The sequence below is a fragment of the Parazoarcus sp. PS-13 R2A genome (genome assembly GCF_057621855.1).
This window is the reverse complement of the sequence record NZ_JBYEXN010000011.1, coordinates 1-161,802: the sequence shown is the minus strand read 5'-3', so window position 1 is coordinate 161,802 and position 161,802 is coordinate 1. Positions and strand designations below refer to the sequence as shown.

Genomic DNA, 161,802 nt, shown 5'->3' with positions numbered 1-161,802 from the left:
GCCGATCACCAGCCAGCCTCGGATGTCGCCCAAAGCCGAACCCCCCGAACGGCGATCCATGCGCAGATCCGGAGTCAGGTACCTGTAAATCCAGGCAAACGAAAACGCCCCGACAAGATGCCGGGGCGTTTTCAACTTTATTGCCACGTTTTCGACTTTATTGGCAAGGAACAAGCTCGCGCCGATCGCAACCAGATCACTCCACCGTGACGCTCTTCGCCAGGTTCCGTGGCTTATCTACGTCCGTACCCTTCACCAGCGCAGCGTGATAGGACAGCAACTGCAGTGCGATCACGTGCAGCACCGGCGACAGCATGCCGTAGTGCTCCGGCATGTGCAGGATGTGCACGCCTTCGGACTCGGGGATCTCGCTGCCGGCGTCGGCGAACACATAGAGTTCTCCGCCACGGGCGCGGACTTCCTGCAGGTTGGACTTGAGCTTTTCGAGCAGTTCGTCGGCCGGGGCAACTGCGATCACCGGCATGTCCTTGTCCACCAGCGCGAGCGGGCCGTGCTTGAGTTCGCCGGCGGCATAGGCTTCGGCGTGGATGTAGGAAATTTCCTTGAGCTTGAGCGCACCTTCCATCGCAATCGGCCAATGGCGGCCACGACCGAGGAAGAGTGCGTGCTCCTTGCTGGCGAAGCGCTGCGCCCAGGCTTCGATCTGCGGTTCAAGCTCAAGCACTTTCTGGATGGCAACCGGCAGGTGACGCAAGGCGGTGAGGTAGTCGGCCTCGTCGGTCTCGGAGAGACGACCATTGATCTTGGCCAGCGACAGGGTGAGCAGGGCCAGCGCGGCAAGCTGGGTGGTGAAGGCCTTGGTCGATGCGACACCGATTTCGGGGCCCGCGCGGGTGATGAAGCGCAGGGCGGCTTCGCGCACGATGGCCGATTCGGGCACGTTGCACACCGCGAGGGTGCGGGTCATGCCCAGCGCACTGGCATGCTTGAGCGCAGCCAGGGTATCGGCGGTTTCGCCCGACTGGGAAATTACCACCACCAGGGTATCGGTTTCGGGCACTGACTTGCGGTAGCGGTATTCGCTGGCGATCTCGACCGTGCACGGGATGCCTGCGACCGACTCCAGCCAGTAGCGCGCGACCAGACCGGCGTGGTAGCTGGTGCCGCAGGCGAGTACGAGTACGCGACGCACACCGTCGAAAACCTCAGGGGCGCGCGCGCCGAAATGCAGCGGCGAGATCGAGCCGCCACCGGCAATCATCTCCAGCGTATTGCCCAGCGCCTGCGGCTGCTCGAAGATTTCCTTCTGCATGTAATGGCGGAACTGACCCAGCTCGACCGCATCGGCCGACAGGCTGGAAATATGTACCTCGCGCTCGACCGGTGAGCCGTCGGGCAGCATGACGCGGTAGCTGTCGCGACGCAGTTCAGCCAGATCGCCGTCTTCGAGATACACCACCTTGCGCGTGACCTGCAGCAGCGCTGCGGTATCGGATGCGGCATACATGCCATCCTCGCCAATACCGAGCAGCAGTGGCGAACCACGGCGCGCGACGATGGCGCGGAAGGGGTCGGCCTCGGACAGCACGCCGATGGCGTAGGCGCCGATCAGTTCGTTGGTTGCCAGACGCACCGCATCGAAGAGATCGGGCGTAGTCGCGAGCTTGCTGTGGATGAGGTGGGCGATGGCTTCGGTGTCGGTCTCGGACTCGAACACATAGCCACGCGCCTGCAGGCTGAGCTTGATCGACTCGAAGTTCTCGATGATGCCGTTATGCACCACTGCAAGCCCCGCCGAGATGTGCGGGTGGGCGTTGCGCTCCGAGGGCACGCCGTGGGTTGCCCAGCGCGTGTGGGCAATGCCGATGTTGGCCGACAGCCCAGCCTGATCCGCGAGCGCCGCAAGCTCTGCAACGCGGCCGGCCGAGCGCAGGCGGGTCAGCTCGCCGGACAACACCGCCAGCCCGGCGGAATCATAGCCACGATATTCGAGCTTGCGCAGGCCCTCGAGGAGCACGGGCACGACGTTGTTGGTGGCGATTGCTGTGACGATACCGCACATGACGCTGATCCTTTGATCCGGACGCTGCAGACCGGCTGCAGACGAGGGTTACTTGGTTTTGACCGGTTTCTTCCAGCTGCTGATGCTGAGCTGTTTGGCACGCGAAACGGTGAGCTGCTCGGGCGGCGCATCCTTGGTGAGGGTGGTGCCCGCACCTAGCGTGGCACCGCGCCCGACTCTGACCGGCGCCACAAGCTGGGTGTCCGAGCCGATGAAAACGTCATCCTCGATGACGGTGCGGTGCTTGAATGCGCCATCGTAATTGCAGGTAATGGTGCCGGCGCCGATATTCACGCGCTGACCGACATCCGCATCACCCACGTAGGCCAGATGATTGGCCTTGGAGTGATCGGCGACCACGCTGTTCTTGATCTCGACGAAGTTGCCGACGTGCACATCCTGACCAAGCACCGTGCCCGGACGGGTGCGCGCATAGGGGCCAATGACGCAGGCTTCGCCCATGGTGGTGCTGTCGAGATGCGAAAACGGTGCGACGCGGGTGCCTGCACCGATACGGCTGTCGCGCACCACGCAGTTGGCGCCGATGACCACGCCATCGCCGAGTTCGACGCGCCCCTCGAACACGCAGTTGATATCGATCTCGACGTCGCGCCCGCAGATCAGTTCGCCACGTACATCGATGCGGGCGGGATCGATCAGGGTCACGCCCTCATCGAGCAGACGCCCTGCAATCGCAGCCTGATGCAGGCGTTCGAGCTGCGCGAGCTGGGACTTGCTGTTGACGCCAAGGGTTTCGGACACGGCGTCAGGTTGCACCGTGACCACTTCGACATCCTCGGCCACGGCCATGCCGATGATGTCGGTCAGGTAATACTCGCCCTGGGCATTGTCGTTGCCGATACGCCCCAGCCAGTCGCGCAGGCGGGCAACCGGTGCGACGAGGATGCCGGTGTTGACTTCGCGCACCTGACGTTCGGCATCAGAGGCGTCCTTTTCTTCGACGATGCGCTGCACTCGACCCGCGCCATCGCGCAGGATGCGGCCGTATCCGGTGGGCTGTTCGAGTTCGACGGTAAGCAGCGCGAGCCGGCTCTTGCCCGCCGCCTGCGCCAGGCGACGCAGCGTCGGCACGCCGATCAGCGGCACATCGCCATACAGCACGAGCGCAAGCGAGCCGTCCGTCAGATGCGGCAAGGCCTGTTGCACTGCATGCCCGGTGCCCAGTTGCGGGGACTGCAGTGCCCAGGACAGATCAGGGGCGTCGAGGCGCTCGCGCACGACTTCGCCACCATGGCCATACACCACGCAAATCCGTTTCGCATCAAGTTCACGGGCTGCGCCCAGCACATGGGCCAGCATCGGCTTGCCTGCAATCGGCTGCAGCACCTTGGGCAGAACCGAACGCATGCGCTTGCCCTGACCCGCAGCGAGAATCACGACTTCCATGGAGCATCCCGTGAGATTTATCGACGCGGATTTTAGCATGTGGCATGCCCCCGCCCTGTGACGCGTGCCCTGTTGTCGAAGTGATACGAAGTTCGTGCTGCAGTGCACTAAAAACAATCGGATTCCAACCGCCGTAATAATACTGAAAGTAGAATGGGCTTGTTGCAATGCACGCAAAAAGGGTCAGATATGGAACACGCAGCTCAATCGCTCATCCAGAACCGCATCTTCGACGAGATACAGGTCGGTGACTTTGCACAGCTGGTACGGACGCTCCGCCCGGAGGACATCCATCTGTTCGCCGCCATGTCGGGTGACGTCAATCCGACGCATGTCGACACCGAGTTCGCGCGCTCAAGCCAGTTCCGCGAGGTCGTGGGCCACAGCATGTGGGGTAGCACCCTGATCTCCACCGTGCTCGGCACCGAATTCCCCGGCCCCGGCACCGTGTATGTGTCGCAGGGGCTCAACTTCTGGCGCCCCATCACCATTGGGGACACGCTCACCATTTCGGTGACCTGCCGCGAGAAGTTCGAACACAATCACCACATCATCTTCGATTGCCTCGCGGTCAACCAGGACGGACTCAAGGTCATCGACGGTACGGCCGAAGTCGCCGCGCCAACCGAGAAGATCTCGCGTGCGCGGGTCGTGCTGCCGCAAGTCACGATTTCCGATCGCGAACTGCGTTACCGTCACCTGCTGTCGGTCACGGCGGGGATGTCGCCGATTCCGATCGCGGTTGCGCACCCGTGCGACGCAGAATCGCTGCGCGGCCCCATTCAGGCGGCACAGGCCGGCCTGGTCGACCCCATTCTAATTGGCCCCGAGGCGAAGATCCGCGCTGTTGCCGAGGAAGAAGGGCTGGACCTGAAGGGTTTCCGGATCGTTGACGTACCGCACAGCCATGCATCGGCCGAAACCGCTGTCGCCCTGTGCCGCGACGGCGGCATCGAGGCCCTGATGAAGGGCTCGCTGCACACCGACGAGCTGATGGCTGCAGTCGTATCGAGGGCCACCGGCCTGCGCACCGCACGCCGCATCAGCCATGTGTTCCTCGCGGACGTGCCGACCTACCCGCATCCGCTGATGATCACCGACGCGGCGATCAACATCGAGCCAACGCTCGAGGACAAGGTTCACATCATCCAGAACGCGATCGAGCTCGGCCACATGCTCGGCCTGCCCGAACCCAAGGTCGCGATTCTGGCCGCAGTTGAAACCGTCAATCCGAAGATGCGCTCCACCATCGAAGCCGCGGCGTTGTGCAAAATGGCGGATCGCCGGCAGATCACCGGCGGCCTGCTCGACGGCCCGCTCGCGTTCGACAACGCGGTGTCGCTGGTCGCAGCCAAGACCAAGGGCATCCGCTCGGCAGTGGCCGGCAACGCGGACATCCTCGTGGTGCCCGACCTCGAATCCGGCAACATGGTGGCGAAGCAGCTTGAGTACCTGGCCGATGCGCTGATGGCCGGCGTTGTGCTCGGCGCACGCGTGCCCATCGTGCTCACCAGTCGTGCCGACACGGCAGAAACACGGGCTGCATCGTGCGCAATTGCGCAGCTGATGGCCCACCGCAAGCGCGAGGCCATGCTATGAAAGCCGTACTTGTTCTCAATGCAGGCTCGAGCAGCCTGAAGTTTGCACTGTTTGCCATCGAACCCGAGCTGGCCGAACACCCCGCCCTGTCGGGCCAGATCGACGGCATCGGCGCCACGCCGCAATTCAATGCGAAAAGCGCTGCAGGCGAGCGCTTCGAGGAGGCGGTCCCGACCACCTCTTCGAGCCAGCGCGAGCAGCACCGCGACGCGCTTACCCATTTGCTCGACTGGCTGGCAGCGCACAACCCCGCGCTCGAGATTGCCGCCGCAGGCCACCGCATCGTGCATGGCGGCGACCTGTTCAGCGAGCCTGTGCGCCTGTACGGCCACATCATGCTCAAGCTCAAGAAGTTCGTGCCGCTGGCGCCGCTGCACCAGCCCCACAACCTGAATGCAGTGCAGGCGATTTCAGCCATGGCACCCGACATTCCGCAGGTGGGGTGTTTCGACACGGCTTTTCATCGCACGCAGCCGGCGGTCGCACAGGCCTATGCGCTGCCGCGCAAGATCAGCGCCGAGGGCGTCAAGCGCTACGGTTTTCACGGTCTTTCCTACGACTACGTTGCGCGCCAGCTGCCATCGGTGATCGGCGACAAGGCCTCGGGCGCCGTCGTGATTGCCCACCTGGGCAACGGCTCGTCGATGTGCGCACTGCGCGACGGGCGCAGCGTCGCGTCGACAATGGGATTCACCGCGGTCGAGGGGCTGATGATGGGCACGCGCACCGGCAGCCTGGACCCCGGCGTACTGCTCTACCTGATGGATCAGAAAGGGATGAGCTCCAAGGACCTGACCAATCTGCTGTACAAGGAATCGGGGCTGCTCGGGGTGTCCGGCATCAGTCAGGACATGCGTACCCTGCTCGCGTCCGCTGCGCCGGAAGCCATGGAGGCTGTCGATCTGTACTGCTACCGGATCGCACGTGAGCTCGGTTCGCTCGCGGCCGCAGCGGGTGGTCTGGATGCGCTGGTCTTCACCGGCGGCATTGGTGAGCACGCAGCCCAGGTGCGTGAGAAGGTGGCGAAGATGTCGGGCTGGATCGGCGTCGACATCGACCCCGAGGCCAATGCTGCTCACGCGAGCCGGATCGACAGCCCGACCAGCAAGGTGGCCGTCGCCGTGGTGCCGACCAACGAAGAAGGCATGATTGCCCGCTACACGGTCGACGTACTGGGCCTGTGACTCGGCGCCGGGGCGGGCTGCTCAGCCGAGCAGTCCGTCCCACAACAGCTTCACCCCCGACAGCCCCAGGGCCGCAACCGCAAAGAAGTAGAACGGGCGCTCGGGGATCTTTGCCAGCAGACGCACGCCAAGCCATACGCCCAGGGGCACGAGCGGCAGCAGCGTGGCCGACATCACCAAGGTATCGCGCGAAAACAGGTCCAGTCCGATATAGAAGGGTAGCTTGGCGAGATTGATGGCCGCGAAGAAGAACACCGAGGTCGCCACATAGGTCTGCTTCGGCAACCGGCGGCTCAACAGGTAGGCCATCAACGGCGGCCCACCGGCATGCGCGAGCGTGCTGGTAAATCCCGCCCCAGTGCCACAGAGCCAGCCGAACCAGCGTCCTGCATGCGATGTCGCCGACACCGCATGCCCTGCCCTGCGCAGCAGCCGATCAAGCGCAAACGCGATCGAGATCACGCCCAGCACCACTTTCACCACCGCATCCGACATCGCCCCGAACGCCAGCGTACCGAGCGCAATACCGACCAGCGCAGAAGGGATCAGCAGTTTGAGGTCGCCAATGTCAGCCTTGCCACGCCAGGCACGAATCCCGACCAGATCCATCGCAATCAGGATCGGCAGCACGACCGCCACCGCGTCACGCGGCGAGATCCACATCGACATGAAAGGCACGGCGAGTCCGCCCAGCGCACCGCCCAGCCCCGACTTTGAAATGCCGGTCAGGAGAATCGCCACTGCCGTGACAATCCAGCCGCTTGCATCCATCTCCATTCCTGCCGCTCCCTCAGCCCCTGCATTGTCCGGGAAAAAACGAAGGCGACCCCGCAGGGTCGCCTTCGTGATCAGTTGCTACGCCGGACAGCGCTCGTCCGAGCCTGTCCAACGTGTTGCCGATTAGCGGGGCAGAACGCTCGTACCCATCAGGAACTCGTCAACCGCGCGCGCGCACTGACGGCCTTCACGGATCGCCCACACCACCAGCGACTGGCCGCGACGGACATCGCCCGCCGCAAACACCTTGGCGACGTTGGTTGCGTAGCAGCCTTCACCGTCGGTCGATGCCTTGGCGTTGCCCCGGCCATCCTTCTCCACACCGAACGCTTCGAGCACACCGCCCACCGGATTGGTGAAGCCCATGGCAAGGAATACACGCTCGGCCGGATAGACCTTCTCGGTGCCAGCGACTTCCGCCATGCGGCCGTCCTTCCACTCGAGATGAACAGTGCGCACACCGGTCAGCTTGCCGTTCTCGCCGACGAACTCCTTGGTGCCGATCGCGTATTCACGCTTGGTATCACCTTCGACGTGCGAGGAAGAAGTGCGCAGCTTGATCGGCCAGTACGGCCAGGTCAGCGCCTTGTTCTCCTGCTCGGGCGGCTGCGGCATCACTTCGAACTGGGTCACCGATTTGGCACCATGACGATAGCTGGTGCCGACGCAGTCGGAACCGGTATCGCCGCCACCAATCACCACCACATTGCAGCCTTCGGCGGAGATCGGATTCGGCCTGTCGCCTGCAACCTGCTTGTTCTGCGGGATCAGAAACTCAAGCGCGAAATGCACGCCGTCGAGCTCACGCCCCGGAACCGGCAAGTCGCGCGGCACTTCCGAACCACCCGCGAGCACCACGGCGTCGAACTCGGCCATCAGCGACTCGGCGGTGACGACTTCCTTCGCATCACAGATGATGCGGGACGGCATGTCCTTGGTACCGACCACCACGCCGGTGCGGAAGGTGACCCCTTCGGCCTCCATCTGTTCGATACGACGATCGATCAGGCCCTTCTCCATCTTGAAGTCGGGAATGCCGTAGCGCAGCAGACCGCCCGCGCGGTCGTTCTTTTCGAACACCGTCACGTCGTGACCTGCGCGCGCCAGTTGCTGGGCGTTGGCCAGGCCGGCGGGGCCGGAGCCAACCACAGCAACCTTCTTGCCGGTCTTGACCGCAGCCGGTTGCGGCAGCACCCAGCCCTCATCCCAGGCCTTGTCGATGATCGCGTGCTCGATCGACTTGATACCTACCGCTTCGTTGTTGATGTTCAGCGTACAGGCCGCCTCACATGGTGCCGGGCAGATACGGCCGGTGAACTCGGGGAAGTTGTTGGTGGAATGCAGCACGTCGATCGCCTGCTTCCAGTCGCCGCGATAAACCAGATCATTCCAGTCCGGAATGATGTTGTTTACCGGGCAACCGTTGTTGCAGAACGGGATGCCGCAGTCCATGCAGCGCGCACCCTGAATCGCCGCATCCTCGTCGGAAAGACGAAGCACGAACTCCTTGTACCCTTTCAGTCGCTCCGGAACGGGCTCGTAGCCCTCCGACAGACGCTGATACTCCAGAAATCCGGTTGGCTTGCCCATTTTTACGCCGCCTCCAGTTGCTTCTGACGCTGCTCGGCCATTTCGGCGAGCGCACGACGATATTCATTCGGCATTACCTTGACGAACTTGGTCCGCCACGCCGTCCAGTTGTCGAGAATCTCTCGCGCACGCGGGCTGCTGGTAAAGCGCGCATGACGCTCGATCAGCCCCTTGAGAATGAGCTCGTCGCCCATGCTCAGGTGGTCGATCGCGACGCGTCCATGCGACTCGAGGTCGTCACCCGCTTCCGTACCCTTGCGCGCCTCGACTTCCTCGGGCAGCGGCTCAAGTGCCACCTGCGCCATGTTGCAGCGCTGTTCGAAGCTGCCGTCTTGGTCAAGCACGTAAGCCACGCCACCCGACATGCCGGCAGCGAAGTTGCGGCCGGTCTCGCCGAGCACGACGACGGTGCCGCCTGTCATGTACTCGCAACCATGGTCGCCCACACCTTCCACCACCGCAGTTGCGCCGGAGTTACGGACCGCGAAGCGCTCGCCACCGACACCCGCCAGATAGACCTCACCTTCGGTCGCACCGTAGAGCACGGTATTGCCGATGATGATGTTGTCCGCCGTGGTGCCACGGAACTCGGCTTGCGGACGCACGATGATGCGACCACCCGACAGGCCCTTGCCCACGTAGTCGTTACCCTCGCCGATCAGCTCAAGCGTGACGCCACGCGCAAGGAAGGCACCGAAGGCCTGGCCTGCAGTCCCCGTCAGACGGACGTGAATGGTGTCGTCCGGCAAACCGGCATGACCGTACTTCTGCGCAACACGACCGGAGAGCATGGTGCCCACCGTACGGTTGACGTTGCGCACCGGCAGGTCGATGGACACGCGCTCACCCTTGTCGAGCGCAGGTGCGGCGAGAGCGATGAGCTCGTTGTCGAGCGCCTTCTCCAGACCGTGATCCTGGATCTCGGTATGCAGACGCGGCACGCTGGCCGGCACGTTCGGGCGATAGAAGATGCGCGAGTAATCGAGACCGCGCGCCTTCCAGTGCTGGATGCCCTTCTTCATGTCGAGCAGGTCGGCACGGCCGATGAGGTCGTCGAACTTGCGGATGCCTAGCTGGGCCATCAGTTCGCGCACTTCCTCGGCGATGAAGAAGAAGAAGTTGACCACATGCTCGGGCTGACCGGAGAAGCGCTTGCGCAGCTCCGGGTCCTGCGTCGCCACACCCACCGGACAGGTGTTGAGGTGGCACTTGCGCATCATGATGCAGCCTTCGACGACCAGCGGCGCAGTGGCAAAGCCAAACTCGTCTGCACCCAGCAGGGCGCCGACGACGACGTCGCGACCGGTCTTGATCTGACCGTCAACCTGCAGGCGGATACGGCTGCGCAGACGGTTCAGCACGAGGGTCTGCTGGGTTTCGGCAAGACCGAGCTCCCACGGCGAACCCGCGTACTTGATCGACGACCACGGCGACGCACCGGTGCCACCGTCATGACCGGCGATCACGATGTGATCGGCCTTGGCCTTGGCCACGCCTGCGGCAACGGTACCCACACCGATCTCGGACACCAGCTTCACCGAGATATCGGCGCGCGAGTTGGCGTTCTTGAGGTCATGGATCAGCTGCGCCAGATCTTCGATCGAGTAAATGTCATGGTGCGGCGGGGGCGAAATCAGGCCGACGCCCGGCACCGAGTGACGCAGGAAGCCGATGTACTCGGACACCTTGTGACCGGGCAGCTGGCCGCCTTCGCCGGGCTTGGCGCCCTGGGCCATCTTGATCTGGATCTGGTCGGCGTTGACCAGGTACTCGGTGGTGACACCGAAGCGTCCCGAGGCGACCTGCTTGATGGACGAACGCAGCGAGTCGCCGGCGCCCAGTTCGAGGTCGCGCTCGATCCGGCCTTCGCCGATGATCTGCGACAGCTTCGTCGTCTGCGTGATCGGCTTGAAGCGCATCGGGTCTTCACCACCCTCGCCGGTGTTCGACTTGCCGCCAATGCGGTTCATCGCCACAGCCAGCGTGGTGTGCGCTTCGGTCGAGATCGAACCGAGCGACATCGCACCCGTTGCAAAGCGCTTGACGATCTCCTTGGCCGACTCGACTTCGTCGAGCGCAACCGGGGCACCTGCAGGCTTGATCTCGAACAGACCGCGCAACGTCATGTGACGACGGCTCTGGTCGTTGATGATCTTGGCGTATTCCTTGTAGGTGTCGTACTTGTTCGAGCGCGTTGAGTGCTGCAGCTTGGCAATCGCGTCCGGCGTCCACATGTGTTCTTCGCCGCGGATGCGGTAAGCGTACTCGCCACCGGCGTCGAGCATGTTCGCCAGCACAGGGTCGGGACTGAACGCCTTCTGGTGCAGGCGGATCGCCTCTTCCATGACTTCGAACACGCTGATCCCTTCGATCTGCGTGGTGGTGCCGGTGAAATACTTGTCCACCATCGCGCTCTGCAGGCCGACGGCTTCGAAGATCTGAGCACCGGTGTAGGACATGTAGGTCGAGATGCCCATCTTGGACATGACCTTCATCAGGCCCTTGCCCACACCCTTGACGAAGTGCTTGATGTACTTCGCGCCGGTTTCCTCGTCACCCGCCAGTTGCTGGAGCGTTTCGAGGGCGATGTAGGGGTGCACCGCTTCCGCACCGTAACCTGCCAGTACTGCGAAGTGATGCGTCTCGCGCGCCGAACCGGTTTCGACCACCAGACCCGCACGGGTACGCAGCCCCTTGGTGACCAGGTGCTGATGGATGGCCGACAGCGCCAGCAGTGCAGGGATCGCGACCTGATCGACCGTGACCTTGCGGTCGGAGACGATCAGGATGTTGCTGCCCTGCAGCACCGCGTTCTCTGCCTCGGCGCACAGCGAAGCCAGACGTGCCTCCACGCCTTCCTTGCCCCAGCTGACCGGATAGCAGATATCCAGCTCTGCGGAACGGAACTTGTTGTTGGTGAAGCGCGCGATGTTGCGGATCTTGGCCATGTCGCCGAAATCCAGCACCGGCTGCGTCACTTCGAGGCGGAACGGCGGGTTGATCTCGTTGATCTCGAGCAGGTTCGGCTTGGGTCCGATGAAGGACACCAGCGACATCACCAGCTGCTCGCGGATCGGGTCGATCGGCGGGTTGGTGACCTGTGCGAAGAGCTGACGGAAGTAGCTGTAGAGCACTTTCTCACGGGACGACAGCACCGCCAGCGGCGAGTCGTTACCCATCGAGCCCGTGCCTTCCTCGCCCGTCTTGCCCATCGGCTCGAGAATGAACTTGATGTCTTCCTGGCTGTAGCCAAATGCCTGCTGACGATCGAGCAGACTGGCAACGCAGTCGGGAGCTGCGGCACCGGCAGGTACGTCGAGGCCGTCGAGCTTGATGTTGATACGCGACAGCCAGTCGGTGTAGGGACGAACCGAGGCCAGGCTGTCCTTGAGTTCCTTGTCGTCGATGATGCGCCCCTGCTCCATGTCGATCAGGAACATCTTGCCCGGCTGCAGACGCCACTTCTTGACGATCTTGCTGTCGGGGATCGGCAGCACGCCGGACTCGGACGCCATCACCACGAGGTCGTCATCGGTGACGAGATAACGCGCGGGACGCAAGCCGTTACGGTCGAGGGTCGCGCCGATCTGGCGGCCGTCGGTAAACGCGACCGCAGCGGGGCCGTCCCACGGCTCCATCATTGCAGCGTGGTATTCGTAGAAGGCACGACGCTTCTCGTCCATCTGGGTGTGCGACTCCCAGGCTTCCGGAATCATCATCATCACCGCGTGCGCCATCGAGTAGCCGCTCATCACGAGCAGCTCGAGTGCGTTGTCGAAGGCAGCAGAGTCGGACTGGCCGGGGTAGATCAGCGGCCAGATCTTTTCCAGGTCGGCACCCAGCAGCGGCGACGACACGCCCTTCTCGCGGGCGCGCATCCAGTTGTAGTTGCCGCGAACGGTGTTGATTTCGCCGTTGTGCGCGATGTAGCGGAACGGGTGCGCCAGGTTCCACTTGGGGAAGGTGTTGGTGGAGAAGCGCTGATGCACCAGCGACAGCGCCGAGGTGGCACGCGGGTCGACGAGATCGAGGAAGTATTCGCCAACCTGGGTCGCAAGCAGCAGACCCTTGTAGTTCACGGTGCGGGCCGACATGGAAACCATGTAGAACTCCTGACCGTGCTTGAGGTTGAGCGCGTTGATCGCGTTGGCGGCACGACGACGGGTGACGTAGAGCTTGCGCTCAAGTGCTTCGGTCACCATGACATCGGGGCCACGGCCGACGAAGACCTGGCGAATCACCGGCTCCTTAGCCTTGACCGTTGGCGACATCGGCATGTCGGCGTTGGTCGGCACATCACGCCAGCCGAGCAGAACCTGACCTTCGGCGCGCACGGCGCGCTCGATTTCTTCCTCACAGGCAAGACGCGAAGCCGCTTCCTTGGGCATGAACACCATGGCAACGCCGTACTCACCGGGCGCCGGCAGGGTGACACCCTTGGCCGCCATGTCTTCGCGGTAAAGCTGATCGGGAATCTGGATCAGGATGCCGGCACCATCGCCCTGCAGGGGGTCTGCACCAACGGCGCCCCGGTGATCCAGATTCTTCAGGATCTCAAGGCCCTGCAGAATGATGTCGTGAGACTTCTTACCCTTGATGTGGGCAATGAAACCCACGCCGCAGGCATCATGTTCGTTCGCGGGATCGTACAGACCCTGCTTCTGGGGGAGATCCATCTCGTTTGTCCTCGAAACAACACGCTCGCCGGGTAATTGCCGACGAAGTTCGGGCGGCTCTCGCCGCTGCTCAAACCCGCACACGTAAACCATGCGGACACAAAAAAGCCGGGCGCGCGGGCACCCCGGCTTGCACGATCGACTATCCGATAGTCAATCGCTACGAACACATCAAACGGATGCTCGAATATACCCTCGCAAAACGCTCGACTCAAGCGTTTTTTGCAGTGCGGTAAAGCTATGACAAATCAGTGTATTTCACCAACAGCGAAGAGCCGGCGGTGCTCTTTCATCGCGTAGCGATCCGTCATCCCGGCGATGTAGTCGGCAATCGCCCTTGGCTTGTCGGTCTGCGCCTTGGTTTGATACTGAGGTGGGAGCAGGCGCGGATCGGCCATGAAGGCCGAGAACAGGTCGCCAATGATGCGACGCGCCTTGTCGGTCATGCGCAGCACCTGGTAATGCCAGTACAGGTTTTCGCGCAAGAACACCTTCAGCGCCTGCAGTCGTGGCCACTGCTCGTCAGAGTACGCCACCAGGCGCGGTGCAAGCCTTACTTCGTCGAGCGTGATCACCCCGGCATCCAGAATGTTGCGGCGTGTTTGTGCAATCAGGTCGAGCGCCATGCTGTCCACCATGCGCCGGATCGTCTCATGAATGAGCTTGCGTCCGCTCAGGCCGGGCCAGCGCGCTTCGACAGCCCGCCGGTGATCGGCAAACACAGGCACTCCATCGAGTTGCTCCAAGGTAATCAGGCCCGATCGCAAGCCGTCATCAACATCGTGGTTGTTGTAGGCAATTTCGTCGGCCAGGTTTGACAACTGCGCCTCAAGTGAAGGCTGGGTGCCATCGAGAAAGCGCTTTCCGATTTCGCCCAATTGCTCGGCATTCGGACGCGAGCAGTGCTTCAGCACGCCTTCGCGTGTTTCGTACATCAGGTTCAGCCCGTCAAAGGCCGCGTAGTGCTCTTCGAGCAGGTCAACCGTCCGTAGCGACTGCAGGTTGTGCTCGAAGCCGCCATAAGCCTTCATGCAGGCGTTCAGGGCATCCTGGCCGGCGTGACCGAAGGGCGTGTGCCCCAGGTCGTGCGCAAGCGCAATCGCTTCGGCCAGGTCTTCGTTCAAGCCAAGTGCGCGCGAGATGCTGCGCGTGAGTTGGGCAACCTCGATGCTGTGGGTGAGCCGCGTCCGGAACAGGTCGCCCTCATGATTGACGAAAACCTGGGTCTTGTACTCAAGACGCCGAAAAGCCGTGGAGTGAATCACGCGGTCACGGTCACGCTGAAAGTCCGAGCGCCCGCTGGGCGGCGGCTCATCGTGCTGGCGTCCGCGACTGTTGGCAACCGACACGGCGTAGCTCGCCAGCCCGTTCTCGTGACTCACGCGCAGCGGACCTCGATGGCAGCAGCGAGGTCCGCCGCTGGTGAATCCGCATGCATGACCGCCTTGCCAAGGCCTCGCAGCAGAACCAGGCGCAAGCGCCCGGCCTCGACCTTCTTGTCATGCGACATCAAGTCGAGATAGCGCTCCACGCCAAGCTTCGGCCCGGTCACCGGCAATCCCGCGCGGCGAAACAGACTTTCGATGCGTGCGAGCTCAGTGGCACTCAGCCAGCCGAGGCGCAGCGAGAGCTCCGCTGCCATCATGGTACCGATCGCCACGGCCTCGCCATGCAGGCACACCCCATAACCGAGGCCAGCTTCGATCGCATGGCCGAATGTATGCCCCAGATTGAGCAGAGCGCGCTCACCCTGCTCGGTCTCGTCCGCCGCGACCACCTCGGCCTTGTTGCTGCAGGAGCGCTCGATCGCAAAGGCGAGGGCCTCAGGTTCACGCTCAAGCAAGCGGTCGAGGTTGATCTCCAGCCACTCCAGAAACTCGGGATCCCGAATCAATCCGTACTTGATCACTTCGGCGAGGCCAGCGGCCAGTTCGCGCGGAGGGAGCGTATTGAGCACGGAGGTGTCAGCAAGCACCAGTCGTGGCTGATAGAAGGCACCAATCATGTTCTTGCCGAGCGGATGATTGATCGCAGTCTTGCCACCTACCGACGAATCCACCTGTGCAAGCAGGGTAGTGGGAACCTGGATGAATGGCATGCCACGCTGATAACAGGCAGCGGCAAACCCACCCATGTCGCCCACGACGCCCCCGCCAAGCGCGATCAGCGTCGTGGAACGCTCGCAGCGATCACCAAGAAGCGCATCGAATATGAGGTTGAGCGTCTGCCAGTCCTTGTGGCACTCACCATCGGGCAGGACGACCGCACTCACCCCAACGTCAAGCGCTTCGAGCCCGGACTGCAGTCGCTCGAGGTAGAGCGGCCCAACCACGTCGTTGGTGACGATCACCACGCGGCGGGTCTTGAGGTGAGGAAGAATCAATTCGGGACGATCGAGAAGACTGCCGCCGATGTGGATTGGATACGCCCGAGCACCGAGCGCCACGTTCAGTGTTCGCATGAAGTTTTGTCCAAAGTGGCCAGCGCTTTCTCGATCTGGCGCACCATGGCGCCAGGGTTTCCGCGACCACCGTCGACCACCAGGTCTGCAACTTCCCGGTAGAGCGGATCGCGCACGCGGTGAAGCTCCTCGATCCGCTGACGCGGATTCTCAACCCGCAGCAACGGCCGGTTCCGATCATGGCGCGTACGCTCCCAGAGAATCTGCGGGGGGACGTTCAGATAGATCACAATGCCCCGCTGCGTGAGCAGCGCGCGGTTTCCCGCGTCGAGCACGACGCCGCCGCCTGTCGCCAGAACGAGATCGGACTCAAGCGTGAGCTCATCCAGCGCCTGCGCCTCGCGCCGGCGGAAGCCGTCCTCGCCCTCAATTTCGAAAATGGTGGGTATGGTGACCCCGGTACGCGCAACGATCTCATGGTCGCAATCGGCAAAGCGCATCCGTCTGCGCTTTGCGAGTTCGCGCCCAACAGTCGTTTTTCCGGCACCCATCATGCCGATCAGTATCAGACAAGTCACACGAATATCGCCGGCTTCAAATGTACGAAAGGGCGGCAACCCCGATGGAGTCACCGCCCCCGAATTGTAGCAGCAGCCGAACCGGCTTATCTGAGCGTCAGCGAATCCGACACGATTCGCGGCGTCACGAAGATCAGCAGCTCGCTTCGCTCAGACACCGTGCTGGTGCTTCTGAACAATCCGCCCACGACAGGGAGCTCGCCGAGGAAGGGCACGCGATCGACACCCTTGGTTTCCTCTTCCAGATAGATTCCGCCGATCACGACCGTTCCGCCATTCTCGACCAGAACCTCACTCTTGATGTTCTTGGTCTCGATCGGCGGCACATTGAGGAGCGCATCCTCGTAAGCCGGACGGTCCTTGTTGACCTGAATTGCCAGCTGCAGGCGCCCGTCGGGCGTGATCTGCGGCTTAACCTTGAGTGAAAGCACAGCCTTCTTGAACGACACACTCGTTGAACCAGAGCTGCTCGCCTCAAGGTAGGGAATCTCGGTACCCTGCTCGATCGACGCCTCAACCTGATTTGCAGTCAGGATCCGGGGACTGGAGATCACACGCCCGCGACCGTCGGACTCCAGCGCCTGCAGTTCGAGGTTCAGGAATCGGGTAAGCGAACTATTGAAAAGACTGAGATTGACTGAGCCGTAACCTGACGGCAGATACCCAGTTCCACTCTGGGCCAACCCTGGCGTAAAGGTGTTCGTTGTCGTACCCACAGACGAGGACCCGAACCCAAGCTTTGCTCCGCCCCCCAGATTCACCGCCGTGTTGCTGCCAAGACCCAGCCGCACGCCAATATCTCTCGAGAACGTTTTGGACGCCTCTACAATCCGCGCCTCGATCAAGACCTGCTTGGGCGCTACATCGATCTCTCCCACCAGCTTGCGCAATGTGGCGAGCTTCGAGCCTACATCCGTCACGAAGACCTTGTTGCTGCGCTCATCAACGACGACGCTGCCACGCTTGGAGAGCATCGTCTGATCCTTGCTCTTCAGGAAATCGAAGATTTCCTTTGCCTTGTGGTAGTTGATCTGGAAGCTCTCCGTCTGCAACGGCTCAAGATCACTGATCTGTGCCTTGGCTTCGAGCTGGAGCTTTTCTCGCGCGGCGAGCTCGTCACCCGGTGCAATCCAGATCACGTTGCCACTCTTACGCATGTCCAGGCCCTTGGCCTGAAGAATGATGTCCAGCGCCTGATCCCACGGAACATCCTTGAGCCGCAGGGTCAGGTTGCCCTGAACCGAGTCCGAGGTGATGATGTTGAAGTTCGTGAAATCGGCAATGACCTGCAGCACCGAGCGCACATCGATGTTCTGGAAGTTGAGCGACAGCTTCTCGCCCTGATACTGCCCCCGCGTCCCCTGCACCAGCTTGTTCGGATCTTCGATAACGCGCTTCACCTCAAGCACGAACTGATCGTCACTTTGATACGCGTTGTGCTCCCACAACCCGTTCGGAGTCACCACGAGGCGGACGTTGTCGCCCTGCTGTTGCGCAACCATCCCCGTAATCGGTGTTGCAAAATCGGTCACATCCGATTTGCGGCGCAGATGCTCAGGCAGCGTCGTCTTGAGAAACTCGACGACGAGGTTGCCGCCCTGCTGGCGGATGTCGATCCCAGTGTCTGCACTGGAGAGCTGAACAAGAACACGCCCCTCCCCATCCTTGCCGCGCCGGAAGTTGATGTCGCGGACGCTCTTTCCGCCACTGATTGCCGGATTTGCCGTCGCGAAGTTCGCATACGCCTGCTCGCCAACAGTTTGGGTGGATTGAACATTGACCGGCGTAAGCGCGATGATGACGTCGCGTCCTTCGATCCGGGTCTCATAGGGCGACATCTTCACCAGATTGAGCACCAGGCGGGTGCGCTCACCGGCCTGGACAATATTCGCGCTGCGAAGATCCCCGCGCTCGATCGCCTGAACGTTGCGCCCGAGCGCATTCGCCGTTGCCGGAAAATCAAAGGCAATCCGCGCCGGATTTGCGACACTGAAACTTGCAGGTGGCGCAGCAAGCGGCTCCTTCATCACGAGCCTGACATAGATCGCCCCGCCCTGCTCGGCAACCTCCAGCGCTTCGATGCGGTTGGACGCCACTTGGGACGCGCCCGATTCCTGTGCAAAGGCCGCACCCATGGGCATCAGTACTGCGACCATCGCTGCGAGCAGCACCGTTCCGATTCTAATCTTCATTTTCCGGCCTCCTGCCGCTCCTGCAACTGCAGCGAACTGGCGCGCTCAACCCAGTCACCATTCACATCCTCTACCAGCTCACGCAATTCGACCGACGAATCGGTCACTGCAGTAATCACGCCATAATCCTGCCCGAGATAATTTCCTGCCTTGACACGATAGAGCGACTTGTCAGCCTGTATCAGGGCCTGCGACACGTTGTCCTGAGTCAGAATACCCACCATGCGCAGACTTTCCAGCGGATACGCTTCGAGCGGCTCACGCCGGCGATCGGGATCCGGACGCAACCCACCACCGCCATTCTTGCGCTCAGGCTCAATCCGCGACGCCTTGAAAGGCTCAATGAGCGCAGCGCCTGCGTAATCGACAACTGAAAACACCTTGATTTCAGGCAGCGGCTTGACCACCCCCCGCATACCTGCAGACTGCTCTGTCATCCACGACTGAATGTCTTCCTGGTCGTCCGCACAGCCAGTAAGTGCAATGCAGCTGATGAGAAGCAAAAATTTCCTCATCATTTCTTCCCCTGCGCAGCCTTGGCCGCCTGTCGCTTCTGAGCCACCTCTTCTTCGTCCAGATATCGATAGGTGGTGGCCCTGGCATCCAGCTTCAGGCGCCCCTCCGCAGCAGCATCGAGCGAGATGTTGTTCAGCGTGACGATCCGCGGCATGCGGGCAACATCACTCGCAAACTCGCCGAGATCGTGATACCCGCCAGTCACCCTGATTTCAATCGGCATCTCGGCGTAGAACTCCTTCACCTGATCGCTGCCCGGCTTGAAAAGCTCGAACAGCAGACCACGTCCCAGCCCAGCCTGGTTGATGTCGGACAAAAGCGAATCCATTTCCGCGCGATTGGGCAACTGCTTCAGCAGCGCGCCGAACTGCCGATCGATCTCGGCAAGTTGACGCTTGTGCTCGTCGAGGTTGACGGCAAGCCGCTTCTTGCCCAGCCAATCCTGGCGCAATTGCTGCTCTTCGGCCTCGCGCTGCTCCAGCAGAATGCCTTGATCACTCCAGTCGAACCACCAGGCAGCGGCAATGGTTGCCACGAACAGGAAGACAAAGACCGCGACACGTGGCGCAAGCGGCCATACCCCCGGATCGTTCGGATCCAGATTCTGAAAATCTTGCTGCAGGCGCTGAAGATCAATGCTGCGCAGTCCGGAAAGCACATCTTTGGACGTCATTGAGCGCCTCCCTGCGCGGCCTGCGCATTTTCTGCCGACGGGGGCGCAATCCCGATGTTCAAGATGAACTCGCTGACCCTGCGATTATTCACGGTGGCCGATTTGACTTCAACCAACCCCGGGTTCTGCAGGAAAGGAGATTCGTCAAGGCTGCGCATCAGCGTTGAAACCCGCGCGTTCGACTGCGCGTAACCAACAAGCGTAACTTGCTGCGCGGCCTGCTTCACCGACTTGAGATACACCCCGTTTGGCATCTTGCGCGCCAGTTCGTTGAACAGATGCACGGTTTCGGCCCGACTGCTCTGCAGAGACTCAATAACCTGCTTGCGCGCCAAGAGCGAGTCAATCTGCTCGCGAAGACGTCGAATCTCAACGATCTCTTCGTCGAGCTTCACGATTTCCGCCTTGATGAACGCGTTCTTGGTCTCCTGGCGCTCGATGTATCCGGCGTACACTGTATGCACCAGCAGAGCAATCGCTGCACCGAGCAACACCATGGCACCCGAGAGCGTGTAAAACTGCTGACGCCGCTCCTTTCGCTTTTCTTCGCGATGGGGCAGCAGATTGATCCGGATCATGCGTCGAATCTCCGCAAAGCCAGCCCACATGCGACCATCAACGACGGCGCATCAGCCAGCAGATTCTTGGGACGGACCTTCGAGGACAGCGCCATCCCCGCAAAGGGGTTGGCCACAATGGTCTCGACCTGAGTCCGGCCACCCACGACTTCGGCGAGACCCGGCATGACCGCGCAACCGCCAGCAAGGACTAGATGGTCGACCTGGTTGTACTGAGTCGAAGTGAAGAAGAACTGCAATGCGCGCGAAACCTCAAGCGCAAGACTGTCCATGAACGGGCGTAGAAGATCTCGCGCATAATCATCCGGGAGACTGCCAGAGCGCTTGGCGGCCTCGGCCTCTTCAATGCTCATCCCATACTGGCGCGCAATATCCTGGGTCAGCTGGACGCCGCCAAACGCCTGCTCTCTTGAGTAGACCTGATGACCATCACGAAGTACAGACACGTTCATGGCTGTTGCGCCAATATCAATCAGGGCGACAACCTTCCCTGCGCCACCGCCTGGCAATTGACGACTAACCAGCTCAAAAGAGGACTCAGTCGCGAGCGACTCGACGTCGAGCACTACCGCCTTCAGGCCACAAGCCTGCGCGACAGCAACACGGTCTTCGACCTTTTCCTTGCGCGACGCGGCAATCAGCACCTCTACTTCGCCGGGGCTACCTCCGGCCGGTCCAACCACCTGAAAGTCGAGATTGACCTCGTCGAGCGCAAACGGAATGTACTGATTGGCCTCGGATTCGACCTGGAGCTCCATCTCCTGCTCGCGCAGACCGTCCGGGAGAATGATTTTCTTGGTGATGACTGACGAAGCCGGCAAGGCCATGGCCACGTTCTTCACGCCCGGGCCAAAACGCCTAACGAGGCGCTTGACACCTTCAGTGACAGCATCGAGATTGGCGATATTGCCATCAACCACAGCTTCGCGGGGCAAGGGCTCGATCGCGTAGCGTTCAACGCGAAAACCGCCTTTCTCACTCTCGACGAGCTCCACCATCTTCACGGATGAAGAAGAGATATCCAGCCCTGCGAGCTGTCGCGCCTTCGAACCGAATATTGAGAAGTCAATCACAAAGAAAACCCTTAAATTTCTTTATGTTAGGCGCCAATGCTGAATAAGGCTCTCAAATCCTAGCAACAAGCGCACGAGGTGTAAAGCAATTTGCATCAATTTGCATCAACGGCCCCGCAAGGAGGCGTCCGCAGTTTTCGCCTTATATAATGCGCGCCTATTCCACTTTCCCGGACAAATAAATGCGCTGGGTTCTCTACCCCGTCGCCGCACTCACGGCCCTGGTGACACTCGGGCTCGCGACGCTGGCAGCAATTTCCATCCTGGCCTGGCCCAACCTGCCTTCACTGGAAGTGCTGACCGACTACCGCCCCCGGGTCCCGCTCCGCATCTACACTGCCGACGGCCATCTTATCAGCGAATTCGGCGAGGAACGCCGCTCGGTAGTGAAGATCGAAGACGTTCCCGCCATTCTGAAGCACGCAATTCTTGCCGCTGAGGATGAACGCTTCTATGAGCATCCCGGCATCGACCCGATTGGCATCGCCCGTGCGGCGCTGGCAAACCTTACCTCAGGCGGACGTGGCCAAGGTGCGTCAACCATCACGATGCAGGTCGCGCGTAACTTTTTCCTGTCTCGCGAAAAAACCTACAACCGCAAGCTCTACGAGATCCTGCTGGCGCTGAAGATTGAACGCAATCTGAGCAAGGACCAGATTCTGGAGCTGTACATCAACCAGATCTACCTCGGGCAGCGTGCCTACGGCTTTTCCGCTGCCGCCCGCGCCTATTTCGGCAAGCCGCTGAGCGAGATCAGCCTTGCCGAGGCCGCAATGCTTGCCGGTCTTCCCAAAGCCCCTTCCGCATACAATCCGATCGCCAACCCTTCTCGTGCAACCCTGCGTCAGCACTATGTACTGCGCCGGATGGTCGAAGCCGGATTCAGCGACAACGCGAGCTATCAGAAGGCGCTCAAGGAGCCACTGCGCACTCAGACCGGCAGCGTGGCGCGCAACGGCGGCAACAGCACCCCGATGCATGGCGACTACGTTGCCGAGATGGCACGCCAGATTGCGGTCGAACAGTTTGGCGAGGAGGCCTACCAGCTCGGCATCAAGATCGTCACGACCATCACCCGCGACGATCAGGAAGCGGCTTACGCCGCGCTGCGCAAGGGGGTGATGGATTACGATCGCCGCCACGGCTATCGTGGCCCCGAGCGCTTCGTTGATCTTCCTCAGGGCGCTGATGGTGAAGCGCTGGACGACATCCTTGCCGACTCCAGCGATCACGACGACCTGCTTGCCGCAGTCGTTCTCGAAGCGTCGCCTTCGGGCGTCAAAGTGTTCCGCCGGGGCGAAACCTATGACATTACGGGCGACGGGCTGCGCTTTGCGGCGCCGATGCTCAGTGAGAAGTCCCCACAAAGCCGGCGCGTCCGTCGCGGCGCAGTGATCCGCATCCGCAGCACGGAAAAGCAGGGCTGGGAAATCGTGCAACTGCCTGAGGTAGAGGCCGCACTGGTCTCTGTAGACCCGCACACCGGGGCTGTACGTGCGCTTGTTGGCGGCTTCGACTTCAACAGCAACAAGTACAACCACGTCACCCAGGCGCAGCGCCAGCCGGGCTCAAGCTTCAAGCCCTTCATCTATTCGGCGGGCCTGGAACGCGGATACTCCCCGGGCACGCTGATCGAGGACGAACCACTCTATTTCCCCGCCGGCGTCACCGGCAGCCAGGCGTGGGAACCAAAGAACTATGACGGCAAGTTCGCCGGACTGATGACGCTGCGCGAAGCGCTCGCACGTTCAAAGAACATGGCGTCGATCCGGCTGCTGCAGAACATCACACCGGACTACGCGCAGGACTACATTGGCCGGTTCGGCTTCGATCCCGCGCGCAACCCGCCCTATCTGACGATGGCGCTGGGCGCCGGATCGGCGACCCCGTGGGAGATGGCAACCGCGTACTCCGTGTTTGCCAACGGCGGCTACAGGATCGATCCTTACATCGTGAAGGAGATCCACGATGGCAATGGCAAACTGATCGCAAAGATCGACCCACCGGTGGCCGGTGAGAGTGCGCCGCGTGTCATCGACCCCCGCAATGCGTGGCTGATGGATTCGATGCTGCAGGACGTCGTTCGGCGCGGAACGGGCGCACGCGCACGCAGCCTCAATCGTGGCGACATTGCCGGCAAGACGGGCACGACCAACGACTACCTCGACGCCTGGTTCTGCGGCTACAGCCCGGATCTTGTTGCCATCTCCTGGATGGGTTTCTCGCAGCCAAAGAACATGGGACGTGGAGAAACCGGCGGCGCAGCCGCACTGCCGATCTGGATCAACTACATGCGCGCAGCACTCAAGGGCGCACCGGAAAAGTCGCTCCCGCGCCCCGAGGGCCTGCTGAGCGCGCCCGTGGCCGACGGCAGCGTGGAGGACTTCTACTATGCCGAGAACGAGCCCCCGGCGCTGAAGCCCGAACCCGACTGGCTGGAGCAACTCTTCTCAAGCCACACCCCAGTTCTCGAAGCCCCCGAAGAAGCAATTCCGCCTGTGGCGCCAGCACCCAAGCCCGCCCCCCGGCCGGTGCCACAAATGCAGCCGCCGGCCCCGGTCGTCGATCGCATGCCGACGCCGATACGACGCTGATCAGGCGCTGGCGCTCAGCACCACCTGCTCTCCCGACTGTTCGCTGACAACGCGGGAGAGCAGCGCATACAGCTCCGCCCCGTCGCGCCCGGCGATCCAGCCTCCGCTCTCCGGACGAAAGTGAAAGCCGCCGGATTTCGCTGCCACCCAAATCTCCCGTGCAGCGGTGTGCCGGTTGATGATGACTTTGCTGCCGTTGTCGAACTCCAGCTCAAGAATGCCTCCCGGCTTGAGCTCGATATCCATGTCCACCCCGCACGCTTCAAGTGCAGACTCGATTTTTGCCAGCTCGGCTTCTGCCAGAGCATTGAATGCGGATTCTTCCATGCCGACTCCTTCTGTTAGCATTCCGTTTTTTATCGAAGAACGGCCATGCGAGCGATGATTCCCGCGGTAGCGCTGATCAGCGCACTGCTCCTGTCCGCCTGCGGCATCAAAGGGCCGCTCTTTTTGCCCGAAAAGCCTCAGGCAGAACAGTCCGGCAACACCGAAAAGGCGGCTGGCAATAATAGCAAACCCGATTTCAATCCCGCCTCGATTCCGACCACAAGCAGATGAGCAAGACCTTCCCCATCCCGACCCTGCACCGCGAGCAAGGCGAGCTGATCCTCGAGGACGTGGCCCTGACGACCGTCGCCGAGCGCTTCGGCACGCCGGTCTACGTCTATTCACGCGCTGCACTGGTTAGCGCCTTCGAAGCCTATCGCAATGCCCTGCAGGGGCGTCCCGCGCTGGTGTGCTACGCCGTCAAGGCCAACTCCAACCTCGGCGTGCTGTCGGTGTTTGCCGCACTGGGCGCCGGTTTCGACATCGTCTCCGGTGGAGAGCTTGCCCGCGTCATCGCCGCCGGTGGCGATCCGGCCAAGGTGGTGTTCTCCGGCGTCGGCAAGACACGTGCAGAGATGCGCCAGGCACTCGAAGCCGGCATCCGTTGCTTCAACGTCGAGTCGGCAACCGAACTTGACCGGCTCAACGGCGTTGCAGCGCAGCTCGGCATGTTCGCACCGATCGCCCTGCGGGTGAATCCCGATGTCGACCCCAAGACTCACCCCTACATCTCCACCGGGCTGAAGAGCAACAAGTTTGGTGTCGCCTTCGACGAAGCACTCGACCTCTATCGTCGTGCGGCCTCCCTGCCAAATCTTGAGGTCAGCGGCATTGCCTGCCATATCGGCTCGCAACTGCTTGACCCCGCACCGATGGCGGAAGCGGCGGCAAAGGTGCTCGGACTTGTCGATCAGCTCGCTGCTGAAGGCATCCGCCTCGATCATATCGATCTTGGCGGCGGCCTCGGCATCCGCTATGACGACGAGACACCGCCAGCGGTCGCAGACTACCTCGCCCCGCTGCTGAAGGTTTTCGAAGGCCGCGCAGAGGAACTGTGCTTCGAACCGGGCCGCTCCCTGGTGGGTAACGCAGGACTGCTGCTCACCCGGGTCGAGTACCTGAAGCCCGGAGAGGAAAAGAACTTCGCCATCGTCGATGCCGCAATGAACGACCTCGCGCGCCCGGCGCTATACGACGCCTATCACGAGACGGTTGCAGTGATCGAACGCGACCAGTCAGCCCAAAGTTACGACGTTGTCGGCCCGATCTGCGAAAGCGGCGACTTCCTTGCCCGCCAGCGCGAGCTTGCGATCGAAGAGGGTGACCTGATCGCGCTGTTGTCAGCTGGTGCCTATGGCATGACCATGAGCTCGAACTACAACACGCGCGGCAGGGCAGCGGAAGTCATCGTCGATGGCGACAAGCTGCACCTTGTGCGCCAGCGCGAAACGATCGAATCGCTCTTCGCCCTGGAACAGGTCCTGAGCTGAAGCATGCTGGCTGGGCGTTCGCCACGCGAACGCTCATTTCGAAGAGCCGGCTCCCAGGCGTGCCGACTCTTCGTACAAGGCACGCCCGAACGCCTTCCAGGCCGGGCCGCCTTGGGTGTGCACACCGACCTGAGCGCTCTGACGCATCGTGTCGAGCATCATTTCCGAGAGCGCAAACAGCTCCCCCCTGCCCCGCGCTTTCGCATCATGGTTACGCAGCAAGCCCAGACGGCAGTCTGTGGTGCACGTCAGAGCCTCATGCGCCAGCGCGCGCATTGTCGCCGGGTCCTGCCAGTCAAGGCCAATCAACAACCCGCGCTTGAATATCTCGCGCTCAAGCTCCAGTGCTGTCCGGGCGAAATGCCCAAATCCGCTCATTGATCCACACCCAGTCCGAAGCGGGCTACTAGAATGATGTCCTGTAGCCACAAATTAATCGAACGATCATTCTAACTCCGAATTACCCTGCACCGCAGCACGCCTCTACCCAATGTCAGCAAGCACCGCTTCGAGACCACGCCCTTTTGTCATCCTGAGCCTTGTTCTTGCCTGCCTGCTGAGCGCAGTCGATGCGCGAGCGGCAGGTGAAGAGACGCTCCCGTCCAGTGTCCGGCAGGCGCTCGATCAGGCACGAGTACCGGCGGACGCGGTCGGCATCTGGGTACAGGCCGTGGATTCAGGCACGCCAGCACTTGCGATCAATGCCGATCAGCCGATGAACCCGGCCTCGGTCATGAAGCTGGTGACGGCTTTCACCAGTCTTGAGTACTTCGGCCCCTCCCACACCTGGCAAACCCGGATCTCAAGCACTGGCGCGGTGCGCAATGGCGTGTTGCAGGGCGACCTCTACATCGTTGGCGGCGGCGATCCGGTGCTGAGCTATGAACGGGCCTGGAAGCTGCTGAGGCGGCTGCGCGCGCTCGGCGTCGACACGATCACCGGCGACATCGTGCTCGACGGCTCCGTGCTCAGGCTCCCGGCGCACGATCCGGATGCATTCGACGGGCGCGGGCTTCGCCCGTACAACAGCGGCCCCTACGGCCTGTTGCTGCACTTCAACACCCTTCAGCTCGCGCTGTTCCCGGGCAATGGCCCCAACGATGCAGTCACGGTGGCCAGCGAGCCGCCACTCAACGGCGTCGTCATCGAAAACCGCCTGCAGACATCGGGGGCCAGCTGCGGCGTGTGGTACCGCGACCTCGAGGCTCGTATCGAGCCCGGCCCGCGTCTGATCCTGAGCGGCAGCCTTCCGGCCAGCTGCGGACCACGCAACTGGAGCGCCGCCCCGCTCCCGCCCGAGGACTTCAGCACTGCAACGATTGCCGGCCTGTGGAAGGAAGTCGGCGGGCAGCTGCAGGGACAGGTGCGCACCGGCTCGACACCGCGCGAGGCCCGCACACAGCTCGTCGACGACTCGGCCGCGCTCGCCGAAATCGTGCGTGACATGAACAAGTGGTCGAGCAACGTCATCGCCCGCCAGCTCCTTGCAAACCTCGGCAGCACCAACGCGGACGGCGCTCCGGACATGGTTGCAGCGGGTGCGCAGGTCGCCACTGCGCAACTGGCGGCTGCGGGCGTGCAGACTGCCGGCCTGGTGATCGAGAACGGAGCCGGCCTGTCGCGAATCGAACGCGTTCGCGCGGATACGCTGGGTCAGTTGCTGATCGCCGCCTGGCAGCGCCCCTGGATGGCCGAGTTCATCGCCGCACTGCCGATTGCCGGCGAGGACGGTACGGCACGCAAGAGACTTGTCGGCAGCCCTGCCCGCGGCCAGGCGCACATCAAGACCGGCACCATCAACGGTGTGCGTGCCATTGCGGGCTATGTGCTCGACCACGACGGACGGCGCCATGTCGTCGTGATGCTGGTCAATCATGCGGAAGCGGCCAGCACGCGTGCAGCACAGGACGCCCTGCTCGAATGGGTCTGGGCCGGTGGTCGTTGAATTGATGGAGCAGACCGTTGCGCCGCAACCCGGCGCAAGGCTTCAGTCCATCGGCAGGGATTCCCGCTGTGAAAGCGCCCACCAGCCCCGCACCACGCGGTACAGCACCCACAGACTGGTGACCCCAAGGGCCAGCAGGCCGAAGGGCAGGCCAATGATGGTCATGATCATCACGACCGCCACCATCACCCACAGCACGGCAAACCAGAAAGTGCGGATCTGCCAGCGGAAATGGCTTTCGAGCCAGGTATCGCGCACGGCGCTCTGCTTCACGTAGTTGATGATCACGGCCGCGATCGACGGCACGCTGGCAATGAAGCTGCCAAGAATCGTGGCCGACCCGACCACCCCGGTGAAGACCGCAAAGGCGTGCAGGGCGTAGATCAGGTGCGTGAGCGTGACCAGGTTTTCAGTCGGCTGCCCGGGCTGAAGCGGTGCTGCGGTGTAATCGGATTGCGCCATCAGGTCATCCTTGCGTCATGCGTCAGTTTTCAGGGCATCACAGGCCAAGTTCGGGCCACATCGCGTCGACGCGTTGCTTGACCGCGTCGTCCATGACAATCGGACGCCCCCATTCGCGATTCGTTTCACCTTCCCACTTGTTCGTTGCATCCAGCCCCATCTTGCTGCCCAGTCCGGCAACCGGTGAAGCGAAGTCGAGGTAGTCGATCGGGGTGTTGTCCACCAGCGTGGTGTCACGGGTGGCATCCATCCGGGTGGTCAGCGCCCAGATGACTTCCTTCCACTCGCGGATATTGACGTCATCGTCCACCACGATGATGAACTTGGTGTACATGAACTGGCGCAGAAAGCTCCAGATCCCGAACATCACGCGCTTGGCGTGCCCCGGATACTGTTTGCGGATCGACACCACTGCGAGGCGATAGGAACAGCCCTCGGGCGGCAGGTAGAAATCGGTGATCTCCGGATACTGCTTCTGCAGCAGGGGGACGAAGACCTCGTTCAGCGCAAGCCCGAGCATGGCCGGCTCGTCGGGCGGCTTGCCGGTGTAGGTCGAGTGATAAATCGGCTTGCGCCGCATGGTGATGCGTTCGACAGTAAACACCGGGAAGTCGGAGACCTCGTTGTAGTAGCCGGTGTGGTCGCCGTACGGCCCCTCCGGCGCCATGTCGTCCGGGTGGATCACGCCCTCGAGCACGATCTCGGCCGAGGCCGGCACCTGCAGGTCGGAGCCGACGCAGCGCACCAGTTCGGTTTTCGAGCCGCGCAGCAGACCGGCAAACTGGTACTCGGAAATCGCATCCGGCACCGGCGTCACCGCGCCGAGGATGGTGGCCGGATCGCAGCCAAGCACCACTGCAACGGGAAAGGGCTCCCCCGGGTGCGCCAGTTTGTGCTCGCGAAAATCGAGCGCCCCGCCACGATGCGCCAGCCAGCGCATGATGACGCGGTTCGGCCCCAGCACCTGCTGCCGGTAAATGCCGAGATTCTGACGCTTCTTGTGTGGACCGCGGGTCACCACCAGTCCCCAGGTGATCAGCGGTGCGGCGTCGCCCGGCCAGCAGTGCTGAATCGGCAGCCGACCGAGGTCGACGTCCTTGCCCTCCCACACCACCTCCTGGCACGGCGCGGAACGCACTTCCTTGGGCGACATGTTCATGACCTGCTTGAGCACCGGCCACTTCTCCCACGCGTCCTTCAGGCCCTTCGGTGGCTCCGGTTCCTTGAGGAAGGCCAGCAGCTTGCCAACTTCACGCAAGGGCGTCTGCCAGTCCCCGGCGTCGAGGTCTTCACCCATGCCGTAAGCCACCCGCTCGGGCGTGCCGAACAGGTTGGCGAGTACCGGCATGTCCTGGGGTACGCCGCGGGTCACCGGTTTCTCGAACAGCAGCGCCGGCCCGCCGGCACGCAGCACACGGTCGGCGATCTCGGTCATTTCGAGATGGGTGTCGACCGGGACGCTGATGCGCTTGAGCTCTCCGCGCGCCTCGAGCTGGGTGATGAAGTCGCGCAAGTCGTGGTATTTCATGCCATGTCCGTATCAGCGCTGCGCGTTGATGGCGTCGCGTGTCTCGAGCGCCACCCTGCGTGCTTCGGCAGCGAAGTCCTCGCCCTTGCCCGCATACAGGATCGCGCGCGAGGAGTTGATCATCAGTCCGCAACCATCTGCAGTGCGCCCGGCCTGCATGGTGGCAGCAATGTCGCCACCCTGGGCACCGATGCCCGGCACCAGCAGTGGCATGTCGCCCGTCAGTTCGCGCACACGTGCGATCTCGGCCGGGAAGGTCGCACCGACCACCAGACCGCAGTTGCCGCTCGCGTTCCAGTCTTCTGCCACCAGACGCGCCACGCGTTCGTATAGCTTTTCACCGCCGACATCGAGAAACTGCAGGTCGGAGCCACCCGGATTCGAGGTGCGGCACAGCAGGATCACGCCCTTGTCCGGGTAGGCAAGGTAGGGATCGACCGAATCGCGCCCCATGTAGGGATTGACCGTGATCGCATCCGCACGGAAGCGCTCGAAGGCCTCGACTGCATATTGCTCGGCGGTGCTGCCGATGTCGCCGCGCTTGGCGTCGAGCACCACGGGCGTGTCCGGGTGGCGCGCGTGAATGTGGTCGATCAGCGCTTCGAGCTGATCCTCGGCACGGCGCGCAGCGAAGTAGGCGATCTGCGGCTTGAAGCAGCACGCGAGGTCGGCGGTGGCATCGACGATCTGCTTGCAGAACTCGAAGATCGCGTCCGGCTTGTCCTGCAGGTGCGCGGGAAACCGGGCGGGATCGGGGTCAAGGCCGACGCACAGCAGGCTGTTGCGCTGCTGCCAGGCGCCCTTGAGGGCGGTCATGAAGTGCATGGTGAATTCCGGGTCAGGGCTGCCGGGTCAGAGCCGGCGCAGCAGGTCGTCGACAAGGACTCCGCAAAAGATCGCGGCGCCCAGCCAGTTGTTGTGGCGAAAGGCCTTGAAGCAGTCGGCACGTTCGCGATGGCGGATGAGGGTGAAGTGGTAGAGCGCAATGCCAGCCGCAGCCAGCAGCCCAAGGTAGAACGCCGGCCCGCGCGCCATCGCCACGCCCACCCAGGCCAGCAGGCACAGGGCGATGGCGTAGCACAGCATCACCGCGACCACATCGAAGCGACCAAAGGTGATGGCGGAGGTCTTGATACCGATCTTGAGGTCGTCCGGGCGGTCGACCATTGCATATTCGGTGTCGTAGGCCACGGCCCAGAAAATGTTGGCCAGCAGCATCACCCAGGCCACCACCGGCACTTCGCCAAGCACCGCAGCGAACCCCATCGGGATACCGAAGCCGAAGGCAATCCCGAGGTAAGCCTGCGGAATGGCGAGAAAGCGCTTGGTATAGGGGTAACTGCCGGCAAGAAACAGTGCCGGGACGGACAACCAGATCACCAGTGGCTGCAGGGGCAGGACCAGCATGAAGGCGAGGAGCGCCAGCCCGCCGGCAAGCAGCAGCGCTTCGCGGGTGCTGACCGCACCGGTGGCGAGCGGTCGCATGCGGGTGCGCTCGACATGGCCATCGAAATCGCGGTCGGCGTAATCGTTGATCACGCAACCGGCCGAGCGCATCAGCAAGGTGCCGAGCGCGAATATCAGCAGGATGTGCAGCGGCGGCACGCCGTCGGCTGCGAGCCACAGGGCCCACAGCGTGGGCCACAGCAGCAGCAGGGTGCCGATGGGCTTGTCGAGCCGCATCAGGCGAACGTAGTGGGGGAGTCGGTCGGCTAGCGTCATCGGTTGAAAGCGGGTTCGCGCAGCGCGCATTTTACCCGGATCAGGCCCGCAGCAGGCCTTCGCGTCCGCCCACCCAGCGCGTGAGCAGACGCTCGGCGAGCTTCGGTTCGCGTGCCAGCATGCTTTCGGCCAGCGCACGTGCCGGCTCGATCAGGTCGTCGTCCTCTTCGAGACTGGCGAAGCGCAACAGGGGCACGCCGCTCTGGCGCGCGCCGACGAACTCGCCCGGGCCGCGAATGTGCAGGTCCTCACTGGCGATCGCGAAGCCGTCCGTCTGCTCGTAGATCACCTTCAGCCGCGCCCGCGCGGTTTCAGACAGCGGCTGGGCGTAGATCAGGACGCACACCGACTCCGCCGTCCCGCGCCCAACGCGGCCGCGCAACTGGTGCAACTGCGCAAGGCCGAAACGCTCCGCATGCTCGATCACCATCAGGCTCGCATTGGGCACATCGACACCGACCTCGATCACCGTGGTCGCCACCAGCACCTGCAGATCGCCGGCGGCAAAGGCGGCCATCGTGGCCGCTTTCTCGTCGGCCTTCAGACGCCCGTGAATGAGACCGACCTTCAGTTCGGGCAGGTCGGCGGACAGCATCTCGAAGGTGTCCACCGCGGTCTGCAACTGCAGCGCCTCGGACTCCTCGATCAGCGGGCACACCCAGTAGGCCTGACGCCCCTCGAGACAGGCATCGCGGACACGGCCCACCACTTCGTCACGCCTGCCGTCGGACACCAGACGCGTGCGAATCGGCGTGCGCCCCGGCGGCAGTTCATCGAGCACAGACACGTCGAGGTCGGCATAGTGGGTCATCGCCAGGGTGCGCGGGATCGGCGTGGCGGACATCATCAGCATGTGCGGACGCTGCCCGGCCAGCCCCTTCTCGCGCAAGGCCAGACGCTGGCGCACACCAAAGCGGTGCTGTTCGTCCACCACGGCCAGCGCCAGTTTGGGCATTGCCACCGGGTCTTCGATCAGCGCATGCGTGCCGACTGCAAGCAGCAACTCGCCGCTGTGCAGACGCGCAAGCTCCGCCTCGCGCTCGCGCTTCTTGCGACTGCCCGACAACCAGGCCACTTCGATGCCCAGCGGCGCCAGCCAGTCGTGCAGTTTGCGGTAGTGTTGCTCGGCAAGGATCTCGGTGGGCGCCATCAGCGCGGCCTGCCAGCCATTTTCGGCTGCCTGCAGCATCGCCAGGGCGGCAACGACCGTCTTCCCGCTGCCGACGTCGCCCTGCAGCAGCCGCTGCATCGGATGCGCTGCGGCAAGATCGGCGGAGATCTCGGCAACTGCACGCTGCTGCGCACCTGTCAGGCTGAATGCGAGCTGGCCGAGCAAGGCCTGCGTCAGCTGCCGGCGTGGCGGCAGACTTGCGGCGCCCAGCGCCCGGCGAGCGTTATAGGCCCGGCGCAGCGACAACTGCTGAACCAGCAACTCCTCGAACTTGATCCGCCGCCAGGCCGGGTGCTCGCGGTTTTCCAGTGCAGAGGGGTCGGCATCGGGCGCGGGGTGATGCAGGGCACGCACCGCCTCTGCAAAACCCGGCAACCCGAGGCGGCTGCACACCGCCGGCGGAATCGGATCGTCCAGCGCAACGGTGCGGAGCGCCAGATCGATCAGCTTGCGCAGTGTCGCCTGCCCGACGCCGGCCGTGGTGGGATAGACCGGCGTCAGTGCCTCAGGCAAGGACTCCCCCCGCTCCACCGGACGCAGGCGCGGATGCACCATCTCGTCGCCGAAGAAGCCGCCGCGCACTTCTCCGAACAGGCGCACGCTGCGCCCGACAGACAGCTGCTTTTGCTGCGATGGGTAGAAATTGAGCCAGCGCGCCACCAGCGTGCCGGACGCATCGCGCACGCGGGCAACCAGTTGCCGGCGCGGACGGAGCGTGACTTCGCAGGAGATGACCTCGCCCTCGATCTGGGCCGGGAAGCCGTGACGCGCGTCGGCAATGGGTGTCAGCCGGGTCTCGTCTTCATAACGCAAGGGCAGATGCAGGATGAGATCTTCCTGCCGATAGAGGTCGAGCTTCGCGAGACGCCCCGCCAACTGCCCGCCAACGCCCGGCCAACCCTGCGCGGGCGAGCGCCCGCCCGGTTCTCGCGAACCCACGTGCGCTGCTGTCGCTCAGCCCAGCACGAGGATGGCGTCGGCCTCGACCACCGCACCGCGCGGCAATTCCTTGACGCCGACGGCTGCGCGCGCCGGATAGGGCTCGGCAAAGTAGCGCGACATCACTTCGTTTACGGTGGCGAAGTTGGACAGATCGGTCAGATAGATCGTGAGCTTGACCGCGTCGGCGAGCGAACCGCCCGCAGCCTCGGCAACCGCCTTGAGGTTCTCGAACACACGCACGGTTTGAGCCTCGAAGCCCTCGACCATCTGCATCGTCGTCGGGTCCAGCCCGATCTGACCGGAGCAGTAAACGGTGCTGCCGGTCTTGACCGCTTGCGAGTAGGTACCGATGGCAGCGGGTGCGCTGGGCGTGGAAACGATGGAACGGCTCATGACTGAATCCCTGAAAAGATGAGTGTAGGCGGATTCTAACCTGTGCAGCGCAGGTGAAGCCCCGGTTCGGCGTGGGCGCTGGCGGCAGCGGGCATCGCAACGCAAAGCCCGCGCTCACGCGACGGCCAGTGCCTGGGCCTTAACGGTGACAACGCTCCCGAGGGTGGGCGCTGCCTGCCGTTCGACACTTACGCCTGTGCGCGCAGCAGAATATCGCAACCCAGCTTGTTGATGACCTTCTGCATGCCGCGGCGCGCGCCGACGTTGATCACCAGCGGCGCCATGAAGTTTGCGCGCAAGCCGGCCGTCGCGGGGTTGTCCCCGTCCTTGCGCACGATGATGGCAACAAGGGCGTCCTCCGGCCGGTCGAGCTTCAGGATGGCCAGTTCTTCGTCAGACAGGGGGAATTCGTAATTGATACCGAACTGCTCCGGCCCGGTCAGGGAAAACGCCACTTCGGGGTCGTCCGCACTTTGCAGCATGAACACGGTTGCCTCGGCGCCCTCCTCATGCACGAGCACGAAACGGTGACACCCCTCGAAACCGGGCAAGCCCTGCGGAAACTCGATCAGTTTGTCGTCGGATACTTCGAACACGCCCAACACCGGGCTCTCGATCTTCATGTGTCTCTCCTCCCTTGTTTCGATATATTTGCCGGCCGCAATCAGCGCTGTTGCCGGCTTCACTTGCTCTTGCGCGGGGGCACCACGATGCCGCTTGCCAGCCCCTCACGTTTCAGCCGCGCGCGCGCCGCTTCCGCAGCCGCCTTGTCGGGAAACGGTCCGACCACAACCCGGCCCTCGACGTGCGCTGGCAGCCCTCTTGCCGCCACATCGGCGCGGAGTCCGTCAGCATTGTCCATGGAGCCGAAGACGCCCAGCTGCACCAGGTAGCCATTTGCCAGCGGAACGGATGCCTTCTTCTCGGCAGGTGGCGGCGCTGACGCTGCCTCGACCTGCGTCGGCGGCAATGGCTCGCTTTCCGGCTTGACGTCCGCGACTACGGGATCTGCCGCTCCGGCGTCCGGCACGACGGATGTATTTTCGACCGGCGCGACAGGCTCGATGGCCTGCGCGACCGGCGGAGGCTGCACCGCCATCGTGGGCGCGGCGGACTCAGGCGTGCGACCATCCTCGAACATCAGCACGACAAGCAGCAGCGCTACAGCGACCCCGCTCGCCAGCCCGGCGCGCTTCAATGCACGGTTACGCTGCACGCGGATCTGATCTGCAGTCATTGTGCTCATGTGCCCCCCTCAGTCTCACCGCGCGCAGCCAGCGACACGACCAGTTCCGCCTCCGCCCGGGTGATGCCGCAGCGCGCAGCCACCTCCTCGACCGACAAGCCCCGGCGCGCCAGCACCAGCGCCTCGCTGTACTCCGGCGAGGCATTCTGGCCGGAACTGTCTTCGAAGGAGCTTGAATCCGCCGGCGGCGCATCGACGAGGCGCTGCACAGTTTCGTGCAGCGCGCCGATCTCGCCCTGCTGCACGTCAAGCGCCGCGCGCAAGGCGCCAACTTCGCGCCGCAGGCGCTGCAACTCGAGTTCCAGCGCAAAGGTATCGGGCCGCTCTGCGGCGGGCGCCTCGGGGGCCGGCGGCGCTGCAGGTGCAGCAGGCGCCACGACGTCTGACGGCAAGGGCGCGTAGTTGAAGTCCGCATCGTCGTCTGCATCGTCCGCAACCGTCGAATCGGTCTTCAAGGCAGCGGCCGCCGGCGGCGACGCAGCTTCAGGGCGGCCGCGTCCGGCGAGCAGGGCGCGCAGCAGTTGCCAGGCGCCGTAGAGCAGCAGTGCGGCGATCAGCGCCCAGACGAGTTGGCGAAATCCCATGATGATTCAGGGAAACAGGAGAACGGAGACAGGAAGGACGGAGACCGCCAGCCGGCACTGCATGGGCATGAGCTTGAAACCGCGGGAATGGAATTGCCCTGATAATACTGGGCACGACACCAGAGGACAAACCCGAATGGATTTCGACACCGCGATTGCCCTGTTCTGGCTCAAGAAGCTGATCTCGGTACTGATTCTGCCCCCGCTGATGCCCTTTGCACTGATCCTGATCGGGCTGCTGATGGGCCGCCGGCGACCGCGCAGCGGACGAACACTGGTATGGACAGGACTGGTCAGCGGTCTGTTGCTGATCACGCCGGCGCCGGTCGGCCTGCTGCTTGAACCACTCGAGCCGCGGCAGCCCCTGTCGCTGTCAGCAGCCACCGACGCGCAGGCGATCGTCATTCTGGGTGGCGGGCGCATGAGCAATGCGCCGGAATACGGTGGCGACACCGTCAATCGCATTACCCTCGAACGTCTGCGTTACGGCGCCAGGCTTTCACGTCAGACCGGTTTGCCGATTCTGGTGAGCGGGGGCGCACCGAGCGGTGAGACTCCCGAAGCAATCCTGATGGAAAGCAGCCTCGAGGAGGACTTCGGCATTCGGGTCCGGTGGACCGAACCCTCCTCGCTCGACACCCGGCAGAATGCCCGTTACTCGGCCGGGCAGCTCAAGGCTTCGGGCGTGACCCGCATCGTGCTGGTCACGCACGCCGCGCACATGCGCCGTGCGCGCGCCGAATTCGAAGCGGCCGGGATGCAGGTCAGCATGGCTCCGACGGCATGGCTGGGACCACGCCCCATCGGCAAGCCTGTCGACGAAGAAGTCCTGCCGAACCTGCCCAGTGCCGGCTCGGCTTACGCCGCCTGGTTTGCGGTGCACGAGTGGGTGGGACTGCTGGCCTATCGCCTGTCACGCTGAAACACCGCCGGCGGGGGCGGCGGGTCCGCTGGCTGCAGCCGTCCCTGCCAGAGGCGCTCAGGCGCCCTTGAACACCGGCTTGCGCTTTTCGAGGAAGGCCGTCACACCCTCGGCAAAGTCATCGCTGCCACCACACCGGCCGAACGCCAGCGCCTCACTATGCAGCTGGGACTCGAGCTGGCTGTCGTGGGACATCGCCAGCAGGCGCTTGATCTCGCCATAGGTCTGCAGCGGACCTGACCTGAGACGCGCACACAGCTTGGCGGTTTCGGCATCGAGACTGTCGGCCGGCACGCTGCGCGTCACCAGGCCAAGGCGGAGCGCCTCGGCGGCGTCGAAGCGATCCCCCAGCAACAGCAGTTCGGCCGCCTTGCGCCTGCCGACGATGCGCGGCAGGAAGTACGACGCGCCACCGTCGCCGGACAAGCCAATCGCGGCATAGGCGGTCGTAAACACGGCGCTGTCTGCACTCACGACGAGGTCGCACCCCATCATCAGGGTGAGGCCAAAGCCGGCGCAGGCACCACGCACCTTGGCTATCACCGGCTGGTCGAGTCCTTGCAGCACCTCTACCGTGGGGTTGATGTACTGCTCGATCATGGCCCGGAACGTGGCGCGCCGCGCTTCCGGAGACAGGTGCAGGTGGCTGGCGAAGTCCTTCAGGTCGCCGCCTGCCATGAAGTGGTCGCCCGCACCCGTAATCACGACGACAGCAACATCCTTGCGTCCTGCCAGATCATGGGCTGCGGCCGCCAGATCCTGCATCATTTCCACCGACAGCGCATTCAGGGCTGCAGGACGGTTAAGGGTCAGGGTAGCGACGCCATCAGCGACGTCGAGCAATACGGTTCCGGCCATGCTGTCTTCCTCTTGTATTTCGGGCAACCATTCTGCACCGTATGTTGGAACCGACAGGTTAGCGCGGAATGCCGAAATAGAAAAACCCCCGCGTCCGGACCTGGCCGGAGACGGGGGCTCTGCAGATGCGCCGGGCCACTGCGGGCCCGGATACGCGCAGCGATCAGCCGCCGAAATCGTCAAGCATGATGTTCTCGCGCTCGACACCGAGATCGAGCAGGGTCTTGATCACCGCTGCGTTCATCATCGGAGGTCCGCACATGTAGAACTCGCAATCCTCGGGCGCCGGATGATCCTTGAGGTAGTTCTCGAACAACACGTTGTGAATGAAGCCGGTGTATCCGGTCCAGTTGTCTTCCGGCAAGGGATCGGACAGCGCCAGATGCCACGTGAAGTTGGGATTGTCTTCCGCGAGCTTGTCGAATTCCTCAACGTAGAACGCCTCGCGCATCGAACGCGCGCCGTACCAGAAACTGATCTTGCGCTGGCTCGACAACCGCTTGAGCTGGTCGAAGATGTGCGAGCGCATCGGCGCCATGCCTGCGCCACCACCCACGAACACCATCTCGTTGTCCGTTTCACGCGCAAAGAACTCGCCAAACGGGCCGTAAACGGTGACCTTGTCGCCCTCTTTGAGGTTGAACACCCAGGACGACATCTTGCCCGGCGGAATATCGTCGCGACCCGGCGGAGGCGACGCAACACGGATGTTGAACTTCACCACGCCCTTCTCTTCCGGGTAGTTCGCCATCGAGTAGGCACGGATCACGGTCTCGTCGACCTTGGACACGAAGCGCCACATGTTGAACTTGTCCCAGTCACCACGGTACTCGGGCTGGATGTCGAAGTCGGCGTACTTCACCACGTGGGGCGGGCACTCGAGCTGCACATAGCCGCCGGCACGGAACTCGACGTTCTCGCCTTCGGGCAGACGCAGGGTGAGCTCCTTGATGAAGGTGGCAACGTTGGGGTTGGACTCCACCGTGCATTCCCACTTCTTCACCCCGAACACTTCCTCGGGCACCTCGACCTTCATGTCCTGCTTGACCGGGGTCTGGCACGACAGGCGCCAGCCTTCCTTTGCCTGACGCTTGTTGAAGTGCGACTCTTCGGTAGGCAGCATTTCGCCGCCGCCCGACTCGACCACGCACTTGCATTGTGCACAGGTACCGCCGCCACCGCAGGCCGACGACAGGAAGATGTCGTTCGCGGCAAGCGTCTGCAGCAACTTTCCGCCCGCCGGCACCGTGATGGTGCGTTCGTTGTTGATATTGATGGTAACGTCGCCGCTCGATACGAGACGCGCACGCGCCATGAGGATGATCATGACCAGTGCGAGCACGATGGCCGTAAACATGCCAATGGCGATGAAGATTTCCTGGCTGTTCATATATCCTCCCCCGCCCTTACAGCTGTACGCCGGAGAACGACATGAAACCCAGCGACATCAGCCCGATGGTGATGAAGGTGATGCCCAGGCCCTGCAGGCCGTCAGGCACATCGCTGTACTTCAGCTTCTCGCGAATGCCGGCAAGCAGTGCAATGGCAAGCGCCCAAGAGAACCCGGAGCCGACACCATAGACGACGCTTTCGCCGAAGTTGTAGTCGCGCTCGACCATGAACAGGGTACCGCCCATGATTGCGCAGTTCACCGTGATCAGCGGCAAGAAGACTCCGAGCGCGTTGTAAAGACTGGGAACGTACTTGTCGAGCAGCATCTCGAGGATCTGCACAATGGCAGCGATCACCCCGATATACGACAGCAGTCCGAGGAAGGACAGATCGACGTCCGGCATGCCCGCCCACGACAGGGCACCGTCACGCAGCAGCCAAGTGTAGATCAGATTGTTGGCCGGCACGGTGATGGTCTGCACCACGACCACCGCAATGCCGAGACCGATGGCGGTTTCGACCTTCTTCGAGATGGCAATGAAGGTACACATGCCGAGGAAGAAAGACAGCGCCATGTTCTCAATGAACACTGCACGCACGAAGAGGCTGATGTAATGTTCCATATCAGTAGGCCTCCTTGTTGATCACCTGGGGCGCCATTTTGAACGACGCTTCCTCGACCTGCTCCGTCTTCCAAGTACGCAGCCCCCAGATGATCAGGCCGATCAGGAAGAACGCCGAAGGCGGCAGCAGCAGCATGCCGTTGGGCACATACCAGCCACCATCCTTGGCCAGGCTCAGGATCTCGAAACCGAACAGTTTGCCTGCACCGAACAGTTCGCGGATCACGCCCAGCGTCAGCAGCATCGCGCTGTAGCCGAGACCATTACCGATACCGTCCATGAACGAGAGCAGCGGCGGGTTCTGCATCGCGAACGCTTCGGCACGCCCCATCACGATGCAGTTGGTGATGATCAGGCCGACGAACACAGAGAGCTGCTTGGCAAGGGTGAAGGCATAGGCGCGCAGGATCTGGTCGACCACGATCACCAGCGAGGCGATGATGACCATCTGTACGATCATGCGGATCGAGCCCGGGATCTGCGCACGGATCATGGAGATGAACATGCTCGAGAACGCGGTCACCAGCGTCAATGCGATCGACATCACCACCGCCGTCTTGAGGTTGGAGGTGACGGCGAGAGCCGAACAGATACCAAGGATCTGCAATCCGATCGGGTTGTTATGAAAGATCGGGTTGAGCAGGACTTCTTTTATCGTGGGTTGCGACATGATCAGACCCCCTGGGAACGCAGTTTGGCGAGATAGGGACCGAAACCCTGTTCGCCGAGCCAGAACTGGAGAAGACGGTCGACGCCCTTGCTGGTGAGGGTCGCCCCTGCCAGCGCGTCAACCTGATGGGCGGCGGCCGGACTGGCGGGATCCACGCCACCCTTGACGATCTCGATCACCGGCTTGCCGGCGTCGTCGAACAGGGTCTTGCCCGGCCACATCGCCTTCCACTTAGGATTGTCGACCTCACCACCCAGACCCGGCGTTTCGGCATGCTGATAGAAACCGAAACCGACAACGGTGTTCAGATCGGCCTTTACCGCCATGAAACCGTGCAGCGTCGACCACAGGCCGTATCCACGCACTGGCAGAATCAGCGACTCGAGCTTGCCGTCCTGTTCCACCATATACACCGTGGTGTAACGCTCGCGGCGCTTGATCAGTGCAAGATCCTCTTCACCCGACAGCGCATCCGATATCTTCGGGTCGCGCGCGGCCTTCAGCGGATCGAAATTGTCCGGATTGAACTCGGTGGAATACTCGCCGGTTTCCAGATCCACCACCTTCGCACTGATGCGGCTGGAGAACAGCTCTTTGACCTCACGCCCGGACAGACCTGTATCACCCAGTCCCGCGATTGACAGAATGCTGCGCTGCTTGTCGAGCTGACGGTTCTCGATCTGCACCGGCTTCAGCGACACCGCCGCGCCGGCGACGAACACCGAACTCACCAGACTGACCGCCAGCGCCACGAACAGCGTGCGGCTTGTCGATTCTTTCTTACTGGACATTGCGCGCCAACCTCCGCTTGATATTGGCCGAGACCACAAAGTGGTCGATCAGCGGGGCACACAGGTTGGCGAACAGGATCGCCAGCATGATGCCCTCGGGGAAGGCCGGGTTAACCACCCGGATGAGCACGGTCATGATTCCGATGAAGGCACCGAAGATCCACTTCCCGGTGTTGGTCATCGACGCCGACACCGGGTCGGTCGCCATGAAGATCATGCCGAAGGCGAAGCCGCCAACCACCAGATGCCAGTACCACGGCAGGCCGAACATCGGGTTGCTTGTGGACCCGATGCCGTTGAACAGCAGGCTCATGCCGATCATGCCGATCATCACTCCGGCGACGATGCGCCACGAGGCGATCTTCATGATCAGCAGCACCGCACCGCCAATAAGGATGGCCAGCGTGCTGGTTTCGCCCACCGAACCGTGGATCAGCCCGAGGAAGGCGTCCATCCAGGTAATGCCGCCGGCCACGATCTGGTCCAGCCCGCCTGCAGCGCCGAGCGACAGCGGAGTCGCGCCGGTGTAGCCATCGACGGCCGTCCATACCGCATCGCCGGACAGTTGTGCCGGGTAGGCAAAGTACAGGAAGGCACGGCCGGTCAGCGCGGGGTTGAGGAAGTTCTTACCCGTACCGCCGAACACTTCCTTGCCGATCACGACGCCGAAGCTGATGCCGAGCGCAACCTGCCACAGCGGCACGGTCGGCGGGCAGATCAGCGCGAACAGCACCGAGGTGACGAAGAAGCCTTCGTTCACCTCATGGCGGCGGATCGAAGCGAACAGCACTTCCCAGAAACCGCCGACAACGAAGGTCACCAGGTAGATGGGCAGGAAATACGCTGCGCCATGCACCATGTTGTCCCAAACGCTGCCCGGGTCAAAACTGGCAAAAGCGGCGATCAGCGCCATCCGCCAGCCGTCCTGAGCTGCGAGCAGATCGGGGTTGGCGGCGTAGATGGTATTGGCCTGGAAGCCGATATTCCACATGCCGAAGAACAGCGCCGGGAAGGTGCACATCCACACCGTGATCATCATGCGCTTGAGGTCGAGACCGTCGCGCACGTGAGCGGTGGTGCGGGTGACGCTGGACGGGCGGTAGAGCGCGGTATCCACTGCCTCGTAAAGGGCATACCACTTCTCGTGCTTGCCACCCTTTTCGAAGTGGTGCTCGATACTGTCGAGATATGAACGCAGACCCATGCTCAGCCTTCCTTTTCGATGCGTGTCAGATTATCCCGCAGGATTGGGCCGTACTCGTACTTGCCGGCACACACGTAGGTACACAGCGCGAGGTCTTCCTCGTCGAGCTCGAGCGCGCCGAGCTTCTGCGCCATGTCAGTGTCGCCGACAATCAGGTAACGCAGCAGCTGCGTCGGCAGAATGTCGAGCGGCATCACGGCTTCGTAGTTGCCAACCGGCACCATGGCGCGCGGGCTGCCATTGGTGGTGGTGGTGAAGTCGAGCTTGCGATCGCCGAACAGCTTCGAGGCGAAGATGTTGAGCACCGAGTGCTTGTTGGTGCCGGCACGCAGGTAGTGCATGAACTCGCGTTCGGTCCCTTCCTTGAGGCAGGACACCTGCAGGTGATAGCGGCCGAGGTAGGCACAGGCGCCGCGCGCCGTGCGCCCGCCGAACACCGAGCCCGAAATCACGCGATTGCGCCCGACGGCCATCTCGCCCGCGGTCAGCTCGTCAAGGTTGGCGCCCAGACGGGTGCGCACCAGACGCGGCTTTTCCACCACCGGACCCGCCAGCGCCACGACGCGCTCTTCCCACAGACGACCGGTGGCAAACAGCTTGCCCATCGCGATCACGTCCTGGTAGTTCAGATACCACACGGACTTGTGCGCATCGACCGGGTCGAGGAAGTGAATGTGCGTACCGGGCAGACCGGCCGGATGCGGACCGGAGAATGACTCTGCGGTCACGTTGTTCAAATCGGAACCGGGCAGCTTCGCATTCTCGGCATGGCACAGAAATACCCGCGCCAGCCGGCCAAGCAGCTTGAGCCCGCGACTGAAGTCTTCGGCGTACTCGCCGATGACCACGGCGGGGTCGGCTGCCAGCGGGTGCGTGTCGATCGCGGTGACGAAGATCGAGCTCGGCGTGGCGTCGATCGCAGGTACCTTGCTCAGGGGCCGGGTACGCAGCGCAGTCCAGAGCCCGGACTGCTGCAGGTTCTCGCGCACGGCTTCGGGTGCGAGAGCGTCGATCTCGGTGTCGCTGTAGCGCGCAAAGTCGATGGCCTCATCACCTTCGACATCGATGGCCACGGATTGCAGCACACGCTGCTCGCCGCGATGGATGGCGCTGACCACCCCTGCGGCGGGCGCAGTGAAATGCACCCCTTCCGTCTTCTTGTCGGAGAACAACACTTGCCCCAGCTTCACCCGGTCGCCCACCTGCACCGCCATCGTCGGCTTCATGCCGTGATAGTCGAAGCCGATGACGGCCACACTGCGCACCGGCCGTCCGGCTTCAATGCGCTGCGCCGGCGCGCCGGTGACAGGAAGGTCAAGTCCGCGTTTGATTTGTATCATGCGTCTATCGCCCAATCACTCATGAGAATGGTGGAGTCCTGCACGCCGTAGAGCCGCGTTTTCCGGCTCACGGGCAATGACCCCGCGTAAACAAACCCGAGAATTATAAGAGATTGTTACCCACCAATCACTTAGGATGATCCGATATAAGACACATTTCTTCAATATAAGCTTTCGTTGAAATGCAAATCGGGCAGCCCGAAGCGGGAACTGCCCGATCCATCAAGGGTTTGCCGCAGCGGATGCGATACGTGCCCTCGCGGCTACATCCGCTCGAAAACGCCCGCCGCCCCCATGCCGGTTCCGATACACATGCTGATCAGGCCGAAGCGCAACTTCGGGTCGCGCTGCATCGCTGCCATCAGGGTGGCCGTACGGATCGCACCGGTGGCGCCAAGCGGATGACCAAGCGCAATCGCGCCGCCAAGCGGATTGACCTTTTCCGGATCGAGTCCGAGCTGGCGCGTCACCGCCAGCGCCTGCGCCGCAAAAGCCTCGTTGAGCTCGATCCAGCCCACGCTGTCATGTGCCACATCGGCCATCTTCAGCGCGCGCGGGATGGCTTCGACCGGGCCGATACCCATCACCTGCGGCGGCACCCCGGCCACCGCGTAGCTGCGAAACCGTGCAATCGGGGTCGCGTTGAAGCGTTTCAGTGCCGCTTCGCTCATCAGCAGGACCGCGCCAGCCCCGTCCGACATCTGCGAACTGTTGCCCGCGGTGACCGAGCCGCGCGCGGCAAACACGGGCTTCAGCTTGGCAAGGCGTTCCATCGCAGCATCGGGTCGCGGGCCTTCGTCGTTCTCGAGCACGCGTTCGGCGATACGCACGCTGCCACCTTCGCCTGGCAGATAGGACTGCACCGCATAGGGGGAGATCTCGTCGGCGAACTGCCCGGCCGCAATCGCAGCGCAGGCACGGCGGTGCGATTCGACGGCAAAGGCGTCCTGATCCTCACGGCTGACTTTCCACTGCTCGGCCACTTTCTCCGCGGTCAGCCCCATGCCGTAGGCGATCCCGATATTCTCGGCCTTGCTGAAGATTTCCGGGTTGAGACTGACCTTGTTGCCCATGATCTGCGGCATCGCGCTCATGCTCTCGGTGCCAGCCGCGATCATCACATCGGCTTCACCGAGGCGGATGCGGTTGGCGGCATCGGCCACCGCCTGCAGCCCTGAAGCACAGAATCGGTTGATGGTGATGCCCGGCACCGTGTCCGGAAGCCCTGCGAGCAGCAGTCCGATGCGCGACACGTTCATGCCCTGCTCGGCTTCCGGCATGGCACATCCGGTGATCACGTCACCGATCTCGGCCGGATCAAGCCCGGGCACCCTGGCGACGACCTCGCGCAGCACCTTAGCCAGCATGTCGTCCGGGCGTACATGGCGGAAAGCACCGTTGCGTCGCGCCACCGGGGTACGCACGGCGGCAACGATGTAGGCGTCCCGAATCTGTTTGTTCATCTGTTCTGTCTCCAAAAGAACTGCTTGTCAGCGTTTCTTCAAAACATTTCGTGGTTGTCGGACTCGTGGTCGGTTGTCGTGGCGGGTCTGCGCGTTTGTGTTCGTGGCAGATCTCCGCGCCGGAAGTGAGTGTTTGTTCTGCGGGCTGCGGAACTCGCCCTTCGGGCTCAAACAGTCCTCGCCCGCGCCACAAACACTCACCCCCGTCACGGCACATCACGGTTGCTCTAGGGCAGGTAAAAGCAAAGACGAAGGCAAAGACTGAGCCGAAAAATAAGAACTACGCTCTGCGCGCGCGAACCTCAAACTTGCAGCCCAGGGCCCTGACGCCTGCAAGAACTGGCCTCAAAGCATCGAAACCCGACTCACCCCCCCGCCTTTCCCTTAAATAACAACCCCAATCAACCGCAGTGGGGTGTCGGTCATTTGAGCAAGGGGCGAGGACTGTCCGAGCCCGCAGGGCGAGTTCCGCAGCCCCTTGAGCAAATGACCGATGCCCCGCGCAGCGCCCCCGAACCGCAGTGCCCCGCAATCAAACAACAACCTCAATTCCGCAACGGCTTCCCCGTCTCCAGCATGTACTGAATCCGCTTCTGCGTTTTCTCCGTCTTCAGCAACTCAACAAACTGAGCGCGCTCGACATCCAGAATCCACTGCTCGCTCACCCGTGCATTGGTATCCACCTCCCCACCGCACAGTGCCGTCGCAGCCGCCTTCGCCACCTTGTAGTCATGCTCCGAGATGAAGCCCCCCTCAGCCATGTTCACCAGCATCAGCTCGCAGGTCGCAATACCGTTGCGGCCTGCCACCTTCACCGCAGAACCGGGCAAGGACGACCGCCAGCCCGCCTCTGCCATCGCCCGCGCACGCCGGATCGCCACGTAAAGCAGTTCGTGGGCGTTGAACACGATGTCGTCACCTGCGCGACCGAAGCCCAGCTGCACCGCCTCGATGCCGCTCTTGGCGACCGTCGCCATGGCAATGGTCTGGAACGCATTCTGGATGTAGGGAAACACGTCGCCGCCCGCCGCCCGCTGCGCCATCACATGCGCCTGCAGCGCAAACTCCTTGCTGCCGCCGCCGGCCGGAATCAGCCCCACGCCCGCCTCGACCAGGCCGACATAGCTCTCCAGCGCCAGCACCCGATGGGCAGCATGCATCACGAACTCGCAACCGCCGCCCAGCGCCATGCCCTGCACCGCAGCCACGACCGGCACCTGAGCGTGCTTGATCGCCATCGAAGTGCGCTGAAACTTCGCCACCACCTGCTCCAGCATGTCGAACTGTCCCGCGCGGCAGGCCTCGCCGACCTGCTGCAGGTTTGCCCCCACCGCGAACGGCGCATCGTTCCACAGCACCAGACCGTCGAGATCGGCCTCGGCACGCCCGATCGCCTCCAGCATGCCGTCCAGCACCTCGTCGCCGATCGCATGCTTCTTCGATGTCAGCGACACGATGCCGATGCGCCCGTCCTGATCCGGACGCCGCCACAGCCGCAAGCCCGCGTTCTCCCACAGGGTCTCTCCCCTGTCATGGGGCGCCTCACCCAGCACACGGTCGGGGTAGAGCTGACGCTGGTACACTCCGAGCGTCGAACGCGGCTTGAGCGCCGACGCTTCGGCGCTGAACGAGCCCTCCGCCGCATGCACACCCTCGCGCTCGAACACCCAGGCAGGCAGGGGCGCATCCGACATCGCACGGCCGTGCTCGATGTCCTCCTTCACCATCGTGGCAATATCGGCCCATCCAGCGGCCTGCCAGGTTTCGAACGGCCCCTGGGCCCAGCCGAATCCCCAGCGCATGGCCAGATCGACATCGCGTGCGTTGTCGGCGATGGCGCCCAGATGCACCGCGCAGTAATGGAAGACATCACGGAAGATCGACCACAGGAACTGCGCCTGCGGGTGGGGGTGTGCGGCCAGACGGGCAAACTTCTCGGCCGGATTCCTGAGGCTGAGGATGTCGTCCACATCGGGGAACATCTCTGCACCGCTCTCGCGATAGTCCTGATGGGCCAAATCGAGCACCATGATCTTCCGCCCTTCCTTGCGGTAGATCCCGGCGCGCGTCTTCTGCCCCAACGCCCCCTTGGCAATGAGCGCCTGCAGCCATTCAGGTACTTTGAAGTGCGCATGCCAGGGATCGTCCGCCAGCGTCGCCTGCATGGTGCCGACGACATGGGCCAGCGTATCCAGCCCGACCACGTCAGCAGTGCGGAAGGTCGCACTCCTGGGGCGGCCGATGCGCGGACCGGTGAGCAGATCGACCTCGTCAAATGTCAGCCCGAGCCGCGCGGTGTGATGCATCACCGCCAGAATCGAGAACACGCCGACGCGGTTGGCGACGAAGTTCGGGGTGTCCTTGGCGCGGACAATGCTCTTGCCCAGCCGGGACGTCAGCCACGTTTCGAGATTGTCCAGCGTCGCCGGGTCGGTATCCGCGGTGGCGATCAGCTCCACCAGCGGCATGTAGCGTGGTGGATTGAAAAAATGGATGCCGCAGAAACGGCTGCGCTGCGCATCCGGCATGCCCGCGGCCAGCGCGTTGATGGGCAGGCCGGACGTGTTCGATGCAAACACCGCACCGGCCTTAAGGTGCGGTGCAACCTTGGCATACAGGTCGAGCTTCCACTCCATCTTCTCGGCAATCGCCTCGATCACCAGATCGCACTCGCCGAGACGGGCGAGATCGCTGCCGTAGTTGGCGGCTTCAATATGCTGCGCCCGGTCCTTTGCCGCCAGCGGGGCCGGATCAAGCTTCTTCAGGCCTGCCAGCGCCTTGTTGATGACCGCATTGGCATCGCCTTCCTTTGCCGCCAGATCAAACAGAATCACCGGCACATCGGCATTGGCGCAGTGGGCCGCAATCTGCGCCCCCATCACGCCTGCACCCAGCACGGCGACCTTGCGGATGATGAATTTGCTCACGTGGATCTCCCTTCAACACGTGCGCGACCGGCAGCTCGCCGGCCGGCATCACTCAGGACTCAGAAATGATGATTCAACTGCACGGAGAAAATATCGACGGCAGTATCGAACGAACCACGAACGAACTGCGTTGTATCGATCGTGCCAATCGTCGTTCTCCGGTCGATGTCTGAGTCATCGAAGAACAGATGTGAGTAGCCGACGTCGACGGATGTACTCGGGCTGAACTTGTAGTTGAAGCCAAGCGCAAGCCACGTGCGATCGGCATCCGGCAATCGCACCGTGCGGTCACTGGCACTGCGCACAGGTGACTGGTCGTACGCAACGCCCGCACGCAAGCGCAGACTGTCCGAATACTGGTACTGCGCACCAATACCGATCCGGTAGCTGTCCTTGAATCCCAGCAACTCATCGGTCAGCAATGCGCCAGTATTGCGGTTGGTCACACGCAAGGATTGAATCTTGCTCCACCCCGTCCACGTGTAATCGGCCAGCAGCTCAAGCTTCGGCCCGATGCGGTGGGAGAGCGCGATCGATGCACTGTCGGGCAGTTCGATCTTGACCTTCGCTGGCGTACTGCCGAGCGGCGTTTCCGATTTGCCGGTGACAGTCAGCTCGATAGACGACCTGTAGGTCAGCCCAAGCCGCGTTGCTGGCGACAGCTGGAACATCGCGCCCAGGTTGTAGCCATACCCGGTATCTTCGCCGGTCAGCTTGCTTTCGCGATCACCCAGCGCGGTCGGCACCTTGCCTCGCAGATCGGCCTCGAAATGAACGATGTTCAGGCCAAAACCCAGTGAAACCGCATCACTCACCCGGTATGCCGCGCTGGGGTTGAAGTTGATGGCCTTGATCTCGGAATACGATCCCTGGTAGCGACCGATGAAATCGTCGTCCCATTCGGTTGCGTTGCCAAACGTGGGTGAAATGCCAAGCCCCACGCGCAACCTGTCGTTGATCGACATCGCCCAGTAAGCAGCGGGCACGACGGACAGACCGCCTGCCTGCCCGCCATCCCCACCCAGAGGCCACACAACAGGGCCCGGCAGCGTGACAAGGCTGTTACTGCCCTCGTTCTTGAACTCAAGCGAGCGCGACAGCAAGGTGACAGCGCCCGAAAGGTGATGCCCCTCCGACAGGTAGGTCAGACCGGCCGGGTTGAAAAAGATGGTCGATGCGTCCTCAGCCACGGCAGCAGCACCTGCATAGGCGTAGCCCGTTCCCGCACCGTTCTGGTTCTGCAGCTGGAACCCCGCAGCCGATACCACACCAGATGCCAGCGCAAACGTCCCGACGGACAACAGCAACGCAATTCGGTTTTTTCTCATGAGAGTCTCCTCCAGTCATGTATGACTATTTATATATGCCTTTGCACTTCCACCCTGGCGTCGGCTGCGCGAGGGGCACTTCAGACTCATTCGGTCGGCATCGGCCGCTTCCTGCCCTTGTCATCGAGCGCAACGTACGTCAGCCGCGCTTCGGTCACTTTTACGACCACCGGATTCTCGGGGTCGCGCTCGGCGAACACTTCTACATCGACGGTGACCGAGGTCCGGCCGGTAGACACCACCTCGGCGTAAAAGCTGACCAGATCGCCCACTGAAACCGGCTGCTTGAAGATGAAGGAGTTCACCGCCACGGTCGCGACGCGCGATTTGGCACGGCGGCGAGCGGGAATGGCGCCGGCAATGTCGACCATGGCCATGATCCAGCCCCCGAAGACATCGCCAGCCGGGTTGAGGTCGGCGGGCATGGGCATCACCCGCAGGGCGGGCTGGCGACCATCGGGCAAGGCAGTGTAGATATCGTTTGAACTCATGTAGCGTCCTGTTGAATAGCCGGTGCATTACGATCGACGACGGTGGAATCGGCGCCGATCGGGAGATTCCCGCGGGTGTGCTGGTGATTCATCGGGCCGCCGCTCCAAGGTGCGAAGCCGGTGCCGAAGATCACACCTGCGTCTGCCAGGTCGGCATCATCGACCACCCCCTCTTCCACGCAGCGCCGGGTAGCGGCAAGCAGCGGCGCAAGAATGCGATCGGCGAGGCCTGCTGGCGCAGCACTGGTCTTGCTGCGCTTTGGCTTGCCGTCGCTCCAGCGGTAGTAGCCTTCCCCGGTCTTCTTGCCGAGCTTGCCGGCGGACACCAGCGCGAGGAGCTTCTGCGGCGGCGCTGCACCGTCACCGGCCAGTGCCTTGCCTGCCGCTACAGCAATGTCGAGACCGACCGTATCCACCAGTTCGACCGGCCCCATCGGCATGCCGAACTCGACCAGCGCGGCGTCGACGGCCTCGGGCGCAATGCCCTCTTCGACACAACGCAAGGCCTCGAGCATGTAGGGCCCGAGCACCGCATTGACGAGGAAGCCGGGCGCGCTTTTCACCGGCAGCGGCAGCTTGTCGATCCTGCGCACAAAGGCCGCCGCGCGCTGCAAGGCAAGCGCATCCGAGTGCTCACCCGCCACCACCTCGACCAGCGGCATCATCGCCACCGGGTTGAAGAAGTGAATGCCAATGAGACGACCGGGATCGGTCAGGCAGCCGGCGATGTCTTCCAGCCTCAGACTGGAGGTATTGCTGGCCAGAATCGCATCCGGCCGCGCCTTGCGCTCAAGATCTGAGAACAGCGCACGCTTCGCCTCAAGGTTCTCGAAGATGGCCTCGATGATGACATCGGCCCGCACCGCGCCGTGGCCCTGAGGGTCGGGGATCATGCGGTCGAGCGCAAAGCGCACCTGGCGGCGGTCGCCCTTGAAGCGGCGCTCGAACAGCTTTGCCGCCCGCGCAATCGCAGGCGCGATGCGCTCAACGGTCTGATCCTGCAGGGTCACCGTCAGGCCGCGCTGTGCGCACACGGCGGCGATGTCGCCGCCCATCACGCCAGCACCGATCACATGCACATGCCGCGGCGCAAAATCGACACCCTTGCCAAAACCCTTGAGGCGCTCCTGCAGGTGATACACCCGCAGCAGGTTGCGCGTGGTCGGCGAGGCGAAAATCGTCTCCAGCGAAGAAGGGTCGCCTGCCGGCACCGCCAGCGCATTGCCCTCGAAGCGCGACCACATGCCGATGATTGCGTAGGGCGCGGGATAGTGTTCGCGGCGCGCGCGACCCGCCACCTGGCTGCGCGCCTTGTCGGCCACCTTTGACCTCAGCGGCCCGTTCATCAGACGCGCCATCCACGGCAGAGGCGGATTGGCACTGCCGGAACGCACCCGCATGCGCGCTGCGTTCTCCATCACCCGCGGCGGTACGCAGTCATCGGCGAGGCCGATACGCTTCGCCTTCTTCGCATCGACAGACTTGCCGGTGAGCATCAGATCGAGCGCCAGTGCCGGGCCGATACGGTCCGGCAGACGCTTCATCCCGCCCCAACCCGGCACGATGCCGAGCATCACTTCGGGGAGCGCAAGCTTTGTACCCGGCTCGTCGACCACAATCCGGTAACGACAGGCCAGTGCAAGCTCAAGCCCGCCACCCAGACAGTGGCCGCGAATCAACGCCAGCGTCGGGTAGTCGACGTCCGCGAGGCGCTCGAACAGGGTCCATCCGCGTGCGACCAGTACGCGCGCATCTGCAGCCGAGGCGAGTTGCGAGAATTCTTCAATGTCGGCGCCGGCGATGAAACCCGCCGGTTTGGCCGACGCGATCACCAGTGCGGCAGGCGGCTCGGCGTCGAGCACATCCAGCACGCTGCCAAGCTCTTCCATCACCGCGGCCGAGAGCGCGTTGGTCGTGCTGTCGGCCTTGTCGAGTTCGAGCCAGGCAAGGCCGTCCGCCTCGCGGCGCAGTGTCCAGTGCAGCCAGTTGTTCCCGGACTGATTCATTGCATCGCCTCCACCAGCATCGCGCCACCCTGTCCGCCACCGATGCAGATGCTTGCCATGCCCCGGCGCCCCCCGGTGCGACGCAGCACCTGCAGCAGATGCAGCACAATGCGCGCGCCGCTCGCCCCCACCGGATGGCCCTGCGCAACCGCCCCGCCATCGATGTTGAGCCGCGCCAGATCGGGCGCGCCCGGCGCTGCCTCGATGCCGAAGTGCTCGTTGAAATAGGCGTCGTCACCGAACGCACGCAGACAGGCAATGACCTGCGCAGCGAAAGCCTCGTTGAGCTCCCACGCGTCGAGATGGGCCGGACGCAAACCATGACGGTCGAGGATGGGCTGAGCTGCATGCACCGGCCCCAGGCCCATCTGCTCAGGGGCCAGCGCGGCCCATTCGCTGTCGATGATGCGCCCCATCGGCTGCAGCCCGAAGCGCTCGACCGCCTCGGCCGAGGCCAGCACCAGCCAGGCCGCGCCATCGGTGATCTGCGAGCTGTTGCCGGCAGTCACCTGACCGTAGCGCTTGTCAAAGAACGGCTTGAGCTTTGCCAGCGCGGCCATCGACGCATCCCGGCGCAGGCCGTCATCGGCCTTGTACACCGTGCCGTCACGATCGATCAGCGGCACGATTTCGGCATCGAAATGGCCGGCATCCTGCGCCAGCGCGACGCGCTGGTGGCTCTCCACCGCAAACGCGTCCATCTCTTCACGCGTGATGCCGAACTTCCACGCCAGATTCTCGGCAGTCTGCCCCATCAGCTGGCCTACCACCGGATCGGTCAGGCCTTTCATGATGCCGATCACCGGGGCGAGATTGCCAAGGCGGAACTTCCGTGCGACCGCAAAGCGCTCGCTGACCGACTTTGCCGCATACCAGGACGACAGCCAGCGCACCATCGCATCCGACAGCAGCAGCGGCGCACGCGACAGCGCATCCACGCCACCGGCGAGCACCAGATGCGAACGCCCGGCCTGGATATTGACCATCGCAGAATCGATCGCCTGCATGCCGCTGGCGCAGTTGCGCATCACCGTCCATCCCGGCACCTTCAGCCCGCAACCCATGCGCAGCGCCACGACCCGGCCGATGTTGACCTCGTCCGGCGCCGGACTGGCACAACCCAGGATGACCTCGTTCAGCTGGTCAGGAGCAAAGCGCTGGCGCGCCAGCAAGGCGCTGCCGGCGGCCGTTGCCAGGTCGGACGCGGCGAACGGCCCCGGCGTGTTGCGCGACTTGAGAAAGGGCGTGCGCGCCCCGTCAATGATGAATACCTCTCGACTCACGCGGCCTCCTTGAGCACTGGCGTGTCACACAAGGCGGCACGCAGTCCGAAATCAAAGGGAAAGTCATCGACCCGGATCACCTTGTCGCGCAGCTCGCCACGGCGCTGCAGCAGGGCATATTCCTCCGCACTGATCACGCCAGCTTCATGCGCGCGCCACCACAAGGCATCCACGCCGCCACCCACCAGCAGTCCGGGCTTGAAGCTGCCCGAGCGCAGCGCCTGCTTCACCTTGGCGTCGACCGGCTCGGCCTGAACCGTCGCCAGCAGAGCGGCTTCGAGCGCGCCCACCGGCTCCTCGAGATCGGTCGGCAGATAGACGTCAGCGGTCAGGCGGTCGCGGGTGGCAGACGGCTCGATCATCGCCTGCGCCACTTCATGGCCCAGGCGGTCGGACGGCACCACGTAGGGACGGCCGAGCGGGAACACCACCAGCCTGCGCAGCAGCGTCGCAGCAATACGGTTGGGGAAGTTCGCGATCACGCCTTCGAAGGCATTCTGCGCGCGGAACATGCAGTCCCAGATCGCCCAGTGCATCAGCGGTGCATCGGCCTGCTGCCGGCCTTCGGCCTCGAAGCGCTTGAGCGTGGCCGACGCCAGGTACATCAGCGACAGGATGTCGCCCAGCCGCGCGGACAGTTTTTCCTTGCGCTTGAGCGCGCCGCCCATGGTACCCATGGACAGATCGGAGATGAAGGCGAAAGCGGCCGAGAAGCGCGTGAGCTGCTGATAGTAGCGACGCGTCTCGGGTGCGACGTCTGCATCGATCCTGACGAAATGCGACCCGGTGAGCCCCATCACCAGCGCCCGTGCGCCATTGGTGACCGTGTAGGCAACGTGCGACCACAAGGCCTTGTCGAAGGCATCGAGATCGCCCTTCTGCGCCGCCTTCATCTCGTCCATCACATGCGGATGGCAGCGCACCGCGCCCTGGCCGAACAGGATCAGGCTGCGGGTCAGGATGTTCGCCCCTTCCACCGTGATGCCGACCGGAATCTGCTGATAGGCGCGCCCGAGGAAGTTCTGCGGCCCGAGACAGATGCCCTTGCCGCCGATCACATCCATGCCGTCATTGACCGTCTGCCGTGCACGCTCGGTCACGTGATACTTGACGATGGCCGACACCACCGAGGGCTTCTCGCCGAGATCGATCGCCCCTGCGGTCATGATGCGGGTCGCGTCACTCAGATAGGTGTTGGCGCCAATCCGGGTGAGCGCTTCCTCCACCCCCTCGAAGCGGCCGATCGCGGTCTTGAACTGATAACGCACCCGGGCATAGGCGCCGACGGCACGCGCGGTGAGCTTCTGCATCCCGGTGTTCGAGCCCGGCAGCGAGATGCTGCGGCCGGCGGCCAGGCACTCCATCAGCATGCGCCAGCCCTGCCCTGCCATCGCCGGGCCGCCGATGATGAATTCCAGCGGCATGAACACATCCTTGCCGCGAATCGGCCCGTTCATCCACACCGCGTTGAGCGGGAAGTGACGGCGGCCGATCTCCACCCCCGGATGATCATGCGGCACCAGCGCGCAGGTGATGCCGAGATCGGCCTCCTCGCCCAGCAGGTGTTCGGGGTCGTACAGGCGGAAGGCCAGGCCGAACACGGTGCATACCGGGGCCAGCGTGATGTAGCGCTTGTCGAAGGACACCCGCATGCCGAGCACTTCCTCGCCTTCCCACATCCCCTTGCACACCACGCCGGCATCGGGGATGGACGCTGCGTCCGAACCCGCCCACGGGCTGGTCAGTGCAAACGCGGGGATCTCCTTGCCCTGCGCCAGACGCGGCAGATAATGGGCCTTCTGTTCTTCGGTGCCGTAGTGCAGCAGCAGTTCGGCGGGGCCGAGCGAGTTGGGCACCATCACCGTCACCGCCGGCGTCGACGAGCGCGTCGACAGTTTGGTGACCACCTGAGAGTGCGCAAAGGCGGAGAAGCCCTTGCCGCCGAATTCCTTGGGAATGATCATGCCGAGGAAGCCCGCGGACCGGATGTACGCCCAGGCCTCGGCGGGCATGTCCTGCTGCTGCGTCACATCCCAGTCCTTGATCAGCCGGCACAGCTCCTCGGTTTCGTTGTCGAGGAAGGCCTGCTCCTCGTCGCTGAGCCTGGGCCACGGATAGGCTGCAAGTTTCTTCCAGTCCGGGTCGCCGGCAAACAGATCGCCCTCCCACCATACCGTGCCGGCCTCAAGCGCATCGCGCTCGGTCTGCGACATCGACGGCAGTGCGCGGCGAAAGGCCTTGAAGATCGGCGCTGTCACGAAGTCGCGCCGCAACGCGCGACTGAGGAAAACACCCATGACTGCCGCGAACGCCAGCATCACGATCAGGGCCGTCCAGAACGACCAGCCCGCCACCGCGGCAAAGCCTGCGATCCACGCCAGACCAACCCCCAGCCAGGCAAAAAGTGGCGCTCGCCCGTAGGCGAGCGCACCAGCCAAGGGAGGGAGGGAAAACAGAATCAGCCAGATCATCAAGGTCTCCTTTCACCGGCGATAGCAGTCTTGCTGCTGCGTTTCGCCTTGGGGTTCAGTCATTCGTCAGGCAACGTCCGGCCCGGGTCGTTCATCGGGCTGAGCAAACTCCGGCAGCGGTGCACGCAGGCCGCCCAGCAGGAAAGACATCAGCCGCGGCATCAGCCGCTGCGGGTCGGCATCGTCGAAGGTGCCAGCAAAAAGTTGCAGCGCATCGGTGCCGGCAATCGCGTACGACATCGCCCCCATCATGAAATGGAATCGCCACAGGATTTCCTCCCGTGGCACGCCGGGCAGCGAGCGATACAGCGCAGCGAGGAAGCGCTCAAGCACTTCCGCGTACTCTTCGGCGAGGAACTGGCGCACAAACGCATTCGGCTCTGCATAGGTTCGCCCGAGCAGGCGCATGAAGGTGTTTCCGCCATGCACGGTATCGGCCGCAAGCTCGAGCGAGGTGCCGAAGAAGGCCTCGACGATCTGACTTGGCTTGGGCTGCCCCTGTGCAGCCGCCTCGACCCGATCGAGTGCAGCGAGGCGCTGGCGATTGAGCTCCGTGAGGCGGCGACGGAACACCTCCTGGATCAGCGCATCCTTGGTACCGAAGTGATAATTGACCGCAGCAAGGTTGGCCCCCGCCTGGCTGGTGATCATGCGCATCGATGTCGCCTCGAGGCCATGCTCGACAAACAGGGCCTCGGCCGCATCGAGAATGCGGTCGCGGGTTTCCGGAGCGGGTGAGCGGCTGTTCGCTGTAGTCACTTGAAACATCCGATTAAAACAGTTGTTTTAATCATACGTTTCACTGATGGCGTGTCAAGCGATATTTATGGGGTGGCTCGATTCCGGGAGTGCGCTTCGACTGAAGCTGCGGGACCGCACGCAAACGCGGCGCGCCATCGGTGCGGTCTTGTCGGGTATCAAGGCAGCTTTTCCGCCGCCGATTAACATGAGTCACCCGACCGCCCTGCAATTTGGACACGAGATGGCCAAGCGATTCCCATTGCACCCTAAGCACCCCGAGCGCATCTGCTGGGGCTGCGACAAGTATTGCGCTGCGAATGAGCTGCGCTGCGGAAACGGCGCGGGAAGAACGCTTCACCCGTCCGAAATGCTCGGTGACGACTGGTTCGAGTACGGCGACTGGGGCATCGAGGATGCGGAGGATCCGACCGCTGGCGACAGCGACAACGGAAAAGGCGTCCCGTAAAAAGAAAAAGCCCGGGCGCTTTCGGGCCCGGGCTGAAATCCACATCTTGGAGGAGAGTGGAGGAGACAGCTGCAGAATAGCCAAAAATATGCTGCGCCGCAACAAACGTTGAGATGAATGTGTTTATCCACCAATAACGCCTCCTGATCTCACCCTCCCCGCCTGCCAATTACGGTCGTTTCAGTCAGGGCGCTCAACATCGTTGCAGCAGTATCCGGCGCCCGTGCCGATCACTGCGCGGGCGTGGCGTTGAAGTGATACCGCGCTGCGAGTTCATTGCCCGCAACACGGGTGAGCGGCATGCCGCGCCAGAACACCCCTCCTTTTCCGGCCATCACGCCCAGCAAGGCTTCGTCGTCTGCCACGCCGCCATTCGCCAGACGACAGTCCGCAAGAAAAGCGGGGAGATCGCGATCACTCAGCAAGCCAAGACCGACTGCAGTTGCCAGCAGGACATTGCCCTCATCGTCGAGATGGACCGCCTCGACTTCACCGGCAAGGCGGCCGGTATGCGTGTGCAGCGAGCCATCCGTATCCAGCCGCATGACCCAGGGCGCGTAGTCGAGCGTGACGAAGACCTTCTGCGGACCGTTGTTGACCAGCCAGTTGCCGTGCTCGTCCGCTTCGTAGTTTGCACTGATGAAGCCGCTCAGCCCGGGATGGACGACCGGCTCACCGCGCAGTCGCCACACCCCGCGACGATCGAGTGACAGCCAGTCGTAGCAGGCGGGAACAACAGGCCATTCGGGCGGAAGGTCGGTCTGTGCTGGCATCAGTGCTCCGTTCGCGTTTGCATGTGGGAGCGATCTCGTCATTGATCGCGCTGAGATGTCCGGCAGTCGCCGAGCGTCCTGCCGGGCACATTATCCCACGTTGAACGGCGTGGCTGCGCCCACTCAGCGCGGCAGAAAGCGCAGATCCCCGAAGCGCGTCACCACCGCCTCGCCGGTGTTGTCGGTATCGGCGCTGACGGCGATACCGACAACGCGCGGCGCCTCGTCCCCGAAGACCGCTCGGAAGTCGGCGGCCAGATCGCGCTCGACCTCTCGCCACTGCCCGACCTGCCCGCCACCGCTGTCGACCACGATCATCTGTACCCGGTCGGTGTAGGGGTTCGGACCTGTTTCACCGGGTTTCTGGGCCGTACCCCAGACATAGGCGATCGCAGCGGTCGGCAGCTCGGCGCCATACAGGGTGCGCCCGAGCGACATCTTGACGCGGTCGCCCAGCGACAGCTTCTCCACCGGGTAGTCGAACAGCACATAGACGCGCGCAGCATAGTCATCACCCGATTTGCGTGAGAAATCAGACCCGGTAAGCGCCCGCGACACCTTCCAGCGCCACTGCAGCCGTGGCGACTGCGCGGGATCGATCGCCAGCGCATGCGTCAGCGTGGATGCTGCGGCATCCGAGCGCACCTCAAGCACGGTGCGTCCGGCATCGGCCACGAGTTCGAAGGTGTTCTGGCGTTCCACACCAGGCAGGGACTGCCGCAGCCAGGGCGTGGGCACCGGCGCGGCCGGCGTTGCGCCCGAAAAAGGCGAAACCTGCTGCGGCGGACGAGGCTCTGCCCCCGACGCGCCAGCAGCGAGACCAAGGCCGAGCACAAGCAGCACGGCACGAAAGCGGGATTGCGGCATCAGACACGCGTACATCGGGAACGTCCTCCAGGTGCCCGGAATGCGCTGCAGCGGCGCGGCGTTCGCGGGCGGTTCTTCGAGCCCTTTGGTCGGCACACAGCCCCGTTTGCTTACAGCGTCAGCGCCGAAAGGCCGCGAAAGCGCTGCGCTGAGGCCTTCGCCAACGCTGCCGGGCGCTCGCCGGCGACTCACGCCGCAGTGCCAGGCTCCGGCTCGGCGGCAATGCCGCCGATGCTGAACAGCATGTCGGCCACGTCGTCCCGCCCAAGGTCGCGCACGATGAACACCAGCCGGCTCTTGCGGTCGTTGCAGGGCGGCGTATCCGGCCAGGCCGCCAGGCTGGTGGGTGGATAAACCGAATGTTGCACGCACTGCAGGATGCGGGGTTGCGGATCGCCGACGACGTTGAGCATGCCCTTGATACGCAGAATGCGCTCGCCATACACCTGCAGCAGCAAGCCGAGCGCATCGGAAAAACTGAACCAGCTGAGTGGCTCGGCAAAGCACAGCACGAAACTGCTTACACCCGCATCGTGGCGCGGTACCGCAGGCGCCGTGGCGACGCGCCCCGGTTTGCGCCATGCAGCGGGCCCCGAAGCAGCGGGCGCAAGGGCGCGCTGGCGCTGCACCCGCTCTTCGCCCAGCCATGCGGCGACATCCGGCGCCTTGCCACTGGCGTCATACAGACCACAGCCGAACACCGCGTCGGGCGCGATAACCCCGCCCGACACGGAAACCTGCTGCGCCCCCGGGTTGAGCACCGACAATCGGGCCGCCACCTCTGCCCGCACAGCCTCGTCTGCCAGATCCGTCTTGGTCAGCAGCAGACGGTCTGCCATCGCCACCTGACGCACGGCCTCGCGGTGCGCACCCAGCTGCGCCAGCGCATGCGTGACGTCGACCGCGGTGATCACGCCGTCACAGCGATAACGCTCGGCGATGAAGGGCTCTTCCATGAGGGTGTGCACAACCGGCACCGGATCGGCCAAGCCGGTGGTTTCGATCAGCACCCGCCGCACTGGCGGGATCTCCTTGCGCAGGGCACGCATGAAGATGCCCTTGAGCGCCTTCACCAGATCGCCCTGCACGCTGCAGCAGATGCAGCCCGAGTCGAGCAGCACGATGGATTCGTCGACCTTCTCCACCAGATGATGATCGACGCCGATCTCGCCAAACTCGTTGATCAGCACCGCGGCACCGTCCATCTCGGGCTGGCGCAGCAGGTGGTTGAGCAAGGTAGTCTTGCCTGCACCGAGAAAGCCGGTGAGCACGGTCACCGGTATCCGGCGGTCGCCAGTGTCACCAGGACCAGCAGCCGGTACGCTCGCACTTTGGGAGTTCATCATCAGAGTCGCCTGAATGGGGCCGTTATTTAAGCATCGATTCGGTCACAGCACAGCACGCAAAGCCAGATCCGGCAGCTTCAGATCGGCCGTGAGGATTTGATTGAGGCGCACAAAAGCCGATAATCAGGGGCTGACTGTCAGCGAGACGAACATGAACGCGCCCCACACCTTTCGCAAGCCGCTTCCGCAAGCCTTCATCGACACCCTGACCGAGCGCTTCGGCACCCGCTTCAGCACCTCCGAAGGCGTGCGCGCCCATCACGGCCACGACGAATCGCATTTCCCCGACGCCCTGCCCGACGCAGTGGTGTTTGCGCACAGCACCGAAGACGTCGTTGCCATCGTCGAGGCCTGCCGCGAACATGCGGTGCCGATCATTCCCTTTGGCGTCGGCAGTTCGCTCGAAGGCCATATCCTCGCCATCCACGGCGGCATCTGCATCGACTTCTCGGAAATGAACCGGGTCCTCGCCATCAACACCGACGACATGGATGTTGTCGTCCAGCCCGGCGTCACCCGCAAGCAGCTCAATGCCGAGCTTCACGGCACGGGCCTGTTCTTCCCCATCGATCCGGGCGCCGACGCCAGCATCGGCGGCATGGCCGCCACCCGCGCCTCGGGCACCAATGCCGTGCGCTACGGCACCATGCGCGAAAACGTGCTCGGCATGACCGCGATCATGGCCGACGGTCGCGTGATCCGCACCGGCAGCCGCGCACGCAAGTCGTCCGCCGGCTACGACCTTACCCATCTGCTGGTTGGCTCCGAGGGCACGCTGGCAATCACCACCGAACTCACCGTGCGCCTGCATCCGCTGCCGGAAGCGGTGTCGGCGGCCACCTGCGCCTTCCCCGACATCGTCAGCGCGGTCAACACCGTGATCCAGACCATTCAGCTCGGGGTGCCGGTGGCGCGTATCGAACTGGTGGATGCCCTCACCGTGCAGGCGATCAACCGCTACAGCAAGACCACGCTGCACGAATCGCCGATGCTGTTCTTCGAATTCCACGGCTCACCGGCAAGCGTGGAGGAGCAGGCACAGACGGTGCAGGAAATCGCCAATGACAACGGCGGCCTTGCCTTCGACTGGGCCAGCCGTCCGGAAGACCGTACCCGCCTGTGGGCCGCCCGCCACGACGTGTATTTCGCCAGCCTGAACCTGCGCCCCGGCAGTCGCGGCGTGACCACCGACGTGTGCGTGCCGATCTCGAAGCTGGCCGAATGCATCGCCGGCACCCGCGACGACATCGAAGCCTCGGGCTTCATCGCCCCCATCGTCGGTCACGTCGGCGACGGCAATTTCCACACCATCATCCTTGTCGACCCGGCTGACGAGGTCGAGATCGCGCGTGCAGAGGCGCTCAACAACAAGATCGTGCAGCGCGCCCTTGCGCTCGGTGGCACCTGCACCGGCGAGCACGGCATCGGCATCGGCAAGCAGGCCTTTCTGCTCGAAGAGCACGGAAGCGCCGCCATCGACGCCATGCGCCTGGTCAAGCAGGCGCTCGACCCCGACAACCTGCTCAACCCGGGCAAGATCCTGCCGCCGGCCTGAACTGCCCGGCCGGTTAGGGTATCCAAGGATTGAGTCGCCCATTGCGGGCGACTAACCTGAAGTCTCCTCCCCCCCATCCGCCCACAAGTCGGACGGGCGAAGTGAGGTGCAGTACTCCAGGAATACGATTTTTGGCGGGAGTCCCTCATGGCCGAAGCAGATCCGCTGGGCAGTACGCACAAACCCAGCCTGGAAGACAAATACACCCTCGTTTCCGGTCGCGTCTATCTGACCGGCTACCAGGCGCTGGTGCGCCTGCTGATGATCCAGAAGGAACGCGACCGCGCCGCCGGACTCAACACCGCCGGCTTCGTGTCCGGCTACCGCGGATCGCCGCTGGGCGGCCTCGACCAGACCCTGTGGAAAGCGAAGAAGCACCTCGCCAGCCACGACATCGTGTTCCAGCCCGGCGTGAACGAAGACCTTGCAGCCACCGCAGTGTGGGGCTCGCAGCAGGTCAACCTGTCGCCGCAGGCGAAGTACGAAGGCGTGTTCGCGATGTGGTACGGCAAGGGGCCAGGCGTGGATCGCAGCGGCGACGTGTTCCGCCATGGCAATGCGGCAGGTTCGTCCAGGCACGGTGGCGTGCTGGCCATTGCCGGCGACGACCATGCGGCCAAGTCGTCTACGCTGCCGCATCAGACCGACCACTTCTTCAAGTCGATGATGATGCCGGTGCTCGCGCCGGCCGGCGTGCAGGAATACATCGACTTCGGCGTGCATGGCTATGCGCTGTCGCGCTACTCGGGTTGCTGGGTGGCGTTCAAGGCCCTCGCCGACACGGTTGAAACCTCGGCCTCGGTCGACGTTGATCCGGGCCGGGTGCAGGTGGTGATCCCGGAGGATTTCGCCCTTCCGGCCGACGGGCTCAACATCCGCTGGCCCGACCCGCCGCTGGTGCAGGAAAAACGCCTGCTCAACCAGAAGCTCTACGCTGCACTGGCCTACGCCAGAGCCAACCACCTGAACCGGGTCATCATCGACAGCCCCGACGCACGGCTCGGCATCATCACCAGTGGCAAGAGCTATCTTGATGTGCGCCAGGCCTTCGACGACCTCGGCATCGACGAAGCGCTGGCGGCGGAAATTGGCATTCGCCTGTACAAGGTGGGCATGGTGTGGCCGCTCGAAGCCGATGGAGTGCGTCAGTTCGCGGCCGGCCTGGAAGAGATTCTGGTGATCGAGGAGAAGCGCCAGCTGCTCGAGTACCAGCTCAAGGAAGAGCTCTACAACTGGCGCGAAGACGTCCGCCCGCGCGTGATCGGCAAGTTCGACGAAAAGGGCGAATGGGCGCATATCGGCCGCAGCGACGGCACGGTCGATCACGGCGACTGGCTGCTGCCCGCCGCTGGCGAGCTGACGCCGGCGATGATCGCGCGCGTCATTGCAGGCCGCATCGAGCGCTTCTTCACCTCTGACCGGATTCAGGCCCGGCTCGCCTTTCTCCAGGCCAAGGAAAAGTCCCTGTCCGAGCGGCTGTTCTCGATCGACCGCGTGCCGACCTTCTGTTCCGGCTGCCCCCACAACACCTCGACCCATGTGCCGGAAGGCAGCCGCGCGCTGGCCGGCATCGGCTGTCACTACATGGTGACCTGGATGCCCGAGCGTCGCACCGGGACCTTCACCCAGATGGGTGGCGAAGGCGTGCCCTGGGTGGGCCAGGCGCCCTTCACCAGCGAGCAGCACATCTTTGCCAATCTGGGCGACGGCACCTATTTCCACTCCGGCCTGCTCGCCATCCGCCAGGCGGTCGCGGCGAAGGTGAACATCACCTACAAGATCCTTTACAACGACGCGGTCGCCATGACCGGCGGCCAGCCGCACGACGGCGAACTGTCGGTGCCGAGAATCGTCAGCCAGCTGCAGGCCGAAGGGGTGCACAACATCGTCGTCGTTACCGACGGCACGGCGCGCGCATACGGTCCGTCCGACATCCCGCATGTGCCGATTCGCCACCGCGACGAGCTCGACGCCATCCAGCGCGAGCTGCGCGCATCCGGCGGGGTCACCGCGCTGATCTACGACCAGACCTGCGCCGCCGAGAAGCGCCGGCGCAGAAAGCGCGGCACCTTCCCCGACCCCGCGCGCAGGGTGTTCATCAACGAGGCGGTGTGCGAGGGCTGCGGCGACTGCGGCGAGCAATCGAACTGCATGTCCATCGTCCCGGTCGAGACCGAGTTCGGGCGCAAGCGCGCGATCGATCAGTCCTCGTGCAACAAGGACTACTCCTGTCTCAACGGCTTCTGTCCGAGCTTCATCACCATCGAAGGCGGCAAGGTGCGCAAGGGCAGCGCCCTGCAGGCCGATGAATCGCACTTCGCCACGCTGCCCGAGCCGGCCCTGCCGGACGCTGCCCGCCCCTTCGGCATCATGGTGACCGGCGTGGGCGGCACCGGCGTGGTCACCATCGGCGCCCTGATCGGCATGGCCGCCCATCTCGACGGCAAGGGTGTGACCGTGCTCGACATGACCGGGCTGGCGCAGAAAGGCGGCTCGGTCTTCAGTCACATCCGCCTTGCCGATCATCCTGACGACCTGCATGCGGTGCGGATTGCAGCGGGTGAGGCGAATGCCGTGATTGGCGGCGACATGGTGGTCAGCGCCAGCGTCGAGGCGCTGGCCAAGATGTCGGACCAGCGCACCCGTGCGGTGGTCAACGTGTCCGAGACCCCGACATCGGATTTCACCCACAACCCGGACTGGCAGTTCCCGCTCGGGAAAATGCAGACGGCGATACGCGAAGCCGTCGGCGACGCAAACGTCGACTTCCTCGACGCACAAGGCCTGGCCACTGCCCTGATGGGCGACGCCATCGCCACCAACCTCTTCCTGCTCGGCTTTGCCTGGCAGAAAGGCATGGTGCCGGTGTCGCATGCGGCCCTGATGAGCGCGATCGAACTCAACGGCGTGGCGCTCGACATGAACCGCAAGGCCTTCCTGTGGGGCCGCCGCGCCGCCCACGACCTTGCCGCAGTCCAGCGCTTCGCCCATCCCGAGCCCGCGATCCCGATCCGTCCCCTCGGCCTGGATGCGCTGATCGAACGCCGCACCGAATTCCTGACCGCCTATCAGGACGCAGCCTACGCAGCGCGCTATCGCCTGCTGGTCGAGCGCGTGCGCGAAACCGAGGAGCGACGCGCAGGCCGTGGCAGCACCCGGCTGGCCGAAACCGTCGCCCACAACTACTTCAAGCTGCTGGCCTACAAGGACGAATACGAGGTTGCCCGTCTGTTCACCGAGCCGGCATTCTGGGACAAGGTCAACGCCAGCTTCGAAGGTGATTTCGAGGTCCGCTTCCACCTCGCGCCGCCGCTCGTGTCCCGCCTCGACCCGCTCACCGGACGCATCCCGAAGAAGGCTTTCGGCGCAGGCATGATGCGCGTGTTCGGCATGCTGACAAAGCTCAAGGGGCTGCGCGGCACGCGCTGGGACGTATTCGGCCACACCGCAGAACGTCGCGCCGAGCGCGCGCTCATCACCCAGTACGAGCAGGACATCGGAGAGCTGCTCGACACCCTGAGCTACAGCCGGCTTGCGCTGGCGCAGGAGATCGCCGCCTTGCCGCAGGGCATCCGCGGCTATGGCCACGTCAAGATGCGCAACATGGAAGCTGCGGCACTGAAGCGCGAGCAGTTGCTCGCACGCTGGCGCAGCACGACCGGCGAGGCCCGCGTGGCCTGAACACAGGCTGTGCCGGCGTGGCTCATCCCGAGGGACGAGCCACGCCGGCAAGTGGGGCACACCGGACGCCGGCAGGCCGGATTTCGCGCATCCCTGGTCTCTTCGCTATGATGCCAGCCACCCTTCATTGCGCAGCGCCCAATGCCTCCTGCCCTCAAAGCCCTTGTCGCCCAGATCGCGGGCGGGTTGATCGCCTACCTGCTGGGTCGCGCAGGTGTCCTGCCACCGGGCCTGTGGCCACTGCTCATCGCGCAGGCACTTGGCGCCACGCTGGGCGCTGCCTTGCTGCGCAGTGCGCGCTGGTGGCTGCCCATCCATCTCGCGTTCACTCCGCTGGCCGTCATCGCGCTGCGCATCGACCTCGCACCTGCCTGGTACCTGGCCGCATTCACCTTGCTGGTGCTGATCTACTGGAGCAGCTTCCGCACCCAGGTGCCGCTATACCTGAGCAACAGAAAGACCGCGACTGCATTTGCAGCCTTGCTGCCTGCGGAGCACCCGCTGCAGGTGCTGGACATTGGCAGCGGTACCGGCTCCCTGTTGCGGGTACTCGCGCGACTGCGCCCGGACTGCCATTTCACCGGGATCGAGAGCGCGCCCGCGCCCTGGGCGCTCGGCTGGGTGCTGGGCCGGGGCATTGCCAATCTCGACTGGTGCCGCGGCGACTTCTTCGCCCGCTCGTGGCAGGGGCAGGACGTGGTGTATGCTTTCCTCTCCCCGGTGCCGATGTCCGCGGTGTGGCAGAAGGCGAGCCGGGAGATGCCTGCGGGCAGCATGCTGGTCAGCAACAGCTTTGCGATTCCAGGCCAGGAACCCGAACGCATCATCGAAGTAGACGATCGCCGCGGAACCCGTCTGCTCGTCTATCGCATCAACCCGGCGAAAGCGCGGAATTAGCCTGACGAATCGCCGCTTTTTCACGCCTGCCTTTGCTTGCAAAAGCGAAATAATGCAAGCGTACGGCAACCCCTTGCCTTGAGCTGAGGAATGGATTCATGGCTGAGATCATCTGCGTGATCGGCAACAAGGGCGGCACCGGCAAGACGACGCTCTCACACATGCTGTGTCAGGGACTCGGACTGCTGGGGCATCGCTCCGCCTGCGTGCTGACCGACACATCCCGCGAACCGCTCTCCCCCGAAGGGAGGCGCTACATCACGGCCGACGCCCGCACCCGCGACGCACTGACCAAGGTGGTCGACAAACTGCGCATGCTCGACGACTGGATCGGCATCATCGACGGTGGCGGCAACCGCACCGAGATGGACCGCAAGCTCTATGCGCTTTCCGACATCGTGCTGCTGCCCTTTCGCGAATCGCACGAGGACATCCGTACCGTGATCCGGGACCTGGAAATGTTTCCGCGCGCCTACGCAGTGCCCTCACAGTGGCCGAGCAACGCCTGGCAACGCGACGCCGCCGACCGCAATGTGGCACACCTGATGAATACCTATCGCCACCGCATCCTGAATCCGGTGGGCGCGCTGTCCGCATCCAAGCTGCTGCTGCAGAAGCAGGTGCCCGACCAGCTTCCGACGCCGCTGGCAAACGCCTGTCGCGCGGTTGCACGTCAGGTACTTGAAGTCCTTGAGATCGACGTTGGCGACGCCTGCGAAATGCGGGGTGAAACCGGGACGGCGGACCGACTGCCCCTCGCCGAGATGCCGATGCGGCTCAATGTGACATCACGTCGCCCGCACTGAAGCACGGAATTCGCGTCTGAGCTGCTGAAACCCGCGATGCTCCGCTCCCTTCCCGCGCGGGAGAGCGTCGGGGGGGAAAGTCGCATCTGCGTTACAGCAGAATCAGAACGGGAAGACTCAGAGCCGGGTGCCGTGGCGCGAGATGACGACCAGCGCCTGTGCGCGATTGGAGACACCCAACGCACGGAAAATCGCCGACATATGCACCTTGACCGTGCCTTCCGAAAGACCGAGGAGATCGGCGATCTCGCGGTTGGTCTTGCCCTGGGCAAGCAGTTCGAGCACGCGGGTCTGCGCGGCGGTCAGTCCAAAACGCTCGCTGACCGGCGCACCTGAACGGCGCCCCGGGGCGCGATCGGTCGTGTCCGGCGTATGCACGCCACCGGCGAGCACCACCCTGACAGCCTGCAGCATCTCTTCGCCGGAACTGGACTTGGACACGAAGCCGGAAGCGCCGCCCTTGATGGCACGCCGCACCGAGGCCTCGTCATCCATCGCCGAAACCACGATGGCCGGCACGTCGGGGAAGCGCTTGGCGAGAACGGCCAGCAGGGAAAAGCCGTTCATGTCGGGCAGCATCAGATCGATGACCGCCAGATCCCAGTCGGTCGAAGCTTCCAGCTTCGCCAGCGCATCGTCCGCACCCTTGGCTTCAACGCACTCGACACCCTCCTGAAGACGCGACAGCGTCTGCGCTACGGCCTCACGCACAAGCGCGTGATCCTCAACGATGAGTATCTTGATCACAAAGGGCTCCATAAATCACTTTCATCGAGGCGTAGGATGCGCGGAGCATATCACAGCAGCGTTGCCATTGGTTTTTCCGCTGTCTCTGCAGCAAAAACCGGCGAGACGCTATGCCGGATACGCTGTGCACTATTCCGATCGTCATAAGGCCCGGGCAATGAAAGTGCAAAACGTTGTGAAAGTGGCGCGGGCGCACTCACCGATCCCGTCAATAATGCCTGCTCACGCGACTGAAGGCGAGATCTCCGGCTCGAACTTCCTCGACGCGCTTCCGATCGGACGGTCCGCCGCCCGCCTGCCCTGCCCGACGCGGAACGCACCGTGCGCGGCGGTCTTCATCGATCGCGACACGGTCCACGCCTCGCGCAGGCGCGCCATCCGTGAACAGGTCCGTCGCGTGCCCGGCCTTCGGTGCGGCACCATCAACGAAGTCAGGCAGTCACTCGCGATCATCGCCACAGCGGCAAACAACTGTGGCAGACGTGCAGCTGCCGGGCTATTCCCGGCTTCTGCCCATGCTGATAACATCTATGACACGGATATCGCACGTGATGGCAAGGCGCTCGAGCATCCTGCAGACCTGACGTACGACAGACATCCCCTGTGGGACGGCTTTCCGTGAAGAAAAGGCTCTCATCGTCGCCGTTCTTTGCCCGCAAAAAGGCACTGGCGTGCCGCTCGACCCGACTTTCTGGATACATCCAATGGCGCCTCACCCCGGAACTTCTCGCGAGCATCGGTGCAATTGCAGAGTGCAGCAGCGCGGATGATGCGCAGGAACGACCCAGCGTTGGCTCCACCAAGCCTCTCGGTGACGGCCGGACCTTGTGCGCTGCCACAGGCAAGCCCTGCCACAATCTGCTACCGTTCGAGCGCCATGTCGACATGCGCCGCGACGAAGCGGTGACGAACACCTTGCCGCGCTACACTTTTGAGCCTGGGCCGGATGCCGAGGCCGAACGCATGCGGGCTCGCGAACCCGGCCATCCTGTAGCGTTCAACGCCATGATACCCGCCGGCCTCCGATCCGCCAGCCGCTTCCAGCCGGATCCAGCGTGCAATGCGCTTGCGTTCGCCTGCCCGGTGGCCGGGCCTCACGACACAGGCGATCTGCGACACCAGAAACCCGGGCCCGTCTCACTCGCAAGCCTGTTCATGGCGCACTGAGTCCCGATGCGACCGTCTGGCGTACTGCTCTGGCTGCTTGCCGCGGCGCTGTTACTGGCAGGTGGCCATGCACGTGCAGGAGGGCAGATCGTCGTCATCATGCGCACGACCGATGACACGCATCGCGAGACCCTTGCAGCGATCAGGAGCGGCTTGCAGACCTCCCTGCCCGGCCTGCAGATCAATGCGATCGATATTTCAGCCACCTCAACGACCCGCTTCGCCGAGGCCAGCGTGGTCGTCAGTCTTGGCTCGAGCGCAGCGCATGTCGTGGCCGACAGCCAGCTAACCCAGCCGGTCGTTCACAGCCTGTTGTCGGAGAGTGCGTGGCAAGGGCTCCCGACTCACCCGGACCGCGCTGGACGTCCGCCCGCGGTCGTGCTGGATCAGCCCGCAGCACGTCAGGTGGCACTGCTAGAATTGGCCCTGCCGGACTGGCGGCGTGTCGCGCTGCTTGCCGGGCCAGAGACAGAGCCGGCTCAACGGCAGCTGACGACGGCGGCAAAAGCTGCGCACTTCGAGGTGAGAGAAGCCACCGTCAGTACCGAACGCGAGCTCTTCCCTGCGCTGCAAAGGGTGCTGCGAGAACCGGCAGTGCTGATCGTCACCCCAGACTCACGAATTTTCAACGGCTATACCGTGCAGAACGTGCTCCTGACCGCCTACCGCCATCGTTCTCCCGTCCTTGGCTTTTCCGCAGCCTACGTGCGCGCCGGCGCATTGCTGGGCCTGTATTCGACGCCGGCCCAGATTGGGCAGCAGACCGCCGACATGATCCTGCGTCTGCTGGACGGGCAATCGCTGCCTCCGAAGCAGGCGCCGAAGGCGTTCGAGGTCGCGGTCAACACCAACGTCGCCCGCTCCCTCGGCATCTCGCTCGACAGTGCCCAGTCGCTGACCGCTGCGCTCGCCCGGCAGGAGGCCGGAGGCAGATGAACAGGCGCTGGGGCATCCGCGCACGGGTAATGCTGGCAGCCGTGCTGCCGGTACTCGTACTGGCGGTGGTACTGACCGTGTATTCCACGCGCTCCCGTCTGTCCGACCTCGACGACGCCCTGAGCGCGCGGGGCCGGGCCGTCGCCCGTCAGTTGGCGGCTGCGAGCGAGTACGCGGTTTTCTCAGGCAACCGCGATGCGCTGCAGCAGATTACCGGTGCCGTGCTGTCCGAAGACGACATCGCCGGCATCAGTATCGTTAATAACGCGGGCGAGACTCTCGCCCGCAGCGGCATACTCGATGGTCAGCTTCCGCCCCTGCCGGCGAGCCCGGTGAGCACCCCCATGCGCCTGGTCAAGGGGCCGACCCTGCGTCTGATCGAGCCCATCCGTCCCAGCCGCCTTGAGCTCGACGACGGCTTTGCGGCCATTACCCCTGGCGTGGCCGCACAGTTGGGCGAAGAGCCCATGGGCAGCGTCGTGGTGGAGATCTCGCTGCGCCGCCTGCAGCGTCAGCGCGACGATCTGCTCTGGACCACAGGAGGCTCGGCGCTGCTGGTGATGATCGGCAGCATCCTGCTGGCGACACGACTCAGCCGGGGCGTCAGCGTGCCCATCCGCGAGGTGGCCGAGACCGTGGCGCGAATCGGGCAGGGGCAACTGCATGAACGCGTCCCCGTCCTCGGCGGCGGCAGCCTCGCCACGCTGGCCGAAGGCGTCAACGAGATGGCTGAACGCCTGGCCGGTGCGCACGACGAACTGGTGCGCAAGGTCGAAGAGGCCACATCCGAGATGCGCGCACGCAAGGACGAAGCGGAACGCGCCAATCTGGCCAAGTCACGCTTTCTGGCCGCAGCCAGTCACGACCTGCGTCAGCCGATGCACGCACTGGGCCTGTTCGTGTCGGAGCTTGCGCAGCACACGCATGCGCCCGAGAGCCGCCGTCTCGTGCAGCGCATTGCCGCGTCCGCGGAAGCCATGGACAACCTGCTCGACAGCCTGCTCGACATATCCAAGCTCGACGCCGGCGTGCTCCATCCCAATCCGCGACCGTTTGCGCTTCAGCCCGTCATCGAACGCATTGCCGCCGAGCAACGGCCGGCAGCCGAAGAGCGCGAACTGCGCCTGAAGGCACGCCCGACGAGTTACTGGACCTACACCGACCCGGTGCTGTTCGAGCGCATCATCACCAACCTCGTGAGCAATGCCATCCGTTACACGGCCAGCGGCAGCATTCTGATCGCCTGCCGCAAACGCGGCGACAAGGTGCGCGTCGAGGTACGCGACAGCGGGGTTGGTATCCCGAAAGAGTCTCAGGACATCATCTTTCAGGAGTTCATTCAACTCGACAATGCGGAGCGTGCGCGGGTCAAGGGACTCGGGCTGGGACTGGCAATCGTACGCCGCCTCGCAGCACTGCTGGGTCACGACCTCAAACTGAAGTCGGACCCTGGTCGCGGATCGGTGTTTGCAATCGAAATGCAGTCCGCAGCCCCGGAGCATGAACCTGAACTTTCCGCTCACGCCCGCGCGCCGGGGGATCTGAAGGGACTGCACGTCGCGCTCGTCGACGACGACCCCCTCGCACGCGCCGGCATGGAAAGCCTGCTGCGCTCCTGGGGGTGCCGGATGATGTCCGCCGAATCACCCGACGTCCTGCTCAAGATGATGACGCTCAGCACCTCTCCCCTCGACCTGATGATCAGCGATTTCCGCCTGCACGGCGAGCACCACGGCATCGACGTCATCCATGCTGCACGCGGCAAACTCGGACCAGGACTGCCCGCCATTCTCATCAGCGGCGACACTGGCACCGAAACCCTGCGGCTCGCGCAGCAGGCCGGCATCCCCCTGCTGCACAAGCCCGTGCGACCGGCTCGCCTGCGCGCGCTCATTCACCGGCTCATCGGCAACAACTAAGCTGCGTTAATACCGATGCTGCTGTGCGCCATGCGCTAACGCATACGCATCGGTTACCATGAAAAAGTGGCTCAACCGGGAGAACAGGAAATGTCAAACGATCAGGCAGCACAAGACCCGCTCGAATTCGTGCGCGGCATGTGGAGCAACATGGGTTTCAACCTGCCCGGCATGGTGACGCCGACGCTGGACGTTGATGAGCTCGACAAACGCATCGCCGACATGCGGGCGGTCGAGGGTTGGCTGAAGATGAACCTGAACATGCTGCAGATCTCGATCCAGGGTCTGGACATGCAGCGCGCAACACTCGCCGCAGTGAAGGCCATGAGCCAGCAGGCGCGCGAAAGCAGCGATCAGGCATCCAGCGGCGAGAACCCCTTTGCCTCCGCCGCCGCAATGTGGCCGTGGAGCATGATGTCCCAGGCCGCTGCGCCGGAAAGCACCGAAGCGGAGGACGACAAGCCGACCGAAAGCAAGCCTCGCCCACGGCGCAAGGCGGCTGAAAAGTAAGCTGCTTGCTGCAGGCCGTTTCAGGCTTCAGATGACGCCTGCGTCTCGCAGGCGGCGGATTTCCTCGATATCCAGCCCCAGACCCGACAGCAGCGCGTCGGTATCTGCGCCGGCGCCCGGTGCGGGCGACGGTGTGGGCGGCACATGGCCGGACAGCTTCACCGGCGGGCCGAACTGGCGCACGCCACCAACCTCCACCACCATTCCGCGCGCCTGCACCTGCGGGTCAGACATGCTCTCCTCAAGCCTCAGCACCGGGGTCACGCAGCAATCGATCCTGTCGAACAGCGCGGCCCAGTCGCGCTGGCTGCGACTGCGAAAGATCGCCGACAGCGCCTTGCGTGCAGCAGCGCCGGCCGCCCCGGTATCGAGATGGGCGGGCTTGAGATCTGGCCTGTCGAGTGCATCGCACAGCAAGTGCCAGAACTTTTCCTCCAGCGCACCGACCGCCATATGGCGGCCATCTGCGGTTTCATACACGCCGTAGCACGGCACACCCCCGGTGAGCAGATCCTCTCCACGCGGTCGGACTGCGCCCCGCGCCAACACCTCGACCAGCGGAAAGATCGCGTGCGCGAGCGCGGCATCGGTCATTGCCACATCGACGTGACGGCCACGCCCGCTGTTGCGCGCTTCGAGCAGCGCGACCAGCATGCCGACCACGGCCGCCATCGTCCCGCCCAGCAGATCGCCGATCTGCAGATTTGAGATCGCCGGCGCGCCCCCGGCCGTACCCGTCTGGTCGAGCACGCCGGCGTAGCCAATGTAGTTGATGTCGTGCCCCGCCCGCAGCGCATAGGGTCCGGTCTGCCCGTAACCGGTGATGCTGCAGAACACCAGACGCGGATTGATTGCGGCCAGTTGCGCATAGCCGAGTCCGAGCTTGTCCATGACCCCGGGCCGAAAGCCTTCGACCACGGCATCGGCCGTCTCCACCAGGCGCCGGAACAGGGCCCGGCCAGCCTCCTGTTTGAGGTCGAGACGCAAGCTCTGCTTGTTGCGATTGACCACCTGATAGAAATAGCTGCTGTCGCCGGCCATCGCCCCCATCGTGCGGGCGTAGTCGCCCGCACCGGTATCCTCGATCTTGATCACCTCGGCGCCGTAGTCAGCCAGATGCTGGGTTGCCAGCGGACCGGGCAGAAGCCGGGTGAGGTCGAGGATGCGCAGGCCTGAGAGCGGTTGAGTTTGCATGGCGGAACTCGGCTAAAGCGAAAACGTGAAGGGCCGGACCAAGCGCCCGGGCGTCAAAAAAATCGGCCCGGCATCGCCGGGCCGAAGCTGCCCACACACAACACTGGGTGCAGTACTAGTCGTACTTGCGGATATCGTCGATGAGCTTGCCATCGTTGGCCAGACTGCCGGGCGCGCAGAAGCTCACCTCGCCGCGCAGCTTGGTCAGTTCGCGAATGCTCGCAGCAATGCTCGCTGCAAGCGTATCACCGCTGACCGAGCTCTCACAGTGGAGGGTCATACGGTCGTTGAGCCCCGGGTTGTCGACCACCAGCCGCCCCCGGCCGATCTCGGGATGGCGCCGGACGACGTCAGCAATCTGCCCCGGATGGACGAACATGCCCTTCACCTTGGTGGTCTGATCCGCCCGCCCCATCCAGCCCCTGATGCGGACGTTGGTGCGGCCACAGGCGGACATGCCGGGCATGATGGCCGAAAGGTCGCCGGTGCCGAAACGGATCAGCGGATAGTCCGGATTCAGGGTCGTCACCACCACCTCGCCGACTTCGCCGTCAGGCACCGGATCGCCGGTGCCGGGTCGAACGATCTCGAGCACGATGTCCTCACCGACCACCATGCCCTCACCACCCGGCGTCTCGTACGCGATCAGGCCGATGTCGGCGGTGGCATAGGCCTGGCTGGCGCGAACGCCGCGCGCGGCAAAGGCCTCGCGAATGCTCGGCGGAAAGGCTTCACCCGAGACGAAGGCCTTGGTGAATGTGGGCTTGACCCCGACCTCATCGGCCTTGTCGAGCAGAATGCGCAGGAAAGACGGTGTCCCGACGTAGGCATTGGGCTGCAGGTCGGCCATTGCAGCAAGCTGCAGTTCCGTCTGCCCGACGCCGGCGGGAAACACGGTGCAGCCAAGCGCATGGGCCGCCGTCTCCATCATCGATCCCGCCGGGGTGAAGTGGTAGGCGAAGGTGTTGTGCACCAGGTCGCCTTCGCGAAAGCCTGCCGCATACAGTGCGCGTGCCAGCCGGTAATAGTCGGGGCGTGCGCCCTCCGGTTCGTACAGCGGCCCGGGAGACGAAAACACGCGCTTGCAGGCCGAACCCCAGCGCACCGCGGAAAAACCGCCGAAGGGCCTGGCGCGCTTCTGCTGCTCGAGCAGTTCGGACTTGCGGATCACCGGCAGCCGGGCGAGCGCCTCGCGGCTCGTCACCGTTGCCGGGTCGATCCCCTTGAGGCTCGCCGCGAAAGCGGGAGCACCGGATTGTGCGTGAGCGATCTGCGCAGGCAGCCGCGCGAACAGGTCGCGCTCGCGCTCTGCCGGATCGCGAATCTCTCTGTCATCGTAATGGCTCATGCGTGGATCCTGAATATGAGTAAACCCGGCGGCCTGACAAGGCGCGGCCGCAAGCGGGCGAAGGCGTATGGTCGGGTCTGGATGGGTTCAGCTGAGCCAGCGCTTGCGGCGGCGGTAGTGTTTGACGTCACGGAAACTCTTGCGCCCCTCGCCTGCGAGGCCGAGATAGAACTCTTTCACGTCCTCGTTGGTGGCGAGCTCGCTGGCAGCGCCTTCCATCACGATGCGGCCGTTCTCCATGATGTAGCCGAAGTCGGCATACCGCAGTGCGACCATGGTGTTCTGCTCGGCGAGCAGAAAGCTGACCTGCTCCTTGCTGTTGAGGTCCTTCACGATCTCGAAGATCTCTTCGACGATCTGCGGCGCCAGGCCCATCGACGGCTCGTCGAGCAGGATCATTTCCGGCTTGGCCATCAGTGCGCGACCGATGGCACACATCTGCTGCTCTCCGCCCGAGGTGTAGCCGGCCTGCGACGAACGCCGGGTCTTGAGCCGGGGGAAGTAGTGATAGACCTTCTCCAGGCTGTCCTTGAGTTCGGCGCGCGAGATGCTGCGGGTGTAGGCACCGGTCAGCAGGTTCTCCTCGATGGTCAGGTGGCCGAAACAGTGACGGCCTTCCATCACCTGGATCACGCCACGCTTGACCAGATCGTTCGGCGTCATCTGGTCGACGCGCTGGCCCTTGAACTCGATGCTGCCCTTGGTGACATCGCCGCGCTCTGCACCGAGCAGGTTCGAGATCGACTTCAGCGTGGTCGACTTGCCCGCGCCGTTGGCACCGAGCAGGGCCACGATGCTGCCCTTCTCGACCTGCAGGGACACGCCCTTGAGCACGAGAATGACGTGATCGTAGATCACCTCGACGTTGTTGATGCTGAGGTAGGGCGCCGCGCTGGCGGCGTTTGCGGTGGCTGCATTAGTCATGGTTTTTGCCTTGTGTCTCCGTCCCACCTCCCCGGACTTGCCGGCAGAGGGTCTGCAGGATGCTCGTACGGACCATACAAGCGCCCTGCAGACCCCCGCTTGCGCGGGGAGCCTGCACCGCCAGGCGGCTGCCGGGCGGCTTCGTCTGCGTTCCAGGCCGTCTGGCGGCCTGGAAGCGTGCGCGACTTACATCTCCTTGGAGCAGTCGCGCGGGGTGATGCCCTTTTCCTTGGCATAGGCCGCAGCCGACTCTTCGATCATGCCGCGCACCAGAGGCTTGTCGGCTTCGACCCAGTCGGTCACGACGTTCCACTTGGCGCCGTCCCACTGCTGGAACTTGACCTTGCCTGCACCCTCGTGATCCTTGCAGCTGATCTTGAGGTCCGGCATGAAGCCGGCTGCACCCAGTGCGGTAAGGCGCTTGGTATCGAGGTTGAGGTTCTCGAAGCCCCAGCGCATCTGCTCGCCGGTCATCGGCTTGCCCTTGCCGAATTTCTCCTGGGCAGTGCGGATGGCCTCGACGGTGATGATGCCGTGCACCACACCACGGTTGTAGAGCACACTGCCGACGCGCTCCTTGTCTTCCATGTTGCCGGCGTTCTTGGCGTAGACGTTGGTCTGAATGTCCTTGATCACCGGATAGTTGGCGCCTGCCACGTTGAAACCGGCAGCCACGAAGCCCTTGGCAGCATCGCCCGCCGGGATCGCGTCTTCTTCCGAGCCCGCCCACCACACGCCAATGACCTTGTCGCGCGAATAGCCGGTCTTGGCAGCGGTGCGCAGTGCGGTCGCGTTCATCACGCCCCAGCCCCACAGGATCACGTAGTCGGGCTTCTGCTGGCGAATCTGCAGCCACTGGGCCTGCTGCTCGTTACCCGGGTGGGCAACGGCCACCTTCTGCACTTCGAAGCCATGCTTCTCCGCGAGCTTGTCCATGATGGCGTGCGACTCCTTGCCGTAGGCCGAGTCGTGATACAGCAGGCCGATCTTCTTGCCCTTGAGCTTGTCCATGCCACCGGCCTTGGTGCCGATGTAGTTCACGATGGCCGAAGCCTGCGACCAGTAGGTCGTGACCATCGGGAACACCCACGGGAACACGCTGCCGTCGGCAGCGTCCGTGCGGCCGTAGCCGATGGTGACCATCGGAATCTTGTCCTGCTCGACTTTCTCCAGCACCGAATAGGTGATGCCGGTCGACAGCGGCTGGAACACCGAGTTACCGGTCGGCCCCTTGTTCTTCAGGCGCTCGTAGCACTCGACGCCACGGGCATTGTTGTATTCGGTTTCGCATTCTTCCCAGGTCAGCTTGACGCCGTTTACGCCGCCGTCACGGGCGTTGACCATGGCCATGTAATCGATCCAGCCGCCATACAGCGAGGCGCCGTTGGAACCATAGGGGCCGACGCGATAGCTCGGCAGACCGATGAACTGTTCCTGCGCGGCGGCATAGCCGCTCACGAGCAGACCTGCGATGGCGGCGCCGATGAGTGCGGATTGCTTCAGTTTCATGAGTGTCTCCTCTCTTATGTGTGTGGTGCTGCTTGGTACTGCCTTGAAACCGGCCGACGCGGCAGCGTCGGCCTGATGCTCGAAAATGCTCAGTGCGGGAATGGCCACAGGCGCAACTTGTCCTTGGCCAGGGTCCACAAACGCGCCAGGCCGTGCGGCTCGACGATCAGGAAGAAGATGATCAGTCCGCCGAAGACGATCAGCTCGAGGTTCGAGCCGAGGCCGGCAGGCAGGTTTCCCGCAAAGATCGTGTGCATGAAGACGTTCAGGAAAATCGGCAGCAGCACGATGAACGCGGCGCCCAGGAAAGAACCCAGAATCGAGCCCACGCCTCCGATGATGATCATGAACAGGATCTTGAACGACAGGTCGAGGTTAAAGCCTTCGGGCTCCACCGTCCCCAGATAGGTGTAGGCGTAGAGAGCGCCGGCCACACCGCAGTAGAACGACGACACGGCAAAGGCACTGAGCTTGGCGCGCATCGGACGGATGCCGATCACTTCGGCAGCCACGTCCATGTCGCGCACCGCCATCCAGCGCCGGCCCGTCGCAGACCTCACCAGATTCTTGGCCAGCAGCGCCAGCACGACGACGATGGAAAGCGTCAGCAGATACTTCAGGATCGGTGTATTGAAGGCGACGCCGAGGATATTCACTTCCTGTGCGGAGATCACGCCCGAGGACGAGTAGTTGGAGAACCACGAGAACTTCACCAGTGCCCAGACGATGAAGAACTGCGCAGCAAGCGTCGCCACTGCCAGGTAGAAGCCCTTGATGCGCAGACTGGGCAGGCCGAACGCAACGCCGACCAGTGCCGCACACAGACCACCGAGGATCAGCGCCACGATGAAGGGCATGCCATCGATGCGCAGCATGAAGTTGTACGCACCGAACGCCCCTACCGCCATGAACGCAGCCGAGCCCAGCGACAGCTGCCCGGCATAGCCGGTGAGGATGTTGAGACCGATCGCGGCGAGCGAGAAGATCAGCACCGGGATCAGGATGGCCTGCAACCAGTACTCGCTGGCGAACATCGGCACTGCAAGAAAGAAGATGGCGAGGATCACCGCCATGCCGATCCTGTCCTGACGGATCGGCAGGATCTGCTGATCCTCCTTGTAACTGGCCTTGAACTGGCCGGCTTCACGATAAAGCATGTGTTGTCTCCGAAAACCTTGTCGTTATGACAGCCTGCCTGGGCGCTCGCGGGCGCCGGCAGGCTTTCGCGGTCAGACCCTGTCGATGTGCTTCTCGCCGAACAGACCTTCCGGGCGCACCAGCAGGAAGAACAGCGCGAGCATGTAAGGGAACCAGCCCTCGATACCGCCGCCGACGAAGGGGCCGATATAGACTTCGGCCAGTTTCTCCGACGCGCCGATGATCAGACCGCCGACGATCGCCCCCGGCACCGACGTGAAGCCGCCCAGGATCAGCACCGGCAAGGCCTTGAGCGCGGTGAAGGTCAGTGCGAACTGAACCCCGCTGCGAGCGCCCCAGATCAGGCCGGCGACCAGGGCGACGAAGCCCGCCACACCCCAGACGATCGCCCAGATGTGCTGCAGCGGAATGCCGATCGACAATGCCGCCTGGTGATCATCGGCCACGGCACGCAGGGCGCGTCCGACCTTGGTGTATTGGAAGAACAGCGCCAGCGCCGCCACCAGGATGCCCGCCAGTGCCGCCGCGAACACGTCGAACTTGGACACGATCATGTCCGCGCTGTCGAGAATCCATTCAATCGGCTCATCGGTGATGCCGAGGTCCAGGGCACGGACGTTGGCGCCCCAGATCGCCTGGGCGATGCCCTCGACGAGAAAGGTGAGGCCGATGGTGGCCATGAACAGGGTGATGTGCGGCTGGTTGACCAGCGGCCGCAGCACCACTTTCTCGGTCAGGATGCCGAGCACGATCATCGAGGCCAGCGCAAGAATGAAGGCGAGCCAGAACACCACCGCGCTGCCCTCTTCCAGTCCGGTCCAGCCCGGCAGCAACTCCTGAAAGCCGACAAAGGTGAGTGCGGCAAAGAACACCATCGCCCCCTGGGCGAAGTTGAACACGCCCGAGGCCTTGTAGATCAGCACGAAGCCGAGGGCGACGAGGGCGTAGAGCACCCCCGAGAGCAGTCCGCCGATCAGCACTTCGAAAAAGAAACCCATTGTTGTCTCCTTGTCCTTCTTGTTCTGGCGGGCTCAGTGCGAGGTGCCGAGGTAGGCCGCGATCACATCCGCGTTGTTCTTGACTTCGTCCGGAGGCCCATCGCCGATCTTCTTGCCGTAATCGAGCACCACGACGCGGTCGGAGATATCCATCACCACGCCCATGTCGTGCTCGATCAGCACGATGGTGGTACCGAACTGGTCATTCACATCGAGAATGAAGCGGCACATGTCCTGCTTTTCCTCGACGTTCATGCCGGCCATCGGCTCATCGAGCAGCAGCAGCGTGGGCTCGGCTGCCAGTGCGCGGCCCAGCTCGACCCGCTTCTGCAGGCCATAGGGGAGGCGCCCAACCGGCGTCTTGCGGATGCTCTGGATTTCGAGGAAGTCGATGACTTCCTCGACCTTCCTGCGGTGCTCGATCTCTTCGCGCTGGGCCCGGCCCCAGAACAGCGCATGTTCGAGCAGGTTGCACTTCATCTTCAGATTGCGCCCGGTCATGATGTTGTCGAGCACACTCATGCCCTTGAACAGCGCGATGTTCTGGAAGGTGCGGGCAATGCCCTGTGCCGCAGCGGTGTGCGGGTCCATCTTCTGCCGCGGCTCGCCGCGGAACAGGATGTTGCCCTTCTGCGGATGGTAGACGCCGTTCATCACGTTCAGCATCGAGCTCTTGCCAGCCCCGTTGGGGCCGATGATCGAGCGGATTTCGTGCTCGCGCACATCGAAACTGATATCGGTCAGCGCGTTCACCCCGCCGAAGCTCAGCGAGATGTGCTGCAGATCGAGAATCACCTCTCCGATCCGGCGACCGTCCCCGGTCGCAGCGTCCTGCGCCATGTCATTCATCATCATCCCTGTCTCCTCAAGCGGCCTGCTTCGCGGCCTGCGGCGTGAAAGTCTTCACGTCCTCGATGCGCAGGTCGGCACTGACCTTGCCGGTGCGGCCGTCTTCGTACTTCACCTGGGTCTCGATGTACTGCGACTTCTTGCCGGCATAGAGGCCATCGATCAGCACCTGATAGCGCTCGGCCACGAAATTGCGACGTACCTTGCGCGTGCGCGTCAGCTCGCCATCGTCGGCATCGAGTTCCTTGTGCAGGATGAGGAAGCGCTTGATCTGCGAGCCGCTCATCTTGGGGTCGGCCGCGAGGTCGGCATTCACCGCCTCAATGCCCTCCCTGATCAGCTCGTACACCGCGTCCTGTGCGGCCAGGTCGGTATAGCCCGAATAGCCCATGCCTTTTCTTTCGGCCCAGTTGCCCACCGCTTCGAGGTCGATGTTGATGAAGGCAGTGACGAAATCGCGACCGTTGCCGAAGGTGACGGCTTCCTTGATGTGCTGGAAGAACTTGAGCTTGTTCTCGACATAGTTCGGCGCAAACATCGAACCATCGTTGAGCTTGCCCACATCCTTGGCGCGATCGATGATCTTCAGGTGGCCGTCTTCATCGAAGAAGCCCGCATCGCCGGTCATGAAGTAGCCGTCGGCGTTGATCGACTCGGCCGTGGCATCCGGACGCTTGTAGTAGGTCTTGAGCAGCATCGGCCCCTTGACCAGAATCTCGCCGTTGTCGGCGAGCTTGACCTCGACGAAGGGTGCCGGCTTGCCGACGGAGTCGAGCTTGATCTCGCCATCGGGCTGCAGGCAGACATAGGCGCAGGTCTCGGTCTGGCCGTAGAGCTGCTTCAGGTTCACACCGATCGAGCGATAGAAGCGGAAAAGGTCGGGCCCGATGGCTGCGCCTGCGGTATAGGCCACGCGGATGCGGCTGAAGCCGAGTACGTTCTTCAACGGACCGTACACCAGCAGATTGCCGAGCCAGTACTGAAAGCGGTCGCCTGCGGAGACCTGCTTGCCGTCGAGGATGTCGGCACCGCAGCGACGGGAAACGTCCATGAAGTGATGGAAGATCTTGCGCTTGAAAGCGCCCGCATCCTCCATCCGGATCATGACCTGGGTGAGCAGGTTCTCGAACACGCGCGGCGGCGCAAAGTAGTAAGTCGGCCCGATCTCGCGCAAGTCGGTCATCACCGTTTCGCCCGACTCCGGGCAGTTGATGGTGAAGCCGGCCAGCATGGCCTGGGCAAACGAGAACAGATGGTCGCCCACCCACGCCATCGGCAGGTAGGACAGGATGTCTTCCTGATCCGTCAGCTTGTCGAACTGCACACCGCCACGGGCGGCCGCGATGAAGGCGCCGTGCGTCTGGCACACGCCCTTGGGCTTGCCGGTGGTCCCTGAAGTGTAGAGCATGATGGAGATGTCGTCCGACGCCCCCTTGGCCACTTCACCGTCGAGGAAGTCGCTCTGGTTGCGGTCATGGATGCGACCCATTTCCTGCAACTCGTCCAGGCCCATCAGCAGGGTCTGGGTGTAGTGGCGCATGCCGCGCGCATCGTCGTAGATCACGCGCTCGAGCAGCGGCACCTCGGGCTGGATCTCGAGCATCTTGTCGACCTGCTCCTGATCCTCGACCACCGCAAAGCGGATCTCGGCATCCTGAAGCACATAGGCCATTTCCTGTGCCACCGCATCCTGGTAAAGCATCACGGGAATGCCGCCGAGGCACTGGCAGGCTGCGACCGACCAGTACAGGCGGGGGCGGTTGTCGCCGATGATGGCAAGACGGTCGCCACGCTTGAAGCCGAGTTCGGCGAGACCGCAGGCAATGGCCCTCACACTCTCGGCCACCTGCGCCCAGGTATAGGTTTGCCAGATGCCGTACGCCTTTTCCCGCATCGCCGGCCGGTTCGGCCTCAGCTTTGCGTGCTGCATCAGCAGCCGTGGAAACGTGTCGAGCCCCGTCTGCCCGTGAGTATCGGACATGCCCATCCTCCTTCGGTTGATCCTGCCTGTCTCCGCACCCGGAATTCGCAGCGTTTTCCGCTTGTCCGGATGTGGCGCACTGTTGGCGCCTTGGTCTTTTGTCAGGTCATAGTGTCGCAGGGCATGTTTGCGCAACTGTTTGCGCAATGTACTGAATTGTTGCAACTGGCCGAAATCTGCATTCGCAGCCGGTCATGGCAAAGAAAAACGGCGCCGAAGCGCCGTTTCACTGTTACCCCTTCGTGCGAAGGCGCATCGCGGCTTACATGCTGCGACGGTACTGGCCGCCCACCTTGTACAGGGCTTCGGTGATCTGCCCCAGCGAGCAGTAGCGCACGGCATCAACCAGCACCGCGAACACGTTGCCGTTCTCGATCACGGTCTGCTGCAGCTTGGCCTGCCACTTCGGCGCCTCGGCCTTGTTGCGGGCATGGAAGTCCTGCAGGCGCTTGAGTTGCCCCTGCTTCTCGTCCTCGGTCGAGCGCGCAAGTTCGATTTCCTGCTGCGCCTGGCCCTTGGGGTTGAGGAAGGTATTCACGCCGATGATCGGGTAGGAGCCGTCGTGCTTCTTGTGCTCGTAGTACAGCGACTCTTCCTGGATCTTGCCGCGCTGATAGCCGGTTTCCATCGCGCCCAGCACACCGCCACGCGACGCGATGGCCTCGAACTCCTTGAGCACCGCCTCTTCGACGAGATCGGTGAGTTCGTCGATGATGAAGGCGCCCTGGTTGGGGTTTTCGTTCTTGGCCAGGCCCCACTCGCGGTTGATGATGAGCTGGATCGCCATCGCACGACGTACCGAATCGTCGGTCGGCGTGGTGATCGCCTCATCGTAGGCGTTGGTGTGCAGGCTGTTGCAGTTGTCGTAGATCGCGATCAGTGCCTGCAGCGTGGTGCGGATGTCGTTGAAGTCCATCTCCTGCGCATGCAGCGAACGGCCCGAGGTCTGCACGTGGTACTTCAGCTTCTGGCTGCGCTCGTTGGCACCGTACTTGTTCTTCATCGCCACCGCCCAGATGCGGCGGGCAACGCGGCCAATCACCGAGTATTCCGGATCCATGCCGTTGCTGAAGAAGAAGGACAGGTTGGGCGCGAAGTCGTCGATCTGCATGCCACGCGCCAGATAGCTCTCGACGTAGGTAAAGCCGTTCGACAGCGTGAAGGCGAGCTGGCTGATCGGGTTCGCACCGGCCTCGGCAATGTGATAGCCGGAGATCGACACCGAATAGAAGTTCTGCACCTGGTGATGAACGAAGTACTCCTGGATGTCGCCCATCATCTTGAGTGCGAACTCGGTGGAGAAGATGCAGGTGTTCTGGCCCTGGTCTTCCTTCAGGATGTCGGCCTGCACCGTGCCGCGCACCGACGACAGCGTCCATGCACGGATCTTGGCGTACTCGTCTTCGGTCGGTTCGCGGCCGTTATCAACCTTGAACTTGGCAATCTGCTGATCGAGCGCGGTATTGAAGAAGAAGGCCAGAATGATCGGCGCCGGACCGTTGATCGTCATCGACACCGAGGTGGTCGGCGCGCACAGGTCGAAGCCGTCGTACAACACCTTCATGTCGTCGAGCGTGGCAATGGACACGCCGGAGTTGCCGATCTTGCCGTAGATGTCGGGGCGCAGGTCGGGGTCGCAGCCGTACAGGGTGACCGAGTCGAAGGCGGTCGACAGACGGTGCGCCGGCATGCCTTCGGACACGCGCTTGAAGCGGCGGTTGGTACGGAAGGCATCGCCTTCGCCGGCAAACATCCGCGTCGGATCCTCGCCCTCGCGCTTGAACGCAAACACGCCAGCGGTGAAGGGGAAGGAGCCGGGAACGTTTTCCTTCATCAGGAATTTCAGCGTCTCGCCTTCGTCGTCGAAGTTCGGCAGGGCGACCTTGCGGATCTTGCTGCCCGACAGCGATTGCGACGTGAGCTGGGTGCGGATCTCCTTGTCGCGGATCTTCACCACGTATTCGTCGGCCGCATACAGCGCCTTGGTGGTCGGCCACTGTTCGAGCAGCTTCTTCGCCACTGGCGTGAGCTCGCCGTCCTTCCAGTTGATCAGCTCGTCAAAGTGCTCGCCCGGCTTGCCGCATTCCGCAAACAGAGACTTGGCGATCTTCAGCGACTGGCGCTCGCGGGCCACGCGGGCCTGCTGCTCGACATGCTTGTGGTAGCCGCGCACGGTATCGGCGATCTCGGCCAGATAACGGATGCGCTCGGCCGGCACGATTGCACGCCCCTGGCTGGAGGCGCGGATGGTGACCACCGGCAGCTTGCCTGGCTTGGCCTTGAGGCCGGCCTTGATCAGCTCGGGCAGCATCGCCTGATACAGCGCGGTCACGCCGTCATCGTTGAAGCGCGCCGCCATGGTGCCGAATACCGGCATCTCTTCGGTCGGGCTGGTGAACAGTTCGCGGTTGCGCTGATACTGCTTGCGCACATCACGCAGCGCGTCTTCCGAACCCTTGCGGTCGAACTTGTTGATGGCGACGAAATCGGCGAAGTCGAGCATGTCGATCTTCTCGAGCTGACTGGCGGCGCCGAACTCGGGCGTCATCACGTACAGCGACTTGTCGACAAAGGGCACGATCGCAGCATTGCCCTGGCCGATACCCGAGGTTTCGACGACAACGAGATCGAAGCCGGCGAGCTTGCACGCGGCGATCACTTCGGGCAGCGCCGCGGACACTTCAGAGCCGGTGTCGCGGGTAGCGAGCGAGCGCATGAAGATGTTCTCGTGCTCGATCGCGTTCATGCGGATGCGGTCGCCCAGCAGCGCGCCGCCGGTGCGTTTGCGCGAGGGGTCGATGGAGACGATGGCGAGCTTGAGCCTGTCGTCCTGGTCGAGACGGAAGCGACGCACGAGTTCGTCGGTGAGCGAGGACTTGCCCGCACCGCCGGTGCCGGTAATGCCAAGCGTGGGCACTTTGGTCTTGGCCGCCGCGTCGACGATCGCCTTGCGAACGTCGTCGCCGTAGCCGCCGTTCTCGAGCGCGGTGATGATCTGGGCCAGCGCACGGCGGTCGCCCTTGGCCAGCGCCTTGAGCACCTCGTCCGCCTTCTTCGGCGCAGCGTTCGTCAGATCGACATCCGAGCGCTCGACCACGCTGTTGATCATGCCCTGCAGACCGAACTTGGCGCCGTCCTCGGGCGAGAACACATGGGTCACGCCGTAGTCGTGCAGCTCCTTGATCTCGGACGGAACGATCACCCCGCCACCGCCGCCGAAGACCTTGATGTTCTCGCCACCGTTGGCCTTGAGCAGGTCGATCATGTACTTGAAGAATTCGACGTGACCGCCCTGGTAGCTGGTGATGGCGATGCCCTGCACATCCTCCTGCAGCGCCGCATTGACGATCTCGCCGACCGAGCGGTTATGACCCATGTGGATCACTTCGGCACCCGTGGATTGCAGAATGCGCCGCATGATGTTGATCGAGGCGTCATGGCCGTCGAACAAGGCCGCCGCGGTCACGAAACGCACCTTGTTTTTCGGCTTGTAGGGCTGCAGCTTCTGGGCCACGCTCAGATCGGTCATGTTTGTCTCCCCCGCTTATAGAGTCTGATGATGGCATCTTAGAAGCCAGCCGGCCGGAATGCCATTGCCGCAACCGACGTCCATCGTGCAAAATCCGCCAATCATCCGAATGCACTCCGAACCCACGGCGAGGCCATGAACGAAGCCCCCCCACACCCTGCCCACGCGTCCCCGCGCCGCAGTCGGGCCAGAGCATCCGTCGCAATGGGCTTTGTGACCGGCATGCTTTCCGGGCTGCGTCAGCGCGGCCGCGACGAGACCCCGTTGTTGAGTGCGGCAGGAATCGATCTTGCAGATGCCGCCAGTCGCATCCCGGTCGAGCGCTACGCGCGGCTGTACAACCTGATCGTGACCGAACTCGACGACGAAGGCTTCGGCCTGTTCTCGCGCGCAATGGCGCCAGGCAGTTTCGAGTTCCTGTGCCGCGGCATGATGGGGGCGGCCGACCTCGCCGAAGCGCTGGCGCGCGCGCGACGCTTTCTCCATATCGTCCTGCCCGACCTGGACATCCGCATCGAGCGCGACGGACAGCGCGCCGAACTGCGCATCATCGAAGTCACGCCGGTCTCGAACGAACGCGATGCCCCGGCGCGGGTGTTCGCGCTTGAATGGCTGCTGCGCCTGCTGCACGGCGTGGCGTGCTGGTTCGTCGGCCGCGGCATCGCGCTCGACGAAGTGAGTTTCCCCTACGCTCGTCCGGCACACGCAGACGACTACGCCCTGGTCTATACCGAGCACTCCAGCTTCGATGCGACGGCGCTCTGCGCCCGATTTCAGGCCAACCTGCTCGATCTGCCGATCCGCCGTGACGAGGCCGCGCTGGAAAGCTTCCTCGAAGGTGCGCCGGGCAAGATCAGCATGCTCTACCGCCGTGACCGCGAGATGGTGTTCCGGGTTCGCGACCTGGTGCGCGATGCCTTGCCGGACAACCTCTCGCTCGAAGCGGTCTCCGCGCGCCTGCACGTGTCGCCCCGCACCCTCGCCCGCCGACTCGAGGAGGAAGGCTCGAGCTTTCGCGCGATCAAGGATGCGACCCGGCGCGACATCGCCTTCGCCCGCCTGACCAAGACGCGACAGCCGATTGCCCGGCTAGCCGCTGACCTTGGCTATGCCGACCCGTCGGCCTTTTACCGCGCTTTCGTCGCCTGGTCCGGCATCTCACCCGAACAGTTTCGCAACCGCCTCGCTGCGGGCGCAGCGGGCAAAGCGGCCCGCGACCACACGGTGCGCGGCAGCGCAAACTGAGCACAAATTCTCGTTTTCGGACCGGATTGGTTAACGTCGACGTCAACTTCGGGCACACTATTGTGCTCAAAAGGAGGCAGTTCCTGATTCCGGTCACGTGCCGGGAGTGCTCGCCCTCCGCACAATAAGTACGCACTCGAACGAGGAGACAGGCCGCACATGGTGCAAGCCGGCAACACCTCACTGACGCCGGAACAGCGCCGGCGCTACGACCTGCTGCTGGCCGGGCTGGATCTGCTCGACCAGGCAATCGCCGTGTTCGACGCCACCCCCAAGCTGGTGACCTGGAACAAGGCCATGCTGCGCCTGCTCGATTTCCCCGAGTCCATGGTGCGGGTCGGCACACCCTTCGAGGACTTCGTCCGCTTCAACGCAGAGCGCGGCGAGTACGGCCCCGGCGACATCGAGACCCTGGTGCTCGAGCGCGTTGCCTCCGCCCGCGCCTTCCAGCCCCACTACATCGAGCGCGCGCGCCCCAACGGCAAGGTGCTGGCGGTACGCGGCGTGCCCATCCCCAACCTCGGCTTTGTCACGCTGTGGACCGACATTACCGAGCAGCGCCGATACGAGTCGGTCATCCAGCAGCAGAACACCCAGCTCGAAGCGCGGGTGCAGGCGCGCACCGCCGAGCTTGAACGCGCAAACCACGAGGTGGATCAGATCGCGGGCGCACTGCGCCAGAGCGAAGAGCGCCTGCGCCTCATCCTCGACGCCATCCCCGCGCTCATCGCCCATGTCGATGCAGGGCAGCGCTACCGCTTCGCCAACCGCAGCTACGCCGAATGGTTCGGTCTGAGCAAGGAGAGCATCGTCGGGCGCAGCGTCGAGGAGGTGTTCGGCCCCGACGCCTACGCAGCGGTCAGCCCCTACCTCGACGAAGCCGCTTGCGGCGAGCGCGTCAGCTACGAATATTCGCGCACCACCGCGGACGGACGCACGGTGCATGCACGCAGTGTCGTGGTGCCCGATGTCTCGGTGGAAGGCGGCTTCCAGGGCTACTTCGTGCTGTCCATCGACATCACCGAACAGAAGGCCAACCAGGCGGCGCTGATCCAGGCCCAGAAGATGGAAGCAGTCGGCCAGCTCACCGGTGGCCTGGCCCACGACTTCAACAACCTGCTCACCATCATCATCGGCAACCTGTCGGCGCTGCAGACCCAGCTCGGCCCGGCGCAATCGGCCGATCATGTCGACCCGGCGATGCAGGCAGCGCGCCGCGGCGCCGAACTGATCCGGCGCCTGCTCACCTATTCCCGCCGGCAACCGCTCGAACCCACCAGTGTCGAGGTTGGCGCGCTGGTGCATAACATGACGCACCTGCTGGTGCGCTCGCTCACGGAAGCCATCAAGGTCCGCCTGCGTCTGCCCGGCGAGCCCCTGTTCGCACTCGTCGATCCGCATCAGCTCGAAAACGCGCTGCTCAACCTCGCCCTCAACGCGCGCGACGCGATGCCCGAAGGCGGCGAACTGACCATCACCGTGTCCGAACGCGACCTCGATAGCTACGTCTCGCGCCTGGTGGAGGTGCCGCCCGGCAAGTACGTGCAGATCGACGTCACCGACACCGGCAGCGGCATCGAGCCGGAACTGCTGCAGCGCGTGTTCGAGCCTTTCTTCACCACCAAGCCCTTCGGCAGCGGCAGCGGTCTCGGCCTGTCGATGGTCTACGGTTTTGTCCGCCAGTCCGGCGGCAACATCCGGGTGGTGAGCACTCAGGGCAAGGGCACCAATGTGCGCTTCGTGCTGCCGCGCTCGGCACCGCCCGACACCAGCGTGGTACAGGTGGAGCGCACCGTGGTGTCACCGCGGCTGAGTCAGGGGCCGGTGCTGCTGGTCGAAGACGAGCCCGACGTGCGCAAGATCATCCGTCTTCAGCTGACCGCGCTCGGGCATGTCGTGATCGAAGCCGAGAACGGCATGGAAGCCCTGCCGCTGCTGGAGAACGTCGAGGACATCGCGCTGCTGATCAGCGACACGGTGATGCCCGGCGGCCTGGGCGGGCGCGAACTCGCGGCGCGGGCGCTGGCCTTGCGCCCCAACCTGCCCATTCTGCTGATCACCGGCTACGCCAGCGCTGAAGACGAAGACGAATCGCTCGGTGCCGGCATTCCGGTGCTGCGCAAACCTTTCGACCAGACGGCGCTTGCCGCCGCACTGAACGAACTTGATCCGCCCGAGGAGACCCGCTGAGATGAGCAGCCCCCACCCCGAGTCTGGAACGCCCCGCATCTTCGTCCTTGAAGACGAGGCCGAGATTGCCCGCCTGATCTGTGCCAGCCTCGCCGAATATGGCTTCCGCTGCGAACACCTGTCCACTGGTCGCCAGCTTCTGGCGCGGGCGCGCCAGGCGACGCCCGATCTGTGCATCGTTGATCTCGGCCTGCCCGACATGGACGGCATGCAGGTGGTGCGCGAACTTCAGGAAGGCAGCCCGTGTGCGGTGCTGATCCTGACCGGACGCAACGATGTAACCGACCGCGTGCTTGGCCTCGAACTGGGCGCCGACGACTATATCGTCAAGCCCTTCGAACCCCGCGAACTGGTGGCCCGCGTGCGCTCCATCCTGCGCCGTTACCAGCGTGCCGCGCCGGTCGAACCGGTAGAGCGCAGCCTGGCGCGTTTCGGCACCTGGGTGTTCGACAGCGGGCAGCACACCCTGACCGCTGCCGATGGCCGTGAAGTCGGTCTCTCTGCTGCCGAAGCCGGCCTGCTGACCACCCTGCTGCAGCGTCCGAACAAGATCCTCTCGCGCGAACAGTTGCTCGGCGAGCGCGACGTCGATCCCTTCGATCGCAGCATCGATGTGCGCATCTCGCGCCTGCGCCGCAAACTCGACGACGACCCGCACAACCCGAAGCTGATCAAGACCGTGTATGGCGCGGGCTATCTGTTCTCGACCCAGGTCAGCTGGGAGTAGGAATGCGTGCCCGCACGCCGGGTACGGCCATGCCGCGCCATGAGCGATTCCGCTCTATAATTATGAATTCTTAATCCATACCCTGACAGGAGGCTCAGCCATGTCCCAGCGCCCGTTCAAGACCCTCGGCATCCAGCAGATCGCCATTGGCGGCCCGAGCAAGGAAAAGCTCAAGACGCTGTGGGTCGACATGCTCGGCCTCGAGGTCACCGGCAACTTCGTGTCCGAGCGTGAGAACGTCGACGAGGACATCTGCGCGATGGGCGCCGGCGCGTTCAAGGTCGAAGTCGATCTGATGCAGCCGCTCGACCCGGAAAAGAAGCCTGCGGTACACACCACGCCGCTGAATCATGTCGGCGTGTGGATCGACGATCTGCCCAAGGCCGTGGAGTGGCTCAGCGCACAGGGCGTGCGCTTTGCACCCGGCGGCATCCGTCGCGGTGCAGCGGGTTTCGACATCACCTTCCTGCATCCGAAGGGCAATGAGGAATTCCCCATCGGCGGCGAAGGCGTGCTGATCGAACTGGTGCAGGCACCGCCCGAAGTCGTTGACGCCTTCGCCCGCCTGGCAGCGGCCTGATCCTGTTTCCCGCCCCCTGATGTCTCAGCGCGTGGCGACACTGAAGGTGTCGCACGCGCGCAAGGTGCCTGCGTTCAGCCCGGTGCGAAACCACTGCGCACGTTGCGCGGCAGTGCCATGGGTGAAGCTGTCGGGCACGGCGTAGCCGCGCGCCTGTTTCTGCAGGTGATCGTCACCGGTTGCGGCCGCCGCGGCCAGCGCCTCTTCCACATCCCCGGCCTCGAGCACCTGGCGGCTGCGGTCGGCGTGATGCGCCCACACCCCGGCCAGGCAGTCGGCCTGCAGTTCGAGCTTCACTGACAGCCGGTTGGCTTCGCGCTCCGAGAGACGCTGCCGCGCCTCCTGCACCTTTGCCGACACCCCGAGCTGGTTCTGCACATGATGGCCGACCTCGTGCGCGATGACGTAAGCCTGGGCAAAGTCTCCGGGCGCGCGGAAGCGATCACGCAATTCGTTGAAGAAATTCAGATCGAGGTAGATCTTGCTGTCAGCCGGGCAATAAAAGGGCCCCATTGCGGCCTGCCCGAGCCCGCACGCGCTCTGGGTGGCACCACTGAACAGCACCAGCCGGGGCTCCTGATAGCGTCGCCCACCGGCGCTGAACACTGCGCGCCAGGTGTCCTCGGTATCGGCCAGCACCATCGACACGAAACGCGCCGCATCGTCCGCCCCAGGTCCGCTCGAGACGCGCGGGCGACTCGTTTCCTGCGCCGGCGGATTCATCACGCCAGCCCCGTTGAGCACCACACTGGGATCGATGCCAAAGTACATCGCGACCAGCGCGAGCACGATGGTACCGAGCCCGATCCGGCCGCGACCGCCGAGACCGCGCCGCGGCGCCTGCTGCCCGCGCCGGTCTTCGATATTGCTGCTTTCCCTGCCATTGTCGAAACGCATCGTGGCTCTCCGCCTGCCTGTGTGCGTATCATCCCGCGATCGGGCGCGGCGTCAACAGAAAACGGGCCCGACAATGCGGACCCGTTCTATTGATGCCTCCCTGTGCTGATGCGATCAGGCTTCGGCACCCACCTTGTCGTCGCGGATGGCGTTGTATTCGTCTTCCCAGAACCACTTCTCCTCGCCAAATGCGGGCTTGAGGTGATGCAGCCAGGTCGCCTGATCGTCGTACTTTGCGAAGAAGGGACGCTGCACCCAGTCCGGATTCCGCCCCTGGATGAAGCGCAGCACGAACACCTTCTCGCCGTTGATTTCGGACACACCCTGCACTTCGACCTTGCCCGGGCTGGCGCTCATGCTCGGACCACGCGCGGTACGGGCCAGGCCGGAGACCTGCTGGATGGCTTCGCGATAGATCTCCCACGCCCGCGCCAGCGGCACCTCGAAGTAGTTGCGCGCACCGGTATCGCGCTCGACGAAGAAATAGTAGGGAATGATGCCGAGGCTGACCTGCGTCTTCCACATCCGCGCCCACACTGCGGGATCGTCGTTGATGTGCTTGATCAAGGGGCCTTGCGCACGGATGACCGCACCGGTCGAGCGGATACGCCGGATTGCCGCACGTGCGGCCGGCGTTTCCATTTCGCGCCAGTGGTTGTAATGCGCCATCAGGGCCACATGCTTGCCGGCCTTGACCATGCGTTCGAGCAGATCGATGAGTTCGTCTGCATCCGAAGCACCAAGGAAACGGTGAGGCCAGAAGCTGAGCGCCTTGGTGCCGATACGGACGGTCTGGATGTGGTCGAACTCCGGCGCAAGCAGGGGCTCCAGATAGCCTTGCAGATGCTTGGTCTTCATCACCATCGGATCGCCACCGGTAAACAGCAGGTCGGTCACCTCGTGATGCTCGCGCAGGTAGCCGTGCAGCATCCGCGCTTCTGACGCCGCGATGCGCAGCGTCTTGTCACCGACAAACTGCGCCCAGCGGAAACAGAAGGTGCAGTAACTGTGGCAGGTCTGGCCCTGGCTGGGGAAGAACAGCACGGTCTCGCGATACTTGTGCTGGATGCCTTCGATGCGGTTGCCCTCGGCATCGCGCGGCATGTTCATCTCCATCTGGTCCGCAGGATGGGGATTGAGCTCCAGCCGCACCTCATGCGCAGCAGCCTCGATCACGGCCTTGTCGGCACCGTCGCGATAGAGCTGGGCGATACGCTCGAAGTGCGCGTCGGTCAGCATGCCGCGCTGCGGGAAGGTCAGCTGGTAGATCGGATCGTTGGGCACACGGTCCCAGTCGATCAGTTCGTCGACAACGTACTGGTTCACCCGGAAGGGCAGCACGGTGGACACCACCTTCATCTCGAAGCGGGCTTCTTCCGGCATGCGGGTGAGCGGCTCGATGCGATCGAGGTCGCGCTGCGTGAACACACGGAAGGGTCGATCTTCAACCTCATCAACACGAGCGATGGGCCAGGAACGAGCCAAGGTCGGCGTTTGTTGTCTCATTATCGATCTCCTCTTTGCGTCGGACACCACCCCCTGAGGCGACAGGGTCGTCAGGTTTTCTGTAACCGGAAACGGGTGGGGACCGGGGGCTGCGTGGCCAGTGGGCGAATGCCTCAATGCCGGTCCGGGTGAAGCCGACGAGTGAAGATGCCGTCGGCGCTGAGTCGAACCATTATATGCAGCCGGTTAGTTTTGCGCAAATATATCCAGTGAGAACACACTGATAAGATGCGTCAGCCGAAGTCGAGTTCCCCGGCCTCGAGCGGGTGCCCGAAGAGATAGCCCTGACATGCAGAGCACCCGAGCCGGGTCAGGAAAGCCAGTTGCTCGGCAGTCTCAACGCCCTCGGCGATCACGCTGAGCTGCAGCTGTCGCGCCATCGCCACCACCGTCGACACGATCATTCGATCGTTCTCGTCGTCGACGATATCGGCCACGAAACTGCGGTCGATCTTGAGCGCATCGACCGGAAAACGCTTGAGATAGGCCAGCGACGAATAGCCTGTGCCGAAGTCGTCGATGGAGAACTTCACCCCGATCGCCTTCAGCTCTTCCAGTACCCGGACGGCCTGGTCGGGCTTGTGCATGACCGCGCTCTCGGTCAGCTCCAGGGTCAGCATGCTCGCCGGAAAGCCACTTCGATCCAGCACGCGACGCACGGTATCGACCAGCGCGCCGTCCGCAAACTGGCGCGACGAGATATTGACCGCGATCGGCATGACCCGCCCCCCGTCGAGCCAGGCCCGCCCCTGCCTGCACGCCTCCTCCAGCACCCAGATGCCGAGCGGCACGATCAGCCCGGTCTCTTCGGCCACCGGGATGAAGCGCAGGGGCGAAACCAGTCCGTCAGCCGGATGGCGCCAGCGCACCAGCGCCTCGACCCCTGTCGTGTAGCCGGACGCCACTGCAACCACAGGCTGGTAGTGCAGCACGAGCTCATTGCGCTCCAGCGCCCTGCGCAAGGCGGTTTCCAGCGCCAGGCGCTCCTGCGCGGCAATCGTGAGCGCCTCGGTGTAGAAGCGATAGACGTTCCGTCCGGCCGCCTTGGCCTCGTACAGGGCCGCATCCGCATTGCGGATCAGCTGCTGACAGTCATCGTTGTCGTCCGGGTAGATGCTGATGCCGATACTCGCACCAACGAACACCTCTTCCCCGCTGCGCAGCTGGAACGGCTGGTTCATCAGCTCGATCATCTCGAGCGCAAAGCTGGCGACGTCGTCGACCCGGTCGATGCGGTCGAGCAGGATCACGAACTCGTCTCCACCGAGCCGGGCGAGCGTATCTTCCGCCCGCATCCGCCCGTGCAGCCGGCGTGCGATCTCGACCAGCAACTCGTCACCCACAGGATGGCCAAGACTGTCGTTGACGTTCTTGAAGCGGTCGATGTCCATGAACAGCGCGGCCATGATCTTGCCGCTGCGCCGGACCCGTTCCGCGCCGTGCTCGAGGCGGAGGTTGAGCAGCACCCGGTTCGGAAGGTCGGTCAGCGCATCGTAGTGCGCCAGATGCTGGAGCTGAGCCTCGGCGTGCTTCATGTGGCTGATATCGGAGAACACGCCGACGAAATGGGTGATGAAACCTTCCTCGTCACGCACCACCGACAGGGTCAGCAGTTCGGGGAAGATCTCGCCATTCTTCCGCCGGTTCCAGATCTCGCCCTGCCAGTGGCCGGTGACGCTCACTTCGCGCCACATCTCGCGGTAGAAGCGCGCACTCTGCCGCCCCGAGCTCAACATGGTCGGCCGCTGGCCGATGGCCTCCTCTTCGGTAAAGCCGGTGATCACGGTAAACGCCCGGTTGACCGCCACGATGCGCTGGTCGACATCGGTGATGAGCACCGCTTCCGCGGTGTTCTCGAACACGGCCGCAGCCTGCTTCAGTTTTCCTTCGGCATGCTTCTGTTCGGTGATGTCCTGAGCGGTGCCAAGGCCCGCGACCAGGCGCCCCTCATCATCGTATTGCAGCTGGGCACGCTCATGCACCCATCTCACGCAGCCATCGACAATGACCCGGTGCTGCACGTCGAGCCCGGCCCCCGCCCGTGCCGCCCGCCACGCGGCGTCGACCCGGAGGCGGTCCTCGGGATGCACCGCGTTGAGGAAACTCTCGTAGCTCACCGGCGTGCCCGCCGGCAGCCCGAAAATGCGATAGGTCTCGGCCGACCAGATCAGCTGTCGTTCGACGAGACTGATCTGCCAGCTTCCTGTTCGCGCCACAGCCTGGGCCTGTTCCAGCGATGCCTGGCTTGCACGCAGGGCCGCTTCGGCCTGCTTGAGCGAAGTGATGTCACGGCTGACCCCCATCAGGCCGGAGAAGCCCTGGGCACCAAAGAACGGCGTTTTCAGGGTGTCGAGGAAGACCTCGCGACCATCGGGATAGACGATCCGTTCTTCCTGGCGAAGGGCCACGCCCGACTCTCTTACGCGCCGGTCCAGCTCCTGGTAGGAAGCTGCAAGCTCTGCGGCGAAGAGGTCGCCATCGGAGCGTCCGATGATCTCCGCTTCCGCCTTGTTGACGTAGGCTTCGAACGCACGATTGCAGCCGAGATAGCGCCCCTCTTCATCCTTGAAAAAAACCAGATCGGGAAGCGCATCGATGAACACGCGCAGCAAGCCCTCGTCCCGGTCGAGGAGCGAGCACGCTGCCGAAATTTCGTTCAGGGATGCGGGCTTCATCGAACATCCACGCCTTCTGGCTATATCACCGTCATTTTGACCCATCGCCGACGTTTTGCGAAATTCATTTTCCGAGCCCGCATTGAATCGACCCGGTTAACGAAAAAGGGCCCGCTTGCGCGGGCCCACCCTCCGACGGGCACCCCGCCGGACAAGCCGGCGAAGTCTCCCTCCCCATCGAACGAAACAAGGATCGGCCTGACAGCCGCCGATCAGACGAACTCGATGATCACCTCATCCACCGACAGGCTTGCACCCGGTGCGACCACGATCTTCTTGACCGTCACGTCGCTGTCGGCCTTGAGCACGTTCTCCATCTTCATGGCTTCGATGACCGCAAGCTTCTCGCCAGCCTTCACTTCCTGACCTTCGACCACCGAAACCTCACGCAGCAGGCCGGGCATCGGCGACAGCAGGAACTTCGACAGATCGGGCGGCAGCTTCTCGGGCATCAGCGACAGCAGATGGGCCGCGTGCACCGTCATCACCATCGGCTCGACCTGCAGACCGAAGTGCGAGATGTAGTAGCGCAGGCCGCGGCGCTCGATCTGCAGGCAGATCGGCTTGCCATTGGCCGTGCCCTTGAACAGCAGGTCGCCAAAGCTCCAGTCGGAGACGATGTCGTAGGTCGTGTCGCCATGGGTCAGCGACAGGCCGCCCTCGATCTCACGGATGGACATCGGGTACTGCTTGCCACCCATCACCACCACCCAGTTGGTGGCAACCTTGCGGCCGTGACCGGCAAGCTGACCGTCGATCTGCACCGCACGGTCGATGTAGCGCTTGCGCGCAAACGTGGCCACTGCAGCGAGCAGCGCGGGATCGTCGTGCGGCACCATCGACGCATCGAAGCCCTGCGGGTACTCCTCGGCGATGAAGCCGGTGTTGAAGTTGCCCGAGCAGAAACGCGGATGCTGCAGCAGCGCGGCCTGGAACGGGATGTTCGAGCTGATGCCACGGATCACGAAGGCGTTGAGTGCGTCACGCATGCGCTCGATGGCTTCATTGCGGTCCTTGCCGTGCACGATGAGCTTGGCGATCATCGAGTCGTAGAACATCGAGATCTCGCCGCCTTCGTACACGCCGGTATCGACGCGCACCTCACCATCGACCTCGGCCGGGGGCTGGAACTTCACCAGACGACCGGTCGAAGGCAGGAAGCCACGGAAGGGGTCCTCGGCGTTGATCCGGCACTCCATGGACCAGCCGTTGATGCCGACATCGGCCTGGCTCAGCGGCAGCTTCTCGCCGTAGGCCACGCGGATCATCTGCTCGACGAGGTCGAGCCCGGTGATGAGTTCGGTGACCGGGTGCTCGACCTGCAGACGGGTGTTCATCTCGAGGAAGTAGAACTCCTTGGTCGCGCCGCTCACCACGAACTCGACCGTACCGGCCGACTCATAGTTCACCGCACGCGCCAGCGCCACCGCCTGCTCGCCCATGGCCTTGCGCATCTCGGGGTCGACGAAGGGGCTGGGTGCCTCCTCGATAACCTTCTGATGGCGGCGCTGAATCGAGCAATCGCGTTCGTTGAGATAGACGTAGTTGCCGTGCCCATCGCCCAGCACCTGGATCTCGATGTGACGCGGCTCGAGCACGTATTTCTCGATGAAGACGCGGTCGTCGCCGAACGCGTTACGCGCTTCGTTGACGCAGGAGGCGAAACCTTCATGCGCCTCCTTGTCGTTGAAGGCCACGCGCAGGCCCTTGCCGCCACCGCCGGCCGAGGCCTTGATCATGACCGGATAGCCGATGTTCTTCGCGATCTCGACCGCCTCGTCGGGCCCGGCAATCGCATCGTTGTAGCCCGGGATGGTGTTCACACCCGCTTCGATCGCGAGCTTCTTGGACTCGATCTTGTCGCCCATCTTGGCAACCGAGTAGTGCTTCGGACCGATGAACTTGATGCCCTCTTCTTCCAGCCGGCGCGAGAACTCGGCGTTCTCGGACAGGAAGCCGTAGCCCGGATGCACCGCTTCGGCACCGGTCTGCTTGCAGGCGGCGATGATCTTGTCCATCGCCAGATAGGACTCTTTCGACGCGGCGGGGCCGATACACACGCCTTCATCCGCCAGCTCGACGAACAGGGCGTCCTTGTCGGCCTCGGAATACACCGCAACGGTGGCGATGCCCATCTTGCGGGCCGTCTTGATCACGCGGCAGGCAATTTCACCGCGGTTGGCAATCAGGATCTTCTTAAACACGTTGTACCTCCGCGGTGAAACCGCCTGCGCACACTGCGTGTGCCAGGCAATGTGACTTCGTCGCTGCGCCACTTCGCGGCTGGTCACCGCGGTTGGCAATCAGAATCTTCTTAAACATGTCTTTTGTCCTCGTGCGGCAATCAGAGCGGAATGTTGCCGTGCTTGCGCCACGGGTTCTCGAGTTCCTTGTCCTTGAGCATGGCCAGCGAACGGCACACGCGCTTGCGCGTTTCGTGCGGCATGATCACGTCGTCGATGAAGCCACGCGCGCCGGCCACGAACGGGTTGGCGAAACGGGACTTGTACTCGGCCTCGCGCTCGGCGATCTTGGCGGGATCGTTCTTCTCTTCACGGAAGATGATCTCCACCGCGCCCTTCGGGCCCATCACCGCGATTTCGGCAGACGGCCAGGCGAAGTTGACGTCGCCACGCAGGTGCTTGGAGCTCATCACGTCATACGCACCGCCGTAGGCCTTGCGCGTGATCAGCGTGACCTTGGGCACGGTGCACTCGGCGTAGGCGTAGAGCAGCTTGGCGCCGTGCTTGATGATGCCGCCGTATTCCTGGCTGGTGCCGGGCATGAAGCCGGGCACGTCGACCAGGGTCACGACCGGGATGTTGAACGCATCGCAGAAGCGCACGAAACGCGCCGCCTTGATCGAGCTCTTGATGTCGAGGCAGCCGGCCAGCACCAGCGGCTGGTTGGCGACGATACCGACGGGCGAGCCTTCCATGCGGGCGAAGCCGATGATGATGTTCTTGGCGTAGTCGGGCTGCAGTTCGAAGAAGTCGCCGTCGTCGACCATCTTGACGATCAGTTCCTTCATGTCATACGGCTGGTTCGGGTTCGCCGGCACCAGCGTGTCGAGCGAGAAATCGAGGCGGTCGGCCGCATCCACCGCCGGAATCGCAGGCGGCTTCTCGCGGTTGCTCGAGGGCAGGAAGCCGACCAGACGGCGGGTCATCATCAGCGCTTCGACATCGTTCTCGAAGGCGAGGTCGGCCACACCGGACTTGGTGTTGTGGGTGATCGCGCCGCCCAGTTCTTCGGCGGTGACTTCCTCGTGGGTCACGGTCTTGACCACTTCGGGACCGGTGACGAACATGTAGGAGGAGTCCTTCACCATGAAGATGAAGTCGGTCATGGCCGGGCTGTACACCGCACCGCCGGCACACGGCCCCATGATCAGCGAAATCTGCGGCACCACGCCGGAGGCCATCACGTTGCGCTGGAACACGTCGGCGTAGCCGCCGAGCGAATCCACGCCTTCCTGAATACGCGCACCACCCGAGTCATTGAGGCCGATTACCGGCGCACCGACCTTCATTGCATGGTCCATCACCTTGCAGATCTTCTCGGCGTGGGTTTCCGACAGCGAACCGCCGAACACGGTGAAGTCCTGCGAGAACACGAACACCAGACGACCATTCACGGTGCCATAACCGGTGACGACACCGTCGCCCGGGATATGGTCGGCATTCATGCCGAAATCGTTGCAGCGGTGCTCCTTGAACATGTCCCATTCTTCGAAGCTGCCGTCGTCGAGAAACAGTTCGATACGCTCGCGTGCAGTGAGCTTGCCCTTGGCGTGCTGGGCGTCGATGCGCCTCTGGCCACCGCCCAGACGGGCCTTGGCGCGCTTCTCGTCCAGCTGACGAATGATGTCTTGCATTGATAACCTCCTTCGCGGGTTTCCTGTGTGCGCGTTCGCTACTTCAGTGCGGACGCGCAATCCTTTGCTGCGTGTTTCAGTTGATTCGGGTGATTCGGGTAAATCAATTCAGGTAGCTCAGAAGCGTCAGCGCCGCAGCCGACGGCGTCGTCGTCCCCTGCTCGACCGCGCTCGCCAGATCCGGCAGATCCCGCCTCACCTGCGGGTGGCTGCGGAAGCGGCTGCGCAGGCCGTTGTCGATCATGTCCCACATCCAGGCCAGGGCCTGGTGACGACGCTTGGCATCGAACTCACCGGTTCTGGCCAGGGTGTCGCGGTAACGCGTCACCTGCTCCCAGAACTCGGCAACCCCTTCATTCCTGAGCGCTGACAGGGTGATGACCGGCACGATCCAGTTCTGACTCATCGGGCGCAACATGTGCAGCGCGGTCTTGATCTGCGACTTCGCCCGCATCGCGGCGGAAGGGTCGATGTCGGCCTTGTTGATGACGATCAGATCGGCGATTTCCATGATGCCTTTCTTGATCGCCTGCAGGTCGTCACCGGCATTGGGCAGCTGCAGCAGGCAGAAGATGTCGGTCATGCCGGCGACCGCGGTTTCCGACTGCCCCACGCCAACCGTCTCGACAATGATCACATCGAAGCCTGACGCCTCGCAGACCAGCATGGTCTCCCGCGTTTTCTCCGCCACGCCACCGAGGCTGCAGGCCGAGGGACTGGGGCGGATATAGGCGCCAGGATTCTGACTCAGGTGCTCCATGCGGGTCTTGTCACCGAGAATCGAGCCGCCGCTGACCGACGAGGACGGATCGACCGCCAGCACCGCCACCCGAAAACCCTGCTCGATCAGGTACAGCCCAAGGCCTTCGATGAAGGTCGACTTCCCCACGCCCGGCACACCTGAGATACCCACCCGGATTGACTTGCCGGTATGCGGCAGCAGGGCCTCGAGTACGGCGCGCGCGCGGGCCTTGTGATCCTCGCGCTGCGATTCGATCAGGGTAATGGTCTTGGCAAGCGGGCGCAGTTTGCGCGCAAGCACGCCGTCGACCAGTGCCTGGTCGGCGGCGTCGATTGCCGGCAGCGGAGGGGACACGGAATCGGAAGCGTTCATCGGTCTCGGGGCAAAGACGAAGGTAACGAACTCAGGCGCGGCGAAACGGCGATACTGCCGCCCGCCGCACCTGCCGCAATCAGGCCTTGGCCCGTGCGGCGCGAATCTGCTTGAGCACTTCGCGCGCAGACTTCTGGATCGGCGTGCCCGGCCCGAAGATGCCCTTGGCACCGGCTGCGTACAGCGTGTCATAGTCCTGCGCCGGAATCACGCCGCCGACGAAGACCACGATGTCGTCCGCACCCTGCGCCTTGAGGCCGTTGATGACAGCAGGCACCAGCGTCTTGTGTCCTGCCGCGAGGCTGGAGCAGCCGACCGCATGTACGTCGTTCTCCACCGCGTGACGCGCGACCTCTTCCGGGGTCTGGAACAGCGGACCGACGTCGATATCGAAGCCGAGGTCGGCAAAGGCGGATGCCACCACCTTGGCGCCGCGGTCGTGACCGTCCTGACCGAGCTTGGCGATCATGATGCGCGGACGGCGACCCTCTTCGGCCACGAAGGCTTCGATGTCGGCCTTGAGTTCTTTCCAGTCGCTGTCGTTTTCCACCACGGCTCCATACACGCCGGACACGGCTTGCGGGTTGGCACGGTAACGGCCGAAAACCTTCTCCAGCGCGTCAGAGATCTCGCCCACGGTTGCGCGCAGACGCACGGCCTTGACCGCGAGATCGAGCAGATTGCCTTCGCTCGTCTCGGCACAGCGGGTCAGCGCATCGAGTGCGGCCTGCACCGCAGCGCTGTCGCGACTTGCGCGGATCTTCGCCAGACGCGCCACCTGCGACTCACGCACCGCGTGGTTGTCGATGTCGAGAATGTCGATCGGGTCTTCCTTGTCGAGCTTGTACTTGTTGACGCCGACAATCACGTCCTTGCCCGAGTCGATGCGGGCCTGCTTGTCGGCTGCGCACTCCTCGACCTTCATCTTCGCCCAGCCTGACTCGACCGCCTTGGTCATGCCGCCCATGGACTCGATCTCTTCGATCAGTTCCCAGGCCTTGTCGGCCATGTCCTGGGTGAGCTTTTCCATCATGTAGGAACCCGCCCAGGGGTCGACCACGTTACAGATGTGGGTCTCTTCCTGGATGATGATCTGGGTGTTGCGTGCGACGCGGGCCGAGAACTCGGTGGGCAGCGCGATCGCTTCGTCGAGCGCGTTGGTGTGCAGCGACTGGGTGCCGCCGAACACGGCCGCCATGGCCTCAATGGTGGTGCGCACCACGTTGTTGTACGGATCCTGCTCGGTCAGCGACCAGCCGGAGGTCTGGCTGTGCGTACGCAGCATCATCGACTTCGGGCTCTTGGGATCGAACTGCTTCATGATCCGCCACCACAGCAGACGCGCCGCACGCATCTTGGCGATCTCGAGGTAGAAGTTCATGCCCACCGCCCAGAAGAAGGAGAGGCGGCCGGCGAACTTGTCCACATCCATGCCGCTTGCGATACCGGTACGCACATACTCCAGGCCGTCGGCCAGGGTGAAGGCGAGCTCGATGGCCTGGTTCGCGCCGGCTTCCTGAATGTGGTAACCCGAAATCGAGATCGAGTTGAACTTCGGCATGTGCTGCGCAGTGTAGCCAAAGATGTCGGCGATGATCTTCATCGACGGCGTCGGCGGGTAGATATAGGTGTTGCGGACCATGAACTCCTTGAGGATGTCGTTCTGGATGGTCCCCGACAGCTTTTCCTGCGACACGCCCTGCTCTTCGGCAGCGACGATGTAGCCGGCAAGAATCGGCAGCACCGCACCGTTCATGGTCATCGACACCGAGACCTTGTCCAGCGGAATGCTGTCGAACAGGATCTTCATGTCTTCGACCGAGTCGATTGCCACGCCGGCCTTGCCGACGTCACCGAGCACACGCGGATTGTCGGAATCGTAGCCGCGGTGGGTAGCGAGGTCGAAGGCCACCGACACGCCCTGACCACCGGCAGCAAGCGCCTTGCGGTAGAAGGCGTTGGACGCTTCGGCCGTGGAGAAGCCTGCGTACTGGCGGATCGTCCACGGCTTGACTGCATACATGGTGGGCTGCGGCCCGCGCAGGTAGGGCTCGAAACCCGGCAGGGTGTTGGCATGCGGCAGATCGGCAACGTCAGCGGCAGTGTAGAGCGGCTTTACCGTGAGCCCTTCCGGCGTCGTCCAGTTCAGCTTGGTCACATCGCCTTCAGGGGCATGCTTGGAAGCGGCCTTGTTCCAGGCATCCAGACCAGGCTGGGAATAAGTGGGCTCTTTTGCATTCGACATGAAAAACCTCTCTGACACATTGGCCGCAATGGCGGCGTTGCGTTGCTTGGCGGATTTGCCGCGACTTCCACACGACGACGAGACCGCCCGCAATCATTCGCGGGCGGTCGCCGACGCTTCGCTACGCGGCGTAGTCCCTCTCATGTTCTTCGGGTTTTCACCCGAAGCCTCCCATGCTACGCCGCGCCAAGGAAGTTGACTTGTTCAACAGCACGAATAATACTTTATCCATAATTATGAATGCAATGGGTCGAGGACATCTCCTTGAATAAGCTATGATCTGCGACCCTTCGGAGATCCACTCTCGCCATGACCGAAACCCGCATCGCCCCGCTTGCGCTGTACCAGGAAGTCGCAGAACGCCTGCGCCAGCGCATCTTTGCGCACGAACTCAAGCCGGGTACCTGGGTGGACGAGCAGGCGCTGGCCGAGGATTACGGCATTTCCCGCACGCCGCTGCGCGAAGCGCTCAAGGTGCTGGCATCCGAGGGGCTGGTAACGCTCAAGCCGCGCCGAGGCTGTTATGTGACCGAGATCTCCGAGCGCGACCTGGATGAAGTGTTCAAGGTCATGGCCATGCTCGAAGGTGAGTGCGCACGAAGCTCGGCGGGTCGCGCCACCGAGGCCGAACTCGGCACCCTGAAAGCCATTCACGCCGATCTCGAGAAAGCCGCCAGCGCGCAGGACATCGACGCCTTTTTCGAGGCCAACCAGGCCTTCCACCACGAACTGCAGCGTATTGCGGACAACCGCTGGCTGCTGCACGTGATCGAAGACCTGCGCAAGGTCATCAAGCTGTCGCGCCACCACTCGCTGTTCTCCGAAGGCCGCCTCGAGCAGTCACTGGCCGAGCACCGCGCCCTGCTCGACGCCCTGCTGGCGCGCGACTCCGATGCCGCAGACCAACTCATGCGTGAACACATCCGCGGCGGCCGCGAGGCCCTCGCCCGCATCGCCGAGGCGCGCAACCGCGTCGCCTGACCCCGTCACCGGCGCCGCAACGCCGTCCTTCAGCCAGCGTCCTTGGTCACCAGCACCTGATCGATGCGGTAATTGTCGATGTCGACCACTTCGAACTTGTACCCGGCGTAGATCACATGATCGGTGCGCTTGGGCACCTTGCGCAGCCGGTACATCAGAAAGCCCGCGATCGTCTCGTAGTTCTCGAAGCCCTCGAACACAGGAATCTGCAGCGCCTGCATCACGTCCTCAATCGGCGTCACGCCGTCGATGAGCCAGGACTGATCGTCACGACGCACGATGAGCTCTTCCTGAAACGGACTGCCGAGATCGCCCATCACCGTGTTCATAACGTCCTGCAAGGAAAGCAGGCCGACGACCAGCGCGTATTCATTGACGATCAGCGCGAAATCCTCCTTGGCCGCGCGAAACTGCTCCAGCGCCTCGAACAGGGTCAGCGTATCGGGCAGCACCAGCACCTTGCGCACGATAGGCTGCGTGCGCAGTGACAGTTCCAGCCCCTGCAGAATGCGGGGCAGGATGTCCTTGGAGTCGACATAGCCGATCACGCTGTCGATCGAGTTCTCGCACACAGGAAACTTGCCGTGCGGATGCTCGGCGATCTTGCGCCGGATACTGTCTTCGGTCTCGCCCAGGCTCAGAAAGACAATGCTCTCGCGCGCGGTCATCGCCGACGGCACAAAGCGGGAATCCAGTTCGAACACGTTCCTGATCAGGTGCTGCTCCTGACGCAGCACGCCGCCAGCCTGCGCACCGGCATCGGCCATGGCCACGATATCGGCGGCGGTAATGCTCTCGATCCGTTCGCCGGACACGCCGAAGAATCGAAACAGGCGGTTGGCAAGTCCGTTGAATATCCACACCAGCGGGGCGAACACCCTCATGCACAGCAGCATCGGCCGCACGATGATCAACGCGATGCGTTCGGGCTCGACCATGGCCAGACGCTTGGGCATCAGATCGGCAAACAGCACGAAACACGAAGTCACGAAGGCAAAGGACAGGGCAAAACTGATGGAGCCGAGCATCGGCCCGTCGTATGCGGGACGCAGCATCGCCTCCAGATGCGGCGACAAGGCCTTCTCGCCGACGATGCCGCCAAGAATGGCGACCGCATTGAGGCCGATCTGAACCACGGTAAAGAAGTTGCCGGGACTGCTTTGCAGCAGCAGCACGCGCTGCGCATTGGGGTCGCCGCCGTCAGCCATCAGGCGCAGCTTGATCTTGCGCGCGGCAGCCAGTGAAATTTCGGAAATGGAGAAAAATGCGCTGATCGCAATCAGCAGGAAAATGACGAATATATTGTTCAGCAGGCTCACGATGACTCCAGGCCCGACAGCTGGCGCCATCTGCACCAGCCGGAGCACCTGCGGTCGAGTCTATCACCGCGGCGTGACCTCGTCCTCCGCGGAAGCATGCGTCATGTCCGCCGGCACCACCCAGCGATCGTAATCCTCTGCGCTCACTTTCCCGCTCGCAATCGCCGCCTCACGCAGGCTCAGGCCCTCGCGATGGGCGTGCTTGGCGATCACCGCGGCGTTGTCGTAACCAATATGGCGATTGAGTGCAGTCACCAGCATCAGGTTGGCGTCGAGATGCTTTCTGATGTGCTCGAGATCGGGTTCGATACCACGTGCGCAGTGGCGCTCGAAGGCATCGCAGGCATCGGCCAGCAAGGCAATGCTCTCGAGTACATTGTGTGCCATCACCGGCTTGTAGACGTTGAGCTGGAAGTTGCCCTGGGTGCCTGCAAAAGCCACGGTGGCATCGTTGCCGAAGACCTGCGCGCACACCATGGTGAGCGCTTCGCACTGCGTCGGGTTCACCTTGCCCGGCATGATCGAGGAGCCCGGCTCATTCTCCGGGATGCGCAGTTCGCCAATGCCGCAGCGCGGGCCGCTGGCGAGCCAGCGCACATCGTTTGCCATCTTCATCAGCCCGCCCGCCAGCGTGCGCAGGGCTGCCGAGGTCTGAACCAGCGCGTCGTGCGCCGCCAGCGCAAAGAACAGGTCAGCCCCACTCACGAACGGATGAGCCGTCAGCTCGGCGAGCCGGGCGGCCGTGCTCGCACCGAAGCGCGGATGCGCATTGAGCCCGGTTCCCACCGCCGTGCCGCCGATGGCGAGCGAATACAGACCGGGAAGTGCCGCACGAACACCCGCGATCCCGAAGTCGATCTGGCTGACCCAGGCCCCGATCTCCTGCCCCAGGGTCACCGGAGTGGCGTCCTGCAAATGCGTGCGGCCGGTCTTGACCACATCGCGGAAAGCCGCGGCCCGCGCCGCCAGCGTATCGCGCAGACGGGTGACCGCCGGGAACAGCCGCTGATCCAGCTCGGCGACGACGGCGAGATGCATCGCTGTGGGAAAGGTGTCGTTCGATGACTGCCCGCGATTCACATGATCGTTCGGGTGCACCGGATGCTTGCTGCCCAGCGTACCGCCAGCCATCTCGATGGCCCGGTTGGCGATCACCTCGTTGGCGTTCATGTTGGATTGCGTACCGGAACCGGTCTGAAACACCACCAGCGGGAAGTGGGCGTCGAGCTTGCCCTCGATCACCTCGTCGGCCGCGCGCACGATCAGCGCACCGATGTCAGGCGGCAGCTCGCCGAGCGCCACATTCGCCTCTGCGGCAGCCCGCTTGAGCAGGCCCAGCGCCCGGATCATCGGTCTTTGCCAGCGAAAGCGCTCGACGCCGATGGCAAAGTGGTGCAGAGAGCGCTCAGTCTGAGCCCCCCAGTAGCGGTCGCGCTGAACGTCGATCTCGCCCATTGAATCGGTCTCGATACGCACGGTGTCCATGATGTTCTCCGGATTGGCTTCGTGAATCTTTGATCGTCGCTGAGCGGATTTGATCCGGAAGAAGCAAAAAACCCCGCAGGGCGACCAGCACCATGCGGGGTTGAGTCCGGTTTCGGGGCATGCCCCGAAAGATCACCAGTGAATCAGTGCGCAGCTGCAGTCGCCGCACCCACGCCGGTTTGCGCGCGCACGTACTGGTCGCCGAAGGCTTCACGTTCGTTCTGCGCTTCGCCACTGTTGTCGAGCAGCGAAACGATGATCGTGGCAAGGAAGGCCAGCGGCATCGAGAACAGTGCGGGCTGGGTGTAGGGGAAGATCGGCGAGGCATAGCCCAGCACATCCACCCACACCGACTTCGACAGCACGACAAAGGCCACCGCGCTGAACAGGCCGAGGTAGCCGCCCGCGAGGGCGCCGCGCGTGGTCAGGCCCTTCCAGTACATGGACATGATCAGCACCGGGAAGTTGGCCGACGCCGCCACTCCGAAGGCAAGCGCGACCATGAAGGCCACGTTCATCTTCTCGAACACCATGCCGAGCAGCACGGCAACCACGCCCAGACCGATGGTGGCGAACTTCGACACGCGCAGTTCGGTGGACTCGGACGCCTTGCCCTTCATGATCACGCGCGAGTAGATGTCGTGCGAGATCGCCGAGGCACCGGCCAGCGCAAGCCCTGAAACCACGGCCAGAATGGTGGCGAAGGCCACTGCCGACAGGAAGCCGAGCAGCAGGTTGCCACCCACGGCCTGCGCAAGGTGCATCGCGACCATGTTGTTGCCACCGATGATCTTGCCGCCAATCTCGCCGCCCTCGAAGTACTCCGGGCTCTGACCGACGATCAGGATGGCTGCCAGGCCCATCAGTGCGATGACGTTGAAGAAGTAGGCCACGATCCCGGATGCGTACAGCACCGACTTGCGCGCTTCCTTGGCATCGGTCACGGTAAAGAAGCGCATCAGGATGTGCGGCAGGCCGGCAGTGCCGAACATCAGGCCGATGCCGAGCGAGATCGCAGTGACCGGATCGGCCAGCAGGCTGCCCGGGGCCAGCAGCTTGGCGCCCAGACGATGCACTTCCATCGCACGCGTGGTGAGCTCGTCAAAGCTGAAGCCGAACTGGCTGAAAGCGAGCAGCATCACCGTGGTGCCGCCGATCAGCAGCAGGCAGGCCTTGATGATCTGCACCCAGGTGGTGGCAACCATGCCGCCGAAGGTGACGTACACCATCATCAGCGCACCGACCACGAACAGCGCAACGTTGTACTCCAGCCCGAACAGCAGCTTGATCAGCTGACCGGCACCCACCATCTGCGCCACCAGATAGAAGCACACCACGGTGAGCGAACTGACCGCCGCCATGGTCCGCACCTTGCCCTGGTTGAGGCGATAGGAGGTGATGTCGGCGAAGGTGAACTTGCCCAGGTTGCGCAGGCGTTCCGCCATCAGGAACAGGATGATCGGCCAGCCCACGAAGAAGGCGATCATGTAGATGTAGGCGTCGACGCCCTGCATGTACATCATCGCGGTCAGGCCGAGCAGCGTGGCCGCGGACATGTAGTCGCCCGCGATCGCCAGACCGTTCTGGAAGCCGGTGATGCCGCCGCCAGCGGTGTAGAAGTCGGCGGTCGTCTTGGTGCGGCTTGCAGCCCAGTAGGTGATGGCGAGCGTCATCAGCACGAACACAAAGAACATGCCGATCGCGTGCAGATTGAGCGGTTGCTGGACTGTGGCTTCAACAGCAGGCCCTGCCAGCGCTGCAGCCGAGCAGGCGAGTGCGCCGGAAGCAACACCCAGACGGGAAACGATGGAGGCGCACATTATTTTTCTTCCTTCCACGCCGCACGGACGATTTCGTTGTTGATGTCGTCGAATTCGCCGTTGGCACGACGCACATACACCAGCGTCAGCACCCAGAACAGCACGAACTGGAACAGGCCGAGCGCGATACCGAGCGTGAGGTTGCTGCCCTCGAAGAGGCGCATTGCGATCACGTCGGGTGCGAAGGCCACCGTCAGCACGAAACCATAGAAAATCACCAGCACCACTGCGGCAAGCCTTGTAGCAAACCGCGTACGCTTGGCCACCAGTTCCGCGAATCGCGGATTGCGCCTGATGTGCGCATACATTGATATCGACACGTCTACTCCCCTCCAAGAAAACAACGAAAAAATCGTCGCTTCCTCCACCCTCCTCCATGTGGCTGTGCCGTCTTCCGCGGCGCATGCCAAACGGGAGGATGATATATCATTCACAAGAGTCCATACTATTCCGTATGGAAAAATAAATAATTTTTTTACTCGTGGGACAATCGTGGTTTTCCACATTCAGGCACGACCCGCTTTACGGTGCATTTTCAGCCCCTTTCGCGCCCACCTTCGACCGGAGTCAATACAAGATGGATAGTCAGATCATTGTCGATCGCGCCGACGGCATCGCCACCGTTTCACTCTCCAATCAGGACCGGCTGAACGCGGTCAACGCTGCGATGTGGCGGGATCTGCGCGCGGCAATGGAACACTGCGGACGCGATGCAGAGGTACGCTGCGTCATCCTGCGCGGGGCAGGCGACAAGGCTTTCGCCGCGGGTGGCGACATCGAGGAATTCCTGACCGTCCGCGCCACCGTGGATGACGCCCTGCACTACCACGAGGAACTCGTGGCCGCGGCGCTGGACGCGATCCGCAACTGCCCGGTACCCACGGTCGCCGCGATTCAGGGCGCCTGTGTCGGGGGCGGACTGGAGATCGCAGGCTGCTGCGACATCCGGATTGCGGGTGCGTCCGCCCGCTTCGGCGCGCCGATCAACAAGCTCGGCTTCTCGATGTATCCGGGCGAAATGGCCGGCCTGCTGGCGCTGGTCGGCCCCGCCGTCGTGCTTGAGATCCTGCTCGAAGGCCGCATTCTGGATGCGCAGGAAGCCCTCGCAAAAGGACTGCTGACGCGGGTTGTCGACGACGAGCGCGTCATCGACGAAGCGCTCGGCGCCGCCGGACGCATTGCCGCCGGCGCACCATTGGTTGCGCGCTGGCACAAGCAATGGGTGCGCCGCCTGATGACGGGCGCGCCGCTGAACGAGGACGAACGACGCAGTGCATTCGACTTCCTCGCCACCGACGACTACCGCGAGGGCATCGACGCCTTCCTCAGCAAACGCAAGCCGGTGTTCAAGGGGCACTGAGCGCCTGCGGGGGCCTCAGCTGGCAGCAGCACGCATCAGGGCATCGATATCGATGGCCGACTCGATCGAGTCGGCGAGCCGGTCGAGATCCGCTTCGCGGCGCGCGGCGAGGTCGACGCGCTCCAGCGCCCCTTCCGCGCCCGCCCAGCGCAGCAGCGCATCAAGGGCGGCGGGCGAATCGAACAGCCCGTGCACGTAGCTTCCCATCACCTGTCCGTCGGCCGACAGGGCGCCGTCGGGACGGTCGCCGGCCAGCATCAGCGCCGGACGCTGCAGGGCGGGGCCGCTGGATACCCCCATGTGAATCTCGTAGCCGCTGACGACAGGATCGCCCCCGAGACAGAGCGTCCCGCGGACGTTCTCAAGCTGCTTCTCGCGCTCGAGCACGGTCTCCATGTCGAGCACACCGAGGCCGGACACGGTGTCTGCCCGCCCCTCCACGCCATGGGGATCGCCGAGCGAGCGTCCGAGCATCTGGAAGCCGCCGCAGATTCCCACCACCTTGCCGCCGTAGCGCAGGTGCTTCAGGATCGCCTGCTCCCAGCCCTGTTCGCGCAGCCATGCGAGGTCCGACTGCACGCTCTTGGAACCGGGCATCACGATCAGGTCGGCGGGCGGCATCTCCTGCCCCGGCCCGACCCAGCGAAAATCGACCTGCGGATGGAGACGCAGCGCATCGAGATCGGTGTGATTCGAGATGCGCGGATACACCGGTGCCACCACGCGCAGCACCGGCACCTCGCCGCCGCCATCCGCGGTCGCATCCGCAAGCGCATCCTCGGCGTCCAGAAACAGTCCGTGCAGATAGGGCAGCACGCCGAACACCGGACGGCCGGTGCGGGCTTCGAGCCAGTCGAGCCCCGACTGCAGCAGGCAGATATCGCCGCGGAAGCGGTTGATCACGAAACCCTTCACCCGCGCCTGCTCCGAGGGCGACAGCAGGTCGAGCGTTCCCACCAGATGTGCGAACACCCCGCCACGATCGATGTCGGCTACCAGGATGACCGGCACATCGGCCGCTTCCGCAAAACCCATGTTGGCGATGTCACGGTCGCGCAGATTGATTTCCGCCGGGCTGCCGGCACCTTCGACGAGAACGCATTCGTAGGCATCGGTCAGACGCTTCCACGACTGCATCACCGCAGCCATCGCAGTGGGCTTGTAGTTGTGATAGTCCCGCGCCGAAAGGTTCGCCGCCGGCCGCCCATGGATGATCACCTGCGCACCGATGTCGGAAGAGGGCTTGAGCAGGACCGGATTGAAGTCGGTATGCGGCGCCACCCGCGCCGCCACCGCCTGCAGCGCCTGCGCCCGGCCGATCTCGCCGCCGTCGGCCGTGACCGCCGAATTGAGCGCCATGTTCTGTGGCTTGAACGGTGCCACCCGCAATCCGCGGCGTACCAGCGCACGCGCCAGACCGGCAACCAGCGTGCTCTTGCCCGCATCGGAGGTGGTGCCCTGCACCATCAGCGTGAAGACCTTGGTCAGGCTCATGCGTGCCACCCATCCGGAGCCCGCGCCATCACCGCGCCAGAGTCAGTCAACGGGACAACGCGTGCCCCCAGTTCCAGCAATCCTATTTCCACGCAAAGACGCCCCACAAAGTTTGATGAATGACCGTTACCAGACGCTACGGCTCGCCATTGCTTCGAGCAGATGAGGCCACTCCCGAGCCCAGCAGCACCGATGATCCGCAGCATCCACGATCCGCACCTGGATATCTGCCTCCTCACGAAAGCGGGACCGATACGCACGATAGACCGTGATCGGTACGGTCTGATCCAGTGCCCCAACGAAATGAGTCTGCGGGATGCCCTCCAGCCCTGGCCAAAAATCAGGCGGATTCAGCGACCCCTCAAGCGGTGAAAGACCGTGCAAACGGCTCCAGACAGCGTGATCGAGATTTCCCGCCACCGTGATCAGATGCACGACATCCGATCGCTGCGCAGCAAGCAGCGCTGCAACGGCCCCGCCCCCCGAATAGCCCACGAGCACCAGTGCGTTCGCGCCCGACTGAAGCTTTACCTGATTCAGGGCCACATTCAAGGCATCAATCACCGCTGGAGCGAAACGCTCCGAGGTCCAGTAGCGGGCATCACACCCCGGGGAAACGACTCGGCTGTACTGGCACGGGCGTGCGATGTAGGCCACATTGCCGCCGTCGGCGACAGCCAGACGCAGCGCGACCGGATCAACCGGCGTAGGGTCTCTTGAAGGACGGTGCCGGGTAACCCAGGCAAAACCGTCTCCCTCGATGTAGACACTCAGGACATCTCCCTTCCCCGGTTTCACGAAGCCTGTCAGCAGAAACGTGCCGGTCTCGAAGGTCCCGCGGGTCAAATGGCTGCCTGCGGCAATCTCCTCCGCCCGCCGAAGTCGTTCTTCCGGATCAAGCGCACCCGCCGCACACGCCGCCAGCATTAACGCGCTGACGACGATCCAGCAGGCTCGAAGGCCACCCATCCCCACTCAGGCATTCCCCGGTGCGAGATGCGCAAAAAGGCCTTTGCGGACACTCGGGTCACGAACCCGCCAGATGCAGCTGTCCACAAAGTAATGGTGAATGCTGACTGCACTCGCCACCGCAAGCGCAAACGTATATGCGCCCGACAGGTCGGAAAAATACTCCGGCAGATGGAAGACGAACAGCCCGATCAGGACGAGCACTATGTAATAACGCCCACTCCAGAACAGGAGACGCGTGCGGTTTGACGCCCCTGCGAACAAGCCCGCCCGGTTCAACTCCATCCTCAACGGAAACACCAGGTACTGGAGGGAGTGTGAGAATTGCACTATCAGATACGCCGCCGGTTCGAAGAACAGCAGCAGGTACCACATGTAGATTGCCAGCCAGGAAGCCAGAATCCTGCGGTCAGGTGCCCGCCCAGTGCGTGCGCCAATCCTGAACCAGATCACCACACCGACCAGGAAGGCGCAGCAACAGACAAGATTCATGAACCGAAGTGCGGCTGGAATCATTGAATGCAGCGCGCCCAGCCAATGAGCAGGAAGATCCTGAGCCCCCCACACAACATGCCACACCAGCAAGGTACGCAAGCCCACCCGAAGTAGCCGACGCTCTCCTGGGGACAGCTCCAGGCCGGTCAGCTTCGAGAAACACGCCACCATGCCCCACGCCTGGCCGGTGTAATGCCACGCCAGGTAGAAGGCCGCACCGAGCCAGAGTACATAGACCAAGTCTTGATGCACGGCGATTCCGCCGTTCGGACCGGGCGTTCCCAGGAAGACCGCTGCTGCAACGATCAGGATCAGCGCAAGCGGTACATATATCGTTGCGAGCGGGTACTTCTTGAGGTTCGTGCGCGGCCGGTACAGCAGACTGTACGCACCAATGAAATGAGGCCAGTTGATCAAGACCTGAAAAATGATTGCGCTGCCCATCAGTCCGCCAACGCTCGCCGCGGGCAAGGACGACGATATGCTCCCTGCCCACCACAGGTAAACCAGCATGACGCTGACGACCACAATGGAAACACCGCCAGTCACCCAGAAATCAAAAGCCGGCGAAATGATGTAACCATTCCGGAACGAGGCTGCAGTGCGTTTTTCGGCCTTGCGCCTGGGGATTTTCTTCATACGTTCTTCCAACGCCCGGACACCCCAGGCTCAAGATTCGATTTTCCAGTTCCGAGGGATCCGGCAACCCCATTCTGCCCCGTCGTTCAGGTGGCCGGAGCCATGGCGCCCATCGCACGCAGCGCCAGCGCCTGGATCGTCAATCCGGGAGACTCTCCGCCTCCCGTGCTCGGAAACACGCTGGCGTCGACGATGTAGAGATTGTTCCAGCGATGGCTGCGGCACCATGCATCGACAACCGAGTTGCGCGGATCAGTTCCCATGCGGCAAGTACCGAATACATGCGTCGAACTGAAAATATCGTAGGAGCTGAACTCCTCGAATATCGGCCCGGCTCCGGACGCCTTGAGAATCTCCCTGCAGGTCTTGGCCATGAAGGCGATACGCTTGATCGCCATGTCGTCGACATGACTGTGAATGCGTGCCACGGCCACGCCGGTTGAATCCTTCACCGACGGGTCGAGTGCGACATATGACTCTGGGTGAGGGAGACTCTCGCAGATACCGGACAAGGAAAGCACTCTCCCAAATGACGCCCTCATGGCCTGCTTGTGCGCACGCCCCCAACCCTTCACGACTCTTTTCGCATAGTTTATCGGCCCCAGGAGGTCCGACTCGGCAACCGAGGGCGAGAAGCGACATCCGCCAACGACACCCGGAATCGAATCCGGAGCATTGTAAGTCCAGCAGATGCTATCCACTGGCAAACCGCGATGGCTGCCAAGGTTCTCCGGACACAGCGCATTGCTGGTCCAGAGCAGTGTCTCCATGAAATTTCGTCCGACCTGTCCGGACTCGTTGGCGAGCCCCTTGGGCGAGCGCATGTCTTTTGAGGCAAGCAACAGCCGCGGGGTTTCGATGGCACCGGCGGCGAGCACGAGTTTCGGCGTTTCAATGAACCCGGCGCCATTGCGATCAAGGTAATGAACTCCCACGACCTTCCCTTCCGCACCGGTCTCGATCCGCACGACCGTGGTATCCGTGCGGATATCGCACAAGCCGCTGGCCTCGGCCGCCCTCAGGTACGTCACGTCGATCGTACCTTTGTCCGTTCTCGGGCAACCCTTGAGGCAGCAACCACAATAATTGCAGGCAGGGCGATTTTCGCGTGCCTCCGGGAGCACGGCGAGCGAGTTCGCCACCAACTGCATACCCCTGGCCGCAAAACCTTTCTGCATGAAGCGGGTACTGTAGGCAAATGGGTGTGCTTCGTAGGGGAGCGGGGCCGAGCGAGGCCGATGGGGATCTGCCGCTGGGCCAGCAACCCCGACAAACCGCTCGGCCTCCAGGTAGTGCGGTTCAAGGTCCTGATAGGACAGAGGCCAGTCGGCGCCGACCCCGAAGCGACTGTGCAAGCGCATGGACTGCTGATTCAGGCGGTGCGCCTCACCGGTAAAGTGCAGTGAGCTCCCCCCCACGGCCCTCACGTGGTGATAGCCGAAGGAAGCGCGCCTGTCACCCGGATTGAGCAGACCGGATACATGGTTCCATGACCGGAGCTGAGACCACTGCCCGGACAAGGCCTGCATTTCACCGTAGGTATACCGGCCCTGGCTGCCCGCCTTGACCGGGAAGCCCTCCTCCCAGTCCCGTGTGCTCGCCTTGTAATCCTTGAAAGGGTCATAACGCGGCCCAGCCTCAAGGATCAGCACCCTCAAGCCCTTGCGGGTCAGTGCCCATGCCGCTGCACCGCCGCCCGCACCCGAGCCGACGATCACAGCGTCATACGCCCGCTTGGCCATTCGTCCTCCTTGCCGGCGCGAGCGTGTAATCGGGATATCCCCTGGGCTGAGGCGGCGATTCAAACCCCATTCCAACCCAACTTGCCGGCTCTGCGTAATAGAAGCTCATCAGATCTGCCAGCACTCGGTCGAAAAACATCTTCGGAATGCCGTTCCTGGGGCTTGCCTCAGCCTGCGCCACGATACGATCGCGCTGCTCCGGCCGCAAGGCTTCAAACGCCAGTCCGTATTGCGCGGACGCCTGGGCATCGAGCCACTGTGCGCCGAGCTCCAGCAACTGTGGATAGTTCACAATCCTGGCCGCATGCGCGACAAGGCGCCGATCGAGCTTCAACTGTGAGGCTGAAGGCGTCAAGTCCGGTGGAATCAGGGTATCAACAAAGGCAGCAAGCAGTTTTCCCCGCCTTTGAGCCGCCCCCCCGGCAGCACGCAAAGGCACCATGCGCGTCAGCGCCCCGAAAAATACCGCAGCCCGCGCCCCATGCCTGAGGAACCGGCGCCTGCTGTTGTGCTCATTCATCACATTCAACTCGTACCAAGGACCGTGATGGGCTCCCGGATTCAGGGCCAACGCCCACCCGCCCGACGCCCCGTCGGACTATAACGTAAGCCTTAGCAGCCGACAGCGCGATCCGAGATCGCAAAAAAAGGGGGCGCCCTGAGGCGCCCCCTTTTACGCAAACCAAGCTCAGAAGCGCCAGCGACCAAACACCTGACCATTAAGACTTTGATATTTCTCGCCTGCTTCCGCACCGAGCTCAAGCGCCAACTCGAAACGATCACTCATTTCCCAGTTCACGCGACCGGACAATGCATAGACGTCGCGGATGGCCTTCTGGCCCGTCGTCTCGAACTGGCCACCACCGCCAACAAATGCGCTGTTGGCCGTCGCGCCGTCGTTCTCGAACTCGTGGCGCCACAGCAGCTTGACTGCCGGACTCAGCACACTGCTGTCCGCGAGCTTCATGCTGGAGCTCAGCTCGACCCCCAGCAGCGAACGCAAACGACTCACATCATCGCTTTTCACTGCCAGCGAAAGGACGCCTGCGCCAGATTCGGTATAGCCACCCTGCTCTACGCGAAAGGTTTCGAAACCGAGCAGCGGCGTGAGTCGAAGCTTGTCGCTCAGTGCAAAGGGCATGCCCGCGATCACACGCATACCGTACAGCTGGCCGTCGAAATCGCCCTTGGCAACGCCGGTCAGGTGCGTATTCCGCTTGGTCGAGTAATCCTGATAGGCATACGCGACCATACCATCGATATACCAGCGTTCAAACGAACGTCCAAAATAACCCGTCAGCTGATAGGACGAAATGTCCGCGGCATCACCACTGCGGAAATCGTTCATGTCGACATCGGTCTTGGCGTACGAGAACGCGCCACCCAGCAGCCAGCCGTTGCTCACCTGCGTATCGAACCCGGCCATCATGCCGTAAACATCGCTCTCCGAACCGGCAAAGCCACTCTTGGCACCCACCTTGGACTTGCTGCCGAACGCCTTCAGCCAGAAGCTGCGATTGAGTGCTTCGTCACCGGAGGACATGCCTTCCTGATGATCGCCCGCATGGGCATTGTGCGCCGTCCTGAAACCGGACTGAACGCCGACACCGGTGCGTAGCGCATCAAGCCGCACCTGAACCGTGTCGAGCGCGGACGACGAAGTGCTCAATGCTGCCCCGCCCAGCACCACACTGCTTTCTGGAGAGATCAGCTTCATCGCCAGACGCTGGCTATCGGGCGTCATCGACGAGATCGCCGCAATGACGGCCCCCATCTGCCCTGTCGATGTTCCATTGAGGGCATCAAGCACCCGTGCGACATCCTTCTCGCCCTGCTCGGCCACCGGCACGAAACCGCCGCTCCCGCCCAGTTGCGATGCACTCACTACCTGCGTCTGGTTGATGGGACCTGCGCCCGTGCCGTTGTAGGTGTCCCCTGCCGTGCCACCTGCCGTATAGATGCGATAACCTTCGAACGTAAACTGACCGGCGGTGGCGATAACTGTCCACGTCGCCTGTCCGGTCGGCGAAATGCCCGCAGCAGCCAGGCTGGTACTGTTGATCTCGAAATAGGAACCGTCCTGCGATCCCCCGGCGGCAACCATGCCGTCGTACGTGAAGGTCTGAGTCCATGACCCGATGGTAAGCTGGATTGCATCACCGGCAGACCACGCGGTCGCGGTCGCGCCTCCACTGAAATTGACACTGACGTCGCCATTACACGAGCCACCGCAGTTACTCTCATACGTGAGCTGCGTAATCTGGATACCCTGCCCGCTGTTCAGCGCGACGGGGGTGTTTGAACTTGCCTGTGTAAACAGGTGACCTGCACTCGCGGTCAAGGGCAGCAGCATGGCCGCAACGAAGAGCAGCGCTCCGCCCCACCACGCTCTAAGAATCTGAAAATATCGGATCACATTGAACCTCGGTTATTGTTTGTTACAAAACCCCTGAGTTTTCATTGTCTTTAGACATAAAGCACGCGTCAAGACAATTCAGGCACTTATCCGATATCTGCCGCGCTTAATCTCCAAAACGCTACAAACCGTCAAATATATAGAAGCACTTATATTTCAGAATTCTTATTTACGAGCGCAGTTTGTGCCGAATCGATCCAGGAATCACAGATCAACCCAGATCTATCAAATGCCGCTTCACGGTTTATTTCGCGCCGTATGCGAGTACTGCAAAGTCGGTCGATATCAGGCATTCTTTCGCACCTGACTGAATCAGCCCGAATATTCAGCGCCCCCAGGCGATTGCCAGGACCTGAAACGCCAGCGAGTTATCGCGCCAGCCTGATCCACTCAAACCTGAATCAGCAGCATTTCCACCATTGAATTCGAGTGTCACCATGAAAAAGTTCAGCCATTTCCTGCTTTGCCTTCTGCTTGCGAGCGGAATGAGCACCTCGGCGGTCGCCGACTTCAAGGCTGGGTCGGACGCCGCAAGCAAGGGCGACTTCGCAACAGCACAGAAGGAGTGGCAAACCGCAGCGACCGCCGGAAATGCCGACGCTCAGTTCAATCTGGGCGCATTGCTTCTTTCAGGACGGGCAGGCAAGGCCGATATCAGGAATGGCGTGAAATGGCTAGAAAAAGCGAGCGCCAATGGGCACACGGAGGCCTCATACGCGTTGGGCATGATTTATTTCAACGGCTCGGGCAATGAGTTGAAGATGGATCACCAGCGCGCGTTCAAGGCTTTTGAGCTTGCAGCGGCAAAGGGGCACCCCCCCTCACAGTTCAGCGCCGGCATGCTGCTTCTCAATGGCCAGGGAATGAAACACGATCCGTCGGCTGCGGTCGCATGGCTGACCAAGGCAGCGGATCAGGGTTACGTCATGGCCCAATACAATCTGGGCTTGTTTCATGCAGGCCAGCAGGACGCCAAGGGCAAAGCCTTCAAGTGGTTCCTCAAGGCCGCCGAACAGGGGCTCCCGCAGGCTCAGCACACTGTTGCACGCATGTACATGGAAGGTCAGGGTACCCCGCGCGATCTCGCTCAGGCCAAGTCGTGGTTTCTTCGCGCAGCAGACAAGGGAAGCGTCGAGTCTCAGTACGGCGCAGGATTTCTGCTGTATGCCGGGATGGGCGAACAGAGGAACCCTGCCGAGGCGCTCAAGTGGTTTGAACGCGCTGCGAAGAACTGGGACAGAAACGCGCAGTTCCGGCTGGGGCAGATGTACCTGGAAGGCGATGGCGTTGCGAAGAACCTGACTGAAGCCTACAAATGGCTGGACCTGGCCGCCTCTGGCGGACATGAAGACGCCCACTACCTCCGGGCCGCAGCCGGCCTCCAGATGCCGGACGCTGACACTGAACGCGCTCACCGACTGGCTCAGGAATGGTTCGATGCCAATCACAAGACCCCGCACAAGCATCAGGACCTGAAGCCCCACGGCCACTGACGCCCCCAGCACTCCATGAAGGGACTCCTGGGGGAACTCTTCCGCCCGTTAGCACTCAGACGCATCGAGTGCTAACATGCAGCTTGAGGAGGACCTGAATCAATGTCACAAGCTTTGTCGTTTCCCGTACCGTCAGCCACAGGCAGCATCGACCAGTACATCCAGTCGGTGAATCGCCTTCCGATGCTCACCGAGCAGGAAGAGGTGAGCCTGGCGACCCGGTTGCGCGACGAGGGTGATGTCGAAGCAGCCCGTGAGCTCGTCATGTCACACCTGCGCGTGGTTGTTTCCATCGCTCGCGGCTATCTGGGCTATGGCCTGCCGCATGCCGACCTCATCCAGGAAGGCAACATCGGTCTGATGAAGGCCGTCAAGCGCTTCGACCCTGCACGCGGCGTGCGTCTGGTGTCGTTCGCGATTCACTGGATCAAGGCCGAGATTCACGAGTACATCGTGAAGAACTGGCGTCTGGTCAAGATCGCCACCACCAAGGCGCAGCGCAAGCTGTTCTTCAACCTGCGCAGCCTGAAGAAGGACACCAGCACGCTGAACCCGGGCGAGGTGCAGACGATCGCCACCCACCTTGGCGTCAAGCCCGAAGAAGTGGTGGAAATGGAAACCCGTCTTGGCGGACGTGAAGTACCGCTCGATGGCAGCAACGACGACGATGACGAGCGTTTCGCGCCGATTGCCTATCTGCCCGACCCGCACGCCGAGCCGTCCGAAGCCCTTGAACAGGCCGAAAGTGCCCGTCTCCAGGACGAAGGCCTGCGCGATGCACTGGATTCGCTCGATGATCGCAGCCGCGCCATCGTCCAGCGTCGCTGGCTGACCGAAGGCGACAGCGCGACCCTGCACGAACTCGCGGCAGAATACGGCGTGTCTGCCGAACGAATCCGCCAGATCGAAGCCAAGGCCATGCAGAAGATGCGCGGACTGCTCGCCGAAACGGTCTGAGCAAGGTCTCTCGGCAACACCCCCGACAAACGGCAGCGGCAACGCTGCCGTTTGCGTTTCAGCGTCCGGCGAGCAGCTTGCGGATGTCTTCGCTGATGTTGTCTGCAGTCTCGCCGTGCTTCACATACAGCCGCAACTTGCCTGACGGGTCGAAGACATAGGTCCCGGCCGAATGGTCGACCGTGTAGTTGCCGCCCTCGGTATCGCCACTCTTGCGATAGAACACGCGAAAATCCTTCGCCACCGCCGCCGTGGCATCGAGATCACCCACCAGCCCCAGGAAGCGCGTGTCGAACACCGGCACATACTGCGCCAGCAGCTCTGCCGTGTCGCGTTCGGGGTCGACGGTGACAAACAGCACCTGCACCTTGTCCGCCTCCGGGCCAAGCTTGCGCATCACCTCGCTCATGGTCGACAGATTGGTCGGGCACACGTCCGGACACTGCGTGTAGCCAAAGAAGATCGTCACCACCTTGCCGCTGAAATCGGCCAGCGTTCGAGGCGTGCCGTTGTGGTCGTCGAGCGCAAGTGTCTTGCCGTAATCGGCACCGGTAATGTCGGTAGCGTGAAACGAAGGCGGGGGCTCGGCGCATGCGCCGACCAGCAGCACGGTGGCTGCCACAATCAGGGAACGAAGCATCAGGAAGGGGTCAGAAGCGAAGATAGTGGTCCGCAAGCAACGCGGCGAAGAGCAATGATAGATACAGGATGGAGAAGCGGAAAGTCCTGCGTGCCAATGCGTCACTGTAATCGCGATACAGGTGCCATGCGTAATGGATGAAACGGGCGCCGAGCGCAACGGCCGAGGCCAGATAGATCAGCCCGCTCATCTGCGTGGCAAAAGGCAGCAAGGTGACGCCGAACAGGATCAGCGTGTACAGCAGCACCGACAGCCGGGTGTACTCCGACCCGTGGGTGACCGGCAGCATCGGCAGGCCGGCACGCGCATAGTCGGCCGTGCGATAGAGCGCCAGCGCCCAGAAATGCGGCGGCGTCCACGCGAAGATGATCAGAAAGAGCAGGAGCGCGTCGCCACTCACGTCGCCGGTGACAGCGGCCCAGCCAAGTACCGGCGGCATCGCACCCGAGGCCCCGCCGATCACGATGTTCTGCGGGGTTCTGGGCTTCAGAAACACGGTGTAGACCACGGCGTAGCCGACAAACGTGGCGAGAGTGAGCCACATGGTGAGCGGATTCACCGCCTGATGCAGCACGAACAGCCCGCTGCCTCCGAGCACCGCCGCAAAGCCGGCGACCTCGCGCGGTGCCAGCTCGCCACGCGGCAGTGGGCGCGCCCGCGTGCGTGCCATTCGCGCATCGATCCCCTGCTCGATCAGACAGTTCATCGCGGCCGCGGCGCCCGCAACACATGCAATCCCGATGGTTGCGGCGAACACCGTTGCGGCGGATGGCAAACCGTCCGGAACGGCGAGAAACATGCCGATCACGGCACAGAAGACGATCAGCGCATTGACGCGTGGCTTGGTCAGCACGTAGAAGGCACGAAGCCGGCCACTGCCGAGTGCATGCCCCAGGATGAGGGTTTTCATGAACGCACTCCTTTATTTGGTTTCACCGTCTCAGGCCCTGCGCTGCGAACGCGGCGAAAACGGCAGCAGACGCCCGAGCGCAGCCGGCGCCGGCCGCGCGATCCCGCGGACCTGCAGACGGAAGTTGATCCACACCATCAAACCCACCAGCACTGCCGCGCCGGCGTTATGCATCGCCGCCAGCGGCAGGGGCAGTGAAAGCGCGACGTTGGCGACACCGAGACAGATCTGCATCAGCACGGCAGCAATCAGCGCCACGCCTGCACCCGCAGTAGGCACCCGCCGCGCCAGCGCCCAGCCCAGCATCAGCAACACCCCGCCGGCAACCAGCGCCCCCAGGCGGTGCGACCAGTGAATGGCGGTCAGTGCGGACAGTGAGAGCAGCTCGCCATCGGCCGTCATCCCCAGTTCACGTACTACGTGAAAGGCGTTCGCATAGTCGGCCACGGGCCACAGGCTGCCGTGGCAGGTCGGAAAATCGGTGCATGCCAGCGCGGCATAATTGGTGCTGGTCCAGCCGCCCAGCGCAACCTGCACAGCCAGCACCAGCAAACCGGCCCGGGCAGCCCACAGAAGCCGGGGCGGCACGACCTCGCGCCGCGCGCCGGCAACCCGTGCGGCAAGCCACGTAAGCAGAGCCAGCGTCGTCAGCCCACCCAGCAGATGGCCGGTGACGATGGCGGGCTTGAGCAGCAGGGTCACCGTCCACTTCCCGAGCAGGCCCTGAAAGATCACCACCCCCACCAGCAGCGTCGCCACCCACGGTGCGGCCCCCTTGTGACTGCGGTGTCGCCACGCCAGCACCGCAATGCCGATGATCATCAGGCCGAGACTGGCCGCCAGATAGCGATGCACCATCTCCTTCCATGCCTTGGGCAGACTCACCGGCCCGTGGGGATCGGCGGCGTGTGCCCCCAGGATGTCTTCCGCCGCATGGTGAGGCGTGATCTTGCCGTAGCAGCCGGGCCAGTCCGGACACCCGAGGCCGGCATCGGCAAGACGCACGTAGGCGCCGAACACCACGACCACCGCAGTCAGCATCAGCGCCGCGAGGATGAGGCGGCGATATGCGTTCATTCGCGCCCTCCCCTGCCCAGCGCGGAGTACTTCAGCAGACGCTGCAGGTCCTTGTTCATTGCACGCGCGGCAGTTGTCGTATCCGCCTCATCGGCAAAATGCATCATCACGTTGCCCAGCGGATCGACCATCCATACCGAGCCCGGCGCAGCCGCAGGCAGCGCTGCCAGCCAGGCACTGTCGGCCCGCGCCAGTCGCAGGTCCTCGTGTGTCGCGAGCAGGGCCGAATCGGGCTCAGCTGCATCGGCGAGCAGCCAGACCCGCCCTACCCGGTCCATTTCCTTCGCCTGCGCCACCCGCGCCTGACGCGACACGTAGAGCGCGCGCCCACAGGCCTCGTCGCATGCTGCGGGGGCAACAAGGAGCAAGGTCCATCTGCCCTCGAGTTCGCTGCGCTGCAGGGGCGCCTGTCCGCCCGCGCCTTGCAGCACCGTTGCCGGCAGCGCGGCGGGTGTCAGCAGGTCGCCGTGATTGACCCGTCCCTGAGGCGGCCACACATAGAACATGAGGTAGGACGCGATCACCGGCAGGACGCACACGAAGGCCAGCAGCAGCAGGGTGCGACGTCCCTTGCGCCGGTCGGCGGCTGTCACCGGCGGGCGGGTTTCAGCCACGGGCGAGTCGAGTTGAGCGGTCGTCATCGGATCTCCGTGTAATCAGGCGCCAGGCGGACCAGGCGCTCAGGCAGCCGGCGAGGCCGGCCAGGGCGTACCACTGAAATGCATAGGCATGGTGCCGATCGATGCCAGCAGCCGGCTGCGGCCAGTCGCGCACCAGTCCGTCGGCGGCCGGCGAGCGCTGCTGCAGCACCCACGCGGCCAGCAGAGCAGGTGCGACCAGCGCTGCATGGCGGCCCGGGTCGACCTGCTGCCATACCGGCGCCGCCGCCCCGCCACTGTCGGCCGCAAGCATGAACGGCGCGCGCTCGGGCAACCTGAGCACGCCTTCGAGCTGCTGTTCGCCTGCCGGCGTCGGCACCTGGGGCAACTGCCGGCGGTCGCCCACGGCCACCCAGCCGCGGTTCACCAGGACCGCCCCCGAGCCGTCGTTCAGCAGCAAGGGCGTCAGCACGTGATAGCCGGCCTGGCCCTGGTGCGTGCGGTTGTCGATCAGCCGCGTGGCGTCCTTGAGCCACACGCCCGAAAGCTTCACCGGCTGCCATTCCTCCAGCGTCGCAGTGTCTGCGCGCAGCGGCCGCGCCGGTGCCTGCAGGAGGACATCGATGCGCGCCTGCAGCACTTCCTTCTCTGCGGCACGGCGCTGCTGCCAGTTGCCCAGTTGCACGGTGAGCACCATCAGCGCCACGCCGGCAAGCAGGGGCAGGATTCGCAGCAGCCGGCGCTTCATTGCACGCCCCCTGCACAGAAAACAGGGGACAGCCGCGACGTTTCGGGCAAAAATGCGCCATCAGCCTTCTGCATCCGGAGTGCCGACATGCGTATCGTCGTAATCGTCTTCCTCGTCCTGATCCTCGTCAGCCTTGGCAGCGCGCTGGCTTCCATGCTGCGTGAAAAGGGCAGCAGCGCCCGCACCGCGCGCGCACTGGCCACCCGGGTCGGGCTGTCGATTACCCTTTTCCTGATGCTGATGGCCGGATTCGCCACCGGCCTCATAGACGGCAAGCTCTGATCACGCATCCTCTGCCATCCTTGCCCCTGCCTCCGTCACAGCCAATACACGACGACGAAGAGGAAGAGCCACACCACGTCAACGAAGTGCCAGTACCAGGCCGCGGCCTCGAACGCGAAATGATGCTCGGCACTGAAATGCCCCGCGATCGCGCGAAACAGCATCACCGTCAGCATGATCGCGCCCACCGTCACATGCAGGCCGTGGAAGCCGGTGAGCAGGTAGAAGGTCGAACCGTAGATGCCGCTGTCGAGACGCAGATTGAGCTCGGAGTAGGCGTGGGTATATTCGTAGATCTGCAGCGACAGGAAGATCGCCCCCAGCACCACGGTCGCCAGCAGGCCGAGCTTGAGCTGCCCGCGCGCGCCCTTGAGCAGGCCATAGTGCGCCCACGTCAGCGTTGCCCCTGAAGTCAGCAGGATCAGGGTGTTGATTGCGGGGATGCCCCACGCGCCCATCGGCGTGAAGGCATCTCCTGCACGCGGCCCGCTGCTCGGCCAGGCGCCGGTAAAGCCCTCCCACAGCAGCGCCTCGTTGTCTCCGGTGGACAGAGACGGCAGGGCAAGCACCCGCACGTAGAACAGTGCGCCGAAGAAGGCGGCGAAGAACATCACCTCGGAAAAGATGAACCAGCCCATCGACCAGCGGAAGGACTTGTCCACGTTCTTGCCGTAGAGCCCGCCCTCGGATTCGCGCACCACCTGGCCGAACCAGCCGAAGAGCATGTAGATCAGGATGGCGATGCCACCAAAGAAGATCCAGGGGCCGGCGCCGACCTTGTTCAGCCACATCGCGGCACCGCTGCCGAACAGGAGCAGCGCGATCGCGCCAATGATCGGAAACTTCGACGGCTCGGGTACGAAATAGCGTTCCAGTGCTTCGGTCATTGCCGCTTCTCCATGACTAGCTCACCACCCAATTCACCACCGCCACGATGGTGAGCACGAAAATCAGGCCGCCCAGCACGCCGGCGACGATCACCGCCTTCGGGTCCAGCGACGACGCGTCGTCGTGGTAGTCCTTGCGCTTGCGAATGCCCACGAAGGACCACAGGACCGCCTTCACGGTGCCGATGAAGCCGGCACGCGGCTGCTGACCGCTCATGACTTGTCCGCAACCGAAGCTTTTGCTGCGTTGCGCCCCTGAATCTCGAAGAAGGTGTAGGACAGCGTGATCGTGGTCACGTCCGCAGGCAGCTTTGGATCGAGCACGAACACCAGCGGCATCGTGCGTTGCTCTCCCGGCGCCAGGGTCTGCTGCGTGAAGCAGAAGCAGTCGAGCTTGCGGAAATACTGCCCCGCCACCTGCGGCCCGTAGCTCGGCACCGCCTGCCCGGTAATCGGGCGGTCGCGCTTGTTGCCGACCTCGTATGCGACATGCACCATCTCGCCCGGATGCACCGTCACCGAGCGCTGCTGGGGCTGGAAGCGCCACGGCAGGTCGTGCAGATTGGCATCAAACTGGACGAGCACCGTGCGGGAACGGTCGACCTGGGTGTTCTCCACACTCACCTTGTCCGGCTGCAGCAGATTGTTGATCCCGGTTGCCTCACAGATCTGCTCGTAGAAGGGCACGAGCAGAAAGCCGAAGCCGAACATCACCACCGCAGAGACCCCGAGACGCACGAGCAGGCGACGGTTCTCACCTGCAATCCGGTTGGCACGACGCTCGCTGCTCATTGCCCGAACACCTTGTACTTGATGATGACGATGGCGAAAAAGACGAACGCCACCCCGGCCAGGATGAGCCCGGTCCGCAGGTTCGCATTACGTCGATCGTCTCGTGTCATCAGCTCATCCATACACATTGCGCAGCCACATGAATGAGAGTTTGGGGCGGAGCCTGCCCTCTCCCGACTCTCCGCTCCGCCCCCCTCTCACGACAACGCTGTTCATGCCTTGGCCAGCACCGGTGCGTCCTCGAAGGTGTGATGCGGCGCGGGCGACGGCACCGTCCATTCCAGCCCTTCCGCACCTTCCCACGACTGCGCCTCCGCCTTCTTGCCGCCACGGACGCACTTCACGACGGCGACCAGGAAGATCAGCTGCGACAGGCCGAAACCAAAGGCGCCAATCGAAGCCATCGCATTGAAATCGGCAAACTGCAAGGCGTAATCCGGGATCCGCCGCGGCATGCCTGCCAGGCCGAGGAAGTGCATCGGGAAGAAGGTGATGTTGAAGAACACGATCGAGCACCAGAAATGCAGCTTGCCGAGAAACTCGCTGGGCATGTGCCCCGTCCATTTCGGCAGCCAGTAATAGGCACCGGCGAAAAGGGCGAACAGCGAGCCTGCGACCAGCACGTAGTGGAAGTGCGCAACGACGTAGTAGGTGTCCTGCAGCTGGATGTCGATCGGGGCAATGGCGCAGATCAGGCCGGTGAAGCCGCCCATGGTGAACACGAAGATGAAGCCTGTGGCCCACAGCATCGGCGTCTCGAAACTGAGCGAACCGCGCCACATGGTCGCCACCCAGTTGAACACCTTCACCCCGGTGGGCACCGCGATCAGCATCGTCGCGTACATGAAGAACAGCTGTCCGATGGCCGGCATGCCGGTGGTGAACATGTGGTGTGCCCACACGGTGAAGGACAGGATCGCAATCGACGAGGTCGCGTACACCATCGAGGCATAGCCAAACAGCGGCTTGCGCGAGAAGGTCGGAATGATCTGGCTGACGATCCCGAAGGCCGGCAGGATCATGATGTAGACCTCGGGGTGACCGAAGAACCAGAAGATGTGCTGGTACATCACCGGGTCACCGCCACCGGCGGCATTGAAGAAGCTGGTGCCGAAGTGGCGATCGGTCAGGATCATCGTGACCGCACCGGCCAGCACCGGCATCACCGCGATCAGCAGATAGGCGGTGATCAGCCAGGTCCAGCAGAACAGCGGCATGCGCATCATGTTCATGCCGGGGGCGCGCATGTTGAGCACGGTGACGACGATGTTGATCGCGCCCATGATCGAGCTCACGCCCATGATGTGGATGGCGAAGATCGCCAGATCCATGCCCATGCCCATCTGCACCGAAAGCGGTGCGTACAGCGTCCACCCCGCAGCAGTTGCGCCGCCGGGCACGAAGAACGAACCCAGCAGCAGGATGGCCGCCGGCGGCAGGAGCCAGAAGCTCCAGTTGTTCATGCGCGCAAAGGCCATGTCGCTGGCCCCGATCATCAGCGGGATCATCCAGTTGGCGAAGCCGACGAAGGCCGGCATGATCGCGCCGAACACCATCACCAGGCCGTGCATGGTCGTGAGCTGGTTGAAGAATTCGGGCTCCACCACCTGCAGACCGGGCTGGAACAGTTCGGCCCGGATCGTCAGCGCCATCACCCCCCCGGAGAGGAACATGATGAAGCTGAAGATCATGTACATCGTGCCGATGTCTTTGTGATTGGTGGTGGTCACCCAGCGCATCAGGCCGGTGGGACCATGCGCATGACCGTGCGGGGGGTGAACGCCGGGCCGATCGTGAGTCAGTGTATTCATGCACACGCCTCCATTGTCGCGCCCACGCGCGACAGAACCTTGCCATCGGGACCGGGACGGCCCCTACAATCACACCGCAGCGAAACCCGCTTCAGCCTCAGCCTCGGCCTCAGCCTCAGCGCGCGGCGACAACGTCTGCCGGCTGCACCGCCTCGCCCGACTGGTTACCCCAGGCGTTACGGGTATAGGTGATCACCGCAGCGAGCTCGGCGTCCGACAACTGCCCGCCGAATGCGGCCATCGCGGTCCCCGCCTTGCCCTTCAACACCAGTTCGATCTGGCCGCTTGCATCGCCCGTCACCACGGGCGAGCCATCCAGCGCAGGAAATACCGGCGGCAGCCCCTTGCCATCGGCCTGGTGGCAGGCCGCACAGTTGGCCGCAAAAACCTTCTCGCCGCGCTCGACCAGCTCGGCCAGTGCCCACTCCCGGGCGTCGTCCGCAGAGGCAGTCGTGGCCTGGGCCTGCTGCGATGCGACCCATTCGGTGTATTTCTCTGCCGACACCACATGCACCTCGATCGGCATGAAGCCGTGATCCTTGCCGCAGAGTTCGGCGCAGTTGCCGCGATAGATGCCTTCCTTGTCGGCGGTGAACCACGTGTCGCGGATGAAGCCGGGAATCGCATCCTGCTTCACGCCGAAAGCCGGCATCCACCACGAATGGATCACGTCGGCGGCGGTCACGAGCACGCGGACCTTCTTGCCCACCGGCACCACGACCGGATTGTCCACCTCAAGCAGATAGGTCTCGCCTTTCTGTTCGCCACCGCTGATCTGGGCGCGCGGTGTGGATGAACCGGACAGGAAGCGGATACCCTCCCCTTCGCCCTGCAGATAGTCGTAACCCCACTTCCACTGATAGCCCGTGGCCTTGATGGTGATGTCGGGGTTGGAGGTGTCCTTCATCGCAATCACGGTCTTGGTGGCGGGCCACGCCATGCCAAGCAGGATCAGCACCGGGATCACGGTCCACGCGATCTCGACCGCCGTGTTTTCATGGAAATTGGCCGCAACCGCACCGCGGGACTTGCGATGGTGAATGACAGACCAGAACATGACGCCGAACACCGCGATGAAGATCACCAGACAGATGATCAGCATCAGGGTATGCATGCTGTAGATCTCTGAGGCGATCCGCGTCACCGGCTGCTGGAGGTTGTAACGGCTCGGCGCATCCTGTGCGAGTACGCCGGAGACGTACCCGAGAAGAAGCGAAGATCCTGCGATACGACCGGCAAAACCCATGTCGACCCCCAGCAAAGAACACGATGAGCAGGTGGATCGATGTTGCCACAGTGAAAATCAGGGTCGCAACATACTTATTTGATAAAAATCAATATGCTGCGGCGCAATATCTGATAACCATCAAGCCGCATAAAGCCCTGTGACAAGTACTCGGGGTTTTCCCGCAGGCATGTTTGCTGCATGACAACAAACTGCGTTTCAGCCCTCTGTTGCCGACAGCTTGCGCCTCAGCAGGCGCATCAGCGCACCAATCAGGGGCAAACGGGCATACAGCTCCTCAGCCGCATCCCAGTAATCGCGATGGATTTCGACGCGCCCTGCTTCGTCGAAGGACAGGTGACTGACGCCGCGAATGACGATCGCCCGGTTACGCAGATTGAGGTGAAAGTCCCAGGCAAGCATCGCCTGCTGCCCCTCGGCAATGATGCTCGTGATCACGAAGCGGGGAGACTCCACGGTCTCGAACATGTGCTCGAAGATGCGGGTGATCGCCTTCAGGCCCGCAACATCGTTGAACGGGTCCTTGAAACGGGCATTCTCGGCATAGAAGGCGTCGATCTTCCCAAGCAGCAGGGGTGTGAGGTTCTCGTAGAACCGCGCCACGTTCTCGGCAGCCGCGCGACAGTCGAAGGTGGTCATTACAAGCCCGTTGCCCGCCGGATGAGCGGAAAGTAGAGGCGCCGCGGCAGGCACTGCAGCAGCTTGAGAAAGCGGGTGAAACGCTTCGGGAAGTGGGTCTCGAACTCACCGCGGGCAAAGCCCGCCATGATCTCGTCGGCCGCCTGCTCGGCGGTGATCAGGGCGGGCATGTGGAAATCGTTCTGCGCCGTCAGGGGCGTCGCCACGAAACCGGGACAGATCAGGTGCACGCCCAGTCCGCGCGGCGCCAGATCCATGTAGAGCGTCTCGGAAAAGTTGATCAGCGCCGCCTTCGATGGCCCGTAGGTGGCGGCATTGGGCAGGCCGCCATAGCCTGCGACCGAGGCCACGATGGCAATCGCCCCCTGCCCGCGTTCGAGCATCCCGGGCACCACCGCGGCCACGCCATCCATGACCCCGAGCAGGTTGATGTTCAGCGTCGTCCGAATGCGCTCCGGTGTCAGCTCCCACGCCCGCAGCGGCTGATAGGTACCCGCATTCAGTATCACGAGATCGAGCCCGCCCCACTGGGCAAGCAGACGGTCGCGCACGCGCTCGAGTTCGCCTGGTCGGGTCACGTCCATGGCCGCGGCGACCGCGCCCTCGCACTGTGCGGCCAGCGCATCCAGGCGATCGAGCCCGCGTGCGGACAGCGCGACCCGCGCGCCACCTGCTGCCAGCTTGCGCGCCAGCGCCGCGCCGATGCCGGTCGAGGCGCCGACCAGCCAGACCCGCTGCCCGCGCCAGTCGGTGATCGGCGGATTGAGGGGTGCGAACAAGGCCATCATCGCGCCCGTTTGTAAAAGGACAGCGTGACCTCTCCGAGGTGCACGCCCCACTTGCTCATCGCCGAGCGGTTCAGCATCACCTTGTCGTCCATCAGGAACATCCAGTCGTCAAAGTCCACGTTGTAGACCTTCCCATCCACGGGTAGTGCCATCACATAGCGCCAGCGCAGTGCGTTTCCGCGCGCCTCGCCGTGCGCCTGGCCGACAACGTCATCTGCCGTGCCGATGTACGACTCGGGGCCGCTGCGGGTGATGGTCCATACGCGGCGCTGGGTGCTTCCATCCGAGTAGGTGAAGCGCTCGTCCAGAGTCCCCACGTCGCCCTCCCAGCTGGCCTCAATCACCACCTGGAAGCGCTTGACCACTTCGCCGGAGCGATCCTGGAAGACGCCGTGGGCGTCGATCGTACCGTTGAAGTAGTCGCGCAGATCCAGCACGGGCGTGGTGCCCCGGTACTTTTCGATATCCACGGACGAGCACCCCGCCAGACTCATCAGGCCGGCGAGCAACAGAACCAGTTTTCGCATCATGCTGTTTCTCCATGTTTGGGGGCAGGCTCAATGGCACTGCGCCAGTGCCACAGCAGCCCGATGGCGACAAACTTGAGCGCCACCGGCAGCAGGGCATACACCGTCGCCAGACTCGACAGCGCGTCGGCGCTGCGCACGCCCGGCGCATAGCCGAGCCAGCCGAGCAGCGGCAGCGAAAGGCCGGCCGCCAGCGCCAGATTGGCCTTGGTCACGAAGTTCCACCAACCGAACCACGACCCGGCACGTGCATCGCCGGAATCGCCCTCGCCGGCAAGCAGATCGGCGAGCATGGACGGCGGCATCGCCAGATCGGCGCCAAGTGCCATGCCGGAAAGAATGCAGATTGCCGCGTAGGCCGTGGTCTCGCCGGCGCCGAGCAGGCTCGCCCACGCAAACACCAGCACTGCCAGCACCATGCCGGCGAGCCAGGTCTGCAGTTTGCCGATACGCCGCGACAGGCTCGCCCACGCCGGCAGGCTGAGCGCGGCGCTGAGGAAATAGAGCACCAGGAAGAGCCCGGCCAGCTGAGGGGCCTGCAGCACGTCGGCAACGAAGAACAGGACCGTTGCCGACGGGATGGCCGCCGCGATTCCGTTGGCAGCGAACACCAGCAGCAGCTTCCTGAAGGGCCGGCATGACAGCGCTGCCAGCAGGCCGGCCAGTACAGGCTGGCGCATGTGCCGCCGCGGTGGCGCAAGCGGGGCAGCGAGCAGGGTCCATCCACCACAGAGCATGAGCAGCGGAATGAACAGCCACGCCATGCGTGACAGGCCCTGCGCCTCCCCTCCTTCGGCCGCAAGCAGCCCGGGCAGTGCCGCCGCCATCACCACGCCAAACAGGGCGAAAGCCTCGCGGCTGGCCACGACCCGGGTGCGCAGCGCACGCGTGGGCGCGACTTCCGCCCCCCACGCGTTGTAGGCGATGGTGGCCACCGAGTAGGCGAGCGACACCAGCGTGACCAGCACCGCCAGCCACAGCGCCCCTGCGCCTTGTGGCGGCACCAGCAGGCCGACCATGCTCGCTGCGAGCAAGGGCAGCGCCGACAGCACCAGCAGGCGACGACCCGCGAGCCGGTCGCTGAGCCAGCCGATCAGCGGGTCGGAGACCGCATCGAAGACTCTCACCCCGAGCAGCACGAAGCCGACAGTCGCCAGCGACAGGCCGAGGCTGTCCGCATAGAGTCGCGGCACATACACGTAGATGGGCAGGGCGGCGAAGGCCAGCGGCAAGCCCAGCGCACCATAGGCGAGAATGGCGGAACGACCGAATCCCGCGTCGGCGGCGCTCATTTTGCAGCGCCCGTGCTTCCCAGCAGACGCTCACGCAAGCCGGGCTCGCGCGTGCGGTGATCCAGCCAGATGGCGAAGAAGGCGCGCGCGAGGTCGGGGTCGGCAAACGCGGCGGTGGCCTGCCCTTCATGCCAGAAGCGCGCACCCGCGCCCGGCAGCCGCAGGCCGACCAGTGTTTCGCCTGCCGCCACCGAGGGCAGTGCGCGCGCAAGCATCTCGCGCCAGGTCGCCAGCCGCGCCTCGTCTGCAAATCCCATCCTGCGCATCTCGTCGATACTGGTGTCGACCAGGCGCTCGCCCTCGATGTCGCGCGCATAGCGGATGGCGAGCGCGAACATGCCGTCTTCCGACCAGCCTGCACCCGTCGGCACCCACAGCGCAGCGTCGTACACCTTGAAGCCGAACCAGCGCATCTCACCGCCCCCGAGCGGACGCATGCCCCCCGCCAGCGGCTGCACATGGGACACCACCGCTTCCGGCAGTGCGACCTGCCCTGGCAGCGCGGCATGCACGGGGGCGACTTGCAGGCACAGCGCAAGCAGGAGGACGGCGACAGGAGACATGACTGCACGCATGGCTCAGCGCGCCGCCGCGTGGGTGAAGGTGTAGTGGCGCACATCGATGTCGCCGGTGTTGAAGCCGGCCTCGCAGTACGCCAGATAGAAGCGCCACATGCGGATGAAGCCATCGGAAAAACCCAATGCCCTGACCTCGGCGACACGCGCCTCGAAGGTCTCGCGCCAGCGCGCCAGCGTGCGCCCGTAGTCCGGCCCGAAGGCAAAGTCGTCCACCACTTCGAGCCCAACGCGCCCGGCCTGCTGCTGCACCACCGCGGGGCTGGGCAGCATGCCGCCCGGGAAGATGTGGCGCTGGATGAAATCGGTGCCGCGACGGTAGCGCGCAAACAGTTCGTCGGCGATGGTGATCGACTGCACAACACAGCGTCCGCCAGGCTTGAGCAGCGCCGAGAGCTGCCTGAAATAGGTGGGCCAGAAGCGCTCGCCGACGGCCTCGATCATCTCGATCGACACGATATGGTCGTACTGTCCCTTCACGTCGCGGTAATCGCACAGCTCGAGCTGCACCCGGTCGGAGAAACCGCCGCGCTGTGCGCGCTCGCGCGCATGTGCCAGCTGCGACGGCGACAGCGTCAGCCCCAGCACCCGACAGCCGAACTCGGTTGCCGCCACCTCGGCGAAACCACCCCAGCCACAACCGATCTCGAGGATGATCTGCCCCGGGCGGACATCGAGTTGCTGCAGGATGCGGCGGTACTTGCGCCGCTGCGCCGCCTCGAGCGCCTCATCCGGATGCTCGAACACCGCGGCCGAATAGGTCATGCCCGGGTCGAGCCACAGTTTGTAGAAGTCGTTGCCAAGATCGTAATGGGCCTCGATGTTGCGCTTCGAGCCCGTACGCGTGTTTGCCCGCAGCAGATGGGTGAGGCGGTGCCCGATCAGACGCAGAACCCGCCCGTAGATCGCCTTCTTGAGCTGTTCGCGGTTCGACGACAGCAGCGTGAGCAGCCCCGTCAGATCCTCGGTGTCCCAGTCCCCATCCATGTAGCTCTCGGCAAAACCGATGTCACCGCGCGCCAGCGCCTCGCTGAACACCGCGTGGTCGCGAACCCGCAGATGGGCAACGAGCTGGCCGTGCCCTGCCCGCAGATGCTGGTTGTCCGGCAGCTCAAGCGCCAGCGCGCCGCCTTCAAGGCGGTCGAACATTTCAAGCGCCAGCCGCGTCGCGCGCGGCAAGTGGCCGAGGGATTCGAGCGCCAGGGGGCGCACGGCATTGTCGACGGCGTTCATCAGGTGGTCTCCTCGGTCGGCGGCAGCGGCTTGCGGTGAAAGCTCACCCGATTCAGCGCAAGTCGCAAGGCCTGCCAGTGGATACGGGCAACAATGCCCAGGGTCATGAAGGGGTAGCGCAGCAGCCATTTGCGCATCGCGCCACCGGTCAGCGCCTGCGCACGACCGCCAACGCGGGTGGTGAGCTGTTGCTCGCCACCGTCCCAGTAATCGATCGCGACCGCATGCACCGCGCCGCGGCTCTCGAAGCGGAAGCGGTATTCGCCCCGCACCGGAAAGAAGGGGGAAACATGGAAAACCTTGCTGGCGCGCAACTCATCGCCATGCTCGATCGGGCGACAATCCGGGTGGTGGACAAGGTAGTTGTGGTGCTCGCCAAAGGTATTGCTGACCTCGGCCAGCACCACGCGCAGCTTTCCGGCTGCGTCATGGCAACACCAGAAGCTGACCGGATTGAACACGTAGCCGAGGACGCGCGGCATGGTCTGCAGCACCACCTCGCCGTCGCACACCTCGGCCAGGCCGTGATGCCGAAGGATCTCGCGTATCCAGGGCAGGAGAGGCGAGCCATCGCGGCGACCATGGTCTCGCGACAGGAAGGCGAACGCGCTGAAGCGGTCGATACCGAGCAGCGGCACGCTGAGCCGGTCGACACTGCCGAGCGGCAAACGCAAGAAGGCCGTCGGATAGACAAAGCGGTTGCGGGCGCCGACGTGACGCTCGTGCATCACCGCACCGAAGCACACGGTGGCGTCGAGCGGACCGGCCACGCCCGGTGCGGCGGCCGCGTTCATGCCCCCGCTCCGCTGTGGGCCAGCGCAGTGTCCGCATGCCAAGGAATCTCGGCGCCCAGCCCTTCGGCAACGGCGACCGCCGACTTCAGCCCGTCTTCGTGAAAGCCGTAGCCCGTCCACGCGCCGGCGAACCAGCTGCGGTTCCGCCCCTGAATGCTGGGCAGCGCTGCCTGTGCGTCGATCGCAGCCTGGTCGAATACCGGGTGCGCGTAGTGGATGGTGCGCAGAATCCTGTCCGCGCGCGGCGGCCGGAACGGGTTGAGTGACACCACCACCGGCGTATCGAAAGGCAGCGGCTGCAAGCGGTTGATCAGATAGCTCACCGACACTGGCCGCGCGTCGACCGCGCCTGCACCGGCAAGATAGTTCCACGCCGACCACACCTTGCGCCGGCGCGGCAGCAGGGCCTCGTCGGTATGAACCACGGCGGTGTTGGCCTGATAGCTGACGCCACCGAGAATGCGGCGCTCTTCGACGCTGGCGCGGTCGCCGAGCAGGGCGAGCGTCTGGTCGCTGTGGCAGGCAAATACCACCTCATCGAAACGTTCGGCGCCGGCACGGGAATGCACCCACACACCATCCTCGTCGCGATCGACACGCAACACCGGCGAGGCGGCACGCACGTCCTTGAGCGAGGCGACGATCTTCTCGACGTAGCTGCGTCCGCCGCCGCGCACCGTCATCCACTGCGGACGATCGAGCACCTGCAGCAGCCCGTGGTTGTGGCAGAAGCGCACAAAGGTGGCGAGCGGGTAGGCAAGCATGGTGCGGGTCGGGCATGACCAGATCGCGGCCGCCATCGGCAACAGATACCAGTCGCGGAAAGCGGTGCCGTAACGTTCGCGCTGCAGGAACTCACCCAGGCTGAGTGCCGGCATCGAACCCTCTGCAGCCATCCGGGTCGTGTCGCGGTTGAATCGCATGATGTCGCGCAACATGCCGAGAAAGGAGGGACGCAGCAGGTTGCGGCGCTGGGCGAACACGGTACCGAGGTCGGAGCCGGCCCACTCGATGGCAGGCGATTCAAGGCTGACCCCGAAGCTCATCTCGCTCTCGACCGACTCGACCCCCAGATGCTCGAACAAGGCGCAGAGGTTCGGATACGTGCGACGGTTGAACACCAGAAAGCCGGTATCCACGGGATGCGTCACCCCCTCCACCGTCACATCAATGGTGTTGGTATGGCCGCCGACATAGCTCGCGGCCTCGAACAGGGTGACCTGATTGCGTGGCGACAGCAGCCAAGCGGCACCCAGTCCGGCCACACCACCGCCCACCACCGCGATGCGACGGCTGCCGCCGGTGATCACCCGTTCGATTTCACCCATGCGCATGGGCTGGGCCCTCCGGATTCTCGCCTTCGATCAAGGCATAGGCAGAGTGGTTGTGAATGGACTCGAAATTCTCGGACTCGACCGTCCACGCCGCGATGCGCTTGTCTGCGCGCAGTCGCAGGGCGATGTCGCGAACCAGGTCCTCGACGAACTTCGGGTTGTCGTAGGCGCGCTCGGTCACCCACTTTTCGTCCGGACGCTTGAGCAGGCCGAACACTTCGCAGGACGCCTCCTCTTCAGCCATGCGTACCAGCTCGATCACATCCACATCGGCACGCAGGCGCGCCGAAATGCTGATGTGCGAACGCTGGTTGTGGGCACCGTATTCGGAGATCTTCTTCGAGCACGGGCACAGGCTCGTGACCGGCACCACCACGGTGAGCATGGTCTGCAACTCTCCACCGGGCGACTGCGCCACAACAACCCGGACATCGAGGTCGAGCAGACTGCCGACACCCGAAACCGGCGCGGTCTTGTGCATGAACCAGGGGAAGGCCGCCTCGATCCGCCCCGAATCTGCTTCAAGACGCACCAGCATCTCGGCGAACAGATCGCGCAGACCTGCCAGATCGAGCGCCTCGCGCTCGGCCTCCAGCAGTTCGACGAAACGCGACATGTGCGTTCCCTTGACCTCGGGAGGCAGGCCGACCGTCATCTCGATCGTGGCTACGGTGTGCTGCACACGGCCGTCGTCGCCCGCAAGGACGAGCGGATAGCGCAGGCCGCGAACACCGACATGCTGGATGGCAAGCGCACGCTCATCGCGGCTGGCCTGGACGTCAGGCAGAAAGAACTTGTCGGGTGCGTTCATGCTCGCTCCTGAAGATATGAAGACAATGAAGAATCAGGGCCGCGCGCCGAGCAAACGCTCGATCGCGCCGACCAGAATCGGGCTCTCGGGGCTGACCTGGGTGGGAAAGCTCGTCACCCTCGCTCCGCTGCGGTCGACGAGATACTTGTGAAAATTCCACCGCGGAAGCTCGCCGGAAAGATCGGCCAGCTTCAGATAGAAAGGGTTGGCCTGCGGTCCGGACACCGTGCTGCGGGCAAACATCGGAAACTGAACGCCGTAAGTCGTGCGGCAGAAATCTGCAATCTCGGCGTTCTCGCCCGGCTCCTGATTGAAGTCGTTGGACGGGAAGCCGATCACAACCAGCCCGCGCACCCCGTACTTGCGGTACAGACGTTCGAGCCCGTCGTACTGGTTGGTATAGCCGCAATAGCTCGCGGTATTGACGACCAGCAATACCTTGCCTGCGTACTGGCACAGCGACTGGCTGGCCTCGTCCTGCAGGCGCGGGAAGGCATGGTCGAGCAGTGCCGGGCAGGCCGGCGGTGCAGCCACCGCCGGCATCATGGCCGTCAGCAGAACACCCGCGACGATCAGCTTCAGGCCGCCAGTCACTGTCCGACGCTCCGGATCGGGGCCTGCATGCCTGCATCGCCACGATGAATGAAAATCATCAGATCGAGGTCATGACCAGCCTGTTTGTCCATGACAGCGTGACTGGACAAGACTTCCGGTTCCACCGCGGGCGAGTGCCCCGAATTGCCCGCAAATGCCGCAAATGAAACGCAGACCGCAGCCGTAATCAGCGCAGGAGCCACGCGTTTTCCTGTCGTGAGGTGCGTTTTGTTGTTCATGGTCATTGTCCTAGACAAATGAGTTCGATGACCCTAAGATAGATTCAACAAAACCACTTGTCAACGGTTTGTCCACGACAAAATGAAAACCACACCGAACACCGAAACCGAGCTGAGCATCGCAGCGGTCGAACGCGATACAGGACTTTCCAAGGACACCCTGAGGGTGTGGGAGCGCAGATACGGCTTCCCCACGCCAAAGCGGGACAGCAATGGCGAGCGCCTTTACCCCCAGCATCAGGTAGACAAGCTGCGGCTGATCAGGCGCCTGCTCGACACCGGGCACAGACCGTCCCGAATCATCTCCGCCACGCCGGAGGAACTCGGCGCGCTGCTCGATGCGCAGCGTAACAAGGCGAGTTCGCCCGAACAGCAGGTGCGCGAGCAGGCACTGCTGCAGTACGTGCGCCTGCACCGCAGCAGCGAACTGGTATCGGGCCTGCATCAGGCGCTGATGAAACAGGGCCTGCAGCGTTTCGTCCTCGAAACCATCGCGCCGCTCAACGAAGCCGTGGGAGAAGGCTGGATGCGGGGCGAGATCGACGTGCCGGAGGAGCATCTGTATACCGAGCAGGTGCAGAATGTGCTTCGCAGCGCCATTGGCGCCAATGCCGTGTCCGGGGGGCACCCGCACGTGCTGCTGACCACCTTCCCGGACGAGCATCACATCCTCGGCCTGCTGATGGCGGAGGCCACGCTGGTTCCGGAAGGCGCATCCTGCGTCTCGCTCGGCACCCGCACGCCGCTGGCGGACATTCGGGGCGCTGCGGTCGGCGGCAATTTCGATATCGTCGGCCTGTCCTTCAGCATTGCCTACCCGGCCCGTCAGGCCATCGAAGGCCTGATCGAACTGCGCGCCGCGCTCCCCGAGCACATCACGATCTGGGCAGGTGGCGCAGCGGTCAAGGGCAAGCAGCGCCGCCTGCCAGGCATCCGGGTGATCAACGGCCTGACCGACACCGTGGCCGCCCTGCACGAATGGCGCGCCGCCCACCCGGGCTGAAGCCACGTCCGTTGCCCGCCCCGGGCGCGGCTTTCGCCCTCACCGCGAGCGCATTTGCGCTCACCGGGCACGACACGGCCCCTCCCGCCGCAAGTGCGCCCCGTGCGACGCAACGCAGAACGCTTCGGACTGAAACGCGGCCCGTTATAGACTGTGCATCGGAGAAGCATTCGTTGCACATAACAAGGGGAGACGACCCACATGCTTTACCCAGAACTCTTCCGCACCCTCGAGTCGGCACGCTGGAACATGGCGGAGGACATCCCCTGGTCCGACTTCGACCCCGCGCTGCTGACGGACGAACAGGCGGTGACGATCAAGATGAATGCGATCACCGAATGGTCGGCGCTTCCCGCCACCGAGATGTTCCTGCGCGACAACAGCACCGACTCCGACTTCGCCGCCTTCATGTCGATCTGGTTCTATGAAGAGCAGAAGCATTCGCTGGTGCTGATGGAATACCTGCGCCGCTTCCGCCCCGAGCTGCAGCCGACCGAAGCCGAGCTCGACGCCGTGCGCTTCGAGTTCGATCCTGCCCCGCCGCTCGAAACCCTGATGCTGCACTTCTGCGGCGAGGTCCGCCTCACCCAGTGGTACCGGCGGGCGGCCGAATGGCATACGGAGCCCGTGATCAAGAACATCTACGATCACATCTCGCGCGATGAGGCACGCCACGGCGGGGCCTATCTGAAGTACATGAAACGCGCCATCGAGCGCAGCGGCGACGAGGCCCGACGCGCCTTTGCCAAGCTCGGTGTGCTGATGGCCAACTCCTCGCGCAGCGCCCGCCCGCTGCACCCCACCAATCTGCACGTGGCGCAGCAGTTCTTCCCGCGCGACACCGTGCAGTCGCGCGTACCCGACCCCGACTGGCTGGAGCACTGGCTCGACACCCAGATCGACTTCGACCGTGACTGCGAGGCGCGGGTGGTCGGCGGCATCCTGCGCAACCTGTCGAGTCTGTTCGGGCAGAAGTTCGACACCGTCAGCGAGCTCAACCGCTACCGCAAGTCGCTCGCCTGAGCGCCTGTCGCTCGACCCCCCGGGCGCCTCCGGGGGAAGCCCGACTTGCCCGGGCACCCCGTGCTCGCACACAATCATGCACTCCTGCGCATTCTGCTGAAGGAGTCCCGTCCTGCCCACAGTCACTCCCACGTCATTCGAAGTCATCGGCGGCCTGATCGGCGGCCTCGGGCTGTTCCTGCTCGGCATGCACCTGCTCACTGACGGCCTCAAGCTCGCGGCCGGGCGTGCGCTTGAGGACATGCTCGAGCGCTGGACCTCGACGCCGCTGCGCGGCCTCGGCGCCGGCATGCTGATCACCACGCTGGTCCAGTCCTCAAGCGCGGTGACCGTGGCCGGCATCGGCTTCGTCAACGCCGGTCTCCTGTCGCTCAGGAATGCCTTGTGGGTGATTTTCGGCTCCAATGTGGGCACCACCATGAATGCATGGCTGGTCGCCGCGCTCGGATTCAGCTTCAAGATCGACGCCTTTGCCCTGCCCTTTGTCGGCATTGGCGCGGTCCTGATGCTGGCCACGAGCCGCATGCGCCCGCGGGCGCTGGGTCAGGCCCTGTCCGGATTCGGCGTCCTCTTCCTCGGCATCGACGTGCTCAAGGACACCTTTTCGGCATTCGGCAGCGGAATCGATCTGCAGCAGTTCATCATGCCCGGGCTCACCGGATGGGTCATGCTGGTCGCCATCGGCACCCTCATCACCATCCTGATGCAGGCCTCCGGCGCTGCCATCGCCATCATCATCACTGCCGCCCAGACTGGGCTGATGAGCACCGAGGCCGCCTGCGCCATGGTCATCGGCACCAATATCGGCACCACCTCGACCGCCATCCTGTCGGCCATCGGCGCCACCGCCAACGCCCGCCGCCTGGCTGCGGCCCATGTGTTCTTCAACCTCGTCACCGGCGCGGTCGCACTCATGCTGCTGCCGCTGCTGATCGGCCTCCTCGGGCTGCTCAGCGAGTGGCTGGAGAAACCGGCCACCCCGGCGGTGATGATTGCGATGTTCCACACCACCTTCAACCTTCTCGGCGTCGCCCTGATGGTGCCGGCGGCGAAGTTCCTGCTCAGCTTCCTGTCGGCGCGCTTCCGGCGCAGCGACGAGGAAAGCGCGCGTCCCCAGCACCTGGACGCCAACTCGGTAAGCGTGCCAGACCTCGCGCTGCGGGCGCTGCGCATGGAACTCGGACGAACCCATGTTCTGGCCGGAAACTGCCTGCGTGCCGTCATTCACAGCCCACCCGACACACCACTCGTGTCGCGTAACGGTGACGCCTTCGTCGCACTCACCACCGCCATCGGCAGCTACACACGCGGCGTCACGACCACGAGCCTTCCGCTCGCCCTCGCCGAAGCACTCGCCCGCAATCTGCGTGCGCTCCAGTACCAGGAGAGCGCGGTAGACGCCGCGCGCTCGGCGGCGGAGCTCGGCGAAGCACTCGGCCTTCCACCCGCACATGGCATCGATGAGGCCTTTGCACACTTTCGCGACGCTGCCGGCGAACTCGCCGACGCCAGCATGCCGGGAAAGCCCGGTTTCCGCAGCGAAGACATCGAAAGACTGCTCGCCAGAGCCGAGACCCGTTACGCCGCCCTCAAGGAAGCACTGCTCGTCGCCGGCGCACACGCCCACCTCGATATCCGCAGCATGCAGGACTGGCTGCGCCTCGCGAGTCTGCTCAGACGTGCGACCGAACAGATCGCAAAGTCCGCACGGACCCTGGCGGCCCTGGAAGAAGGCCTGCCCCAGCCCGTCCTCGAACACCGTGGCGACGACGATAGCGGTAACGACCAATGAGCGGCGTCATCCCGGCCTATGTCGGGCGCTTCGCGCCCTCGCCCAGCGGTCCGCTGCACTTCGGCTCGCTGGTCGCCGGGCTCGGCAGCTGTCTCGATGCCCGCCACCACGACGGCAAGTGGCTGCTGCGCATCGAGGACGTCGACACCCCGCGCACCGTCCCCGGTGCAGCCGACGCGATTCTGGCCACACTGGAACGGTTCGGCTTCGCATGGGATGGCGAGGTGGTCTGGCAAAGCCGGCGCACCGATGCCTATCACGCCGCGCTCGAGCAGCTCAAACGCAGCGGCGCCGTCTTCCCCTGCGCCTGCACCCGTCGAGAGATGGCCGATTCCGCACTCGCCCGCGACGGCTCCCGGCGCTACCCCGGGACCTGTCGCGACGGACTGCCGCCCGGTCGCAGCGCCCGTGCCTGGCGCGTGCGTGCCGAAGGCGTGATCCGCTTTGATGATGCGGTTCAAGGCCCGCAGCAGGAGGACCTCGCGCGCGACGTCGGCGATTATGTCGTGCTGCGCGCGGACGGCCTGTTTGCCTACCAGCTTGCCGTCGTCGTCGATGACGCCGCCGCCGGCATCACCCATGTCGTGCGCGGTGCCGACCTGCTCGACTCGAGCGCACGCCAGATTCACCTGCAACACCTGCTCGGCGTGGCGCAACCCGCCTACGCCCATCTGCCTGTTGCAACCAATGACGCGGGCGAGAAGCTGTCGAAGCAGACGCTTGCCCGCGCCATCGAGGACCAGCCCCCCTCCATTGCACTGGTCGCAGCCCTCGCCTTTCTCGGTCAGAATCCGCCACCTGAACTCGGGCAGGCTGCGCTCGACGAGGTCTGGTCGTGGTCACGCGCGCACTGGCGGCTGGACAAGGTGCCGCGCCTGAGACAAGCCATCGCCCCACTCTTCTGACAAGGATAGACCCATGCTCGGCTCCGACACCGAACTGAAACAGCTGCTCGAATCGACGCGGACCATCGCCGTGGTCGGCATCTCTCCGAAACCCGAGCGCGCCAGCCACGAGGTGGCCCTCTATCTGCAGAATCACGGCTACACGATCGTCCCGGTCAACCCCGTCTGCGACGAGGTGCTGGGCCTGAAGTGCTACCCCAGCCTGCGCGAGGTGCCGGTGAAGATCGACCTGGTCGATGTGTTCCGGCGTTCGGAGGAAGTCATGACGGTGGTGGAAGATGCCATCGCAGTCGGCGCGCGTGCAGTCTGGCTGCAACTGGACGTCATCGCCCCCGAAGCCATCGCCCGCGCCGAAGCGGCCGGCCTGGGCACGGTCATGGATCGCTGCACCAAGATCGAACACCGCCGCCTGCTGACAGGCGGATGAGCTGAAGCAGCCTCGCGCCCAAACAGCCCGAGCCACCACCCGCACGAGTAGCGCCTGTACGGTGTGTTCGCAAAGGGGCGAGGACTGTCCGAGCCCGCAGGGCGAGTTCCGCAGCCCCGGCGCGAACACCCCGCACAGGCGCTACGGCAGCGGAGGCACATCAACTTCGGACTTCAGCACCAATAAATAGCCTCAGTGCTTCCCCCCAAACCCCGCAATACCAATCGCCAGCCGCACCCCCTGATACGCCAGCCAGCTGAGCAGCCGGCGAAAGCGCGGCAGGCTTCGCCAGTCGGCACGTCGCAACTCGCGTGCACCATCCGTCATCGCCGCGTCCAGGCTGGCACGCAGGGTCGCGGCAAAGCCGCTGTCCTCCACCACGACATTGGCCTCGCGCGCCAGCAGCAGACTGAAGGCATCGATGTTGCTGGAGCCCACCGTCACCCAGCGACCATCCACCACCGCCACCTTTGCATGGAGCACGCTGCGGTGATACTCGAACAGGCGGATGCCGCGCTCCAGGAAGAACGGGTACAAGGCCCGCGTCGCATACTGCTGCACCGGATGATCGGCCAGGCCTTGCAGCAGCAGGATGACCTTCACGCCGCGCGCCGCCGCCTCCACCAGCGCCTGGCGAAAACGCCGCCCCGGGAAGAAATAGGCATTGGCAATCACCACTTCGTCGCGCGCACGCCCGATTGCGTCGAGGTAGGCGTTCTCGATGTCGTGACGGTGGCGAAGATTGTCGCGGATCAGAAATGCCGCGCGAAGATCGCCCGCCACCTCCACCCGCGCCGGTGCCAGCACCGGCACGCGCACCCGCCGCCGGAAGCTCGCCCACGCCAGCATGCGCCACAGACGATGCACCGAATCGACGATCGGCCCCAGCAGCGGCCCTTCCACCCGCACCGCATAGTCATAGCGCGGCGGGCGATCCGTGTCGCCGCTGACGTCGTCGACCACGTTGATTCCACCGACAAAGGCCACCCTGCCATCGACCACCACCACCTTGCGGTGCATGCGCCTCAGCCGGTGGCGACGCAGTGAAAGCAGGCGCAGCTCCATGCGGTAGATGAGCACCTGCACGCCGCAGGACACCAGATCGGACATCAGCTCGCGGACGAAAGCCCGGCCGCCGAATCCATCGACCAGCAGATGCACCGCGACCCCGCGCGACGCCGCGCGCACCAGCGCAGCCGCGATGCGACGCCCGGTATCGTCCGGATCGAAGATGTAGGTCTGGAAGAAGATCTCCCGCCGTGCGCCATCGATTTCATCCTCGAGCGCGGGAAAGTACTGCAGGCCGTTTTCCAGCAGGGCAATTGCATTGCCACCCGCCAGCACGCTCAACGCGCAAACTCCAGATCTGCGGTGAGCGCGGCGTGATCGGAAATCCTCGACCACGGCTCGCCGAAATGAACCTGCGCCCGGCTCACGCTGAATCCGCGCACGTAGATGCGGTCGAGGCGGAAAAAGGGCAGCGCACTCGGAAAGCTGCGCGGTGGCCGCCCGCCGCCCTCGCGGCTAAAGGCTTCAACCAGGCCCAGCCGTCGTCCCAGCAGATCGTCGGCACGATTGCGCCAGTCATTGAAGTCGCCTGCGATGATCAGCGGCGCACCATCGGGCGCGAGCCGCTCCATGCGTTCGGCCAGCGCCTCCATCTGCCGACGCCGGCTCCCCGCCATCAGCCCCAGGTGCACACAGACACAATGCAGCGGCACGTCCAGCCCGGGCAGGGAAACCTCGCAATGCAGCAGTCCGCGGCGCTCGAAGCGGTGATCGGAGACGTCCTGATTGTCGCTGCTGAGGATGGCGTGACGGCTCAGGATCGCGTTGCCGTGGTGACCGTGGTCGTACACCGCATTGCCGCCGTAAGCGGTCTGGCACCACACATCCTCGGCAAGGAACTCATGCTGTGGCCTTTGCGGCCAGTCGGCATGGCGCACCGCGTGATTGATGTGCAGCCCCTGCACCTCCTGCAGGAAGACCAGATCGACGTCGAGGCTGCGCAGGCGTTCCCGCAGGTCGTGCACCACCATGCGGCGGTTGAACTGCGAGAAGCCCTTGTGGATGTTGTAGGTGCAGATGCGCAGCGTCATGGTCGCAACGCTCCGGCGCGGTCCGGCGTGGTCAGGACACTGCCAGCATGCGGTCGAGCGCGATCCGTGCCAGCTCGGCCTCGTGCGCGGGCACCTGGATGCGATTCACCACATTGCCGTCGGCAAGGTTCTCCAGTGTCCATGCCAGGTGCTGCGGGTCGATGCGCTGCATCGTCGAGCACATGCACACGGTGGGCGCCATGAACTGCACGCTCTTGCCCTGCGGCTTCATTTCCTCGGCCAGCCGGTTGACCAGATTGAGCTCGGTCCCCACCAGCCAGCGCGTATTGGCGGGCGCAGCCGTGATCGTGTTGATGATGTATTCGGTCGATCCGACGTAATCGGACTGCTGGCACACCTCGAGACTGCTTTCCGGGTGCGAAATCACCAGTCCGTCCGGATTGGCTGCACGCCAGCGCTCGATATGGGCCGGCTGGAACATCTGGTGCACCGAGCAATGCCCCTTCCACAGCAGCACCTTGGCCTTGCGGATCTGCTCGTGGGTCAGGCCGCCGTATTCGAGATCGGGGTCCCACACCACCATCTGGTCGAGCGGGATGCCCTTCTTGAATCCGGTCCAGCGCCCCAGATGCTGGTCGGGGAAGAACAGCACCTTCTCGCGACGTGAAAACGCCCAGTCGAGGATGGTCGGCGCATTGGTCGACGTGCATACGATGCCGCCGTGTTCGCCGCAGAAGGCCTTCAGGTCGGCAGCCGAGTTGATGTAGGTCACCGGCGTGATGTGTTCGTCGGGCTTGTCCAGCACCTCGGTCAGTTCGCGCCAGCAGCGCTCGACCTTGGCCAGACTGGCCATGTCGGCCATCGAACAGCCGGCGGCGAGGTCGGGCAGGATGGCCATCTGGCTGGGCTTGGAGAGAATGTCGGCGACTTCGGCCATGAAGTGCACACCGCAGAACACGATGTAGTCAGCCTCGGTCTGCGAGGCGAGTCGCGCCAGCTTGAGCGAATCGCCGGTGAGGTCAGCGTACTGATAGACGTCTGCGCGCTGATAGTGGTGACACAGCAACACCGCCTTGTCGCCGAGACGGGCGCGTGCTGCACGAATGCGCTCCTGCGCCTCGGCGTCCGCGAGCGCGTTGAAGCGGTCAAAACTGATGGTGGCTACTTGCATGAGACAGAACTCGCTTTAGAAATGCCGGGGTTCACCGGTCACACAAAAACGGATACCCGGCACGCGCACACGCCCGGGGATGAATACGTCAGCCCTGTTGCCAGGGCAGGCCGGCATGGCGCCAGCCCCCGATACGGTTGCGATGTCCGGCGGCATCCCTGTCACCCTCGAACCCTTCGAGCACGTTATAGCAATTGCTGAAGCCGGCCGAAATCGCGGCCTTGGCCGCAGCGTCCGATCTGGCGCCGGAACGGCACATGAACAGCACCATGGCCTCGGGGTCGACCTGATGGCGCAACTGCGCGAGGAAATCCGGATTGGGCTTCATCGCGGGGTAGGCAAGCCATTCGATCTCGACGGCACCCGGCACCCGGCCGACCCAGTCCCATTCGGCACGCGTGCGCACATCGACCAGTTTCGCGCCCGGGGCCAGTTGCCAGACCTGATGTGCCTCCGCGGGCGTCAACGCCCCCTGATAGGGCAAATTCATGTCAGCAGCCCGCTGATGAGCAAGCTCGAGCAAGGCAGAGAGGGTTCCCATGGCAGCATCCGGCTAGAATTCGTCAGACACGCAGTATACATCCCCTCCGGCCATCCACATGCCCACCTCAGAACACACCGTTTCCGCACCGCCGACGGCTGGTGACAGTGCCACCCTTCGCAGCCGCGGCATACAGCGCACCGCCCTGGTCGCCATCGTCACCAATGCCGTGCTTGCGGTCAGCCAGATCATCATCGGCCTGTTTGCAAACGCGTTCAGCCTGGTCGCCGACGCCGCCCACACCTTTTCCGATCTCGTGACCGACATGCTGGTTCTGCTTGCAGGCAGGCACGGCGCAGACCCGGCCGATCACGACCACCCCTACGGCCACGGCCGCATCGAAACCATCACGTCGCTGCTGCTCGGCGCCGTGCTGACCGCGGTGGGCATCGGTTTTCTCCTCAGCTCCGGCGTACGGCTGCAGAACATGGATGATCTCCCCGCCCTGCATCCGGCCGCACTGGTCGTGGCGGTCATCACCCTCTTCGCCAAGGAAGGCCTGTTCCGCTACACCCTGGCTGCAAGCCGCCGGCTCAAGGCCCCGATACTGGAAGCGAATGCGTGGCACGCGCGCTCGGACGCCGCATCCTCGCTGGTGGTTGCCGTGGGGATCGGGGGCAGCCTGTCGGGCTACGCCTTCCTCGAGCCGCTGGCCGCCGCCGTCGTCGGCTTCCTGATCATGCACATGGGACTCAAGCTGGCCTGGAAGGCCGTGCGTGAGCTCATCGACACCGGCTTGCCGGAGGAGGACGTCGCGCGACTGCGCCAGACCATCGTAGCGACGCCCGGCGTGATCGGCCTGCACGAGCTGCGCACACGGCGCATGGCCGACCGCGTGCTGTGCGATGCCCACGTTCAGGTCGATCCCCGCATCACCGTATCGGAAGGGCACCACATCTCGGACAGCGTCTACATGGCGGTGCGCACCGCACATCCGGAAGTCAAGGATGTGCTGGTGCACATCGACCCCGAAGACGACGATGCCGTGCCGTCCGTGCCGCTCGGCCCCCTGCCCGAGCGCAGGATCATCGCATCCGACCTGCAGGCCCTGATCGGGACCGACGGGCCGGCACCGCGTCGCACTCAGGTGCATTACCTGGGGCAACGCATCGAAGTTGACGCATTTTTTGCCGAGGATGATGCACCGGCCGCCATGGATGCACTCAAACGGCGCACGGAGACCTGGATGCGCGCGCATCCACACTATCGACGGATCTCTTTCTTTGTCGAGATTGCACCACACTGATGCACCCACCCCCATTTGCGCACCTTTATGGTGCAATCAGGATGCCTGTATCGGCAAGAGGCCCTTGTGGCACAATGATTGAAGGACAGAATTTGGGTGGCACGGATACTGCTAGCATCCGCGACAACGGAAGTCTGGCCGTTATCTGACTGATCTTTTCGAATAACTTGCCTCATCTCACCAGGAGTGAATATGAACGCTCAAGACGTCATGAAAATGATTCAGGAAAATGAAGTCCGCTTCATTGACCTGCGCTTTACCGATACCCGCGGCAAGGAACAGCACGTTGGCCTGCCGGTTTCGGCCTTCGAAGAAGATCACTTCGAGCATGGTCACCCGTTCGACGGTTCCTCGATCGCCGGCTGGAAGGGCATCCAGGCCTCCGACATGATCCTGCTGCCGGAAGCAAGCTCCGCCTACATCGACCCGTTCTTCGACGAGACCACCCTGGTCCTGACCTGCGACGTCATCGAGCCGTCCGACGGCAAGGGCTACGACCGCGACCCGCGCTCGATCGCCAAGCGCGCCGAGGCATACCTCAAGAGCACCGGCATCGGCGACACCGCCTTCTTTGGCCCGGAACCCGAATTCTTCATCTTCGACGCAGTCGAGTGGTCGGTCGACATGTCCGGCGTCTTCAGCAAGATCATCTCTGAAGAAGCTGCCTGGTCCACCGCCGACAAGTTCGAAGGCGGCAACACCGGTCACCGTCCGCGCGTCAAGGGCGGCTACTTCCCGGTTCCCCCGGTCGACAGCCTCAACGACATCCGCGCTGCAATGTGCCTGGCACTCGAAGCTGCTGGCGTGCCGGTCGAAGTTCACCACCACGAAGTGGCCAACGCCGGCCAGTGCGAAATCGGCACCAAGTTCAGCACCCTGACCAAGCGTGCCGACTGGACCCAGGTTCTGAAGTACATCGTGCACAACGTGTCGCACCAGTACGGCAAGACCGCCACCTTCATGCCCAAGCCCATCGTTGGCGACAACGGCTCCGGCATGCACGTTCACCAGTCGATCTGGAAGGACGGCCAGAACCTGTTCGCAGGCAACGGCTACGCCGGCCTGTCGGAAACCGCGCTGTACTACATCGGCGGCATCATCAAGCACGCTCGCGCGCTGAACGCCATCACCAACCCGGGCACCAACTCGTACAAGCGTCTGGTCCCCCACTACGAAGCGCCGACCAAGCTGGCTTACTCCGCCCGCAACCGTTCCGCCTCGATCCGTATCCCCTACGTCGCCAACCCGAAGGGTCGTCGTATCGAAGCACGCTTCCCGGATCCCCTGGCCAACCCCTACCTGTGCTTCTCCGCACTGATGATGGCGGGTCTGGACGGCATCCAGAACAAGATCCACCCGGGCGATCCAGCTGACAAGAACCTGTACGATCTGCCGCCGGAAGAAGACGCGCTGATCCCGACCGTGTGCACCAGCCTCGAACAGGCGCTGGAGTACCTGGACAAGGACCGCGAGTTCCTGACCCGTGGCGGTGTGTTCTCCAACGACTTCATCGATGCCTACATCGCACTGAAGATGGAAGAAGTCGACCGCATGCGCGTGACCACCCACCCGGTGGAATTCGACATGTACTACAGCCTGTAATCTTCCGATTACGACGGCATCGAAAGGGACGGGCATTGCCCGTCCCTTTTTTATCGGGTCTAATCTCCCACAAGGTTGCTTTTCGACCCGGCATGCCTCGCAAACGCTTGTGCAGCCATGATCTCGACAACTTCAAGAGACCCATGCGAACACTGCCGCTGATCCTTGCTCTTTGTATCGCCCCGCTGGCACACGCCCAAGTTTACAAGTGCGTCGACGCGGAGGGCAGAACCACTTACACCAACGATCGCAGCCTTGCCCGCGGCTGCAGTCAGCTGGAGGGCGACCAGTCGGTCTCCTCGATCCCCGCACCACGGCCATCCACAGCGCAGCCTACGCCATCGAGCTTCCCCAAGGTCAGCCCCGATGCACAGCGCGAGCGCGATGATTCCCGTCGCAAGGTACTTGAATCCGAGCTCGCAACCGAAGAGGCTGCCCTTACCGAGGCGCGCAAGGCGCTGTCCGAGCAGGAAGCCATCCGCCTCGGCAACGAACGCAACTACCAGAAAGTGCTGGACCGTCTGCAACCGTTCAAGGACAAGGTGGAACTGCACCAGCGCAATGTGGACGCGCTGCGCCGGGAGCTCTCCGGCCTCCGTTAGCAAGAGCCTGGCGTGGTTCTTGCGTAGTAAATCGCAAACAACCGAAACCACCCATGGCACACCATCCGCATCCTCCGGTAACAGGCCCCTTCGCCGGGCTCGAACTCCTCTCCTCAGCCGTCGTTCTGATCGATGAGAAGCTGATCGTCCGTTACATCAATCCCGGCGCCGAGAACCTTTTTGCCATCAGCCGCCGCAAGCTGATCGGCCTGCCCTTGTCGCGCCTGCTTGGCGAGCCTCCAGGACTCGGCACCGCGCTGCAGAACGCATTGCGTACCAGCTGGAGCTACACCGGTCAGGACCTGAAGATTCAGCGCTCCGAAACCGAGACCATCCATCTCGACTGCACGGTCAGCCCGATCGATGCGACGGGGGTGCGCCTGCTGCTGGAGTTTCGCCCTATTGACGCGCAGCTGCGGGTGGCGCGCGAGGAGCAGTTGCTGCAGCAGCAGCAGGCCAACCGCGAGCTGATCCGCAACCTTGCGCATGAGATCAAGAACCCCCTGGGGGGCATTCGCGGCTCCGCGCAATTGCTGGAACGCGAACTCGCCGATCCACTGCTGCGCGAATATACCGAAGTCATCATCGCCGAGGCGGATCGCCTGCAGGATCTGATGAACCGCCTGCTGACCTCGCACAGCATGATGCGCCCTGCGCAGCTCAACATTCATGACGTGCTCGAACGCGTGCGCCGACTCATCCTGGCCGAGTTCCCGGAACTGATCATCCGCCGCGACTACGACACCAGCCTGCCCGAACTGACCGCAGACCGGGAGCAGCTGATCCAGGCCATTCTCAACATCACGCGCAACGCCGCGCAAGCCCTTGAAGGCTGCGGCGAGATCATCCTGCGCACGCGAGTCGCCCGTCAGGTGACGCTTGCCAAGCGTCGCTTCAAACTGGCACTGGAATTGCAAGTGGTCGACAACGGCCCCGGCATCCCGGAAGAGATCAGCGACAAGATTTTCTATCCGCTGGTATCGGGGCGAGACGGCGGGAGCGGCCTTGGCCTGTCACTGGCACAGAGTTTTGTGGAGCAGCATCAGGGCATGATCGATGTGGACAGCCACCCGGGACGCACCTGCTTCACCATTCTGATTCCGATTACCGAGCGGACCTGAGCATGTGCACAGCCGTCCGCACCAAAAAAGTGCATAGATCATGAATACTGTCTGGATCATCGATGACGATCGCTCCATCCGCTGGGTCCTGGAAAAGGCGCTCAGCCGCGAGGAGATCAACCACCGCAGCTTCGCCTCCGCGAATGAAGCGCTGGAGGAGCTCGAATCATCCAGCCAGCCGCCCAATGTCATGCTGTCGGACATCCGCATGCCCGGCGAATCGGGCCTGACCCTGCTGCAGCGGGTGAAGACCCGCTTCCCGCAGGTGCCCGTCATCATCATGACGGCGTACTCCGACCTCGAAAGCGCGGTGTCGGCGTTTCAGGGCGGAGCTTTCGAGTACCTGCCCAAACCCTTCGACGTCGATCAGGCCGTCGCGCTCGTCCGGCGTGCGCTGGAGCAAAGTCCGCACCAGGAAGGTGCAATAGAGGAAACCACTGTTGCACCGGAAATCCTCGGCCAGGCGCCTTCGATGCAGGAAGTCTTCCGGGCCATCGGCCGCCTGTCCCAGTCCCATGCGACCGTGATGATCAATGGCGAGTCCGGCACCGGCAAGGAGCTCGTTGCCCGCGCGCTGCACCGTCACAGCCCGCGGCGCGATGCACCCTTCATCGCCATCAACACCGCAGCCATTCCGCGCGACCTGCTCGAGTCCGAACTGTTCGGCCATGAGCGCGGCGCCTTCACCGGGGCCGCCACGCAGCGTCGCGGCCGCTTCGAACAGGCTGCCGACGGCACGCTCTTCCTCGACGAGATCGGCGACATGCCGTCCGAGCTCCAGACCCGCCTGCTGCGGGTGCTGTCGGACGGAAACTTCTACCGCGTCGGCGGTCATCAGCCTATCCGCGCCAATGTGCGCGTGATTGCGGCCACCCACCAGGATCTGGAAGAGCGCGTGCGCCAGGGGCTGTTCCGGGAAGACCTGTTCCATCGCCTCAACGTGATCCGCCTGCGCCTGCCGCCCTTGCGAGAGCGGCGCGAGGACGTTCCCATCCTGGTACGTCACTTCCTGCTGCGCAGCGCGCAGGAGCTCAGCGTCGAGAGCAAGCGCATTTCGGATGCAGCGCAGAAATACCTTCAGGCCATGCCTTTCCCCGGCAACGTGCGCCAGCTCGAGAATCTGTGCCACTGGCTCACGGTGATGGCCCCCGGCCAGGTCATCGAAGTGGCAGACCTGCCGCCGGAGATGCGCGACCAGCCGATGCGGGAGTCGCCGGTCAACTGGGTCGACGGCCTCGGCCTGGAAGCCGACCGCCTGATCTCGACCGCACCCGGCGAAGTGTTCGATCGTCTGACCAAGGAGTTCGAGCGCACCCTCATCCGGCGCGCCCTGACCGCCACCGGCGGACGCCGCATCGAGGCCGCACAGTTGCTCGGCATCGGTCGCAACACCATCACCCGCAAGATTCAGGAACTGGGCATGGATGACGATCGCTCACCGCCCGGCGACAGCGATCAGGAGAGCTGATCCGCCCCGGATGAGGCGAAGGCCTCGTAGATGACCGCCAGATGAAGGATAATCCCGGGCCAAATGCCACCCGGGACGGTCCGCTTGAGCTCTCTCCCTGACAATACCGCGCCAGACCTGTCAGCCCTTGCTGCTGCGCTGGGTTCGCTTGCGCACGATTTCAGCGTGCGCTGGCTGGAGACCTGCGTCTCGACCAACACCGAGCTGATGACGCACACTCCGGCGGACGACGGCCGGATTCACGTACTGGTCACCAGCGCGCAGACCGGCGGTCGCGGCAGGCGTGGCCGGCAGTGGCTCTCGTGGCCCGGACACAGCCTGACCTTTTCCGCCCTGTGGCGCTTCATGCCCGGCGCCCCGGTGCCGGCCGGGCTGTCGCTCGTGGTCGGGCTGGCGCTCGCACTCACCTTTGAGAAGCTCGGGGTCGAAGGCGTGCAGCTGAAGTGGCCCAATGATGTTCTTGTTCACGGACACAAGCTGGCAGGCGTGCTCGTCGAGCTGATTCCCGGTCGTGGCCGCACGATGGCGGCCGTGGTCGGCATTGGCATCAATATCGGACTGCCAGCCGGCGTACACATCCCGGAGCAGGCGGGCGTCAGCGATCTCACCCGCGAGCTGGGGCGCGCGCCCAGCCGTGAGGCCCTGCTCGGTCTGGTCCTGACCGAACTCCACGGCCTGTTCCAGACCTACGCCGTCGCAGGCTTCGATGCCTTGCGCGGCGCCTGGGAACAACACAATGCCTTTGCCAGCCTGCCAGTCAGGATCACCGGTGAAGGCAAGGACGTCGTCGGCACCTGTGTCGGCGTCGACGAAGACGGCGCACTGCTGATCCAGTGCGACAGCGGCCTGGTCCGCATCCTGTCGGGCGAAGTCTCACTGAGGCCAAACACATGATCCTGCTGATCGATGCCGGCAACACCCGGATCAAATGGCGCCTGCACGGCACGCCGACGCCCGTCGAGGGCGCCTGCGAGCACGATCAGCTCGAGGCGCTCGATGCCGTCCTGGCGGAGACCCCCGGCATCCGCCGCATGATCGGTGCCAACGTGGCCGGCCCCGGCGTAGGCGGCCAGATCGGCACGCTCGCAGCACAGCGCGGAATGACCCCGGAATGGATCACCCCGGACGCCGAACGCTGCGGCGTGCGCAATCTCTACCGCCAGCCCGCGCAGCTCGGTGCCGACCGCTGGGCTGCATTGATCGGTGCGCGGTCGCAGCACCCCCATGCCTGCCTCGTGGTGATGGCGGGCACAGCGACCACCATCGATCTGCTTGATGCCGCGGGCGACTTCCTTGGCGGCCTGATCCTGCCCGGCGTCGCGCTGATGCAGCGCGCACTGGCCTCGAACACGGCGCAGCTGCCGCTGGCGAGCGGCCAGTTCAGCCCCACGCCGCGTAGCACGGCCGACGCCATTCTCTCCGGCTGCCTGCAGGCACAGGCCGGCGCGGTGGAGCGGATGTTCCGCCAGATCGAATCGTCTGCAGGCGCGTGCTGCCTGCTTGGCGGTGGCGCGGCGGACGCATTTGCCAGCCTGCTGTCCCTACCCGTGCAGCGGGTCGACAATCTCGTACTCGACGGCCTCGCCCGCATCGCTCAGGATGCGTGAAACGCCGAGGAGACGGGGCCGTTACCCTGTGCCGTTCGCAGCCTTTTCCGACTTATTCACATCGTCCCTGATCGGGTAAGCTTCAGGCATGACAACCTTGCGCTTTCTGTTCATCCTGCTGGTCATCCTCAATGCGCTGGCTTTCGGTGCACTGAAGGGCTGGTTCGGCTTTGCGGCGCCGGCAGGCGAACCCGAACGCATCAGCAATCAGCTCCATCCCGACCGCATCAAACTGCTGCCGCCGACATCGACGCGCGAGAACAGCGCCGCAATCGAGCCGCCCCCTGCGCCCGAACCGGCCGCCCCGCCCGATGAGGTCGCGCCGCAGCAGGAGCCCGCCCCCGTCGCCGCAGCAGCGGTGCTCATCTGCCAGGCATGGTCTGGCCTCAACGCCTCCGATGCCGACCGGCTGAGCGCACGCCTGGCAGCATCGGGGATGACGCCCAGACAGCGCAGCACGGAAGTTCCGACATCATGGTGGGTGCGAATTCCGCCCCAGCCCAATCGTGATGCGGCGGAGCGGCAGGTCAGGGCATTGCGCGCCAAAGGCATCGACGACCTCTTCATCGTCCAGGAAGCCGGCCCCAATCAGTACGCGATTTCGCTCGGTCTGTTCAAGACCGAGGCCTCGTCCAACGTGCATCTGTCCCAACTACGGGCAAAAGGCGTTCGCGGCGCGGGCATTGCCACGCGCTCGACGGTCGAGTACCGGATCGAGGTCGATGGCGACGAAGCACAACTGGCATCGATTGCCGAGGATGAGGCGCTGGCGCGGCACCGCACGGACTGTCTGCCGTGAGCACGGGACGCCCGGTCGTCATCGGCCTGACAGGCGGCATCGGCAGCGGCAAGAGCGCTGCGGCCTCGCGTTTTGCCGCGCACTGCATTGTCGTGGTGGACACCGACCAGATCGCGCACACCCTGACCGGCCCCGATGGCGCGGCCATTACCCGCATTGCCGAGGTCTTCGGAGCGGAAATGATCACGCCCGACCGTCGCCTCGATCGCGCCCGCATGCGCAACCTGGTATTCGCCGAGCCGCCCGCCCGCAAGCGGCTCGAGCACATCCTGCATCCGATGATCCGCGCCGAAAGCGAGCGCCAGTGCGAACAGGCGTCCAGCCCCTACGTGATACTCGCCGTACCCCTGCTGATCGAGTCCGGCACTTACCGCGAACGATGTAGCCGGGTGTGCGTCGTGGATTGCCCGGAAAGTGTGCAGATCGAGCGCGTCCGCGCGCGCAGCGGACTGGACGAAAACGAAGTGCGCGCCATCATGGCTACCCAGGCCACCCGCGCCGCAAGGCTTGCCGCAGCCGACGACGTGATAGACAACAGTGGTACGCTGAAAGCGCTGGAAACGCAGGTCGACGCCCTGCATGCGTCCTATCTGGCGCTTGCCGGCTGAAGCCGCAAGTCACGGTTGCCAGCCTTTGGCCGAAGCGTCCGTAACCCCTGTGCTATCATCGTCCGCTAACCCGGTACTTCCACCAGCCTTCGGAACGTGTGCGTGATCAGCTACGAATATCCTCTCAATGAGCGTATCCGCACTCTGCTGCGCCTCGAGGACCTGTTTCGCAAGCATGCCCATTTTTGCAGCAGCGATGCGCCGCTCGACAACCACGCCGGCCTGCTGAGCCTGTTCGAGATTCTCGAAGTGGCCGGCCGGGCCGATCTCAAGGTCGACCTCGTCCAGGAACTCGAACGCCAGCGCCAGATTCTGATCTCCTTCCGCAACAACCCGGAGATCTCGGAAGAAGCCCTGTCGGGTGCGCTCTACGAAATCGAGCAGGCCTCATCCGGGCTGCTCGCAATGGCGGGCAAGATCGGCCAGTACCTGCGCGAAAACGAATGGCTGATGGGAATCCGCAGCCGTGCGGCGATTCCCGGTGGCGTATGCCAGTTCGACCTGCCCTCCTATCACTTCTGGCTCAGCCGCGAGGCCGACGCGCGTCGGCGCGACCTCGACACCTGGGCGCGGCCGATGGCACCGATACGCAGCGGCCTGGAAATCGTCCTGCGCCTGCTGCGGAGCAGCGGTCGTCCGGAAGAGCTGCAGGCCAAGGCAGGCACGTTTCAGATGACGATGGCGGGGCGTACGGCCCAGATGCTGCGCATTCGCATTCCGCGCTCGGAGCCGGTCATCCCCGAGATCAGCGCCAACAAGTACGCGCTCAACATCCGCTTCATGCTGCCCGAAACCGTCGTCCGGCCGCGGGTTGCCGAGCGCGACATCCCCTTTGAACTGACCTTCTGCAGCCTGTGAACAAACCCGACTCAGCACCCCGCATGGTCCGCTGTCCGCAGTGCGGAAAGATGACCGAATGGCGCACCGAAAACCGGTTCCGCCCCTTCTGCTCGGAACGCTGCAAACAGCTCGACCTCGGCGCATGGGCGTCGGAAAGCTATCGCGTCCCGACCACCCCGCCGGACGCCGGCGAAGACACGCCGTCCTAGTCGCGGCGCGGCGTGCGCCAGCAGGACCGGATCGCCGCCACACCATGTGCCCCGGCAAGACGGGCATCCGTCATGTCGGCGGCGTCCAGCCCGCCCAGGGCGAACACCGGCGTCGGCAGGTCTGCGCGCAGCGCGGCAAATGCATCCCACCCCAAGCCGGGCTGCCCGGGATGGCTGAGCGTTTCCTTCACCGGCCCCAGCAGCACGTAGTCGAGCCCCAGCGCCGCGGCCCGCTCGAGCTCCTCGCGGCTGTGACATGATGCCCCGACCCACTCGAACGGCGGTCGCTGCGTCAGTTCCGCGAGCCGGCGGGCGGGCAGATGCAGCCCGTCCGCTCCCGCCTCATCAGCCAGGGCCTCGTCATCATTGATCACCACCAGTGCGCCGACCGCATGGGCGCGACGCACGACCTCTGTCGCAAACGCCCGCCGCTCGCGCGCTTCCAGCCCCGCTTCGCGCACCTGCACCATCCCGAGCCCCTGCACGAGCGCCTGATCCAGCGCATCGAGCTGGGCGCCAACGCCCGTCGCTGCAGCACAGGTGATTCCCATCCTGCGCGGCAGGCGCAGCGCCTTCAGGATCGGACCGTTCGCGGGCAGCATCGGCGAACGGTCGACATGCCCCGGTCGCACCCAGGCCAGGGCGCTGTGCACATGATCGTTTACTTCGCCCTGCCACTGCGGCACTTCAAAGAAGTGCAGCCGCACATGCGCGTGCTCATAGGCGTGCTCCCTGACCAGCCACGGATATAGGCGCTCGACACGGATACCGAGTTCCTCATCGAGCTCACGCTTCAGCGCATCCGCCGGCGATTCGCCCGCCTCGACCTTGCCACCGGGAAACTCCCAGTAACCCGGATAGAAGGTTCCGGGCGCACGCTGTCCGATAAGGAAACTGCCATCTTCACGCGTGATGACGCCGGCCGCCACATTGACCACCTTCCTCGACATCACTCAGTCCTCCAGCTGGCCCGCATAATCCCGGGCAAACTGCCAGGCCACCCGACCCGATCGCGAACCGCGCATCAAGGCCCACTGCAGCGCCTCCTGGCGGGCAGCGGCCAGCTTGCGCTTGGGAACACCAAAGACGCGGAGCCAGTGCGCAACGATGTCGAGATACTCGTCCTGAGCGAAGGGATAAAAGGAGATCCAGAGGCCGAAGCGCTCCGACAGCGACACTTTCTCCTCCACCGCCTCGCCGGGGTGAACCTCGCCGTCCACATGCCGCGCCTGAAGGTTCTCGTCGTGATACTCGGGCATCAGGTGGCGACGGTTGGATGTCGCGTACAGCAGCACATTGTCTGCCACGGCAGAGACGGAGCCGTCGAGCACGCTCTTGAGCGCCTTGTACGCCCCTTCCCCCTCTTCAAAAGAGAGATCATCACAAAACACGATGAAACGCTCGGGGCGTCCGGCCAGCATCTCCATGATCTCGGGCAGGTCCGTCAGATCGGCCTTGTCCACTTCGACCACGCGCAGCCCCTGGTCACCGTACTCGTTGAGCAGCGCCTTGATCAGCGAGGACTTGCCGGTGCCACGTGCGCCGGTCAGAAGCACGTTGTTCGCGCGCTTGCCGGCGAGGAACTGCCGCGTATTGCGATCGATGCGCGCTTTCTGGTCATCAATGTCCTGCAGATCCTTCAGACGAATCCCGTGCGGCACGCCCACGGCCTGCAAACTCCCGCGCCCATGACGCCGACGCCACAGGAAGGCGTGCGCCGCGCTCCAGTCGGGTGGCGCTGCCGGTCCCGGCAGAATGCCCTCCAGCCGCTCAAGCACCCGCTCCGCCCTGCAGATGAGGGCACTCAGTTCATTCATTTCCATCGTCTTCGTCCATTCTGTTCTTGCGGCGCGGCCAGGTCGCCCACACGATGATCAGTAACAACAACAGGGCAAGCCCCGCTTCAAGGAAAATGACCCACATCCCATGCCTCTGTGCGTTACAGCCCGGTTACCGGATTCGGAAGCTGACCCCGGTATACTGCGGGGCCGGATGCCCCGAGTTTAACCGATCCCCATCATGAGCCAGGCCCATCACCGCCTTCCGCGACACCTCGCAACCGCCACGCTTGCAGCCCTTCTTGCCGCCTGCGCGACGCCGCCACAACCGGCATCGACACCGGTAACGGAAGCGAAACCGCAGGCCTGTGTGCGGACACAAGCCTGTCCGGCCTGCCCTGCATGTCCGCCCCCCGGCGCAACTGCCCCGACGCCCGCCCCAAGTCCGGCGCCCGCGCCCGTGCCCACTCAGGCGCCGCCCGCAGGCCAGGCCGGCACGATGAGCATGTCGACCTGGACGCAGCTCCCCGGCTGGGCCGAAGACGATCTCGCCGCCGCATGGCCGGCCTTCCGCGAGTCCTGCGGGACACTCTCCCGCCGCAACGACTGGAAGGCCGTCTGTGCCCTTGGCGCACGACTGCCCGCCAGCCCTTCAACGAATCAGGTCAAGGCCTTCTTCGAACAGCACTTCACCCCATGGCGTTCGCTCAACGCCGACGGCTCCGATACCGGACTGGTGACCGGCTACTATGAACCCCTGATCAAGGGTAGCCGGGTCCGCTCCGCCCAGAGCAGATGGCCGATCCATGCCCCGCCCGAGGACATGCTGACCATCGACCTCGCCAGCGTCTACCCTGAGCTCAAATCGCTGCGCCTGCGCGGGCGGCTCGTCGGCAACAAGGTCGTGCCGTACTGGACGCGCGCCGAACTGGATCAGCGCCAGGAGCTCCTTGCCCCGAAGATTCTGCTGTGGGCAGACGATCCGATCGACCTGTTCTTTCTTCAGGTGCAGGGCTCTGGCCGCGTCGAGCTTCCCGACGGCAGCCGGCTCCGCATCGGTTACGCGGACCAGAACGGACACCCGTATCAATCCATCGGTCGCTGGCTCGTCAGTCAGGGCGAACTGTCGCTCGACAAGGCCTCGATGGAAGGCATCCGGCAGTGGGCGCGGGACAATCCCGCCCGCCTCGGCGAGCTGCTCAACAGCAACCCGAGCTATGTCTTCTTCCGCGAACTTCCCGCCAGCACCAGCGGCCCAATTGGCGCCCTCGGGGTCCCGATCACGGAAGAGCGGAGCATCGCCATCGACCCCGCCTACATTCCCCTGGGGGCACCTGTCTTCCTGGCTACCACATGGCCGTACAGCAACCGCACGCTGAACCGGCTCGTGCTGGCACAGGACACTGGCAGTGCGATCAAGGGGCCGGTACGGGCCGACTACTTCTGGGGTTTTGGTGCGCAGGCCGGAGCACAGGCAGGGAAGATGCGGCAGAACGGCCGGATCTGGGTATTGCTCCCGAACGGGGTGAAACCAGCGAATGCGCTGGGTAAAGGCTGATTACGGCAGGGGGCGGCCTTGCACCGCCCCCTGCTCCGATCACTTGGCTGCGATCGCGCCAATCGCCTTTTCCAGTTCTGCTGCCGGCACATAACCGCCGATGCGGCTGCCGTTGGACAGGAAGATCGTCGGCGTGCCGTTGATCTTCAGCTTCTGCCCCAGTGCGACGTTGCGATCGATCACACCCGTGTCGCAATCCGCCGTCGCCGGCACCTTCGCGTCGACGATCCAGTCGCTCCAGGCTTTTGCCTTGTCCTTAGCACACCAGATATCACGCGACTTGGTCGTCGAATCGGGACTCAGGATCGGATAGAGGAAGGTATAGACGGTCACGTCCTTCATCTGCGCGAGTTCCTTTCCGAGCCGTTTGCAGTAGCCGCAGTTCGGATCCTCGAAGGTGGCGATCACCCGCTTGCCGTTGCCTTTGACGTGCTTGATCGCCTGATCGAGCGGAAGCGTCGAAAAGTCGATGGCCGAAAGCTGGTTGAGCCGAAGCTGGGTCATGTCGCGACGGGTTTGAGCATCGATCACACGACCATCGACAATGAAGCTGACCTTTTCATCGGTGTACACGAGCTCGCCGCTCTTGAGCACAACTTCGTAAAGCCCGGCGTATGGAGTACGCGCAACAGACTCGACTGCAGGCGCACCGACGAAGGCCTCCATACCTTTGCGCACGGAAGCTTCATCGGCATGCGCACCAGCGCCAAACAGGGACAGGCTCAGTGCAAGCGGAAGCGCACGGGCAAGGCCGGGAAAAGAAAACATCAGGATCTCCAGGAGTTAGAACTTTCCACTTACCGCGTATCGGGTAAGTGCGTTGGTTATGACCGGCAAACGATCGGTGAGGTTCATCCCGACATTGCGCAGCAAGGCCGACGCGGGATTACGACTCGCAAAGAGGCGGTTCAGGCCGTGGGTCGCATACTGCAGGAGGAAGGGTTCTTCTGCGCGCGATCTGGCATAGCGCCGCAATACGCCATGGTCTCCGGCGCCCTGCCACGGCTTCAGTTCACCGAGCAGGCTGGCAAGCATCCGGGCATCCTGAAAACCAAGATTGATGCCATGTCCGGAAAGGGGGTGGATGGCATGTGCGGCATCGCCGATCAGCGCGACGCGACGGCCGATCATGCTTTCGACCCGCATCAGACGAAGCGGGAACGCGGCACGCGGCGACTCAATTTCAAACCGCCCAAGCCGTCGCCCACCGGCATCCGCGACTCGCTCGCAGAAGGACTCGTCGCTCATCGACATCAGATCGGCGGCGACGGCATCCGGGGCAGACCAGACGATTGAAATGCGATTGCCGGGCAAGGGCAACCATGCAAGCACGCCGTCCTCCCTGAACCATTGAAACGCAGTGCGCCGATGTTCCTGCTCGCAGCTCAGGTTGGCGACGACACCCATCTCGTCATACGGCTTCACGCTTGCCTTGATCCCCGACTGCTGGCGCACCCAGGAATCGCGTCCATCGGCCCCGACTAGCAGCGCAGCGCTCAAGCTTCGTCCGTCATCAAGCACCAGCCTGGCTTCGGTCTCGCTCACATCGAGCGCGCCCGGATGCGCGGGCGCAAAGACCGTGACGTTGTGCTGGCGCTTGAGACTCTCCCACAGTTCGCAGTGAATCAGGCTTGACTCACCAATCCAGGCAAGTTCGGATAGCCCGCTCTGATAAGCAGAAAACTTTACGCTGCCATTGCCGTCGCCCTTGATGTCCATGCACTCGACCGGACACAGGCGGATCTGATCGAGCCGGTCCCATACGCCAAGCTCGCGCAGAAAATCCGCATTCGCCGGACTGTAGGCGTAGATCCGGGTATCCCATCCCGTTGGTCTGGCGGGCAGGCTGCTTTCCACCAGGGCGATCTTCAGCCGGCTGGCGCGAAGAGCCACCGCAAGCGCCGCTCCCGCGAGCCCGCCACCAACAATGATCAGATCGAATTTCATGGCCCTTGCCGTCGCAATACAAGTCCGTGATTCTGCCCGATGACGCCGGTCAGGTCACGGAGATGGTGCTGTTGTGAGCCGTAGACGGCAAGAACCCCGCTGAGATTTAT

General features: G+C 63.6%; 143 protein-coding genes. 44 read left to right on the top strand and 99 right to left on the bottom strand.

From position 1 onward, the window contains the following. Window positions 1-210, top strand: a 210-nt coding sequence (locus AC22G6_RS12275) for a hypothetical protein (protein WP_487367010.1), incomplete at its 5' end; no start/stop codon positions are given. On the opposite strand, the gene glmS is transcribed toward AC22G6_RS12275, so the two are convergent. Next, on the bottom strand, window positions 197-2,023 hold the full coding sequence (gene glmS / locus AC22G6_RS12270) for a glutamine--fructose-6-phosphate transaminase (isomerizing) (RefSeq protein ID WP_487367009.1): 1,827 nt from the start codon (window positions 2,021-2,023) through the stop codon (window positions 197-199). The genes AC22G6_RS12275 and glmS overlap by 14 nt on opposite strands. A 48-nt stretch (window positions 2,024-2,071) precedes the next feature. Next, window positions 2,072-3,430, bottom strand: coding sequence for a bifunctional UDP-N-acetylglucosamine diphosphorylase/glucosamine-1-phosphate N-acetyltransferase GlmU (gene glmU, locus AC22G6_RS12265; RefSeq protein ID WP_487367008.1), 1,359 nt, complete (start codon window positions 3,428-3,430; stop codon window positions 2,072-2,074). A 189-nt stretch (window positions 3,431-3,619) separates the two neighbouring features. Here glmU and AC22G6_RS12260 point away from each other — a divergent pair, with 189 nt between their 5' ends. Further along, entirely contained in the window at window positions 3,620-5,029 is a 1,410-nt protein-coding gene (locus tag AC22G6_RS12260; protein ID WP_487367007.1) for a bifunctional enoyl-CoA hydratase/phosphate acetyltransferase, read from the top strand. After that, window positions 5,026-6,213 carry an acetate/propionate family kinase gene (locus AC22G6_RS12255; protein ID WP_487367006.1) on the top strand — a complete coding sequence of 396 codons (1,188 nt, stop codon included), beginning with the start codon at window positions 5,026-5,028 and terminating at the stop codon, window positions 6,211-6,213. The genes AC22G6_RS12260 and AC22G6_RS12255 overlap by 4 nt, the downstream gene beginning before the upstream one ends. 21 nt (window positions 6,214-6,234) lie before the next feature. Here the strand turns inward: AC22G6_RS12255 and AC22G6_RS12250 are convergent, their stop codons facing one another. The 11 genes from AC22G6_RS12250 to AC22G6_RS12200 all read right to left on the bottom strand — a co-directional run bounded on the left by AC22G6_RS12250 (window position 6,235) and on the right by AC22G6_RS12200 (window position 21,267). Further along, window positions 6,235-6,990 carry a sulfite exporter TauE/SafE family protein gene (locus AC22G6_RS12250; RefSeq protein WP_487367005.1) on the bottom strand — a complete coding sequence of 252 codons (756 nt, stop codon included), beginning with the start codon at window positions 6,988-6,990 and terminating at the stop codon, window positions 6,235-6,237. A gap of 123 nt (window positions 6,991-7,113) precedes the next feature. Next, entirely contained in the window at window positions 7,114-8,580 is a 1,467-nt protein-coding gene (locus tag AC22G6_RS12245) for a glutamate synthase subunit beta (RefSeq protein WP_487367004.1), read from the bottom strand. A gap of 2 nt (window positions 8,581-8,582) precedes the next feature. After that, window positions 8,583-13,256: a glutamate synthase-related protein gene (locus tag AC22G6_RS12240; protein ID WP_487367003.1), complete on the bottom strand. Its 4,674-nt coding sequence runs from the start codon at window positions 13,254-13,256 to the stop codon at window positions 8,583-8,585. Window positions 13,257-13,504: 248 nt separating this feature from the next. Further along, window positions 13,505-14,638, bottom strand: coding sequence for a deoxyguanosinetriphosphate triphosphohydrolase (locus tag AC22G6_RS12235; RefSeq protein ID WP_487367002.1), 1,134 nt, complete (start codon window positions 14,636-14,638; stop codon window positions 13,505-13,507). Next, entirely contained in the window at window positions 14,635-15,717 is a 1,083-nt protein-coding gene (aroB, locus tag AC22G6_RS12230) for a 3-dehydroquinate synthase (protein WP_487367001.1), read from the bottom strand. The genes AC22G6_RS12235 and aroB overlap by 4 nt, the downstream gene beginning before the upstream one ends. Continuing rightward, on the bottom strand, window positions 15,705-16,235 hold the full coding sequence (locus AC22G6_RS12225; RefSeq protein WP_487367000.1) for a shikimate kinase: 531 nt from the start codon (window positions 16,233-16,235) through the stop codon (window positions 15,705-15,707). Before AC22G6_RS12225 ends, aroB begins: the two co-directional genes overlap by 13 nt. A gap of 86 nt (window positions 16,236-16,321) precedes the next feature. Continuing rightward, a complete protein-coding gene (locus AC22G6_RS12220) occupies window positions 16,322-18,427 on the bottom strand; it encodes a type IV pilus secretin PilQ (RefSeq protein WP_487366999.1) in 2,106 nt (701 codons plus the stop codon). Beyond that, window positions 18,424-18,942: a pilus assembly protein PilP gene (locus AC22G6_RS12215; protein ID WP_487367015.1), complete on the bottom strand. Its 519-nt coding sequence runs from the start codon at window positions 18,940-18,942 to the stop codon at window positions 18,424-18,426. The genes AC22G6_RS12220 and AC22G6_RS12215 overlap by 4 nt, the downstream gene beginning before the upstream one ends. After that, a complete protein-coding gene (locus AC22G6_RS12210; RefSeq protein ID WP_487366998.1) occupies window positions 18,942-19,616 on the bottom strand; it encodes a type IV pilus inner membrane component PilO in 675 nt (224 codons plus the stop codon). Before AC22G6_RS12210 ends, AC22G6_RS12215 begins: the two co-directional genes overlap by 1 nt. After that, window positions 19,613-20,194: a PilN domain-containing protein gene (locus tag AC22G6_RS12205; RefSeq protein WP_487366997.1), complete on the bottom strand. Its 582-nt coding sequence runs from the start codon at window positions 20,192-20,194 to the stop codon at window positions 19,613-19,615. The genes AC22G6_RS12210 and AC22G6_RS12205 overlap by 4 nt, the downstream gene beginning before the upstream one ends. Beyond that, the gene (locus tag AC22G6_RS12200) at window positions 20,191-21,267 is read right to left on the bottom strand and encodes a pilus assembly protein PilM (RefSeq protein ID WP_487366996.1); all 1,077 of its coding nucleotides are present in this window, start codon (window positions 21,265-21,267) and stop codon (window positions 20,191-20,193) included. The genes AC22G6_RS12205 and AC22G6_RS12200 overlap by 4 nt, the downstream gene beginning before the upstream one ends. Before the next feature lie 182 nt (window positions 21,268-21,449). Here AC22G6_RS12200 and AC22G6_RS12195 point away from each other — a divergent pair, with 182 nt between their 5' ends. Further along, entirely contained in the window at window positions 21,450-23,861 is a 2,412-nt protein-coding gene (locus AC22G6_RS12195; protein WP_487366995.1) for a penicillin-binding protein 1A, read from the top strand. Here AC22G6_RS12195 and cyaY read toward each other — a convergent pair whose 3' ends face one another. Continuing rightward, complete coding sequence (cyaY, locus tag AC22G6_RS12190) at window positions 23,862-24,188, bottom strand: iron donor protein CyaY (protein WP_487366994.1); 327 nt, start codon at window positions 24,186-24,188, stop codon at window positions 23,862-23,864. It abuts the gene before it with no gap. 45 nt (window positions 24,189-24,233) lie between these two features. Between cyaY and lptM the strand changes: the two genes are divergently transcribed. Together lptM and lysA are read left to right on the top strand one after the other, a co-directional pair. Beyond that, on the top strand, window positions 24,234-24,419 hold the full coding sequence (gene lptM, locus AC22G6_RS12185; protein ID WP_108949641.1) for an LPS translocon maturation chaperone LptM: 186 nt from the start codon (window positions 24,234-24,236) through the stop codon (window positions 24,417-24,419). Beyond that, window positions 24,416-25,678, top strand: coding sequence for a diaminopimelate decarboxylase (lysA, locus tag AC22G6_RS12180; protein WP_487366993.1), 1,263 nt, complete (start codon window positions 24,416-24,418; stop codon window positions 25,676-25,678). The genes lptM and lysA overlap by 4 nt, the downstream gene beginning before the upstream one ends. A 33-nt stretch (window positions 25,679-25,711) precedes the next feature. On the opposite strand, the gene AC22G6_RS12175 is transcribed toward lysA, so the two are convergent. After that, a complete protein-coding gene (locus AC22G6_RS12175; protein WP_487366992.1) occupies window positions 25,712-26,056 on the bottom strand; it encodes a hypothetical protein in 345 nt (114 codons plus the stop codon). Window positions 26,057-26,168: 112 nt separating this feature from the next. On the opposite strand from AC22G6_RS12175, the gene dacB reads away from it, so the two are divergent. Further along, window positions 26,169-27,623 carry a D-alanyl-D-alanine carboxypeptidase/D-alanyl-D-alanine endopeptidase gene (dacB, locus tag AC22G6_RS12170; protein WP_487366991.1) on the top strand — a complete coding sequence of 485 codons (1,455 nt, stop codon included), beginning with the start codon at window positions 26,169-26,171 and terminating at the stop codon, window positions 27,621-27,623. A 42-nt stretch (window positions 27,624-27,665) separates the two neighbouring features. Here the strand turns inward: dacB and AC22G6_RS12165 are convergent, their stop codons facing one another. The 9 genes from AC22G6_RS12165 to AC22G6_RS12125 form a co-directional block, all read right to left on the bottom strand. Beyond that, entirely contained in the window at window positions 27,666-28,085 is a 420-nt protein-coding gene (locus AC22G6_RS12165; RefSeq protein ID WP_108949645.1) for a DUF4870 family protein, read from the bottom strand. A 37-nt stretch (window positions 28,086-28,122) separates the two neighbouring features. Then, window positions 28,123-29,613 (bottom strand): 4-hydroxy-3-polyprenylbenzoate decarboxylase, encoded by a 1,491-nt coding sequence (gene ubiD, locus AC22G6_RS12160; protein ID WP_487366990.1) that lies wholly within the window; start codon window positions 29,611-29,613, stop codon window positions 28,123-28,125. A 12-nt stretch (window positions 29,614-29,625) separates the two neighbouring features. Beyond that, entirely contained in the window at window positions 29,626-30,438 is an 813-nt protein-coding gene (gene pyrF / locus AC22G6_RS12155) for an orotidine-5'-phosphate decarboxylase (protein ID WP_108949647.1), read from the bottom strand. A gap of 27 nt (window positions 30,439-30,465) precedes the next feature. After that, the gene (gene ubiA / locus AC22G6_RS12150) at window positions 30,466-31,335 is read right to left on the bottom strand and encodes a 4-hydroxybenzoate octaprenyltransferase (RefSeq protein WP_487366989.1); all 870 of its coding nucleotides are present in this window, start codon (window positions 31,333-31,335) and stop codon (window positions 30,466-30,468) included. Between the two features lie 40 nt (window positions 31,336-31,375). Continuing rightward, window positions 31,376-33,445, bottom strand: a complete 2,070-nt coding sequence (gene recG / locus AC22G6_RS12145; protein ID WP_487366988.1) for an ATP-dependent DNA helicase RecG — start codon at window positions 33,443-33,445, stop codon at window positions 31,376-31,378. Window positions 33,446-33,460: 15 nt separating this feature from the next. After that, window positions 33,461-33,841: a RidA family protein gene (locus tag AC22G6_RS12140; protein WP_108949650.1), complete on the bottom strand. Its 381-nt coding sequence runs from the start codon at window positions 33,839-33,841 to the stop codon at window positions 33,461-33,463. A gap of 188 nt (window positions 33,842-34,029) precedes the next feature. Then, a complete protein-coding gene (gene fliW / locus AC22G6_RS12135) occupies window positions 34,030-34,464 on the bottom strand; it encodes a flagellar assembly protein FliW (protein WP_487366987.1) in 435 nt (144 codons plus the stop codon). A 59-nt stretch (window positions 34,465-34,523) separates the two neighbouring features. Further along, entirely contained in the window at window positions 34,524-35,087 is a 564-nt protein-coding gene (locus AC22G6_RS12130; RefSeq protein ID WP_487366986.1) for an SPOR domain-containing protein, read from the bottom strand. Beyond that, window positions 35,084-35,671: a DUF2802 domain-containing protein gene (locus AC22G6_RS12125; RefSeq protein ID WP_487366985.1), complete on the bottom strand. Its 588-nt coding sequence runs from the start codon at window positions 35,669-35,671 to the stop codon at window positions 35,084-35,086. The genes AC22G6_RS12130 and AC22G6_RS12125 overlap by 4 nt, the downstream gene beginning before the upstream one ends. A gap of 136 nt (window positions 35,672-35,807) precedes the next feature. On the opposite strand from AC22G6_RS12125, the gene AC22G6_RS12120 reads away from it, so the two are divergent. Further along, window positions 35,808-36,593: a YdcF family protein gene (locus tag AC22G6_RS12120; RefSeq protein ID WP_487366984.1), complete on the top strand. Its 786-nt coding sequence runs from the start codon at window positions 35,808-35,810 to the stop codon at window positions 36,591-36,593. Window positions 36,594-36,650: 57 nt separating this feature from the next. On the opposite strand, the gene AC22G6_RS12115 is transcribed toward AC22G6_RS12120, so the two are convergent. From AC22G6_RS12115 to AC22G6_RS12045, 15 genes are all read right to left on the bottom strand, one after another. Beyond that, entirely contained in the window at window positions 36,651-37,451 is an 801-nt protein-coding gene (locus AC22G6_RS12115; RefSeq protein ID WP_487366983.1) for an enoyl-CoA hydratase, read from the bottom strand. A 163-nt stretch (window positions 37,452-37,614) separates the two neighbouring features. Next, on the bottom strand, window positions 37,615-38,841 hold the full coding sequence (gene nqrF, locus AC22G6_RS12110; RefSeq protein ID WP_487366982.1) for an NADH:ubiquinone reductase (Na(+)-transporting) subunit F: 1,227 nt from the start codon (window positions 38,839-38,841) through the stop codon (window positions 37,615-37,617). A 16-nt stretch (window positions 38,842-38,857) separates the two neighbouring features. Continuing rightward, window positions 38,858-39,466, bottom strand: coding sequence for an NADH:ubiquinone reductase (Na(+)-transporting) subunit E (gene nqrE, locus AC22G6_RS12105; protein ID WP_487366981.1), 609 nt, complete (start codon window positions 39,464-39,466; stop codon window positions 38,858-38,860). A gap of 1 nt (window position 39,467) precedes the next feature. Next, window positions 39,468-40,136, bottom strand: coding sequence for an NADH:ubiquinone reductase (Na(+)-transporting) subunit D (locus AC22G6_RS12100; protein WP_108971505.1), 669 nt, complete (start codon window positions 40,134-40,136; stop codon window positions 39,468-39,470). 2 nt (window positions 40,137-40,138) lie between these two features. Then, window positions 40,139-40,927 carry a Na(+)-translocating NADH-quinone reductase subunit C gene (locus AC22G6_RS12095; protein WP_487366980.1) on the bottom strand — a complete coding sequence of 263 codons (789 nt, stop codon included), beginning with the start codon at window positions 40,925-40,927 and terminating at the stop codon, window positions 40,139-40,141. Continuing rightward, on the bottom strand, window positions 40,917-42,131 hold the full coding sequence (locus AC22G6_RS12090; protein WP_108949659.1) for an NADH:ubiquinone reductase (Na(+)-transporting) subunit B: 1,215 nt from the start codon (window positions 42,129-42,131) through the stop codon (window positions 40,917-40,919). Before AC22G6_RS12090 ends, AC22G6_RS12095 begins: the two co-directional genes overlap by 11 nt. Before the next feature lie 2 nt (window positions 42,132-42,133). After that, window positions 42,134-43,471: a Na(+)-translocating NADH-quinone reductase subunit A gene (locus AC22G6_RS12085; RefSeq protein ID WP_487366979.1), complete on the bottom strand. Its 1,338-nt coding sequence runs from the start codon at window positions 43,469-43,471 to the stop codon at window positions 42,134-42,136. A gap of 263 nt (window positions 43,472-43,734) precedes the next feature. After that, window positions 43,735-44,934: an acetyl-CoA C-acyltransferase gene (locus AC22G6_RS12080; RefSeq protein ID WP_487366978.1), complete on the bottom strand. Its 1,200-nt coding sequence runs from the start codon at window positions 44,932-44,934 to the stop codon at window positions 43,735-43,737. A gap of 545 nt (window positions 44,935-45,479) precedes the next feature. Then, window positions 45,480-47,861 carry a 3-hydroxyacyl-CoA dehydrogenase/enoyl-CoA hydratase family protein gene (locus tag AC22G6_RS12075; protein ID WP_487366977.1) on the bottom strand — a complete coding sequence of 794 codons (2,382 nt, stop codon included), beginning with the start codon at window positions 47,859-47,861 and terminating at the stop codon, window positions 45,480-45,482. Window positions 47,862-47,920: 59 nt separating this feature from the next. Continuing rightward, entirely contained in the window at window positions 47,921-49,189 is a 1,269-nt protein-coding gene (locus AC22G6_RS12070; RefSeq protein ID WP_487366976.1) for an OmpP1/FadL family transporter, read from the bottom strand. An 86-nt stretch (window positions 49,190-49,275) separates the two neighbouring features. Then, complete coding sequence (locus AC22G6_RS12065) at window positions 49,276-49,680, bottom strand: acyl-CoA thioesterase (RefSeq protein WP_108949664.1); 405 nt, start codon at window positions 49,678-49,680, stop codon at window positions 49,276-49,278. Then, window positions 49,677-51,686 carry a 3-hydroxyacyl-CoA dehydrogenase NAD-binding domain-containing protein gene (locus AC22G6_RS12060; RefSeq protein WP_487366975.1) on the bottom strand — a complete coding sequence of 670 codons (2,010 nt, stop codon included), beginning with the start codon at window positions 51,684-51,686 and terminating at the stop codon, window positions 49,677-49,679. The genes AC22G6_RS12065 and AC22G6_RS12060 overlap by 4 nt, the downstream gene beginning before the upstream one ends. Further along, complete coding sequence (locus AC22G6_RS12055) at window positions 51,683-52,969, bottom strand: acetyl-CoA C-acetyltransferase (protein WP_487366974.1); 1,287 nt, start codon at window positions 52,967-52,969, stop codon at window positions 51,683-51,685. Before AC22G6_RS12055 ends, AC22G6_RS12060 begins: the two co-directional genes overlap by 4 nt. After that, complete coding sequence (locus tag AC22G6_RS12050) at window positions 52,966-55,440, bottom strand: acyl-CoA dehydrogenase (protein WP_487366973.1); 2,475 nt, start codon at window positions 55,438-55,440, stop codon at window positions 52,966-52,968. The genes AC22G6_RS12055 and AC22G6_RS12050 overlap by 4 nt, the downstream gene beginning before the upstream one ends. A gap of 66 nt (window positions 55,441-55,506) precedes the next feature. Next, window positions 55,507-56,199, bottom strand: coding sequence for a TetR/AcrR family transcriptional regulator (locus AC22G6_RS12045; protein WP_487366972.1), 693 nt, complete (start codon window positions 56,197-56,199; stop codon window positions 55,507-55,509). A gap of 223 nt (window positions 56,200-56,422) precedes the next feature. Here AC22G6_RS12045 and AC22G6_RS12040 point away from each other — a divergent pair, with 223 nt between their 5' ends. Next, the gene (locus tag AC22G6_RS12040) at window positions 56,423-56,647 is read left to right on the top strand and encodes a DUF3079 domain-containing protein (RefSeq protein ID WP_487367014.1); all 225 of its coding nucleotides are present in this window, start codon (window positions 56,423-56,425) and stop codon (window positions 56,645-56,647) included. 230 nt (window positions 56,648-56,877) lie between these two features. Here AC22G6_RS12040 and AC22G6_RS12035 read toward each other — a convergent pair whose 3' ends face one another. From AC22G6_RS12035 to AC22G6_RS12025, 3 genes are all read right to left on the bottom strand, one after another. Continuing rightward, window positions 56,878-57,420 (bottom strand): DUF2946 family protein, encoded by a 543-nt coding sequence (locus AC22G6_RS12035; RefSeq protein ID WP_487366971.1) that lies wholly within the window; start codon window positions 57,418-57,420, stop codon window positions 56,878-56,880. 123 nt (window positions 57,421-57,543) lie between these two features. Then, on the bottom strand, window positions 57,544-58,302 hold the full coding sequence (locus AC22G6_RS12030; RefSeq protein ID WP_487366970.1) for a DUF3047 domain-containing protein: 759 nt from the start codon (window positions 58,300-58,302) through the stop codon (window positions 57,544-57,546). A gap of 173 nt (window positions 58,303-58,475) precedes the next feature. Next, entirely contained in the window at window positions 58,476-59,633 is a 1,158-nt protein-coding gene (locus AC22G6_RS12025; RefSeq protein WP_487366969.1) for a CobW family GTP-binding protein, read from the bottom strand. 151 nt (window positions 59,634-59,784) lie between these two features. Here AC22G6_RS12025 and AC22G6_RS12020 point away from each other — a divergent pair, with 151 nt between their 5' ends. The 4 genes from AC22G6_RS12020 (at window position 59,785) to AC22G6_RS12005 (ending at window position 66,572) form a co-directional block, all read left to right on the top strand. Further along, on the top strand, window positions 59,785-61,188 hold the full coding sequence (locus AC22G6_RS12020; RefSeq protein WP_487366968.1) for an FAD-binding oxidoreductase: 1,404 nt from the start codon (window positions 59,785-59,787) through the stop codon (window positions 61,186-61,188). A gap of 147 nt (window positions 61,189-61,335) precedes the next feature. Beyond that, window positions 61,336-64,869: an indolepyruvate ferredoxin oxidoreductase family protein gene (locus AC22G6_RS12015; protein WP_487366967.1), complete on the top strand. Its 3,534-nt coding sequence runs from the start codon at window positions 61,336-61,338 to the stop codon at window positions 64,867-64,869. Window positions 64,870-65,010: 141 nt separating this feature from the next. Next, window positions 65,011-65,766 (top strand): class I SAM-dependent methyltransferase, encoded by a 756-nt coding sequence (locus AC22G6_RS12010; RefSeq protein WP_487366966.1) that lies wholly within the window; start codon window positions 65,011-65,013, stop codon window positions 65,764-65,766. Window positions 65,767-65,864: 98 nt separating this feature from the next. Then, window positions 65,865-66,572, top strand: coding sequence for a nucleotide-binding protein (locus AC22G6_RS12005; RefSeq protein ID WP_487366965.1), 708 nt, complete (start codon window positions 65,865-65,867; stop codon window positions 66,570-66,572). A 117-nt stretch (window positions 66,573-66,689) separates the two neighbouring features. Here the strand turns inward: AC22G6_RS12005 and AC22G6_RS12000 are convergent, their stop codons facing one another. Beyond that, window positions 66,690-67,319, bottom strand: coding sequence for a response regulator transcription factor (locus tag AC22G6_RS12000; RefSeq protein WP_487366964.1), 630 nt, complete (start codon window positions 67,317-67,319; stop codon window positions 66,690-66,692). Here AC22G6_RS12000 and AC22G6_RS11995 point away from each other — a divergent pair. From AC22G6_RS11995 to AC22G6_RS11975, 5 genes are all read left to right on the top strand, one after another. Continuing rightward, window positions 67,303-67,941 (top strand): hypothetical protein, encoded by a 639-nt coding sequence (locus tag AC22G6_RS11995; RefSeq protein ID WP_487366963.1) that lies wholly within the window; start codon window positions 67,303-67,305, stop codon window positions 67,939-67,941. The two genes, AC22G6_RS12000 and AC22G6_RS11995, sit on opposite strands and share 17 nt — an antisense overlap. Beyond that, entirely contained in the window at window positions 67,938-68,486 is a 549-nt protein-coding gene (locus AC22G6_RS11990; RefSeq protein WP_487366962.1) for a hypothetical protein, read from the top strand. Before AC22G6_RS11995 ends, AC22G6_RS11990 begins: the two co-directional genes overlap by 4 nt. Before the next feature lie 6 nt (window positions 68,487-68,492). Next, window positions 68,493-69,422: an ABC transporter substrate-binding protein gene (locus tag AC22G6_RS11985; protein WP_487366961.1), complete on the top strand. Its 930-nt coding sequence runs from the start codon at window positions 68,493-68,495 to the stop codon at window positions 69,420-69,422. Next, on the top strand, window positions 69,419-71,341 hold the full coding sequence (locus AC22G6_RS11980) for a hybrid sensor histidine kinase/response regulator (RefSeq protein ID WP_487366960.1): 1,923 nt from the start codon (window positions 69,419-69,421) through the stop codon (window positions 71,339-71,341). The genes AC22G6_RS11985 and AC22G6_RS11980 overlap by 4 nt, the downstream gene beginning before the upstream one ends. A 90-nt stretch (window positions 71,342-71,431) precedes the next feature. After that, window positions 71,432-71,851 carry a PhaM family polyhydroxyalkanoate granule multifunctional regulatory protein gene (locus AC22G6_RS11975; protein ID WP_487366959.1) on the top strand — a complete coding sequence of 140 codons (420 nt, stop codon included), beginning with the start codon at window positions 71,432-71,434 and terminating at the stop codon, window positions 71,849-71,851. Window positions 71,852-71,878: 27 nt separating this feature from the next. Here the strand turns inward: AC22G6_RS11975 and AC22G6_RS11970 are convergent, their stop codons facing one another. The 9 genes from AC22G6_RS11970 to icmF all read right to left on the bottom strand — a co-directional run bounded on the left by AC22G6_RS11970 (window position 71,879) and on the right by icmF (window position 85,341). Next, window positions 71,879-73,045, bottom strand: coding sequence for a CaiB/BaiF CoA transferase family protein (locus AC22G6_RS11970; protein ID WP_487366958.1), 1,167 nt, complete (start codon window positions 73,043-73,045; stop codon window positions 71,879-71,881). Window positions 73,046-73,160: 115 nt separating this feature from the next. Continuing rightward, a complete protein-coding gene (locus tag AC22G6_RS11965; RefSeq protein WP_487366957.1) occupies window positions 73,161-74,393 on the bottom strand; it encodes a phenylacetate--CoA ligase family protein in 1,233 nt (410 codons plus the stop codon). A gap of 87 nt (window positions 74,394-74,480) precedes the next feature. After that, window positions 74,481-75,317, bottom strand: a complete 837-nt coding sequence (locus tag AC22G6_RS11960; protein ID WP_108951388.1) for an ABC transporter ATP-binding protein — start codon at window positions 75,315-75,317, stop codon at window positions 74,481-74,483. A gap of 186 nt (window positions 75,318-75,503) precedes the next feature. Beyond that, window positions 75,504-76,826, bottom strand: a complete 1,323-nt coding sequence (locus AC22G6_RS11955; RefSeq protein WP_487366956.1) for an ABC transporter substrate-binding protein — start codon at window positions 76,824-76,826, stop codon at window positions 75,504-75,506. Between the two features lie 89 nt (window positions 76,827-76,915). Then, the gene (locus AC22G6_RS11950) at window positions 76,916-77,983 is read right to left on the bottom strand and encodes a branched-chain amino acid ABC transporter permease (protein ID WP_108949681.1); all 1,068 of its coding nucleotides are present in this window, start codon (window positions 77,981-77,983) and stop codon (window positions 76,916-76,918) included. Window positions 77,984-78,055: 72 nt separating this feature from the next. After that, complete coding sequence (locus AC22G6_RS11945) at window positions 78,056-78,982, bottom strand: branched-chain amino acid ABC transporter permease (protein ID WP_108949682.1); 927 nt, start codon at window positions 78,980-78,982, stop codon at window positions 78,056-78,058. Between the two features lie 33 nt (window positions 78,983-79,015). Next, a complete protein-coding gene (locus tag AC22G6_RS11940) occupies window positions 79,016-79,837 on the bottom strand; it encodes an ABC transporter ATP-binding protein (RefSeq protein ID WP_487366955.1) in 822 nt (273 codons plus the stop codon). A gap of 10 nt (window positions 79,838-79,847) precedes the next feature. Next, window positions 79,848-81,812 carry an AMP-dependent synthetase/ligase gene (locus tag AC22G6_RS11935; RefSeq protein ID WP_487366954.1) on the bottom strand — a complete coding sequence of 655 codons (1,965 nt, stop codon included), beginning with the start codon at window positions 81,810-81,812 and terminating at the stop codon, window positions 79,848-79,850. A gap of 262 nt (window positions 81,813-82,074) precedes the next feature. Then, window positions 82,075-85,341, bottom strand: coding sequence for a fused isobutyryl-CoA mutase/GTPase IcmF (icmF, locus tag AC22G6_RS11930; protein WP_487366953.1), 3,267 nt, complete (start codon window positions 85,339-85,341; stop codon window positions 82,075-82,077). Between the two features lie 135 nt (window positions 85,342-85,476). On the opposite strand from icmF, the gene AC22G6_RS11925 reads away from it, so the two are divergent. From AC22G6_RS11925 to AC22G6_RS11910, 4 genes are all read left to right on the top strand, one after another. Next, the gene (locus AC22G6_RS11925) at window positions 85,477-86,586 is read left to right on the top strand and encodes an AraC family transcriptional regulator (RefSeq protein ID WP_487366952.1); all 1,110 of its coding nucleotides are present in this window, start codon (window positions 85,477-85,479) and stop codon (window positions 86,584-86,586) included. Between the two features lie 159 nt (window positions 86,587-86,745). Beyond that, a complete protein-coding gene (locus AC22G6_RS11920) occupies window positions 86,746-88,776 on the top strand; it encodes a PAS-domain containing protein (RefSeq protein WP_487366951.1) in 2,031 nt (676 codons plus the stop codon). Between the two features lies 1 nt (window position 88,777). Continuing rightward, window positions 88,778-89,503 carry a response regulator transcription factor gene (locus AC22G6_RS11915; RefSeq protein WP_487366950.1) on the top strand — a complete coding sequence of 242 codons (726 nt, stop codon included), beginning with the start codon at window positions 88,778-88,780 and terminating at the stop codon, window positions 89,501-89,503. Window positions 89,504-89,603: 100 nt separating this feature from the next. Then, on the top strand, window positions 89,604-90,083 hold the full coding sequence (locus AC22G6_RS11910) for a VOC family protein (RefSeq protein ID WP_108949689.1): 480 nt from the start codon (window positions 89,604-89,606) through the stop codon (window positions 90,081-90,083). Window positions 90,084-90,107: 24 nt separating this feature from the next. On the opposite strand, the gene ypfJ is transcribed toward AC22G6_RS11910, so the two are convergent. The 7 genes from ypfJ to scpA all read right to left on the bottom strand — a co-directional run bounded on the left by ypfJ (window position 90,108) and on the right by scpA (window position 102,397). Further along, window positions 90,108-90,980 carry a KPN_02809 family neutral zinc metallopeptidase gene (gene ypfJ, locus AC22G6_RS11905; protein ID WP_487366949.1) on the bottom strand — a complete coding sequence of 291 codons (873 nt, stop codon included), beginning with the start codon at window positions 90,978-90,980 and terminating at the stop codon, window positions 90,108-90,110. A 114-nt stretch (window positions 90,981-91,094) separates the two neighbouring features. Then, window positions 91,095-92,486, bottom strand: a complete 1,392-nt coding sequence (locus AC22G6_RS11900; RefSeq protein ID WP_487366948.1) for a KamA family radical SAM protein — start codon at window positions 92,484-92,486, stop codon at window positions 91,095-91,097. A gap of 233 nt (window positions 92,487-92,719) precedes the next feature. Then, window positions 92,720-95,161 carry a sensor domain-containing protein gene (locus tag AC22G6_RS11895; protein ID WP_487366947.1) on the bottom strand — a complete coding sequence of 814 codons (2,442 nt, stop codon included), beginning with the start codon at window positions 95,159-95,161 and terminating at the stop codon, window positions 92,720-92,722. Between the two features lie 212 nt (window positions 95,162-95,373). After that, window positions 95,374-97,365: an acetyl-CoA carboxylase biotin carboxylase subunit gene (gene accC / locus AC22G6_RS11890; RefSeq protein ID WP_487366946.1), complete on the bottom strand. Its 1,992-nt coding sequence runs from the start codon at window positions 97,363-97,365 to the stop codon at window positions 95,374-95,376. A 140-nt stretch (window positions 97,366-97,505) separates the two neighbouring features. Next, window positions 97,506-99,038, bottom strand: a complete 1,533-nt coding sequence (locus tag AC22G6_RS11885) for an acyl-CoA carboxylase subunit beta (protein ID WP_487366945.1) — start codon at window positions 99,036-99,038, stop codon at window positions 97,506-97,508. Between the two features lie 103 nt (window positions 99,039-99,141). Beyond that, window positions 99,142-100,152, bottom strand: coding sequence for a methylmalonyl Co-A mutase-associated GTPase MeaB (gene meaB, locus AC22G6_RS11880; protein WP_487366944.1), 1,011 nt, complete (start codon window positions 100,150-100,152; stop codon window positions 99,142-99,144). Window positions 100,153-100,231: 79 nt separating this feature from the next. Next, window positions 100,232-102,397, bottom strand: a complete 2,166-nt coding sequence (gene scpA, locus AC22G6_RS11875; protein WP_487366943.1) for a methylmalonyl-CoA mutase — start codon at window positions 102,395-102,397, stop codon at window positions 100,232-100,234. Window positions 102,398-102,706: 309 nt separating this feature from the next. Here scpA and AC22G6_RS11870 point away from each other — a divergent pair, with 309 nt between their 5' ends. Continuing rightward, window positions 102,707-103,378 carry a GntR family transcriptional regulator gene (locus tag AC22G6_RS11870; RefSeq protein ID WP_487366942.1) on the top strand — a complete coding sequence of 224 codons (672 nt, stop codon included), beginning with the start codon at window positions 102,707-102,709 and terminating at the stop codon, window positions 103,376-103,378. Between the two features lie 29 nt (window positions 103,379-103,407). On the opposite strand, the gene paeA is transcribed toward AC22G6_RS11870, so the two are convergent. The 4 genes from paeA to AC22G6_RS11850 all read right to left on the bottom strand — a co-directional run bounded on the left by paeA (window position 103,408) and on the right by AC22G6_RS11850 (window position 108,322). Next, a complete protein-coding gene (gene paeA / locus AC22G6_RS11865) occupies window positions 103,408-104,697 on the bottom strand; it encodes a polyamine export protein PaeA (protein ID WP_487366941.1) in 1,290 nt (429 codons plus the stop codon). Window positions 104,698-104,760: 63 nt separating this feature from the next. Beyond that, window positions 104,761-106,182 (bottom strand): class II fumarate hydratase, encoded by a 1,422-nt coding sequence (gene fumC / locus AC22G6_RS11860; RefSeq protein WP_487366940.1) that lies wholly within the window; start codon window positions 106,180-106,182, stop codon window positions 104,761-104,763. Between the two features lie 143 nt (window positions 106,183-106,325). Beyond that, a complete protein-coding gene (locus tag AC22G6_RS11855; protein ID WP_487366939.1) occupies window positions 106,326-108,002 on the bottom strand; it encodes a cation acetate symporter in 1,677 nt (558 codons plus the stop codon). After that, on the bottom strand, window positions 108,002-108,322 hold the full coding sequence (locus AC22G6_RS11850) for a DUF485 domain-containing protein (RefSeq protein WP_487366938.1): 321 nt from the start codon (window positions 108,320-108,322) through the stop codon (window positions 108,002-108,004). Before AC22G6_RS11850 ends, AC22G6_RS11855 begins: the two co-directional genes overlap by 1 nt. A 257-nt stretch (window positions 108,323-108,579) precedes the next feature. Here AC22G6_RS11850 and AC22G6_RS11845 point away from each other — a divergent pair, with 257 nt between their 5' ends. Continuing rightward, window positions 108,580-109,362 (top strand): enoyl-CoA hydratase/isomerase family protein, encoded by a 783-nt coding sequence (locus tag AC22G6_RS11845; protein ID WP_487366937.1) that lies wholly within the window; start codon window positions 108,580-108,582, stop codon window positions 109,360-109,362. 15 nt (window positions 109,363-109,377) lie between these two features. On the opposite strand, the gene AC22G6_RS11840 is transcribed toward AC22G6_RS11845, so the two are convergent. From AC22G6_RS11840 to AC22G6_RS11815, 6 genes are all read right to left on the bottom strand, one after another. Beyond that, window positions 109,378-110,856: a cobyric acid synthase gene (locus AC22G6_RS11840; protein ID WP_487366936.1), complete on the bottom strand. Its 1,479-nt coding sequence runs from the start codon at window positions 110,854-110,856 to the stop codon at window positions 109,378-109,380. Window positions 110,857-110,982: 126 nt separating this feature from the next. After that, window positions 110,983-111,825: an alpha/beta hydrolase gene (locus AC22G6_RS11835; RefSeq protein WP_487366935.1), complete on the bottom strand. Its 843-nt coding sequence runs from the start codon at window positions 111,823-111,825 to the stop codon at window positions 110,983-110,985. A 6-nt stretch (window positions 111,826-111,831) separates the two neighbouring features. Next, window positions 111,832-112,959, bottom strand: coding sequence for a hypothetical protein (locus AC22G6_RS11830; RefSeq protein ID WP_487366934.1), 1,128 nt, complete (start codon window positions 112,957-112,959; stop codon window positions 111,832-111,834). 86 nt (window positions 112,960-113,045) lie between these two features. Continuing rightward, window positions 113,046-114,701, bottom strand: coding sequence for a GMC family oxidoreductase (locus AC22G6_RS11825; protein WP_487366933.1), 1,656 nt, complete (start codon window positions 114,699-114,701; stop codon window positions 113,046-113,048). Beyond that, a complete protein-coding gene (locus AC22G6_RS11820) occupies window positions 114,682-115,221 on the bottom strand; it encodes a gluconate 2-dehydrogenase subunit 3 family protein (protein ID WP_487366932.1) in 540 nt (179 codons plus the stop codon). The genes AC22G6_RS11825 and AC22G6_RS11820 overlap by 20 nt, the downstream gene beginning before the upstream one ends. 168 nt (window positions 115,222-115,389) lie before the next feature. Further along, complete coding sequence (locus tag AC22G6_RS11815; RefSeq protein ID WP_487366931.1) at window positions 115,390-117,054, bottom strand: autotransporter family protein; 1,665 nt, start codon at window positions 117,052-117,054, stop codon at window positions 115,390-115,392. 500 nt (window positions 117,055-117,554) lie between these two features. On the opposite strand from AC22G6_RS11815, the gene AC22G6_RS11810 reads away from it, so the two are divergent. Continuing rightward, complete coding sequence (locus AC22G6_RS11810; protein ID WP_487366930.1) at window positions 117,555-118,610, top strand: tetratricopeptide repeat protein; 1,056 nt, start codon at window positions 117,555-117,557, stop codon at window positions 118,608-118,610. 102 nt (window positions 118,611-118,712) lie between these two features. Continuing rightward, window positions 118,713-119,567, top strand: a complete 855-nt coding sequence (gene rpoH, locus AC22G6_RS11805) for an RNA polymerase sigma factor RpoH (protein ID WP_487366929.1) — start codon at window positions 118,713-118,715, stop codon at window positions 119,565-119,567. A gap of 58 nt (window positions 119,568-119,625) precedes the next feature. On the opposite strand, the gene AC22G6_RS11800 is transcribed toward rpoH, so the two are convergent. From AC22G6_RS11800 to AC22G6_RS11780, 5 genes are read right to left on the bottom strand one after another with little or no spacing between them, the layout of a single operon-like run. Further along, a complete protein-coding gene (locus tag AC22G6_RS11800) occupies window positions 119,626-120,207 on the bottom strand; it encodes an SCO family protein (RefSeq protein ID WP_487366928.1) in 582 nt (193 codons plus the stop codon). 10 nt (window positions 120,208-120,217) lie between these two features. Continuing rightward, window positions 120,218-121,117 carry a heme o synthase gene (cyoE, locus tag AC22G6_RS11795; protein ID WP_487366927.1) on the bottom strand — a complete coding sequence of 300 codons (900 nt, stop codon included), beginning with the start codon at window positions 121,115-121,117 and terminating at the stop codon, window positions 120,218-120,220. Between the two features lie 30 nt (window positions 121,118-121,147). Next, window positions 121,148-122,194: a COX15/CtaA family protein gene (locus AC22G6_RS11790; protein WP_487366926.1), complete on the bottom strand. Its 1,047-nt coding sequence runs from the start codon at window positions 122,192-122,194 to the stop codon at window positions 121,148-121,150. Further along, on the bottom strand, window positions 122,191-122,835 hold the full coding sequence (locus AC22G6_RS11785; RefSeq protein WP_487366925.1) for a hypothetical protein: 645 nt from the start codon (window positions 122,833-122,835) through the stop codon (window positions 122,191-122,193). The genes AC22G6_RS11790 and AC22G6_RS11785 overlap by 4 nt, the downstream gene beginning before the upstream one ends. Then, a complete protein-coding gene (locus tag AC22G6_RS11780; protein WP_487366924.1) occupies window positions 122,801-123,541 on the bottom strand; it encodes an SURF1 family protein in 741 nt (246 codons plus the stop codon). The genes AC22G6_RS11785 and AC22G6_RS11780 overlap by 35 nt, the downstream gene beginning before the upstream one ends. 87 nt (window positions 123,542-123,628) lie before the next feature. Here AC22G6_RS11780 and AC22G6_RS11775 point away from each other — a divergent pair, with 87 nt between their 5' ends. Beyond that, on the top strand, window positions 123,629-123,823 hold the full coding sequence (locus tag AC22G6_RS11775) for a twin transmembrane helix small protein (protein ID WP_487366923.1): 195 nt from the start codon (window positions 123,629-123,631) through the stop codon (window positions 123,821-123,823). Window positions 123,824-123,858: 35 nt separating this feature from the next. Here AC22G6_RS11775 and AC22G6_RS11770 read toward each other — a convergent pair whose 3' ends face one another. The 17 genes from AC22G6_RS11770 to AC22G6_RS11690 form a co-directional block, all read right to left on the bottom strand. Further along, window positions 123,859-124,710 (bottom strand): cytochrome c oxidase subunit 3, encoded by an 852-nt coding sequence (locus AC22G6_RS11770; protein WP_487366922.1) that lies wholly within the window; start codon window positions 124,708-124,710, stop codon window positions 123,859-123,861. 16 nt (window positions 124,711-124,726) lie between these two features. Continuing rightward, window positions 124,727-124,927 carry a DUF2970 domain-containing protein gene (locus AC22G6_RS11765; RefSeq protein ID WP_108949715.1) on the bottom strand — a complete coding sequence of 67 codons (201 nt, stop codon included), beginning with the start codon at window positions 124,925-124,927 and terminating at the stop codon, window positions 124,727-124,729. After that, entirely contained in the window at window positions 124,924-125,502 is a 579-nt protein-coding gene (locus AC22G6_RS11760; RefSeq protein WP_108949716.1) for a cytochrome c oxidase assembly protein, read from the bottom strand. Before AC22G6_RS11760 ends, AC22G6_RS11765 begins: the two co-directional genes overlap by 4 nt. Then, window positions 125,499-125,612, bottom strand: coding sequence for a cytochrome oxidase small assembly protein (locus AC22G6_RS11755; protein WP_234418811.1), 114 nt, complete (start codon window positions 125,610-125,612; stop codon window positions 125,499-125,501). Before AC22G6_RS11755 ends, AC22G6_RS11760 begins: the two co-directional genes overlap by 4 nt. A 102-nt stretch (window positions 125,613-125,714) precedes the next feature. Then, entirely contained in the window at window positions 125,715-127,313 is a 1,599-nt protein-coding gene (gene ctaD, locus AC22G6_RS11750; RefSeq protein WP_108949717.1) for a cytochrome c oxidase subunit I, read from the bottom strand. Between the two features lie 115 nt (window positions 127,314-127,428). Further along, window positions 127,429-128,559: a cytochrome c oxidase subunit II gene (gene coxB / locus AC22G6_RS11745; protein ID WP_487366921.1), complete on the bottom strand. Its 1,131-nt coding sequence runs from the start codon at window positions 128,557-128,559 to the stop codon at window positions 127,429-127,431. A 198-nt stretch (window positions 128,560-128,757) separates the two neighbouring features. Further along, the gene (locus AC22G6_RS11740; RefSeq protein WP_487366920.1) at window positions 128,758-129,198 is read right to left on the bottom strand and encodes a nuclear transport factor 2 family protein; all 441 of its coding nucleotides are present in this window, start codon (window positions 129,196-129,198) and stop codon (window positions 128,758-128,760) included. Next, window positions 129,198-129,977, bottom strand: a complete 780-nt coding sequence (locus AC22G6_RS11735; RefSeq protein WP_487366919.1) for an SDR family NAD(P)-dependent oxidoreductase — start codon at window positions 129,975-129,977, stop codon at window positions 129,198-129,200. The genes AC22G6_RS11740 and AC22G6_RS11735 overlap by 1 nt, the downstream gene beginning before the upstream one ends. Window positions 129,978-129,982: 5 nt before the next feature. Beyond that, window positions 129,983-130,513 (bottom strand): DUF3833 domain-containing protein, encoded by a 531-nt coding sequence (locus AC22G6_RS11730; RefSeq protein WP_487367013.1) that lies wholly within the window; start codon window positions 130,511-130,513, stop codon window positions 129,983-129,985. After that, window positions 130,513-131,805 carry an MFS transporter gene (locus AC22G6_RS11725; RefSeq protein WP_487366918.1) on the bottom strand — a complete coding sequence of 431 codons (1,293 nt, stop codon included), beginning with the start codon at window positions 131,803-131,805 and terminating at the stop codon, window positions 130,513-130,515. Before AC22G6_RS11725 ends, AC22G6_RS11730 begins: the two co-directional genes overlap by 1 nt. After that, on the bottom strand, window positions 131,802-132,368 hold the full coding sequence (locus tag AC22G6_RS11720) for a chalcone isomerase family protein (protein ID WP_487366917.1): 567 nt from the start codon (window positions 132,366-132,368) through the stop codon (window positions 131,802-131,804). Before AC22G6_RS11720 ends, AC22G6_RS11725 begins: the two co-directional genes overlap by 4 nt. Before the next feature lie 15 nt (window positions 132,369-132,383). Next, the gene (locus tag AC22G6_RS11715; protein WP_487366916.1) at window positions 132,384-133,613 is read right to left on the bottom strand and encodes a class I SAM-dependent methyltransferase; all 1,230 of its coding nucleotides are present in this window, start codon (window positions 133,611-133,613) and stop codon (window positions 132,384-132,386) included. Beyond that, the gene (locus tag AC22G6_RS11710; RefSeq protein ID WP_487366915.1) at window positions 133,613-134,407 is read right to left on the bottom strand and encodes a DUF1365 domain-containing protein; all 795 of its coding nucleotides are present in this window, start codon (window positions 134,405-134,407) and stop codon (window positions 133,613-133,615) included. Before AC22G6_RS11710 ends, AC22G6_RS11715 begins: the two co-directional genes overlap by 1 nt. After that, window positions 134,404-135,741 carry an NAD(P)/FAD-dependent oxidoreductase gene (locus tag AC22G6_RS11705; RefSeq protein ID WP_487366914.1) on the bottom strand — a complete coding sequence of 446 codons (1,338 nt, stop codon included), beginning with the start codon at window positions 135,739-135,741 and terminating at the stop codon, window positions 134,404-134,406. The genes AC22G6_RS11710 and AC22G6_RS11705 overlap by 4 nt, the downstream gene beginning before the upstream one ends. Next, window positions 135,728-136,552: a GTP cyclohydrolase FolE2 gene (folE2, locus tag AC22G6_RS11700; protein ID WP_487366913.1), complete on the bottom strand. Its 825-nt coding sequence runs from the start codon at window positions 136,550-136,552 to the stop codon at window positions 135,728-135,730. Before folE2 ends, AC22G6_RS11705 begins: the two co-directional genes overlap by 14 nt. A 33-nt stretch (window positions 136,553-136,585) precedes the next feature. Continuing rightward, window positions 136,586-137,146 carry a glutathione peroxidase gene (locus AC22G6_RS11695; RefSeq protein WP_487366912.1) on the bottom strand — a complete coding sequence of 187 codons (561 nt, stop codon included), beginning with the start codon at window positions 137,144-137,146 and terminating at the stop codon, window positions 136,586-136,588. Then, a complete protein-coding gene (locus AC22G6_RS11690) occupies window positions 137,143-137,385 on the bottom strand; it encodes a hypothetical protein (RefSeq protein ID WP_487366911.1) in 243 nt (80 codons plus the stop codon). The genes AC22G6_RS11695 and AC22G6_RS11690 overlap by 4 nt, the downstream gene beginning before the upstream one ends. 82 nt (window positions 137,386-137,467) lie before the next feature. Here AC22G6_RS11690 and AC22G6_RS11685 point away from each other — a divergent pair, with 82 nt between their 5' ends. The 5 genes from AC22G6_RS11685 to AC22G6_RS11665 all read left to right on the top strand — a co-directional run bounded on the left by AC22G6_RS11685 (window position 137,468) and on the right by AC22G6_RS11665 (window position 142,535). Further along, window positions 137,468-138,388 carry a MerR family transcriptional regulator gene (locus tag AC22G6_RS11685; protein ID WP_487366910.1) on the top strand — a complete coding sequence of 307 codons (921 nt, stop codon included), beginning with the start codon at window positions 137,468-137,470 and terminating at the stop codon, window positions 138,386-138,388. A 201-nt stretch (window positions 138,389-138,589) separates the two neighbouring features. Further along, entirely contained in the window at window positions 138,590-139,411 is an 822-nt protein-coding gene (locus tag AC22G6_RS11680; RefSeq protein ID WP_108949729.1) for a ferritin family protein, read from the top strand. Window positions 139,412-139,523: 112 nt separating this feature from the next. Further along, window positions 139,524-141,203 (top strand): Na/Pi cotransporter family protein, encoded by a 1,680-nt coding sequence (locus AC22G6_RS11675; RefSeq protein WP_487367012.1) that lies wholly within the window; start codon window positions 139,524-139,526, stop codon window positions 141,201-141,203. Next, complete coding sequence (gluQRS, locus tag AC22G6_RS11670) at window positions 141,200-142,108, top strand: tRNA glutamyl-Q(34) synthetase GluQRS (protein WP_487366909.1); 909 nt, start codon at window positions 141,200-141,202, stop codon at window positions 142,106-142,108. The genes AC22G6_RS11675 and gluQRS overlap by 4 nt, the downstream gene beginning before the upstream one ends. Window positions 142,109-142,121: 13 nt before the next feature. Then, the gene (locus AC22G6_RS11665) at window positions 142,122-142,535 is read left to right on the top strand and encodes a CoA-binding protein (protein ID WP_487366908.1); all 414 of its coding nucleotides are present in this window, start codon (window positions 142,122-142,124) and stop codon (window positions 142,533-142,535) included. 192 nt (window positions 142,536-142,727) lie between these two features. On the opposite strand, the gene clsB is transcribed toward AC22G6_RS11665, so the two are convergent. The 4 genes from clsB to AC22G6_RS11645 all read right to left on the bottom strand — a co-directional run bounded on the left by clsB (window position 142,728) and on the right by AC22G6_RS11645 (window position 146,307). Continuing rightward, entirely contained in the window at window positions 142,728-143,885 is a 1,158-nt protein-coding gene (clsB, locus tag AC22G6_RS11660) for a cardiolipin synthase ClsB (protein ID WP_487366907.1), read from the bottom strand. After that, on the bottom strand, window positions 143,882-144,634 hold the full coding sequence (locus AC22G6_RS11655) for an endonuclease/exonuclease/phosphatase family protein (protein WP_487366906.1): 753 nt from the start codon (window positions 144,632-144,634) through the stop codon (window positions 143,882-143,884). The genes clsB and AC22G6_RS11655 overlap by 4 nt, the downstream gene beginning before the upstream one ends. 31 nt (window positions 144,635-144,665) lie before the next feature. Further along, a complete protein-coding gene (nadA, locus tag AC22G6_RS11650; RefSeq protein ID WP_108971624.1) occupies window positions 144,666-145,766 on the bottom strand; it encodes a quinolinate synthase NadA in 1,101 nt (366 codons plus the stop codon). Between the two features lie 88 nt (window positions 145,767-145,854). Next, entirely contained in the window at window positions 145,855-146,307 is a 453-nt protein-coding gene (locus AC22G6_RS11645; protein ID WP_487366905.1) for a rhodanese-like domain-containing protein, read from the bottom strand. Between the two features lie 58 nt (window positions 146,308-146,365). Between AC22G6_RS11645 and AC22G6_RS11640 the strand changes: the two genes are divergently transcribed. The 11 genes from AC22G6_RS11640 (at window position 146,366) to AC22G6_RS11590 (ending at window position 156,409) form a co-directional block, all read left to right on the top strand. Continuing rightward, the gene (locus AC22G6_RS11640; protein WP_487366904.1) at window positions 146,366-147,553 is read left to right on the top strand and encodes a cation diffusion facilitator family transporter; all 1,188 of its coding nucleotides are present in this window, start codon (window positions 146,366-146,368) and stop codon (window positions 147,551-147,553) included. 192 nt (window positions 147,554-147,745) lie between these two features. After that, entirely contained in the window at window positions 147,746-149,155 is a 1,410-nt protein-coding gene (gene glnA, locus AC22G6_RS11635; RefSeq protein ID WP_108949738.1) for a type I glutamate--ammonia ligase, read from the top strand. A 143-nt stretch (window positions 149,156-149,298) separates the two neighbouring features. Continuing rightward, window positions 149,299-149,757, top strand: a complete 459-nt coding sequence (locus AC22G6_RS11630) for a DUF4124 domain-containing protein (protein ID WP_487366903.1) — start codon at window positions 149,299-149,301, stop codon at window positions 149,755-149,757. A 53-nt stretch (window positions 149,758-149,810) separates the two neighbouring features. After that, on the top strand, window positions 149,811-150,878 hold the full coding sequence (gene glnL, locus AC22G6_RS11625) for a nitrogen regulation protein NR(II) (protein ID WP_108949739.1): 1,068 nt from the start codon (window positions 149,811-149,813) through the stop codon (window positions 150,876-150,878). A 40-nt stretch (window positions 150,879-150,918) separates the two neighbouring features. Then, window positions 150,919-152,346: a nitrogen regulation protein NR(I) gene (gene ntrC / locus AC22G6_RS11620; RefSeq protein WP_108949740.1), complete on the top strand. Its 1,428-nt coding sequence runs from the start codon at window positions 150,919-150,921 to the stop codon at window positions 152,344-152,346. Between the two features lie 63 nt (window positions 152,347-152,409). Further along, a complete protein-coding gene (locus tag AC22G6_RS11615; RefSeq protein WP_487366902.1) occupies window positions 152,410-153,240 on the top strand; it encodes a biotin--[acetyl-CoA-carboxylase] ligase in 831 nt (276 codons plus the stop codon). After that, window positions 153,237-153,953, top strand: coding sequence for a type III pantothenate kinase (locus AC22G6_RS11610; RefSeq protein WP_487366901.1), 717 nt, complete (start codon window positions 153,237-153,239; stop codon window positions 153,951-153,953). The genes AC22G6_RS11615 and AC22G6_RS11610 overlap by 4 nt, the downstream gene beginning before the upstream one ends. Window positions 153,954-154,041: 88 nt before the next feature. Next, window positions 154,042-154,752: an SPOR domain-containing protein gene (locus AC22G6_RS11605; protein WP_487366900.1), complete on the top strand. Its 711-nt coding sequence runs from the start codon at window positions 154,042-154,044 to the stop codon at window positions 154,750-154,752. Further along, a complete protein-coding gene (gene coaE, locus AC22G6_RS11600) occupies window positions 154,749-155,360 on the top strand; it encodes a dephospho-CoA kinase (protein WP_487366899.1) in 612 nt (203 codons plus the stop codon). Before AC22G6_RS11605 ends, coaE begins: the two co-directional genes overlap by 4 nt. A gap of 102 nt (window positions 155,361-155,462) precedes the next feature. Then, on the top strand, window positions 155,463-156,218 hold the full coding sequence (gene zapD, locus AC22G6_RS11595) for a cell division protein ZapD (RefSeq protein ID WP_108971635.1): 756 nt from the start codon (window positions 155,463-155,465) through the stop codon (window positions 156,216-156,218). 23 nt (window positions 156,219-156,241) lie between these two features. Further along, window positions 156,242-156,409: a DNA gyrase inhibitor YacG gene (locus tag AC22G6_RS11590; protein ID WP_487366898.1), complete on the top strand. Its 168-nt coding sequence runs from the start codon at window positions 156,242-156,244 to the stop codon at window positions 156,407-156,409. Here the strand turns inward: AC22G6_RS11590 and AC22G6_RS11585 are convergent. Continuing rightward, window positions 156,406-157,359, bottom strand: a complete 954-nt coding sequence (locus tag AC22G6_RS11585; protein ID WP_487367011.1) for a Nudix family hydrolase — start codon at window positions 157,357-157,359, stop codon at window positions 156,406-156,408. The genes AC22G6_RS11590 and AC22G6_RS11585 overlap by 4 nt on opposite strands. Before the next feature lie 3 nt (window positions 157,360-157,362). Continuing rightward, window positions 157,363-158,226 (bottom strand): ATP-binding protein, encoded by an 864-nt coding sequence (locus AC22G6_RS11580; RefSeq protein ID WP_108949747.1) that lies wholly within the window; start codon window positions 158,224-158,226, stop codon window positions 157,363-157,365. 460 nt (window positions 158,227-158,686) lie between these two features. Between AC22G6_RS11580 and mltA the strand changes: the two genes are divergently transcribed. Next, window positions 158,687-159,745: a murein transglycosylase A gene (mltA, locus tag AC22G6_RS11575; protein WP_487366897.1), complete on the top strand. Its 1,059-nt coding sequence runs from the start codon at window positions 158,687-158,689 to the stop codon at window positions 159,743-159,745. A 39-nt stretch (window positions 159,746-159,784) separates the two neighbouring features. On the opposite strand, the gene AC22G6_RS11570 is transcribed toward mltA, so the two are convergent. Both AC22G6_RS11570 and AC22G6_RS11565 read right to left on the bottom strand, forming a co-directional pair. Beyond that, entirely contained in the window at window positions 159,785-160,513 is a 729-nt protein-coding gene (locus AC22G6_RS11570; RefSeq protein WP_108949749.1) for a DsbC family protein, read from the bottom strand. 15 nt (window positions 160,514-160,528) lie between these two features. Then, on the bottom strand, window positions 160,529-161,692 hold the full coding sequence (locus AC22G6_RS11565) for a UbiH/UbiF family hydroxylase (protein ID WP_487366896.1): 1,164 nt from the start codon (window positions 161,690-161,692) through the stop codon (window positions 160,529-160,531). Window positions 161,693-161,802 lie beyond the last annotated feature (110 nt).

Bases quoted from the DNA above. Each gene is read 5' to 3' on its own strand.
- AC22G6_RS11570 (WP_108949749.1), bottom strand. From the start codon at position 160,513: ATGTTTTCTTTTCCCGGCCTTGCCCGTGCGCTTCCGCTTGCACTGAGC.
- AC22G6_RS11630 (WP_487366903.1), top strand. From the start codon at position 149,299: ATGCGAACACTGCCGCTGATCCTTGCTCTTTGTATCGCCCCGCTGGCA.
- AC22G6_RS12090 (WP_108949659.1), bottom strand. From the start codon at position 42,131: ATGGGTCTGCGTTCATATCTCGACAGTATCGAGCACCACTTCGAAAAG.
- scpA (WP_487366943.1), bottom strand. From the start codon at position 102,397: ATGTCGAATGCAAAAGAGCCCACTTATTCCCAGCCTGGTCTGGATGCC.
- AC22G6_RS11895 (WP_487366947.1), bottom strand. From the start codon at position 95,161: ATGAAGCCCGCATCCCTGAACGAAATTTCGGCAGCGTGCTCGCTCCTC.
- AC22G6_RS12035 (WP_487366971.1), bottom strand. From the start codon at position 57,420: ATGCCAGCACAGACCGACCTTCCGCCCGAATGGCCTGTTGTTCCCGCC.
- AC22G6_RS12015 (WP_487366967.1), top strand. From the start codon at position 61,336: ATGGCCGAAGCAGATCCGCTGGGCAGTACGCACAAACCCAGCCTGGAA.
- AC22G6_RS12040 (WP_487367014.1), top strand. From the start codon at position 56,423: ATGGCCAAGCGATTCCCATTGCACCCTAAGCACCCCGAGCGCATCTGC.
- AC22G6_RS12115 (WP_487366983.1), bottom strand. From the start codon at position 37,451: ATGGCCGGAACCGTATTGCTCGACGTCGCTGATGGCGTCGCTACCCTG.
- AC22G6_RS11760 (WP_108949716.1), bottom strand. From the start codon at position 125,502: ATGAGCAGCGAGCGTCGTGCCAACCGGATTGCAGGTGAGAACCGTCGC.
- AC22G6_RS11965 (WP_487366957.1), bottom strand. From the start codon at position 74,393: ATGAGCCATTACGATGACAGAGAGATTCGCGATCCGGCAGAGCGCGAG.
- AC22G6_RS11710 (WP_487366915.1), bottom strand. From the start codon at position 134,407: ATGAACGCGGCCGCCGCACCGGGCGTGGCCGGTCCGCTCGACGCCACC.
- AC22G6_RS11610 (WP_487366901.1), top strand. From the start codon at position 153,237: ATGATCCTGCTGATCGATGCCGGCAACACCCGGATCAAATGGCGCCTG.
- AC22G6_RS11955 (WP_487366956.1), bottom strand. From the start codon at position 76,826: ATGAAACTGAAGCAATCCGCACTCATCGGCGCCGCCATCGCAGGTCTG.
- icmF (WP_487366953.1), bottom strand. From the start codon at position 85,341: ATGACCGATCTGAGCGTGGCCCAGAAGCTGCAGCCCTACAAGCCGAAA.
- AC22G6_RS12070 (WP_487366976.1), bottom strand. From the start codon at position 49,189: ATGAGAAAAAACCGAATTGCGTTGCTGTTGTCCGTCGGGACGTTTGCG.
- glmS (WP_487367009.1), bottom strand. From the start codon at position 2,023: ATGTGCGGTATCGTCACAGCAATCGCCACCAACAACGTCGTGCCCGTG.
- rpoH (WP_487366929.1), top strand. From the start codon at position 118,713: ATGTCACAAGCTTTGTCGTTTCCCGTACCGTCAGCCACAGGCAGCATC.
- ctaD (WP_108949717.1), bottom strand. From the start codon at position 127,313: ATGAATACACTGACTCACGATCGGCCCGGCGTTCACCCCCCGCACGGT.
- AC22G6_RS12025 (WP_487366969.1), bottom strand. From the start codon at position 59,633: ATGATGAACTCCCAAAGTGCGAGCGTACCGGCTGCTGGTCCTGGTGAC.
- AC22G6_RS11645 (WP_487366905.1), bottom strand. From the start codon at position 146,307: ATGGGAACCCTCTCTGCCTTGCTCGAGCTTGCTCATCAGCGGGCTGCT.
- AC22G6_RS11785 (WP_487366925.1), bottom strand. From the start codon at position 122,835: ATGACGACCGCTCAACTCGACTCGCCCGTGGCTGAAACCCGCCCGCCG.
- AC22G6_RS11810 (WP_487366930.1), top strand. From the start codon at position 117,555: ATGAAAAAGTTCAGCCATTTCCTGCTTTGCCTTCTGCTTGCGAGCGGA.
- AC22G6_RS12140 (WP_108949650.1), bottom strand. From the start codon at position 33,841: ATGAGCCGTTCCATCGTTTCCACGCCCAGCGCACCCGCTGCCATCGGT.
- ypfJ (WP_487366949.1), bottom strand. From the start codon at position 90,980: ATGCGTTTCGACAATGGCAGGGAAAGCAGCAATATCGAAGACCGGCGC.
- pyrF (WP_108949647.1), bottom strand. From the start codon at position 30,438: ATGCACTTCATGACCGCCCTCAAGGGCGCCTGGCAGCAGCGCAACAGC.
- glmU (WP_487367008.1), bottom strand. From the start codon at position 3,430: ATGGAAGTCGTGATTCTCGCTGCGGGTCAGGGCAAGCGCATGCGTTCG.
- AC22G6_RS11580 (WP_108949747.1), bottom strand. From the start codon at position 158,226: ATGAATGAACTGAGTGCCCTCATCTGCAGGGCGGAGCGGGTGCTTGAG.
- AC22G6_RS11825 (WP_487366933.1), bottom strand. From the start codon at position 114,701: ATGGCCAAGCGGGCGTATGACGCTGTGATCGTCGGCTCGGGTGCGGGC.
- AC22G6_RS11820 (WP_487366932.1), bottom strand. From the start codon at position 115,221: ATGAATGAGCACAACAGCAGGCGCCGGTTCCTCAGGCATGGGGCGCGG.
- AC22G6_RS12260 (WP_487367007.1), top strand. From the start codon at position 3,620: ATGGAACACGCAGCTCAATCGCTCATCCAGAACCGCATCTTCGACGAG.
- AC22G6_RS11885 (WP_487366945.1), bottom strand. From the start codon at position 99,038: ATGCAAGACATCATTCGTCAGCTGGACGAGAAGCGCGCCAAGGCCCGT.
- AC22G6_RS11780 (WP_487366924.1), bottom strand. From the start codon at position 123,541: ATGAAGCGCCGGCTGCTGCGAATCCTGCCCCTGCTTGCCGGCGTGGCG.
- AC22G6_RS11765 (WP_108949715.1), bottom strand. From the start codon at position 124,927: ATGAGCGGTCAGCAGCCGCGTGCCGGCTTCATCGGCACCGTGAAGGCG.
- AC22G6_RS12020 (WP_487366968.1), top strand. From the start codon at position 59,785: ATGAACGCGCCCCACACCTTTCGCAAGCCGCTTCCGCAAGCCTTCATC.
- mltA (WP_487366897.1), top strand. From the start codon at position 158,687: ATGAGCATGTCGACCTGGACGCAGCTCCCCGGCTGGGCCGAAGACGAT.
- AC22G6_RS11855 (WP_487366939.1), bottom strand. From the start codon at position 108,002: ATGTGCGCCTCCATCGTTTCCCGTCTGGGTGTTGCTTCCGGCGCACTC.
- ubiA (WP_487366989.1), bottom strand. From the start codon at position 31,335: ATGACGCTAGCCGACCGACTCCCCCACTACGTTCGCCTGATGCGGCTC.
- ntrC (WP_108949740.1), top strand. From the start codon at position 150,919: ATGAATACTGTCTGGATCATCGATGACGATCGCTCCATCCGCTGGGTC.
- AC22G6_RS11705 (WP_487366914.1), bottom strand. From the start codon at position 135,741: ATGCGCATGGGTGAAATCGAACGGGTGATCACCGGCGGCAGCCGTCGC.
- AC22G6_RS11870 (WP_487366942.1), top strand. From the start codon at position 102,707: ATGACCGAAACCCGCATCGCCCCGCTTGCGCTGTACCAGGAAGTCGCA.
- AC22G6_RS12245 (WP_487367004.1), bottom strand. From the start codon at position 8,580: ATGGGCAAGCCAACCGGATTTCTGGAGTATCAGCGTCTGTCGGAGGGC.
- AC22G6_RS11950 (WP_108949681.1), bottom strand. From the start codon at position 77,983: ATGCTTTATCGTGAAGCCGGCCAGTTCAAGGCCAGTTACAAGGAGGAT.
- AC22G6_RS12195 (WP_487366995.1), top strand. From the start codon at position 21,450: ATGCGCTGGGTTCTCTACCCCGTCGCCGCACTCACGGCCCTGGTGACA.
- AC22G6_RS11715 (WP_487366916.1), bottom strand. From the start codon at position 133,613: ATGAACGCCGTCGACAATGCCGTGCGCCCCCTGGCGCTCGAATCCCTC.
- AC22G6_RS11640 (WP_487366904.1), top strand. From the start codon at position 146,366: ATGCCCACCTCAGAACACACCGTTTCCGCACCGCCGACGGCTGGTGAC.
- AC22G6_RS12050 (WP_487366973.1), bottom strand. From the start codon at position 55,440: ATGATCTGGCTGATTCTGTTTTCCCTCCCTCCCTTGGCTGGTGCGCTC.
- AC22G6_RS11815 (WP_487366931.1), bottom strand. From the start codon at position 117,054: ATGCTGCTGCCCTTGACCGCGAGTGCAGGTCACCTGTTTACACAGGCA.
- AC22G6_RS11725 (WP_487366918.1), bottom strand. From the start codon at position 131,805: ATGAGCGCCGCCGACGCGGGATTCGGTCGTTCCGCCATTCTCGCCTAT.
- fumC (WP_487366940.1), bottom strand. From the start codon at position 106,182: ATGGACACCGTGCGTATCGAGACCGATTCAATGGGCGAGATCGACGTT.
- AC22G6_RS12165 (WP_108949645.1), bottom strand. From the start codon at position 28,085: ATGGCGCAATCCGATTACACCGCAGCACCGCTTCAGCCCGGGCAGCCG.
- AC22G6_RS11975 (WP_487366959.1), top strand. From the start codon at position 71,432: ATGTCAAACGATCAGGCAGCACAAGACCCGCTCGAATTCGTGCGCGGC.
- AC22G6_RS11685 (WP_487366910.1), top strand. From the start codon at position 137,468: ATGAAAACCACACCGAACACCGAAACCGAGCTGAGCATCGCAGCGGTC.
- AC22G6_RS11830 (WP_487366934.1), bottom strand. From the start codon at position 112,959: ATGAAGAAAATCCCCAGGCGCAAGGCCGAAAAACGCACTGCAGCCTCG.
- dacB (WP_487366991.1), top strand. From the start codon at position 26,169: ATGTCAGCAAGCACCGCTTCGAGACCACGCCCTTTTGTCATCCTGAGC.
- AC22G6_RS11680 (WP_108949729.1), top strand. From the start codon at position 138,590: ATGCTTTACCCAGAACTCTTCCGCACCCTCGAGTCGGCACGCTGGAAC.
- AC22G6_RS11790 (WP_487366926.1), bottom strand. From the start codon at position 122,194: ATGAACGCATATCGCCGCCTCATCCTCGCGGCGCTGATGCTGACTGCG.
- nqrF (WP_487366982.1), bottom strand. From the start codon at position 38,841: ATGAACAGCCAGGAAATCTTCATCGCCATTGGCATGTTTACGGCCATC.
- AC22G6_RS12205 (WP_487366997.1), bottom strand. From the start codon at position 20,194: ATGATCCGGATCAATCTGCTGCCCCATCGCGAAGAAAAGCGAAAGGAG.
- AC22G6_RS12210 (WP_487366998.1), bottom strand. From the start codon at position 19,616: ATGACGTCCAAAGATGTGCTTTCCGGACTGCGCAGCATTGATCTTCAG.
- AC22G6_RS11730 (WP_487367013.1), bottom strand. From the start codon at position 130,513: ATGCGAAAACTGGTTCTGTTGCTCGCCGGCCTGATGAGTCTGGCGGGG.
- AC22G6_RS12240 (WP_487367003.1), bottom strand. From the start codon at position 13,256: ATGGATCTCCCCCAGAAGCAGGGTCTGTACGATCCCGCGAACGAACAT.
- AC22G6_RS12030 (WP_487366970.1), bottom strand. From the start codon at position 58,302: ATGTACGCGTGTCTGATGCCGCAATCCCGCTTTCGTGCCGTGCTGCTT.
- AC22G6_RS12125 (WP_487366985.1), bottom strand. From the start codon at position 35,671: ATGGGATTTCGCCAACTCGTCTGGGCGCTGATCGCCGCACTGCTGCTC.
- AC22G6_RS12100 (WP_108971505.1), bottom strand. From the start codon at position 40,136: ATGTCGCAACCCACGATAAAAGAAGTCCTGCTCAACCCGATCTTTCAT.
- ubiD (WP_487366990.1), bottom strand. From the start codon at position 29,613: ATGAAATACCACGACTTGCGCGACTTCATCACCCAGCTCGAGGCGCGC.
- AC22G6_RS11840 (WP_487366936.1), bottom strand. From the start codon at position 110,856: ATGAGCCTGACCAAGGTCTTCACGCTGATGGTGCAGGGCACCACCTCC.
- folE2 (WP_487366913.1), bottom strand. From the start codon at position 136,552: ATGAACGCACCCGACAAGTTCTTTCTGCCTGACGTCCAGGCCAGCCGC.
- AC22G6_RS12065 (WP_108949664.1), bottom strand. From the start codon at position 49,680: ATGAGTTCAAACGATATCTACACTGCCTTGCCCGATGGTCGCCAGCCC.
- lysA (WP_487366993.1), top strand. From the start codon at position 24,416: ATGAGCAAGACCTTCCCCATCCCGACCCTGCACCGCGAGCAAGGCGAG.
- nadA (WP_108971624.1), bottom strand. From the start codon at position 145,766: ATGCAAGTAGCCACCATCAGTTTTGACCGCTTCAACGCGCTCGCGGAC.
- AC22G6_RS12005 (WP_487366965.1), top strand. From the start codon at position 65,865: ATGGCTGAGATCATCTGCGTGATCGGCAACAAGGGCGGCACCGGCAAG.
- AC22G6_RS11775 (WP_487366923.1), top strand. From the start codon at position 123,629: ATGCGTATCGTCGTAATCGTCTTCCTCGTCCTGATCCTCGTCAGCCTT.
- AC22G6_RS12060 (WP_487366975.1), bottom strand. From the start codon at position 51,686: ATGAATCAGTCCGGGAACAACTGGCTGCACTGGACACTGCGCCGCGAG.
- AC22G6_RS12130 (WP_487366986.1), bottom strand. From the start codon at position 35,087: ATGAGCACAATGACTGCAGATCAGATCCGCGTGCAGCGTAACCGTGCA.
- AC22G6_RS12010 (WP_487366966.1), top strand. From the start codon at position 65,011: ATGCCTCCTGCCCTCAAAGCCCTTGTCGCCCAGATCGCGGGCGGGTTG.
- cyaY (WP_487366994.1), bottom strand. From the start codon at position 24,188: ATGGAAGAATCCGCATTCAATGCTCTGGCAGAAGCCGAGCTGGCAAAA.
- AC22G6_RS11915 (WP_487366950.1), top strand. From the start codon at position 88,778: ATGAGCAGCCCCCACCCCGAGTCTGGAACGCCCCGCATCTTCGTCCTT.
- AC22G6_RS12095 (WP_487366980.1), bottom strand. From the start codon at position 40,927: ATGTCCAGTAAGAAAGAATCGACAAGCCGCACGCTGTTCGTGGCGCTG.
- AC22G6_RS11935 (WP_487366954.1), bottom strand. From the start codon at position 81,812: ATGTCCGATACTCACGGGCAGACGGGGCTCGACACGTTTCCACGGCTG.
- fliW (WP_487366987.1), bottom strand. From the start codon at position 34,464: ATGAAGATCGAGAGCCCGGTGTTGGGCGTGTTCGAAGTATCCGACGAC.
- AC22G6_RS11985 (WP_487366961.1), top strand. From the start codon at position 68,493: ATGCGACCGTCTGGCGTACTGCTCTGGCTGCTTGCCGCGGCGCTGTTA.
- gluQRS (WP_487366909.1), top strand. From the start codon at position 141,200: ATGAGCGGCGTCATCCCGGCCTATGTCGGGCGCTTCGCGCCCTCGCCC.
- AC22G6_RS11995 (WP_487366963.1), top strand. From the start codon at position 67,303: ATGAGTATCTTGATCACAAAGGGCTCCATAAATCACTTTCATCGAGGC.
- AC22G6_RS12220 (WP_487366999.1), bottom strand. From the start codon at position 18,427: ATGAAGATTAGAATCGGAACGGTGCTGCTCGCAGCGATGGTCGCAGTA.
- AC22G6_RS11565 (WP_487366896.1), bottom strand. From the start codon at position 161,692: ATGAAATTCGATCTGATCATTGTTGGTGGCGGGCTCGCGGGAGCGGCG.
- AC22G6_RS11720 (WP_487366917.1), bottom strand. From the start codon at position 132,368: ATGTCTCCTGTCGCCGTCCTCCTGCTTGCGCTGTGCCTGCAAGTCGCC.
- glnL (WP_108949739.1), top strand. From the start codon at position 149,811: ATGGCACACCATCCGCATCCTCCGGTAACAGGCCCCTTCGCCGGGCTC.
- nqrE (WP_487366981.1), bottom strand. From the start codon at position 39,466: ATGGAACATTACATCAGCCTCTTCGTGCGTGCAGTGTTCATTGAGAAC.
- AC22G6_RS11940 (WP_487366955.1), bottom strand. From the start codon at position 79,837: ATGATGATGAATGACATGGCGCAGGACGCTGCGACCGGGGACGGTCGC.
- AC22G6_RS11690 (WP_487366911.1), bottom strand. From the start codon at position 137,385: ATGAACAACAAAACGCACCTCACGACAGGAAAACGCGTGGCTCCTGCG.
- AC22G6_RS11665 (WP_487366908.1), top strand. From the start codon at position 142,122: ATGCTCGGCTCCGACACCGAACTGAAACAGCTGCTCGAATCGACGCGG.
- AC22G6_RS12255 (WP_487367006.1), top strand. From the start codon at position 5,026: ATGAAAGCCGTACTTGTTCTCAATGCAGGCTCGAGCAGCCTGAAGTTT.
- AC22G6_RS11980 (WP_487366960.1), top strand. From the start codon at position 69,419: ATGAACAGGCGCTGGGGCATCCGCGCACGGGTAATGCTGGCAGCCGTG.
- AC22G6_RS11755 (WP_234418811.1), bottom strand. From the start codon at position 125,612: ATGACACGAGACGATCGACGTAATGCGAACCTGCGGACCGGGCTCATC.
- cyoE (WP_487366927.1), bottom strand. From the start codon at position 121,117: ATGAAAACCCTCATCCTGGGGCATGCACTCGGCAGTGGCCGGCTTCGT.
- AC22G6_RS12080 (WP_487366978.1), bottom strand. From the start codon at position 44,934: ATGAACAAACAGATTCGGGACGCCTACATCGTTGCCGCCGTGCGTACC.
- AC22G6_RS12085 (WP_487366979.1), bottom strand. From the start codon at position 43,471: ATGATACAAATCAAACGCGGACTTGACCTTCCTGTCACCGGCGCGCCG.
- lptM (WP_108949641.1), top strand. From the start codon at position 24,234: ATGCGAGCGATGATTCCCGCGGTAGCGCTGATCAGCGCACTGCTCCTG.
- AC22G6_RS11770 (WP_487366922.1), bottom strand. From the start codon at position 124,710: ATGACCGAAGCACTGGAACGCTATTTCGTACCCGAGCCGTCGAAGTTT.
- AC22G6_RS11605 (WP_487366900.1), top strand. From the start codon at position 154,042: ATGACAACCTTGCGCTTTCTGTTCATCCTGCTGGTCATCCTCAATGCG.
- AC22G6_RS12120 (WP_487366984.1), top strand. From the start codon at position 35,808: ATGGATTTCGACACCGCGATTGCCCTGTTCTGGCTCAAGAAGCTGATC.
- AC22G6_RS11910 (WP_108949689.1), top strand. From the start codon at position 89,604: ATGTCCCAGCGCCCGTTCAAGACCCTCGGCATCCAGCAGATCGCCATT.
- AC22G6_RS12250 (WP_487367005.1), bottom strand. From the start codon at position 6,990: ATGGAGATGGATGCAAGCGGCTGGATTGTCACGGCAGTGGCGATTCTC.
- AC22G6_RS12215 (WP_487367015.1), bottom strand. From the start codon at position 18,942: ATGAGGAAATTTTTGCTTCTCATCAGCTGCATTGCACTTACTGGCTGT.
- meaB (WP_487366944.1), bottom strand. From the start codon at position 100,152: ATGAACGCTTCCGATTCCGTGTCCCCTCCGCTGCCGGCAATCGACGCC.
- AC22G6_RS11655 (WP_487366906.1), bottom strand. From the start codon at position 144,634: ATGACGCTGCGCATCTGCACCTACAACATCCACAAGGGCTTCTCGCAG.
- coxB (WP_487366921.1), bottom strand. From the start codon at position 128,559: ATGGGTTTTGCCGGTCGTATCGCAGGATCTTCGCTTCTTCTCGGGTAC.
- AC22G6_RS11835 (WP_487366935.1), bottom strand. From the start codon at position 111,825: ATGGGTGGCCTTCGAGCCTGCTGGATCGTCGTCAGCGCGTTAATGCTG.
- aroB (WP_487367001.1), bottom strand. From the start codon at position 15,717: ATGCGAACACTGAACGTGGCGCTCGGTGCTCGGGCGTATCCAATCCAC.
- AC22G6_RS11960 (WP_108951388.1), bottom strand. From the start codon at position 75,317: ATGACTAATGCAGCCACCGCAAACGCCGCCAGCGCGGCGCCCTACCTC.
- AC22G6_RS11845 (WP_487366937.1), top strand. From the start codon at position 108,580: ATGGATAGTCAGATCATTGTCGATCGCGCCGACGGCATCGCCACCGTT.
- AC22G6_RS11925 (WP_487366952.1), top strand. From the start codon at position 85,477: ATGAACGAAGCCCCCCCACACCCTGCCCACGCGTCCCCGCGCCGCAGT.
- AC22G6_RS12175 (WP_487366992.1), bottom strand. From the start codon at position 26,056: ATGAGCGGATTTGGGCATTTCGCCCGGACAGCACTGGAGCTTGAGCGC.
- AC22G6_RS11900 (WP_487366948.1), bottom strand. From the start codon at position 92,486: ATGAGACAACAAACGCCGACCTTGGCTCGTTCCTGGCCCATCGCTCGT.
- AC22G6_RS11920 (WP_487366951.1), top strand. From the start codon at position 86,746: ATGGTGCAAGCCGGCAACACCTCACTGACGCCGGAACAGCGCCGGCGC.
- AC22G6_RS11590 (WP_487366898.1), top strand. From the start codon at position 156,242: ATGGTCCGCTGTCCGCAGTGCGGAAAGATGACCGAATGGCGCACCGAA.
- AC22G6_RS11800 (WP_487366928.1), bottom strand. From the start codon at position 120,207: ATGCTTCGTTCCCTGATTGTGGCAGCCACCGTGCTGCTGGTCGGCGCA.
- AC22G6_RS11615 (WP_487366902.1), top strand. From the start codon at position 152,410: ATGCCACCCGGGACGGTCCGCTTGAGCTCTCTCCCTGACAATACCGCG.
- AC22G6_RS11740 (WP_487366920.1), bottom strand. From the start codon at position 129,198: ATGACCACCTTCGACTGTCGCGCGGCTGCCGAGAACGTGGCGCGGTTC.
- AC22G6_RS11970 (WP_487366958.1), bottom strand. From the start codon at position 73,045: ATGCAAACTCAACCGCTCTCAGGCCTGCGCATCCTCGACCTCACCCGG.
- glnA (WP_108949738.1), top strand. From the start codon at position 147,746: ATGAACGCTCAAGACGTCATGAAAATGATTCAGGAAAATGAAGTCCGC.
- AC22G6_RS11945 (WP_108949682.1), bottom strand. From the start codon at position 78,982: ATGGGTTTCTTTTTCGAAGTGCTGATCGGCGGACTGCTCTCGGGGGTG.
- AC22G6_RS11585 (WP_487367011.1), bottom strand. From the start codon at position 157,359: ATGTCGAGGAAGGTGGTCAATGTGGCGGCCGGCGTCATCACGCGTGAA.